The sequence below is a fragment of the Paenibacillus lutimineralis genome (assembly GCF_003991425.1).
In the GTDB taxonomy this organism is placed as follows: Bacteria; Bacillota; Bacilli; order Paenibacillales; family Paenibacillaceae; genus Fontibacillus; species Fontibacillus lutimineralis.
Genome location: NZ_CP034346.1, coordinates 4,382,790 through 4,613,475 on the forward strand (window position 1 = coordinate 4,382,790; position 230,686 = coordinate 4,613,475).

The 230,686-nt window shown below is 45.1% G+C and carries 246 protein-coding genes, 1 tRNA gene, 1 pseudogene and 1 other annotated feature (2 of these 249 only partly in view); of the genes and pseudogenes, 59 read left to right on the forward strand and 189 right to left on the reverse strand.

Annotation, left to right across the window (positions count from 1 at the left end):
* From EI981_RS19370 to EI981_RS19405, 8 genes are all read right to left on the reverse strand, one after another.
* Window positions 1-549, reverse strand: partial view of a pyruvate, water dikinase regulatory protein gene (locus EI981_RS19370; protein WP_127000962.1) — the 5' portion only. 270 nt of this gene lie to the left of the window's left edge; 549 of the gene's 819 nt are visible here — the first part of the coding sequence; its start codon is at window positions 547-549; its stop codon lies beyond the left edge, outside the window.
* Window positions 550-576: 27 nt separating this feature from the next.
* The gene (locus EI981_RS19375) at window positions 577-1,221 is read right to left on the reverse strand and encodes a helix-turn-helix transcriptional regulator (RefSeq protein ID WP_127000964.1); all 645 of its coding nucleotides are present in this window, start codon (window positions 1,219-1,221) and stop codon (window positions 577-579) included.
* A gap of 269 nt (window positions 1,222-1,490) precedes the next feature.
* Window positions 1,491-2,507: a LacI family DNA-binding transcriptional regulator gene (locus EI981_RS19380; protein WP_127000966.1), complete on the reverse strand. Its 1,017-nt coding sequence runs from the start codon at window positions 2,505-2,507 to the stop codon at window positions 1,491-1,493.
* A gap of 333 nt (window positions 2,508-2,840) precedes the next feature.
* Window positions 2,841-3,872, reverse strand: a complete 1,032-nt coding sequence (locus tag EI981_RS19385; protein WP_127000968.1) for a glycoside hydrolase family 18 protein — start codon at window positions 3,870-3,872, stop codon at window positions 2,841-2,843.
* A 24-nt stretch (window positions 3,873-3,896) separates the two neighbouring features.
* Entirely contained in the window at window positions 3,897-6,512 is a 2,616-nt protein-coding gene (locus EI981_RS19390; RefSeq protein ID WP_127000970.1) for a transglutaminase domain-containing protein, read from the reverse strand.
* Between the two features lie 8 nt (window positions 6,513-6,520).
* Window positions 6,521-7,543 carry a carbohydrate-binding family 9-like protein gene (locus EI981_RS19395; RefSeq protein WP_127000972.1) on the reverse strand — a complete coding sequence of 341 codons (1,023 nt, stop codon included), beginning with the start codon at window positions 7,541-7,543 and terminating at the stop codon, window positions 6,521-6,523.
* Window positions 7,544-7,555: 12 nt separating this feature from the next.
* Window positions 7,556-8,842, reverse strand: a complete 1,287-nt coding sequence (locus EI981_RS19400; protein WP_127000974.1) for an alpha-L-fucosidase — start codon at window positions 8,840-8,842, stop codon at window positions 7,556-7,558.
* Window positions 8,843-8,904: 62 nt separating this feature from the next.
* Window positions 8,905-10,293 carry an alpha-L-fucosidase gene (locus EI981_RS19405; protein ID WP_127000976.1) on the reverse strand — a complete coding sequence of 463 codons (1,389 nt, stop codon included), beginning with the start codon at window positions 10,291-10,293 and terminating at the stop codon, window positions 8,905-8,907.
* Window positions 10,294-10,438: 145 nt separating this feature from the next.
* Here EI981_RS19405 and EI981_RS19410 point away from each other — a divergent pair, with 145 nt between their 5' ends.
* Window positions 10,439-12,727: a helix-turn-helix domain-containing protein gene (locus tag EI981_RS19410; RefSeq protein WP_127000978.1), complete on the forward strand. Its 2,289-nt coding sequence runs from the start codon at window positions 10,439-10,441 to the stop codon at window positions 12,725-12,727.
* A 94-nt stretch (window positions 12,728-12,821) separates the two neighbouring features.
* Here EI981_RS19410 and EI981_RS19415 read toward each other — a convergent pair whose 3' ends face one another.
* Genes EI981_RS19415 through EI981_RS19425 form a run of 3 tightly spaced genes read right to left on the reverse strand, consistent with a single transcriptional unit; the run spans window position 12,822 to window position 16,350 of the window.
* Complete coding sequence (locus EI981_RS19415; RefSeq protein WP_127000980.1) at window positions 12,822-14,423, reverse strand: extracellular solute-binding protein; 1,602 nt, start codon at window positions 14,421-14,423, stop codon at window positions 12,822-12,824.
* 34 nt (window positions 14,424-14,457) lie between these two features.
* Window positions 14,458-15,366, reverse strand: a complete 909-nt coding sequence (locus EI981_RS19420; RefSeq protein ID WP_127000982.1) for a carbohydrate ABC transporter permease — start codon at window positions 15,364-15,366, stop codon at window positions 14,458-14,460.
* 15 nt (window positions 15,367-15,381) lie between these two features.
* Window positions 15,382-16,350 carry an ABC transporter permease gene (locus tag EI981_RS19425; protein ID WP_127000984.1) on the reverse strand — a complete coding sequence of 323 codons (969 nt, stop codon included), beginning with the start codon at window positions 16,348-16,350 and terminating at the stop codon, window positions 15,382-15,384.
* 407 nt (window positions 16,351-16,757) lie between these two features.
* Here EI981_RS19425 and EI981_RS19430 point away from each other — a divergent pair, with 407 nt between their 5' ends.
* Window positions 16,758-17,957: an MFS transporter gene (locus EI981_RS19430; RefSeq protein WP_127000986.1), complete on the forward strand. Its 1,200-nt coding sequence runs from the start codon at window positions 16,758-16,760 to the stop codon at window positions 17,955-17,957.
* 92 nt (window positions 17,958-18,049) lie between these two features.
* Here the strand turns inward: EI981_RS19430 and EI981_RS19435 are convergent, their stop codons facing one another.
* Both EI981_RS19435 and EI981_RS19440 read right to left on the reverse strand, forming a co-directional pair.
* Window positions 18,050-18,838, reverse strand: coding sequence for an ABC transporter permease (locus EI981_RS19435; protein WP_127000988.1), 789 nt, complete (start codon window positions 18,836-18,838; stop codon window positions 18,050-18,052).
* On the reverse strand, window positions 18,835-19,719 hold the full coding sequence (locus EI981_RS19440; protein ID WP_127000990.1) for an ATP-binding cassette domain-containing protein: 885 nt from the start codon (window positions 19,717-19,719) through the stop codon (window positions 18,835-18,837). The genes EI981_RS19435 and EI981_RS19440 overlap by 4 nt, the downstream gene beginning before the upstream one ends.
* Window positions 19,720-19,877: 158 nt before the next feature.
* Here EI981_RS19440 and EI981_RS19445 point away from each other — a divergent pair, with 158 nt between their 5' ends.
* Window positions 19,878-20,657 carry a TetR/AcrR family transcriptional regulator gene (locus EI981_RS19445; protein WP_127000992.1) on the forward strand — a complete coding sequence of 260 codons (780 nt, stop codon included), beginning with the start codon at window positions 19,878-19,880 and terminating at the stop codon, window positions 20,655-20,657.
* Between the two features lie 67 nt (window positions 20,658-20,724).
* Here EI981_RS19445 and EI981_RS19450 read toward each other — a convergent pair whose 3' ends face one another.
* From EI981_RS19450 to EI981_RS19465, 3 genes are all read right to left on the reverse strand, one after another.
* Window positions 20,725-21,654, reverse strand: coding sequence for a hypothetical protein (locus EI981_RS19450; RefSeq protein WP_127000994.1), 930 nt, complete (start codon window positions 21,652-21,654; stop codon window positions 20,725-20,727).
* Window positions 21,655-21,689: 35 nt separating this feature from the next.
* Complete coding sequence (locus EI981_RS19455) at window positions 21,690-22,640, reverse strand: helix-turn-helix transcriptional regulator (protein ID WP_127000996.1); 951 nt, start codon at window positions 22,638-22,640, stop codon at window positions 21,690-21,692.
* Window positions 22,641-23,225: 585 nt separating this feature from the next.
* Window positions 23,226-23,423 carry a cold shock domain-containing protein gene (locus tag EI981_RS19465; protein ID WP_127000998.1) on the reverse strand — a complete coding sequence of 66 codons (198 nt, stop codon included), beginning with the start codon at window positions 23,421-23,423 and terminating at the stop codon, window positions 23,226-23,228.
* A 242-nt stretch (window positions 23,424-23,665) separates the two neighbouring features.
* Here EI981_RS19465 and EI981_RS19470 point away from each other — a divergent pair, with 242 nt between their 5' ends.
* From EI981_RS19470 to EI981_RS19485, 4 genes are all read left to right on the forward strand, one after another.
* Window positions 23,666-23,899: a hypothetical protein gene (locus EI981_RS19470; RefSeq protein WP_127001000.1), complete on the forward strand. Its 234-nt coding sequence runs from the start codon at window positions 23,666-23,668 to the stop codon at window positions 23,897-23,899.
* Between the two features lie 538 nt (window positions 23,900-24,437).
* Window positions 24,438-26,228, forward strand: a complete 1,791-nt coding sequence (gene pepF / locus EI981_RS19475) for an oligoendopeptidase F (RefSeq protein WP_127001002.1) — start codon at window positions 24,438-24,440, stop codon at window positions 26,226-26,228.
* A gap of 101 nt (window positions 26,229-26,329) precedes the next feature.
* Window positions 26,330-26,653 (forward strand): LapA family protein, encoded by a 324-nt coding sequence (locus EI981_RS19480; protein ID WP_127001004.1) that lies wholly within the window; start codon window positions 26,330-26,332, stop codon window positions 26,651-26,653.
* A gap of 102 nt (window positions 26,654-26,755) precedes the next feature.
* On the forward strand, window positions 26,756-27,793 hold the full coding sequence (locus tag EI981_RS19485; protein ID WP_127001006.1) for a M42 family metallopeptidase: 1,038 nt from the start codon (window positions 26,756-26,758) through the stop codon (window positions 27,791-27,793).
* A gap of 117 nt (window positions 27,794-27,910) precedes the next feature.
* On the opposite strand, the gene EI981_RS19490 is transcribed toward EI981_RS19485, so the two are convergent.
* The 7 genes from EI981_RS19490 to hemE all read right to left on the reverse strand — a co-directional run bounded on the left by EI981_RS19490 (window position 27,911) and on the right by hemE (window position 36,511).
* Window positions 27,911-29,908, reverse strand: a complete 1,998-nt coding sequence (locus EI981_RS19490; protein WP_127001008.1) for an ABC-F family ATP-binding cassette domain-containing protein — start codon at window positions 29,906-29,908, stop codon at window positions 27,911-27,913.
* 59 nt (window positions 29,909-29,967) lie between these two features.
* On the reverse strand, window positions 29,968-30,798 hold the full coding sequence (locus tag EI981_RS19495; RefSeq protein ID WP_127004837.1) for a DUF92 domain-containing protein: 831 nt from the start codon (window positions 30,796-30,798) through the stop codon (window positions 29,968-29,970).
* A gap of 2 nt (window positions 30,799-30,800) precedes the next feature.
* Window positions 30,801-31,451, reverse strand: a complete 651-nt coding sequence (locus EI981_RS19500) for a fumarylacetoacetate hydrolase family protein (protein ID WP_127001010.1) — start codon at window positions 31,449-31,451, stop codon at window positions 30,801-30,803.
* A 681-nt stretch (window positions 31,452-32,132) separates the two neighbouring features.
* Window positions 32,133-32,879, reverse strand: a complete 747-nt coding sequence (locus EI981_RS19505; protein ID WP_227011496.1) for a glycerophosphodiester phosphodiesterase — start codon at window positions 32,877-32,879, stop codon at window positions 32,133-32,135.
* Between the two features lie 77 nt (window positions 32,880-32,956).
* A complete protein-coding gene (locus tag EI981_RS19510; RefSeq protein WP_127001012.1) occupies window positions 32,957-34,312 on the reverse strand; it encodes a CapA family protein in 1,356 nt (451 codons plus the stop codon).
* A gap of 163 nt (window positions 34,313-34,475) precedes the next feature.
* Window positions 34,476-35,420, reverse strand: coding sequence for a ferrochelatase (hemH, locus tag EI981_RS19515; protein ID WP_127001014.1), 945 nt, complete (start codon window positions 35,418-35,420; stop codon window positions 34,476-34,478).
* Window positions 35,421-35,461: 41 nt separating this feature from the next.
* Complete coding sequence (hemE, locus tag EI981_RS19520; RefSeq protein WP_127001016.1) at window positions 35,462-36,511, reverse strand: uroporphyrinogen decarboxylase; 1,050 nt, start codon at window positions 36,509-36,511, stop codon at window positions 35,462-35,464.
* Window positions 36,512-36,721: 210 nt separating this feature from the next.
* Here hemE and EI981_RS19525 point away from each other — a divergent pair, with 210 nt between their 5' ends.
* Window positions 36,722-37,927, forward strand: a complete 1,206-nt coding sequence (locus EI981_RS19525; RefSeq protein ID WP_127001018.1) for an MFS transporter — start codon at window positions 36,722-36,724, stop codon at window positions 37,925-37,927.
* 1 nt (window position 37,928) lies between these two features.
* On the opposite strand, the gene EI981_RS19530 is transcribed toward EI981_RS19525, so the two are convergent.
* Window positions 37,929-38,558: a class I SAM-dependent methyltransferase gene (locus EI981_RS19530; protein WP_127001020.1), complete on the reverse strand. Its 630-nt coding sequence runs from the start codon at window positions 38,556-38,558 to the stop codon at window positions 37,929-37,931.
* 166 nt (window positions 38,559-38,724) lie between these two features.
* Between EI981_RS19530 and EI981_RS19535 the strand changes: the two genes are divergently transcribed.
* Together EI981_RS19535 and EI981_RS19540 are read left to right on the forward strand one after the other, a co-directional pair.
* A complete protein-coding gene (locus EI981_RS19535) occupies window positions 38,725-39,870 on the forward strand; it encodes a THUMP domain-containing class I SAM-dependent RNA methyltransferase (protein ID WP_127001022.1) in 1,146 nt (381 codons plus the stop codon).
* 115 nt (window positions 39,871-39,985) lie between these two features.
* Window positions 39,986-41,983, forward strand: coding sequence for an LTA synthase family protein (locus tag EI981_RS19540; RefSeq protein WP_127001024.1), 1,998 nt, complete (start codon window positions 39,986-39,988; stop codon window positions 41,981-41,983).
* An 83-nt stretch (window positions 41,984-42,066) separates the two neighbouring features.
* Here EI981_RS19540 and EI981_RS19545 read toward each other — a convergent pair whose 3' ends face one another.
* The 6 genes from EI981_RS19545 to EI981_RS19570 form a co-directional block, all read right to left on the reverse strand.
* Complete coding sequence (locus tag EI981_RS19545; RefSeq protein WP_127001026.1) at window positions 42,067-43,044, reverse strand: ring-cleaving dioxygenase; 978 nt, start codon at window positions 43,042-43,044, stop codon at window positions 42,067-42,069.
* Window positions 43,045-43,295: 251 nt separating this feature from the next.
* Entirely contained in the window at window positions 43,296-43,529 is a 234-nt protein-coding gene (locus EI981_RS19550; RefSeq protein ID WP_127001028.1) for a YuzB family protein, read from the reverse strand.
* 92 nt (window positions 43,530-43,621) lie between these two features.
* Entirely contained in the window at window positions 43,622-43,924 is a 303-nt protein-coding gene (locus EI981_RS19555; protein ID WP_127001030.1) for an iron-sulfur cluster assembly accessory protein, read from the reverse strand.
* Window positions 43,925-44,063: 139 nt separating this feature from the next.
* On the reverse strand, window positions 44,064-44,303 hold the full coding sequence (locus EI981_RS19560; RefSeq protein ID WP_127001032.1) for a YkvA family protein: 240 nt from the start codon (window positions 44,301-44,303) through the stop codon (window positions 44,064-44,066).
* A gap of 136 nt (window positions 44,304-44,439) precedes the next feature.
* A complete protein-coding gene (locus EI981_RS19565; RefSeq protein ID WP_127001034.1) occupies window positions 44,440-45,360 on the reverse strand; it encodes a M14 family metallopeptidase in 921 nt (306 codons plus the stop codon).
* A 35-nt stretch (window positions 45,361-45,395) separates the two neighbouring features.
* The gene (locus EI981_RS19570; RefSeq protein WP_127001036.1) at window positions 45,396-46,022 is read right to left on the reverse strand and encodes a TraX family protein; all 627 of its coding nucleotides are present in this window, start codon (window positions 46,020-46,022) and stop codon (window positions 45,396-45,398) included.
* 190 nt (window positions 46,023-46,212) lie between these two features.
* Between EI981_RS19570 and EI981_RS19575 the strand changes: the two genes are divergently transcribed.
* Window positions 46,213-47,118, forward strand: a complete 906-nt coding sequence (locus EI981_RS19575) for a diacylglycerol/lipid kinase family protein (protein WP_127001038.1) — start codon at window positions 46,213-46,215, stop codon at window positions 47,116-47,118.
* Window positions 47,119-47,243: 125 nt separating this feature from the next.
* Here EI981_RS19575 and racE read toward each other — a convergent pair whose 3' ends face one another.
* The 10 genes from racE to EI981_RS19625 form a co-directional block, all read right to left on the reverse strand.
* Complete coding sequence (racE, locus tag EI981_RS19580) at window positions 47,244-48,059, reverse strand: glutamate racemase (RefSeq protein WP_193556389.1); 816 nt, start codon at window positions 48,057-48,059, stop codon at window positions 47,244-47,246.
* 274 nt (window positions 48,060-48,333) lie between these two features.
* Complete coding sequence (locus tag EI981_RS19585) at window positions 48,334-48,795, reverse strand: YtxH domain-containing protein (RefSeq protein WP_127001042.1); 462 nt, start codon at window positions 48,793-48,795, stop codon at window positions 48,334-48,336.
* 165 nt (window positions 48,796-48,960) lie between these two features.
* A complete protein-coding gene (locus tag EI981_RS19590; protein WP_127001044.1) occupies window positions 48,961-49,389 on the reverse strand; it encodes a DUF86 domain-containing protein in 429 nt (142 codons plus the stop codon).
* Between the two features lie 28 nt (window positions 49,390-49,417).
* Entirely contained in the window at window positions 49,418-49,705 is a 288-nt protein-coding gene (locus EI981_RS19595) for a Dabb family protein (RefSeq protein ID WP_068780358.1), read from the reverse strand.
* Window positions 49,706-49,878: 173 nt separating this feature from the next.
* Window positions 49,879-50,703 (reverse strand): hypothetical protein, encoded by an 825-nt coding sequence (locus EI981_RS19600; protein WP_127001046.1) that lies wholly within the window; start codon window positions 50,701-50,703, stop codon window positions 49,879-49,881.
* Window positions 50,687-50,956 carry a zinc ribbon domain-containing protein gene (locus EI981_RS19605; RefSeq protein ID WP_227011497.1) on the reverse strand — a complete coding sequence of 90 codons (270 nt, stop codon included), beginning with the start codon at window positions 50,954-50,956 and terminating at the stop codon, window positions 50,687-50,689. Before EI981_RS19605 ends, EI981_RS19600 begins: the two co-directional genes overlap by 17 nt.
* 123 nt (window positions 50,957-51,079) lie before the next feature.
* On the reverse strand, window positions 51,080-51,670 hold the full coding sequence (locus EI981_RS19610; protein ID WP_127001048.1) for a TetR/AcrR family transcriptional regulator: 591 nt from the start codon (window positions 51,668-51,670) through the stop codon (window positions 51,080-51,082).
* Between the two features lie 244 nt (window positions 51,671-51,914).
* On the reverse strand, window positions 51,915-53,219 hold the full coding sequence (locus EI981_RS19615) for a 6-phospho-beta-glucosidase (protein WP_127001050.1): 1,305 nt from the start codon (window positions 53,217-53,219) through the stop codon (window positions 51,915-51,917).
* Window positions 53,219-54,208, reverse strand: a complete 990-nt coding sequence (locus EI981_RS19620) for an N-acetylglucosamine kinase (RefSeq protein ID WP_127001051.1) — start codon at window positions 54,206-54,208, stop codon at window positions 53,219-53,221. Before EI981_RS19620 ends, EI981_RS19615 begins: the two co-directional genes overlap by 1 nt.
* Window positions 54,209-54,320: 112 nt before the next feature.
* Window positions 54,321-55,205 (reverse strand): AraC family transcriptional regulator, encoded by an 885-nt coding sequence (locus EI981_RS19625; protein WP_127001052.1) that lies wholly within the window; start codon window positions 55,203-55,205, stop codon window positions 54,321-54,323.
* Window positions 55,206-55,434: 229 nt separating this feature from the next.
* Between EI981_RS19625 and EI981_RS19630 the strand changes: the two genes are divergently transcribed.
* The gene (locus EI981_RS19630; RefSeq protein ID WP_227011498.1) at window positions 55,435-55,755 is read left to right on the forward strand and encodes a hypothetical protein; all 321 of its coding nucleotides are present in this window, start codon (window positions 55,435-55,437) and stop codon (window positions 55,753-55,755) included.
* An 86-nt stretch (window positions 55,756-55,841) separates the two neighbouring features.
* On the opposite strand, the gene EI981_RS19635 is transcribed toward EI981_RS19630, so the two are convergent.
* Together EI981_RS19635 and EI981_RS19640 are read right to left on the reverse strand one after the other, a co-directional pair.
* A complete protein-coding gene (locus EI981_RS19635) occupies window positions 55,842-57,197 on the reverse strand; it encodes a PFL family protein (RefSeq protein WP_227011923.1) in 1,356 nt (451 codons plus the stop codon).
* Window positions 57,198-57,592: 395 nt separating this feature from the next.
* Entirely contained in the window at window positions 57,593-57,862 is a 270-nt protein-coding gene (locus tag EI981_RS19640; RefSeq protein WP_127001055.1) for an ACT domain-containing protein, read from the reverse strand.
* A 337-nt stretch (window positions 57,863-58,199) separates the two neighbouring features.
* On the opposite strand from EI981_RS19640, the gene EI981_RS19645 reads away from it, so the two are divergent.
* The 4 genes from EI981_RS19645 (at window position 58,200) to EI981_RS19660 (ending at window position 61,579) form a co-directional block, all read left to right on the forward strand.
* Complete coding sequence (locus EI981_RS19645; RefSeq protein ID WP_127001056.1) at window positions 58,200-58,892, forward strand: response regulator transcription factor; 693 nt, start codon at window positions 58,200-58,202, stop codon at window positions 58,890-58,892.
* Between the two features lie 80 nt (window positions 58,893-58,972).
* On the forward strand, window positions 58,973-59,896 hold the full coding sequence (locus EI981_RS19650; protein WP_127001057.1) for an ABC transporter ATP-binding protein: 924 nt from the start codon (window positions 58,973-58,975) through the stop codon (window positions 59,894-59,896).
* Window positions 59,889-60,650 (forward strand): ABC transporter permease, encoded by a 762-nt coding sequence (locus EI981_RS19655; RefSeq protein WP_127001058.1) that lies wholly within the window; start codon window positions 59,889-59,891, stop codon window positions 60,648-60,650. The genes EI981_RS19650 and EI981_RS19655 overlap by 8 nt, the downstream gene beginning before the upstream one ends.
* A 104-nt stretch (window positions 60,651-60,754) precedes the next feature.
* Window positions 60,755-61,579 (forward strand): sensor histidine kinase, encoded by an 825-nt coding sequence (locus EI981_RS19660; RefSeq protein ID WP_227011499.1) that lies wholly within the window; start codon window positions 60,755-60,757, stop codon window positions 61,577-61,579.
* 309 nt (window positions 61,580-61,888) lie between these two features.
* On the opposite strand, the gene EI981_RS19665 is transcribed toward EI981_RS19660, so the two are convergent.
* The 4 genes from EI981_RS19665 to EI981_RS19680 form a co-directional block, all read right to left on the reverse strand.
* Window positions 61,889-62,518 carry a hypothetical protein gene (locus EI981_RS19665; RefSeq protein WP_227011500.1) on the reverse strand — a complete coding sequence of 210 codons (630 nt, stop codon included), beginning with the start codon at window positions 62,516-62,518 and terminating at the stop codon, window positions 61,889-61,891.
* Between the two features lie 605 nt (window positions 62,519-63,123).
* Window positions 63,124-68,382, reverse strand: coding sequence for an NHL domain-containing protein (locus EI981_RS19670; protein WP_162616221.1), 5,259 nt, complete (start codon window positions 68,380-68,382; stop codon window positions 63,124-63,126).
* Entirely contained in the window at window positions 68,363-68,956 is a 594-nt protein-coding gene (locus tag EI981_RS19675; protein WP_127001064.1) for a TetR/AcrR family transcriptional regulator, read from the reverse strand. The genes EI981_RS19670 and EI981_RS19675 overlap by 20 nt, the downstream gene beginning before the upstream one ends.
* A 532-nt stretch (window positions 68,957-69,488) precedes the next feature.
* Window positions 69,489-69,938: a winged helix-turn-helix transcriptional regulator gene (locus EI981_RS19680; RefSeq protein WP_335926211.1), complete on the reverse strand. Its 450-nt coding sequence runs from the start codon at window positions 69,936-69,938 to the stop codon at window positions 69,489-69,491.
* 237 nt (window positions 69,939-70,175) lie between these two features.
* Here EI981_RS19680 and ahlS point away from each other — a divergent pair, with 237 nt between their 5' ends.
* Complete coding sequence (gene ahlS / locus EI981_RS19685) at window positions 70,176-71,024, forward strand: AhlS family quorum-quenching N-acyl homoserine lactonase (RefSeq protein WP_127001066.1); 849 nt, start codon at window positions 70,176-70,178, stop codon at window positions 71,022-71,024.
* A 231-nt stretch (window positions 71,025-71,255) separates the two neighbouring features.
* Here the strand turns inward: ahlS and EI981_RS19690 are convergent, their stop codons facing one another.
* Window positions 71,256-72,035 (reverse strand): recombinase zinc ribbon domain-containing protein, encoded by a 780-nt coding sequence (locus tag EI981_RS19690; RefSeq protein WP_162616222.1) that lies wholly within the window; start codon window positions 72,033-72,035, stop codon window positions 71,256-71,258.
* Window positions 72,028-72,846: a recombinase family protein gene (locus EI981_RS19695; protein ID WP_127001070.1), complete on the reverse strand. Its 819-nt coding sequence runs from the start codon at window positions 72,844-72,846 to the stop codon at window positions 72,028-72,030. Before EI981_RS19695 ends, EI981_RS19690 begins: the two co-directional genes overlap by 8 nt.
* 218 nt (window positions 72,847-73,064) lie before the next feature.
* Between EI981_RS19695 and EI981_RS19700 the strand changes: the two genes are divergently transcribed.
* Window positions 73,065-73,138, forward strand: a tRNA-Ala gene (locus EI981_RS19700).
* 17 nt (window positions 73,139-73,155) lie between these two features.
* On the opposite strand, the gene EI981_RS19705 is transcribed toward EI981_RS19700, so the two are convergent.
* The 6 genes from EI981_RS19705 to EI981_RS19730 are packed head-to-tail and all read right to left on the reverse strand — an operon-like array spanning window position 73,156 to window position 75,108.
* Complete coding sequence (locus EI981_RS19705; protein WP_127001072.1) at window positions 73,156-73,368, reverse strand: hypothetical protein; 213 nt, start codon at window positions 73,366-73,368, stop codon at window positions 73,156-73,158.
* 14 nt (window positions 73,369-73,382) lie between these two features.
* Complete coding sequence (locus tag EI981_RS19710; protein ID WP_227011501.1) at window positions 73,383-73,835, reverse strand: ArpU family phage packaging/lysis transcriptional regulator; 453 nt, start codon at window positions 73,833-73,835, stop codon at window positions 73,383-73,385.
* Between the two features lie 56 nt (window positions 73,836-73,891).
* Window positions 73,892-74,173 (reverse strand): hypothetical protein, encoded by a 282-nt coding sequence (locus EI981_RS19715; protein WP_127001076.1) that lies wholly within the window; start codon window positions 74,171-74,173, stop codon window positions 73,892-73,894.
* Between the two features lie 10 nt (window positions 74,174-74,183).
* Complete coding sequence (locus EI981_RS19720; RefSeq protein WP_127001078.1) at window positions 74,184-74,381, reverse strand: hypothetical protein; 198 nt, start codon at window positions 74,379-74,381, stop codon at window positions 74,184-74,186.
* A 37-nt stretch (window positions 74,382-74,418) separates the two neighbouring features.
* Window positions 74,419-74,775, reverse strand: coding sequence for a hypothetical protein (locus tag EI981_RS19725; RefSeq protein WP_127001080.1), 357 nt, complete (start codon window positions 74,773-74,775; stop codon window positions 74,419-74,421).
* A gap of 18 nt (window positions 74,776-74,793) precedes the next feature.
* Window positions 74,794-75,108, reverse strand: a complete 315-nt coding sequence (locus EI981_RS19730; protein ID WP_127001082.1) for a hypothetical protein — start codon at window positions 75,106-75,108, stop codon at window positions 74,794-74,796.
* A gap of 96 nt (window positions 75,109-75,204) precedes the next feature.
* On the opposite strand from EI981_RS19730, the gene EI981_RS19735 reads away from it, so the two are divergent.
* Complete coding sequence (locus EI981_RS19735) at window positions 75,205-75,720, forward strand: DUF3231 family protein (RefSeq protein WP_127001084.1); 516 nt, start codon at window positions 75,205-75,207, stop codon at window positions 75,718-75,720.
* A 52-nt stretch (window positions 75,721-75,772) separates the two neighbouring features.
* Here the strand turns inward: EI981_RS19735 and EI981_RS30010 are convergent, their stop codons facing one another.
* The 16 genes from EI981_RS30010 to EI981_RS19795 all read right to left on the reverse strand — a co-directional run bounded on the left by EI981_RS30010 (window position 75,773) and on the right by EI981_RS19795 (window position 85,194).
* A complete protein-coding gene (locus EI981_RS30010) occupies window positions 75,773-75,901 on the reverse strand; it encodes a hypothetical protein (RefSeq protein ID WP_257791988.1) in 129 nt (42 codons plus the stop codon).
* Between the two features lie 272 nt (window positions 75,902-76,173).
* A complete protein-coding gene (locus EI981_RS29080) occupies window positions 76,174-76,314 on the reverse strand; it encodes a hypothetical protein (protein ID WP_162616224.1) in 141 nt (46 codons plus the stop codon).
* A 180-nt stretch (window positions 76,315-76,494) separates the two neighbouring features.
* Window positions 76,495-76,770 (reverse strand): DUF5052 family protein, encoded by a 276-nt coding sequence (locus EI981_RS19740; protein WP_227011502.1) that lies wholly within the window; start codon window positions 76,768-76,770, stop codon window positions 76,495-76,497.
* A 6-nt stretch (window positions 76,771-76,776) separates the two neighbouring features.
* A complete protein-coding gene (locus EI981_RS19745) occupies window positions 76,777-77,103 on the reverse strand; it encodes a hypothetical protein (RefSeq protein ID WP_127001086.1) in 327 nt (108 codons plus the stop codon).
* On the reverse strand, window positions 77,100-77,471 hold the full coding sequence (locus EI981_RS19750; RefSeq protein WP_127001088.1) for a SprT family zinc-dependent metalloprotease: 372 nt from the start codon (window positions 77,469-77,471) through the stop codon (window positions 77,100-77,102). Before EI981_RS19750 ends, EI981_RS19745 begins: the two co-directional genes overlap by 4 nt.
* A 5-nt stretch (window positions 77,472-77,476) precedes the next feature.
* A complete protein-coding gene (locus EI981_RS19755; protein ID WP_127001090.1) occupies window positions 77,477-77,848 on the reverse strand; it encodes a hypothetical protein in 372 nt (123 codons plus the stop codon).
* Window positions 77,845-78,177 carry a prefoldin domain-containing protein gene (locus EI981_RS19760; protein WP_127001092.1) on the reverse strand — a complete coding sequence of 111 codons (333 nt, stop codon included), beginning with the start codon at window positions 78,175-78,177 and terminating at the stop codon, window positions 77,845-77,847. Before EI981_RS19760 ends, EI981_RS19755 begins: the two co-directional genes overlap by 4 nt.
* Before the next feature lie 43 nt (window positions 78,178-78,220).
* On the reverse strand, window positions 78,221-78,568 hold the full coding sequence (locus EI981_RS19765; protein ID WP_237172632.1) for a DUF2441 domain-containing protein: 348 nt from the start codon (window positions 78,566-78,568) through the stop codon (window positions 78,221-78,223).
* 142 nt (window positions 78,569-78,710) lie between these two features.
* A complete protein-coding gene (locus EI981_RS29085) occupies window positions 78,711-78,881 on the reverse strand; it encodes a hypothetical protein (protein ID WP_162616226.1) in 171 nt (56 codons plus the stop codon).
* A gap of 26 nt (window positions 78,882-78,907) precedes the next feature.
* Window positions 78,908-79,309, reverse strand: a complete 402-nt coding sequence (locus tag EI981_RS19770; protein ID WP_227011503.1) for a hypothetical protein — start codon at window positions 79,307-79,309, stop codon at window positions 78,908-78,910.
* 113 nt (window positions 79,310-79,422) lie between these two features.
* Window positions 79,423-79,563, reverse strand: a complete 141-nt coding sequence (locus EI981_RS29090) for a hypothetical protein (RefSeq protein ID WP_162616227.1) — start codon at window positions 79,561-79,563, stop codon at window positions 79,423-79,425.
* An 815-nt stretch (window positions 79,564-80,378) separates the two neighbouring features.
* Complete coding sequence (locus EI981_RS19775) at window positions 80,379-80,948, reverse strand: isochorismatase family protein (RefSeq protein WP_127001098.1); 570 nt, start codon at window positions 80,946-80,948, stop codon at window positions 80,379-80,381.
* Complete coding sequence (locus EI981_RS19780; protein ID WP_227011504.1) at window positions 80,945-82,063, reverse strand: AbrB family transcriptional regulator; 1,119 nt, start codon at window positions 82,061-82,063, stop codon at window positions 80,945-80,947. Before EI981_RS19780 ends, EI981_RS19775 begins: the two co-directional genes overlap by 4 nt.
* A gap of 114 nt (window positions 82,064-82,177) precedes the next feature.
* On the reverse strand, window positions 82,178-82,582 hold the full coding sequence (locus EI981_RS19785) for an RrF2 family transcriptional regulator (protein WP_127001102.1): 405 nt from the start codon (window positions 82,580-82,582) through the stop codon (window positions 82,178-82,180).
* A gap of 158 nt (window positions 82,583-82,740) precedes the next feature.
* A complete protein-coding gene (locus EI981_RS19790) occupies window positions 82,741-83,634 on the reverse strand; it encodes a DMT family transporter (protein WP_127001104.1) in 894 nt (297 codons plus the stop codon).
* A 207-nt stretch (window positions 83,635-83,841) separates the two neighbouring features.
* Entirely contained in the window at window positions 83,842-85,194 is a 1,353-nt protein-coding gene (locus EI981_RS19795) for a lytic polysaccharide monooxygenase (protein ID WP_127001106.1), read from the reverse strand.
* A gap of 579 nt (window positions 85,195-85,773) precedes the next feature.
* On the opposite strand from EI981_RS19795, the gene EI981_RS19800 reads away from it, so the two are divergent.
* A complete protein-coding gene (locus EI981_RS19800; protein WP_127001108.1) occupies window positions 85,774-86,721 on the forward strand; it encodes a radical SAM protein in 948 nt (315 codons plus the stop codon).
* A 74-nt stretch (window positions 86,722-86,795) separates the two neighbouring features.
* On the opposite strand, the gene EI981_RS29760 is transcribed toward EI981_RS19800, so the two are convergent.
* Window positions 86,796-86,912, reverse strand: coding sequence for a YjcZ family sporulation protein (locus EI981_RS29760; RefSeq protein WP_227011505.1), 117 nt, complete (start codon window positions 86,910-86,912; stop codon window positions 86,796-86,798).
* A 221-nt stretch (window positions 86,913-87,133) separates the two neighbouring features.
* On the opposite strand from EI981_RS29760, the gene EI981_RS19805 reads away from it, so the two are divergent.
* Window positions 87,134-87,313: a hypothetical protein gene (locus tag EI981_RS19805; RefSeq protein WP_127004843.1), complete on the forward strand. Its 180-nt coding sequence runs from the start codon at window positions 87,134-87,136 to the stop codon at window positions 87,311-87,313.
* A gap of 25 nt (window positions 87,314-87,338) precedes the next feature.
* Here EI981_RS19805 and EI981_RS19810 read toward each other — a convergent pair whose 3' ends face one another.
* Window positions 87,339-87,968, reverse strand: a complete 630-nt coding sequence (locus EI981_RS19810; protein WP_127001110.1) for a DedA family protein — start codon at window positions 87,966-87,968, stop codon at window positions 87,339-87,341.
* Window positions 87,969-88,322: 354 nt separating this feature from the next.
* Between EI981_RS19810 and EI981_RS29295 the strand changes: the two genes are divergently transcribed.
* Entirely contained in the window at window positions 88,323-88,571 is a 249-nt protein-coding gene (locus EI981_RS29295) for a hypothetical protein (protein WP_193556390.1), read from the forward strand.
* Between the two features lie 158 nt (window positions 88,572-88,729).
* Here the strand turns inward: EI981_RS29295 and pstB (EI981_RS19820) are convergent, their stop codons facing one another.
* The 4 genes from pstB (EI981_RS19820) to EI981_RS19835 all read right to left on the reverse strand — a co-directional run bounded on the left by pstB (EI981_RS19820) (window position 88,730) and on the right by EI981_RS19835 (window position 92,297).
* Window positions 88,730-89,488, reverse strand: a complete 759-nt coding sequence (pstB, locus tag EI981_RS19820) for a phosphate ABC transporter ATP-binding protein PstB (RefSeq protein WP_127001112.1) — start codon at window positions 89,486-89,488, stop codon at window positions 88,730-88,732.
* A gap of 10 nt (window positions 89,489-89,498) precedes the next feature.
* Window positions 89,499-90,386, reverse strand: a complete 888-nt coding sequence (gene pstA, locus EI981_RS19825) for a phosphate ABC transporter permease PstA (protein ID WP_127001114.1) — start codon at window positions 90,384-90,386, stop codon at window positions 89,499-89,501.
* On the reverse strand, window positions 90,383-91,282 hold the full coding sequence (pstC, locus tag EI981_RS19830; protein WP_068780337.1) for a phosphate ABC transporter permease subunit PstC: 900 nt from the start codon (window positions 91,280-91,282) through the stop codon (window positions 90,383-90,385). Before pstC ends, pstA begins: the two co-directional genes overlap by 4 nt.
* Window positions 91,283-91,358: 76 nt before the next feature.
* On the reverse strand, window positions 91,359-92,297 hold the full coding sequence (locus EI981_RS19835) for a phosphate ABC transporter substrate-binding protein (RefSeq protein WP_193556391.1): 939 nt from the start codon (window positions 92,295-92,297) through the stop codon (window positions 91,359-91,361).
* 571 nt (window positions 92,298-92,868) lie between these two features.
* On the opposite strand from EI981_RS19835, the pseudogene EI981_RS19840 reads away from it, so the two are divergent.
* Window positions 92,869-93,515, forward strand: a pseudogene (locus EI981_RS19840) (transcriptional regulator).
* A gap of 772 nt (window positions 93,516-94,287) precedes the next feature.
* On the opposite strand, the gene nrdR reads toward EI981_RS19840, so the two are convergent.
* A complete protein-coding gene (nrdR, locus tag EI981_RS19845) occupies window positions 94,288-94,755 on the reverse strand; it encodes a transcriptional regulator NrdR (protein WP_127001118.1) in 468 nt (155 codons plus the stop codon).
* Window positions 94,756-94,905: 150 nt separating this feature from the next.
* On the opposite strand from nrdR, the gene EI981_RS19850 reads away from it, so the two are divergent.
* Window positions 94,906-95,124: an alpha/beta-type small acid-soluble spore protein gene (locus tag EI981_RS19850; RefSeq protein ID WP_127001120.1), complete on the forward strand. Its 219-nt coding sequence runs from the start codon at window positions 94,906-94,908 to the stop codon at window positions 95,122-95,124.
* A 76-nt stretch (window positions 95,125-95,200) separates the two neighbouring features.
* Here EI981_RS19850 and EI981_RS19855 read toward each other — a convergent pair whose 3' ends face one another.
* The 10 genes from EI981_RS19855 to EI981_RS19900 all read right to left on the reverse strand — a co-directional run bounded on the left by EI981_RS19855 (window position 95,201) and on the right by EI981_RS19900 (window position 107,342).
* The gene (locus EI981_RS19855; RefSeq protein WP_127001122.1) at window positions 95,201-95,764 is read right to left on the reverse strand and encodes a lytic transglycosylase domain-containing protein; all 564 of its coding nucleotides are present in this window, start codon (window positions 95,762-95,764) and stop codon (window positions 95,201-95,203) included.
* Window positions 95,761-96,357 (reverse strand): dephospho-CoA kinase, encoded by a 597-nt coding sequence (gene coaE / locus EI981_RS19860; protein ID WP_127001124.1) that lies wholly within the window; start codon window positions 96,355-96,357, stop codon window positions 95,761-95,763. The genes EI981_RS19855 and coaE overlap by 4 nt, the downstream gene beginning before the upstream one ends.
* Window positions 96,354-97,262, reverse strand: a complete 909-nt coding sequence (gene mutM, locus EI981_RS19865; RefSeq protein ID WP_127001126.1) for a DNA-formamidopyrimidine glycosylase — start codon at window positions 97,260-97,262, stop codon at window positions 96,354-96,356. Before mutM ends, coaE begins: the two co-directional genes overlap by 4 nt.
* A 37-nt stretch (window positions 97,263-97,299) precedes the next feature.
* Window positions 97,300-99,960, reverse strand: a complete 2,661-nt coding sequence (gene polA / locus EI981_RS19870; protein ID WP_127001128.1) for a DNA polymerase I — start codon at window positions 99,958-99,960, stop codon at window positions 97,300-97,302.
* Between the two features lie 143 nt (window positions 99,961-100,103).
* The gene (gene phoU / locus EI981_RS19875) at window positions 100,104-100,763 is read right to left on the reverse strand and encodes a phosphate signaling complex protein PhoU (protein WP_127001130.1); all 660 of its coding nucleotides are present in this window, start codon (window positions 100,761-100,763) and stop codon (window positions 100,104-100,106) included.
* Window positions 100,764-100,780: 17 nt separating this feature from the next.
* On the reverse strand, window positions 100,781-101,569 hold the full coding sequence (gene pstB, locus EI981_RS19880) for a phosphate ABC transporter ATP-binding protein PstB (protein WP_127001132.1): 789 nt from the start codon (window positions 101,567-101,569) through the stop codon (window positions 100,781-100,783).
* A 180-nt stretch (window positions 101,570-101,749) separates the two neighbouring features.
* Entirely contained in the window at window positions 101,750-102,913 is a 1,164-nt protein-coding gene (locus EI981_RS19885) for a methyl-accepting chemotaxis protein (RefSeq protein WP_162616228.1), read from the reverse strand.
* A gap of 149 nt (window positions 102,914-103,062) precedes the next feature.
* A complete protein-coding gene (locus EI981_RS19890; protein ID WP_127001136.1) occupies window positions 103,063-103,791 on the reverse strand; it encodes a response regulator transcription factor in 729 nt (242 codons plus the stop codon).
* 197 nt (window positions 103,792-103,988) lie between these two features.
* Entirely contained in the window at window positions 103,989-105,791 is a 1,803-nt protein-coding gene (pnpS, locus tag EI981_RS19895; RefSeq protein ID WP_127001138.1) for a two-component system histidine kinase PnpS, read from the reverse strand.
* Window positions 105,792-107,342 (reverse strand): fumarate hydratase, encoded by a 1,551-nt coding sequence (locus EI981_RS19900; protein WP_127001140.1) that lies wholly within the window; start codon window positions 107,340-107,342, stop codon window positions 105,792-105,794.
* Window positions 107,343-107,508: 166 nt separating this feature from the next.
* Between EI981_RS19900 and yfbR the strand changes: the two genes are divergently transcribed.
* The gene (gene yfbR, locus EI981_RS19905; protein WP_127001142.1) at window positions 107,509-108,117 is read left to right on the forward strand and encodes a 5'-deoxynucleotidase; all 609 of its coding nucleotides are present in this window, start codon (window positions 107,509-107,511) and stop codon (window positions 108,115-108,117) included.
* Between the two features lie 141 nt (window positions 108,118-108,258).
* Here the strand turns inward: yfbR and EI981_RS19910 are convergent, their stop codons facing one another.
* The 4 genes from EI981_RS19910 to EI981_RS19925 all read right to left on the reverse strand — a co-directional run bounded on the left by EI981_RS19910 (window position 108,259) and on the right by EI981_RS19925 (window position 112,735).
* Window positions 108,259-109,128, reverse strand: a complete 870-nt coding sequence (locus EI981_RS19910) for an SDR family oxidoreductase (protein WP_127001144.1) — start codon at window positions 109,126-109,128, stop codon at window positions 108,259-108,261.
* Window positions 109,129-109,295: 167 nt separating this feature from the next.
* Complete coding sequence (locus EI981_RS19915; RefSeq protein ID WP_193556392.1) at window positions 109,296-109,712, reverse strand: hypothetical protein; 417 nt, start codon at window positions 109,710-109,712, stop codon at window positions 109,296-109,298.
* Between the two features lie 307 nt (window positions 109,713-110,019).
* Window positions 110,020-111,315 (reverse strand): NADP-dependent isocitrate dehydrogenase, encoded by a 1,296-nt coding sequence (gene icd / locus EI981_RS19920; RefSeq protein WP_127001148.1) that lies wholly within the window; start codon window positions 111,313-111,315, stop codon window positions 110,020-110,022.
* Between the two features lie 307 nt (window positions 111,316-111,622).
* On the reverse strand, window positions 111,623-112,735 hold the full coding sequence (locus tag EI981_RS19925) for a citrate/2-methylcitrate synthase (RefSeq protein ID WP_127001150.1): 1,113 nt from the start codon (window positions 112,733-112,735) through the stop codon (window positions 111,623-111,625).
* Between the two features lie 351 nt (window positions 112,736-113,086).
* Between EI981_RS19925 and ytvI the strand changes: the two genes are divergently transcribed.
* Window positions 113,087-114,205 carry a sporulation integral membrane protein YtvI gene (gene ytvI, locus EI981_RS19930; RefSeq protein WP_127001152.1) on the forward strand — a complete coding sequence of 373 codons (1,119 nt, stop codon included), beginning with the start codon at window positions 113,087-113,089 and terminating at the stop codon, window positions 114,203-114,205.
* Between the two features lie 23 nt (window positions 114,206-114,228).
* On the opposite strand, the gene argS is transcribed toward ytvI, so the two are convergent.
* The 8 genes from argS to EI981_RS19970 all read right to left on the reverse strand — a co-directional run bounded on the left by argS (window position 114,229) and on the right by EI981_RS19970 (window position 122,387).
* Entirely contained in the window at window positions 114,229-115,980 is a 1,752-nt protein-coding gene (gene argS, locus EI981_RS19935; protein ID WP_127001154.1) for an arginine--tRNA ligase, read from the reverse strand.
* A 60-nt stretch (window positions 115,981-116,040) separates the two neighbouring features.
* Window positions 116,041-116,270 (reverse strand) — a binding site (T-box leader).
* 405 nt (window positions 116,271-116,675) lie between these two features.
* Window positions 116,676-117,068 (reverse strand): FxsA family protein, encoded by a 393-nt coding sequence (locus tag EI981_RS19940; RefSeq protein ID WP_127001156.1) that lies wholly within the window; start codon window positions 117,066-117,068, stop codon window positions 116,676-116,678.
* 89 nt (window positions 117,069-117,157) lie between these two features.
* Complete coding sequence (locus EI981_RS19945; protein WP_127001158.1) at window positions 117,158-117,577, reverse strand: acyl-CoA thioesterase; 420 nt, start codon at window positions 117,575-117,577, stop codon at window positions 117,158-117,160.
* Between the two features lie 124 nt (window positions 117,578-117,701).
* Entirely contained in the window at window positions 117,702-119,123 is a 1,422-nt protein-coding gene (gene pyk / locus EI981_RS19950; protein ID WP_127001160.1) for a pyruvate kinase, read from the reverse strand.
* A gap of 123 nt (window positions 119,124-119,246) precedes the next feature.
* Window positions 119,247-120,344, reverse strand: coding sequence for an acetyl-CoA carboxylase carboxyltransferase subunit alpha (locus tag EI981_RS19955; protein ID WP_127001162.1), 1,098 nt, complete (start codon window positions 120,342-120,344; stop codon window positions 119,247-119,249).
* Complete coding sequence (accD, locus tag EI981_RS19960) at window positions 120,345-121,238, reverse strand: acetyl-CoA carboxylase, carboxyltransferase subunit beta (protein WP_127001164.1); 894 nt, start codon at window positions 121,236-121,238, stop codon at window positions 120,345-120,347. It lies immediately after the preceding gene.
* 271 nt (window positions 121,239-121,509) lie between these two features.
* Window positions 121,510-121,698: a glutamate decarboxylase gene (locus EI981_RS19965; protein ID WP_127001166.1), complete on the reverse strand. Its 189-nt coding sequence runs from the start codon at window positions 121,696-121,698 to the stop codon at window positions 121,510-121,512.
* A 200-nt stretch (window positions 121,699-121,898) separates the two neighbouring features.
* A complete protein-coding gene (locus tag EI981_RS19970) occupies window positions 121,899-122,387 on the reverse strand; it encodes a phosphatidylglycerophosphatase A family protein (RefSeq protein WP_127001168.1) in 489 nt (162 codons plus the stop codon).
* A gap of 666 nt (window positions 122,388-123,053) precedes the next feature.
* On the opposite strand from EI981_RS19970, the gene EI981_RS19975 reads away from it, so the two are divergent.
* Window positions 123,054-123,563 carry a DUF559 domain-containing protein gene (locus EI981_RS19975; RefSeq protein ID WP_335926222.1) on the forward strand — a complete coding sequence of 170 codons (510 nt, stop codon included), beginning with the start codon at window positions 123,054-123,056 and terminating at the stop codon, window positions 123,561-123,563.
* Window positions 123,564-124,266: 703 nt separating this feature from the next.
* Here the strand turns inward: EI981_RS19975 and EI981_RS19980 are convergent.
* Window positions 124,267-128,154 carry a DNA polymerase III subunit alpha gene (locus EI981_RS19980; RefSeq protein WP_127001170.1) on the reverse strand — a complete coding sequence of 1,296 codons (3,888 nt, stop codon included), beginning with the start codon at window positions 128,152-128,154 and terminating at the stop codon, window positions 124,267-124,269.
* Window positions 128,155-128,383: 229 nt separating this feature from the next.
* Between EI981_RS19980 and EI981_RS19985 the strand changes: the two genes are divergently transcribed.
* From EI981_RS19985 to EI981_RS19995, 3 genes are all read left to right on the forward strand, one after another.
* Complete coding sequence (locus EI981_RS19985; protein WP_127001172.1) at window positions 128,384-128,713, forward strand: YtrH family sporulation protein; 330 nt, start codon at window positions 128,384-128,386, stop codon at window positions 128,711-128,713.
* A complete protein-coding gene (locus EI981_RS19990; RefSeq protein ID WP_127001174.1) occupies window positions 128,710-129,198 on the forward strand; it encodes a sporulation membrane protein YtrI in 489 nt (162 codons plus the stop codon). The genes EI981_RS19985 and EI981_RS19990 overlap by 4 nt, the downstream gene beginning before the upstream one ends.
* Window positions 129,199-129,283: 85 nt before the next feature.
* Window positions 129,284-129,583 (forward strand): YtpI family protein, encoded by a 300-nt coding sequence (locus EI981_RS19995; RefSeq protein ID WP_127001176.1) that lies wholly within the window; start codon window positions 129,284-129,286, stop codon window positions 129,581-129,583.
* A gap of 21 nt (window positions 129,584-129,604) precedes the next feature.
* On the opposite strand, the gene EI981_RS20000 is transcribed toward EI981_RS19995, so the two are convergent.
* From EI981_RS20000 to EI981_RS20055, 12 genes are all read right to left on the reverse strand, one after another.
* Window positions 129,605-130,939, reverse strand: a complete 1,335-nt coding sequence (locus EI981_RS20000) for a DRTGG domain-containing protein (RefSeq protein WP_127001178.1) — start codon at window positions 130,937-130,939, stop codon at window positions 129,605-129,607.
* 161 nt (window positions 130,940-131,100) lie between these two features.
* Window positions 131,101-131,901, reverse strand: a complete 801-nt coding sequence (locus EI981_RS20005; RefSeq protein WP_127001180.1) for a sensor domain-containing protein — start codon at window positions 131,899-131,901, stop codon at window positions 131,101-131,103.
* A 278-nt stretch (window positions 131,902-132,179) separates the two neighbouring features.
* Entirely contained in the window at window positions 132,180-133,172 is a 993-nt protein-coding gene (locus tag EI981_RS20010) for a LacI family DNA-binding transcriptional regulator (protein WP_127001182.1), read from the reverse strand.
* Window positions 133,159-134,052 (reverse strand): DMT family transporter, encoded by an 894-nt coding sequence (locus EI981_RS20015; RefSeq protein ID WP_127001184.1) that lies wholly within the window; start codon window positions 134,050-134,052, stop codon window positions 133,159-133,161. Before EI981_RS20015 ends, EI981_RS20010 begins: the two co-directional genes overlap by 14 nt.
* A gap of 2 nt (window positions 134,053-134,054) precedes the next feature.
* On the reverse strand, window positions 134,055-135,752 hold the full coding sequence (locus EI981_RS20020) for an amylo-alpha-1,6-glucosidase (RefSeq protein ID WP_227011506.1): 1,698 nt from the start codon (window positions 135,750-135,752) through the stop codon (window positions 134,055-134,057).
* Between the two features lie 4 nt (window positions 135,753-135,756).
* Window positions 135,757-138,846: a glycoside hydrolase family 2 TIM barrel-domain containing protein gene (locus tag EI981_RS20025; RefSeq protein ID WP_127001186.1), complete on the reverse strand. Its 3,090-nt coding sequence runs from the start codon at window positions 138,844-138,846 to the stop codon at window positions 135,757-135,759.
* Between the two features lie 45 nt (window positions 138,847-138,891).
* Window positions 138,892-139,713, reverse strand: coding sequence for a carbohydrate ABC transporter permease (locus EI981_RS20030; protein ID WP_127001188.1), 822 nt, complete (start codon window positions 139,711-139,713; stop codon window positions 138,892-138,894).
* Entirely contained in the window at window positions 139,710-140,651 is a 942-nt protein-coding gene (locus EI981_RS20035; RefSeq protein WP_127001190.1) for a carbohydrate ABC transporter permease, read from the reverse strand. Before EI981_RS20035 ends, EI981_RS20030 begins: the two co-directional genes overlap by 4 nt.
* Before the next feature lie 253 nt (window positions 140,652-140,904).
* Window positions 140,905-142,137, reverse strand: a complete 1,233-nt coding sequence (locus EI981_RS20040) for an ABC transporter substrate-binding protein (RefSeq protein WP_127001192.1) — start codon at window positions 142,135-142,137, stop codon at window positions 140,905-140,907.
* Between the two features lie 535 nt (window positions 142,138-142,672).
* Window positions 142,673-142,966, reverse strand: coding sequence for a hypothetical protein (locus EI981_RS20045; protein ID WP_127001194.1), 294 nt, complete (start codon window positions 142,964-142,966; stop codon window positions 142,673-142,675).
* A gap of 302 nt (window positions 142,967-143,268) precedes the next feature.
* The gene (locus tag EI981_RS20050) at window positions 143,269-143,619 is read right to left on the reverse strand and encodes a YlbF/YmcA family competence regulator (RefSeq protein WP_127001196.1); all 351 of its coding nucleotides are present in this window, start codon (window positions 143,617-143,619) and stop codon (window positions 143,269-143,271) included.
* 129 nt (window positions 143,620-143,748) lie between these two features.
* Complete coding sequence (locus EI981_RS20055; RefSeq protein WP_127001198.1) at window positions 143,749-144,912, reverse strand: DUF445 domain-containing protein; 1,164 nt, start codon at window positions 144,910-144,912, stop codon at window positions 143,749-143,751.
* A 195-nt stretch (window positions 144,913-145,107) separates the two neighbouring features.
* On the opposite strand from EI981_RS20055, the gene EI981_RS20060 reads away from it, so the two are divergent.
* The 6 genes from EI981_RS20060 to EI981_RS20085 all read left to right on the forward strand — a co-directional run bounded on the left by EI981_RS20060 (window position 145,108) and on the right by EI981_RS20085 (window position 151,823).
* Window positions 145,108-146,475, forward strand: a complete 1,368-nt coding sequence (locus tag EI981_RS20060) for a YheC/YheD family endospore coat-associated protein (RefSeq protein ID WP_127001200.1) — start codon at window positions 145,108-145,110, stop codon at window positions 146,473-146,475.
* 13 nt (window positions 146,476-146,488) lie between these two features.
* Window positions 146,489-147,598, forward strand: coding sequence for a YheC/YheD family endospore coat-associated protein (locus EI981_RS20065; protein ID WP_127001202.1), 1,110 nt, complete (start codon window positions 146,489-146,491; stop codon window positions 147,596-147,598).
* A gap of 73 nt (window positions 147,599-147,671) precedes the next feature.
* Entirely contained in the window at window positions 147,672-149,042 is a 1,371-nt protein-coding gene (locus EI981_RS20070; protein ID WP_127001204.1) for a YheC/YheD family endospore coat-associated protein, read from the forward strand.
* Window positions 149,042-150,154, forward strand: a complete 1,113-nt coding sequence (locus tag EI981_RS20075) for a YheC/YheD family endospore coat-associated protein (protein WP_127001206.1) — start codon at window positions 149,042-149,044, stop codon at window positions 150,152-150,154. Before EI981_RS20070 ends, EI981_RS20075 begins: the two co-directional genes overlap by 1 nt.
* A 26-nt stretch (window positions 150,155-150,180) precedes the next feature.
* Window positions 150,181-150,711 carry a GNAT family N-acetyltransferase gene (locus EI981_RS20080; protein WP_127001208.1) on the forward strand — a complete coding sequence of 177 codons (531 nt, stop codon included), beginning with the start codon at window positions 150,181-150,183 and terminating at the stop codon, window positions 150,709-150,711.
* Window positions 150,712-150,719: 8 nt separating this feature from the next.
* On the forward strand, window positions 150,720-151,823 hold the full coding sequence (locus EI981_RS20085) for a YheC/YheD family endospore coat-associated protein (protein ID WP_127001210.1): 1,104 nt from the start codon (window positions 150,720-150,722) through the stop codon (window positions 151,821-151,823).
* A gap of 35 nt (window positions 151,824-151,858) precedes the next feature.
* Here EI981_RS20085 and EI981_RS20090 read toward each other — a convergent pair whose 3' ends face one another.
* Entirely contained in the window at window positions 151,859-152,554 is a 696-nt protein-coding gene (locus EI981_RS20090) for an HAD family hydrolase (protein WP_127001212.1), read from the reverse strand.
* Between the two features lie 153 nt (window positions 152,555-152,707).
* On the opposite strand from EI981_RS20090, the gene EI981_RS20095 reads away from it, so the two are divergent.
* A complete protein-coding gene (locus tag EI981_RS20095; RefSeq protein ID WP_162616229.1) occupies window positions 152,708-153,121 on the forward strand; it encodes a NusG domain II-containing protein in 414 nt (137 codons plus the stop codon).
* A gap of 126 nt (window positions 153,122-153,247) precedes the next feature.
* Here the strand turns inward: EI981_RS20095 and EI981_RS20100 are convergent, their stop codons facing one another.
* From EI981_RS20100 to EI981_RS20120, 5 genes are all read right to left on the reverse strand, one after another.
* Window positions 153,248-153,448, reverse strand: a complete 201-nt coding sequence (locus tag EI981_RS20100; RefSeq protein ID WP_127001216.1) for a hypothetical protein — start codon at window positions 153,446-153,448, stop codon at window positions 153,248-153,250.
* Window positions 153,445-154,860 carry a sensor histidine kinase gene (locus EI981_RS20105; RefSeq protein ID WP_127001218.1) on the reverse strand — a complete coding sequence of 472 codons (1,416 nt, stop codon included), beginning with the start codon at window positions 154,858-154,860 and terminating at the stop codon, window positions 153,445-153,447. Before EI981_RS20105 ends, EI981_RS20100 begins: the two co-directional genes overlap by 4 nt.
* On the reverse strand, window positions 154,847-155,563 hold the full coding sequence (locus EI981_RS20110) for a response regulator transcription factor (RefSeq protein ID WP_127001220.1): 717 nt from the start codon (window positions 155,561-155,563) through the stop codon (window positions 154,847-154,849). The genes EI981_RS20105 and EI981_RS20110 overlap by 14 nt, the downstream gene beginning before the upstream one ends.
* 473 nt (window positions 155,564-156,036) lie before the next feature.
* Window positions 156,037-156,255 carry a DUF2933 domain-containing protein gene (locus tag EI981_RS20115; RefSeq protein ID WP_127001222.1) on the reverse strand — a complete coding sequence of 73 codons (219 nt, stop codon included), beginning with the start codon at window positions 156,253-156,255 and terminating at the stop codon, window positions 156,037-156,039.
* Between the two features lie 231 nt (window positions 156,256-156,486).
* Window positions 156,487-156,774, reverse strand: coding sequence for a hypothetical protein (locus EI981_RS20120; RefSeq protein ID WP_127001224.1), 288 nt, complete (start codon window positions 156,772-156,774; stop codon window positions 156,487-156,489).
* 371 nt (window positions 156,775-157,145) lie between these two features.
* On the opposite strand from EI981_RS20120, the gene EI981_RS20125 reads away from it, so the two are divergent.
* Together EI981_RS20125 and EI981_RS29765 are read left to right on the forward strand one after the other, a co-directional pair.
* The gene (locus EI981_RS20125) at window positions 157,146-159,188 is read left to right on the forward strand and encodes an acyltransferase family protein (RefSeq protein WP_127001226.1); all 2,043 of its coding nucleotides are present in this window, start codon (window positions 157,146-157,148) and stop codon (window positions 159,186-159,188) included.
* A gap of 227 nt (window positions 159,189-159,415) precedes the next feature.
* On the forward strand, window positions 159,416-159,580 hold the full coding sequence (locus tag EI981_RS29765; protein ID WP_227011507.1) for a hypothetical protein: 165 nt from the start codon (window positions 159,416-159,418) through the stop codon (window positions 159,578-159,580).
* A gap of 66 nt (window positions 159,581-159,646) precedes the next feature.
* On the opposite strand, the gene EI981_RS20130 is transcribed toward EI981_RS29765, so the two are convergent.
* The 3 genes from EI981_RS20130 to EI981_RS29770 form a co-directional block, all read right to left on the reverse strand.
* The gene (locus EI981_RS20130; protein ID WP_127001228.1) at window positions 159,647-160,213 is read right to left on the reverse strand and encodes a GNAT family N-acetyltransferase; all 567 of its coding nucleotides are present in this window, start codon (window positions 160,211-160,213) and stop codon (window positions 159,647-159,649) included.
* Between the two features lie 61 nt (window positions 160,214-160,274).
* Window positions 160,275-161,090, reverse strand: a complete 816-nt coding sequence (locus tag EI981_RS20135; protein ID WP_127001230.1) for a GNAT family N-acetyltransferase — start codon at window positions 161,088-161,090, stop codon at window positions 160,275-160,277.
* A gap of 64 nt (window positions 161,091-161,154) precedes the next feature.
* A complete protein-coding gene (locus EI981_RS29770) occupies window positions 161,155-161,301 on the reverse strand; it encodes a hypothetical protein (protein WP_227011508.1) in 147 nt (48 codons plus the stop codon).
* Window positions 161,302-161,460: 159 nt separating this feature from the next.
* On the opposite strand from EI981_RS29770, the gene EI981_RS20145 reads away from it, so the two are divergent.
* Complete coding sequence (locus tag EI981_RS20145; RefSeq protein ID WP_127001232.1) at window positions 161,461-162,918, forward strand: 4-hydroxyphenylacetate 3-hydroxylase family protein; 1,458 nt, start codon at window positions 161,461-161,463, stop codon at window positions 162,916-162,918.
* A 40-nt stretch (window positions 162,919-162,958) separates the two neighbouring features.
* Here the strand turns inward: EI981_RS20145 and EI981_RS20150 are convergent, their stop codons facing one another.
* Entirely contained in the window at window positions 162,959-163,648 is a 690-nt protein-coding gene (locus tag EI981_RS20150) for a class I SAM-dependent methyltransferase (protein ID WP_127001234.1), read from the reverse strand.
* Window positions 163,649-163,674: 26 nt separating this feature from the next.
* Window positions 163,675-164,058, reverse strand: a complete 384-nt coding sequence (locus EI981_RS20155; RefSeq protein ID WP_127001236.1) for a DUF6508 domain-containing protein — start codon at window positions 164,056-164,058, stop codon at window positions 163,675-163,677.
* A gap of 68 nt (window positions 164,059-164,126) precedes the next feature.
* On the opposite strand from EI981_RS20155, the gene EI981_RS20160 reads away from it, so the two are divergent.
* Window positions 164,127-164,537: a hypothetical protein gene (locus EI981_RS20160; RefSeq protein WP_127001238.1), complete on the forward strand. Its 411-nt coding sequence runs from the start codon at window positions 164,127-164,129 to the stop codon at window positions 164,535-164,537.
* A gap of 425 nt (window positions 164,538-164,962) precedes the next feature.
* On the opposite strand, the gene EI981_RS20165 is transcribed toward EI981_RS20160, so the two are convergent.
* The 16 genes from EI981_RS20165 to EI981_RS20240 all read right to left on the reverse strand — a co-directional run bounded on the left by EI981_RS20165 (window position 164,963) and on the right by EI981_RS20240 (window position 175,683).
* Window positions 164,963-165,358, reverse strand: a complete 396-nt coding sequence (locus EI981_RS20165) for an RDD family protein (protein ID WP_127001240.1) — start codon at window positions 165,356-165,358, stop codon at window positions 164,963-164,965.
* 106 nt (window positions 165,359-165,464) lie between these two features.
* Window positions 165,465-165,926 carry a DinB family protein gene (locus tag EI981_RS20170; protein ID WP_127001242.1) on the reverse strand — a complete coding sequence of 154 codons (462 nt, stop codon included), beginning with the start codon at window positions 165,924-165,926 and terminating at the stop codon, window positions 165,465-165,467.
* A 29-nt stretch (window positions 165,927-165,955) separates the two neighbouring features.
* Window positions 165,956-166,351 (reverse strand): GNAT family N-acetyltransferase, encoded by a 396-nt coding sequence (locus EI981_RS20175; RefSeq protein WP_127001244.1) that lies wholly within the window; start codon window positions 166,349-166,351, stop codon window positions 165,956-165,958.
* Window positions 166,352-166,381: 30 nt separating this feature from the next.
* Window positions 166,382-167,044, reverse strand: coding sequence for a pyridoxamine 5'-phosphate oxidase family protein (locus tag EI981_RS20180; RefSeq protein ID WP_227011509.1), 663 nt, complete (start codon window positions 167,042-167,044; stop codon window positions 166,382-166,384).
* Between the two features lie 70 nt (window positions 167,045-167,114).
* The gene (locus EI981_RS20185; protein ID WP_127001246.1) at window positions 167,115-167,531 is read right to left on the reverse strand and encodes a SecDF P1 head subdomain-containing protein; all 417 of its coding nucleotides are present in this window, start codon (window positions 167,529-167,531) and stop codon (window positions 167,115-167,117) included.
* A 121-nt stretch (window positions 167,532-167,652) separates the two neighbouring features.
* Window positions 167,653-168,588, reverse strand: a complete 936-nt coding sequence (locus tag EI981_RS20190) for a phosphotransferase enzyme family protein (RefSeq protein ID WP_227011510.1) — start codon at window positions 168,586-168,588, stop codon at window positions 167,653-167,655.
* A 143-nt stretch (window positions 168,589-168,731) separates the two neighbouring features.
* The gene (locus tag EI981_RS20195) at window positions 168,732-169,166 is read right to left on the reverse strand and encodes a GNAT family N-acetyltransferase (RefSeq protein ID WP_127001250.1); all 435 of its coding nucleotides are present in this window, start codon (window positions 169,164-169,166) and stop codon (window positions 168,732-168,734) included.
* A gap of 72 nt (window positions 169,167-169,238) precedes the next feature.
* Window positions 169,239-169,733 (reverse strand): CHAP domain-containing protein, encoded by a 495-nt coding sequence (locus EI981_RS20200; RefSeq protein ID WP_127001252.1) that lies wholly within the window; start codon window positions 169,731-169,733, stop codon window positions 169,239-169,241.
* 12 nt (window positions 169,734-169,745) lie between these two features.
* Window positions 169,746-170,258 carry an HXXEE domain-containing protein gene (locus EI981_RS20205; protein WP_127001254.1) on the reverse strand — a complete coding sequence of 171 codons (513 nt, stop codon included), beginning with the start codon at window positions 170,256-170,258 and terminating at the stop codon, window positions 169,746-169,748.
* Window positions 170,259-170,287: 29 nt separating this feature from the next.
* Window positions 170,288-170,785, reverse strand: coding sequence for a DUF4362 domain-containing protein (locus tag EI981_RS20210; protein ID WP_127001256.1), 498 nt, complete (start codon window positions 170,783-170,785; stop codon window positions 170,288-170,290).
* A gap of 37 nt (window positions 170,786-170,822) precedes the next feature.
* Window positions 170,823-171,416: a hypothetical protein gene (locus tag EI981_RS20215; RefSeq protein WP_127001258.1), complete on the reverse strand. Its 594-nt coding sequence runs from the start codon at window positions 171,414-171,416 to the stop codon at window positions 170,823-170,825.
* Between the two features lie 67 nt (window positions 171,417-171,483).
* The gene (locus EI981_RS20220; RefSeq protein WP_162616230.1) at window positions 171,484-171,981 is read right to left on the reverse strand and encodes a GNAT family N-acetyltransferase; all 498 of its coding nucleotides are present in this window, start codon (window positions 171,979-171,981) and stop codon (window positions 171,484-171,486) included.
* A gap of 52 nt (window positions 171,982-172,033) precedes the next feature.
* Window positions 172,034-172,891, reverse strand: coding sequence for a GNAT family N-acetyltransferase (locus EI981_RS20225; protein ID WP_127001262.1), 858 nt, complete (start codon window positions 172,889-172,891; stop codon window positions 172,034-172,036).
* Window positions 172,892-172,946: 55 nt separating this feature from the next.
* Window positions 172,947-173,438 (reverse strand): GNAT family N-acetyltransferase, encoded by a 492-nt coding sequence (locus EI981_RS20230; RefSeq protein ID WP_127001264.1) that lies wholly within the window; start codon window positions 173,436-173,438, stop codon window positions 172,947-172,949.
* Between the two features lie 281 nt (window positions 173,439-173,719).
* Window positions 173,720-174,790 carry a polysaccharide deacetylase family protein gene (locus tag EI981_RS20235; RefSeq protein WP_127001266.1) on the reverse strand — a complete coding sequence of 357 codons (1,071 nt, stop codon included), beginning with the start codon at window positions 174,788-174,790 and terminating at the stop codon, window positions 173,720-173,722.
* Between the two features lie 245 nt (window positions 174,791-175,035).
* Complete coding sequence (locus tag EI981_RS20240; protein WP_127001268.1) at window positions 175,036-175,683, reverse strand: FusB/FusC family EF-G-binding protein; 648 nt, start codon at window positions 175,681-175,683, stop codon at window positions 175,036-175,038.
* A gap of 358 nt (window positions 175,684-176,041) precedes the next feature.
* Here EI981_RS20240 and udk point away from each other — a divergent pair, with 358 nt between their 5' ends.
* Window positions 176,042-176,674, forward strand: a complete 633-nt coding sequence (gene udk, locus EI981_RS20245; RefSeq protein ID WP_127001270.1) for a uridine kinase — start codon at window positions 176,042-176,044, stop codon at window positions 176,672-176,674.
* A gap of 117 nt (window positions 176,675-176,791) precedes the next feature.
* Window positions 176,792-177,208 carry a VOC family protein gene (locus tag EI981_RS20250; protein WP_127001272.1) on the forward strand — a complete coding sequence of 139 codons (417 nt, stop codon included), beginning with the start codon at window positions 176,792-176,794 and terminating at the stop codon, window positions 177,206-177,208.
* A gap of 141 nt (window positions 177,209-177,349) precedes the next feature.
* Here EI981_RS20250 and EI981_RS20255 read toward each other — a convergent pair whose 3' ends face one another.
* From EI981_RS20255 to EI981_RS20310, 13 genes are all read right to left on the reverse strand, one after another.
* On the reverse strand, window positions 177,350-177,586 hold the full coding sequence (locus EI981_RS20255; RefSeq protein WP_127001274.1) for an NUDIX domain-containing protein: 237 nt from the start codon (window positions 177,584-177,586) through the stop codon (window positions 177,350-177,352).
* A 32-nt stretch (window positions 177,587-177,618) separates the two neighbouring features.
* Entirely contained in the window at window positions 177,619-178,053 is a 435-nt protein-coding gene (locus EI981_RS20260; RefSeq protein ID WP_127001276.1) for a GNAT family N-acetyltransferase, read from the reverse strand.
* On the reverse strand, window positions 178,040-178,534 hold the full coding sequence (locus tag EI981_RS20265; protein ID WP_127001278.1) for an NUDIX domain-containing protein: 495 nt from the start codon (window positions 178,532-178,534) through the stop codon (window positions 178,040-178,042). The genes EI981_RS20260 and EI981_RS20265 overlap by 14 nt, the downstream gene beginning before the upstream one ends.
* A 21-nt stretch (window positions 178,535-178,555) precedes the next feature.
* Window positions 178,556-179,086: a hypothetical protein gene (locus EI981_RS20270; protein ID WP_127001280.1), complete on the reverse strand. Its 531-nt coding sequence runs from the start codon at window positions 179,084-179,086 to the stop codon at window positions 178,556-178,558.
* Window positions 179,087-179,197: 111 nt separating this feature from the next.
* Window positions 179,198-179,443 (reverse strand): hypothetical protein, encoded by a 246-nt coding sequence (locus EI981_RS20275; protein WP_127001282.1) that lies wholly within the window; start codon window positions 179,441-179,443, stop codon window positions 179,198-179,200.
* A gap of 29 nt (window positions 179,444-179,472) precedes the next feature.
* Complete coding sequence (locus tag EI981_RS20280) at window positions 179,473-179,766, reverse strand: hypothetical protein (RefSeq protein ID WP_127001284.1); 294 nt, start codon at window positions 179,764-179,766, stop codon at window positions 179,473-179,475.
* Window positions 179,767-180,468: 702 nt separating this feature from the next.
* Window positions 180,469-181,377, reverse strand: a complete 909-nt coding sequence (locus EI981_RS20285) for a hypothetical protein (protein WP_127001286.1) — start codon at window positions 181,375-181,377, stop codon at window positions 180,469-180,471.
* 27 nt (window positions 181,378-181,404) lie between these two features.
* Window positions 181,405-181,611, reverse strand: coding sequence for a hypothetical protein (locus EI981_RS20290; protein WP_127001288.1), 207 nt, complete (start codon window positions 181,609-181,611; stop codon window positions 181,405-181,407).
* A gap of 31 nt (window positions 181,612-181,642) precedes the next feature.
* Entirely contained in the window at window positions 181,643-181,774 is a 132-nt protein-coding gene (locus tag EI981_RS30015; protein WP_257791989.1) for a hypothetical protein, read from the reverse strand.
* Between the two features lie 12 nt (window positions 181,775-181,786).
* A complete protein-coding gene (locus EI981_RS20295) occupies window positions 181,787-182,320 on the reverse strand; it encodes a GNAT family N-acetyltransferase (RefSeq protein WP_127001290.1) in 534 nt (177 codons plus the stop codon).
* A 38-nt stretch (window positions 182,321-182,358) separates the two neighbouring features.
* The gene (locus tag EI981_RS20300; RefSeq protein WP_127001292.1) at window positions 182,359-182,862 is read right to left on the reverse strand and encodes a GNAT family N-acetyltransferase; all 504 of its coding nucleotides are present in this window, start codon (window positions 182,860-182,862) and stop codon (window positions 182,359-182,361) included.
* 100 nt (window positions 182,863-182,962) lie between these two features.
* On the reverse strand, window positions 182,963-183,367 hold the full coding sequence (locus EI981_RS20305) for a GNAT family N-acetyltransferase (protein ID WP_127004848.1): 405 nt from the start codon (window positions 183,365-183,367) through the stop codon (window positions 182,963-182,965).
* 42 nt (window positions 183,368-183,409) lie between these two features.
* Window positions 183,410-183,982, reverse strand: coding sequence for an AAA family ATPase (locus tag EI981_RS20310; protein WP_127001294.1), 573 nt, complete (start codon window positions 183,980-183,982; stop codon window positions 183,410-183,412).
* Window positions 183,983-184,520: 538 nt separating this feature from the next.
* On the opposite strand from EI981_RS20310, the gene EI981_RS20315 reads away from it, so the two are divergent.
* From EI981_RS20315 to EI981_RS20335, 5 genes are all read left to right on the forward strand, one after another.
* A complete protein-coding gene (locus tag EI981_RS20315) occupies window positions 184,521-185,210 on the forward strand; it encodes a response regulator transcription factor (RefSeq protein ID WP_127001296.1) in 690 nt (229 codons plus the stop codon).
* Between the two features lie 31 nt (window positions 185,211-185,241).
* Window positions 185,242-186,492 (forward strand): sensor histidine kinase, encoded by a 1,251-nt coding sequence (locus EI981_RS20320; protein WP_227011511.1) that lies wholly within the window; start codon window positions 185,242-185,244, stop codon window positions 186,490-186,492.
* A gap of 136 nt (window positions 186,493-186,628) precedes the next feature.
* Window positions 186,629-187,009 carry a hypothetical protein gene (locus EI981_RS20325; RefSeq protein ID WP_127001300.1) on the forward strand — a complete coding sequence of 127 codons (381 nt, stop codon included), beginning with the start codon at window positions 186,629-186,631 and terminating at the stop codon, window positions 187,007-187,009.
* Between the two features lie 24 nt (window positions 187,010-187,033).
* A complete protein-coding gene (locus EI981_RS20330; protein ID WP_127001302.1) occupies window positions 187,034-188,593 on the forward strand; it encodes an ABC transporter permease in 1,560 nt (519 codons plus the stop codon).
* Window positions 188,594-188,602: 9 nt separating this feature from the next.
* Complete coding sequence (locus tag EI981_RS20335) at window positions 188,603-189,274, forward strand: ABC transporter ATP-binding protein (RefSeq protein ID WP_127001304.1); 672 nt, start codon at window positions 188,603-188,605, stop codon at window positions 189,272-189,274.
* A 314-nt stretch (window positions 189,275-189,588) separates the two neighbouring features.
* Here EI981_RS20335 and EI981_RS20340 read toward each other — a convergent pair whose 3' ends face one another.
* Window positions 189,589-190,059 carry an NUDIX hydrolase gene (locus EI981_RS20340; protein ID WP_127001306.1) on the reverse strand — a complete coding sequence of 157 codons (471 nt, stop codon included), beginning with the start codon at window positions 190,057-190,059 and terminating at the stop codon, window positions 189,589-189,591.
* A gap of 1 nt (window position 190,060) precedes the next feature.
* On the reverse strand, window positions 190,061-190,549 hold the full coding sequence (locus tag EI981_RS20345; protein WP_237172633.1) for an inositol monophosphatase family protein: 489 nt from the start codon (window positions 190,547-190,549) through the stop codon (window positions 190,061-190,063).
* Window positions 190,550-190,711: 162 nt separating this feature from the next.
* On the opposite strand from EI981_RS20345, the gene EI981_RS20350 reads away from it, so the two are divergent.
* Window positions 190,712-191,224 carry a GNAT family N-acetyltransferase gene (locus tag EI981_RS20350; RefSeq protein ID WP_127001308.1) on the forward strand — a complete coding sequence of 171 codons (513 nt, stop codon included), beginning with the start codon at window positions 190,712-190,714 and terminating at the stop codon, window positions 191,222-191,224.
* A 5-nt stretch (window positions 191,225-191,229) separates the two neighbouring features.
* Here the strand turns inward: EI981_RS20350 and EI981_RS20355 are convergent, their stop codons facing one another.
* Entirely contained in the window at window positions 191,230-192,024 is a 795-nt protein-coding gene (locus tag EI981_RS20355) for a phosphodiester glycosidase family protein (protein WP_227011513.1), read from the reverse strand.
* 507 nt (window positions 192,025-192,531) lie between these two features.
* Between EI981_RS20355 and EI981_RS20360 the strand changes: the two genes are divergently transcribed.
* Together EI981_RS20360 and EI981_RS20365 are read left to right on the forward strand one after the other, a co-directional pair.
* Window positions 192,532-193,911, forward strand: coding sequence for an ADP-ribosylglycohydrolase family protein (locus tag EI981_RS20360; RefSeq protein ID WP_127001312.1), 1,380 nt, complete (start codon window positions 192,532-192,534; stop codon window positions 193,909-193,911).
* Window positions 193,912-193,980: 69 nt separating this feature from the next.
* Window positions 193,981-194,832: a helix-turn-helix transcriptional regulator gene (locus tag EI981_RS20365; RefSeq protein WP_127001314.1), complete on the forward strand. Its 852-nt coding sequence runs from the start codon at window positions 193,981-193,983 to the stop codon at window positions 194,830-194,832.
* Between the two features lie 157 nt (window positions 194,833-194,989).
* Here the strand turns inward: EI981_RS20365 and EI981_RS20370 are convergent, their stop codons facing one another.
* From EI981_RS20370 to yqeK, 8 genes are all read right to left on the reverse strand, one after another.
* A complete protein-coding gene (locus EI981_RS20370) occupies window positions 194,990-195,745 on the reverse strand; it encodes an ABC transporter permease (RefSeq protein ID WP_127001316.1) in 756 nt (251 codons plus the stop codon).
* On the reverse strand, window positions 195,739-196,515 hold the full coding sequence (locus tag EI981_RS20375) for an ABC transporter ATP-binding protein (protein WP_127001318.1): 777 nt from the start codon (window positions 196,513-196,515) through the stop codon (window positions 195,739-195,741). Before EI981_RS20375 ends, EI981_RS20370 begins: the two co-directional genes overlap by 7 nt.
* Window positions 196,496-197,479, reverse strand: coding sequence for an ABC transporter substrate-binding protein (locus EI981_RS20380; protein ID WP_127001320.1), 984 nt, complete (start codon window positions 197,477-197,479; stop codon window positions 196,496-196,498). Before EI981_RS20380 ends, EI981_RS20375 begins: the two co-directional genes overlap by 20 nt.
* 222 nt (window positions 197,480-197,701) lie before the next feature.
* On the reverse strand, window positions 197,702-198,085 hold the full coding sequence (locus tag EI981_RS20385; protein WP_127001322.1) for a hypothetical protein: 384 nt from the start codon (window positions 198,083-198,085) through the stop codon (window positions 197,702-197,704).
* A gap of 17 nt (window positions 198,086-198,102) precedes the next feature.
* Window positions 198,103-199,041 carry a P-loop NTPase family protein gene (locus EI981_RS20390; RefSeq protein WP_127001324.1) on the reverse strand — a complete coding sequence of 313 codons (939 nt, stop codon included), beginning with the start codon at window positions 199,039-199,041 and terminating at the stop codon, window positions 198,103-198,105.
* Window positions 199,042-199,068: 27 nt separating this feature from the next.
* On the reverse strand, window positions 199,069-199,422 hold the full coding sequence (locus tag EI981_RS20395; protein ID WP_127001326.1) for a VOC family protein: 354 nt from the start codon (window positions 199,420-199,422) through the stop codon (window positions 199,069-199,071).
* Between the two features lie 97 nt (window positions 199,423-199,519).
* A complete protein-coding gene (locus EI981_RS20400) occupies window positions 199,520-200,005 on the reverse strand; it encodes a hypothetical protein (protein ID WP_127001328.1) in 486 nt (161 codons plus the stop codon).
* 68 nt (window positions 200,006-200,073) lie between these two features.
* Window positions 200,074-200,688, reverse strand: coding sequence for a bis(5'-nucleosyl)-tetraphosphatase (symmetrical) YqeK (gene yqeK / locus EI981_RS20405; RefSeq protein ID WP_127001330.1), 615 nt, complete (start codon window positions 200,686-200,688; stop codon window positions 200,074-200,076).
* Between the two features lie 223 nt (window positions 200,689-200,911).
* On the opposite strand from yqeK, the gene EI981_RS20410 reads away from it, so the two are divergent.
* Window positions 200,912-201,262, forward strand: coding sequence for a nitrous oxide-stimulated promoter family protein (locus EI981_RS20410; protein WP_127001332.1), 351 nt, complete (start codon window positions 200,912-200,914; stop codon window positions 201,260-201,262).
* Here EI981_RS20410 and EI981_RS20415 read toward each other — a convergent pair.
* The 6 genes from EI981_RS20415 to EI981_RS20440 form a co-directional block, all read right to left on the reverse strand.
* Window positions 201,259-202,248 (reverse strand): amidohydrolase family protein, encoded by a 990-nt coding sequence (locus EI981_RS20415; RefSeq protein ID WP_227011926.1) that lies wholly within the window; start codon window positions 202,246-202,248, stop codon window positions 201,259-201,261. The two genes, EI981_RS20410 and EI981_RS20415, sit on opposite strands and share 4 nt — an antisense overlap.
* An 87-nt stretch (window positions 202,249-202,335) precedes the next feature.
* The gene (locus EI981_RS20420) at window positions 202,336-202,764 is read right to left on the reverse strand and encodes a GNAT family N-acetyltransferase (protein ID WP_127001334.1); all 429 of its coding nucleotides are present in this window, start codon (window positions 202,762-202,764) and stop codon (window positions 202,336-202,338) included.
* Between the two features lie 22 nt (window positions 202,765-202,786).
* Entirely contained in the window at window positions 202,787-203,188 is a 402-nt protein-coding gene (locus EI981_RS20425) for an SRPBCC domain-containing protein (protein ID WP_127001336.1), read from the reverse strand.
* Window positions 203,189-203,314: 126 nt separating this feature from the next.
* The gene (locus EI981_RS20430; RefSeq protein WP_127001338.1) at window positions 203,315-203,680 is read right to left on the reverse strand and encodes a DUF4180 domain-containing protein; all 366 of its coding nucleotides are present in this window, start codon (window positions 203,678-203,680) and stop codon (window positions 203,315-203,317) included.
* A gap of 167 nt (window positions 203,681-203,847) precedes the next feature.
* Window positions 203,848-204,267 (reverse strand): GNAT family N-acetyltransferase, encoded by a 420-nt coding sequence (locus tag EI981_RS20435; RefSeq protein ID WP_127001340.1) that lies wholly within the window; start codon window positions 204,265-204,267, stop codon window positions 203,848-203,850.
* Window positions 204,268-204,975: 708 nt separating this feature from the next.
* Window positions 204,976-205,464: a cysteine hydrolase family protein gene (locus EI981_RS20440; protein WP_127001342.1), complete on the reverse strand. Its 489-nt coding sequence runs from the start codon at window positions 205,462-205,464 to the stop codon at window positions 204,976-204,978.
* A gap of 253 nt (window positions 205,465-205,717) precedes the next feature.
* On the opposite strand from EI981_RS20440, the gene EI981_RS20445 reads away from it, so the two are divergent.
* The 3 genes from EI981_RS20445 (at window position 205,718) to EI981_RS29775 (ending at window position 209,425) form a co-directional block, all read left to right on the forward strand.
* On the forward strand, window positions 205,718-207,259 hold the full coding sequence (locus tag EI981_RS20445) for a hypothetical protein (protein ID WP_127001344.1): 1,542 nt from the start codon (window positions 205,718-205,720) through the stop codon (window positions 207,257-207,259).
* The gene (locus EI981_RS20450; RefSeq protein ID WP_127001346.1) at window positions 207,256-209,190 is read left to right on the forward strand and encodes a TOMM precursor leader peptide-binding protein; all 1,935 of its coding nucleotides are present in this window, start codon (window positions 207,256-207,258) and stop codon (window positions 209,188-209,190) included. The genes EI981_RS20445 and EI981_RS20450 overlap by 4 nt, the downstream gene beginning before the upstream one ends.
* Before the next feature lie 112 nt (window positions 209,191-209,302).
* Entirely contained in the window at window positions 209,303-209,425 is a 123-nt protein-coding gene (locus tag EI981_RS29775; protein WP_227011514.1) for a YjcZ family sporulation protein, read from the forward strand.
* A gap of 368 nt (window positions 209,426-209,793) precedes the next feature.
* On the opposite strand, the gene EI981_RS20455 is transcribed toward EI981_RS29775, so the two are convergent.
* From EI981_RS20455 to EI981_RS20515, 13 genes are all read right to left on the reverse strand, one after another.
* On the reverse strand, window positions 209,794-210,783 hold the full coding sequence (locus EI981_RS20455; RefSeq protein ID WP_127001348.1) for a hypothetical protein: 990 nt from the start codon (window positions 210,781-210,783) through the stop codon (window positions 209,794-209,796).
* 151 nt (window positions 210,784-210,934) lie between these two features.
* Window positions 210,935-211,396: a GNAT family N-acetyltransferase gene (locus tag EI981_RS20460; RefSeq protein WP_127001350.1), complete on the reverse strand. Its 462-nt coding sequence runs from the start codon at window positions 211,394-211,396 to the stop codon at window positions 210,935-210,937.
* Between the two features lie 36 nt (window positions 211,397-211,432).
* Window positions 211,433-211,906 (reverse strand): GNAT family N-acetyltransferase, encoded by a 474-nt coding sequence (locus EI981_RS20465; protein WP_127001352.1) that lies wholly within the window; start codon window positions 211,904-211,906, stop codon window positions 211,433-211,435.
* Window positions 211,907-212,107: 201 nt separating this feature from the next.
* Window positions 212,108-212,842: a YfjL-like protein gene (locus EI981_RS20470; RefSeq protein ID WP_127001354.1), complete on the reverse strand. Its 735-nt coding sequence runs from the start codon at window positions 212,840-212,842 to the stop codon at window positions 212,108-212,110.
* A 143-nt stretch (window positions 212,843-212,985) separates the two neighbouring features.
* Window positions 212,986-213,447, reverse strand: a complete 462-nt coding sequence (locus EI981_RS20475) for a GNAT family N-acetyltransferase (protein ID WP_127001356.1) — start codon at window positions 213,445-213,447, stop codon at window positions 212,986-212,988.
* A gap of 866 nt (window positions 213,448-214,313) precedes the next feature.
* Window positions 214,314-215,651: a D-arabinono-1,4-lactone oxidase gene (locus tag EI981_RS20480; RefSeq protein ID WP_127001358.1), complete on the reverse strand. Its 1,338-nt coding sequence runs from the start codon at window positions 215,649-215,651 to the stop codon at window positions 214,314-214,316.
* Window positions 215,639-216,829: an amino acid deaminase/aldolase gene (locus tag EI981_RS20485; RefSeq protein WP_127001368.1), complete on the reverse strand. Its 1,191-nt coding sequence runs from the start codon at window positions 216,827-216,829 to the stop codon at window positions 215,639-215,641. The genes EI981_RS20480 and EI981_RS20485 overlap by 13 nt, the downstream gene beginning before the upstream one ends.
* Window positions 216,830-217,140: 311 nt before the next feature.
* Entirely contained in the window at window positions 217,141-217,620 is a 480-nt protein-coding gene (locus tag EI981_RS20490; protein ID WP_127001370.1) for a hypothetical protein, read from the reverse strand.
* Window positions 217,621-217,661: 41 nt separating this feature from the next.
* Window positions 217,662-218,813, reverse strand: a complete 1,152-nt coding sequence (locus EI981_RS20495; RefSeq protein ID WP_127001372.1) for a phosphotransferase — start codon at window positions 218,811-218,813, stop codon at window positions 217,662-217,664.
* An 856-nt stretch (window positions 218,814-219,669) separates the two neighbouring features.
* Window positions 219,670-220,263: a hypothetical protein gene (locus tag EI981_RS20500; protein WP_127001374.1), complete on the reverse strand. Its 594-nt coding sequence runs from the start codon at window positions 220,261-220,263 to the stop codon at window positions 219,670-219,672.
* 158 nt (window positions 220,264-220,421) lie between these two features.
* Window positions 220,422-220,931 carry a GNAT family N-acetyltransferase gene (locus EI981_RS20505; protein ID WP_127001376.1) on the reverse strand — a complete coding sequence of 170 codons (510 nt, stop codon included), beginning with the start codon at window positions 220,929-220,931 and terminating at the stop codon, window positions 220,422-220,424.
* A gap of 188 nt (window positions 220,932-221,119) precedes the next feature.
* Window positions 221,120-221,821 carry an alpha/beta hydrolase gene (locus tag EI981_RS20510; RefSeq protein WP_127001378.1) on the reverse strand — a complete coding sequence of 234 codons (702 nt, stop codon included), beginning with the start codon at window positions 221,819-221,821 and terminating at the stop codon, window positions 221,120-221,122.
* Between the two features lie 56 nt (window positions 221,822-221,877).
* Window positions 221,878-222,474 carry a GrpB family protein gene (locus EI981_RS20515; RefSeq protein ID WP_127001380.1) on the reverse strand — a complete coding sequence of 199 codons (597 nt, stop codon included), beginning with the start codon at window positions 222,472-222,474 and terminating at the stop codon, window positions 221,878-221,880.
* A 465-nt stretch (window positions 222,475-222,939) separates the two neighbouring features.
* On the opposite strand from EI981_RS20515, the gene EI981_RS20520 reads away from it, so the two are divergent.
* The 3 genes from EI981_RS20520 to EI981_RS20530 all read left to right on the forward strand — a co-directional run bounded on the left by EI981_RS20520 (window position 222,940) and on the right by EI981_RS20530 (window position 225,229).
* Window positions 222,940-223,701 carry a MerR family transcriptional regulator gene (locus EI981_RS20520; RefSeq protein WP_127001382.1) on the forward strand — a complete coding sequence of 254 codons (762 nt, stop codon included), beginning with the start codon at window positions 222,940-222,942 and terminating at the stop codon, window positions 223,699-223,701.
* A 65-nt stretch (window positions 223,702-223,766) separates the two neighbouring features.
* A complete protein-coding gene (locus EI981_RS20525) occupies window positions 223,767-224,489 on the forward strand; it encodes an ABC transporter ATP-binding protein (protein WP_127001384.1) in 723 nt (240 codons plus the stop codon).
* Complete coding sequence (locus EI981_RS20530) at window positions 224,486-225,229, forward strand: ABC transporter permease (RefSeq protein WP_127001386.1); 744 nt, start codon at window positions 224,486-224,488, stop codon at window positions 225,227-225,229. The genes EI981_RS20525 and EI981_RS20530 overlap by 4 nt, the downstream gene beginning before the upstream one ends.
* Before the next feature lie 173 nt (window positions 225,230-225,402).
* Here EI981_RS20530 and EI981_RS20535 read toward each other — a convergent pair whose 3' ends face one another.
* From EI981_RS20535 to EI981_RS20565, 7 genes are all read right to left on the reverse strand, one after another.
* On the reverse strand, window positions 225,403-225,645 hold the full coding sequence (locus tag EI981_RS20535) for a hypothetical protein (protein ID WP_127001388.1): 243 nt from the start codon (window positions 225,643-225,645) through the stop codon (window positions 225,403-225,405).
* A gap of 168 nt (window positions 225,646-225,813) precedes the next feature.
* Window positions 225,814-226,167 carry an acylphosphatase gene (locus tag EI981_RS20540; protein WP_127001390.1) on the reverse strand — a complete coding sequence of 118 codons (354 nt, stop codon included), beginning with the start codon at window positions 226,165-226,167 and terminating at the stop codon, window positions 225,814-225,816.
* A 336-nt stretch (window positions 226,168-226,503) separates the two neighbouring features.
* Window positions 226,504-227,076 carry a CHAP domain-containing protein gene (locus EI981_RS20545; protein WP_227011515.1) on the reverse strand — a complete coding sequence of 191 codons (573 nt, stop codon included), beginning with the start codon at window positions 227,074-227,076 and terminating at the stop codon, window positions 226,504-226,506.
* 143 nt (window positions 227,077-227,219) lie between these two features.
* Window positions 227,220-228,020 (reverse strand): P-loop NTPase family protein, encoded by an 801-nt coding sequence (locus tag EI981_RS20550; RefSeq protein WP_127001392.1) that lies wholly within the window; start codon window positions 228,018-228,020, stop codon window positions 227,220-227,222.
* Window positions 228,021-228,098: 78 nt separating this feature from the next.
* Entirely contained in the window at window positions 228,099-228,599 is a 501-nt protein-coding gene (locus tag EI981_RS20555) for an NUDIX domain-containing protein (RefSeq protein WP_162616232.1), read from the reverse strand.
* A gap of 420 nt (window positions 228,600-229,019) precedes the next feature.
* Window positions 229,020-229,529, reverse strand: coding sequence for an isopentenyl transferase family protein (locus EI981_RS20560; RefSeq protein ID WP_127001396.1), 510 nt, complete (start codon window positions 229,527-229,529; stop codon window positions 229,020-229,022).
* 146 nt (window positions 229,530-229,675) lie between these two features.
* The gene (locus tag EI981_RS20565; protein ID WP_127001398.1) at window positions 229,676-230,035 is read right to left on the reverse strand and encodes a hypothetical protein; all 360 of its coding nucleotides are present in this window, start codon (window positions 230,033-230,035) and stop codon (window positions 229,676-229,678) included.
* Between the two features lie 408 nt (window positions 230,036-230,443).
* Here EI981_RS20565 and EI981_RS20570 point away from each other — a divergent pair, with 408 nt between their 5' ends.
* On the forward strand, window positions 230,444-230,686 hold the 5' end (the start) of the coding sequence (locus EI981_RS20570; RefSeq protein WP_127001400.1) for a CAP domain-containing protein. 477 nt of this gene lie beyond the right edge of the window; the window shows 243 of its 720 coding nt (coding positions 1-243); its start codon is at window positions 230,444-230,446; its stop codon lies off the right edge, out of view.

Here is a 230,686-nt window from a genome sequence, read left to right on the forward strand (position 1 = left end):
CGGTGGTCCAACTTCCGGAACAACCGCATAATTAACCACTTTCTTGCCCCGATGAGCCAGAAATATACTGAGCGGCGTCTTCGAAGTCCGTGACATCCCAAGCAGCACGATATCCGCCTTCAGCATCGCTCCAAGATCACGTCCATCATCACAGGCGACCGTAAATTCAATCGCCTCCATTCTGCGAAAATACTTATCGTCAAGCTGATGCAACAGACCTGGCCGCTCCTGCGGCGAATCATCAAAGGTATCGATAAATGCCTGCATCATCGGCCCCATAATATCGACAATCCTCAGGTCCAGGCGGACAGCTTCTTCCCGAATCATCTCCCGCAGTTCGGGTTGTACAAGAGTATAAGCGACGAATCCGTTAAGCGGGGCCGTCTCCTCCATCAGCTTCCGCAGTTCATCCTCGCTTCTTACATTGCCGTAACGGCGAATGGTAACGCGCTGATTCTGGAACTGATGTATTACAGCCTGCACGACGGCATCCGCCGTGTCCCCGATCGAATCAGAGACAATCGTAACATAATGCGAAGCTTGCTCCATTCTCCTTCTTCCCCCCGGTTTCACCCATTATCCATTGGCTTCTACTTCTAATATAAATTTAATGATTGAGGCTTTGGTCAATCTACCTACTAAGTCAGGTCCTGTACCTTCCTGCCCCTTCTCACTCTGAACGACAACAGGTAAGCTATCCACTTCATAGAAAATCATCTTATGTGCGGCATCGAGCACCGAGTCCTCAGGAGACACGGTGACTACCTTGGACTGCCTGGTCATTACCATACTTACAGGCATCGATGCCGCAGCAGGATTTCCTAACGTTACCTTAAGAAAATCCTTGCGTGACGCAACTCCGGCTAACTTGCCATCAGCATCACAGATCATAAGAGTACCCACATCCTGCAGGAACAGGGTCACAACAGCATCTTGAATTGTCGTAGCCTCACGGATAATAATCGGATTGCTCTGGATATCCTTGACCTTGGTCTCCTTCAGTAAATACCCTCCTGATAACCGGGCCACAGCCTTCTTACCGGGGAAATACCCTACCTTCGGTTTCGCATCGATATATTCAAGCATGACTAGAATGGAGAGGTCACTTCGAATCGTCGGCCTGCTCAGATTCAGGCTCTCCGCTATTTGTTCACCGGTGATCGGAGCCCTCTTCTTCACGATATCGATTATTTCTAATTGACGAGATGTCAGTTCAATCACAGGTTCCCTCCATTTCCGAATGCTAACTTTACTTAATATGACACTCTTATCGTAGTATACATATCCTAATAGCAGTTATTCGGATATATATTCCTAAGAGATAAACATATAATACACAATATTAATCGAATAATCAATAAATAGTATGTCATATATAAAAATATAGGCACACCCCATTTTTGATTTGATTACGCAAAAAAAATGAAGCCATCCCCAAATTGAGATAGCTTCATATTTATGTATCTTTTATGAAGGATAGCGTCCAAAAATTAATTCGATATTTTCCTAAGTGATGATTCCTTAACAACCAGCTCTGCATTCAACACAAAAAGTCTCTGATCGGCCAACCTGTTGTCATTAATCTGATCAATTAATTTCTCAGCCAGCACTGACCCCATCATGTATAGAGGCTGCTCCATCGAGCTGATTCTCGGCACAACATAGTTCGTCAGACGAATATTGTCTACGCCTACGACTGCCAATTGATCAGGGATCGATATGTCCATCTCGGCACAGGCTTTATATACGCCAAGCGCCATTTCATCATTGGCAGCAAATACGGCGGTGAAATCCTCGCACTGACTCCGCAGTCTCTTGAACGCCTCATATCCGCCATCCTCTGAAAAGTCACCGTTCTCCACCAAACCCTGTTCAAATGGAATACCTGCCTCTTCAAGAGCCTGGATGAATCCTTCCAACCGTTTGATACTGTCGGTAGCTTCCGAGTAACCGCTCAGAAAAGCTATTTTACGATGCCCTTGTTCGGTCAGATGATATATAACATCTCTGGCCAACGTAATATTGTCTGTGAATGAGCACGGAATCAACGGATGCCCTACCTCCCGTCCAATTACAGCAAGGCGGTAACCATCCTCTGCATAAGAGCTTAGTTCCTCATCTGAGAGACTGGGGGTGACCATAATTAGGGCGTCTACCGTATGATTGATCAGAAATGATAGGAACTCCAGTTCCTTTGCCCTCTGATTCTGAGCATCGCAGATCAGCACTCTATAATGGAGAGAATTCGCCATGTTCTCGATCCCTTTAATAATTTCCGCATAATAAGAGACGAGCACATCTGAGACTACAACCGCTAGCGTCATCGTCTTGCGACTGCGCAGCTGCTTGCCCATATTGTTGGGGATATACTCCATCTCGCGGATGACCTGCATGACCCGCTGTTCTGTCTTGGCATTCACCAGCTTGCTCCCGTTCAACACGCGTGACACTGTGGCCGGCGATACATTTGCCCGCTTCGCCACATCGATAATTTTAATATCCTTCATTGCCTCCGGTTACCACACTTTCATAGAAAAATACCAAATGCTATCAACAATCAACTCAGTACCCAATCTATCTAAATTCCGCCACGTTATTTGCTATAGCTATAGGGTAACACAACTCTGAAGGGTTTATCGATAGTTTTCATTACAATCGCACGCTGACCATAATAAAAGAAGACCGCAGGCGGCAAGCATGCCTGTAATCAGGATATATCCGCAACATGCGGATCATGCCGTTAACCCACAGCCTTCTCATGTTATAAGATGAACATTTAAGACAAGCAATCCGGATAGAGGGCCACCGCGATGGCCCCTTCTCCCGTTGTAAGACGAGTATTAAAGTCCGCGATACATCGCATTCAGCAAACGATGCGTGTTATCGCAGCTATATTCCCAGAACATTACGCCTGCAAGTCCATTCTCTTTCACATAGGTGCATTTATGTCCGATCGACTGTTCATCCTCATAAGATATGAAGCTTGACCCATTGAAAAGGTATGGCGCCAGTGCTTCTTCATCCCAGTAACGAGTGTAACCGTTCTTGTTGATGTAATCCTTGACTAAGGCCGTATAATTCGGACCGTACCCGCCCGTCGTGCCGGCCATTTGATGAAGGCCATGGTTGCGGTCCGGCACCTGATTCCACATCCGAGAGTAAAAAGCAGCCCCGATCACGATCTTCTCTCTCGGCACGCCAGCGCGCAGGAACAGATTCACCGAGGCATCCGTACTAATACGGAATAAATCCCCTGTCGATGTATACAAATTCGTATGGTGCCCGGTCAGCACCTGGAAACCACCGCGCATATCGTAGGTCATTATCTGTATAAAATCAAGGTATTGCTGTACCTGATCTATCTCTGTACCGTCCACATAATATTGATCAGCCCCAGCAGCGATGGTTAGCATATAGTGGCGACCGTCCTGTACCCCTTTGGCATCAAGCGCTTCCCGCATTGTCTTAAGGAGCAATGTAAAATTCGTCTTGTCCTCCGGACTAGCAGCAATTTCGGCTTCACCATAGCAAGGGTACTCCCAATCCAGATCAATCCCGTCTAGCGGATACTCCGTCAAGATACGTACCGCTGATTCGGCCATCTGTAATCTTCCCGTCTCAGTCGCGGCCGCTTCCGAAAACCCGCCAGCACTCCATCCACCGACAGATAACAAAATGCTTAAATGAGCATAATTTCTTTTGATCTCCTGCAGCATTCCAAGGTTGTGCAGATGAGCGACAGAAATCCGATGATCAACCACCTGACCAAAGGCTATATTTAGGTGAGTCAGCTTCGTCAGATCTTCTTGAGTAATATCGGGGAGATGAGCATCAACGGCATAGCCGGCGACGATGTAGCTGCGCTTATTCATCTGTTCTTCACTCCATTCACTAGATTATTGCCGTATTACCGATAACACTTGCAACGATTCCTTCCCAGTACCGATCTTGTATCCCGAGGCCGTGTAACGAATCTGGTCTGCTTCATCCAGTACGAACAAATGCGGGAAGCCAGCTTCATGTGCTGGGGACTGCGAGATGATGTCCGATAATGCACCGTAGGAGGCATCACGGATAAACAGAGTCGACTTCGGCAGCTGTGGATAATCAGCCGGATCAAAGGAGGTGGTCCACTCGGCATCGCCAATGATCAATACGATGGGAGCATCAAGCTCCGTGAATGCATCAGTCAATTCTCCAATTTCACGGAACAGATGCTTGGTCGGTTCGCGTTCCGGCTCAATCCAGGCAACCAACGCTCCGCGTTCGCCGATCAGCTCGCCAAGCTGGCAACTTGCACCATCCAGCCTCGTCAACATCGTTTGGCCATCCATCGTTCCCAGCACCGGAATTTCATGCTCCACGTGTCGGAATGTTAACACGACATCTGTCTCTTCCCCGGCACGAACCAGGAAATAAGTGAAGCGAACCTGCACTGCTCCATCCTTCAGGCGTACCCCGGTTGTCATCCGGTATGATCCTGGTTCCACTTCAAAAGGCTGATCGTACACATCCTTCTTCCCCTCGTCGAAGAGAAGCGTCTTATACACCCCATGCTCCATCCGCGCAAATGAAAAATTCTCAAAATACGCAGCCTCCGGAGCATCAGCAGAAGCTGAAGCATCCTTAAGCAATCTGATCCCACCCCAGGACTTAGCCGCTTCATCACGTGGAGCCGTTGTATTCAGAACAGCATCTACCCAGACGCCGTCTGCCAAATATTGTGGCTTCAGCTCGCTTGGATGCAGTCGCGCCGGAATACCTAGGCTGCGGCAAATTGCGACGAATAATATATCCAGCGAGACAGGGTCGCCAGCCATGAGCTTGTAGGTACCTACGGGATTACCTTTGCCTTTCAGGTTCGGCAGGTCCTCGCGTCGACTGTATGGCTCGTCAAGACGACGAGCCAGCACGGCTGGATCGGCCTTGAACGCCGCCGCTTCTTTACTCGTGAATGCTTCCTGGAAGAAATGCTTATATGGAACGATCATTTCATGAAGCACACGCGGACATAATACATACTGGGTAAACACATCCTCTGCAAGTTTCCCACGTACACCCAAAGAAGCATGTAAATGATCCCTCAACGTATCTCGGAAGGTATCCACCAGATCCTTCTCATTCAGGCTCTCAAGCAACCGTAGCGGCCACTCCCCAAGTTCTCTCGATTGTTCGCGTATAAAAGCAGCGATCTCGTGGCTGTTGCCGCGTGCTTTACACAATACATCCCATACCCGATCCGCAGGCAGCCCTACTTCAGTAGCCAATTCCGATGCAGCCGCTTCGGTCATGAACGTATCCTCAAACGATGTGCGAAGCTTCGTTCCTGCTTCCAGACGAAGGTTATGATGTTGAATGTGTTCCTCACTTAATGCTTGGACAGTCTCACCTTCCCGCTCCGGCGGCGGCACCATGTCCAGATCATGTGTTCCGTTTGGCTGCTCCGTCTGATCCAGAACCATCTCGATACGGTCGTTATCCGCAACCGTTATCTTCTGCTCGCCCCATACCCCATTCTTGACAGCTCGAATTAACAGATCTCCAAGGCCCGTCTTAAAGACGGCTTCCCCCTGTTCATTCGTCGGAATCGTAGCAATCGGGTAAAATTCAGCTGTATTATATAGTTCAAAGTGCACCTGCGCTTCGCTGACAGGCCGGCCTTCTTCGTCTTTGACAGAGACGGTAATTGTACGCGTTGGGGCATAATTTTCAAGCAAATTGATTTCGGTGAACCAATCGTCGGCTAATGTAATATCCTCTGGCCCCGGATAATCGGCATAAATCCGCGTGTTGATCAGCATGGCTCTCCGTGCAGGCGGGCTGAACCATCCCTGGTTCAAGCGGGCCTCGGGCTCGCAAGCTCCGATATAATACCAGGTCCCATCGGCCCAAGCTTCCACCCAAGCATGGTTGCTGTCGCAATGCGCCCAGCGCGGCGTATATACCTGGCGAGCCGGGATGCCGATGCTGCGCAGGGCAGCTACAGCAAGGGTCGATTCCTCACCACAGCGTCCACGCGCATTCCGGATCAGCGACAGCGGTGCGATTGTGCGCAGGTCGCTGCCAATATAGGTCGCCTTCTCATGGCACCAATAATTCGTCTCTAGAATCGCATCAGCCATGGACAGCGATCTCGTGCGCCCATTCAATTCTTGATGCAGAATGCCCCGGGAATCCTCGATATTCTCCGTATTCACCCGATAAGGCAATACATAATGCAAGAATAGATGGTCCGGCACCCGGCTCCCCCAAGGCATTGTCTTGCGGATTTCCAGTGACTGCCGCACATAGCTCAGAAATAAATCGCTGTTATAATCCGCCATATCATTCACAGGCATATAAGCGTATAAATACTTAAGCGCCCAAGCTTCTTCTTCAGTCAAGTCCTGCTCAAACACGTCAAACAGCTCATGCTCCTTGGCGTGGGCCATTTCTCGCTTTACGCGCAATTTGCGCTCTATGAGATCCATCGTCTTAGGATCCAATGAAAATACGGAAGTCTGGTTCATCATTTCTCCGTTCACTCCTTCCAAAGTTTTCCGTCTTCGCGAATACAGTACATCGTCTTGCCATCCGTTGATGGAGCCGTTATCTGGAAGAGGCTCCGCGTCGTTTCTATCATTGGAGAAATACTCCATTCATCCTCACCAAGCAGCAAGTCAAGCTCCTTCGTAAATTCACCATGCTGCTCGAAATAATTTCGCTGGCGATAATACAACCTGCGCAGTTCCCATTTGATCCGCTCATCCTGCGGCAGAACAAATGTACTCGGTCCACTGACATCGGCAAATACAACATATCCCCAAAGCTCAGGATAATGCATATTGATAATCCCCATCGGGGACCAAACCCAGTTATCCTCAGGGAACGGCTTGCCTGTATCTGGATTAAGCACCTTGCTGTACTCCCCGTTCTTCGCTTCAGTCTGCCATTCCACGCGGGAGAAGTTGACGCGCCAGAATTCGCCTGGGATCGGCGAACGAGTCTCCGGTGCACATTCCTTCAGGATTTTCCACGGAATCGCCACCTCTACACTCCACTTCCGGTTCTCAGCATCAGGGCGATTAAGCTCTCCGTCAATATGAACCGCCGTCTTCAGTCCAGCGATATCCCAGCCATTCACTGGCGGCCCTCCATCACGGTAAGGCTTAACCAGCAACAAGTCCCATACCGTGTTCAAGGCATTGATCTCGAATTCATAATACTGATGTGTATCCCCATCGGGATCAATGAAGATTTCGAAGTCATTATCATAGAAGATGACCGAATCACGTTCCGTCAGTGTTGCCCAGATCTGGTCCTCGATCAGCTCCGCACCAAAATAGAAATATTCATCGTCCCACAGCATTTTGACACGGGTCTGCTTGGCCGGTCTCGGACGGAGGTCGCCTTCAATATCTACAAAGTCCTCCGTCCACTCCGCTTTCTGCCAGAACGGCTTGTCGAGTCTCCCGTCCAAGCCGAGCGGCCCCTCAGCCCGCTGACAAATATAATGCTTCGGTGCATATTTAATCCTCGGCTCCGGTACTCCACTAAGATTCATGCTGTTCCCTCCTCAGTTATGTGTAACGACGGCTCCGGAACCACCGTACATCTCAATTTCCTCATCAAATTCCAGTTTCAACACCGTTACCTGCTCATGGGTATCCTCAGACGTCAGATGAATCCATGTCGTTCCCGGAATGTTGAACCAAGGTACGCCGCCATGAATGTCATGCGTCAGTTCTTTGCCCGAATGCAGCACCGTAATTTTCTGGATCTTGTTGCACAGCCCTTTCAGGCATACATTTTCCTTCGGATCATCGTACACAAACAAGTACAACGTCTTCCGGTCCTTGGACAGCGTGCTCCCTCCCAGGTAATATCGCGACATAATGCCTTCTTCGGTTCCGTAGATCGCTTCTTCATGGGTGCGTATCCATTCGCCAAGGCCAAGCAAAATATCTACCTGTCTCTGGTCGATCGTTCCATCTTCTCGAGGCCCGATATCCAGCAGCATATTCCCGCCCATCGAGATGCAATCGCAGAACATACGAATAATCTGGTTCAATGTCTTATAGTTATTGTCAGTCGGCATATATCCCCAAGAGCTGTTGATCGTAGTGCAGAACTCCCATGGTCCTTCAGGTCTCGTGATCGGCAGTCCCTGCTCCGGTGTCTTATAATCGCCGTGACCTTGAAGCCGTGAATTAATGATCAAATCAGGGTTAAAGGACTTCAGATATTGCTTGAACTCCGGCAGGTTCCACTGCTCCGCGCTACGTTCCCAGTCCCCATCGAACCAGAGCAGATCCACCTGCCCATAATTCGTTAATACTTCTTTGAGCTGATTATTATTGAATTCGAGGAACTTCTGCCATTTCTCTTCATCCTGCACCCCATCCAGCGGACTTGCGAAGCGGTTAACCTTGCTTAGATCGTCCGGAACTTTGCCGCCTTCATACACACTCGGATAATCCGGATGCGACCAGTCGATTAGCGAATAGTACATTCCGACCCGCAGCCCCTTCTTATGCATCGCCTCAGCATATTCCTTGATCAAATCACGCCCCGCCGATGTACTCTTCACCACATTTAGATCGCTATACTGCGTATCAAACAGTGCTACCCCGTCATGGTGCTTCGTCGTCAACACCGCATATTTAGCCCCAGACTTCTCAATCAGTTCCACCCACTCATCGGCGTTAAAGCGCGAAGCGGTGAAGCCCTCCAATTGCTCCATGTACTGCTCATACGACATTCTCCCGTTATAAAAAGACCATGATTCCGCCACACCATCTACCGCGTAAATGCCATAGTGAATAAAAATGCCTAGTTTAGCGTCCTCAAACCATTGCTGCATTCAGATCATCACCTTTCTGATTCGTTGCATGATCAAATTTATGAACAACCATATGCTAACTATTATTGAATCCGAAAGACATGGACGATTGGGGCCTTGCCCCCTGTCTCCGCATCCGGCAGACGAATTGCAACGCCCTGCTCAGTTTGGCGGAACTCCAGCTTGTCGTAGCTGCCAATCAAGTCGATTCGGCTGACTTCTCTACGCAACGGCAATACGATCTCCTGCGGTACCCTTGCCTCTTCATCCTTGTATAGATGGAAGGCGTACACTTTATCTGCCTTTTGCGTAAAATGAAGGTTCCCGATCGAATAAGGCTCGCAAATGCGCGTTCCATAAATTGCTTCCCCGTACACCTTCAGCCAATCCCCCATTCCCTGAATACGAGAAATCGCCGTTCTCGATATCCTGCCGTCCGGCTGGGGGCCCACATTTAAAGCCAGATTGCCGCCTTTGGCCACGATCTCGATGAACAGATGGATCAATTCGCGAACCGATTTATAGTGATCTTCATAGCGGAATGAGAAGGCCGACCCCATCGTGATACAGCTCTCCCAAGGTACATGAAGCGCTTGTTCTGGCAACGTCTGCTCTGGTGTAATTAGGTTCTCATAAGGACCTCCCACCGTGCGGTCTGCTGATAGCAGCCACGGTTGGATCTGCCGTGCCTTCTCCACGACCTCGCCTAAGCGGATGTTCTGATCGCGGTAATCATTCACCCATCCGGCATCAAGCCATAGCACGTCAATTCGGCCGTAGTTCGTCATGAGCTCCATAATCTGCTCATGCGTGAACTGGACAAACTGTTCCCACAGCCAAGGATATTCCTTCGGATCGTAGGTTGGACCGCGTGATGTGGTCGTTCCCGGGCGCATACCAGGCGCCCAGTAGTACGGCGTATGCCAATCCGCTTTGGAGAAATAAGCGGAGATGCCGAGTCCTCTGGCGCGGAAGGCATTAAACAGCTGCTTCGTAATATCGGCATATTTATGGGTATGGAACGGACAGTCTGGACCTGTAATACGGTATTCGGTCGTTCGCGTATCCCACATACAGAATCCATCATGATGCTTCGTCGTAAAATTCAAATACTTAAACCCGTTGTCAGCAGCGAGACTCGCCCACTGTTCAGGCTGAAATCGCAGCGGATTAAACGTCCTGTTCAAGGCGAAATATTCCCGCTTAAGCTCCTCCGCATCAATATCCCAGTCAATCTCATTGCGCGACCATTCCTCATCTACATCACTCAGCGCCCAGGATTCTACCAAGCCAAGCTGGGAATATGGTCCCCAATGCATCATCAGGCCAAGCTTCTGGTCCATGAACCACTCCAGACGCTCAAGCAGCAGTGGGTCCTGAGGCTTCACCCAGCTTTCTTCACTACTGTAATTATGAACTCCCTGTTCAACGACAGATTCGAATTCATTGGCAGGCGATTTGTTATCGCTCATGTTATCCCTCCGTATTTTATTGATGAGATTATCCAGCGATTCTATTAAAAACGCTTACTTTTCCAATGTTCTATGTCCAAATTTCCGATTTGTTGGTATCATTAACAATGCAATCAGAATGATCAGCAATTAGGAGGCAGAAGCTTTGAAACTGAACTATTTTAAATCCAAATTGTTTCTGAAATATATCTGGTCTTATTTATTCATACTACTTATTCCCTTGGTATTCATGACCGTGCTGATTTATAAAAACGCTGTCACAAGTCTCCGTACAGAAATCGAACAGTCACGCCTTGCCCAATTAACGCAGGCAAAAGTAGTTATAGACGGACGGATTAAGGAACTGAGCGAGATTGCTACCCGCATATCCTATGACAAAAGGCTTGCCAAATACCAGGTTCATGACCCTATCACCAACAGCGAATCCATCCAAGCTCTGGATCAATATAAAGCAACGAGCTCTATGATTGGCGAGATTTATTTGTATTTTCATAATGACGATAAAATTTACTCCAGCAAAGGCTTGAACGATTTCGATGTGTTCACAGACAATCTGCGCTTTGAGACCTGGGACAGGAACGCCCTGTTCCTCGATCTCAACCGTGCCAAGTATCCAACGATTCGACCAACCGACATCGTCAGCAACTCTAACGGAGTGCAGAAGTCGATGCTGGCTTACTTAATACCCATTACACCGAATAGTTCGAATCCGTTTGCCACCGTCATGTATCTCATCAATGAATCCGAGCTATCAAATCTGGTCAACACAATTCTAGGTAGTTACGAGGGCCAGACGTATATTATCGATAACGAGGGGCATGTGCTCGTCAACAACCGCCAAGGAAAAGTGCTATCAAGCGCAGAGACAAAATCATTGCTAGGCGACATCAAACCTGGTATTGAAGAACGTGTCATCGGCGGTGTCGCTCAATCGATCGTATCCGTCAAATCACAATCCAATGGTTGGACCTATGTGACGATGATGCCTAATTCGCAATTTTTCAGCAGTGTCGTTCACATTCGCAGCTTCATGCTCCTACTCTTCATCATCGTTGTCATCGTTGGCGTCGCAATCGCTCTCCTGCTGGCCAGAATGCAGTATCAACCGATCTCAATGCTTGCCCATTTCGCTGCAGGCAAGTCCGGCTCAGATCAAGTGAATAGAAATGCCGGCAATGAGCTTGAACGCATTCGCAATGCCTTGCAAGAGTACAGTTCCAAGGTTGATCTGCAAGAGCCATTCGCCCGCCATCATTTTCTGACGATGCTGCTCAAATTCGGTCATGCTCAGAGCATTACGCCAGAATTACGTGAAGCGTTTGGCCTGGAATTCAACCGTTCTCATTACTTCGTAATGGTCATCGGCTGGGATGACGATGACCACAGCGACATCCAAGAATATCAGGATATGATCGCACTACTCACACAGATTGAATTCCCGGAACTATCTGCCCATGGATACGGTGTTGAACTATCGCGAATGGACCAGCTTGGCCTGATCATCAACTTTGATCTGGAAGACGAGTCCGCTGCATTCAATTATATCCACTTAATTACAGAAGCGGTGCGTGCCAATTTGTTAGAAGGTTTCGATATTGTACCGACGATCGGAGTTGGGTCATCGTATACCAACTTCGATCAGCTTAATCAATCCTACATTGAGGCTTGCTCGGCCTTCGAAATGCGATTGACAGAACATGGGTCCGTGAATTATTTTGATAAGCTAACGACGATGCATGATCATACGTACTGGATTCCGAGCAATCTTCTTCTGAAATTGTCACAGAGTCTGAAGCAAGGCAGCTACGACGTCGCGGCGCAAATTATTCATTCTGCCTTCGTCAGTCTGCAATCTTCCGGACTCTCGGCCCTATATATTCGCTGTATCTGTTTCGATCTGCTCAATACCATTTTGAAGACTGTAGATGAGCTGGGCAGTTCCCACCATCTCGTCCAAGAGATCACAACGCATCTGCTGCATAGTAGCTCCATGGATGAGCTGGAGAACAGCTTGCTAGAACTCGCTTCCGACGCCTGTAAGCAGGTCGAGCAGAACGAACATCAGGAGGAGCAATCGATCATTGATCGCATCATCGTCTATATTGATGAACACTATATGAATCATACGCTGAGCCTTGATACTGTTGCCTTCGAGTTCGGTATCTCGCCGTCCCATGCTAGCCGTACCTTCAAGGAGAAGCTGGGTATCAACTTCGTCCAATATGTATGGCAGAAGAGAATGGAAGAAGTGAAGAGTCAGCTCAAGTCGACCAATGATTCGATCAAGAACATTATCACGAATGTTGGATATATGGATGCGCCGAACTTCATCCGCAAGTTTAAAAAAGAGACAGGCTACACGCCAGGTCAATATCGCAAACAGTTCTCATCCTGCGATAATCTAGACGCATCAGAAAGCGACTTGCATAGCTAATAATGATGAAAGCCAACATCCGGTCTCGCGACCGGGAGATGTTGGCTTCATTTTTTTTACAAAGTCGGACTCTGATGGAGTTCTTCTCTATTTCTTATTTCTTAGAACGGTCGTAAGCAGCTTGATATAATTCAATGTAGCGGTCTACACCCATCTTCTTGAGTTGATCTGTGTACTTGTTCCAGTTGGACAACGGTTCTTGCCCCGTTACGAACCTCGCTTCCATCTGTTTAACATAGGTGTCAAGATCAGATAACAAGGCGGAGGCTTCTGTCTGCTCGTCATTGGTCAAATATACGTTAGGGAATGGGCTTCTACCGATCGGCACAAGCTTCTCGGTATTTTCCTTGTCAATCCATTCATCGAAGTCGCTTCTAAGCCCTATGCTTACTTCGCTGGAATTGATTCCTGGGGTCAGAATACCGTAGTTTGGTGTAATTGTACCGCGATAATCCTCGCGATCCTTGCCTCCTGGAACAGGCAGCCATTCTTTTTCATGAGCTTCTTTATTCGTATATTTCCATAACAGGTTCTCAGGTCCTTGCCCGAACAATGTAGCTCCATCATAGCTATACAGATAGTCGATCCACCGCATTGTCGCTTCCGGATTCGGATCCTTGTTAGTAATGGCAAAGGTACCATTGGTTGAGATTCCCGGATGTTTGCCATATACCGGTGTGCCTTGAATATCACTGCTTACTGGCGTCATCAATGGATTATCCTCACTAGGTTCCTCGCCAAGCGTGAAGTATGGATAGTAATCACTGAATAGCGCAACCTGGTTGTTCTTGCCTTTGGCCTTCTTCTGTTCATCGGTTTGCGAGAAGGTCTCATGATCCAGCAGATCCTCATTCCAAAGTCGATTCAGGAAGGTCAAATATTCTTTATAACCTTCATCTGCTGGCGAATAGTGCACTTTACCATCGTTATCGACATAGATGGTCTCGCTATACATCCCCCAGAAACCGAGGAAAAACATGCGCAAATCGTCCAGTTTTACCGAAGTCAGTGGAACTTCGTCCTTTTTGCCGTTGCCGTTCGGGTCCTCTTCTCTTACCCGTTTCAAGTAAGTATAGAGTTCATCGGTCGTCTTAGGCAGTTCTGTCATATTGAGCGCTTTCAAAAATTTCCCGTTATACCACATCGGTCCGCGATACCATACAGCGGCTAGGTCAATAAATGGAAGTGCATAAATATGTCCGTCTGGTGTAGTGAACGATTGACGAATCTCAGGATGTTCATCAAAAATCTTCTTAAGGTTCGGTGCATAGCCTTCATCGATATATTTCTCCAGAGGGATCAATACACCTTGCGAACCATAGGTCACCTGTTCTGATGGCTTCAAGTCCGCTGCAAAGAATACGTCTGGCAAATCTCCACTAGCAAATACAAGGTTCTTCTTCGTAGCGAAGCTATCGATTGGAGTCAATTGATAGGTGAATTTGATCCCGGTAAGCTTCTCCATCTCCTTCAAGACAGGCATGGCATTCCAGTCCGCAAGACCGGCATCCTGCGACATCATCGAGAGGGTAAGAGGTTGATCTACTATCGGGAAGCCTTCCTTCTTCACATCTGAGTTGGCACTATTTGCTGCTGAATTCTGATTCGAGCTGTTATTTGATCCGCAAGCTGATACCAGACTCGCTGATAGAGCAAGGCAAAGAGCGATTGACGATAGCTTATAAATTTTTTTCATTAGCTAAACTCCCCTTTTTTGATAGTTAATGTTATTAACCTTTAACAGAACCAATCATAACACCCTGTACAAAATACCGCTGTAAAAATGGATAGATCACGATAACTGGAATCGTTGCTACAATAATGACCGCATATTTGACCAAAGCCGCGATTTCCGCCTTGCTATTCATAGCTGCGGCCGTTGAAGTATCAATCGCTCCGCCGCCTTGTGCAGACATCTCTTGAAGCACTAGAATCTGTCTTAAGACGAGTTGAAGCGGGTATTTCCCAGCGTCATTCAAGTAGATCATAGCCGAGAAATAGTTGTTCCAGTGACCGACCCCATAGAACAGAGCCATAACCGCGATAATTGGCATAGAGAGCGGCAGAATAATTTTGATGAACAGCCTCATATTCGTACATCCGTCCACTTGGGCAGCATCCTGTAGTTCTGGCGGAATAGAGCCCTGGAAGAAAGTACGTGATACGATAATATTCCAGATCGATGCCGCAGAAGGGATCACAATTGCCCACATCGAATTGATCATGCCAAGCGACTTAATCAGCAAATAGGATGGTACCAGTCCGCCACTGAAGAACATGGTAACCATGAACATGCCCATGAAGAAGTTGCGACCAACAAAGTCTTTACGGCTCAACGCATAAGCTGCAGGCAGTGTAACGACCAGATTGATCGTTGTACCGACAAGCGTGTATAGAATAGTATTACTATAGCCAATCCAAATACTCGTATTCTCAAATACTCGCTTATAACCATCGAACGTAATTCCTTTTGGCCACAGCCACATCTCCCCGGAAGCAACATACTTCGGATCACTGATGGAAGCACTGATCATATAAAGCAAAGGATACAGCACAACGACAAAAGCTAGGATTACAAAAAAGTAAGTAAAAGCTAGAAATAACTTGTCTCTTCTCGTCTCTTTAACACCTAATAGCATTCGTGCCCCTCCTTCCTACCACAGACTATTGTCGCTCGTCCGCCGTACAATCTGATTCACAGTAACCAGCAGAATGCAGTTAATTACCGAGTTGAACAAGCCGATCGCTGTTGAGAAACTGTACTGTGCATCAACGAGACCGGAGCGGTACACGAAGGTAGCAATGACGTCCGATGAAGTCATATTCAACGGATTTTGCAGCAACAGGATTTTCTCAAATCCTACGCCAAGCAAGCTGCCTATGTTCAAAATCAGCAAGATTGTCATCGTAGGGACTATGGTAGGTAAGTTAATATTGCGTATCCGTTGGAAACGTGACGCCCCATCGATAATAGCCGCCTCATGAAGCCCAGGGTCGACGCCAGATAGTGCCGCCAAATAGATGATCGTTCCCCAGCCGGCGCTCTGCCATACTCCTGACAAGACATATACCGTCTTGAACCATCTCGGATCAGTTAGGAAAGCAGGTGCTTGCAAGCCCATTCCTTCGATCATATGAACAATGATCCCGGTGGACGGGGACAGGAATGAGATGATCATCCCGGCCATGACTACTACAGAAATAAAGTGCGGTGCATATGTCACCGTCTGGGCTAGCTTCTTGAAGAAGCCGTTTCTGATCTCATTGAAGGCCAGAGCAAGAATAATCGGGATCGGAAATCCTATGGCTAGTTCATACAAGCTGATGCTCAGTGTGTTCCATAGCAAATCCCAAAAATAATAAGAATGGAAGAATCGTTCAAAATGATCGAATCCAACCCATGGACTCCCCGTAATCCCTTTGGTCGGGATAAAGTTCTTGAACGCAATCTGAATACCGTACATCGGCCCGTATGAGAAAATAAGAAAGTATAAAAATGCGGGCGCAATGAAGATGTACAATTCCCAGTTCTGTATGATGCGCTTCCATAGGTCCTTACCAGCGCCATTCTTCCCGGGCTTTAACATAACCTTGCCTGAGACAGCAGCCTTGGTGTCTTGCATAGGATCACCCCTTTCAGTTCGATTTCTTAGATGTTCTTTTTTTAAATGTTCAACTTGTCTTGCTATTTGCGAATCCTGCAGGATTGCTAGCGCTTACATTTCTAACGATAGCGCTGAAGGATTGAACCGTAAATATGTGGTTTCTGAGCCTATACAATCCACGCCCCGCAAGGCTTAAGCCGTTTTGACAATAATGGCCACAACGCCGAAATGTGTTTTTTTTGCTCAAAAAAGATAGCGTTTACATTTGAGATCAGATTTGACCAATTCACCTATATCTCAATGATAATAATATCTCCCTCTTTTTCCGACAGCTTATGATATACTAGCTTTAATTGTATTGTAAGACATAGCTTGATTTACGAATCCTACATACAACACCACCGAAACGAGGTCGTCATCACTATATGGAACCGTCTTCATTATCTCGGCCCAATCTATCATCGATGCGCGCTTTCTCCTTTACCATATACGGAACGATGGTGCTGGTCAGCACCTATTTCCCGCTCTTCTATGCCAAGCTCGGATTTTCGAACAGCCAAATCGGAGTCTTGTATGCGCTGGGTCCCATGATTTCTCTGATAGCCAATCTCCTATGGAGTATCGCCAGCGATAAGTATAGAACGGTCAAAAAGATCATGTGCATCCTATTAATAGGTCAAATCATCATGTCTTACATCCTTTCGATTTCAACCTCTTTTTCCATGATCATGCTGATTATTACGATATTTTATTTCTTCTTCTACCCTGTCTTCCCACTGTCTGATACGATTGCGATTAATGCTGCCAAGCAGCATGGCAAGAGCTTTATTACCATTCGGATCTTCGGCTCCATAGGCTACGCCTTCTTTGCGCTTGTCATCGGGTATGTGCTATCAGTGATCGGTGCATCCAGGACGATGTGGGTAACTATGGCTATAGCTGGCATTGCGCTGCTTATTACGATGTTCATCCAGGACCAGAGCAGTCCAGTCGCGAAAATGAACATGTCTGGGATCTGGTCCATCCTGCGCCAGAAGGAGCTGCTATGGTTCTTCGGCTGCGTCTTCTGTCTCGCTATCTCGGCGCGTATGAACGATGCCTTCCTAACAATTACCCTCAAAGATCTGGGGGCTGGAGAAAATGTGATCGGCTGGGCTCAGCTAGCTTCCTCCTGCTCTGAAATACCGATCTTTCTATTTCTAAGCATTTATGGGGACAGGTTTAAGGAACTGCCGCTGCTTATCTTTGCCAGTCTAGTATTTGCAACCCGATTCCTGCTCGTTAGTCTAACGGGATCGGCCTATGCGATCATCGCGATCCAATTAATGCATAGCCTCTCCTTCGGCATTTTCTATGTCACAGCGATACGGATGCTCACCCGACTGATTCCTGATGAATTCCGGGCAACCGGAATGGCCTTATTCACAATTGCATGGTCCAGCGCTTCCGGTCTACTCAGCGGTACCTTGGGCGGAATCGTATTCGAACAGTTCGGCCGCCAGCGCTTCTATCTGATTGCCATGACGTTCGCACTCATCGCTTGCATTGGCTTTGCGACCCGCTATTTTCACCGCGATCCAGCAATACGTGCAAGGAAATCTATCGGCTCCTCGAAGAAAGGTTAAAGCCTTTTACATTAATGAAGAAAAGCAGCCTGCACTCCTTTTGGAGAACAGACTGCTTTTTATTATTACTGGCTGATGAAGTATAACAGAAATTACCGCTGCCCCGCTTTTCGGTGAAATAACCAGGTGGACCAAATAAGCGAGGCCGCCAGAATCAACACGCACCAGCCCAGCGCCCACCAGATGTGGTCATGAACCGGATTTCCCATGAGTAGTGCACGAATGGTTTCAATAACCGGTGTAATCGGTTGGTTGTTTGCTACACCTTGCAACCAGACTGGCATCGTACTCGTTGGAACAAAAGCACTGGACAAATACGGTAGGAACAACAGCACAAATCCATATCCGCTTGCAGCGGCAGGCGATTTAACAACGAGACCGATCGCGGCGAATAACCAGGTGAACGTCAAGATGAACAAAGTAATTACGCCTACTGCTCCGAACCAAGCCCCCAAACTTGCTCCAGGTTGGAAACCGACAAGAAGCGCAATGCCAAACACAATAGCTGTCGCCAGCAAATTACGTGCCACACTTGCTACCACATGGCCTGTAATCACGTGGATGCTGTGAATCGGCATGGTCTGAAATCGGTCGATGATGCCATTGGTCATGTCGGTCGTTACTTCCACAGCTATACTGGAAGAACCAAACCCCGCACATAACAAGATGATTCCTGGAACGACGTAATTTACATAATCCCCACCAGGGGCGATTGCCCCACCGAATACATAAGTGAACATCAGCATAAGCATGATGGGAAGCATAATCGCCATAATCAAAACCTCGGCATTACGCAGGCTGTGCAGTAGACTGCGGCTGATAAATACACCGCTTGTGACTATTTGGGATGGCTCTTTGATTGATGAAACGTTCTGAATCATAAAGCAGCCTCCTTTTCTGTTGCAGTTAAAGCCAGGAATACATCATCCAGACTTGGTCTGCGGATACTGATCCGTGTTCCTTCCCCTGCCGTTTGCACTAGGCCATCCAAAATCTCTTTCAAGTCAGCGATGCTCCCGCCCGTTGGAATTTCCCGGATAACATCGTCATGGGTATTGCGGAGTTCAACGACTTCCCCACCGATTCGAGATTTCATCTCTACCGGGGTTCCATGGGCTACAATACGGCCATCCGAGATGACAGCAATGGTGTCAGCCAGTTGATCGGCTTCCTCCAGATATTGCGTCGTCAGGAACACGGTGACTCCGTCTGCGGACAAATCGAGGATGATATCCCATAATGCGCGCCTGCTCCGTGTATCCAGACCCGTCGTTGGTTCATCCAAAAATAAAATCGGCCTCCTGACAACTAGACTAAGTGCCAAATCCAGCCGCCGCCGCATCCCTCCAGAGAAAGTCTTTACCCGCTTGCGTGCTACTTCCGTCAGGTTAAAATACTCAAGCAACTCACTAGCCCGTGCCCGCGCTGCCATCCGCGAGAGACCGGAGAGCCTGCCCATCATCCTTAGGTTTTCTTCGCTCGACAAGGACTCATCGACAGCAGCAAATTGACCCGTCAAACTAATGGATAGCTTCACCTTTTCTTTGTCACGAACCACATCATATCCCGCTACCTTGGCTGATCCCCCATCGGGAGCAACCAAGGTCGAGAGAATGTTAATTAATGTGGTTTTACCAGCGCCGTTTGGTCCTAGCAGTGCAACAATTTTCCCCTCTGGAACCTTCAAGTCAACTCCATTTAAAACGGTTTGCTGGCCAAACTTTTTTTGCAAGGCGGAAATTTCAATCGCGTATGAGCTCATCCTTTCTCCTCCTTATAATTAATTTGTATATTACATAAACAGTTTATTGCATACACAGTATATTCCATATACAATTAGAGTGCAATATAAAAATGATAAAAAATTTATAAATATATCTTGAACCACTAATGGATAAGTCATGAGGGGATTGTGAAGCAATGGATAATGAAAGAATGGACAACCTGCCTCTAGGAGTAGCACTTAGCTGGGGGCTTGTTGAGCCACCAAAGCGGGGACCCAAACGAGAAATGAGCATCGAGAAAATCGTTGAAACCGCGATTGCTATTGCGGATGAGGAAGGTCTATCCGCTGTGTCTATGAGCCGGATCGCTTCGACTCTAGGGTTTACGACCATGTCTCTATACCGCTACGTTCCAAGTAAAGACGACTTATTACTGCTGATGATGGATGCCGCGTGCGATATAGATATCGCAGAGGAAGCCGAGCAGGACATGGATTGGCGTGAAAAAATGCGCCGGTTTGTTCGGGCAAACATCAATGTGATACGTAAACATCCTTGGTATACCGATATTACAATCACTGGAGTCCCGATGACACCTAATAATATGGAAATAGCGGACATTGGACTACGAAGCACCCGGGACCTGCCGCTTAACGATTATGAGAAACTGTCGATCGTACTCCTCTTAAGCAGCTATGCACGCTCTTGTGGAATTATTATGAACGATTTGGAACGGACCCTAAAGGCTGGAAAGAGTCCTGGTTCATTTACCGGTTTTGATTACAGCGATGCATTGAAAAAGCTGGTGACTCCCGATCGTTTTCCGGATTTATATCCGCTCGTGATGTCAGGGGTGTATACCCATGAAGCAGAGGAGGCCAACCCCATTGGAAATGACTTCGAATTCGGGCTGGAGCGTATTCTGGACGGGGTTGAACACTATCTTTCACTGAAAAAGGGTAAGGAACGGAACTGAATCTCCAACCTAAAAAAGAACCTTGATAGGGCACGCCTATCAAGGTTCTTCTAATTAGGTCAATCTATTAATTCTCTGTACCAAAGGATATTTTTTTACCCAAACGCCCATACGCTTTCAGCGTAATTAATCGATCAACTGTTATCGAACCACGCCACTCCTGCTCTCCTGTCGGACTGACCGCCGGAAACGTGATATTCCAGCCCCCGTCAGCTTGCTGACCATCCATTAACCAATCCAAATGCCGCTCTATATTATCAGATTGAAGGAGCCGGTTAGCATAACAGTCTGGGGTCTTCGCGTAATCGAGAACCTTGTGGACGTATCCTTCAGCATGGACGTTCTTCTCTATACCTTTCGGCCCAGTTAGCCATTCATCAAGAATTCCCTTATATTTTGCCGTCCGTTCTGGCTCTCCTGGTACCGTCTCCAGGAAGGAGATCCATTGCATCGCATCATGATAATCACCAGGTCCTGCAGAAGATTCCTCCAGACAGCGCCATACAAAGCCTACTTGTTCCTGGAACCATTGTTCAGCTTGAAACTCAGTGCATTCGGATTGTCCAAGCAGTATGCCGATAATGCTTCCCGTCGGATTTAGAGACGGAACACCGTCTTGTTCTGTTGTCCACCAAGGAGCATGTGGGTAATCGTTCACAGCAGTTGTAGCCCGCGGTAAGCCACCCCCAGAGAGACTTATTCCCTGTAAATAGGACAGGGTACCGTCTAGCATAACACTATCAAATCCGCCGACTTCCTTGATGATTAACAGTGCTGCCTCCGTGGTTACAGGCTGACTATGCGGACAGCGCATATCCGGTTCAAGGGCATTCCCAAAGCCGCCATCCTGGTTCTGATAAGCTTGTAGGGCGCGCAGTACATCCGACTTGGAGCCATTCTCGAAATGGTACGCGAACCGCATCCGATCCAGTAATCTTGCATTTTTATAGATAAAATCCTTGCTCCGCTCCAATACATTTCTACTTTCATTCTTCATACTACAATCCCCCTCTATTCCTTTGAGACTTTCCGTCAGTCATTGCTCGAATATTTCCGTACCAGCTGCTCCGCCTTCGCACGGATCTCTTCCTGAAGCCGTACAGGCTCCAGCACTTCAGCATCAAGCCCGATATAGTAGAAAAAATCCACCGCCCAGCTCCATTCCGATGCCGGGCAATCAAAGGCAACCTCCCACTCTTCATCTTCAGTCTGCTTGACCAGATGCCCCATATGAGGATCTTGCTCTGCCAACAGCGCCCCGCGATAAGTGAGCTTCGCATATATATGTACGGACTGCTCAAACACTGTCGCCTCCTTAGACGAACTGAGTGAACCAAGCTCATGTTCCACCTCAGACTCTGGCATGCTGGAAGCCTCCACTTCTACGAAACGGTCGACCCGAAATGTACGCACTTCCCCATGATGGGAAGAGTACGCTTCACAGTACCAGAACCCATAGGCTGCATACACTCTCAGCGGACGGATATTTAATTGTCGGCTGTGATTCTGCGAACGATACAACGTTAATAACCACTGCCCATTCGCCGCATACTTCATCAACTCGCTTAAATATGGTGTTTTATAACGACGATCCGGCACCTCCATTTCTACATGTCCCAGTAAAGGAGTAATTTGACCTAAAGTATGCTCCGGTAATACGGAACAGATCTTGTCCCTCACTGTCCATCTAGCTTGTTGAAACGGACTGTCGCTGTACTTCATCATCCCGTCCAAAGCAAGCAGCAGTACCAGCGCTTCCTCCGTATCCAACTGCAGCGGGGGCAGTCTGTACCCTTCCATCAAGCGGTATCCACCGCCAGGACCGCTTACCGCGTAGATCGGAACACCGATCTCAGACAGCGCCTGCACATCGCGCAGAATCGTCCGCTTCGACACCTCCAGCTTATCGGCAAGTGATTGCGCCGTTTCCGTCTGATGCTGAAGCGCCAACACAATGGCCATCATTCGATCCATCCGTTTCATTGCTGATCCTGTCCCCCGTTCCATCCCAAATATATCAAACCATTGGTGACAACTGTTTGTCGCCAATTTTAAAGGTCACTATATGTAATAAAAAAACATTTATCCGATGCATTATTCTATACCGATCTAACAATTATTTTGCCCGATCTTGCTGACATTCCCGATATTGGACTTTCCCCAGTAATTCCTAGTAATTCAACTCGCTCAGCTATTTTCCTGCTCCCCTCAGCACCCCGTCATTCTCTAACGAAACGTGGTAACGCTATTTGATCTAATAAGAGCTGCTGAAAATTGTAACGAAACTGTGTATCGCTATTTGAGCAAAAAACGACCAAAAGCCTGTTTTTAGAGTAAATAACGTTCTGTAGTTTCGTTAGACTTGAAATGCCCGTGATTTTAAATCAATAACGATCCGTAGTTTCGTAGAGCAAAACAGGCACAACTTGCTGCTGCTAGGGGCCGGGCTAATGACAGCATCTTCACTAGGCTTCAAACGCAAAAAAACACAGCCCTAGTTAGAGCTGTGTCTTTCATTATCGCGCTTGGAACCAAACTTTATAAGTGATCCGTTAAACGGAATAGATCTTATAATTTGATTACGTTAGCAGCTTGAGGCCCACGGTTGCCCTCAGTGATTTCGAACTCAACGGCTTGACCTTCGTCCAAAGTTTTGAATCCGTCGCCTTGGATTGCAGAGAAATGTACGAATACGTCTTCGCCGCCTTCAACTGAAATAAAGCCATAGCCTTTCTCTGCGTTAAACCATTTAACTGTACCTTTCAAATGAACAACCTCCTAAAAATAATCGCCATCGTTGACGAATAACCATATTATACTCTATGCCCATGAACATTGCAACGTGTCATTTTATTAAAAAATCTTTTATTCCCATTCGGCCAAGCCCCTTTTTTATTTGCTTTCCTTCATATAGTGCGTTATCATTTTCATAAAAATGTTCCAATTCAAGATGATTAAAATTAGAAGTAATTTATCGTCTCAATTGATGTACAGATTGGAGAGTCATAATGATAAAAAAACATCAAATATACAAACACGACAACTGGAATATGATGACTGTGGAGGTGCAAGGTAAGTATATTGTTCTGCGTGAAATCTCGGACCAATGGGGCGAGGAAACACATACATTTCTTAGCCGTCCCGCCCTCATGAAATGGGCCAATGATCGGTTCCCGAAGGAAGAATTCGTAGGTCGGGAAGAGGAATGGAAAGAAATTATGGACGCCTTCAAGCTCGTCTAGAAGGCCTGTCCGGAGGTCCTTTAACTTGATTGCAATCGCGGCCCCCAACTGGCGGCTGCGATTCTAAAATATGTAGAAAGTGAGTATTTTCATGGAGAGCAATTACGTTATCTTCATTATTTGCGCATTCTGTCTAGGGCTTGTAGTGATTTTAAACAAGAACTCCATCTCGCCCAAACTGAAACGCGGACTTGCCATCACCTCTATATTCATGATTGTGGCTGCCTTTGTTTTAATCGTTTATAGTTTTTGGAATTTAAGTTGATTCAAAGTTCTGGAGGATAGCTGCCAGCAAATAGAACTCATCAATTGAGGATATACTAACTCCTATATATTAACAGTGTATGTTCAAAAAGTCCGATTTTCAGCACCCTTTTGAACTACCTCTAAATAGGAGGGCATTTCCATCTTGAACCAACATTCCATACTTCCTCTCTTGCTATCCGGCTGCCTGCTGTTCTCCGGAATATTCGTCGACACCGCTTTTCAACAACCAGCATCTGCAACTTCATTTCATCCAAAACAGAGGAGGATACCAATGAGCACATTACCAAAACGATCCGCAGTTGAACAAAACAATACTTGGGAGCTTAAGGACCTATTCGCAAACCAACAAGCCTGGGATGCATCCTACAATGAAGTAAAGGAATCGAAGAAGAAACCATCGGAATACGAGGGCAAATTGAACAGTCCGCAAAGCATCAAAGAAGTGTTTGTGCTCGAGGACGACATCTCTCTTAAGCTTGAGCGTCTGTACGTATATGCTCATCTGCATCATGATGAAGACACAACCAACCCTACATATCAGGCACTGCTACAAAAAGCCAAGAAATTGAGCGTTGAGGTGAGTGAGGCATTATCCTTCATCACCCCTGAGATTCTGTCCCTTCCTGAGAAGGAACTTGATGCACTGATTGATAGCCCAGAGCTGGCCGACTATAAATTTACCTTGCAGGAGATCAAGCGTGAGAAAGCTCATGTTCTCAGCAAGACTGAAGAAGCACTACTCGCTCAGGTTGGCAATTTATCTCAAGCACCACAGAACATCTTCGGCATGATCAACAATGCTGATATGAAATTCCCGAACATCGAGGATGAGAACGGCAAGGAAGTTCCGCTCACCCATGGTAGCTATATCCAATATTTAGAGAACCCGAACCGCGATGTCCGCCGTCGCGCTTTCAAGGCTGTCTATGAAACCTATGCCAAGCAGAAGAATACGATTGCCGCTACCTTTAGCGCGAATGTGAACAAGAACATGTTCTATTCCCGCGTTCGCAAATATCCTTCCGTGCTGGAAATGTATCTGAGTGGGGACAACATTCCAAAAGAAGTCTACACCAATCTCATCGACACAATCCATGAGAGCCTGCCACTTCTGCAGCGCTATATGAACCTTCGCAAGAAACTGCTCGGTTTGAACGAACTGCATATGTACGATTTGTTCGCTCCATTAGTTGAGGAATATAAATGGGATATCACATACGATGAAGCTAAGCAGACCATACTTGAAGGATTGAAACCGCTTGGTGAGGAATATCTTCAGGTACTGCGCCAAGGCTTCCAGAATCGCTGGATCGACGTATATGAGAACGAAGGTAAGCGGACCGGAGCATACAGCTGGGGCGCCTACGGCACACATCCATATGTTCTACTTAACCATAAGGACAACCTGAACAGTATGTTCACTCTGGCGCATGAGATGGGTCATGCCCTACACTCCTATTTCTCGGATGAAGCTTTGAAATATCGGGATGCTCAGTACACCATCTTCCTGGCCGAAGTGGCATCAACGACAAACGAGGCACTGCTGATGGACTATCTGCTTAAGAAGTCCACCGATCCGAAGCAGAAGCTCTATCTGTTGACCTACTATGCGGATCAGTTCCGTACAACGATCTTCCGTCAGACGATGTTCGCCGAGTTCGAGAAGATCGTGCATGAGCGAGCTGAGGCTGGTGAGGCACTGACACCGCAAGAGTTGTCGTCCATCTACTACGATCTCAATGTGAAATATCATGGCAACGAAATGAACGTCGACCAGGATATTGAGATGGAGTGGGCACGGATTCCGCATTTCTACAATAGTTTCTATGTGTACAAATATGCGACCGGCTTCTCCGCAGCTACTAGCTTCTCCAAGAAGATTCTTGATGAAGGCAAGCCAGCAGTAGATCGTTATCTGGGCTTCCTGAAGAGCGGAGGCAGTGATTTCTCCATTAACATTCTGAGCAGAGCCGGGGTCGATATGTCGTCTCCTCAGCCAATCCGCGAAGCGATGAGCGTGTTCGAGGATGTTATCAAACAAATGGAAGAGCTGACGAAATAATCGTCAGATTATTTCCTCTTCACATCAGCGTTATTAAAAAAATCCCTTGCCCCTTGTGGGAGAGGGATTTTATACTGTCAATAAGAAGGAGGTGTTACCTCATGAAAATCCAATGGTCTCTTATTCTCGCTCTTGTATTTGCGCTAATTACTGCGGTCTTTGCTGTAATTAATGTAGATACGGTCGAAGTGAACCTACTGTTTGGAACGGTCGGCCTACCGAAGATTCTGCTCATTCTCGGATGTACTCTACTCGGCGGTATTATTGTCGGTTCCTTCGGTATTTTCCGCGGCTACCGCCTGCAGAAGCAAGTCAAAACTCTGAATGCCCAGCTTGTACATATCCAGGAAGCTACAGGCTATGTTTTTCCGGAAACGAAGCCGGAAGAATTGCCTGCTGAAGAACAGCCTACAACTAACAGCTAATCTGGTCGTTTCGCTCATCTAGAGGAACAATCCACAAGAAGACTTGCGAACTGCACAATTTCAACCTGACAGCACTTGATTTAACGATGGAGGATTATAACTATGAACATAGAGCCCAATGAAGCTTATATTTTGGATCTCTTAAAAAGATTGCTAGATACACCAAGCCCAACCGGCTATACGCATGAAGCCATCGAACTTCTTCGCGCTGAAGCCGAATCGTTGGGCATCCCGTTCTCCCTGAATGAGAAAGGCGGCGCCCTGCTCACCTTGAAGGGCAGCGATTCATCCCGTCGCATCGCGCTGAGCGCGCATATTGACACGCTTGGGGCAATGGTCCGCTCCATCACCTCGAATGGAACGCTGAAGCTGACCTCGGTCGGCGGTTTTTTGATGAACAGTATCGAGAACGAATATTGTGTTATCCATACTCGCGATGGCAAGAAATATACCGGAACAATTCTATCCCAGCACCCATCCGTACACGTCTACGATGATGCTCGTACCTTTAAACGGGAAGAATCGAACATGGAAGTACGCATCGATGAACTGGTGGAGAATAAAGAGGATGTTCTGAAGCTCGGCATTTCCGTGGGCGACTTCATCTCTTTCGACTCCCGGGCTGTCATTACGCCAAGCGGTTATGTGAAATCCCGTCATCTCGATGACAAAGCCAGCGTTGCTGCCCTATTCGGACTGATCGAATCGAGTAAGCGCGAAGGCTGGACACCGAAGCATGATCTAGTATTCCTCTTCTCCAATTATGAAGAGGTGGGTCACGGAGCATCCTGGCTGCCAGAAGGCGTCAACGAGATGGTCGCTGTTGATATGGGTGCGATGGGCGATGACCTCAGCTGTAAAGAGACTGATGTGTCGATCTGCGCCAAGGATTCCAGCGGCCCTTACGATTACGATATGACTGGTCGACTAATTGAGTTAGCCAAGAAACTTGAAATTCCATACGCGGTCGATATTTATCCGCATTACGGCTCAGACGCTTCCGCCGCCCTACGCGCCGGTAACAACATTCGCGCCGCTCTGATCGGCCCAGGCGTTCACGCTTCACATGCTATGGAACGGACGCATAAACAAGCGGTTATTAATACCGCAAGGCTGCTCGTCGCATACGTTACACAGTAAGAGCGATCTCGCCTCTATAAATAAACTAAGACGCCTCTAACCCCAAGTGTTAATGGGATAGGGCGTCTTTTTTTTAAAACCTGCAAAAATGCAGGCTCTCGCTAATAAAGTTAACACCTATTGATTGCGCTGGCTCTCGATCTTCTCGGCAAGCTCGTTCAAGTAGGTCCAGCGCTCGATCAAATGCTCCAGCTCCGCTTCTGCCGTCTGCTGCTCCTGCATCAGTTCCTGCAACCTTGCTGCATCACTAGCCGCTTGCTCCATTTCCGCGCTAATCTTGGTCAGCCGCTCTTCTGTGGCTTCAATCTTCCCATCGATCGCTTCATACTCGCGCTGTTCATTATAGCTGAACTTGAGCCGCTCAGTACGTGCAGCCCGACCATCGGTACCAGCAGCCTCATCCTGAGCAGCAGCTCCGTTATGGCTGCCGTTCCTGCTTACGTTTCCACCGTTGCCTTGAGTGCCTCCACCTGATCCACTGCGCTCAGAATCTGCTTCCTGGCTGCCACTAATATCGCCCCGCTGTACCCGCTCCTGATAATCGCTATAATCGCCAACGTGAACAGCTACCTTCCCGCCGCCTTCAAAAGCCATAATTTTATCCACGGTGCGGTCGAGGAAATAACGGTCATGAGATACCGTGAACACGGCACCTGGGAATTCATCGAGATAAGCTTCCAATACGGTCAAGGTCTGAATATCCAGATCATTGGTCGGTTCGTCCAACAGCAATACATTTGGAGCGCTCATCAGCACTCGCAGTAGATAGAGACGTCTTCTCTCTCCGCCGGACAACTTCTCGATCGGTGTCCATTGCATCGCGCCAGTGAACAGGAAACGCTCCAGCATTTGACTGGCACTAATTCTCGAACCATCCGCCGTAGTTACAAGCTCTGCTTCCTCCTTAATATAATCAAGGACACGCATCTTACCGTCCATTTCCTGATGTTCTTGCGTGTAATAACCAAGCTTGACTGTCGTACCAAGCTCAATCTCACCTGCATCAGGCTGAATTCGCCCAGCAATCATGTTCAGCAGCGTCGATTTTCCGCTTCCGTTCAGACCGATAATTCCGACGCGATCTCCAGGCACCGCGGTATAATTCAAGCCGGAAATTAACTGGCGCTCACCAAATGATTTGCTCAAATCGCTGATCTCTAGGATTTTGCGCCCCAGCCGGGTGGAAGCGACTGAAATATCTACCGAATCACTCTTATAATCTGTTCCCTGTGATTGCAGCTTCTCAAAACGCTCAATTCTCGCCCGCTGCTTTGTGGAACGTGCCTTGGCCCCGCGCCGGATCCAGGCCAGCTCTGTTCGCAGCAGATTTTGCCGCTTCTGCTCCGACGCGGCTTCCCGCTCTTCCCGTTCGCTCTTCAGCTCTAGGAAACGGCTATAATTCGCTTCATAACGGAACAGACGTCCATGATCCAGCTCCAGCATGACATTGCAAACTCGATCAAGAAAATACCGGTCATGCGTAATCAGCAAAAGAGCACCGCGGCGCTTTTGCAGAAATGATTCCAGCCAGCCGACCGTATCGTTATCGAGATGGTTGGTAGGCTCATCCATAATCAGTAGCTCCGATGGAATGATCAGTGCGGACGCTAAGGCTACCCGTTTTCGCTGGCCGCCGGACAGGCTGCCGATCTTTTGACTGAAATCGGTAATACCTAACTTGGATAGAACCGTCTTGGCCTCATTCTCCAGATTCCAGGCTGAGGTCCGATCCATCTCTTGCGTTAATCGGGTTACTCGTTCCACAAGCGCTTGGTCACCTGGGAGCATCTCCAGCAGCTCCATCGCCTCCATATATTCTGACACGACCTGAAGCTGTGGATCCTCCCCCTGAAATACCGCTCTAAGCACTGTTAGTTCAGCGTCAAACTCCGGATTCTGGGGCAAATAAGCGACACGGACATCTCGATTGATAGCAACCTTGCCCACATCGGCCTGATCGAGACTAGCAATGACGCGAAGGAATGTTGACTTTCCTGTCCCATTCACCCCGATCACCCCGATTTTATCGTGCTCATCCATTCCGAAGGAAGCGTCTTGGAACAAGACCTTCTCGCCATAGGTTTTCGTCAAATGCTCTACTGTCATGATATTCATAGTTATTTCCCTACTTTTCTGTTCAATTAATACGATATTAATAAAAGGCAATGGTCCAGCTAGGTTAAAATGACCCCCAGCCCCCAGGCAATGAAGCCAGCTGCCACAGAGCTGATCAGATTTACCGCATCATTGCTCATCCAGTTCCATCCTCGTGCCGGCACGGTAGCTTGCCCGCAATGCTCGCGAACCTCGACGATCTTGCCACATACTTCACACCGGTACATCTTCTGAACCGTTGCACCTAGCAGTGAATCCGCCATCGCTCCGGCAAATCCCGACACTCCGCCAATAATAACCCATTTCCACAACCCAATCGACATTAAGCCTTGTGCAGCGATCTGCGTATCTCCAGTCCATCTGAACAGCAGCCAAGCAGCTCCGCCAATAATCCCGGCGCCAATCAGTGCTGCCATACTGCCCAATGAAGAGACACCGCCGGATGTCCCTGGTGGAACGACTCTCCAGTTCACCACGGAGCGAGGCGGTCTTTTACTCCATCCACCCCATTCTGTAGCCCATGTATCCGCAGTTACAGCCGCCATTGAACCGATGAAGAAGTATCCCCAGGCCGGATTCGGCCACAGCGCATTCAGTATGCAAGCAACCATCCCTATCCCGCCATTTGCGAACACTTGTCCAGCGTCACGCCTACCGCTCTTGGCATACGATTTCTCCAGTTCAACCTTGCGATCACCGCGAAGCTTGGAGAATAAAGTTGAGGTCACGAAGAACAAGATCAATATCCCGAACCAGAATAAATTGCCGGCAGCATAATATACCGTACCCATGATGACAGCAGCAACAGCCCCCGATAAGGATAAGGACCTCTTCCAATAAGCAGCTCCAGCAATCAAAAGGGCGCATAACGCCCCGATAATCCAATCTATCATTACGACTGTCCCGAAGCTGAAGGACCGCTCCCAATCTCACAACTTCCTAGCACTTGGGATCCATATGAGATTTCCAACTGATCCCCCTTATATACCGGGCCTACCCCCTCTGGAGTACCTGTGAAAATATGGTCTCCTTCACCCAGTCCATAACGTTCAGCCACAAAATCGATAATCCGTTGCAATGGAAAGATCATGTTGGCGATATTGCCGCGTTGGACGATCTCACCATTCTTGCGCAGGATGAAATTCTCCTTCGCTGTCTCTTCCGTTCCCGGAAATGCGATATAAGGTGTCATAGGAGCGGAGTTGCGGAAGGCCTTAGCCGCCGTCCAAGGATGTCCCTTGGCTTTCAGCTCATTCTGGACATCACGCAGCGTGAAGTCGATACCGAACGCCATAACATCAACAAGTTCATCAACCGACATCCCGGGCTTATACTCCCGTGCGATGCGCAGTACAAGCTCAGTCTCATAATGAATCTCGCCCCGTTCTGCAGGTAACTCAAGCTGTGCACCAGCCATCGGCACGACCGCATGGGACGGTTTCATAAATATCATCGGTTCCTTAGGCACATCATTGCCTAGTTCCTCAGCATGCAGTCGGTAGTTACGTCCTACGCAATATACGTTAGCTATTGTTCTGTTCACGATCTATTTCTCCTTTATTTAAGAAGTAGTTCAAAAAGTCCACTTTTGATAAGAAAACCTGATCGAAGTCACTTCAAGGATGAGCGACCGCGGTTCAAAGGTAGGTTTTCGTAAATCAGGAAGTTATATCGACATCGAATCTTGAATTCAGCCTGGACTTCCGGTGCTCACGTACCCAAAACGTACGTTTCGCTCCTCACTCCCTAGCTTCATCCAAGCTTCTCGGTGCTGAAAACCGCTCTTTTTGAACTTTCATTTGTTGGGTAGTCAGGTCTATGTAATTTATTTTACGGAATAAGAGCAAAAAACAACGGACACTGGAGGACCGTACCCTGAGGTAATGGTTGTCAGCCCCTTTTCGTACCCGTTGTCATCATTCGCACGAATATCCAGAGCGGAATTCAGCGTACCTATGTCGATTGTGACATAGAAACATACCTTTTTGCAAGTATCTGTGACTTATATCAACGCGCGCTCTGAGGCTTAAATACTGCTATATCGCAGAACAGCGTCTGTTCATATTCACGGTACTGGCCAAACCATTTTACCCCTGCCCTTGTACTGCCGATCCCGTACATTTTCTACGAACCAGGATTTAGGCCTACCTAAAAAAATACCGATCCATTCTGGACCGGTACGTAGCTGCCATATAAGTGTGTGTGGATGAAGCTCAATATTTTTTCAACTGCGAACGTAAGACATGGCCTTTAACCATCGATCTGGCCAATTGGTGCATAATAGAACCTTATCGCCCTTTGCTCTGCCCCGTCGCAGCTTCCTGACATCGTTCATCGTCCAGGCCATAACCTCAATACCACATCTTGCCGCCTTGGTAGCCAGCTCCGCGGTTAAATAGCGATAATTCAGCGACAGAAAGCTGCAGTGCAGCATTTGAAGGCGAATGAACAAATCCCTCGGCTTCTCATCGACAATTAATCCGGTGCGGATTCCCCGGCCGATCTCCTTCACCTTAGCAAGAACACGTGGCTCAAAAGAAGTAAGAACCACCTCATCCTCCATCCTATATCTCCTTACCGCCGATACGATCTTCTCCTCAATGCCCGGATACATATTTCCTTGCGTTTTGATCTCAATATTAGCCCGCAAGCGTCCGGCAATTGCCTCCAGGAACTCATCGAGGCTGATCAAGCGTTCCCCAGCATATTCAGGAGCCTTCCAGCTCCCTGCATCTAGACTCTTTAACTCAGCCCAGGTCCGCTCCCCTACAGGACCCCGCCCGTTCGTCGTTCGATTCAGAGTGAAGTCATGAATAAGCAGCGGAACCCCATCCTTAGACAGCTGAACATCCACTTCTACCCATTCCACATAAGATTCCTGCATTGCTCGCTGGATCGCAGCCATCGTATTCTCCGGAGCAATTCCAGAGAAACCTCGATGGGCTACACATAAATTTTGTATATTTTCCATGACTTACGACCCCCGCCTGTTGACTCACTCATCAAAGTGGAATGACACTTATAATAAAAATAAGGCAAGTTTTTACATCAAGATTTCGTTCTTACTTCACCAGAGTCATTGATCCTAATCCCCGGTGATAGGGCCTCTATTTCCTTCAACAGCTTGGTGCCATTCTTCTCATCCATAGGAACTGGCTGGCCAATTTCCGTAAGATAAGGTGTAAGCTTCAGTTGGCAGTCTCCGCTCTTGTTGCATTTTGCCGAGAATACTGCCGTCTCCCACGTTTTTGGATCATTCGATTTCGTAAAAATAAAATTCCCCGTGCTGTACACGACCCATTTCCCCTTGTATTGTTCAATGCCTTGCATCACATGGGGATGCCCACCAATGACCAGATCGGCGCCAGCATCAATAAAGGCATGGGACAGGTTCGTCTGATGGTCCTCCAGCTTCGTTACTCTCTCCTTGCCCCAGTGGGTTACAACTAGCACCAGATCCGCCTTCTTACGGGCCTCCTTAATGGCCTTAACCGCGAGAGTAGAATCATACACGGCTGCAACCCCAGCGTTCTTCTTGGTAGCGGCCCAGTTTGCCTGCGGGATCACCCGACTGAAGCCACATAGCGCGATCTTGATTCCTTTGCGTTCGAAGTAAGTCGGAGCATAAGCCTCATCGCTATTGCTGCCCGCACCGACGTATTGGATCTTATTGTCCTTCAAATGCTGAATCGTATCCAGCAATCCTTCCACCCCTTGGTCAAGAGTATGGTTGTTCGCCAGATTAACCGCATCAACACCGGCCTTGACCATCTCTTCGAGCGCCTTCGGCGAGGACTTGAACACGAACGTCTTGTCTTCAGCAGCGGTCCCTCCGTACGTCACTGGCGTCTCCAGGTTGAGCACAGTAAGATCATCACCCTGGAACAGGTCCTTAACATATTGATAAGGATAATCATAGCCCTGCTTCTCTAGGACCTTCGCCACATTGCCAGAGAAGATCGTATCCCCGGCGAAATGGATCAATACCTGATCCCCCGAGGCCGTCTCCTCCGGTGTCGGCTTCAGATCGCCGTTAGCCTCACCTTCTACTTCGACACTGGAACCCTGCTCTGCATCGTCCAGTAATCCATCCGTCGATGAATTGTCTTGCCCATCCGCATTCAAAGCGGAATCTGTCTGAGCGGAACTATCCTCGCCTTCATTTGACGGCTTATTCTCATGCTGGGAAATATCCGGCATCTCATACAGACCAGGATTATTCTGCTCTTGCTGCTCTACATTCTTGCTATTCCCCTGGACCGTACGATAATCAAGATAATAATAAGTCCCTAGCACAATAATAATAAAGATAAGAAGGCCGTTCACTGCCAGCCAAAAACGGCTTAAGCGGCGTTCCTGCTCTTGTTTTCGTTTTTTATTTTTTTCAGATCTTGGTGGATACATCCAATGAGACTCCTTTGAAAACATGATTTGATCATGACATCATTGATTTTATTATATCAGGGTACTACAAATAAATAGAACCCTTCGCCTATTTTACAGGGAAGGGTTCACAATTTCATGTTTCTTACATTAATGAAACTACTTAAGTAGCAGATCTAAGAATCTATTTCAAATCTGTAACCTGCTTCATAATGCACTCAGCCAGTGTCTCCATATAGAGCGGGTCGGTTCCTAAGGATTCGATACGCTCGAGGCGCATATCCAACTCCTTGGCAATCGTCTTCGCTTCAATATCAAGATCATATAACACTTCCAGATGATCGGATACGAACCCTACCGGAGCAACAAGAATATCCTCCACCTGTTCCTGGCTTAAGCTGCGGAGCGTATCGAGAATATCTGGACCCAGCCATGGATCGGCTGTACGGCCCGCACTCTGCCATGTGAATTGCCAGTTATTCACTCCAGCTTCCGCTGCCACGGCTCCGGCTGTCTCCAACAGTTGATCCTGATACGGATCTCCCATCTTAAGGATGCGTTCAGGTAGACTATGCGCGCTGAATAACACTTTGACCTGATCCCGATTCGCGCCGCCCTCTTTGAACTGATCCAGCTTGGCACACACCCGATCTGCGAACGCCTTGATCAGCTTCGGATGCAGATGATAGCTATGCACGAAGCTCATCTCTACGCCCAGCTCGGCTGCCTTCTCCTCAGCCCGCTTAATGTAGCCGCCAATGCTCATCACCGAATAATGGGGAGCAAGCACAATTCCGATCGCCTGCTTAATACCGTCATGGGCCATTTGCTCTACTCCATCCTCTATGAATGGACGGGCATGCTTCAACCCCTGATAACAGACAAATTGCTTATCCGAACCTTGGTTCAGCTGACCCAGCGTCTCCTGCAAGGCAGCCACCTGCTTATCCGTATTCGCGCGCAGGGGGAACACGCCGCCAACAATTGCCTCATAACGTTCTGTCAGTTCCAGGAGCTGCTCCGGAGTCGGGGGATGCCCGCGCCGTATATGTGTGTAATAAGCCTCTACTTGATCCATGCTTTCCGGTGTGCCATAAGACATCACCAATACGCCGATTTTTGTGCTCACGCTTTTATTCACCTCATCCATTAAATTGAGACAACCAATATCTATATTTTCTGAGCAATAGCCTGGTGTGAGTATTCATGTACATATTCCGTTAATTCCCGTAACTTATCCAACGATGCCTCAGGAAATAGCCCATGTCCGAGATTGAACACAAACCCCGGCTGTTGAATGCCCTGGTCAATAATATCCTTGGCATACTGCTTAATCACAGGCATAGGCGCAGTTAGAACATACGGATCCAAATTGCCTTGTACAGCATAGTCTCCTCCGATTCTACGCCTTCCCTCTTCGATCAATATGCGCCAGTCAAGACCAATCACATCCGCCTTAAGCTCTGTCAGAGCCGGCAGCAATTCCCCCGAACTTACGCCTGGAAAATAAATCTTCGGGACATCAAGATCGGACAGCTCGGCAAAAATGCGAGTGATTGTAGGTAATACATATCGTTCAAAATCGCGTCTAGCCAGCGCGCCAACCCAGCTATCGAACAGTTGGAACGCTTTGCCGCCATTCTTAATATGTGCTCTCAAATAGGCGATGACCATATCTCCAAGCTTATACATCAGCTTGTCCCATAGCTCGGGCTCGCCATACATCATACTTTTTGTACGTATGTAGCTCTTGGACGGACGCCCCTCAATTAAGTAGCTGGCAATCGTAAATGGAGCCCCGGCAAAAGTAATAAGCGGGACCTCTAGCTCCCGGTCAAGAATACGTATCGTCTCTAAAATATGGGATAGATCACGCTCGACATCAATCGGAGTCAGACGGTCGATATCTGCCTCTGAACGAATCGGATTGTCGATGACCGGTCCAATATTCTTGACGATATCGAAGTCGATACCGATCGATGCAACCGGGTTCATAATATCCGAGTATAAAATAGCCGCATCCACGCCAAGCTTGCGTACCGGCATCATCGTTACCTCCGCGGCAAGCTCTGGTTGACGGCAAATTTCGAGCAAGCTGTACTTCTCTTTGATCTTGCGATATTCCGGGTCATACCTGCCTGCTTGTCGCATGTACCAGACGGGAACCGTATCGATCTCCTGCCTCCGGCATGCGCGAATAAACCGATCATTATATGCCAACCAACTTCTCCTCCTATTATCAAAATCCTATATTATACATTATGACTTCTTTACCTAGATGTAACAACTATCACACTCGTAAAACTCATGACAATCATATGACAACTGCTCCGATGATTTTGAACCATTGTGGTATACTAGAAAAATCAGTCTTTTTGAGCTCTTTATATTATTACACCCAGAATACAGTCAGAAAGGAAGTGAAGCACACTGAAAACCTGGAAAGTAAACCTCATTGTGCTTTGGGTGGGATCATTCCTCGTCAATGCCGGAATGACCATGATCACTCCGTTTCTGTCTCTCTACCTGTCCAGAGATCTAAACGTTCACGGGGAGCATGCGATCGGCTTATGGGCCGGAAGCATCTTTGCAGCTAACTTTGCGACCTCCTTCATCTTCCAACCAATATGGGGGAAGCTGGCCGACAAATATGGAAGAAAAGTTATGCTTCTTCGCTCTGGATTTGGCATGTCCATCGTTATCGCCCTCATGGGCTTAGCTACACAGCCATGGCATCTGCTCATGCTGCGGCTACTCAACGGTACGATCTCCGGCTTCAACCCAGCTGCGGTATCGCTCATATCCGGAACGGCGCCAAAGGAAAGAATGGGCTTCGCGATGGGAACGATCCAGTCCGGCAACGTCGCAGGTACGATTCTTGGCCCACTGATCGGCGGACTTTTGGCCGATTGGGTAGGATTCCGCCCTATTTTCTATATTACCGGTAGCCTGTTATTCCTCGCCTCCCTAGCTTGCCTGCTGTTCGTGCGCGAGAACTTCAATAAAGAAGCCGCGGCCCAAGTACCGCAAATTTCCGTACTTGCTGGCCTGCGCGAATTAACGAAGACTCAACAGCTGACCGCTCTATTTGCTGTAACATTTCTGTTGCAGTTCGCCATGATCAGCCCGATGACTTTACTGCCGTTATATGTAGAGAGACTGCATGGAACCGCGGTGGACGCCTCGTTCTGGGCAGGCTTCGTCAGTGCGGTCACAGGGATGTCCAACATGATCACCTCACCGATACTCGGCCGGGTCAGCGATAAGATCGGAGCACACCGCATACTGACGTTCTGTCTGATTGGTGCCGCAGCGATGCTGATTCCACAAGCATTTGTGCAGAGTGTCTGGCAACTGGTTATTGTCCGCTTCCTGATGGGGATCTTCATGGGAGGACTTCTGCCAAGCGTGAACGCTCTGATTCGGTTTTATACCCCCGACGGAATGGAGAGCCGCGCCTTCGGCTTCAATAGTAGTACGTTGGCCCTGGGCAACATGTTCGGCGCCTTGATCGGAGGTACGTTATCCGGCTTCATCGGCATTGAAGGATTATTCATTATTTCCGGTATTTTATTGCTGTTAAATACAATCTGGGTGAGAACCAAGCTGTATTCCAAGCCGAAAGCTCACGCATAGATTATTTCACCAGCGCCAACGCCAGGCCGTCATAGGCCGGTAGCATCGTGCTGATCAAACGCTCATCCGATGCGATCATTTCATTGAATTTCCGCATGGCCATCACCGAAGGTCCGTTCTTGTCGGTATTTAGAGTTCTACCTCTAAGCAAGGTATTGTCTCCGGCAATGAGCGCTCCCGGTGACGCCAGCGAAATCGCATATTCCAGATAAGCCGGGTAATTCCCTTTGTCCGCATCGATCAGGAAAAAGTCGAACTTCTCCCCACGCTGCTTCAAAACCTCCAAACTGTCCAGAGCGGGTCCAACCATATATTCCGCCATTTGACCATATCCGGCCATCTCCATATTGCTTCCAGCCAGCTTGGCATTATCCTGACTAATCTCAAGCGATACTAGACGTCCATCTGCTCCGAGTCCTCTGGCCAGACATATTCCGCTATAACCGCCAAGGGCACCGATTTCAAGCGCACGCTTCGCACCACCCAGCTTCGCCAGCAAAGTCAGCAATCTGCCATAGCCAGGCGCAATCGATACATCCTGAATCCCGTGCTCCTCAATCGAACGTGTGACTCTGCTTAACACCTCGTCTTCTGCATACAATTCATCGCCATACTCCTCAGGCGTTATCATATATCCACACTCCCTTTTGAACGATCTAGATTAAATTGCCGTCATCAGACAACAATAGTTTGTAACTTGATAGACATTGTCCTATACTGAATTGTATGGTTTTTGCACATTTCCTACAAGAAATAGTTCAGGAATTACAAGCTTTATACGGAGTTGATTAACGAGAATGTCGAGACAATTGGAATTGATCGCGACTGCACCGATGGGTCTGGAAGCCGTCGTGGCACGCGAGTTAAAAGACTTAGGCTACACCGATACGAAGGTAGAGAACGGACGCGTCACTTTTAAAGGGGATCTGATCGATATCTGCCGCTGCAACCTCTGGCTGCGCACGTCAGACCGCGTACTCATCAAAATGGGAGAATTCACGGCCCGCACCTTTGACGAATTGTTCGAAGGCACTAAGGCTTTGCCTTGGCAGGACTGGATTCCGGTGCACGGAGAATTTCCGGTAGAAGGCAGATCCCATAAATCGCAGCTTAGCAGCGTCCCTGCCAGCCAAGGCATCGTCAAGAAAGCAATCGTCGAGAAGCTGAAACAATCCTACCACACGGAATGGTTCCAGGAGAATGGACCACGCTATGTGATTGAGGTTAACCTTCTGAATGATATTGCACTGTTGACGCTGGACACGACAGGACCCGCACTGCATAAACGCGGTTACCGCAAGCTGATTACTGAAGCTCCCCTCAAGGAGACGATGGCGGCTGCTCTTATTCTACTCAGCCGTTGGAATCAGAATCCGTCTCGCCCATTCTACGATCCTTGCTGCGGATCGGGAACGCTGCCGATTGAAGCCGCAATGATCGGCTGGAATATCGCCCCCGGACTGCGCCGCTCGTTCAATTCAGAGAATTGGCCGGCCATTCCGCAGGAGTTGTGGCAGGACGCCCGGGATGAAGCGATCGACTTGGTTCGTGATGACATTCCGCTGAATATCAGCGGCAGTGATATCGATCCGAAGGCGATTGAAGTAGCCCAAGCGGCGGCCAAGAGTGCTGGACTTGCTAAAGAGGTCACTTTTCAGGCGCTTCCCGCGGCGAGGATCCAACTTCAAGGCGACTATGGATGTATGATCACGAATCCTCCTTACGGTGAACGAATTGGTGAGGAGAAAGAAATTCGCCGCTTGATTTCCCAACTCGGCAGGATTTCCGCGGAATATCCAACATGGTCCTTCTTCGCTATTACCCCAACCAAGCAATTCGAGCATGAGTTTGGCCGTAAGGCGGACAAGCGCCGCAAGCTGTTCAACGGTCGGATCGAGTGCCAATACCTGCAATACCTCGGCCCCCTTCCACCCAGACATTAATCTGGGGGAAGGGTTTTCCTTGTTGTAGAGGTTGAACACACACTTATAATATGATCATACTTCGGACGAGAGTAATGCGCTCGCTTATTCGATTTAGAAAGGAGGCTGGCATTTCATGCTGAGTCATACACGGGACAGGGGTCCGCGCGCCCTATTAACACGCTTGTATCGTACCCATTTTTTTGCATATATCGTCTTTTTATTTCTAATCTTCTATAAACTAGTTCTGCTTCATAACAACCTACACGCCAGATATATCGATATGAGTCGGCTGGATGATGTGATTGCTATCGGCTCAGTCATGCTGATCTCGTTCTGGGTATTCTGGCTGCCGCGACGTGGACGCTTGGTCGCCCTCTGGGGCCTCGACGTGGTTCTCACCTTCCTCATCTTTGCCGATCTGATCTATTACCGTTACTTCGGTGATTTTATTACGATCCCGGTTCTGCTGCAGGCCGGTCAAGTCGGCGAGCTCGGGGACAGTATCCGCTCGCTTATCCATATATCCGATCTGTGGCTGTGCGCCGATCTGCTGTTGGGGTTGATCGTCGTGATATTCTTTGGTATACGCCGATGGCTACTGCGGCATACACAGCGTAATCATTTGGGCCCTCTCTATCCTCAGACCTATTCATATCCGGAGAAACCATCTTGGGGACGCGTGGCGATTCGCCGCTTTGCCAGCGGGGTCATGATCTTCATCATTGGCTTCGCTATGACGCTTGGTCCAATCCGGCATTATACCAAGACATGGGCAGCAGGTTTATTTGAGGGCGGCTGGTGGAATATTTCCCTTTATAATGTTACCGGTCTTCTAGGATTCCATTATTATGATGTCTATCGCTATGCCAAGGAGCATCTTGGCGGCAAGCCCGAGCTTAGCGCTGAAGACCAACAGGAAATACAGCGATGGTTCGATCAGGCAAAATCCAGGCGGGTTGTTCAAAATGAAACCTTCGGCGCCTACCGAGACAGCAATATTATTGTCGTTCAAGCCGAGGCCTTTATGAATTTCATGATTGGCAAGAAGATCGGTGGTCAGGAGATTACGCCGAATTTCAATCGTCTGATGCAGGAGAGCATGTACTACTCCAATTTCTATCATCAGACGGGTCAAGGCAGAACCTCGGATGCCGATTTCTCATCGCAGAGTTCTCTGCACCCGCTGCCCACCGGCTCAGTATTTGTCCGTTTTCCAGATCATGAATATGATGTGCTTCCGAGCATTCTGAAGGAAAACGGCTACGAGACCGGAGCCTTCCACGCTTATGAGAGCAGCTTCTGGAACCGTCTGAATATGTATAAAGCGATGAATTATGATCATTTCTACAGCAAATCGGATTACAAAATGGATGAGGCCATCGGCTGGTCGCTTGGCGACAAGTCCTTCTTCCGCCAATCACTAGAGCTGATGTCTACGGAAAAGCAGCCCTCCTATTCGTTCCTGATTACTTTATCGAGTCACCATCCGTACACGCTTCCCGCCAACGTGCAAGAGCTGGATACTGGTGAATTCAAGGGCACTATATTTGGCGACTATCTGCAATCTGTCCATTACGTGGATGCAGCGGTGGGCGAGCTGGTAGAAGGAATGAAGCAGCAAGGGATCTGGGACAATACGATCCTCGTCTTCTATGGTGATCATGACAACTCGATTCAAGACAAGGAACCCTATGAGCAATTTCTCGGCAAATCCTTAACCAGTCTTGATATGAGCCAAATCATGAACCAAGTTCCTCTGTTGATTCATCTACCTGATGGACAACATGCGGGGATTTTCGATGAGCCTGCGGGTCAGCTCGATATGGCGCCTTCATTACTGCACTTGCTCGGTATCTCGACCGAAAGCTACTATATGATGGGCAATAATCTATTCTCCGGTCAGGAACGCTTTGTCGTGCTTCGATCGGGTGCTTTCACAGATGGCAAGCTGTATTACGTTCCGTCTCCGGATAGCCGCTTCGATAACGGCTCCTGCTATGATCTCACGACACGTAAACTTGCTGATGTAGAGAAGTGCAAGATCCCTTATGAAGAAGCGAATAAGCGCCTATCCATATCTGACCGTGTAATTACGGGGGATTTGATCAAATTGCTAAGAACAAAGGAATGAATTTAAAACAAACAAGCGGTGGCTTTGATTTACTCAGAGCCGCCGCTTCTTTTTACTTTTTTAATCATCAAGGCATTATACGATTACTCCTTCACAAACTCCTTATCACTGCGCATCGTATCAATTGGTCGAACCAATTGCTCAATTTGTGCGCGGCGTCCTTCCAAGAATGGAGGAAGCGACAAGATCTCACCTAAAGTCTCATATGGCTCATCACCCATGAATCCAGGACCGTCCGTGGCGAATTCGAACAAGATTTGTGGCGCGACTCGTGCATACAACGATTCGAAGAAATGACGGTTAACGTAACCGGATGTCGGGAAGTTGAAGCTAGCCATACGCTCAATCCACTCTTCCAGAACCTCACGGTCTTCGACGCGGAACGCGGCGTGGTGAACCGTACCATAGCCCTGAATGGAACGAGGGAGCGTATCATTATGCTCTACGATGACTTGAGCCCCGTTACCGCCCTCGCCCACCTCGAACAAGTGAAGTTTATTTTCCTCTGCAATCTCTTTGAACAATAAGACCTTCTCCAGCACTTCCTTGAAAAATTTGAAGTCACTGACGCGAACAAAGATCGGTCCAAGACCGGTAATCGCATGCTCAAGCGGAATCGGTCCTTTCTGCCAAGGTGTTCCCGATACGATCAGAAGTATATGTTCATCCGAGATGAGCATATACTTCTGATCGTCGAAATCCACGAACGACAAAGTCTTCTTACCAAATAGCTCCTGAATACCGGTATGCTCAACCTGCAGACGGTTGAACCGTTGCTCCCAGTAATCCAGCGCAGCATCATTAGGTACGCGGAAGGAAGTCTTCCAGATTTCGTCGGTACCATGCACCCCTTGCCCGATCCCTGGGAAATCAAAGAACGTCATATCTGTCCCAGCGCTTCCTTTATCATCGGCAAAGAACAAGTGATAGGTCTGAATATCATCCTGATTCACTGTCTTCTTCACAAGACGCATTCCTAATATATAAGTGAAAAATTCATAATTCTTCTCCGCACTGCTCGTAATCGCTGTAACGTGGTGGATTCCTTTTAAATGGTTCATACAATAACCTCCTGATGTGTGATCACTCTATTGTTGTTATACAATACCCAAATCATACGACGTAATTTATCTTGTAATAAAGAATCTTTATTTAAAGATAATATACTACGAACCTTCAAGGCTGTCAAATTTACATTGATGATTTTATAGAGATTATCAGCAAGATAATCACTTACTGATACGCAAAAAAAGAGCGCCCATAGTACAATGGACGCTCTTTATAATCCTTATTAGATCAATAATAGCTGCTCTTAATTTTTCGGCTTCTTCACGAAAGGTGCCGCCTTCTCCAGCACTTCATCTTCCGTCGGACCGCTGACATAACGGCCGTTAATGTAGATGAAGGCTCGTTTGCCGCATGGCCCACAGTAAGACTTGCAGCCGACCTTGATGTCGGCATCAGGAGCCATTTTCTTCAGCTTCGGCACAAATGTCTTCATGCGGATATGATTGCATTTATCGCAAATGCGAATGTCATTTGCCATCGTGTTTTCCCTTCTTTTCTTCAATGCTATTGCTTAGAGGAAGTTCAATAAGCTCGCTTTTGATCACGAATTGATCAATGAAGTAACTTTACTTAGTGATCTCCATGGTTACCCATGGACGGGTTCGTAATCACGAATCCTTCTTCAGGCAGGTACAAGTAGTCAATCTTCACGCCATCGAGCATCGGCTCATTCGCATCGACAAGAACATCAATTTCTTTATCGGTTGATACTAATGTCAATTTGTCGTCAGGCTTGACCAAATCAAGGCCATAATGGGCATGGTCTCCATGAGCATGGGTAATGAACACCTTCAAGACCAACTCTTTGTTCTCTTCCTTGTCCATTTCTTTCTTTATCACTTTGGCCGCGTTGCGGGTAATTTTCACTTTCATGAGGGACATCTCCTGTTCAGCAAATATGTTATATCTATACCGCCAATATTCCTATTGTAAAGAAACCTTAGCCTAGATGCAAGGGTTCACCGTATATATTCTGTAGTTTGGAATCCTCTGGCCGAATATGAACTTACCATCAAACTGATGGATATTTACGCTCTGCTCGTGCTACGAACCAGTTCATTAACAACATTGTGACCGCTAGATCATCAATTGGAATGAACGGTAGAAAATCAGGCAGCACCCAATACAACAATGCCGGGACAGTGAGCAGAAGCTTGTCCAGCAATGGAATCTGTGGGGATTGAAGCAGCCTTGGCACCCGCCGGAAAATATGTGACCAATGCCGCAGCGACCACATTTTCGACCATTTCATCGCGAGCCCTCCTTAGCATGCGGATTCAGGGACTACCACCTATATGTAGAATACCCTGTTTCCTTTCTTCTACACTAGTTTATTTCCTTAACGGGAACAAATGCAAAATAGGCCTGACGGCCATCCGGGGAGAATTCTATCCCCGGATAAACTCAAACAGCAGTGGCGCCAGGTCCCTATAGATGGAATCGAATTGTTTCGGCGGCAATGGATTCTTGCCCTCTCCAGCCTCTACTGTGTAACCAGGGCGACGGAATTTCATAATGAACCAGTCCTTATAGCCCGCATCACTTCCGCTTAGCTTCACAGCACGGTAGCCGCTCACTGCTGCCAGTCTATCTGCCATTGCCTCTGCCTCTGGCGGCTCCTGATCCCGGTAGTTCCAGTATATCTCCCGGCCTTGAGTATGAAGAGAGAGAACTCGTGTGAAATCCACTGTCTCTGTCAACTCCGCCAATGCCTGGGCTTCTGGTTCACTTAGTGGGCAGGGGCCACTGTAATCCTGAGAAGCTGGCCGACAAACCTGACGGCGTTCACGCTCCGTATCCCAGCAAGCCGGAAACTGATCATTCAAGTCGACCCCACGAATATTCGCCTTCCATGCCGTGAAATCATCGTGGCCGTCATTCCATGCAAGCAAGCAGCTTCTCCAGCTATCGCCGACCATTGCAGCACCGTCCTGGGCCAGATCAACCCCGTCCGGATTAACCATCGGCACGATCCACAGAGTCGTTTGCTGCAGTAAATGAACAATAGCCTCCGATCGTTGCGAACAGGCGTGTTCCAGCAGATCCTCCATAAAACGCAGCAGGAGTGGAGTAGTAATCCATTCATTCGCATGCACAGCCCCGTTCATATGTAGGCGTTCTGGGCCATTGCCAATCATAAAACAATCGATCGATCGCCCAAGAACACTTCTACCAATACTTCGCCGGCATAGATGCGGATATTTACGCATCAATTCCATACTTTGAGCTTGGAAGTCGGCATAGCGATATCCGCCACATACCTCTACAATCGGAGTTTCAGGCCGATCCACAAATGGCGATGAATCCATGTTCTCTCCTCCCCTTTACAGTTTCTATTCCATTGTTAAACATGCCAATAGCTGACTGCCGCTAGCACTAGAAGATGGAGCGGATAATAAGAGCGCCACAGCCAGCGTGGCATTCGGATCAACTCCAGCCTGTGCCACAATGTAGGACCGAACACGATTAATAGCGTCGGTATAATACTCACCATCTGCACAACCCAGCCATAAGCCAACAAATAAATCACGTTCAGCAATACATGCATGAACAACAATTGATATTTCTCCGCATATCTGAATATAAGCACCAGAAGCAGTCCATATGCCCCATAATCAAATGGAATAATCTCTACCAGCAGGCTGCAACCCGCGATCAACAGGATTGACAGTATTCCGGGGCGTATATGTTCAAGCAGGCGCATCAACAGAGCAGCCACCAGGAGCGTCGCTACGACATTTATTCCACTCCGGCTTAGGGCGATCTGATAGGGAAGCTGGGACAGGACCGTAATGATCGTAAGCCGCAGCATATATTTACCGTAGCTCGTCGTATGACGGAAGCCTTGCACCAATGCATAGGCATAGATCGGGAAAGTTATGCGACCGATAATACGCCATATTAATTCTCCGGGAAAGAACGCCGCTCCAATATGATCGAGCAGCATCGTGAAGATCGCGATCCATTGCATAGGCTCTCTCCTCAAAATTTAATGGTTCCTTTTTAATCTTAATTTGTTACACTTAAACTACTTAAACTTAGAATGTATCCGCATTCAAAAGTTAGAGTATCAATTCATAGGATGTATGAGAACTTTGGGGAACGCATCTATTCTTGTGTGAATTACCTGTATAGAACGACCTGCGTATGGAGGAACTATCATGTACTTATTTATCGTGAATCAACGCTCAGGCAATGGGGGAGGGAAACGGGTCTGGCGAGAAATTAGTCAGATCCTTGATAATAAAGGAGTAACTTACGAATATCAATTTACCGAGAGTGCTGAAGGAGCCCAAGCTTATCTCAAGGAGCAATTGGCATCTCCTGTAGAATGGAAAGCAGTTGGTGTTGTAGGCGGAGACGGTACGATCCACAGTCTCTTGCCTGCGCTGCGCGCAACTGGAATTCCGCTGGCTGTCTTCCCGGCAGGCTCCGGCAATGATACCGCCCGAGGATTCGGTATTCCCAAGAAGATACCGGCAGCTGTTGATACAATGCTGCAGGGATTGCCGAGAATTGCCGATCTCATCTCAACAACGGGCCGCAGCACGTTAACCGCACTGGCTGTCGGCTTCGATGCCGAGGTTGCGGATAATGTCAATAAAAGCCGTTATAAGAAGATATGTAACTCCTTAGGTTTTGGAAGATTGGCCTACGTCATTGGCGTATTTCATACCTTACTCACCTTCCGCCCAGCCGATCTTACTGTAGAATGTGACGGAGTTATTCATAACTATTCTTCGGCCTGGCTGACCGCGGTCAACAATGTGATCAGCTATGGTGGAGGGCTGACGATCTGCCCAGAAGCGAAACCAGATGACGGTATGCTGGACATTTGCATCGTTCATGATTGCTCCAAGCTGCAGCTTCTGATGCTGTTTCCAACTCTGCTGTTCGGCAAGCATACACGGCTTCCTTTCGTGACAATGATGCGCGGCAGACATATCTCGGTCCATAGCTCGCTTTCCCGGCTGGCGCTCGGAGATGGAGAGCAGATTGCTTCTACGCCTCTATCTGTTTCGGCTGATCCGGGTGCTCTCATGGTAATGTGCCCACTCCCAAAATAACTTTTAAAGGTTGTTCAACCCTAGCTTCATCCAACCTTCTCGGTGCTGAAAACCGTTCCCTTTGAACGCGCTTTGAGCAAAAAACCTTTGGATGGTTATAGCCATCCAAAGGTTTTTTTTGCTCGTTAAGAAGGGTTCGATACTTGCCATACAATCGGCGTTAACTCAATTTGTTCTCCTAACCATTGTAAAGCTATTTTACGGAAAATTTCCGGGTCCCCGCTGCAGAAAAATTGATGAATCGGGATTTCATTCCCTTTTGCCAGGCTGTCTTTCTGATACAGAATCGTGCTGATCTCTCGCGCCGTCTCATCGGCGGAACTGATCAGCTTAACGCTCGGCCCCATGACCTGTTTGATCTCCTGCTTGAGAAATGGGTAATGGGTACAGCCGAGGATGAGACAATCAAGTGAATAATGTCTGATCTCCGTAAGAGAGTCCCGCACAAGCCCCAGGGCTTCTGGCGTATCATATCGCCCTTGCTCAACCAGAGGTGCCAACGTTGGACACGCCTTGCTTACGATTTCTACACCTGGATTTAATTCCTTGAGAGCCGCTATATAAGCTCCGCTACGGATCGTACCTATAGTGCCAATGACTCCAATCTGCCCTGTCTTGGTAGCACTGATAGCCGCACGGGCTCCAGGATGAATTACACCGATTACAGGAATATTCACCTTTCCTTTGATATATTCCAGAGCCGCCGCAGTGGCGGTATTACAGGCGATGACAATCATTTTAGGATCAAATTGAATCAGAAAATCAACAATCTGCTCCGTGAAGGAGCTTACCTCTTTAGGTGTACGCGGACCATAGGGAGCACGCGCGGTGTCTCCAAAATAAATAATCTTTTCTCTAGGAAGCTGTCTCATGACTTCCTTGACGACGGTGAGTCCTCCGACGCCCGAGTCTAATATTGCGATGGCTTGCTGCACGAACATACCGCTTCCTTTGTTTATTAGTATTATTTCTCTACTCGTTACTTTATGACTGCCTTGCATAAAGCGTACCTAAATATTAGCGTAATTTCAAGGATGGTACAAGGATGCAGATCAGGCCTCAGCACACCTCTACACGAAAAAAAAGACCCTGAAATCGGGTCCTCTTGCTCCTATTAAGTATTAAGATCTCGTAACAAGCCAAATGCTGTCTCTTAACCCTGAATAGGCGAGTTTACAATCCACTAGAACTTGGCTTAGCTCGGTCTGAACGGAATTAAGCTTCCTCTACTTCATCTTTGACTTCCTTAACGACTTCCTCAACCGTATCCCCGACTTCTTCAGCAACGGATTCACCAATCTCTTCTGTGGCAGCCACCGCTTGCTCTGTATCCTCGGCAACGCCGATTACAGCGGTCTCCAACAGCAGAGGGTCTTCGTCATCGGCTACAGATGACACACGCACTTCAACGCTCCCGTCAGATTTACTCCCACGCCATTCTTGGAAATCCTCGACTAGATCGCCTGTTGTTTTCTTAACCTTATCAACCAATTGAGCACCCTGCTCGGACACCTTACCTGCCACCTCTTGTGTCTTTTCACCGACTTGGCGCGCACCGTCCGCGATATCCTTGCGCAGTTCCCGTCCTGCCTTCGGAGCAAACAACAGCGCTGTAACTGAACCTACGATCGTACCGATTGCTGCGCCCCAAATCCAGCCTTTATTCCCTTTACTCATAATCCATCTCTCCTTATCGTATATTGCACTAACAGCCGATTCGACTTTCCCGAAGAAAGGCAGCCTCCTTTCAGCTATTAGGGCGAATGCCTATATAATTAATCTCATTATAAGCAGATGTAGCTTGGCCCGTCACAAATTACCGCCTATTTTTTTGCCAGCCTGTCAAGAAGGTATCGCTTCTTGATCCAAATAGCTGCGAACCTTATTTGCAAATGAAGTCAATGCTTCATGAAGGTACTGAACCAGCTCATGCCCGCCAGATCTGTCCCAATCGAAATAACTCTGTACGAGAGGGCGGCGCAGACGTACTAACTTCGTAAGAATGTTGCCTAGTTCCTTGTCAACGACCTGCTCGTCCATCATAATATCAACGATATCCTCATAGCTGCTCGCATCCCTCATGATAAAGCCATCGATCAAATAACTGCCGACATCCGTTACGACCTCGATGGCCAAATGAATGGCCCTCTCCTCCGCATAACGGGCCAGCAAGTGCTCTCCTGGATTCGTATTTGCTAGTGTGAATACTTGTAGAATCTCAGGGATAACGTCCAATCTCCGTTCGATTTGCTCCCGGTTCACATAATACATGCGCTAACCTCCATGCCTTATCGATTTGTTAGAATTCAAAATCTACAGCTACCTGGCTCTCGCGTACTTCGTTCATATGCTCGATCACTTTCTTATGCTCCGGATGCACCTGATAGCCCTGCAGATCTTCCAGCGAATCAAAGGTTGCGATCAGCGCGATATCATAGGAACGAGGTGACTTCACAACGTCCACTCCGACTTCCAGCGACCGTAACTGCTCTACCTTTCCTTCCAGTCCACGCAGCACTCCTTCCGTCACCCGGATGCTCTCCGGTGAAGAGTCCTTCAATTTAAACAGAACAATATGCTTGATCATGTAAACCCTCCTTTGCATGTTCTATAAGAGGTAATTCAAAATAAAGCTATAATCTAGTACATTCCCTTGTTCGTGATAGAAACACTTCTTCACAAAATATAACATAACCCCCAGCTACATGAAAGGCTACTCGTCATATCAAGGAAATATGAAGGTAGCTCATCGCACGGAAATTAACAACGCCCCCGCGCTTCCATGATCGCCAGAACCTCCGCCACCTGTGGGGCGTATTTTTTGGTTAAACGGGATTTGCTCAAATTGGAGCGGAGAATTTTATCCACTTCCGGATGCCTCACAACGGCATATTCCTTCAATAAAGCAAAACCTTCCTCCGGCAACGCCTCGACGAATACGCTGAGTGCATATTGAAGTCCTTTGGACAACACAGCGAAATGCTCTGAGCGACGGTCTAACGGATCTGAAGCAGCAAAATCAGCCAGAATATCGCCGCCCATCTTTAAGCTGAAGCGGGCGATTTCTTTATGATGAAGAATAGGAGGATGCGCCAAAGCGGCAACAAACGCCCTTTTCTCAAGGTAACTTGCATCGGGATAACACCGTATAAAGTACTCTTTTATGGCAGGAAAATTATTCTCCGCAATAAGCTGCAGCCCCATTGCCGCCCCCTCCCTGGTCCTCCACCGCTTGTCATTCATAGCGCTCTTGAACTGGTACAGAATCAGGTGTTGGGTCTCCTTATTGGTATAACAATAATGGGCACCCAGCGACAGAATACCGCAGAAAGGCAGATATTCCCGCGGATGATTAGCCGGAGCTTCCGCTTCCGGGATATTCACCCAGCGGATGAGTAAGTCCAGTAAATCATCTGAGAGATTTTCCCCTTGAAAGCAGGCAGCAAAATTATAGGCCAGCGTCAGATTTCCCCGTGGACCCGGCAAATTGGAATTCGCACACAGCAACTCCTCAATTTCTTTAAAATTTGTCTTAATAGCCAGCATAGGGATTATTTCTTCAAGGATATCAGTCTGTTCCTTCATCAGCTTCGTCCACCTTCCATGCGGGCAGCCGGGCCATCATATTTCTGGCCGCATTGCGGGCAACCCCTTGGTCCAGCCCCTGAGTTCTAACGATTAAAGCGGACAGGGAATCCAGCTTTTCTTCATAAGACTGCATGGTTCCATCGGGCCTCATACAATGCACGCAATAATCTTTTTCGACATCCCCCAATGCAAAATCAGCAACTTCTGTCATTGGCATACCGCAAGCAACACAGATTTTCATTCTGTCCATCCTCTCTCCCCATCCGTTAGGGATGGGATTAGATCTTATTGTTAACGACCATGAATTTTGCCTTGCTCTGCAAGGCAGCAAACGGGTTGAAGCCTTTTGAAAGTTTTCTTGCTTTTTCTCCGGCTAACGGGCCTTGATTAAACGCATAAAATGTTCCAGCAGTTCCTGGCCGTACCGTTCCAGTACAGATCCTTCGGGAGCAAAAAGATCGTCGTTTGCCAGATAGTAGTGAAGCAATCCGATCCAGGTATTAAACAGCAGGTGTACAGGAATCGGGATCTGCTCGCCCGCATCCATTTCCCGCTCAGCCGCCTGGCTGATATGGAAGGAGATAGTCGATTGAACAATGGTAAAGGTGTCCCTTGTGCTATCGGGGAGCACCCGGCTTTCAACCACCCAGCGGGTATAAAAGGCTTCAAATTCCCTTAAGCCCTTGAGATGGGCTTCCAGCACCTCCCGCAATCCACGGTTGCCGACTGCCAGTTCATGAAGTCTTCTTGAAATCCGCAGGCCAAATTCTTCAATGACAGCATTAAACAACGCTTCCTGTGTCGCAAAATGGGCAAAAACTGTGCCATGGGATACTTGCGCTGCTTGGGCAATATCGGCAGTTCTGACCGTGATGAAGCCGTGCTGTGCAAATTGCCTGAAGGCAGTCTCTATTAAATGTTTTCTCGTTTGCTCCTTTTGGAGCTGGCGACGCGTCTTAGTCATTTCATTGATTCACCACTCATTGACTTTTAACTCATAATAACCCACTCCTCCTTCTTTTGTCAAATGCTTCCTGGGAAAGCTTCATGTCCATGTGTCTTTCGGATAGGAAAAAACCTGGTCTTTATCATGCAACCAGGTTTTTTGATGCCGACCTATATTTATTTAATTACCGCTTCGTACCTGAAGCGGAATTTCTGCAAAAGGCTCTTACCCTGAACCAAACCAGTCTCTCTCGTATTTCGGATTAGAAGAAATTCGGTAGATACTGGCGATGCGCTTCGAGCATTTCATCGAGCAACACCTTGGCTGCAGAGACAGACGGCACCAACGGATGATGAGCCATCGCCTGCAGAGCTAGACCGCGATCCCCACTGACCGCCGCGTCGATCGCCAGGCTTTCGTAAGTCTTCACTGCATGTAGCAGTCCTTTGACATGCTCTGGAATATGCTGCGGCACGAGTGGAATCGGTCCCTCAGAGGTTACTACGCAGTTCACTTCAATGCTGGCGTTATCCGGCAAGAAGTCAAATATTCCGTTGTTCGCCACGTTTAGAGTCTGAATATCATTGCGGCCTGTGTAGAGCGATCTCATGAGATGTACAGCGGCTTCCGAGTAGAATGCCCCGCCTCTTTGCTCTAATTGCTTCGGCTTCTCTTCCAATTCCTCGTTAGCATACAGTTCGAATAATTCTTTCTCTACGCGGCTCACCACATCGGCCCTGGTTCCGTTCTTCTCCAGTGATTCCTTCATCTCATCGAACATTTCATTCATCATGTAGTAATACTTGAGGTAGTAGGTTGGGACCGCACCCAACGATTGCAGGAACTCCGGATCCCAGCCAAGCGTTGGCACGTTCTTGGCCGAGTACTCTCCCTTACCTGCCAACAATTCCGGCATCCGTTCCTTGCCGTTAACTAATGCCGAGGTTACCCAGTGCAGATGATTAATACCAACAAATTCAGGTAGTACCTTACTCTCATCCACTTGATAGGCTTCCGCCAGGAATTTCTTGAAATTGATCGGAGAATTACATAATCCTACGGAGCGTACCCGTGAATATTTAGTAACGGCTTCCGTAATCATACCCGCCGGATTCGTAAAATTGAGCATCCAAGCATTCGGTGCCAGCTCTTCAATATCACGGCAAATATCGAGAATGACCGGAACTGTACGCAGCGCTTTGAACATGCCACCCGGGCCGGTCGTCTCCTGACCGATTACCCCGTGTGAGATCGGGATGTGCTCATCAAGCTTCCTAGCTTCTAGCAGCCCTACGCGGATCTGTGTTGAGACGAAATCAGCATCCTTAATTGCCTCACGCCGATCCAGTGTCAAGTGCACCTCAATGGGAAGACCTGATTTCTTAACCATCCGTTTGGCCAAATTGCCAACGATCTCTAATTTGTGCTTGCCTTCCTCAATATCAACCAGCCATAGTTCAGCAATTGGCATTTCCTCGTAGCTCTTCAGCAGTCCCTCGACTAATTCAGGCGTATAGGACGAACCTCCACCAATGACAGCCACCTTAATTCCATGTTGTGTCTTCATCACTGTACCTCTCCTTTCAAATCTGAAAAAGAAATCTGGCTTAAATTATGCTTCACCTGCGGGCTGATCTCCTGCCCATTCCGATCCATGGCACTAAGCACAGCGCCGGCGACCGGGTCCATCGTAATCTGCGTGATCGTCGCTCTCGGCGCGGTAAGGGTGATTCGCCGCTTGATCGCATCACGCATAATGTCCGTGCGCACTTTAGAGAGGATGCTCCCTCCAAGCACAACATTAAATTCCTCTTGCTCCATTCCCAGTCTGACAATCAGAGCGGACGCTGCATTACCAAGCTCTACACCCTGTTCAACGAGAATAGAAATCGCTACTTCATCTCCCTGCTCCGCCGCTTCGAACATAAGCTTGGCAAGCTCTAATGGAGGGATGTACTCCCCGTCTAGAACTGCATCCAGCATTTGCGGCACAGTAGCAAACCCGCTCGCCTGCAGAACCAGGTCTGTTAGCAGCGTCGATTTGCCGCGGCGATCCCAGGCACGGACGGCTGAACGAAACGCAAAATTGGCTAGATCCCGTCCAGAGCCTTGTCCGTCTCCAAACAGGAAGCCAAACCCACCGTATTGCAATTCTTCACCGGCGCGGTTCCTGGCCGCTGCATTAAAGCCTGTACCGCTAATAATAACCGCTCCGTAGGGATGCTCACTCCCCGCACGCATGGCAATCATCGTATCGCATGCGATAGAGTGATCGGGAAAATTCAATTCGGCGATCATGGGACGAAGAATGCGGTAATCCGCCTCCCGATCCGCTCCCGCCAATCCAAAAAAAGCATGAGTAATGTCGTGAACAGATAATCCTGCTTCACGCAGCGCCTGGTTGCATGCAGATGCGATGTTACGGCCCGCATTCCGGGGATCGGTCTGATGATTCCCATTTCCGCTTGCTCCTCTGCCAAGGGTCTCCCCCTTCGCATTGACGAGCAGGCAATGTGTCTTGCTGCCCCCGGCGTCAACGCCCAAGTAGTAGTTCATCTGGCATCTCTCCTTCTTCTTAAGCATACTAAAAAGGACTGTCGCATTTCTTCTGCAATAGTCCTCATTTTTAATACTATCTTACTAAAACATAAACTCACCCTATAGAAACTTACTGCACTTCCTCGCCATGCAGCCGTCTCTTCAGCACTGAAGGGGTCGTTCCTGTCTGTCCCAGGAACAGGCGATTGAAGTTGGAGAGGTTACGGAACCCGCTAGCTTCAGCAATTTCGAGAATGCTAAGATCATCCTGCTCCAGCAGACCCACGGCGTGATCAATTCGCAGCTGGACCAGGTATTTCATCGGCGACGTACCCACGATCTGGCAAAACAGGGCACTAAACCGCGACGGGCTTAAATGTGCTTCATCCGCCAATTCCTTCAAGGTCCATGGGTAAGCCAGCTTCGCTTCCATCACCTGAACAACATGTCTGACCTGTTCCAGATGCTTCACGACCGCCCGGCTCTGTTCGCCTTGTCCAGTATGGATGGAACGATTCATTTCCGTCAGGAAGAGAAGCAGCCAGCCGCGGATCGCCGAGGCATAAGAGCGCCCCTTCCCCTGGTATTCCTGATACATTCTCATCACATATTGTCCAAGCTGCTGCGCAGCCGGGTGTTCCTGGGATATATGATTGGAGAGCGGATTGCCCATTTGGCGGAAAGGAAGGAGTATATCATGATCGTATTTGTACTCCGAACCAAGAAATACGGGCTCGAACATGATGATCACCATCTCCAGATCGGTCCCTTCATACGCCCGGTGTAGATCATGAGAATCAATCAGGAATAGATCTCCCTCAACAAAAGGATAATCCTGCCCATTAATGACATAGGTGCCGCTACCCTTTGTAATCCAGTTGATCTCCAGAGCCCGGTGCCAATGCAGCCGCTGAAATGACGGAGAAACCCCGAGCGAGGTCGAGACAGATAGCGGCAGACGCGCGGGCAGAACGATCTCATCCGGTTTAATAGAGAGCGAGGATGTCAGTTTCATCGGATATCCCTCCTTTTGAAAGCTTTAATAGATTTCTTATAAACTCATCCGGTCAATAAGTACTCTTTACTTGATTGAATCATATCTATCTGCCAAGCACAATAATACCTGAGTATAATCAGCAATTATTTATTTTTCATATACGCTTGTTCGAACTCTATCAAACTATGAACATATGATATTTTGTCTCCTACTAAGGAGATATTTCTAGACAAGGGGTGAATATATGATGGGGATTCTACGCTTATTGTTCAAATTACCAGACCGAAAACGCATTCAGATATTGGAAGCTTCTCTATCCCTTCTGAGCGTTAGAATCGATCACCTGGAGCAGGCCCTGGCTTTCGCAACATTTCCGAATCAGGACACAAGAAACCGATTGAACGATGTAATCGGGCAGTACATGACGATCCGTCTTCATGATACCATTGTGCGCGGCACCTTGATTGCTGTCGCTGACGACTCACTAGAGATCGAAGATGACCAGCAGCGGCACATCCTTGTTCCGACCGCCAAAATTATTAGTGTCTTGTACGAGAGCGGAGGATAATGATTCGTCAGAGTAAAAAACAACAGGACAAGAGCGAAATCTGCTCCTGTCCTGCTGTTTTAATCAATAGAATCGTTCTGATCCGTTTAATTCTTCAGACTTTGCAGCGGTGCCGGAATTTGACCTCCACGCTTGATGAATTTGAATGGTGAGAATGTATTCACCTTCATAACCGGGCCGGTTCCGAACAGTCCGCCGAATTCCAGCTCTTCTCCCTCTTTCTTGCCGATCGCAGGGATTACCCGCACTGCCGTCGTCTTCGAGTTGACCATACCAATTGCCGCCTCATCGGCAATCAGCGCAGCAATGACTTCACTTGGCGTATCGCCAGGGATTACGATCATATCTAATCCTACCGAACATACCGCAGTCATCGCCTCCAGCTTCTCTAGACCGAGCGCACCCTCGCGCACCGCCGAGATCATCCCCGCATCCTCGGACACCGGGATAAATGCGCCCGACAATCCGCCGACCCGTGAGGAAGCCATGACGCCGCCTTTCTTCACGGCATCGTTCAGCAGCGCTAACGCCGCAGTCGTTCCGTAAGCCCCGCAGGACTCCAAGCCGATCTCTTCGAGAATGTGGGCTACCGAATCGCCGATCGCCGGGGTCGGAGCCAAGGAGAGATCCACGATACCAAACGGAACGCCAAGCCGTTCACTTGCCACGGTACCTACAAGCTGTCCCATCCGCGTAATCTTGAACGCTGTCTTCTTAATAATTTCAGCGATTTGGGTCAAATCGAAATCATCGGGTGCACTAGCTACCGCAGCTCGTACAACACCCGGGCCGGATACGCCAACGTTAAGCACGACATCGCCCTCACCTACGCCGTGAAATGCCCCCGCCATAAATGGATTATCATCAACGGCGTTGCAGAACACAACCAGCTTGGCGGCTCCGAAGCAGTCCTGGTCTGCTGTTAGTTCCGCACACTGCCGAACAATATCGCCCATGAGAGCCACGGCATCCATATTAATCCCCGCTTTGGTCGAACCAATATTCACGGATGAGCATACATGCTCGGTCTCTTTCAAGGCCCGTGGGATAGATTCGATCAGAGCTCGGTCGCCCGCCGCAAAGCCCTTTTGCACCAAGGCTGAATATCCGCCAATAAAGTTGACGCCAACGGTCTTCGCTGCACGGTCAAGCGTCTTCGCGTACAACACCGGATCACCGCCGCTCGCAGCAACCAGAACGGAAATTGGCGTTACCGAGATACGCTTATTAATGATCGGAATTCCGTATTCCTTCTCAATATCTTCACCCGTCTTGACCAAATCGCGGGCCAGTCGTGTTATTTTTGCGTACACTTTGTCACAGCTCTTCTCAATATCCGGGTCCGCGCAATCCAGCAAGGAAATTCCCATCGTTATCGTACGGATATCCAGGTGCTGATCCTGGATCATATGAATCGTCTCTAGTACTTCTTTCGAATTTATCATCAGGTACATTCCCTTCAGCCTTGATTAGAATATTGCTACTGCTAAGTTCCAAATTCAATTAACTCATGTTCAAAAAGGTCCGGTTTTCAGCATCGAGAAGGTTGGATGAAGCTAGGGTCTGAGGAGCGCAGCGTACGTAGTGGGTACGTGAGCACCTGAGATGTTCCGTAGGAAACATGACTTCGTAAGCATGTGCTTAGACCCGGCTGAATTCAAGATTCGATGCCGAATTACTTCTTGATTTACTTCGTGTTAGATATAGAATTTATACGTTATCAGTGGAACTGATGGAATTCTATATCGCAAGAAAACCTACCTCTGGATCGCGGTCGCTCATCCTTGAATGACTTCGATCGGTTTTCTTATCAAAAGCGGAACTTTTTGAACTTCCTCTAAATGCGGTGCATGGAGTTGAATAGATCCTCATGCATCACCTGAATGACGAGACCGTGTTGCTCACCCTCTGTGCGCATAATATCCACCAGTTCATGCAGTTTGCAATTAATTTGATCAATATTCACCATCATAATCATAGCGAACATATCTTGAAGCACGGTCTGGCTCACTTCAATTACATTCGCATTGTATTTTGCGCACAGCGTACTTACACGCGCTAGAATTCCTACCGTATCTTTTCCAGTAACCGTAATAACAGCTCTCATCGTCTTCTATCCTTTCGAGTATCAAATTATGTTCTATTGTATATTTAATCTTTAATTTCTTACAACATAGGATTTTGCGATATTAAGTTTCTTACACTTGAACTCAAGATCATTTTTATCGCAAGAAAGAATCTTTATAAGTCTAATCAAGTCAATGATTGATCCCCATATCGAAGAAAGAGGTCCACCAAAATCTAACACAAACGGAAGAGATGCTGTTTTTTTTCTTTCATTCTATAAATATTCTGGAACTAGTGGAGATCCGATGGTAATATCGATTCATACAATAGAAACATGAAGCTGACCGATTTTTTTATAGTTAACAAAGGAGTAACTAATGAACAATCCGATACATATTCTCGTTGCCGAGGACGATAATGATATCAGTCGATTGCTTTGCAGCATTATAAAGAAAAGCGGTTATATCCCTCAGCCGGCTTACTCCGGAACAGAGGCGCTTCTCTACCTGGGGCAGCGCCGTTGGAGCATGTTGCTTCTTGATTTGATGCTGCCGGGCATGACAGGAGAAGAACTGCTCGAACGGATCGACAGACGTGACGATATGCCGGTTATTATCATTTCGGCCAAAGACGAGCCGAAGACCAAAGTGTCTGTCCTGCGCGGGGGAGCGGACGATTTTATTACGAAACCATTCGATGTAGAGGAAGTATCTGCGCGAATCGATTCCCATCTGCGTACGTATGCGCGAATTCCACAACCGGTTTTGTCTAATGTGCTGCAGCATAAAGGGCTTGTACTTGATCGGGACGCCATGTCGGTTACAGCAGATGGGGCTGAACTGACTCTAACAGCGCGAGAATTTCAGATTCTTTCGTTGCTATTGTCGGCACCGATGAAGGTATTCACGAAATCCAATCTGTACGAAAGAGTTTGGCAGGAGCCATTCTATGGCGACGACAACATCATCAATGTTCATATGAGCAATTTGCGCAGCAAGCTGTTAAAAGCTGCTCCGCAAAGCGATTTTATCGAAACGGTATGGGGCATGGGATACCGGCTAAAGTCTTAAGACATTCTTAAGTTTTGGCTTTAGGTCTACTTATGTTTTGATTTCTATACTTGGTCTATCAGATAAAGGAGGCCAAGAAGATGCAGGAGTATGTATTAAAAACAAACCAGCTATCCAAAAAGTTCAAAGACCATAAAGCGCTGGACAAAGTTAATTTGTCCATTCGGAGAGGCTCGATTTATGGGTTCATTGGACAAAACGGAGCTGGAAAATCAACGTTGATCCGCCTTATAACGGGACTTGCCTTTCCGACCGAGGGATCGATTGAGCTGTTCGGTGCCTGCGAAGAGAAGGCTTTAATCCAGGCTCGCAAACGAATCGGCTCTATTATTGAGAGCCCTGCTTTGTTTCCTCATATGACCGCCAGCGAGAATCTGGAGGCGAACCGGATTCTACGCGGTATTCCCGGCAAAGATTGCGTTCCCAGAATGCTCAAGCAGGTAGGGTTGGAAGGAACCGGAAAGAAAAAAGCGAAAAATTTTTCACTCGGCATGAAGCAGAGGCTGGGTTTGGCAGTCGCCTTGCTGGGGGATCCAGAACTCCTCATTTTGGATGAGCCGACGAATGGATTGGATCCGATGGGCGTTATTGAAATGCGGGAGCTGCTCAAGAAATTAAATCGGGAGCTCGGCATGACGATCCTAATCTCAAGCCATATCCTAAGCGAGTTGCATTTGATGGCAAGTCATTATGGCATCATTCACGGTGGCCGGCTATTGGAGCAGCTTACCGCCCAAGAGTTGGACGGAAAATGTCGGCAGTATGTGTATATTAAAGTAAATGATCCTGGCATGGCAGCAGCCGTTATTCAGAACCATCTGGGCACAACCGATTTCGAAGTGATGCAGGATGGAGCCATCAAATTGTATAACCATATTGAGCAGCCTGGTAAAATTTCTTCTGTGCTTTTCTCTGCGGGTCTGGAAGTTGAGAAGTTTACGCCCATGGGGGAAGACTTGGAAAGTTATTTCACAAAGCGGATTGGGGGTAGTCCGCATGTATAATCTGATCAGAGCCGAGTTTTTTAAGCTTCGCAAGAACAGATCGTTCTGGACGTTGCTGATTGCACTTGTAGTAGTCTCGCTTGCTTACCCCTTGTTATATTATTTTGATCATCAATCCAGTGGAGAGCCGCAATTCACGGGAGCACAGTTTCTGAGCACCTTTATTGCAAGCAATGCCTACGCTATCAAATTCGGCGTTGCTGTGTTGGCCGGATTTTTCATTTCCAATGAGTATGCTACAGGTATCATGAAAACGATCGCTTCGTCGGGCAACACTAGAGGGCGGCTGTATACGGCAAAGCTCTTCGGATTCGTAGCCGGTGCCATGTTGGTTTCTCTTGTTTTTCCAATCGTCAGCACAGTGGAGGTTACGTTTCTATCGGGCTTTGGTCATTTACCGGCGGATAGTAGTGTGTTTTTCATACCTAGAGTGTTGGGTCTGACGCTGCTGTATACAGCGGCCTACGCGGCCATTGGGGCGATGTTTGCTGTAATCCTAACTGACAGCGGCAAAACGATCGGGGTTTCTATCATTTTCTTTCTAATGATCGATATCGTTTTGGCCGGCATAGGTTCGAAGGTTGAATTCTTTGCCAAGTTGTACGATTATTCTATTTTTAAACTGGTTGGGGATATCGGCAAACCGAGCATCGATAGCGGAGATTGGCCTGCGCTCCTGCTTGTGCCGTTGTTGACAATTGTCTTATGTGCTATGCTGGGCATTTTGGTATTCCGGCGTAAAGATATTAAATAATGATGGGAGTGAGGAAAGTGCTGCTTGTCCTGACGATCTTATCAATGGCGGCAGCAGCTTTCCTGCTTGTCCACCTACTAATGCTGAGGAGGGAATTAGGGCGGATGACGGAACAATTGCAAAGCTACAACGAAGGAGTAACTGGCAAAAAAATCGACGTCGCCCTATTCGATCCAAAGCTCGAAGCGCTTGCCGGGCAAATCAATCGTCAGTCCCATTTAATCGTCGAAGCGAAAGCACATCGAAAACGAATCGAAAACGAATTTCGACAGGCGGCCGCGAGCATTTCCCACGATATCCGTACTCCGTTAACCTCTATCTTCGGTTATATCCAGTTGTTGGAGGTAGAGAACATAACGCCTGAAGAGAAACTCGAATACATCGCAGTCGTAAAAAATCGAACCAAACGCTTGCAGGCGTTATTAAACGATTTTTTTGAGCTGTCCGTGATCGAATCGCCAGATTACCCGCTGAAAACCGAAAAGCTTGGATTGACCGCCCTAATCTCCGACATTGTGGTCGATTTTTACGATTCCTTTAACGAACGCGGCATCATACCTGACATACGGCTGCCGGAAGAAAATGCGTCCGTATACGCTGACGAATCGGCTGTGCGGAGAGTCGTTGAGAACTTACTTTTCAACACGGTAAAGTATGCTTCCAGTCAGGTGGAAATCTGGTTGGAACAGCGGCAGGAGACAGTAGACCTGACCATTATTAACGATGCGAGGGAACTGGCTGGAAGTGACGTTAACCTTTTGTTTGATCGGTTCTACACGGCAGATCGTGCTCGATCCGCCCAAACATCCGGGCTTGGCCTTCCTATCGCCAAAAGCCTGATGAACAACATGGGGGGTACGCTGACGGCCGAACTGAACGGTGAAAAGTTGATGCTCATCTGCCGCTGGAAAAAAGTAAAACGGCATTGAAACCGACCGCGTGACACTACATTCGGTAATTGCAATTGATTTTGCATTTTTTCATGTTTCCTCCGCCGCGGGCGGCCGATGGGACTTGGCCCAGCCATTCGTAGAAGTAATGATCGTCTGGGTGACCACCTACTCCGCGCATGTGGAAGATCATCTCGGTGCGATCGCCCTGTGTTTTTGATTTTTTGCGGGCTTTATATCTCTAAACCCTTCAAATTCTAATGAGACGTAGTCCTAAAGAGAAAGCCACTAACCTATGCGTAGCGCTCGGTTGATGGCTTCTTTTAACAGTATCAGACAGACAAAGTTTTAGGTGTGATAGCTCCATTGCCCTAACCAGATATAGATGGCCATCAAACCAAATAACAATACACAGAAATTAATGACCACAAATAAGCAACGCATTGTCATGGTACGGTGGAACTTGAAGAGGGTCTTGAACCCATCGTTACCGTTAATGATGAACAAGATCAGTATTGTATGTACGATGGTATGTCCAACGATTTCTTTAAATCCGAATACGGTTGTCGTAAGGATAAATATACTCGTAAGTAAGAACGCAGAGAATCGATTTAAAAGTCCAACGATAAATGCCCAAGCAAGTCCTAGCTCAATGAAGGCGCTAATCAAAACAAAATGTTCAACGGAAAAACCCAAAGTTGGAAGGTGATATTCGATCATGAGGGAGTTAGCAAGTTCGGGTAGCGTAAGCTTTTCCATGGCGATCCATGCCAGTGACAAGCCTGTAAATAAATAGAGAACCATATTGATTGAGGGGGACCATCGTGTGTTAACGACGCATAAGTAATAGATGATTCCAACATAGAATACATAGTCCATTACATGGAACATTCCGTAGTTCACAATGGCAGTAATGTATAGCACAGTAATTGCCAGGCCACTACCGAGGAGCAGCTTGCGGTGCAATAGTCCCACCATGGCCACTATAAGAAAGAGGTATACCCATATATCATTAGACACGAACGTTGGGGATATATAGGTTCCTGTACAGAGTTGAAGGAGGAGACCAAGGCCAAGACCTACACGTAAAATCGTCAATTGAAATCGCCTTAACTTATTAAGTAAAAAGTGAAATTGGTGAACAATGCGATATTTCTCCAGTTTTTCATTGCATATTGCTGCAATAAGCAATGCCGCGAGCGTGAATACCAACCAGAAGAGAAAAACGGGGGTGATAACCTTAGACATGGATTCGGGGTGCCATAGTTGTTGATGCGTAAACCATTTGACGTGCATGATTAAATTGCTCCATGGAGGGAGCCATTGTGCCATATGGCGGATCACTTCCTTTTATTAAAATTTCAAACAAAAATATAATAACATAAAATATACAAATAATAACACTAATTTCCTGATGTTTTTATTTATGGATTTATCAATTCATAGATTCTCTTGTGAACTTAAATAGGAGACTCATAGAATACCATGTTCGTGCAGCCCATTCCCAAAAATAAAATAGATATAAACTATATCGTGCAAAAATAGGCGCTGCCGATTAGCTGGCAGCGCCTTGCCCATCCTTCTTATTTCTCTTCCTGTTGTCCTATCATTCGCAGTAGCATGACCGTCGCTTCCACCCGCGTCACCTTTTCATTCGGTTCGAAACGGTTCTGTCCACGGCCATCCACAATGCCAAGCGCGTGAATTGCTTCTATCGCACCCTTTGCCCATTGTTGAATCGCTTCGTCGTCAGCAAAGCCAGTCGATGCTTGAACGTTACTTTGTAACTTAAGTGCCCTAGCGATCATTACTGCCATCTCGGAACGGGTAATGTAGGCACTCGGACGGAAGCTGCCGTCCTCATATCCGTTGACGATCCCTTCTTGCACCACTTGCATAACTGCCCTTGTTGCCCATTCGCCGATTTGAGCGTGATCGACGAACGTCATCGAGGAACTTCCTCCTTCCAATTTCAATGCACCTGCCAGCATCACCGTAAACTCGGCCCGGGTAACGGCAAGGTTCGGTTGGAACGTTCCATCAGGATAACCGCTTATAATGCCATTCGCCGCGGCGCGTTTGATGTTGCTTTCTGCCCAGTGGCCGGAGATGTCTGTGAAATGGATGACCGGTTCAGATGGCTTTGGTATTTCGCGGCGAATGTTCAGCGTATACTCCTTCTCACTTCTATTCTCCGCCATCACAATCAGCACCAGTTTATTGTCGCCTTCCTCCAGATGGACCTGGGTTCTGTCCACGATCACTTTATCCTTCAACATCACCTTTGCCGCGGAGTGCACTGGTTTTACTGCAATTTCGACCAGCTCGGCTTCCGTTCGAGCTGTATAACTTGTCGTACCGACAGTAAACGATGGGCTGAGGTCCAATATCTTATCCTTATCCCATACCTGTAATTCTCCCAGTTCAGCGTTGCTGGATAACGTGATGCCCCCTTCTGAACCACTGCCTCCGGAAGCGCTGCCTCCGGAACCGCCGCCCCCACTTGAAGATCGGGCTGTCGTTGCTTGCTTAGCTAGCGGCATGCTTTCGTTACCTGCTTCGTTGAAAGCCGTAACTTTGAACGTATACGTCGTATTGGCCGCGAGGCCATTGACTGTGGTTGCGTATACGGTGCTGGTTACGGTCGTGTGCTCCTTGTTATCGACGTATATCCGATAGCCGGTAACTCCGTCATTATCCGTCGCTGTTGACCATGACAGTTTTACACTCGTTTGCATGATGTCTGATACAATCAATTCACTGCTATTCGGCCATTGCGGCGCTTCGGTGTCCGGGTTCGGTAGCTGTGGTGATGTCTTAGCAGAAGCAATCAGGGCTTTGCTTTCGTTCCCTTCTTCGTCAAAAGCCGTGACTTTGAACGAGTAGGTTGTATCAGCACTCAAGCCGTCAACCATCATTGTATAGACACTGCTGCTTACCGTCCTATGCTCCTTGCTATCGACGTAAATCCGATATCCGGTCACACCGACGTTATCCGTCGCTGTCGGCCACGACAGCTTTACGCTAGATTGCGTGACGTCCGACACCGTCAGCACACTTCCTTCCGGCCATTGCGGCGCTTCGGTGTCCGGTTTCGATGACTGTGGTAATGTCTTGGCTGTTGCAGTCAGGGGCTCGCTTTCTTTCCCCCCTAAACTGTACGCCCTAACTTGGAACGTATATTCCGTATCGGCCGTTAAGTCATTAATACTAGTTTCGTATTCGCTAGCGCTTACCGCCTTGCCCCCCGTCCCGATCACGGCAATCTGAAAACTAATTACTTTGTCATTATCTACCGGAACGGGCCAAGATAACTTCACACTTGTTTGTGTAATGTCTGAGATGGTTAGTGTACTTCCTTCCGGCCATGTCGGGAGTTCAGTGTCCACGATCGGAATGACCAGCAGCTTTGGTGTACCTGCACTAAACGTCAACGTCAAGGTGACCGATCCGACTGCCTGATGAGCCAGGTATTCCTTCTTGATCGTCAGCACATTGCCAACAAGCGTATAATCTTCGCTCGCCACTAGCTCATCCGAACCGTTCTTAATGCTGAGCAATGTGTTGCCGTTCAGTGTAACGGTCGTCGTTATATCCTCTTGATTCGCCGGATTCTTATCGAAGCTGCCGTTGATCGGGTCAACAAACACCGGACTCGGAAGAGTAACTGCCTCGCTTGTAACATCCCCGTCCGATCCAAGTACAGGCGCTGCAAAATTTAGTCGGGCGCCAGTAATTTCTCTATCATAGTTCGCTCCCAGATCTTCGAAAACCACTTTTCCATTTTCCGCTTGTTTTACTGTCGTACCTGTCAAATTCCAGTTTCCAGAGTCACTTTTTGATACCTCAACCGACGTGGAACTATTTTCACTCACATTGCCAAAATCATCGACAATCCATAAAACCGGCTGCGGGTCAAACAGCCCTGTTGGCGCGTCAAATCCTGAGATATCTCTCTGTATCTTTAGTTTCTTTCCATCGCCAGATTCAGGTTGTACGACAATGGCCTCCAGATTAGGCTCCAGCAGTCCCTTGATTTGAAATTGAAGCGTCTGCTGTACCGCTGCATGCAGAACAAGAGGTACTGTAGCGACTCCATTTGTAAATTGCACCTGAATCGTTTTTGGTGTGCCGTCCAATTCCTCGCCTGCAAAAAATCCGAATGTCCCATCTGGCGCTGCTGCATAGCCTTCAAGTGTTACTTCTGCCAGCTCGTTAAAGGAAGTATTCAAGCTGCCATCTGCGTAATGAACTTCAAAGAGAACGTTTACCGCCGAGCCCACTTTTAACTCTGGCGATTCAAGCTCAGCTACCGCTTTATATGGCTCCTGGACAAGTTGATAGTAGGCGCTTCCATTAGCTGAGTCGATAAAAGGACCTTCAACGAGAGTATCGGATTTCAAATTAACTACTGGCCGTATGCCAACCTTTAAGTTGCCAGACTTAACAAGAACTGCCCCATTCGCATTGTTGACTAGATAATTACTATGAAAGCTATATTGCGATCTAGTCCAATGATACTCCGATTCGTTGCCGCTAGTCTTTCTGTTGTTGGCATCATTGAAGTAAGGAATGACGAATTGTGGTAGACCGTTCACAGGAATTAATTCTAAAGCCGATAAAATAAAGAATGTCTCATCTTCTAGCCAGTCGCCATCGAGTAACCTTGGGTAACTCGTTAACGAGATCGCATTGCGGAATGACGAGGAGAAGGCTGGATAAAATGATTCTCTTAGCCAATGGCGGACAGGAGAAAGAGTCCAGCGATTCAACTTTTCTTGCCCAGTATCTTCAAGCGTTTCAGCTACAATTTCTTCTGAGATGAACAAGCTGGTATCAGGCCCGTGTCTATCTTTAGTTACGAGAATCCAGTTGATCGGCGCCGTCTTGTATATTACCGCATCCAACAATCCCGCTTCGATTGGTCCAGCTGTGAAATACCCCCATTCTCTGCTATCGCGAATTTTCGTGCCAATCGGTAAATCGCCAATACGCTGAGTCGTTACCTCAAGAGCCTCCCAGGGTAATGTTACAGTCGTACTTTCAATTGGCGGCAAGCCATCCGCTTCAAATCCAAGCTGCGCTCCCGTTACTACCGCTCCATTCGTTGCGCCAAGATTAGTAAAAGTTACGATCCCTGAGCTTGCTGTTGCCCTAGTAGACCCTGTAAGATTCCAGGCCCCCGAGTCCTTCTTCTTTACCGTAACAACGGTAATGCTGTCGTCTATGCTCGTATTGCCGTAAGCATCGAGAAGCGTGACGACAGGCTGCTGGGCGAGCATGCCTCCGTTGCTGACCGGAGCCTTAATGTCCGTGGTTAGCGCCATCGAGGCTGCACTTCCTGCTACTGGCGTAATGATCAACGAATTGGCCGCAGGTGATGCCACGCTCGCTACACTTATATTGATCGTCTGCCCTCCCGCTTTGTTTAGCCTCAGCTTGATTGTCGCTACGCCGTTTGTAAACGTGGCATTGGTCGTGTGTGACGAAGCGCTCAAGGCCGTCCCGTTCAAGCTGCCAAAGGAGCCATCCGGCGCTGGCAAGTACCCGGATATCGTCACCTCATGCGCTCCGCTAAACGTTGTGTCTGTGTACCCATTCGCATTTTTCACGGTCAGCGTGATCGGATCATCTACACCAACTCCGGGGATGGACGAGCCGGCGAACGCGGAGACAGTCTGTGCACTCAAGCTTAATTTTCGAATCCGACTATTAAAAACATCCGCTATGTACACGTTTCCACTGCTATCTACCGCTATGCCGTAGGGGCAATTCAAGTCTGCCGAGGCCGCCGGTACTCCGTCTCCCGAATAGTTATACCGCCCCGTACCCGCTATCGTGCTAATATTCCCAGATGTATCAACTTTCCGAATTCGGGAATTGGATCTATCCGCTATATATACATTTCCGCCACGGTCTACAGCTATTCCAATGGGCTGGTTAAATATAGCCGAGGCCGCTGGTACTCCGTCTCCCCAATAGCCCGGTCCATCCGTACCCGCTAATGTGCTGATCTTTCCCGTGGCATCGACTTTACGAACCCGGTGATTGAATGTATCCGATATATACAGATTTCCGCTGCTGTCAACTGCCACTCCAAGCGGGGAGTTAAGTTGGGCCGATGCGGCATCTCCTCCGTCCCCCGAATAGCCGCGAACTCCCGTACCCGCTACCGTGCTAATGGTTCCCGACGTATCGACTTTCCGAATCCGGTGGTTGCCTTTATCCGCAATATACAGATTTCCGCTGCTGTCTACCGCCACTCCGTCCGGATAACTTAGTTTAGCCGATGTCGCAGGTCCCCCGTCCCCCGAATAGCCGTTCCCCCTCCCGCCTGCTACCGTGCTGATATTCCCCGATACATCAACTTTCCGTATGCAGTCGTTAGAGTAGTCCACTATATACAAATTTCCAACGCTATCTAATGTCAGCCTATAAGGGTTATTCAATTGGGCCGATGTTGCAGGCCCTCCATCCCCCGAATAGCCGCCGGTACCTGTACCCGCTATCGTGCTAATCTTTCCTGACACATCGACTTTTCGGACCCGGTGATTGGAAGAATCCGCAATATACAGATTTCCAGTGCTGTCTACCGCCACTCCACTAGGGTTATTCAATTCTGCTGAAGCAGCAGATCCCCCATCCCCCGAATAATCGTTGGTACCTATGCCTGCTACCGTGTTGATGGTATAGCCGCTTGCAGCGTGGACTTTTCCTCCGTTCAGTTCTGGCACCACCGATGTGATCAATAATAGAGCCAGTACGCTGGCCGTTAACTTTTTGATCTGCTTACGAATTTTTTTCCCCTCCCAAGGCAAGTTTCTATGGCTCAGCAATTCCATATAAAAATAGACGTACAACCTCATCCGCCAAAACCTCTGGCTTTTTAGATGTTCGAGCTTTTTGTGTCGCGATAAAGCGTTCCATCATGCCCACGAGACTATCCGCAACGATCCCCATATCCATGTCTTTACGGAAATAGCCTGCCTGCTGCTCGGCAATCAGGTTCGCCAGGATCTGATCGGTCAATTGGTCTTTAATCTCGGCCGCCTGGGGAGCAACCAAAAAACCGATACTGGCCAGATGAGGTTCTTCGATAAAAAACCGGAAGAAATTCGTAAGCCCCTCCGTAATCCTTTGGCGGATAAATGTTTTCGCAATACCTGGTTCGAGGAGGCTTTTCTGGGTGTAATCACTTAACCGGGAACGAAATAAATGGACCAATTCTTGAAACAACGCATCTTTATTCTCGAAGTAAAGATAGAAGGTTGGTTGGGTAACCCCCGCCTTCTCGACGATGCTGCTTACCTTCGTCTCGTGATATCCTCGCAAGGCAAATTCTTCTGTGGCGATGCTTAACAATAAACCTCGGCTTTGTTCGCCGCTAGCTCCTTTCTTCCTTCCTCTCTGCCCCATACCTATCAATCTCCCTATTTATAAAATTATATTACTATAGAGTATTATATTATCATTTCCCCAAATTTCGTCAATAGATTGGATATTAAATAAAAAAAATCAACAAAGGAATCAATCTTACGCTGACCTATTTACCGCCGCGCACCCCCAATGTATATTCCCTGATATCCTTTTTCGACTCTGTCGCTTTAATCTCGTAATTATTGAATAAAAAAACGGCATTTTCTGCCGTTTGTATTAGATGTTGGTGAAGCCAAGGGGGATCGAGCCCATGACCTCATCGCTACCAGCGATGCGCTTCTCCCCGCCCTTGGGTAATACACTACCCCATAATTACGAGAGGAAGAAATAGAAAAGCTTCCCTCTATTCAGAAGGAAGCCCTAATCGTCACATGTTTATTCATTGGCACAGTCCGTCAAGATTCTCCCCATATCTACCTGATTATCGTCTGCCGCGCCCATCTTCCAATGAATTGACTAATTCGAAGTTTAAAGTCGATCTTAAATACCATACCTTTTAACTTCTACCTTGTTAATGATCGTACTTAGCATCATCTTCTTTCTTGCTATCGATGTCTGTTCGAATACATTGCACCAGTTCGGAATGTTTAGCAAAGTCATAGTGTGCCCGTGCCTCTACAACTTGAGTATAATTCACTCTTCCCCACTGCCTTAGCTCTTTCATCGGCTGAAGGAATGTTTCCCCTAATGGTGTTAATGAATACTCGACGCTTGGAGGCACTGTAGGAGTTATGTGTCGTTGGACCAATCCATCGCGCTCAAGCTTGCGTACCGTCTGGGTAAGCATTTTTTTGGATATCCCCTCAACCCTCCTGAGCATTTCTCCATATCGGATTTTACCGCTTTCCATGGCATAAAAAACAAGTGCAGTCCACTTGTTAGAGATAATGTCAAGAACTTTGCTATAACCGCAATTGGATAACGAAATGTCAGATTGTTTTGCTTTAGATGTATATGTCAAATGATTTCCCTCCTATGTAATGCTGTAATACAAAGTTCCCAGGATACTTTAAAGTGCCTACTTATATCATTCTAATTTTTGTAATACTATATGTCTACACCAGTACTGTAGCAGCTTTGTGCAAGATCTGCCGTAACAAGGCACCGCTTAAGGGCGATCCGGACGTTCCAAGAGCAGGAAGATATGCTCGCGATAGAGGTATCTTGTACTGGATTACTCCGATGGGTAGGTATAAACATGACAAATATTATTAAAACGCGTCCCAAGCTATTTGTATTGGATAACGGTCGAATGAGCATGGATAAAAATTGGATAATCGCCATGCATAATCCGGCTACAATAAATAATCCGAACGCCCCAACACAATTTGTGGAATTTCCAATTTACACGGTATTGATTGATCATCCTGAGGGGAAAATCTTGTTTGATACAGCCTGCAACCCAAACTCCATGGGCATTAGAGGGCGTTGGGCACAATCGACCCAACTGTCGTCTCCATGGGTGGCAGACGAGGAATGTTTCCTGCATAACCGACTGGAGCAACTTAATGTTAGACCCGAGGATATCAAGTACGTCGTTGCCTCCCACTTGCATCTGGACCATGCAGGATGCCTCGAAATGTTCACGAACGCGACCATTATCGTTCATGAGGATGAGTTTAATGGAGCACTGCAAACCTACGCCCGTAATGAAAAAGAAGGAGCCTATGTTTGGGCTGATATCGATGCATGGATCAAAAACCAACTACAGTGGAAAACGGTCAAACCGAGCGAAGACAACTTGGATCTGGTGGATGGCATCAAAATCTTGAATTTTGGAAGCGGTCATGCATGGGGGATGTTAGGTCTTCAGATCGAAATGCCAGAAACAGGCGGAATCATTCTAGCTTCCGATGCCATTTATACGGCGGAAAGCTTCGGTCCTCCGGTCAAGCCGCCTGGTATTATTTATGATTTGATCGGCTACAGAAATGCGGTCGAGAAAATCCGTACTTTGGCTACCCGCACGAATTCTCAAGTGTGGTTCGGGCATGATGCGGATCAATTCAGACACTTGAGAAAATCTACTGAAGGATATTATGAATAATAATAATCCCCTATCATGTTTAGTGGATGCTCTCTTTTGAAAGAAAAAGAAAATCACCAAAAATAAACTGGCGATTTTCTTTTTCTTTTTTTGACTGGACAGTTCATTCTAATACTTTATTCACAAAACATCATCGACAAGAATATGAGCTCAAAAGTGCAATAAAAAAAACGGCATCTCTGCCGTTTGAGTTAGGTGTTGGTGGAGCCAAGGGGGATCGAACCCCTGACCTCATCGCTGCCAGCGATGTGCTCTCCCGCGTAAGTCGGTTTCACTACCATTTGAACTATCAATTAATTCCTGTACCCGCAGCTTTATTTTGAGCTCAATTGAATCTCTATAAACAGTGACGCTATCAATCACACTGTTTAGCATCATCTTCTGCTTCTCGATAGGTGCATTTAGGAATACATCTTTCCAGACCGGGATTGATTTAACCAAATTCTCCATTTCATTCTTTTCTACTTTCTTATTCTGAACAATTGTATCTAGCTTTTCTAATTCAGCCGTAGCAACGGCTACTTCATTTTGTTTATTCTCTATAAGTGTATTGAGGAAATCTGGCTTAAAAGCACTCTTTCCTAAGATACTTTTTGGTACCTCAGCAATCAGAGTATCTAATTCCTTGTTCATATCACGAAGAGACTTAATCAATCTTTTTACTTCAATCTCTTCTTGATTCGTGGCCTTCGTTCTAATTCTTTTGACTTGTTCGGATACATCGACCGTTTTAAGTTGATCCAGAAATGCGAACAATTCATCCAATACCGTCTCTTCAATCTTTACTTGGGAATACACAGTTTGGCCAGCGCAGTCTATTTTACCTAGCGCTTTGCCGCTGCATCTATACTTAGCTTGGCGCCACTTTTGAATCTCCCCGCTCTTAAGTTCATATTTTTTTGAATTATAGGTTGTTGTTAATGGAGATCCACAGTAACCGCAGTTAATCATTCCAACTAATAGTAAGGGACTTTTAGAAACGAGGACCTTTTCGATATTAGGATCATTCATGTTCTCTGGGTTTCTCGATGAACGTATGTTCTGGAACTGTGATAAGGTGAGGAACGGCTTTTTTAGGTTTAACATGTTCTTCAACTGGGATAGTTTTTAACTTACCTTCATCATCCCTTCTCTTTTTTATTGTAGGACAACCTTTATATAAGGGGTTCTTTAGGATAAAGTTGATCGCCCCAGTAGTCCACTTCCCACCAGTCGGGGAAGGTATATTTATTTCAGGACTGTTGTAATACTTTGCAATTCGTTGCGACCCTAAGCCAAAAGAGTATACAAGATCATAAATCTGATAGGCAGTATGGTTGGTTTCCTCGTCTTTAACTCGCATTAACAATTCTTTGCCTTTTTTATTGAAAACACCCGATTTCACCAACTTATAACCATATCCCGCACTACCGCCAGTGAACAGACCATCTTCAGTCATTTGAATCTGATTCTCTGTAACGCGAACTGATGTCTTTTTACTTTCGCCTTCAGCTTGCCAAAACCTGATGTAGTTTGTTAGGTGATCAGTATGCTGCTCGAACTTCTGCTGCCCCTCTACTACAGACCATACTTGTACACGTTTCGCAAACCATTCAACAACGAACGGAGTTTCAGCTTCTTTGCGCCCTAATCGATCAAACATCCAGCACAAGAGAACATCAAACTTTCCATTGTCCGCATCGTTCATAGCCTCTTGGATTTTATCTCGATCGCGCGCATATGTTCTAAAACCGGATACTTGCTCAACATATTCCTTAACAAAGACCCAGCCTTTTTCTTCATAGAAAATTCGTGCAAGACCTACGTTGTGCAGGAATGTCATCTTCTTTTAGTTGCCCTTTTGTAGATACTCTATAAAAGCATGCTACCCTAAGTTTTCTAGTACGATCAGGACTTTTCCTGTTCATCACTACCATAAAACACACCACCCATCTAGTCAGTTACACTACCATGAATCTACTCTATAATGACTCAAAATGCAATTCTACTATTGACATGCTGAGCCAACATTTTATATACTATGGAGGCATCATCCGTCATGGGGGATTAGCTCAGTCTGGGAGAGCGCTTCGCTGGCAGCGAAGAGGTCAGGGGTTCGAGCCCCCTATTCTCCATTATGAAAAGCCCAACATTATGTTGGGCTTTTTCTCGTATCTAGACACTGCTGGATGTATTCATCGGTTAGAGTTTTTATTAATTCATCCGCTTTGGTCTCGTTACCACATCCAAATGTTACACTTACCCACATCTTTGATTTTTCATTATATCTTTTTATGGAGCCAGTGGTATGGTCTACAGTATATTTATTATCCCCGATAATTATTTCGTCCTTTTCCCATAGCACATCTTCCTTCTCCCTTACCTATTAGTTTCATCTTTCTCTACCAACAAATATAGGTCTGCAGCTAACTTATAAAACGCCTTCCACCTGATTTTACTGTACTTCCCCTCGCTGATTGGCGGCTGGAACACGTGATTGTACACGTTATAATCCGTGATGTAGTCATGCTCCTTGGTCAAATATCGTTCTTCACGTTCCATCCTCGGCATCCTGTAGACCACCCGCTCAATCCGTTCACAATAACGTTTACGCTGTACTTGTGCATCTACGTTATGGATCGCGATATCAGCTGTCTGATCGCTAGTGACATTCGTCGGACCGTGAAATCGCTCATTATATCCAGCAGTTGTGCTTGCTTCTCGCTCTTCATACGTAAGGAACTTGTACATTCTGTATTTCTCAAGTGCATCCTCAACAGCAGCCTGAGTCAGTTTTCGGTCAATTTCAGGAAGGAAACTTAATTGCCCCACTCGCATTCACCTCACATGTTGTGGGATTATTCCCCAGCAGGAGCCGGGGATATTAATTAAAACGGTAGGTCGTCGTTGATCTCATTCACACCGTCCATCGGGTCATCTGCTGCAGCTGCAGCCTCTTCAAGAGTCATCTGATTCGGATCATCAACTTCAACCGTAACATCTGGATTGATCTTCCTTTTCAATCCCTCACGGTACTCCTTCTGATGCTCTTCGAACTCCTCGATGGTTTCGTCCGATTCGGTAATTGTCAGGGTTACATCATGACCAGCCTTCTTGTAAAACTCAAAGTTTTTTTCAGCTGACGGGTCTCCTTTAACTTCGAAATCCAAAACAGTCTTTTTAGCATCCTTGGACGACTTTTTTAAACTCTGCTGTAAGCTGCTGCTCAACACCATCGATGCTAAGGATTACTACAGAGCGCGTCATTTCGTTCAGCTCCGGCCTCTGTTCGTCCTCGCCTTTTACATAAAACTGCACTAGTTCCTTTTTCGAATCCTTCGATTGTTTGTTGAAACCAGCTTTGATTGTGATCGACATTGTAATTTCCCCTCTCGGAATAATTTATGGAATAATTTCAGTTGGTTTTGACAGGTTGCTTTGTTTCCGGGACTTCCCCTTCGTCTAAGTCCCCATACTCTGTTTTTAGGTCCATACCGTAATGCTCACAAATCGCCCGAATGCCTAGCGCAATATAATATTGCTTCTGCTCTGGCGTCTCGCATTCATTGGCTTTTTCAAGAGAAGTGCACAACGATTCTACAAACTGTTCATGTTTTTTGGATGCTTCCAGTTGTTCTCGTTTAGCCTTGTCATACTTGTCTGCCTTTACTTTGATGCTTTGGAAGCTCTCATAATCAATCGTCACTGTGGCGTTATTCATCTGCTTGCCCCGATCTTCTTGCAATGCTCGGCAATCTGCTCCGGCGTCCACGTTTCAGTTTTAAGCCCCTTATCCAACAATGTGATCACCTTCCGCTAAAGCAGCATACAGCCTGTTGTATACGCCCCATAGTCTGGCATTATCCATTGGTAATACGCCTATTATTGCTTGCACTTCTTCTAATGCTTTACGTAGGCTAGATATGGTTTCGTCCTTGTCGGCAATCTGCTGCTGCATGTGATCAACCAGCTCAAGTACACGGTCGAACATCACTTCTTCGCTAGTCGCTATTGTCGGACGTCCTTCTGCTATTCTTACAAATAACGCTTCTTCACTGATGATTAATTCAAGTCCGTCGAGAAGCTTATAGACTCGTTCTTCCATCCCTTTACCTCTCCCCTCTAATTTGAACTTAATGAGTTAATATCTTGTTTCTGGGTATTATATATCTGTAAGATCATTACAAAAGGAGCGATTTCAATGGGTGTTTTAAGCGGAAATCCTAAAGATGAACCAATGCACTATGGTGAGGTTTTTGGTGTATGGACGGCCTCAATGGCAGCCAAAGGCGCCGTATCATGCTACCAGGCATATTTAAACCATGCTGGTGACAAAGACCTAAAAAAAATACTTAATGATCTAATTGATCAAGCCAAACTGGAGATTAAGGAGTGCGATACATTACTCAGTGATAATGGGATTCCATCGGCTCCGATTATGCCAGAAAGACCATCAGTAAAGCTTGAAGACATTCCAGCAGGCGCAAGATTTACTGATCCTGAAATTGCTGCTAAAATTGCGGTTGACACTTCTGCAGGCTTAGTTGCTTGTAGTCAGGTAATGGGGCAATCCATTCGAGAAGATGTCGGCGCCTTATTCGCTAAATACCATCTATCCAAAGCAGCTTTGGGCCTTAAAATATTGCAATTGAACAAAGAAAAGGGATGGCTCATTCCTCCTCCTCTTCAAATACAGAGGCCCGAGTCTGAAAAGTGATTCGATTCTATACTAGGGGATTGGTTTTTTACCTCTCCCCTCCAAAATACAGTTATCCCTCCCAATTCCACAGCCCGATTTCTCCTTTTTTGAATACCTTTACGAAGCGACCCCAATTGTCCCAATACTCATCCTCAATTACTTCAAATTCGCAAGGCTTACATCTCGATTCCTCAGGCATCCTTTTACCTCCTCAAAATAAAGTCAATTGCTCGGGCCGTTCCAACTCCACGACCCCCTACACTGCAAACCAATCCCAATTAGCCGCTGGCCACGCCCCGGCGTCATGCTCCGTTCGAAAGTAAACCACTTCTTCGCCGCTAGAAATTTTCACTCGATCCACAAATCGCACGGGACCGGGCGTAATCGTATGAATATCATGGGTCCAGTCTCCGGGTGGTGATTGCCTTATGCTGGCCAGCAGCGTCATGCATTCATCGTGAGCGAGCTGCTTCATGCCAGCCCCTCGAAATCGAAAAGGGTGGGGATATCAACTTCCATTTCTGCAGCCTGCAGGTATCCGATGCCATCCCGGAAATAATCTGTATTAAGCTCAATCCCATACCCGCGACGCCCCATCTTGACTGCCTGCATCGGGACTGTCATCAGGCCACCGAACAGCTTCTTCGTCAGATAAGGTATTATTCACCGCGTCTCCAAGGAGTGATAACCAACCTCTTACTGATTCGTTTCCTAGTGACGCTCGAAACATATGCGCATTGTAATCACGGAGCATTTCAATGAGTTTGTCCTTTTGAATACCGGCCACCCCCGCTACTCTTCTTCTACAATCACAGTCGCATTGTAGATCAGGATCCGTTTCCCGTCTAAATCGAACTTGATCTTGTTTCCGTACTCATTGACCTCGACATCAAACTTTCCCTTGTACGTCTTAATTGCATTGCCGCCTTGATCATACACAGTAGCCACACGCTGCAACCCGTTTATGTTCGATCCAAAGTCCTTGACAGCCCGATCCCAACTTTCACACCCAGCCAACACAAATAAGACAGCCAGAGCAGCTGCCATAATTAACAGTTTTCTTTTCAACTTTAGTCACCCTTTATCCAGCCGTTTTTTTCTCCTTCGATTTCCGACCCAAAACAAAATAAACACCACCACAATCGGCAGTGTTACGCATAGTGTAAGCATCAATCCCGCTTCGATCAACTTGTCGCCCATTGATATGAAAGGCGGAACAACGAGAGTAAATCCCAACATTACCGGCCAGATCGGCGAGAGCACAATCGAAAACAAGATGCAGACAATGAACACTGCAGCCACAGGGTAATTCTTCTTTTTAACTACAGTTCGTGCTGCTGAAGCAAGTCCGGCGGCGGCTACAATCATGCCAACGATCATGTAAATAGTAAAGAATATCACGACCCATCCTCCCAACACCTCGCCATTATTTCATTGGCCCGCTTGTGGATAGCATCAAAAGCATCGGACCATTCTCGGCCATGTCCTGCCTCTTTACCAGCAACCACATGAGCGAGTTCATGAGCAAGTACCTCTGCAGCTGCCGTCACTTTGATATGCGGAGATACCCCAACTACAGGCGTGCCGCCATCATCTGGGAAAAACGTGTATCCGAACTCCGGCTTTTTGAAGGTTATCGCCCTGCTGAACTTATCCTTAAGGTCATCTCCAGAGAGTGTCGGGTCCCAGTGTATTAGAGCATCAAGCTCTGGATACAATCCTTTGGCGGCTACGGTAACCGCAGAAAATATATCATTGTCGATGTACACTACGATTAGACCTCCTCATAAACGACATCTGCTCCACGTTGCTGGTACATTCGCAGTACGCGGCTTTCATGCGTAGGATTAAGCCAATACTCTCCTACAAAGATTATCAGCATAGTCCACGGGCACAATCCGTCTAATTGCCAATCCTTATCAATGAACTTCACTCGGCTTTCCTTCGGGTACTTATCCCGTATTATTCTCCAGAGGAACTTCGCTTGTCCAATGTCCTTTCCTACCACAAGGATGGTGTCATATCGCTTTTCCTCAGACTCGGACATATCAAGGCTGTTTAGCTTATCTCTGGCTTGATTTATGGTCATCGCACCGATGAATACATCGTTGGTAAATGGGCCGAAATCAACAACACCGTTATTCATGATGATGTCTCTTTCCCTTCAATCCTCGCCCGTAGCACATCCATCTTCTCCTTGATCTCTGATTTGATCTTAGCAATCTGCTTCTGAATCTTTTTTTCTTGTTTAATAGCCTCAGTCAAAGATGCGCGAGGGTCTACAGTTCGCCCCAACACATTCCTAATCTTCGCTTGCAGTTTTCTTATCTCCGGGTTGGTGTAAAAGGCCACATATTCCTGCTTGCAGTGCGGGCAGACGAAGTAAACCTTGTCTACGCCGTCACCAATCCTGACCGTTTGGAAATCTTCGAGTTCAAATGACTGTTGGCAGCTGGCATCACAAAAAGCCTTCATAGTTTCATTCCCTCCAAAAGAAAAAAGTCGCTCATTTAAGCGACTATAGTTTTTCATCTACCGTATAATTAATCTCCTCTAAAACCTCGACATCACCTTCGAATAATATTTCAGCTTGATAGCTATTCTGAGCGCCATCCCCGGACCAATATTTGATTGCATTTTCACGTAGTACATTCAACGGTCTGGTGTTCAGAATTAAAAAATCTTGGTTTGCACGATGTAACTTACCGGTCAACTTCACACTGAATAATTTACCTTCTCTTCCGAGATTCCCCCACCAATAAATAAAAGGTTTTGAATCCATTGGCATTACCCACAGACCTCTTTGGCGTGAAGGGTAGTCCGGAAACATTTCTGCTCTAACTTCTTCAAATACAACCTCTCTCAAAGTTATAAGATAGTGGTTTAAAGTCGAATTCAAACAATGAATAGTATATTGGTGGTTATCATAGTTATAGAATTCACTGAATGGTTTTTTCTTTTCACCTGTTGAAATAAAACTCAGGACCTCTTCCCCTAGATTGTTTATATCATGCCATTCCCCCAGTAATCGGACTTTCCACTAACTTCCCGATTGTTTCATAGTATGTAATATAGTTATTCTTCTCAGAACCAAACGAATATTTATCGCCCGCCGACCAATTAATTTGACTCCCTGCCCTTTGGAAATGGTAGAACAACTCGCCATTTACATATTCCAATGTCCTTACCGCCCCTTTAAATCAATCTAATTCCTCTTATTTAAAATTTCTCTTGTAAATTTATTCTTCCATGATTCTATATCAATCTCTTCATTTACAAGCATCGGGATTCTTTCATTACCAAAACTGATTCCAAGATAATCGTACTGTACTCCTAAGCCTTTAAAATGCAATGTTCCTCTATGTTTAATATAGTTATACTTTTCTCTTATCAAAGCAGTTAGTTCATGATTAAAAAAATCCCTGTAAACCTTTCTTAATTTCAAATCTCGTGATAACGTCAAAATGTAGTTGAGTTCGTCGAAATTACATTCAGTGGAAGCCCTTGCGAATTTTGATGCTTCTCGTATAACACTAATGTCATAATCCCCGTAATAAAACCAAGCAACTTGCCACGACAAATCAATACAGTAGTTATAAAATGCCAAGGCATTGAGAAGAAAATGATCGCATTGATAACATACCAATTTCATCATCCTTTGGAATAACCAATTCACCGTAATCATTTGACTCGATAAACAAAAGCGATTGTCGAGCATAGTCAGAACGAATAATAGACATCAACTATTTTAAAGCCTGCTGCAATAATATGAGGAGAAAACCTCAAGTACTGCGAGTCTTTAGGGGCATATTTCAGCCAAAAATGCACATCCTCTTCTTTATATAAATCTAAAGCTTCCATAAGAACCCTCCCTCGACATCACAATTCGACATCGAAGAGACCATTTCCTTTTATCCCCTAAGGATAAACCCGCGCCAGGATGACCCCTTCCCATTTCGGACTCAAACCGCTGAACCATTACCGGATTGTCAATCCCCTACGACCTTTCAGGTTGTTCAGTAAACCTTGTGGTACTCAGACGTTTGATTTTGCCCCACTCCTGGACAACATGACAACCTATCATGTCGTCCAGGCTCGAGGGACTTATTTGCGCCTTGTGCCTCCTCAACATATAGTTAGCACACTACATATGTGAGATTGTACATGTTTAGCGCAACGGGAGACACGAAGAGGGAGCTTTGCACCGTTTCGTTTTTAACCGTTATCGCGGCGATCCGGAGCGTTCACGCCCCATCGGTGTCCCTCTCTCGATTCTCCACGATACAAATATATCAGGTTAAAAGTCCAGTAACCCACATAGTTCCCTCATTTTCCCCATAAAGTTTCCCTCGAATTAATTATTTACAAAAACAAAAAAGGCCGACCAATCACGGCCGACCTAATTCTATATATAGTTACTAACGAGCGTATTTTTTAGTTCTCATTTCAATTATTTTTGGTAGTGCATGTGACGTATGCGCTCTCCCAGCTGAGCTATGGCCCCATATCATTTATAAAAAACTATTACAGATTAACAAACAGGACTCTTTATGTCAATATTTTTTGCGATAAAAAATTGCTAGACAACCGTAATTAGGTCAGGAGCCCTTCTAGTAGGTTGGATACCTAACCGCTACTAAATATTCATATTAGCGGTTAGCCTCCTGCAGTTAAGATTATTCCCCACTCCCTACATCCGCAATGAACTCCTCTGTCGTTCTCAATTTGCCGATTCTCGGGAAAATATATTTACAGCTCGATTGATGCTCTTCCTCGGAGGCAGCTGCCATCGCATCAGTAATAAAAATTTGGTTATAGCCGTGCTGGAATGCTTCTCTTGCCGTTCCTTCGACTCCAATGTTTGTCGATACCCCGCACAGAACAATCGTGTCAATGCTCCTGCGACGAAGTTGTAAATCGAGATCCGTACCAAAGAAAGCTCCCCATTGGCGTTTAGTGACAACGTAGTCCTGCCCGCTCACGCCCAATTCAGGAGCGAGCTCTGCCCAATCCACCGGATATGACACCGCTCGAGCTGGCTGGTCAGTCTCCGGTTTTAAGGCATCGTGGCCGTCATGGAATGCAACCTTCACAAATGCGATGAAGCCATCCTTCTCACGGAACACCTCGACCAGTCTCGCTGCCTTATCCACGACGCCTTGGTTACCATACATTCTCGTAATCCCTATTTGTAAATCGATCAGAACCAATGCAGTTTTGCTAAAATCAAGGTTTAACGCGCTCATACAATATCTCCTTGTTTAGTGGATTTTTTCTTCTTTTGAATACGAAACAATAGACGAATTAATGGCGGTATGGCAAACATAATAAAGAATGTTCTAAATAATTGATATCCGGCAACTATGGCCAAATCTGCACCAATCTCATGAGCGATAATCCCCATCTGATCCATACCTCCTGGAGCAAGGCTCAAGAGAGCTGTAGCTCCTGAGACGGATTGAACATAGACAAGTAGTAAGCTAAGGCCCCAGGCTCCAACTACCAGCAGGAGCCCACAGCCGATGGCGATGGATATGGTTCTGAACTTATGCTCCATGCGGCCTGGCTTCAGCATCATGCCGACATTTACGCCAATCAACAGCTGTGCGGCGTTAATGATCCATCCAGGCAGAGCCGTACCGGTTAAACCGAGCAGCTGCAAGGTGGCTGTTGCAATAACGGGACCCAGTAATAGCGGAGTCGGCAAGTGAATCTTCTTCCCCAGGAATGCTCCCGCAATACAGACAACAGCAAACAGAAGCATAATAAGTGGACTGCTACTGCTATGGGCCGCTGTCGCTATCGTTGAAGGAATAGCAGCGGTCGTAACTGTTTGTCCATGATCGAAGAAAGGACTGAACACGAGCAGCGGAATAATGACGATAATCATAATGAGACGTATCACCTGCGTCATCATAACCGCAAGAAGATTAATTCCTTCTGTCTCCTCCGCAAGAGAGATCACTTGAGTGAGTCCCCCGGGAATGCTTCCAAGCAGGGCGGAATTGTAGTCGATGCCCGATAATCTGTGATTTATGAAGGCAATACCTACGCATAACAGCAGCAAGAGGACCGTCATGAGCAGCATATTGGGAAGCTGGTGGGACATCTGTCTTAGCGCCGGCATCGTCATAGACAAACCGATCGTGTAACCGACGATGACCATGCCTACACTTCTGAATTGCTGTGGCCATTCATAGCTCTCCTTCATGAAATTAGACCCAGCTAGCACGGTCAGCATAGGACCTAGTAGCCAAGGGACCGGCAGATGCAACAGCTTGAACAGAATTCCTCCGATTAGAGCTGTGACGAGCGATACTGTAACACGAGCATAGCGGCTTCGCCCGATTAGCGTCTTCAAGCTTCTCACCTCCATATCCTATATTCGTCTACCTATATCAAAAGCATCCAGAGTCCGGAAGAGAAGAGAATCTATTATATGTGCTATTTTTAGCACAGTTTATCCAAAAAAAATTTAGTCTAAAAGATCTCTTATCGTATACGTTCCCAACACCTGGTTCACTTGTGTATTTATATCTGTCATGATTTTTGAGAACGATTCATGCACTTTCTGTCCGAAGAGATGGTTCCCAGTCGTATCCAGCATCCGGTCCCACTGTGGCTCCTTCTCATGGAGCGACTTGTATATCTCAACCAATGTAATCTGCTCCGGGCTGCGCGTTAATTGATACCCTCCAGAGCGCCCCTGCCTGGCCTCTACAATACCATGCTCAGCCAATTGGGATAATATTTTGCGTAGTACGGTCGGTTCGCATTGAATTTGTTCAGCAATCTCTATGCTGGAGCATTGTTCCGAATCGTTCGCCGCAAGTACGATTAGCGCTTGCAATCCGAAGCCAAACCGTTTTAACTGTGCCATTGCTTCCTCCTACCCTTGCGTACAACTTAATGTGCATATTCTAGCACAGTTTGAAGCAACGAAGCAATCCTGACTTCCTGTCAGGTTATTCCTAAACCCGGTAGACCCGGGCACTACTGGAATCGCTTATAAGCCCCAGTAATGTCCCGAGATAGAGATTACTCGCTTGCCCGGCGAAGCGTCCCAGGCCTGATATTAACCAGCAAGATACTGATGACAATCATGCCTAATCCCGCGACCAGGTTCCAAGTCACACTCTCCCCAAGGAAAATAACACTGCATATTATAGCTATCACCGGAATCAGGAACGTAAACGCACCAACCTTCCCGGCTTCTCCAGAGCCGATCAGTTTAAAGTAAACAAGCCAGCCCAGGGCAATAACGAAGATAGCGATAAAGAACAAAGCGCTAATAAAAGGAGCGTTCCAGGTAATATCGCTCCATTTCTCCAAATAACTGCCCGTTCCGAGCAGCAGCAGTCCTCCCAGCGTTAGTTGTGAGGCCACCATCCAGACCATATCCACCCGTTCTGTCGTCTTCTTCATATACACGGTGCCAAAGGCCCAGCTTAATGCACTGCCTATTGCAAGCAATACACCGGTTATCGACAGATGTCCGGCCAGTCCGCCAGCGCTAATCTCAAACACGCCGAGGAAGCCAAGGAACAGACCAACCATTTTCATCCCATACATAGACTCTCCCAGCCAGAACCACGAGAAGATACCGAGGAGTACAGGCTGTAGAAATACGATGGCAGAGAACAATCCGGCCGGCAAATATTGCAGCCCGATCGTCTGCAATCCATAGTACAGTACGATGTTCAGCAACGAGGAGAGCAGATACAGGGGCCAATTCCTTCGCAGGTTTAGCTTCTTGTAGTTAGGAATAGCAACCAGTATAAGCAGAACGCCCCCGATTAATGTCCGCAGTCCGGCGAATAGCAACGGAGGCGTATACTCAAGGGCAAATTTGGACAACGGCCAGTTGACCCCCCACATGATTACAAGAAAGATTAGAAATAAAATCGTGCGTGAGCGCGATAATGACGACATGATGATCACCCCTTGATGATAAAATAACTTTTTGACGAACCATTCATAAATTCAACTGTTACATCATACAACGGATCTTGAACAATTGAAATATTCAATTTTGGATTATCTAATTCCCACGAATTGCAAAAAGAGCCGCCTTCCTTATGAGATCACTCATAGGAAGACAGCTCCGGAAATCAAACCACGCTATATGAATCTATGAAATTAAGCTTTCAGCAGCCAGAGCGCAGGAACGTTGGTAGGCTCCCAGCCAACCGATGAAGTATGAGGTTGGAGGCACTCATAGACCGACCCGTTATAGCTTACCAGGTCCCCGCTCGCATAGGAGACACCCACAGCCCAAGGCTGAGCAGCAGGCGCTGCCGCTGTAGTAGCCTGAACCGAATTGCTAGCGGCGGATACATTGCCTGCAGCATCTACGGCATATACCGTGAATGTATAAGACGTACTAGCATTCAGACCTGTCACCTTATAATCGGTCGTCGAACCAGAGACTGTAGCAACCAGGTTCGTTCCTTGGTATACACGATAACCTGTGACGCCCACATTGTCCGTGGACGCGCTCCACATCAGATCTACGCTGGATGCAGTAGGCGTTCCCATGACGTGCAAATTCCCTGGAGCGGTAGGCGCCTCTTTATCAGCTGCAGCCTGCCCAGTCTTCACAGTAACGGAGCTGGCGCTCGACTGATTGCCTGCGGCATCAACCGCCTTTACATTGAACGTATAGGACGTATCCGGAGTCAATCCAGTCACCGTATAGCTCAGCGTCGAACCAGGCACCGAGCCTACCAGTGTGCTTCCGTTATATACATTATAGCCTGTTACACCTACATTATCGGAAGATGCTCCCCAGGAGAGCGTTACTGTGTTGGCTGTAACGTTACTAGCTGTGAGAGATACCGGAGCGGTAGGAGGCTGGTTGTCGCCAGGATTTGTACCGCTAAAATTAACATCGATCACGTTATAAAATGCATTAGGCGTATCGGCGATCTCCCAGACAGCGAGGATTACATGATACCCCGAACGTTGCGGAACATTACAAGTGTCGGAATAACTCTTCGGTGGCTGTGTCCCGTCATAACTAACGGAGCAGAATGGAGTCAGATCGAATGAATCACGTGTGAGCGCAGCATTCGGATTCCAGTTCTCCTTTGTGATATAATACTTCCAACTGGTTGTAGCATGGTTTGCAGTCAGTGTCCAATGGAAAGTGTTCGTTCCGGCAGACATATTTACTTTCGTCCAACGTGTAGCTGATTGCTGGTCCAGTTCAGGGAAGGCGCCATTCGCACTGGCGATTTTCCCATCGGCTGGGCCGGCTGCCGGAAAGCCTTTTGGAGCTTCAAGACTTTGCGGTTCATACTGAATCGCTCCGCAATTAGTATTTTGTCCTGTATTACATAGATATCCACGGCTCGCCGGACCATCGATATAACCATGTGCAGAAGCCTTGTCTGCAATCAGGAACACGACGATTAGTGTAAGCAGCATAACCCCAAATGTTGTAAGCGCCTTCATTGTCATAGAACGAGATAAACGAATTGAACTAATCATTCTAATACCTCCTTTTAAAATTGGATGAACCATGACTCGAACTGACTTATTGCCTCGCTTGCTAAAAAAGAGCTCGATCCCTCCTTTTGCGCATAATTAATAAATGCCTGCATTCCTGATGTTTAAAACCTTAACTTCTTCCACAGACACATAAATTCTATATAAACCCGAAATACGGATTTATATACACCATAAATCTACCAAAGCCATAAATAGAGAGATAATTTGGAATAAAACAACGCGAAAAAACCGAAGAAAAGACAATTAATGAATAAAAAAGAGGAAAAAAAGAAGACAGTAATGAATATAAGGTTATAATGTTTTTAGTTTTGATGACATGTTTATTATAGCCGATTTTAGGGAAAATGTGTTATTTTTTTGTAAAATAATATATTAGAACTATATTTCTCCATTCATTATACTTATCTAGCTCTGTCGCAATAGGTTGAAAGATGGGGGTTTCACCCGGCCATCCTATTAAAAACCTCATACATATATCCGCTCCATAAGCTATATAATCACTTAGGTTGGTTAGTTATACTAACGACACCAAATCTATCTATTTAGGAGCCGGTAAGAGTGAAATATAAATTCCTTGAATTAGAAAATCCGAACCATTATGATCTGGAAGCCCTTGAGGTTGGCGTAACATCCAACTGCAATTTCAAGTGCAGCTACTGCTGTGCATATAGCCGGGATGACAATCAGAGCATTGGCGCCAAAGAGGTTATCTCCATTCTCCAGGATGTCCCTACGATTCGCAGAGTACGACTATCCGGTGGCGAAGTAACTTTGAAATATCAGGATTGTCTGGACATTGTCAGATATTGCTCGACGCATGGCATCGAGACCCAACTCAACACCAATGCCAGCCTGCTTAATGCCACTCGCGTGCAGCAATTAGAGGAGGCCGGAGTAACGACGATTCATATCTCCTTTAACTTCACAACCGCCGAAGAGTTCTCCCGATATTACAAGCTGCATCCAAGCGTATATACGAAAATAAGGGAAAATATCGCTCTTTGTGCCCAAGCTTCCTTCGATACTGTGCTGGAGACACTACTGTTTGAAGAGACAACTCACCATCTGACGGAAATCGCAGATCATGTATACGCACTTGGTGTGCGTACGCATGAAATCCAGAACAGTATCAGCATGGGCCATAGTGGCTGGTCAGCGATTGCTGCCCGCGAAGATCTGAAGAAAGCCGTTCAAGAGCTCATTGCCCATCGTAGAGAGGACAGCACTATTTATTTCACCTGTATGGATCGCTTCGCTCAAGAACTTGGCTTTGAGGAACAACCAGGAGTCTACTTCTCCAACTGTATTGAAGGGAAGAAGCAATTGCATCTGCACGGCAACGGCGATGTACTGATCTCAGAGCTATGCTATCCGGTGATCATCGGTAATATTTATAAAGGCACAGTACTTAAAGATATATACAAGAACATGCCTGACAAACTTGCCGACTTCTTGGAAAGACAGCCTTGCCCAGCATTAGAAGCCATGTTCCCTTCACACAGCTAATCTCCACTTCGATAGCCCAATTCCAAAAAAGCAGGCCCTGTCATGACAGGACCTGCTTCTTTATTGGCAATTATTTAGAAACAGAACGTACTAGTAATAATAACGAGCAGAATAAACAAAACCAAAATGGCTCCTGTGGATCCCCACAGACCTCCGCCGCCGATGCCGCCGACCTCTCCACAACCTGACATGTCTATACCTCCCTTTTCGAGTATAGAACATCTTATGAAACGACGAGCTTAAACGAACGGGCTACTTTAGTGTTTTGTATATTTTTGACTTTAGTCGATCAACTGCATGCTGACCTGCCTATTCAAACCTTGCTTCTACTGCATACCATACAGTAAAACCATTAAAGCAGGTGATAGGCTTGCCAAGAAGGAGGCAGACACAACTTCTTAACCAGATCGGAATGCAGAATATCATTAACGAAGAAGAGGTCTCATCGGATGATTTGGCGATAATCGGGGCTGGATTTGAAACCTTGGCAAGTCTTTTCGCATTTCTGGCACTCGTAAAAGCCAAGGAAGAGGGAACAAGTCCGAACAAGGGGACAGCTAGCTCACACAAAAAAGCGCCAGACAATGTCTGACGCTTTTCACTCTTTTCGGGCCATGTCACTGCATCGGCTTATTATTAGGCTTCTTTAGCCACCATTTGCGCCAGCGTACAATCAGGATCGTCAGCACAATAATGCCAAGAGCGGCGAAGAAAAAGCCTAGATATCGCTGAACCAGCATAAAAATCCGCTGCCACTGCTCGCCAAATATGTTCCCGATGCCAATAAATGCAAGCACCCATATCGCCGCTCCAGGGTAGGCAAACAGAGCAAAGGTTCGAAAAGGAATACGAATGATGCCAACAAAATAGCCAAAAAATTGTCTAACTCCAGGGACAAAAAAGCTAATGAACAGCATTTTATTGCCGTATTTCTCGTAGATTCTTCTCGTTCTTTCCAAATGGGCAGGCTTAACCAGCACCCACTTCCCGAACCGTTCTATAATCGGGGCCCCAATCTGATACCCAAGCACATAGGTCACCGTAATTCCGATGACAGAACCGGCATAGGCCATGAATATGGCAGGCAGCAGGTCCAGCACCCCTTTGTAGACCAGATATCCTGTATACGTCAACGTCGTCTGACCTGGCGGCAACGGTAAGGCAATGAAATCAACTGGTAATCCGAGCAATAACACAAAATATCCATATTGTTCAAACATTCGTTCTATCCAATCCAATACATTCATTTGAATCCAATCTCCTGCTCGTTCAATAGAGTTAGACCTTAGTATGAACTTAAATGCAGCTATTCTAAACAGTCTCAGGTCTTAAATATATACTGGACCATAGTCTAAAATATATAGGCACCTCCCCAGTCCTTCCTACATATGATGAGCCAGAAGGAAATACGACCAAGTGGAGGTTATTAGCTATGGCATTAGGGCAAAACCAAGTGATTTATGAGGCTCATCCCAACACTGTCAAATCCGTTAAAGATTTCAGAGACCAGATGCATCGCGTCGGCAAACAATATGTCAATCGGAACGTCCGAGTTCAAACCATCGACGGTGTAACGTATGAAGGCCAACTAATCCACCTTGATGGCGGATTATTGTTCCTCAGCCTTCCTGGTTCTCCAGGAGACGGACAATGGCATGGTCATGATCATTGGGATCACTGGCATGATCACGGCCATGATCATGGACATCATATGGGGCATCATGGCGGGCATCACGACGGGCATCACGATGGTCACCCATGGAACTGGGATGGACACGGACATTATGATGGGTATCCGCAACCGCGCGGGCTCCATGGACCATCGTTCAACGATGTTATTCTTCCATTAGTCTTATATGAATTGTTGGTAATAACTTTGCTGCTCTAACATTTAGAACTAATCTCTATTGTACTCTAACCACTTAAAACAAAAAAGAGGCCACGTATGCAAAAAGACCCTTATCCACGCCATTTTACGGGAATGAGGGTCCTTGTATTTTATATCGAATTAACCAAATCTACCAGATATATAATCATCAGTCCGCTGATCCGATGGGTTCGTAAAGATCATACTCGTCTCATCATACTCCACGAGTTCTCCCATTAAGAAGAATGCAGTCTTATCCGATACACGAGCGGCCTGCTGCATATTATGGGTAACGATGATAATGCAGTATTCCTCCTTCAGCTCAGCGATCAGTTCTTCAATCTTCGCCGAAGATACCGGATCTAGTGCAGATGAAGGCTCATCCATCAATATGATGCTAGGACTAACCGCTATCGATCTGGCAATGCAGAGACGCTGCTGCTGGCCTCCTGACAAGGATAATGCAGACTGATGTAGACGATCCTTGGTCTCCTCCCACAGTGCGGCCTTGACCAATGATTCCTCCACAATCTGATCCAGCTTCTTACGGTCGCGAATGCCGTGATAGCGCGGACCAAAAGCGATATTCTCATAGATCGATTTATGGAACGGATTCGGACGCTGCCATACCATCCCAATCCTCTGCCGCAGCAGTACCACGTCAGTCTTCGGATCATTAATATTCTCATTGCCGATCCAGATCTCTCCGGTAATGCGAGATCCTTCAATCAGATCGTTCATCCGGTTAAGACTGCGCAGGAAAGTCGATTTACCGCAGCCGGAAGGACCGATCAGAGCCGTGACCTGCTTGGAGGCAAAGTCCAGTGAGATTTGCTTAACCGCATGTTTCTCACCATAGAATACATTCAAATCTTTTGTAGACAATTCTATATTTTGCATGGAAGCCCTCCTATTTCGCAGCCGTAAATTTCTTCAGCATGAGACGACCAACCCAGCGTGCCAGCAGGTTGAAGATAAGCACCGTCAAAATCAGCACAGCGGAAGCACCAGCGGCAATCTGCGGAGCATCCGGGGCCAGCCCCTCAGAATTGATCTTCCAGATGTGTACAGCCAGTGTCTCAGCCGGACGGAAAGGATTCAGCGGCGAAGTTGGGCTGAGCGGATTCCAATTGGTGAAATCCAGTCTTGGACTACTCATTCCTGCCGTGAATAACAAAGCTGCGGCTTCACCGAATACCCGGCCAGCTGCTAGAATGGTTCCGGTCAATATCACTGGCATCGAAATCGGCAGCATAATGGATTTGATCGTCTTCCATTTGGAAATACCGAGCGCAAGACTCGCTTCCTTCTGTGCAGCAGGAACACCGGACATGCCCTGTTCCGTAATCCGTACCATCAGCGGCAAATTGAAGACGGTCAAGGCAAGCGCGCCGGAGAACAGTGAGAAGCCAAGTCCAAAAGTATTTACAATGACGAGCAAACCGAACAAGCCAACTACAATCGATGGGAAAGAAGAGAGCACTTCGACAATCAGACGAATCGTATCTGTAATTTTACCTGGCTTGGCATATTCACTCATATAGATACCCGCGCCAAGACCTAAAGGGACCGTAATGATCATAGTTAATACAAGCAGGAATAAGGAATTAAATAACTGCGGCCCGATCCCCCCGCCCTCCTTGATCGTCTGCGGTGCAGAGGTCAAGAAGTGGAAGCTGACATGTCCGAGTCCTCGGACCAGAATGAAGCCGAGCAAACCGGCCATGATAAGGACGATAATCCCAGCCAGAGTGACAATAACGGCGGTAGCTACTTTATCTTTTGTTTTAGCACTCATCGCTGTGCTCTCCTTTCAAGCCGGCGGACAATAAAGACGAAGACGAAGGTCATCAGCATCAGAATCAACGCCAACGTCCACAGTACATTATTTTGCATTGAGCCCATTACTGTATTACCCATGCTGAGTGTGATGACACTCGTCAATGTTGAAGTCGATTCAAATAGAGATTTAGGGATATGCGGTGCGTTACCGATAACCATCTGGACGGCCAAAGCTTCACCGAAAGCACGCGCCATTCCAAGCACGATCCCTGTCATAAGCGCAGGCATCGTCGTTGGAATGACCGTACGCGACAGCGTCTGCCACCTAGTCGCTCCAAGCGCATAGGAGCCCTCCTTCAGTCCGGCCGGAAGAGAAGCGAGCGCATCGGTCGCGATCGACGTGATGGTAGGCAGAATCATAATCGAGAGTACCGTCGCACCCGCAGCAATACCAAGACCCTGACCTGGGAAAATAGTGCGGTAGAACGGTACGATAACACTAAGGCCGACGAAGCCATATACTACCGAAGGTATTCCGGCTAACAGCTCGATCACCGGCTGCAAATATTTTCTCCCGATATTAGGCATAATCTCGACCATAAATAATGCCGCGCTGACGCCAAGCGGTGCAGCAATGACAGCAGCCAGCAGGGAAGTACTGAATGAGCCTATGATAAACGGCAAAGCACCGAAAAGAGGTGGCTCTCCATCCGGTTTCCAGGTCGTTCCGAATATTTCACTGATTTTAATTCCGTTTTGAAAAAATGCACTCAATCCTTTTGTCGCCACAAAGTATACCATGGAGAAAATAATTACAACGAGCAGGACGATACAAAAGGAGGTTAATATTTTTCCGGTCCATTCTTCGATAACATGCTGTTTGACTTTTTGTTTTCCACCGGACTGACTCATAGACCTCTCCCTTTACACAGCACTTAAAGAGGCAGGAAATCCGCCTCCTTAAGTACTTAAATTATGTTGTCAATTATTACTTAGTGATGTTGCCATCGATATCGCGTGTTACTTGCATTTTGCTAGCTGGGATATATCCAAGCTCGACAACATCTTTATTTTGTACTTCATCAGAGGTCATGTAGTCCAGGAAAGCCTTCACGATTTCATTTGGCTCACCCTTCGTGTACATATGCTCGTAAGCCCATACCGGATAAGTACCATTCGCAACATTATCTTCAGTCGGATCTACACCTTCATACTTCACAGCTTTGATGGAGTCATCAAGATAAGAGAGCGCAAGGTAGCCGATAGCTCCTGGTGTTTCTTTAACCAGCTTCTTAACCGTACCTGAGGAATCCTCTTGAATCGCGCCTGCCAAGTCTTCAGTCTTCGTACCTAATGCATATTTCTCGAATGTTGCACGTGTACCGGAGCTGGATGGACGGTTGATGATTTGGATTTTTTGATCTGCGCCGCCAAGATCCTTCCAGTTTGTAATTTCACCTTTGAAGATTTTAACTAACTGATCTTTAGTCAGATTATCTACTGTAATTTCTGGGTTAACTACGGTTGCCATACCTACTACAGCAACTTGATGGTCAACCAACTCTGCTGCAGGACCTGCTTCCAACTTCTCAGCAGCAAATACGTCGGAGTTACCGATATCCGCTTGTCCTCCGGATACTTGCGTCAACCCTGTTCCACTACCTCCACCTTGCACTTGAATCGATACCTTCGGATTCAGATCCATGAAGCTTTGGCTAGCTTGTTCAACAAGCGGCTGCAATGCCGATGAACCTACTGCAAGGATAGAACCGGAGAGCTCAGTCTTGTTGCCACTGTTCGTGGAATTTCCTGTAGACGAGTTGTCCGAAGAATTCGCTGTCTTATTATTAGAACTGCTTCCTTGACCACAAGCAGCCAGCGTTAAAGTTAAAATAATCGTTAAAACCAACAACATACTCTTTTTCATGATTCATGTTTCCCCCTCATTTGTTTGTATACTCTGATTATAGAAGCCTATTATCAAAGCCATGTTTTCGTTTTGTAAACGGAGTGTAAAATTATTGATCTTCAAGACACGGTCATTCGGTCGCTCAAAAATAATGCAGCCCTCTGGCTGCATTATTTGCATAACTGATATCTTTATTCGCTTTTCCTATATAAATATGAATTAAAGCCACTCGAACTCCGCAGTCTGTATACCTCCGGAAGTCGGTCTTACCTCATCCCCTTCTTTTCTCCGTAGGATAGATTCATGATATAGGACAGTGAGACGACGCTTCGTAACAGCCTGCCGACCAATTAGCTATCACTTTCACGACCTTTTGTAGACTGATGAGAGACAGCCAGCCTTGATCGTTCTCGTAGCTGTTCCCCTGCCAGCAGCTTTCTTCCACGTCCTTATTGTTCTTGATTCATCTGTATAAATAGGGTAATTTAAACATGTCGGACATGAAGCACATGCCGCTTTGACACACAGCTCTTAGGAGCCAATGTGTTGAGGCGGCTTTTTTATTACTCTTGAGGTGAGGGGGAAGAAGATGAGTTTATTTGAACCAGTTTATGATGCGTGGCTACAACAGCAAATTCACGAGGAGAAGGGTACGAGAAGGAGAGAACTATTGCAAAATGGGCTAGGACATGGAACCGTTGAATTTTTGCGCTCGATCTGGTTTCCTGCTGTCGGCAATCTGGATCACCTGTACCCTGAATATGAACTACGTGACTTCAATAACGGGTATCGCTATTTGGATCTTGCTTACATGCCAGGTGGAGTTAAGGGCTGCATAGAGATTCATGGTTATCGATCCCATGCCAGGGATGTGGAGGTTGCTAGGTTTAAGGATCTCTGCATGAAGCAAGCCCTGCTTGTCCTTGATGATTGGTATTTCCTTCCGATTGCTTATCTGTCTATCCGTGACGATCCCGGCGTTTGCAAGCAGCTGGTGCTTTCTTTCGTAAGCAAATTTCTTTCATTGGAGGTCTCACCACAGCTAGACTGGGTTGAAGCAGAAATAATACGATTTGCTCGTCGAACGCCGCGGCCGTTCACTCCTAAAGAGCTTGCAGCTCATTTACGGCTATCCGATCGGCATACGAGAGATCGATTCTTCATCGATTAGTGAACCAAAATCGGCTCGCCATCGCCAGCGGAGCTCAGCGTTATCGAACATACAGGTTGGTGTAGTTAGTGTAGTTAGTGTAGTTGGTGCGCCAGCTCTAACGGAAATCACAGCCTCTATTTTGACGAATTCGCTCTTCTTGAGATTGTAACGGAAATTAGATCCTCTATTTGAGGATAGTCTACCCTTATTCTGCTGAAAAACTTTAATTAAGGTACTCCATTTCCGTTAGAATTCAAAAACCGCCCTTTCAGGCCAAATAAAGGCACTGGTTTCCGTTAGTCCCTTTCTTCATCGATTAGTGGATCAAAATCAGCTCACCATCACCAGCGGAGCTCAGCGTTATCAACATACGGGTTGGGATAGTTAGTGCTGTTAGTGTAGTTGGTAGCGGTGGGCTGTTAGTGCTGTTAGTGTCATTGGTAATGTTAGCGCTGTTGGTATCGTTGGTGTAGTTAGGGCGTGGGTGTCGTTGGTGCGCCAGCTCTAACGGAAATCACAGCCTCTATTTTGCCGAATTCGCTCTTCTTGAGATTGTAACGGAAATCAGATCCTCTATTTAAGGATAGTCTACCCTTATTCTGCTGAAAAACTTCAATTAAGGTACTCCATTTCCGTTAGAATTCAAAATCGAGCCTTTTAAGACAAATAACGGCACTGATTTCCGTTAGAATGTTATGAAATAAAAAAAGAGTGCTGCCTGAACTTTAAGGCAACACTCTTTTATAATGAACAGCTTGTCTTACGCGGATCTTGATCTCGTGGGTATGATAAGCATCTGAATGTAGTTGACCACCGTCGTGCGATGACATTCCCCCTTTGAGGGCGGCCTCCCGCTTACTCCTCGCTCGCAGGCTTGGAGAGCAAGCTGTTCAATTCCTTCATGAACATGTTAATATCCTTGAATTGACGATATACCGAGGCGAATCGGACATAAGCAACCTCATCAACCGGATACAGCTGTTCCATGACCAATTCGCCGATCTCACGGCTTTCCACTTCTGCGTTCGCAGAGTGGCGCATCTGACGCTCTACCGCGGATACGGCAGACTCCAATTGCTCCACGGATACCGGTCTTTTCTCACAAGCACGCATCAGTCCTCTAAGCAGCTTATCGCGATTGAATTCCTCGCGGCTGCCGTCTTTCTTAATGACGATGAGCGGCATTTCCTCCACCATCTCAAAGGTAGTAAAACGTCGGCTGCATTTCTCACATTCACGACGGCGGCGGATCGAGCGATTCTCGTTAGCTGGCCTCGAATCAAGCACCTTCGTCCCCATATAGTCACAATACGGACATCTCACGCAAAAATGTCTCCCTTCTGCTTCTGTTAACTGTTATTCCTGCAAGTAAGACTGGAAATAAGACTACCAATAAATAACTAAAAAAATCAGTAATGAAGTTTCAAATACCGGAGCATAATACTGTTACCAACCGCAAGGAGGTGAACAACAATGGCGCAAAATTCTAACTCTAACAACCTGGTAGTAAAACAAGCTTCCGGTGCACTCGAGCAAATGAAATACGAAGTTGCTCAAGAGCTTGGCATTAATTTCCCACAAGATGGATACGCTGGTAACCTGACTTCTTACGAAAACGGTTCGATCGGTGGTTACATTACTAAACGTTTGGTAACAATCGCCGAACAACAATTGGCAGGCCAATTCAAATAAGTAACCTCTCAGGAAAGCATTGAAAGGCTCTGAAGCCTTTTGGTGCTTTCCTTATCTATTGTAACCGAGGCTTTCCTTAAAAATCATCATATATCTCGGAATATTGTTTATAATAATGAGTTACCCGAAGGACATAATTCCTTGTCTCCGGAAAAGGTATGTCGTCGACAGTATTCAACTGACCGTCCCATCTCTTGCTCTTAATCCAGTTTTTCACATGAGTAGGACCTGCATTGTAGGCCGCGATCACAGCAATTATATTTCCGTCAAATTGCTCTGATAAATAATTCAAATACCAAGTTCCAATTCGGACATTTACATCAATCTCGTTCTTTACTTGATCAAGATGTACTTTTTCATACTTAGCCTGATCAATAATCCATTCGGCCGTGCCTGGCATAATCTGCATGATGCCGAGCGCACCCTTCCTCGATTCGGCACCTACTTTATAGTTTGATTCCGCCTTGATAATCGCAGCCACGATCAACGGATCCAGACCATTCTCCTGCGCATGCTGCTTAATCTCTTCTTTATAATAGATCGGATAGAACATGGATAACCATGCGGAATTAAAAAACAAAATGGCAACAAAACCAAGAAACAGCAAAAGCAGCACTCTCTTCTTCCGCAGCAACCTCATATAGAAACCTTTTCCCGCCAGAATTTCTCGATTTGATGCTTCGTCTCATCCAATCCATAATGGTTGTCAATCAGAACATCGGCTTTACTCTTCTTCAATTCTATATCCATCTGTGCTGCCAGCCTTGAACTTGCCTGTTCCAAAGTAAGATTGTCACGTTCCATCAATCGTTCTAGCTGAACTTCCCTTGGAACATATACGACCATAATCTGCTCATAGAGCCCTTCCTGTCCCGATTCATATAGCAGAGGAATATCACAAACGACCAGGCGATGAGGATCAGCCGCTTCCAGTGCTTTCATTCTCGCTGCCATCTCGTTGCGGATTGCTGGATGAGTCAATTCATTCAGCACTTTACGCTGCTCTGGATCCGAGAATACAACTGCCCCAAGCTGCTTGCGATTCAAAGTTCCGTCCGGATTCAGAATATCCTCTCCGAAATGCTCAGCAACTTTAGCAAGAACCGGGTGCCCCGGCTCCATGATTCCTCTGGCGATGACATCGGCATCGATCAGCTCTGCTCCTAAGGACACAAGCATATGAGAGACCGTGCTCTTTCCGGTTGCTATCCCACCGGTTAGTCCGATATTCATCCTCTCACCTCACCGTCGACTTTAGAATTCGAAGAAGCTGTGGAATGTTTGGATTTAGTCCTTTTAATGCTTGTCCGCTTCAAAGGCTGACAGCTTGGGCAGTAATGCGTTCCGCGGCCTCCAACGACCGTCTTCTCGACGGGGTGACCACAGACTACGCATGACTCATCCTTCCGTCCATAGATGCGTAGCGATTGCTGGAACATTCCCATCTCTCCCTGTCCATTTACATAGGACTTAATGGAGGACCCACCAGCTTCAACCGCTTCATTTAATGTCTCCAAGATCATGGTATGGAGCTTGCGAAGCAGATCATCACTTAGTTCGCAAGCTGGAGTCTCAGGATGAATCCCGGCACGGAACAACGCCTCATCTACATAAATATTGCCAAGCCCCACCACATATTCCTGGTTCAAGAGCGCCACCTTAATTTTTGTCGTTCGTTTAGCCATAACATCGCGGAAAGCCTCGTACGTAAACGAATCATCCAGCGGTTCAAGTCCCAGCTTAGACAAAGGTTTGTGATTGAACTCATCTCCGGCCGCGAATAAATGCATCGTCCCGAACTGACGCACATCCTTATATCTAAGCTCCGTTCCATCTGTAAAATGGAAAATAACATGCGTATGCTTCTCAACCGGATCACTGCTATGATACAGACCGTAACGTCCTTCCATTCTCAAATGAGAGACGAGAACAACTCCGTCCATAATAAAGCGCAAAAACTTCCCTCTGCGGCCCATCTCCAAAATACGATGCCCCGCAAGATCCATCTCAAACTGTCTGATATCATCGGGCTTTTGAATAATTCGCGGCAATGATACCGTAACCGACTGAATTGTCTTGCCAACAACAAGTTCCGACAATGTTCTTCTAACCGTCTCTACCTCCGGTAATTCCGGCATATTCTATTTCACCTCATCTATTTCAACAGGTTCCTGATCATTTTGCTTCATACCAATTCACACCGCTGCTAACCTCAGCCTTAAGCGGTACTAACAATTCAAGTGCCCGTTCCATCGTCCTAGGGACAAGCGTTGTCATAAGCTCCATCTCCTCAGGCGGAACCTCAAAAACCAATTCATCGTGTACCTGAAGCAGCATGCGGCTCTTTAAGTTATGTTCCCGCAACGCATCATCCATCAGGATCATAGCCAACTTAATAATATCCGCGGCTGTTCCTTGGATTGGCGTATTCATCGCTGTACGCTCCGCGAATGAACGCAGATTGAAGTTAGAAGCATTAATCTCCGGCAAATAACGTCGGCGCTCCAGCAATGTTTTTACATAGCCATTATGCTTCGCTTCCTTAACAATGTCATCCATATAAGCACGAACACCCTCGAAGGCGTCAAAATATTGATCGATAAATCTTGCCGCTTCCTTACGTGTTATATTCAAATTCTGGGATAGGCCATAATCGCTAATCCCATATACAATCCCGAAATTGACTGCTTTGGCAGAACGACGCATATTTGCATCTACCTGATCGGCAGCGACCCCGAATACATCCATCGCAGTCTTCGTGTGGATGTCCATATCATGCAGGAAAGCCTCCTGCAAGCCCTTATCCCTCGAAATATGCGCAAGGACGCGCAGCTCGATCTGAGAATAGTCGGCAGATAACATGAACCAGCCTTCTTCCGAAGGAATAAATGCTTTGCGGATCTTCCGTCCTTCCTCCAGTCGAATCGGAATGTTCTGCAAATTCGGGAACTGACTACTTAAACGGCCAGTTGCAGCGATTGTCTGCCGGAAATAAGTATGCACTTTTCCCGTCTTCGGATGAATTTCCTTAAGCAATCCTTCGATATAAGTAGACTGCAGCTTGGCAAGCTGACGATATTCCAGGATATACTGCACAATATCATGATAAGGCGCCAGCTTCTCCAGCACCTCGGCATCCGTAGAGTACCCGGTCTTCGTCTTCTTGATCACTGGAAGCTGTAGCTTATCAAACAGAACCTCACCCAATTGCTTCGGCGAGTTCAAATTAAATTCCAATCCGGCTCTTTCATAGATCTTCGCAATAAGCGTGCTAATCTGCGCCTCGAACTCGGCCCCTAAATCGATTAAGGTATCACGGTTCACAGCCACGCCCTGCTTCTCCATATCAGCCAGAATCCGCGATAGCGGCATCTCTAACTCATAGAACAAGCGATTCATTTCAACCTGTTCGAGTTCTTCCTTCTGCAGCGGCAAAATCTGCAATAGAGCCGCACTCTTACGTGCTAAATGCTGACTAAGCCGATCCTGGTCAGGAACCTTGAACTTGGCTCCTTTTCCATATACCTCTTCATCTGCCGCAACGGCCCCAATACCATACTTCGCAGCTAGGCCGCTTACGGTCTGGTCATTATTTGTCGGGTCCAGTAAATAGGCAGCAAGCTGAATATCATACTCGGCTCCACCAAAGGCTACCCCCTGCCAATGCAAGGTAAGATCTGCTCGATGCAGATCATAGCCATGCTTCTTGATACTCTCATCACCAAGCCATTTAATGACTGGCGACGCATACTCAGCCTGTAATATTTCCGGGCTCAGGTAGAAATGATGGTCCTCTGTTGATAGAATGACACCCATTAAAACCGCTTGATGCGGATTCTCCCCATAGGACTCCACCATCATATTCTGCACCTGCGGCAACGCCTCAACAAGCTGCTGTATCGTCTCAGCATTGATGATCGTAACCTGTACCTCTTTCAGGCTCTGGCCTCCGTTTTCTGCCTCTTCGTCACTGCCGTGAGCGAAGGATAGGCGCTCAAGCAGCGATTTGAACTCCAGCTTGCGCAGCATTTGCGCCGCTGGTTCTCCCAATACTCCGCTGAAGGCCATGTCACCCCAGGAACGCTCGACAGGAACCTCGCGGAATATCGTCGCCAGCTGCTTGCTCATCCGGGCATCTTCCGCATGGCTCACCAGATTTTCCTTCATCTTACCCTTCAATTCATCCGTACGGGCCAAAACTTCCTCTACTGATCCGAACTGATGAAGCAGCTTCAGAGCGGTCTTCTCACCGATTCCCGGAACACCGGGGATGTTATCAGATGCGTCTCCCATGAGGCCTTTCAAATCAATAATCTGCTCCGGACGCAGACCATATCTCTCTTCTATCTCTTGAACACCGTAAGGCTCAACCTCGGTGATTCCTTTACGAGTAAGCGCCACCTTCACCCGATCCGAGACAAGCTGGAGCATGTCCTTGTCACCGGTGACGACCAGCACATTGTTCCCGGCTTCTTCGGCTTGCTTACTCATCGTTCCGATAATATCGTCGGCCTCATAGCCGGGCAGCTCGAACCAAGCAATCCCGAAGCTTTGGAGCAGCTCGCGCATAATTGGAAATTGCTCAGACAACTCTGGTGGAGTCTTCTCGCGGCCACCTTTATAGTCCTGATAGCCTTCATGGCGGAACGTCTCCTTACCCGCATCAAAAGCCACCAGAATATGACTGGGCTCCTCCTCCTGGAGCAAACGCAACAGCATATTGGTGAAGCCATAAACCGCATTCGTATGCACGCCACTGGAGCTGGTCAGAGGCGGCATCGCAAAGAAAGCACGATATATAATACTATTCCCATCAATAAGAATCAATTTTTCCATGTGACACCTCGTCCTTATAGTGCGTGTTCATAAACAATCTCTTATAGATACTACTTCCTTATATTCTAACACATGGCATCCCTATAATAAAAAAGAAAGCGCCGGAGAATGATCCGGCACTTTTCGACAAAAATGGTATGCAATTAGTGATTAAGGTCAGGACGATGCCCTGTCACTAAATATACGGCACTCTCCCCGATATTCGTAGCGTGATCGGCAATCCGTTCGATATAACGGCCGACCAAGGTTAAGGACATGGCCTGATGCAGCGATTCTGGATGATCAATAATAATCTTATACAGATCGGTTATAGTCTGACTGTACAGATGATCGACTTCATCATCGTCTTTAGCCATTTTGTAAGCCAGGTCCGTATTCTCGTCAAGATAGGATTGCAGCGACTCTTGAATCATTACTACAACGAGCTCGGCAAGTTTTGGAATGTCCACAAGCGGCTTGATCAATGTCTGACCTTCAAGACGAAGCGTCACCTTGGCGATATCAATCGCTAGATCCCCCATCCGTTCCAAGTCACTGGAGATCCGGAAAGCAACTAAAATTCTACGCAAATCCTTAGCTACCGGCTGCTGTGTAACGATAAGACGCGAGCCGATCTCCATCACCTGCTCCTCCATCTGGTTCAGCTCACGGTCACGATCTATGATGTCTTTGGCCCGCTTGGAATCCAGACTCTTCAAAGCAGCAACGGCTTCAACCAGCGCATGCTCCACATGTTCCCCCATCTTCTGCAGCAATTCACGGAGCTCATTCAAATTCTGATCAAACTCTCGTCTTTGTATCATTCATAATCCTCCTTATGTCAACCGAAGCGGCCGGAAATGTAATCCTCAGTACGAGAATCCTGTGGCGTCGAGAACAATTTGCTCGTCTCATCAGCTTCAATAATCTCACCATTCAGGAAAAATACAGTCTTATCCGATACTCTGGCCGCTTGGTGCATATTGTGTGTGACCATAACTATCGTGTATTTATCTTTCAGCTGTTGAACCAGTTCCTCGATCTTGAGTGTAGAGATCGGGTCAAGGGCGGCAGTCGCTTCATCCATCAATAGAATGTCAGGATGCACGGCAATCGCTCTGGCGATACACAAGCGCTGCTGCTGTCCACCGGACAAGCTTAAGGCAGATTTCTTCAAGAAATCCTTAACCTCATCCCACAGAACGGATTGGCGCAGGCTCTGCTCCACAATTTCATCTAGCTCGGTCTTATTCATAATTCCGTGCAGACGCGGACCGTAGGCAACATTATCATAAATCGATTTTGGAAAAGGGTTCGGCTGCTGAAATACCATACCGACCTGCTTCCTGAGTGTCTCGACTTCTACGTCCTCACCGTAAATATCTTTGCCGCCGATACGTACGGCTCCTTCAACTCGGGTTCCGGGAATCATATCATTCATTCGATTCAACGTTCGAAGCAGCGTGGACTTTCCACAGCCAGACGGACCGATAAAGGCCGTAATTGCCTTCTCAGGAATATCGAGTGACATATTCTTGAGAGCTTGAAACTGATTATAAAATAAATTTAATTGTTCAATTTGTATAGCCGTTGCCGTCGATACTGCATTTGGTGCTGTTATCGTTGCCATCTCATCCACCTTCTTTAGTTAAACCTTCACATTGCCTTATTGTATCTCACTTATGTAAAAGAGAATGTCCGGAAATGTAAACGCAATGTAAAAACTGCTTCGTAAGATTATTAATGAGTGTGATCATTATGAGTTCAAAAAATTCAGTTTCATACTTAATTATCAAAAGTGGACTTTTTTCTACATAAGTGAGGTCAGATTATAAAGCACATCCCCTGTAATCCTTGTCGCTTCAGTAGAGGAATCTGACATCTCCCTGCCGCGGTCCTTGGCGATATCGGCCGAGTCCGCCAGATCACGGAAGGTCTCATCTGCTTTACCTACACGCTCATTGCTTACGCTCATCTCATAAGAAGTTGACGATACGGCAGAAGCCGTCTGCTCGATTAAGGTATGGATAATATCCAAACCATGTCCGATATCCTCGGAGAATTGCTTGGTCGATTGGGCTAGTTGGCGCATCTCATTAGCCACTACGGAGAAACCTTGACCATATGCACCCGCTCGTGCAGATTCGATCGAAGCATTGATAGCAAGTATTTTACTACGTTCCGACAGCTCCCGGATCGAGGCTGTAAAAGATGAGATTTCATCCGTCTGCTCAAGCAACTGGGTTACAAGACCTTGCTGCTGCTTCATCATCTCCAGCACATGAGAGAATGAAGTCTTAAGCTCCTCTAGCTCGGAACGGCCCGTCTTCGCCAGATGGCTCATCTTCTGCGACTCACTCAGACTTAACTGAGAGATCGATGATACTTGCTGGACCGAGCTGGCAATTTCCATTACATGACTTTGGCTTTCCTGAATTACAGTGCTGCGAAGCTGATCGGTCATGCGTTCCAATTCTCGTGAGATTAGCATCAGATCCTGGGTCGACAAGACTCCGAACAATTTCCTCTGCTTCGTCACAATCAGACAATCATAGAATTCGGCATCATGACGTTTAAGAGCAGCGTCCAGCAGCGTACGTGCAGGAGTGGATCTCTCGCAAATGAGCGGCTCCTTCTCCGCGAACATGACTGCAGGGCGATCATAGAATAAATCTGCAGCAAACCGGCTGGCAAGATGCTTATAAAATTTGTCGCGCATGATCAATCCAGTTGGTACGTTACTATCGTCACAAGAGACTACACACGGAACGGCAGGACTATTTTGAAATATATGCAGAACTTGCTGGCATGATGTACTATCGGATATAGCTGGAACATTCCTCGTATACGAAGCGATCTCGATCTGACTTTTCTCAACCGTAGCTACCTCTGGATGGCCATTTTTCATGTCCCGCGATTCGTCTAGCTTGCTTTCCTGCACTTGCGGCTCCATTACCAACGTATCGTATCCCATGCTCAACCACTCCTCAATGGTATGTATATACATGTTTTTTTACATTTTAATACTCTTTAGTTCGCAGAATGTTAGTGATCCTTAAGAACTATGTAAAATTACTCAAAATAGGATTGAAGGCTCAAAAAAAGAGGTGCCCCATGGAATGATTACCCATGCAGAGCACCCTTCTTCTTATTTACAACCAGCTTATATCCAACACCGCGAATCGAGTCGATGTGCACCGATTCCGGATCAAGCTCTAGCTTCTTCCGCAGCGAGCTGACATGAACGTCCACCGTACGCTGTCCACCGATATAATCAAAGCCCCATACCGAGTTCATCAGGTCGTCACGCGTAAGCACCACCCCTGGCTTACGGGCCAAGTAGAGCAAAACCTCGAATTCCTTCGGCCTAAGCGTGATCGCTTCACCATTCAATACGACTTCGTATTTGTCCGGGAAGATCGCCAGCGGTCCGAGCGAGATCCTTGCTTCGTCCTGCTCCTGCTGAGGTTCCCTCTCCTCTATTCCCGTCGACCTTCTCAGCACCGCCGCAACCCTGGCTAGCAGCTCAGCCACGCCGAACGGCTTGGTAATATAATCATCAGCGCCAGACTTCAAGCCTTGCACTACCTCTTCCTCCGCATTCTTCGCGGTCAGGATAATAATCGGTGTCTTCACACCCATTTGCCGCAGCTTGGCCAGTACCTCAAATCCGTTCATCCCTGGCAGCATCAGATCAAGCAGAATCAGATCAAATTCTCCTTGGGCTGCAGTATCAAAGCCAAGTTGTCCATTTTCCGCAACCGTAACCTGATACCCCTCATTGGTCAGATTGTAAGAAAGAAGCCTTGATAACGTCGGTTCATCTTCAATTACTAGCAGTCGTTGAGTCATATTAACCCCCATATTTCAAGAATGCCTGTCTACTGTCGATTCGTAAAATGACAATACAACTTAACATATCCATACCGGACTGATAAAGCCAGGAGAAGGGGCCCCATACTTGGTCCCATTCCTCCTGACAAGCCCAGCATAGCACCATAATGTTAACGCAGTGTAAAATAATGATAAAAATTAACGACATACCAGATTTATGCTAAATTTTGTGTTATCGGCAGTTCGACGATAAAGGTTGTTCCCTCGCCGACCCGGCTCTCCACCATAATTGTCCCGTGATGAAGATCGACCAGATGCTTGACGATCGATAACCCGAGTCCTGTACCGCCTGAGCTACGCGATCTCGCCTTATCGACGCGATAGAAGCGCTCGAAGATACGTGGCAAATCCTTCTTCGGAATCCCGATGCCCGTATCACTCACAGATATCCTTACCCGCTCATCCTCATGGTCATCACCTGAATTGACGATTTCGGCTCCAACCTTAACCCTGCCACCTTCTAGTGTGTAGCTGATCGCATTCGATAACAGATTCATAAATATTTGCCTGAGCCGATCCTCATCCCCTTCAAGGAACAGATGCTCCGGAACATTATTGCTCATAATAATCGACTTGCGAGAAGCTGTCGGAAGCAACACTTCGTATATTCGGTTGATCAATTCCTTCAGCTGAATCGGTGAATATTCAAGCGGAATCAGCTTGGACTCAATCTTCGACAGATCCAGAATATCACCGATCAGCCGATTCAGCCGATCTCCTTCATCATAAATAATCTGCAGGAAGGATCGTTCTGTCTCCTTATCCTCCACGCCACCGCTAAGCAGCGTCTCAGCGAAGCCCTTCACCGCGGCGATTGGCGTCTTTAATTCATGTGAGACGTTAGCGACAAATTGGCTCCGCATCGTCTCCAGACGGCGGATCTCTGTTACATCCTGCAGCATGAAGAGCATGCCCCGATACTTGCCATCATCCTCGAACATCGGTACCCGCTCGAACTGCAGCGTGCGCTGTTCTGGATCATATACGATCCGTTCTTCCTTGAGATACTCCTTCGTATCCATGCCCTCAGCCATGAACTGCTGAAAATCATGATTCCGTCTCAGCTCCAGATACGATTTGCCGAGGATTTTCTCCTGCTTCACATGCAGGACGTTCTCCGCTTCTCGGTTCATAAGAGCGACGCGTCCATCCGCTTCGACCATCAGAATGCCTCCGGCCATATTCGTGAGAACGCTCTGCAGCAGATCCTCGTTATCACGGATCACCTTCATTTGCTCTTGTAGGCTACCAGCCATCCGGTTGATCGCCATCCCGAGCTGCCCGATCTCATCACGCCGCGATAATTGAACGCGCGCATCATAATCGAGCCGTGAGATCCGGTTCGCCACCACAGTAATGTGCTCCAGTGGCTTGGTCAATCCTTTCGATATTCGGTAGCTGACCAGAGCTGCGGCTAAGAATAACAACAGCAGACCGCCCACCATCATAAGCCAGCCTTTATTCAGATCCCTCTCTACCGTTCTCAGACTCATCGACAGGCGAATATAGCCATCGAAGCTTCTGTCCTCGGAAGTGACATGTTTGGCAACATAGAGCATATTCTCACCGATCGATTCGCTGTAACGAATCGAACTGCCGATGTCCCCCTTGGTCGCCGAGATAATTTCTTTACGCTGCAAATGATTGTCCATCTTAGAAGGGGCCATTTCTGAATCTCCAATTACTGTCCCATCCAGAGCGATAAAGGTTACCCTGGAATCAATCAAATTCTCGAGCTTTCTTGATTGCTCCGAGTAATATTCCTCCACCCTATTCGAGTCAACAGGTTTGAATTGGAACGTGCTCTGCAGCAGATCAATTTCCCGGGACATATTCTCTTCTAGCGCCCGGATATGTGAGTCTCTAAATAGTTGGGCCATCGTCAATCCTGCCGCCAGCATCGATATGCCGATCAGGCCCATTAATATGATGGTTAATCGTGTTCGAAAAGTCTTCATCTATTTAAATACGACTTCTTTAAAAGAAGCCAGCTTCTCCTTCGATGCTTGTTCTACACCTGCATGCAGGCTATCTCCATGCGAATCCATCGTCACGATCGCAGCAAATCCTTCGACTTCCAAATGCCACATCGCTTCCGGAATGCCAAATTCAGGGAAGTCAACTCCGTTCACCTTCTTAAAGCATTCCGCATAATATTGTGCCGCCCCACCGATCGCATTCAAATATACGCCTCCATGCTCCTTCAGTGCCGCAAGCGTCCTAGGTCCCATTCCGCCTTTGCCGATTACCGCACGAATGCCAAACTTCTTGATAATCTCCGCTTGATAAGGCTCCTCACGGATACTTGTCGTCGGTCCGGCTGCCTTCACATGCCAGCCCTCTTCATCCTTAAGCATTACCGGTCCGCAGTGGTAAATAACCGCTCCGTTAAGATCCACCGGCGCATCATGATCAAGCAGATATTTATGCAGAGCATCCCGACCAGTATGCATCTCGCCTTGGATAATAACGACATCTCCGACGCGCAGGCTACGGATTTGCTCCTCGGTAATCGGAGTCTGTAGCACGATCTCACGTGACTGGGACGCCGCGGTCTGTTCAGTAGCATGGTCAGCTACTTGAGCGACAGCCTGTTGTGTAGACTTCTCATTACCCCGTTCATAGATCCATTTATCGATTCCACCCGTAGCTGGATCGATCTCTACGCCTTGACGACGGAAAGCCCAACAGTTGTACGCTACCGAGACGAAGAAGCTCGCCGGCAAGCGATTAGCCGCGCCGATCTTGCAGCCTAATAACGTAACCTCGCCGCCAAAGCCCATTGTCCCGATCCCCAGCTCATTCGCTTTATCCAAAATATAATCCTCCAACCGTTGTAGATCGGAGTTCGGGTTCACATCTTCTACAGTACGAAACAATTGCTGTTTGGCCAGTTCATAGCCCGTCGTTCTGTCCCCACCGATGCCAACACCAATGAATCCGGCACTACATCCTTGTCCTTGTGCCTGATATACGGCGTGCAGAATGCATTTACGGATACCGTCCAAGTCTCGACCAGCACGTCCAAGTCCTTCAAGCTCTGTCGGCAGAGAATATTGAATATTCTTATTCTCACAGCCGCCGCCTTTGAGGATCAGACGCATATCTATATGATCATTCTCCCACTGTTCAAAATGAACCACCGGCGTGCCCGGACCGAGATTATCACCGCTATTCTCTCCTGTCAGCGAATCAACAGAATTCGGGCGTAACTTGCCCTCCTTGGTCGCTCTTTGCAGTGCGGCCTGGATAGCTCTCTTAATCTCAAGCTGATTAACACCTATCGGTGTATGAATAATAAAGGTAGGCATCCCTGTATCCTGACAGATCGGAGACACTTGTTCTTCGGCCATAGTTATGTTCTTCGAGATCGTCGAAAGTGCCAGCCCAGCCCGTGTCGCTTGATTCTCCCGTGCTTTTCCCCGATTAATTGCTCGCCGTACATCGCCGGGTAAATTCGTCGAAGTTTCAACAATCAATTCATAAATACTCTCTTGAATTTGTTGCATAGACCATGCTCTCCTCTCGATTGTCCAAAATGACACAAAAGCATTACAATCATTGCATGCTGCCGATAGCTTTATCCTCTTCAATAGTTTTATAATAACATAGTACCATGTTTCAGGTTACAAAATTATACAGACTTTCCCCTAAAAAAAGAGAGGTTTATCACTGATGAATTATCATTTTTCCGCTTATATGTATCGTCTGCGCTCGATCAAGCGGTGGAGCCTGATGCGAAGTACCACTGAAGAAAATGTAGCTGAGCATTCCTTCCATGTCGCCTTGCTCACGCATCTGCTATGCGAGATCGGAAATAAGCTGTTCCAACGTCAGCTGAATGCGGAACGCGCTGCGACGCTGGCACTGTTCCATGATGCCACAGAGGTATTCACCGGCGATATTCCAACCCCGGTAAAGCATCATAATCCGAAGCTGCTCGGCAGCTTCCGCGAGATGGAGAGCATTGCTGGTGAGCGCTTGCTGTCCATGGTTCCGCCGGAGCTTCGTACCAGCTATCAGGTCATGCTGTTCCCGAACGGGACAAATACGAACCCTTCGGATGCTGAGCTATTAAAATATGTCAAAGCGGCCGACAGCCTCGATGCATATTTGAAATGCACCTGGGAGCTTACCTGCGGCAATCGAGAATTCGCCGTCGCAAAGGAACAGCTCCATGACAAGCTGGATAAGCTGAACCTGCCAGAAATCGGCTATTTCCTGGAGCATTTTGCCCCTGGATTCGAGATGACGCTTGATGAGCTGTCCGAGCAACCGGAATAATAATTTGCATCAAATAGCGATAACATGTTTCGTCAGAAAACTTTCTAAGCAACATTAAGCCCTCCTGATCAAGCTTCTTCAGAAGAAGCATAATCAAGAGGGCTTTTGTATTACTAGGAATTGGCTCTGCTTCGCACTCTGTTAGCCGTTAATGATCTCCCCGCCGTTAATATGGAGTACTTGCCCGCTCATATAGGAGGAATCGTCGCAAGCTAGATAGACGTACGCCGGGGCAAGTTCCTCCGGCTGACCGGGTCGCTGCATCGGCGTATCCCCACCGAACTTGGACACTTGCTGTTCATCGAAGGTCGAGGGGATCAGCGGCGTCCATATCGGGCCTGGGGCCACTGCATTGACACGAACTCCAATCTTGCCCACGATGTTCATCGACAAGGCTCGGGTGAAGCTGACAATCGCCCCCTTCGAAGCTGAATAGTCAATTAACGTTGGATTACCCCTATAGGCGGTTATAGAAGCAGTGTTAATAATCGCACTGCCCTTCTTCATATGCGGTAACGCTGCCTGAGTCAGATAGAACATGCCAAATACATTCGTGCGGAATGTCTTCTCAAGCTGGTCGGAGGTAATGGCCGCAATATCCTGCTGTGGGTGCTGCTCACCAGCATTATTTACGAGAATGTCCAGGCCTCCCAGTTGGTCTACGGTTTGCTGCACAGCTTGCTTCGCAAAAGTCTCATTACCGATATCCCCTGGGATCAGCAGACATTTTCTTCCTTCCTGCTCAACCTCTCGCTTCGTCTTCGCAGCATCCTCATGCTCACTTAAATAGACTACGGCGATATCTGCTCCTTCTTTGGCATAAGCAACGGCAACCGCCCTCCCTATGCCGCTGTCAGCGCCGGTGATTAGAGCTACTTTATTCATCAGCTTACCAGCCGCTTTATAGGGTCCCTCATAGTCCGGCAGGGGATTCATCTTATGCTCCAACCCAGGTCGCTGATTCTGATGCTGTGGCGGCATCGTCGGTTTGCTCTGCCCACTACTAGCCATCGATATGTCGCTTCCTTCCTGTTCAGTTATTGTCCATCTATATTAAGATGGGCCTAGGGAAAGAAGGTTATGCGGTCCTACTCATTACAAAATCAAAAAAACTCCCGATCACCATCCGATGGATGAGGATCAGGAGTTCCTAAAATTAACTTGTACGATATAGAAGTTTAAATAATAGAGCTGAATACCATGAAGAAGCTAATCAGGAGTACAAGCAGCGCTACGACATAGCTCAAAGTAGCTAGCTTGCTGCTCTCAGCGGAAATGCTGCGATTCGCGCGGATCCCTTCAATGGCTAGACGCAGCGGTTTACCCATAATACCGCCAACAGCGGCAATACCAAGGAACAAGATGACAACAATGATCATCCACGGTACGGAATACTCTCCTCCCTTACTTATCATATACCCACCAGTCAACAATTGAATAACGAGACCGAACTGTGCGAAGGTGTTTAGTGATTTCACAGCACTCATTGTCCCTTCCTGTGCGGCTGGGGACAATTTGTTAACTTTCGCCATTACAAAAGGGAGTACAAGGTAGAACCCTAATGCTAGAGTGCCAATAATATGCAAAAACAGCATAATTTTAAACGTCGACAACTTGATCATCCTTCCATAGTAAATTAGATTTATTACAATCTATTATACCTATCATTGCCAATAAATAAAAGGAGCCTCCTGTCAAAGGAGACTCCATCCTCTTGAAGACTACGAACTAGAATAACGAGCGTTCTTCTAGGCTCCCTATTAGAGGTTGTTCAAAAAGTCCACTTTTGATAAGATAACCGATCGAAGTCATCAAGGTTGAGCGACCGTGATCCTTTCGCCCCTGGCTTTATCCAAGCTTCTCGATGCTGAAAATCGGCCTTTTTGAACACGCATTATTATATTACATATTATTAATGACGTGATCGGCGAATTCAGAGCATTTCACTTCGGTTGCGCCTTCCATCAGACGGGCAAAATCATAAGTTACCGTCTTGTTGTTGATCGAAGTCTCCAGACCGTTATAGATCAGGTCAGCCGCTTCCTGCCAGCCCAAGTGCTCAAGCAGCATAACGCCAGACAAAATGACCGAGCCTGGATTTACCATGTCAAGATCCGTATATTTCGGAGCCGTACCATGCGTAGCTTCAAAGATGGCGTGTCCTGTTACGTAGTTGATATTCGCTCCTGGAGCAATCCCAATCCCGCCTACTTGCGCTGCCAGAGCATCGGACAAGTAGTCGCCGTTCAAGTTCAGCGTAGCGATCACATCAAAATCAGTCGGACGAGTCAATACCTGTTGCAAGGCAATATCAGCGATCGCATCCTTAATGATGACCTTGCCGGCTGCTTGCGCATCCTGTTGCGCCTTGTTGGCAGCATCGGTACCGGACTGCTCCTTGATGCGATCATATTCAGCCCATGTGAACACTTTATCGCCAAACTCGGCTTCAGCCACTTCATAGCCCCAATTTTTAAAGGCGCCTTCTGTAAACTTCATAATGTTCCCTTTGTGAACGAGAGTTACGCTCTTGCGGTTGTGCTTGATCGCATACTCAACTGCCGCGCGAACCAATCGCTTCGAACCTTCCTCTGACACTGGCTTAATACCGATACCCGAAGTCTCAGGGAAGCGAATTTTATTAACGCCCATCTCATTTTGCAAGAAGCTGAGCACTTTCTTCACTTCTTCAGAACCTTCCTTGTATTCGATACCTGCATAGATATCCTCTGTATTCTCACGGAAAATGACCATATCTACCAGCTCCGGACGCTTCACTGGAGAAGGTACACCGTCAAAATAACGTACAGGACGAAGACATACATACAGGTCAAGCTCTTGGCGCAGCGCCACGTTCAAAGAGCGAATCCCCCCACCAATCGGCGTAGTAAGCGGCCCTTTGATCGCTACAATATACTCACGGATTGCATTCAGCGTATCAGCTGGCAGCCACTCTCCGTATGTATTGAAGGCTTTTTCCCCTGCGAACACTTCATACCAGGCGATCTTCTTCTCGCCGTTATAAGCCTTCTCAACTGCAGCATCCAATACGCGCTTGGACGCTCTCCAAATGTCACGGCCTGTTCCATCCCCTTCAATGAACGGAATAACTGGGTTATTAGGAACTTGCAATTTGCCATTATCAATAACGATTTTTTCTCCTTCTGTTGGAAGGTCAAACTTTGTAAGTTGCAGCATGTTTATAGGTTCCTCCTAGTATATATTGAATGAACAGGCTATTCACCTTCATTCTAACAAAGGTTGTTTAAAAAGTCCCCCTTTGATCCCGAAGTATCATTGGTAGCTTAATCGACATCGAATCTTGAACTCAGCCGGGCCTTCCGGTGCTCACGTACAAACTACGTACGCTGCGCTCCTCATGCCCTAGCTTCATCCAACTGAAGCGTTTTGAAAAAACGCACATCGGAAGCATAAGCTTCGGTGCTGAAAGTCTGACTTTTTAAACACATATTAACTACTGGCGGGAAGAATTCCCGCCAGACCATTATCTTAGATCGATTGGAATATATTTCTGATTAATAAGACCCGTGTATTCAGCGCGCGGACGAATAATCCGGTTATCGTCAAGCTGTTCGAGAATATGTGCAGACCAACCGGACAAGCGGCTGATCGCGAAGATCGGAGTAAATAAATCGGATGGAATTCCAAGCATGGTATATACCGAAGCAGAATAGAAATCGACATTCGGTCTGAGGCCCTTCTGGCCCGTTACCAATTCTTCAATTCTTGATGACATTTCGAATAAGGTAGAATCTCCCTTAAGCAAGCCGAGCTGTCGAGACATCTTCTGTAGATGCTTGGCACGCGGATCGCCGTTCTTGTATACGCGATGTCCAAAGCCCATAATCTTCTCTCTGTTCGCGATCTTATTCAAAATATAAGGCTCTACATTATCAAGGCTGCCAATTTCGGACAGCATCTTCATCACTGCTTCATTCGCACCACCGTGCAATGGTCCCTTCAGGGTTCCAATCGCAGCCGTGATACCCGAATAAATATCCGAGAGCGTCGCAATGGTCACGCGAGCCGAGAAGGTTGATGCATTCAGCTCATGGTCCGCATGCAGAACAAGCGCTTGGTCCAGAGCTTTGACTGCTACGACATCCGGTTCTTCACCGGTCATCATATACAAGAAATTGTGTGCGATCGATACATTCTGCAATGGAGCAAGTGGCTCCTTGCCTTCACGAATCCGGGCAAAAGCGGCAATAATCGTAGGAATTTGTGCCTGTAATTTAATCGCCTTAATCTGATTGCTTTCTCTGGAGATGTCATTCGCATTTTCATCATATAGAGCTAGTGCCGATACGGCTGTACGCAACACGGCCATCGTGTTAGCATCAGACGGGAACAACTTCAATTGAGCCAGTAATGGCTCCGGAATAGGCGCAAAATCACTCAACTGCTGCTGCAGGAAAGCAAGCTGGGTCTGAGTTGGCAGCTTCCCATACCATAGCAGATAAGCAGCCTCTTCGAAACTTGCCCGTTCTGCCAGATCATCGATATTAATACCTCGATAAGCCAGCACGCCATCATGTATGGAGCTGATTGAGGAAGTCGCAGCGACAATACCCTCAAGTCCTTTGGTAGCTGTCATGTACATCTCTCCTTCAAATACGAAATTGGGAAAATAAACCATTGAAAACATTTTCAATTTTGAAGTTTAAAATTTTCGTAATATAGCATCGCGGATGAAATATTAGGGAGGATCTGACACTAAAACTCTTTTAAATAATCATACTGGATTTCTAGGAGCAAGGGAACAACTTGAGTCGTTATAGACATATCAAATTATTTTTTCACATATATAAAGAAATTTTTGTAATCTCTATCGAATTGCAACGACAAAAGTCACATCATCCAATAAATATTGTTTCTGTAATACTAATTTTGGAAGAGAAATAGAAATAGAGTAAAACCTGTCCAGTTCAAAGTGGGAGGGATACGAATGGATTACATTGTTGTAAAACGAATACTGCGTGGTGCCTGGGTATGTCTTGCGGTGCTGATGGTTTGCCTTTCATTTTACTGGGTTCTGCCGCTTATCTACCCCTTTCTGATCGCATGGGTTATCGCCTATGCCATGAATCCATTCGTCCGTTGGATGCAAGAGACATTGAAGCTGCCTCGCTGGGCTTCTGTTATACTGGCCATTCTAGTCTACTTCTCGGCCGGCGCCATCGTTATTACAGCAGCTGTCACCCGTATGGTTAAGGAGATGATCCATCTTGCCGACACCGCTAACGAGCATATCGGGGAGTGGCGCGATCAATTCATATCCTGGGGCCAGAACGAGGAGCTGCAGAGGCTGTTTAATGAAATAAATTCTTTTATCGTACGGAATCCAGGCTACGGTGACACTTTTACCAAAAATATTGATAATGCCGCATTAACGATTAGCAATGCAATTTCCAGAATCATTACTAGCTTCCTGAACGGAGTCATCAACGTGGTTACCTCATTGCCCAGCCTAGGCCTTATTCTGTTAATCATCCTGCTGTCTGCCTTCTTCATTAGCAACGGTTGGGACAAGAACAAGCGCATGATCCTTGGAATTATGCCTAAGGGATGGTTCAAAATGGGAGGGGTTATACGGAGTAATCTGCAAATGGCGTTATTCGGATACCTGCGGGCCCAGTTCATTATGATCTCGATTACTGCCTTCGTCGTCTGCATCGGACTTCTCATCCTGCGAGTCGATTCGCCGGTTACCTATGCCATTCTGATCGGATTGGTCGATTTGCTTCCTTACTTAGGCGTCGGCACGATTCTCATCCCTTGGCTCGTCTACGCCTTCATGACTGGCAACGTCGCTCTTGGCATCGGTCTTTCTATTCTATACGGAGTTGTTCTTGTATCCAGACAACTGATCGAGCCCAAAGTGCTGGCTACCAGCGTCGGGCTCGAACCATTGCCTACTCTGATCTCTTTGTTCGTCGGCTTGCGGCTGTTCGGTGTACCCGGGCTTATTATCGGCCCTGTCTCCCTCGTCGTCATTAATGCCGTTATTAAAGCCGGCGTCTTCCATGAGCTGAGGGACTATATCATGAACGGAAGAGCGCAATAATGCCGAGCGGCTCTCCTCTACAGCTACATCTCCTCCGGCGCTTGTAATCCGATCAGACTGAATCCATTTTTAAGAGTAATTTGTACGCATTTGACCAAAGCAAGGCGAGCCGCTCTTAGCTTCTCATCTTCCACGAGAATTGGACAATCATGATAAAAACGATTGAAGGCTTGAGCCAAGTCAATCAAATAGCGAGTAACGATCGACGGCTCTAGCTTGGCTGCGGCTTGTACAGTTCGTTCCGGGAACAAGGCCAATTCTTTCAATATGGCGATCTCGGTAGGATGCTGTAGCTTGGTAGGATCGAATTGTTCAGCAAGTAGCGAGGCATCAACCCTTGCCTTTCCGGGAAGCTGATCACCGACCGCTTTGCGCAATACACTGCAGGTTCTCGCATAGCAGTACTGCGCATATGGCCCCGTCTCGCCCTCGAAGCTAAGCACATCATCCCAGGAGAAGACGATATCCTTAATCCGGTTCGCACTCAAGTCATTAAAGATGACAGCGCCGACTCCGACCTGACGAGCTACCTCATCTTTATTTTGCAGCTGCGGATTTTTTACTTCGATAATCTCCTTAACCTTCTTAATCGTCTGCTCCAGCACTTCCTCCAGCTTCACGACATTACCTTTACGGGTCGATAAGCTCATGCCCTCCAGAGTTACTCGGCCAAAGGGAACATGAATCATCTCATTTTCTGGCCAGTCATAGCCCATCAGGCCTACAACCTTGAACAATTGCGCAAAATGCAGATTCTGAGCATAGTCCGTGACATACAATGCCTTGTCGAATGAATAAGTCTGCTTACGGTAGAGCGCAGCCGTCACATCACGAGTATGGTAAAGGGTACTTCCATCCTTCTTTAACATCAAAGCCGGAGCCATGTTATATTGATCCAGACGAACGAGCCAGGCTCCTTCATCCTCCTCCAGAAGCTGCTTATCCTTCAGTTCCTGGATGACCGGCTCCATCTTATCGTTATAGAAGCTCTCCCCTGTAAAATAATCGAATTCTACGCCGAGCAGATCATATATTTTCTGGAACTCAGCCAGGCTGATATCGACAAAGCGCTGCCAAAGGGCCAACATTTCCCCATCACCCTGCTCCATCTTCAGGAAGCAGGCTCTCGCTTCATCCTCCAGACCAGGATCACGCTCTGCTTCCTCATGGAACTTCACATACAGACCAAGCAGTTCATCAATTGCCCCTTCCTCCAGCCGTGCTTCATCCCCCCACAGCCGATAGGCGACAATCAATTTGCCGAACTGGGTGCCCCAGTCGCCTAGATGATTAATCCCAATGGATTGATAGCCTAAAAAGGAATGAATCCGATAGAGCGCATTACCGATGACCGTTGAACGTAAATGGCCAACGTGAAATGGCTTGGCGATATTGGGCGAGGAGAAATCGATCACGATCGTCTTTCCGGTGCCGATGTCTCTAGATCCATAACGCTCTCCTGCGTTAAGTATCGTAAGCACGACGTTCCCAGCAAGGTAGCTCTGCTTCAGGAACAGATTTAAGTATCCAGACACCGCCTCGATTCTGTCGATGAATTCATCTCCTGCTGCCTTCGCCTCTAGCGTTTCTTTCAGTTCAGTAGCAATCTGCATCGGAGACTTCCGCAGCTTCTTGCTAAGTTTGAAGCAGGGCAGGGATAGATCCCCCAGCGACTCCTCCTTCGGATACTCCAGCATCGCGATAATCTCCTGTGCAGGAGTATCGGTCAACAGTTCCGAGATCCATTGCGCAATCTTTGATTTTGCCATATCCATTTACTTCAGCTCCTTATCGCTATATCAAAAATGACAAATAAAAAAGCCCCTCATCTCTATTGAAGAGACGAGAGACTTATGTTCCCGCGGTACCACTCTACGTGCTGGACCTACTGATCCAACCTGCTCAAGGCTGGTTAACGTCCAGCTGCCGGATCTCCCTACTCACCTTAGCTTCAGAAGATCATCTCCCGGGTGCGCTTCACTCATCCTGTTCTGCACCGGCTTGCACCGTCCCGGCTCGCTATTTGCAGGTTAGTATGAGTTACTCTCCCGATCGTAGAATTTCATATAAAGAAAGTTCAAAAAGTCCGCTTTTGATAAGAAAACCGATCGATGTAATCCTAGGATGAGCGACCGCGATCCAGAGGTAGGTTTTCTTGCGATATAGAATTTCATCAGCCTCCGCTGATAACGAATAAATTCTATATCTAACACGAAGTAATTCAAGAAGTAAACTCAGCATCGAATCTTGAATTCACCCGGGCCTGAGCGAATGCTTACGGAGTCATGTTTCCTACGGAAACATCTCAGGTGCTCACGTACAAACTACGCACGTTCCACTCCTCATGCCCTAGCTTCATCCAACTGAAGCGTTTCGAAGAAACGCACATCGGAAGCATACGCTTCGGTGCTGGAAACCGACCTTTTTGAACATGTAATTTTAAATATTGTATACATGAAACCAGCATAAGTCAACGACGATGAAATGTGATCGAACCATCCTTCATCTTCTTCTCTATCCATTTCAAGAGCAGTTTCCGGTAGATCAGACGAGTGAGCGGGAACACCATCGTAAACCCAATAATGTCCGTGACAAAGCCGGGAAGCAGCAGTAAAATTCCTCCAAAGAACACACACATTCCATCCAACATCGTGCGTCCGGGAATCTGCCCGCCATTCATTTGCGATTTCGCATCTGCCATGACCTTGCTGCCTTCGAACTGCATCATCAAGCCGCCGATAATCGAAGTCGCAACGGTCAGGAAGATCGTCCTGCCTACGCCCAGCCTTCCTCCAACCTCAACATATCCCCAAAACTCTACAATTGGAAATAATACAATCAAAACGGCAATCCATTTGCGCATAAATAACTCCTTTTCACCAGCAAGTTTCTTCAGCAAAAAATTCCTATGAATCATATTTTACCGTTTTGAGACTCCAGAATCAAAATTGTTCAGGACTTACTCGCTTTCTCAAATGCAGAATACCATTCAGGAAACACTTTCTTGAATTGCACAGGCTTAAAGTCCTCGCGTCTAACTACATAATGGACCGATGTACCTACGACGCATAATGTCCCATCACCGTTAAATACTTCATAAGCATATTCGGTCTTAACTCCCCCGTTCTGCTTGATCCAGGTGCGAAGCAGCACCTCTTCACCATAACGGATTCCCCGCTTATACTCGACTTTCATCTCCTGAACCGGAGAGATGTAACCGGACTTCTCCATCTCGAAATAGCTTAAGCCAAGGTCCTGGATTAACTTCAACCGACCGGCCTCGAACCATTCCAAATAATGTGAGTGATAAATAATTCCCATCATATCATATTCAAAATATTTAGGTGTGATGCCGAGCTCACTTACATACATGCTCTATAATTCCTCCTCTTGTGCTTAATTATATCGATCTCTATTGAAAAAAAAGCAATGGCACACCGTCGCCGGTTGTCCCATTGCTTCTTATCTCTATGCACTATAACAGTGCATCTTATAATTAGTTATGAACTTGGCCAATCTTGATCAGGTTCGTCGAACCGGAGCTTCCAAGTGGAATTCCAGCCGTAATGACTACGAGATCTCCATCAACAACGACACCAGAATCAAGTCCGCCCTTCATCGCATTGTCGAACATTTCATCCGTAGATGTAGCTGTATGACCTTTAACCGGAATAACGCCCCAGTTCAAAGCAAGGCGACGCAAGGTTTGATCTTGAGTCGTTACAGCAATGATCGGTGCTTGTGGACGATACTTCGATACCATACGAGCTGTATAGCCTGTTTCTGTCGAAGTGATGATCGCCTTAGCGTTCAGTTCAAGCGCAGAAGTCGTTACAGCTTGGCTGATTGCTTCAGTAACGGTAGTCTCTTGAGCGATTCTTTGCTTCACGAGAATACCATGATAGTCAAGCGCAGACTCAGCCTTCTCAGCGATACGAGACATCGTCCGAACAGACTCAACCGGATATTTACCAGCAGCCGTCTCGCCGGAGAGCATGATTGCATCTGTGCCGTCAAGGATCGCATTCGCTACGTCACTTGCTTCAGCGCGGGTAGGTCTTGGGTTGCGCTGCATGGAGTCAAGCATTTGCGTTGCAGTAATAACTGGCTTGCCAACACGGTTACATTTCTCGATCATCAATTTTTGCACGAGCGGCACATCTTCAGCAGGAATTTCCACGCCAAGGTCACCACGTGCTACCATCAAGCCGTCGGACACTTCAAGGATTTCATCCAGGTTGTCCACACCTTGTTGGTTCTCAATCTTCGAGATAATTTGGATATGTGCTGCGTTCAAGCTTTCGAGCAGTTTACGAATTTCAAGTACGTCGCTTGCTTTACGAACGAAGGAAGCCGCAATGAAATCGATGCCTTGTTCAACCCCAAACTTGATATCGTTAGCGTCTTTCTCTGTAATACCTGGCAAAGAGATGTTTACGCCTGGAACGTTAACACCCTTCTTGCTCTTGATCGTACCGCCATTAACAATGCGGCATTTGATTTCCGTACCTTGAACTTCTTCAACGGTCAATCCGATCAGACCATCGTCGATCAGAATGGTCGAACCCACTTTCACATCTCCAGGAAGCTCTTTGTAAGTTACAGAGATACGGCTCTTGTCACCGAGGATTTCTTCGGTGGTCAAAGTGATGAACTCGTCTTGTACAAGTTCAATTGGCTCTTCTTTCAATTTACCGGTGCGAATTTCAGGACCTTTGGTGTCCAGCAGTATGGCGATCGTTTTCCCCAACTCTTTGCTCGCTTGGCGAATCGTCTTGATTCTGTTGCCATGCTCCTCGAAATCACCATGCGAGAAGTTCAGGCGAGCAACGTTCATTCCGGCCATGATTAATTTCTTGGTGTTTTCTAACGATTCACTGGAAGGACCGATAGTACATACGATTTTTGTTTTGCGCATTTTGGGTTTCCTCCGTTTTAATGTTCTCTCTATACTTTTTTAATTCATCTTTTCCAACAACTAAATCTACTACAGTTTGACCGATTTGTATAGGGAATTTGTCATATTAACAATTTAACTGTCCTATTCATTTCCTGAACCGGTAGATTCTATAACAACTTTGTCTTTATCTTCGGCATGTTTTTCGTCCAGCTCTTGCTTGACCACCAGCACAGGCTCAGCAGTTGCCGCTTCATCGGAATTGGAAAGTTCGGCTTCAGTTCTTGCCGTCTCCGTAAATTTGCCGATTTTACGAAACTTTCTGTAGCGATCCTCCAGCAGCTCGTCCGAATTCATAATGGACAATTCCTGTAATTGAATAAGCAACTCCTGTTTGATCGCTGTTGCGGTTGTCTCGTAATCACGATGAGCACCACCGCGAGGTTCAGGAATAATGCCTTCGATGACTTCCATCTCCAGTAGGTCCTGAGCAGTAATCCTCATCGCTTCGGCCGCCTTATCCGCCTTGGAGGCATCCTTCCACAAAATCGAAGCTGCTCCGTTTGGCGAGATCGCAGAATATATAGCGTTCTCCAGCATAAGAACTCGGTTGCCGACACCAAGTGCTAGAGCGCCACCGCTGCCGCCTTCGCCAATAACTACACAAATCACAGGTACGCGAAGCGCAGCCATCTCCAGCAGGTTGCGGGCGATCGCCTCGGATTGACCTCTCTCCTCCGCTGTACTGCCTGGATAAGCGCCTTTGGTATCAATAAAGGTGATAACGGGTCTGCCGAACTTCTCAGCTTGATGCATCAGTCTCAGCGCCTTGCGGAACCCTTCCGGATGCGGACTACCGAAGAATCGGGCGATATTGTCCTTCGTATCCTTACCGCGTTGCTGGCCGACGACCGTTACAGCGGTTCCATCCAACTTAGCCAGACCGCCCACAATGGCTAGATCGTCTCCAAATAGACGGTCCCCATGCAGCTCAATGAAATCTTCAAAGATCAGGTTAATCAGATCCAACGAGGTTGGACGCTGATGATGTCTAGCCAGATGCATCTTCTGCGATGGCGTTATGTAGCTGTATATTTCTTCCTCCAGCTGCTTGTAACGTTCCTCTAGCCGTGCAACTTCTTCGCTGAAATCGATTCCCTTCTCCTGGCCAAACTGCTTCAGTTCATTAATTTTCTCGCGCAGTTTCACAAGAGGTGTCTCAAAAGGCAATTCTCCAGCCATTTATGCTCCTCCCTTCACGCTGTGCAAGTCGATCAATTTGGTCAGCATCGCCTTAAGCTCTTTACGATGAACTACGAGGTCTAACTGACCATGCTGCAGGTTAAATTCCGCGGTCTGGAAATCATCCGGCAGCTTCTGACGAATCGTCTGCTCAATGACAATTCTGCCGGCAAATCCGAACACAGCCCCTGGTTCAGCGATGATAATATCACCAAGCATAGCAAAGCTGGCCGATACCCCCCCGGTAGTCGGATCGGTAATGACCGAAATATAGAATCCACCCTGTTCATTATGGCGGGATAGAGCTGCACTCGTCTTCGCCATCTGCATCAGACTGAGGATACTCTCTTGCATACGAGCCCCGCCCGATGTTGAGAAAATAATTATAGGAAGACGTTTGGCGGTAGCCGCTTCAATGGCGCGCGTAATTTTCTCGCCAACAGCTGAGCCCATGCTTCCCGTAAAGAAATCAAAACTCATTACAGCAACAACGACCGGAAATCCACCAATCGTTCCTTCGCCAGTGACAACCGCTTCACGAAGTCCCGACTTCAGAGCCTGCTGTTCCAGCTTTGTCGCATATCCTGGGAACTCAAGCGGGTCTTCGGATACCAGATCCCGATCATACTCGGTGAAGCTATCTTCATCCATCGTCATACGGATCCGTTCCATCGCGTTGAGGCGCATATGATAGCCGCAAGAAGGACATACCTTAAGGTTCTTCTCAAGCTCCTTGCTGTATTGTATGCTGCCGCAGCGGCTGCACTTATTCATCAGACCTTCTGGGATTTCACGCTTCGGCCGTTCCGCCGACGTAGCATTCGCGTCGCTCCCCAAACGTTCTGAAGTAATGGTCGCGTATTTTCTTTTTTTCTGAAATAAGTCTTTAAACACAGCTACACCTCTTCAGCCGTTAATTTATTATTTAGTAAGTGTTCAAAAGCCGATTTTCAGCACCGGGAAGATTGGATAAAGCTAGGGCATGAGAAGCGCAGCGTACGTTTTGGGTACGTGAGGATCTTGAGATGTTTCCTCCGGAAACATGATTTCGTAAGCATCAGCTTAGGCCCAGCTGAATTCAAGGTTCGATGCCGAATGCATTTTTGAACTTCCTCTATTGCACCTGAAAACAAGGACATAACATGTAATGTTGTCTCCTTGTCATTTATGGATGCAATATAGAATTCAATACTTCTTGAACTTCTTCCAGTTCCCCTGAAGGAACCAATATTTCAAACTGCTGTTTGGATAAATTAACAGAACGTGTTTGGACTAGAAAGCCTTCCTCTGTGAGTTTTGATTTGATCATTTCCGCAATCTTAGCGGTAGGAGCAATATACATTACGGTCCACATGCCTTACTCAAAGCCCCCTAACCTCTCAACTTAAGCCCGTATAATAGAGTAATGATAACATAATGTTCAAAAGTCCCGCAACAGAGCAAGGGAGTTAAAAACAAGCCGGAGCCCGCATAAACTCCGGCATTTTATGACTTAATTAGATAAAGTTCAACAAGTCCACCAGGCTTGTTAAACAAGCATAATAAATCAATAAATCAGCTCTTGGAGTAGTTTGTTGCCTTTTGACTTCTATGGGCGATCCGTGCCGAAGCAGCGGCAGCAAGCCCTGCAACAAGATCATCCAAATAAACGTGAATATGATCTCCCTGATTGTTCAGTCTGCCGATCAAATCAGGCTTAACCTTGTCCAGATAACCGAAGCTCGTCAGCCCAATCATCCCAAACACACTAGTAATGCCCAGCGCCATCGTCTCATCCACGCCATATAGCGGTTCATCCGCTTCCATAATCGATTGCAGAGGCTCAGGGAGCAGCTTTTGCTCCGCCAGTTCATCAAGCGCAATTCCCGTAAAAAGCGTATACTGAACCTCGCGTTTTTGCAATACCGCCTTCACGCTATCATAGCATTGTTCTACCGTCAAATCATCATGATAAGGCAATTGAAGCTTATAAACAATCTTGGCAATCTCCTCAAGCTTGACTCCCCGTTTCAACAACTGCGCTTCCGCCAATTCAAATGACATTGTTACCCCTCCTAAGATCTTCGTGTTGACCTATTTACAAATGCAAAATGCACATTTATCATCCGCATATTCCTCGCGAAATTGCGAATTTCGAAATGTTCGCAGTGATCCCCTTATGCCAAGAATTTTGGCGTCGCCGAGCCACCAAGTTCATATAAGTCCGATCGGTAACTTGCGCTGCCTTTCGGTTAGATTCATCCATACATTCTTGCTCTTCATATCATTTTCCCAGCTATACACGCGTGTTTATCACCCAGCTGCGAACCATCATTTCATGGACCGCAAACGATTACCTTCCCTATCCCCCGCTCCCTGTCCTCACGTGTTCCTAAGTGTATGCAAGAGTCACATAAAATGTTCATAAAAAAACCTTTAATGAGGCTAGTCAGGGATGAATGACCAAGACCTAAAAGTTGGTTTTCTTGCGATATGGAATTTCATCAGCACACTGGGTCACCTATACATTCTCTATCTATACAAAGCTCAGAGACAGTTGGCATAATAGCGGTCGTAAAACAGCAGATTGTTTAAAGCAGCAACCTCACTCGCATTGGATAAATGCTCCAATTTCTAATATAATGATGATCAAGTGACGAAGAACGTCCCGATCCATATTGCTATGGAATCGGGGCGTTTTTTCTATTTAAAAAGGAGGTTAAGCTGGCAATGGGATTTGAGGCGGCTCATTCGGATTTTATTCAAAATCATATAATCCAGAGAACAGGCGAACGAAGAGGGCGTTTGGAACGAGGACATCGGGAAGCTGAAATGCTGTTTTGTCGCAATGTTTGGTGGCCGTTGCGAGGCAACTTTAACGATCTACACCCTGAGTTTGAAGTGCTTGACTGGAGAGGAATCTCCTACTTTTGTGATTTTGCCTGGCTGCCGGGATATGTAAAGCTGATTATCGAGATCAAGGGATACGGTCCACATGTCCGGGATATGGACAGACAAAAATATTGTAATGAGTTGAATCGGGAAACATTCCTATCCGCTATGGGATATCAGGTGATCTCCTTCGCCTATGACGACGTCGCTCAACGTCCTGAGCTGTACATGACATTATTGCGTATGGTGTTCAGCCGTTACCACTCCGCGGCCGCTACAAATGATCTGGAGACTATCACTGAACGGGAAATTATCCGTCTGTCCATCATCCTCGCCCGTCCTTTGTGACCAATAGATATAGTGAGGCAGATCGATATAAACCACCGTACCGCCGTTAAATTGCTCCAGACCCTTTGTACCAAAGGTTACTTCACCCCCATTGCCGGTAAGGAAGGCCGGCATATTGTTCGTTATGAATTGATTACGGGGAAGATTCTGCGGTTGTTGTAAATTGCTTATTAGATCAATGAGGGGGAGGAATGGGGCTTAGGGTATAGAAGCGATGCTCATTAGGTGGTGAATGTGGATGGTGTATGAGAGCAGTTCTGTGGGCAGTTTACGTCGACCGGGTATGTGGGTGTTGTATGCAGCTGGGGAGGTATGCGTGTTTGTTTAGTATGGGGATATTGAGCATGAGTGTAAGGTTTGTCGTTACGTAAGGAAGTATATAACATAACCGTTACCTCCTCTTTTAAGCAAGAAATAGGCCCACATAACGAGATTGTAAGTATTGCCGTTCAACGCGAGATAAAAACTGCAAAAATGCAGTTTTTTCCTTCTCGGTAGAAGAAGAAATATAGGAATTCCTGCATAAATACATCTTTTTTCAGCGAAAATGAGGAATTTAGAGAATTTAAGAGAAAAAGCCTGCATTTTTGCAGGCTTTTATCCAAAATCAGGCGTTCTCGGAGAGAAAAACTGCACTTTTGCAGTTTTTCTTATTTATAACCGATTAACGAGTTGATATTACTGTTATCGGGAAAGGTGAAGTTTATCTGATCTTCACAGTATCCTGCCCTAGCATTTGTTCCATCTCGTGGAGCAAATCAGGCGATGGCTTGATGCTGTAGAGATCCGAAAGCGCGAGCAGCTTACCGGTGCTCTCGTAGAACAGCACCGTGGCCAGTGGGCCAGGATGCAGCTGAAGCAGCTGCTTCAGCTGCACAAGCAGGCCGGCGTTCTCCGCCGCCGTCGTGATCTTGATGAAGACGCGTTGTTCAGTCTTCTTCCGCTCTCGCCCCGCCGCACTGGCAGCATCCGCAGGGCTGCCTGCACGGGAAGCGTCGGATACCAGCGTATCCGACGTTCCCGGTTTGCCGCTGGCGCCGGCTTCCACGCCGCCGGGGCCAGCGCCCGCTTGCGCCGCTGCGCCTGCCGGGGCCGGCAGCGGCTCACTAGCGCCGCTGCCGCGCACAGGCGCGGCGGCGGCACCGCCCGGGAGCACCGCGCCAGGTGCGTTGGCGGCGCCCACCGCGGTGCTCCCGCCTGTGGCCCCGCCGCTTCCAGCGCGGCTGGCGCCAGCCCCCGCCGCTGCACTGCGCCGGCGGCCAAGCCCGCGCCGCAGCGCGGTGAGGCTCTGTGCGCTCAACGGCGCCACCTCATCGGCCAGCAGCTTGAAGCCTTCGTCTTGCTGCTGGACCGTAGCGCGCAGTGCGAGCAGCGTGCCCTTCGTTACGTGCGGCGCACAGCGTCGCCACACATTCGGGAACAAGACAACCTCGCAGCGCTCGATTTGGTCTTCCAGCTCTATGAAAGCCATCGGCTTACCTTGCTTGGTCATGATCGTCTTCAGCGAGACAACCATCCCCGCTACAACCGCCTCACTCTCATCTGCCGCCTCAGCCAAATCCATCAGCCGATCGATGCCGTCTTCATCCATCAGCTCATCAAAATCATCCAGCGGATGGCCGGATAAGTATAATCCGAGCAGCTCACGCTCCAGTTCGAGCTGCTGCCCTACAGTAAACTTAGGGATCTCAGGATACTCGATATCCCAGTTCGGCGTCTCAATGAAATCGAACAATTGAATCTGCAGATCATCCCGTTCCTTACGCCACTTCGTCGCTGCTTCCACCGTCTCATCCAGCATCGCCAGCAATTGAGCACGATGTCCAGGTAAGGAATCAAACGCTCCGCCCTGAATCAGCGACTCGATCACCCGCTTGTTGCAGACACGCAGATCGACGCGGCGGCAGAAATCAAGCAGACTATCAAAAGGCCGCTCCTGCCTCTCCTTCAGAATACTCTCCATCGCCTGGGTGCCTACATTCTTAATTGCGGCCAGACCAAAGCGAATGACCCCATAAGGCTCTCCTGACTCCGAATTTGATTCCGAATTGGAATCGGCACCTGAATTCATCGGCGTATCCGTCCCGTTGATAACCTCAGAATTGCCTACCGTTCCAGTCTTGCTCGTACTGTTCACCCTTGGCGTGAACAACACCCCGCTCTCGTTCACATCCGGTGGCAACACGACGATGCCCATCCGGCGGCACTCAACAATGTATTCGGCAACCTTGCGGTGGCTACCCATGACAGCGGTCAGCATCGAGGCCATGAAATGCACAGGATAATGCGCCTTCAAATAAGCCGTCTGAAAAGCGAGCACTCCGTATGCCGCGGCATGCGCACGCGGGAAGCCATAATCCGCGAAACGGACGATCATATCATAGACTGCATTCGCATCCTTCTCCATATAGCCCTGGGCCTTGCTCCCGGCCACAAAATGACCGCGCTGCTCATCCAGTACCTCGCGCTTCTTCTTCGACACGGCACGACGCAGCAAATCCGCTTCACCAAGCGAGAATCCAGCCATCCTTGATGCGATCTGCATGATCTGTTCCTGATAGACGATAATGCCGTACGTATCCTTCAGAATTGGCTCCAGATCCGGATGCGGGTAATGAACCTCACTCAAACCGTGCTTTGAGGAAATATAATTCGGAATAAACTCCATCGGACCTGGACGATACAGAGCCAGAACAGAGATAACATCCTCGAACTGCGACGGCTTCAAATCACGCAGCACGCGCCGCATGCCCGCCGACTCAAGCTGGAACACCCCAGTCGTCTCACCACGGCCTAACATCTCATAGGTCTTGTGATCATCATCGGGAATGATACGAAAATCCGGTGCATCTCCGCTCTCCTCCGTGATCCACTTCATACAACGTTCGATGATCGACAGCGTACGTAAACCGAGGAAGTCCATTTTCAGCAAACCGATCGCTTCGAGATTCTCCATTGAATATTGCGTCAGCGCCGTACCTTCACTGCCCGTCTGCAGTGGAACCGCATCTGTCAGTGGATCGCGGGAGATGACTACACCAGCCGCATGAGTCGAGGCATGCCTTGGCATCCCCTCTACCTTCATCGCCATATCGAGGAGTCCGTGAATACGCGGCTGTGAATCATACAGCCCCTTCAAATCCGGACTCTCCTTCATCGCGCGCTCAATCGTCATCCCCAGGTTACCAGGGATAAGCTTGGCTACCTTATCAACCTCGCCGAAAGGAACACCCAGCGCCCTTCCTACGTCGCGTACAGCCGCCCGCGCTGCCATTGTACCGAAGGTAATAATCTGAGCAACATGCGCAGAACCATATTTATCCGCTACATAAGCAATGACTTCATCCCGGCGCAAATCGCTGAAGTCAATATCGATATCCGGCATCGTCACTCGCTCCGGATTGAGGAAGCGTTCGAACAGAAGATTATATTTCATCGGATCTACATTCGTAATATGCAGCACATAAGCAACGATACTGCCTGCAGAGGAACCCCGACCCGGACCCGTGGCGATGCCATGGCGATGAGCAAAAGCGATGAAATCCCACACAATTAGAAAATAATCGGAGAACCCCATATTCGCGATAACACCCAGCTCATACTTGAGCCGTTTCTGTAGTGAAGTCTGGGCCTCTTCACTCTGCCACTCCGGCAAACCGCCATAACGCTCGACAAGACCTTGTTGACAGAGGGTCTCCAAATAAGACACCACATCCATCCCCTCGGGGATCGGACGGTAGGCCGGGAGAATATGCTTGCCAAATTCCAGCTCCAAATCGCACTTTTCAGCGATCACTGCTGTATTGCGAATTGCTTCCGGCACATGCGGGAACAACATGGCCATCTGAGCCCCATCCTTCAGATAGAGCTGGTTCGTATTCATTTTCAGGCGATCCTCGTCTTCTACGCTCTTGCCCGTGCCAATACAGATCAGCACATCCTGTACCTCGGCATCGTCCTGCTCCAAGTAGTGAACATCATTGGTAGCTACAAGAGAAATTCCCGTCTCTTCAGCAAGCTGAATGAGCTGTGGATTCACCTTCTTCTGTTCCGGAATGCTGTGATCCTGCAGTTCCAGATAGAAGTCCTCACCGAACGCTGCCTTATAGCGCAGAGCGGCCCGCTTCGCTTCCTCATAGCGGCCATGCAGCAGATGCTGCGGCACTTCTCCGCCAAGACATGCGCTTAGGCAGACAAGCCCCTCAGCATGGCGCTCCAGAACCTCCCAATCGATCCGCGGTTTGTAATGGAATCCTTCAAGCTGCGCTATCGAGCACAAGCGCATCAGGTTCTGATACCCCTGCAGATTCTTCGCAAGCAGAATCAGATGATGGATCGGCTGATCCTTGCGGCTGCCCCGCTCTTTACGCGACCCGGCAGTAAAGTACATCTCACATCCGATAATCGGCTTGATTCCATTTGCCTTGCACAATTTATAAAAAGGAACCGCACCGTACATCACTCCGTGATCGGTCAGCGCCAGCGCCTTCATGCCTAAGCCAGCGGCTCTCTTAACCAGATCCTCAAGCCGGGCGGCACCGTCCAGCAAGCTATATTCGCTGTGTACATGCAGGTGAACAAAGCTGTCCATGCGTTTCCTTCCTTTCCATGTAAAATCCTTACTAGAAGATTAATCTCATCTATTTAAAAGTGAAGTTTCGAACAATCTCTATAAAACTGTCTCTTTAATAAAAGATTTTATCATACATCCATAGGCTGCGCCCATAGAATGAGAGTAACGAGGGACAAGGGTCCATTCATGCTTTACATAAGATTAAGACCTGGACGAGCCATTTGGCGAAAGGAGAGCTGACGGAAAGATGAGTACTTTTCTTACAAAAGCTATTATCGACTTCTTCGTGGCATTCGGAATCGTGCTCGGAGGAGCGCTGATTGGAGGGATCGGGGCGGTCATGGCATTCCAGCCGCCGACTCAGAGCATGCTCGAGATCGCCGGCCGTATCAAGATCTGGGCACTGGCTGCTGCAGTAGGCGGAACGATCGATCCGATGCGGGTGATCGAGAGTAATTTCTTTGACGGCAACATCTCTCCGGCTATTAAGCAGATTCTATATCTAATGTTCGCATTTCTAGGAGCTCATATCGGAGCAGAAATCGTGCGCTGGATGTGCGGGGGCGGGAGGGGATGAAGGGACCCAGTCTTCAGGGCTTCAAGCGCTTTATGCAGTTTGTCGGCGTGTTCCTGCTAGGCATAGTCATCGGTAGCATCGCCTACAATATGGTCTTTCAGACGAGCTATAACCAGCTATGGATCGATAACAAAGACCTGCAGATCAAGCTTTCTCAGATGGAAGAAGACAATAAGACGCTGCGAAAATATCGAAATCGCTCCACCGTTGTCAAGGAGATTAAGGTCACGGTAGAAGAAAGAGACCCGCCGCTAGATTCCCTCGCCGTTAAGGAAGTCGTGCAGACGCTGCAGGATGAGCTCGAAGTGTTGCGCGGCAGGAACATCTTCGATATCGATTCCGATGCCAAAATGGCCCGTACACTGCTTAACCGAAAAATATATTCCGTCCGCGACAAGGATTATAGTATTCAAATCAAGACGATGTTGGTGAGTGAAGGCGTACTGCAGATTTGGGTCGATATGCGGCCATATGTGCGAAGTTGATTTTTCATGTTACAATGATATAAATCACCCTGTACATAACATTATTTGGTAGTATTCCAATGTGAAAAGGAGCTGTCCAACTCATATGGTCGATGGCATTCTGTATGTGGTGTATGCCGGCTTGTTCATATCCAGCATATGCTCGATTATATTCAGCTTGAAGGCGCGCCGCTCTACCGATGCCCACAAACGCGGCATCACACAGGCCAAGAGCAATATCAGCATGGGCTTCATGCTACTGTTCCTAGCCATCATTCAAATGTTCATGTTCACCGGTTCGACTGTGCGCGTTGTTGTAGGCGCGGTTTTTATGGTACTGGGGGCGTTTAATATTTTTGCCGGCTTCCGCAACTATGGAATCTTCTCCAGACAAAGAGCGGATTAGAAGAGTCCAGGGACTATGCTTCTATGCATGGTCGATAGATTGCAAGGTCAACATCGCCTTGGCGACAATATTGTCCTGATATTTCATCAGCATCTCCAATTTACATGCCCTGCGGCTCATCTCTAGAATGACCGGAGTGATGATGACCGGATTCTCAATTTGGACAGGTCGAATGAAGTAGGATGATAAATTGTCTACGACATAATCAGCCCCGCTGATATCCTTGGCAAAGATCAAGGCCGCCTGTGTCATTAATGAGCTGAGCACGCCGTTAGAGATCGTTCCTAAATGAGTAGCCATCTGCGGGGTGATCATACCGTGAAAGAACAACCTGCCATCCTGATCACGCTCTTCGGCGAAACCGTTCCACATCAAATGTTCAAATGTCTCGCCCATTTGCGGCTGGTTCTGGGCATCTCGCATAGCCTGAAGTACCTCTCTGCGTGTGACCGAGGAGACTAGCTTGCGATTCCGGTCCACAACCGGCAGGAAGTCAATACCTTCCCATACCATAATCTGTGCGGCTGAAGCGAGCGAAGTCTGCATCCCTACCGTAATCGGATGGCGGCTCAAGCATTTCTCGATACTCTGATCACCTCTAAGCTCTTCAACGTCCTTGCGGCTAATGATCCCGATGACCCGATTCCATTCATCGACAACCGGAAAATGCTGTGCCCCCGTCTCAATCGAGAGCTCGTCAAAATCAGCGATCGTACTCGTCAGCTTCAGCATACTTACCCGTGGCTTCCTGGCCACAATATCCTCAACGAGCATAATCTTCTTCTTAATCAAGCGGTCAAATAAAGCACGGTTAATCATCGATGCTACCGTGAACGTATCATGTCGCGAAGAAATAATCGGCAGTTGCAGGGAGTCCGCCAAATTCTTCACTTCACGGCTTGTCCCGAACCCGCCGGTAATAAGCACGCCAGAGCCCTGCTGCAGAGCCAAAGAATGGGAATCCTCACGATTCCCGACAATCAGCAGACTACCCGCATCAATATAACGCGCCATTGCATCGATCTTCATAGCTCCGATCACATACTTGTGCAAAGTTTTGCCTAGCCCATCAGCCCCTCCAAGCACATGGCCTTCAACGATTTCCACCACATCTTCAAAGCTCAATTGATCAGATAGATTCCGCGGCTTCTTCTCAACACGAACTGTACCGATCCGCTCTTTGGTAATGACGATACCTAGGTTTTCCGCTTCTTTTAGCGCCCGGTAAGCCGTACCCTCGCTCACGGTCATCGTCTTGGCTAATTTACGCACGGATATCTTCGTTCCAATCTTCAGTCCTTCAATATATTGAAGCAGTTGCTCGTGCTTTGTAATTCCCTCTTCATGCACTTTCAACTGTTATACCCCCAATCCGAATCTGTACTATTCTGTATCTATTATACACTTAATTTTATAATGTTAAAGCTAAATAGCGTCTTAAAGCACCTCGCTACCAAATAAAAAGCCCCTCCCATAATCAATATGGAAAGGGCGTTGTAAGTTATACAGTTGAGCTTCTAAAGCTCTCTATAGGCTGGCTGTATCATCCCTTGAGTAGGCTGCTCCTCTTGATATTCATAATATTGTGGCTGAACCGTCGCATGTGTTTGTGTTTCCACTGGTACTGATTGCGGCTGATATGGCTCATCCACATACATGATTCTACGCTGAATTTGCATGAGCCCATTCACGACGCGAAGCGCTACCCAAAAAAGTACAATACCAACTCCAACATACAGCAGATATTGCTGATTATAGGTCCAATCTATATGAAAATAACTAAACAAGCTATTAAAGCTATTCTCTAAAATATCGAGCTGCATTTCATTCATCAAAATGATATGCACGACTGGAAGAGCAATAAATCCTAGTCCTAGTGAAAGCACCGTTACCATAATAATAAAGAATACAATGCCTGTTACAAATCTTAGTAATACAAGCAGCAGGTTCCGAATGAATAGCACCCCGTCAAACCCTCTTATCATTCGCATCAACCAATTCTGCCCAGCTTCAGACTGTCGATTGTGGGTATAAGAAACAGGAGGAGTAGGTAAACCTAAAATTTGTCTAATCATGTTTTGTTCAAAATTCACAATCCCATTTAACAGCTTAGCTACTCCAAAAAACAGCGGTATTCCGATAAATACTGGAGTTAGACCGACTGAGAGAGTAAGTCCCGTTATTGCTACTGTAAAATAGATAATCCCTAATGGGAGAGATAGCAGTAAATAGAGGATCGTTGCATAGGTCTTTGGATTAAACAGCACCCAATTCACCTTACCTGTCCGCGCCGTTGCAACCGTTTCTGTTGCCTTCATGTTCAAACACTCCTTTGGTTTCATAAGTCACGCTCTAAGTTATAAATCTATTATATCCGGCATATTCGCCTAACATAACCGTCTTAGGGGGTAGCTTAAACTAGACTTTAGGCTAGGTTATTCGAAAATAGAAAGGCTGCCCCTTCGCAGTAAATTGCTACGAATGGAGCAGCCCTCAATCATCGGCTTCAGCTATGAACTCGAACTATACTAGAAATCGTCACGTAGTTATATGACTCACTACTAAGAGTACTGCACCCTGCTACAATCCCCGCTGTTCATCTCACGTCGATGGCGCTCTCACGTATGATCAGCTTCGTCGGGATCGTGATCTGCAGACAAATCTCTCTGGCGCTATTCAAGCGGTCCTGCATCAGCGATACAGCCGTCTCGCCCATAAACTCCGTATTCAAACGAATCGTGGTCAGAGGCGGGACCATAAACTGTGCGGCCGAGATATCGTTGAATCCGATAATGCTAATATCCTCTGGAATTCGATAGCCTAGCTCGAAGCAAGCTTTGTAGAGACCAACTGCGATCGTATCATTCGCGACGAATACGGCTGTCGGTTTCTCCTTGAGCTCCAGCAGCTGCTTCAGCAGCAGATAGCCATCCTTCGGATTATAGCCACCGACCTTTATATATTCCTCATGATAGAGGTCCTTGCTCTTCAAGTACTTCTCGAACACTTCCTGCCGAAGATCATAGTAATGATTGCCCGATTTATCCGTATCGACACCACCGATAAAGCCAATCTTCGTATGCCCAAGCTCCAGCAAGTAATCAAGCGCCTTGCGAGTCGCCTTATGAAAATCGATGACAACCGAATCAAATCGGTCCGGATCAGGGGATGAATCAATAAAGACTACCGGCTTCTGAAAGCCTGAGATGCGCTCGATGTCTTCTCTAACGAAGAACCCGAGACATATAATTCCATCGATCGTCCGCAAACGTTCAGGCTGGTCGCCGCTGCGAATACGGTATATTTTATGGCCTTCCTGCTCTAGCTTCTTCTCCAGTGCAACACGAATCGAGAGATAATAAGTATCGTCCAATTCTTCTTCCAGAGAATAAGAATAATAGAGCCCGATCTTGAATCTCCGCTTGCGCTTCTTGCGACTTGGTGCCTGATAGGATAGCTGCTCAGCCGCCTCAAAGACTCGCTGTCTCGTCTCATCAGTCACATTCAACGTCTCATCATAATTCAAAACCCGCGACACTGTCGCAATCGAGACATTGGCTATATCCGCAATATCTTTAATCGTTGCCATTATACCGCCTACTCATCTTATTTTGTAAAAAGGCCAGCTTCGTCTCTGCTGTAATCACCGCTGCCAAAATCAATATACTACCGATAATGATACGTATCGTAAGCTGCTCATGCAAGATTAACACCGAGAACAGAGTGCCAAACAGCGCCTCCGTCGACAATATGATCGCCGCTTTGGTCTCGGTCGTATATTTCTGCGCGAGAGTCTGTACCAGAAAAGCGACCGTCGTACTGAATATACCTAAATAGGCCGCCGCCAGCCAACCTCTTCCATCGATGTCGAAATGAACCGCTTCCCCACGAAACAAGATGACTAGTATAGATAGTAAGAATGCTGTAAACATCTGAACGATCGTTAGCCCGATCGGCGAGTGCTTCTTGACGAATTCCGCCGTAAAGAAGATATGGAAAGCAAAGCAAATTGCACACAGCAGGGTCAGTATATCCCCAGTGTTAAAAACTCCATTCAATTCGACGGATAGAATGCCAACGCCAGCAATCGCCAGAGCCGCACCGATCAAGCCGTATTTATCCAAGCCTCTCCGAAAGAGGAGGAAGCCGATAAACGGAACAATTACAACGTTGACCGCGGTCAAAAATGCATTCTTGGAAGGGGTCGTATATTGCAGCCCCAAGGTCTGCAGAAGGAAGGCCAGGAATAGAAATACGCCCAGCACTGCGCCCGCCGCTAACACTGGCCGCGTCAATGCCCGTATATGCTTCATGAAGATCAGAGCCATTAGACAGGAAGCGATCAGGAAGCGGATTGCCATCACTTGATAGGGTGAAAGAAAATCGAGCGAAATCGCACTCGCAATAAATCCCGTTCCCCAGATAACCGCCACTAACAGAAGGCCGAGTTCACCCGCATATTTTCTCATCCCTAGCCATTCACCGCCATACCGAACTGTTCCGCTAATAGCAGAAATACACTCGATGTCCAAGTAAAGGCAGGATCGACAAGGCCTTTGCCGCTAATTGGGTCGAAATTCTCCGCCATTCCGCCGACAAGTGTCAGTTCCATAAATTTATGCGCCAACGCTGTCGCAAGTTCATTATATCCATTATTTTGAAGTGCATCAATGTACAAATAGCTGACCGGCGCCCAGATCGGCCCTAGCCAATAGCCATTGTCTTTATATAGTGGACTATCCATGCTCTCCGTACATATCCCGTATGGAGCTTCAAATTTAGCAATTAACATCTTTACCAGCCTGTCGGTTAGTTCCGGCGGCAGCCTGTAGCCGATCACAAGCGGCATTAATAGAATCAGGCTGCCTTGATGTTCGATAATTCGGTCCTCCGGTGCATACCTGGCAACGAAGGTGTCTCCCACATACAGGCGCTCCATAAGCAGATCGTACAACTCATCGGCCATCTTGCTCCATTTCTTCGCCTCGTCTATGAGGCCTAGCTCAACCGCCATATCGCTTAATATATCGATCTGGCGAATCAGATGAGCTGCAAGATCAGGCGCCTCCACCGGAACCCCCTCATGGAAGATCGAAGCATTATCCCAGCCTGAGTCGTTGCCGTGATTGTACACTGGCAGATGGTGAGCATCGCTGCGGCGATGTTCCAGCCAATAATTCGTCGCCCTCTTCAAGCTATCATACACATTGGCTACAAGCGCTGGCTCATTGAACTGGGCGTTCTGCTGTCTCATCTGAGTGAAAGCCCAAGCGTGGATCGGCGGCTTGCAGCAATTGAAGGAAATGAACTTATCATTGATGAAATCCGCATAAATACCGCTGTGATCCTGATGAGCCATAAATATCTCCAATTGAGCCAGAGCCAGCTCAGGCCGCCGTTTACTCAACATTAAGGCATTAAAGCAGTTATCCCAGCTCCAAATATTAAACATCCAGTTCTTGGACATATACATTGCGTAATCCGTTAGCTGACCTTCGGGATGTACGACACAGGACCACGTTATATACGAGGCCAATTGGCGCGATGGCTCAAATCGCTCCGGTACGACCGTCATCTGCTGCAGCCACTGTGCATAATGCTGTTTCACCCGCTCGTATGCCGCAGGATAGTCATCATACTCGCGTCTCATCCAGACCGTCTTATAGCTCTCGATCGCAAAGCTGCTCTCCCCGCCGTTCGGGTTGAACGTAATAGATATACGCTCATTACCCACCGTACTCCAAGGTGCATCCACATCAATCTCTCCACGAAGAAGCGTGAACATCAGCTTAATCTCTTTGGTATATAGATGGTACTCCCATTGTCCCTCCCTGTAAGGCATTAGGCTATCGTAACGCGACTTGAGTGCCGTTAGCTGTAGGGATACTCCGTTCATCATACCGCGAATGACATCTTCATCACTGATGCACAGCTCCGCCCAATGCTGCGGCTGATCGCGATGGACGAGACGAAGTCTCGTCTCCGTCACATCGAGATCATAGTCCACCGACACGCCATTCTGCATAAGCCGAACCTCAAATATGTTGCTTGGTGCCTCATCTCCACCATGCAGATCCCGTAGCATCAGCTGACCGATCTTCCGATCTAGGGAGAAGGCAAAGTATGATCCGTAACGGCTGAACGGAATGTCCGCAATATTCATATTCATCGCCTCACTCCTTTTCGGCGTATAGCCGCTTGCTCATACAAACTTCAGTTCCAGGGACCACTGATGACCATTCTACATCAATCGCAAATGACCGGAGGCCAAGCTTATACGGAGGAAGTTGCTCCTCGCCGCAGCTATTACTGCCTAGTCCTGTCTGCATGTCATCGATATGAACAACATGGTAGGAGGCCTTCTCCAATTCATGATGATGCTTCGCCCGTTCAAGCGCTTCTGTCGTGTAATCATGCACCGTAAGCTCGCAGCTGTTCCGCGATTTGAACAAGAGCGACGACGCCTCGCGATCCGACATACTGAACCACTTCACATCGGTACGATTGCCGTTCTCCTGCGGATACACATAAGGAGTATGCAATTCTTCAACCGCTGCGCGATATACTCCCATCATCGATGCCTGCTTGCTGTCAACATAGTTCTCTCCAAAGCCCCTGCCGTACCAGGTCACATCTCCGAGCTCTTGGCAAACATGCATCTCGATACCTAACCGCGGCAGCATGGATGGAACTTCCTTGCTATAGATAACGGGTTCTCCGGCCAGATGAAGCCGAATCGCTCCATCCGCATACACGGTGTAACGATAAGTTGACTCAAAGCCAAAGGCCTGATTCAGAGCACTGAAGTAAGTTGATATATTTACTTCCGCGTAGCTTCCATAATCCTTCACATCAAAGCCCATCAACTGCTCGCTGCTGAGATGGAGGAAATATTTCTTCTTCCAATCATCAACCTTGTACATGTCGTTATCAATCGGCGCCCGCCACATCGTCAGCCTCGGACCGCGTTCAATCCATGCTGCGCCATGCCTGCGGTAGCTGTGTAAATAACCGTACACATGATCGAATACCGCTTCGAACTGAGCATTGGATATCGTCGTATACACCGCATCCCGCACGATGCTTAGTTCTCCTGATACATTCCGCACAGTTACTTCTGTTCGTTCATACGGAAGCTTGAACTGCGCATCAGCAACGACATGGCCCTGTTCAGCGTAAGCCATTCCATCCTTCAATTTATATTGCAAATTCAAATAGTAATCCGTGTTGGGAAGCACCTCATCAATAGAATAGTCAATTAGATGCTCCCGTTTCTCACCAGGCAAAATCGTCTCTAGCGACGTCTTACCTTGGGCAAGCACTTGATCGTCATATACAATCTTCCATTCGAGCTGCAAATGAGATAGATCAATAAATTGATACGTATTTTCTATTTCAATCATGCCCTGCTTCAGATCCACAGCCGTCGTCTTCACCGGCTCGATCACCTTCTTATATTCCAGCAGTGCTGGCGAAGGCGTCTGATCAGGGTAAATCAAGCCGTCGATGCAGAAATTGCCATTCGTAGGCTCATCCCCGAAGTTTCCGCCGTAAGCATAGTAAGTATCCCCGTCTGCATCCATCTGCTGAATGCCATGATCACACCATTCCCAGATGAAGCCACCCTGTAGCCGCTTATACTGCCTGAATACATCCTGATATTCCTGAAGACCACCCGGTCCGTTACCCATGGCATGTCCGTATTCACACATAATATGTGGCTTCTTGCCCTCGTCATCCTTGCCGATCCCCTTCAGTGCCTCAAGCCTTGTATACATCGTGGAATAGACGTCGGTGACGATCGCTTTACGATCTCCTTCATAATGAACCAACCGTGTCGGATCCAACCGTTTGCAAGCCTGGGCCACGCTTACGAAATTGTTGCCGAAGCTTGATTCATTGCCCAAGGACCACATAATGACCGAAGCGTGATTGCGGTCGCGCAGCACCATTCGCTCAGCACGATCCACATAGGCTTGTTCCCATTCCTTATTATCGGATAGCCAATCATAACGGCCGATCAACTCGAAGCCATGACATTCCAAATCCGCTTCATCAATAACATACAGTCCGTATTGATCACAGAGGTCGTAGAATATTTCATTGTTTGGGTAGTGGGCCGTACGAACCGCGTTGATATTGTACCGCTTCATGAGCAGGATGTCCTGCAGCATGCGTTCCTTGCTAACAGTACGGCCATGCTCTGGGTCATGGTCATGACGGTTGACGCCATTGATCATGATGACCTTCCCGTTCACCGTAATGTTGCCATCCTTTACTTCAACACAGCGAAAACCGATTCGCACAGGGATGACCTCCACGGCCTGCTCTCCTTCATATAGTGTTACGAGTAGTGAATACAAATTTGGCGTTTCTGCCGTCCATTGCTTAGGCGAGGAGATCAGCTTAGTCAACGTAATATCATGGGTCGCCCCAGCAGAGAACGTCATTCCTTGCTCCATCTCAGTCACAAGTTCACCCTGATCGTCAAGTAGTTCACAAGTGATCCTGACCTTCTTCTCTTGCTCGGAACAGCTATCCAGCTTGATTTGCACCTTCAGCTCACTATCTTGATACCATTCATCGAATTCCGTTACGACATAAATATCCTCAACCGTTGTCTCCGGCACCTGATATAGTTCTACACTACGGAAAATACCACTTAACCACCACATGTCCTGGTCTTCCAGATAAGTTCCATCCGACCATTGATAGACACGAACCGCGATCTGATTATCTCCCGCTGCGACATACGGAGTAATATCGAACTCTGATGGCAGGCGGCTCACTTTGCTGTAGCCAGCATGCTCACCGTTAATCCATAGATCAAAGGCACTATCCACGCCGTTAAATTTCAATATGATGCGCTGTCCCAATGCGAGTTCATCTACATGGAAGCCGCGCCGATAAATACCCGTCGGATTGTCGGTTGGCACATAAGGGGGATTAATCGGGAACAAATAGTATAGATCGGTATAGCTCATCTTCCCGTACCCTTTCATCTGCCAACAGGATGGAACCTCAATGCGATCCCACTTACTAGAATCATAATCTATTTGATAGAAGCCTGACGGAGACAATTCAGGCGCCTCCAGATAGAGGAACTCCCACTCTCCGTCCAGACTTTGATAGCCGATACTCTCTTCTTTATTCATCTCTAGCGCTTGCTTCTTCGAACGATAACGCCAGAAGCTTGCGCTCGCGCTTTTACGATTGATGTGAGATAGATGAATATCCTCCCAGCGTTTATAGCTTCTTCTCATACCAACTTCCTCCCCAATACCGTTGTTGTAAAACGCTTGAAGCTGTTATTTAATCGCTCCGCTAATTCCTTCAACTATATATTTCTGTGCGAACAAGAAGGCGATTACCGGCGGAATAATCATTAATATCGTAATAGACATAATTGGAATGATCTGTAATTCATGGACTCCTTTAAATGCAGCCAGCCCTAGTGCCAGCGTATACTTCGAGCGATCCTGCAAGAAGATGAGCGGTCCGAGATAGTCGTTCCATACGCTGAGAATATTAAGAACTGCAATCAGCGTTAGCGGCGCCTTCATAATCGGCACAAATATTCTAGAATACGTCTGGAAGTCATTGGCCCCGTCAATCTTGGCCGCATGCTCCAGTTCTTTAGGCACGCCCATCAGAAACTGTCGCAGCAGGAACACATAATATGCCGATCCAAAAAAAGCAGGAATGATCAGCGGCTTCAGCGTATTAATCCAGCCGAATAGATTGAACTGCATATAGAGCGGAATCATTGTAACGTCCCAAGGGATCATCATCGTCGCCAATAGCAGGATGAACAGACCATTCTTGAACTTGAACTCATATCTGGAGAAACCATAAGCAATCATCGAACAGGAAATGATCTGTCCAATGGTTGTCAGCACCGTAATCGTGATCGAATTCAGCAAATATTTGCTAAAGGGCTGAGCATTCCAGGCATCGACAAAGTTAGAGAATCTCCAGCCGCCCGGGAAAAATACGAGCGGATACTGATACACCTCGGATTCTGTCTTCAACGCGGTCAGCACAATCCATATGAAAGGAAACAGAAAATAGATCGAAAACAACACAAGTAGAGAATAGATGATCGTCTTATACCATGCTGATGTCTTCATTTGCCCTTTCCTCCCCGCGCAGGCTTATTCTTCACTTCATTCTCATAGAACACCCATACAGAGGAAGATCTGAAGATCAATGCCGTTAACAATAAGATGATGATGAACATAAACCAGGCGTTCGCACTGGCATAACCGAGCTTATGGTGCTTGAACGCATTATTGTATACGAACAGTCCATAGAAATAAGTCGATTTGAGCGGCCCGCCATTGGTCAGAAGCAGGACCAGCGTCAATTGCTGCAATGCGGAGATCGTGGATGTAATCAAGTTGAAGAATAGCGTTGGCGTAATCAGCGGCAAGGTAATGCTCCAGAACTGTCGGAACGGCCCCGCCCCGTCAATTGCTGCCGATTCATATAAATCTGGCGAAATGCCTTTAATATTCGTATAGAAGATCAACATCATCGTTCCGACACCCCAGGCGCTGGCAATGACGATGGAGATAATGGCGCTATTCGGATCGACCAGCCATTTCGGCCCTTCAATTCCGAGCAAAGACAGCGCGTAGTTTAAAATCCCGTATTTGGTGTTGAATATCCAGCCCCAAATAATCGAGACAGCAACCCCGGACACGACAGCAGGCAGATAAAAGATGGTGCGGAATATTTTGACCCCCTTCACATTCTGTGTAATGAGCAGGGCCAGTATCAAAGAGATACCCAGGCTGAGTGGGACATAGAAGATCGCAAACTTCAATGTAATCCACAATGATTTATAGAACTGAGGGTCATCCGTGAACATCTTGGAATAGTTGCCAAGCCCGATGAACTTCGGCTTGGAGGTCACAGGCCAATTGAAGAAGCTCATGATTAACGAAAAAACTAACGGTCCAACCGTAAACAGCAAGATCCCGACGATCCAGGGCGATATAAATAAATAAGGAGTCCATTTTGCTAATTTGCGGGCTCGTTTATAGCTTTTGGCTGCTTGTTCCATAGCTAACCTCCGACTTTCCTCTTAGTCTGATAGCGTATCCCTAAACGGGTGATTATGTTAGGAAAGGAGGAGAGCGACAGCCTCATCGCCCCCTCATTCCCGCTTTTAGAGGTAATTCAAAAAGTCCGCTTTTGATCGCGAAGTGAATTAAGAAGTAATTCGGCATCGAATCTTGAATTCACCCAGAAAACCGGCCTTTTTGACATACGCTTCTAGAATTCATCCTATCTATTGATCGAGGTCATTCAATAAGTTACTGAGCTGCATCATCTAACACAGCCTTCGGATCCATCAAAGTACTCGGATTAAAGATCGACTCAAACGCCAGTTCCAGACGCTCGGAGATCTCACTCCAGTTATCCACTTTGAATGAAGCCGGTGTATATTTTTCGCTCATCTCAAGCATGTGATAGAATACTTTCTTCAGTTCATCGTTCTTCAAATTCTCGCTCTCAACTACGCTCTTAAGCACAGGCAGTTCATAGTCAATACGCGCCTTGTTCGCTTCTTCGCTCGTCCAGAATTTAATGAACTCCCAGGCCGCATCCTTCTTGCTCGATTCCTTCGACATGGATATACCTGAGGAAGACACAATGCTGATAGCGCTTCCATCTTTGGATTTAGGCAATTCGACAACTCCGAAATTGATCCCCGCTTCACGCAGGCTACCGATTGACCAAGCCCCGTTTGTGAACATGGCTACCTTGCCTGACTTCATCTCCGTTGCTCCCGAGCCTTCGGTTGTAATCGCGTATCCTTCCTTAAGCATGTTCTGGAACATTGTCAGTACTTCAATCGATTTGGGACTATTCAGGTTCCCTTCAAGGTTGCCTTGATCATCGACATAGGATGCGCCGTTCCCCCATAAGAACATCTCATAATCATAAGGATCAGGCTTGCCCGAGAAGGCAAATCCACTGATACTCTCCGCATCATTAGCCAATTTCTTAGCATCAGCCTGCAGATCTTCCCATGTCCATCCGTCCTGCGGATACGGAATGCCCGCAGCATCGAACAAATCCTTGTTATAGTAGACGACATGTGTAGTATAGCCCACTGGCAAGCCCAAGATTTGATCATCTGCTGAGTTGTAATTCCACAGCGTATCATAGAAATTGTCCTTAAAATCGCTACCTTCCTTCTCGATATAAGGGTCCAAAGGCTCCAAAGCATCTTTATATGTCGGGTAATTCCACATGTACATCACGTCCGGAGCATCCTTTGCCCCCATACCAGCGGTGATCTTCGTGTCATAATCGCTGCCGTAGGCTTCTAGGTTCACTTGAATATCAGGATGTTGCTCATTAAACTTATCGATCAGTTCTTGCTGCAGCGTCAAGTTATCCTCAGAATCCCAAGTTGCAAACCGAATCGTCTGTTTGCCGCCCTGATCCGCCTTATTCCCCGTTCCTCCTCCACAAGCCGTTAAAGACAGAACCACCAGCAACATAACGATAAATAATGATTTCCCTTTTGCTTTCAGCATAAAAGCCCCCCCTAAATTTGTGTTCCAAATCTTAAGACTACGCTGAATCCCGATCCTACTACACGAGACGGTTATGAATCGCCTGTTCTAAGTTTGCTGTAGGCACCCCCTGGAACTCTCGGATATGAAAGCGCATTCGAAATTACTAAAAATAAGACTGAATATCGCTTCACCCTACGGCTTCTTCTCTTCTTATCCAAGTGGAGCGGTTTCTTTTTTCTCATTATATTTTTAATTTTAGTAAAAAGTCAACAATTTTTATCAGTAAAAATAATCGTAATTCATCCTCAATCTGCTAATTCGCCCATATATAGCGAGGTTTTTGGTTATTCATTCACATAAACGAGCTTTTTTAGCATTATTAACTTTAGTAAAAACTATATATTTTTACTAGTAAAAATAACTGTTATTAATAGAATTATTGTATTACTGTTGAATCACTCGTCGAAAAGGTGACCCTTATCCATAGAAAAAGCGCGAGCCTTCCAGTTCTATTTGAACCGGGAGATTCGCGCTTGCTGTCCAATATAATAATTTACATGCTATGATTCTGTCGCTCCGTGGTGCTCCATTTGCTCTGCCACTCGCTCAATTTGGCGCGGCGGACAGCATCCAGGGCCCGCTGCTTCTCTTCATTCACACCGAGCAGGAAATGCAAATGCGCTCCGATAACCAGTAGGGCAAAAGCTGCCCAGACCATTCCGAACCAGGATACAAAATCCCCGCCCGGCTGGAATTTAATCAGGGGAATGGCATATACCAGCATAGCCAAGGCTAGGATCAAATACACGGCATGCTTCCACTTGCTCTTCTTCTTGACAACTTTCATCTTAGCTACAACTCCTTCATTTCTTGGAATAGACAATGTTCCATCAGCTCGTACATGGAATCTATATATCTACTCTATGAAGAAGGTTCAAACAATATGATAGGTTGTTCAAAAAGTCCGCTTTTGATCACGAAGAAATACTGAAAGCTTATTCGACATCGAATCTTGAATTCAGCCGGGCCTTCCGGTGCTCACGTAGGTTTTGCCTACGCTCCGCTCCTCATGCCCTAGCTTCATCCAACCTTCTCGGTGCTGAAAACCGACCTTTTTGAACTCGCAATAGAGAGATTTATTTAATCCCTCTAGCCTTGAATCGATGGACCGTACAGGTCTTGCAGGCTGTCAGTAATGATCTTGTTTACGTCCTGGATAATGACGCTCAAGCGGCGCTCTGCATCGAACAAACGGCGAATGTTGAGGTTAAGGCTAAGGTTCTCGAATTGCTTCTCCATCTGCCCCATCTCTTCCTGGGATGGCATATCCCCGGACATCATCCGCTGTTGCATTGCATTCTGCTGTGCACGGAACTCATCCAGCATCCGCTTGCTATCCAGGTCCAAATCGATCAGTTTCATCGCCGACTTGATATCCGCAACCTCCTGACTCTCTCGCAACGATTTCGCTAATTCATTCGCTTTATCATAAATATTCATATCTATGGCCTCCTGAAATTTTGTGAACAGACTCCAAACAATAATGATAACCGATTCACGGGGTACCTGCCACTATTAGTACGTACTCTCAAGGATCGGTTACCCTTGAAGCTTCTTGAAGCAACCTAGCTAGCGCCACCACAGCATAAACAAAGATTGTAGTAAACCGATCATTCCCCCAAGAACTACGCCCAGCCATGTAATTGCGCGGAATTCCTTACCGGAGACGCTAAGAATGACTTCCTCCAACAATTCGATCGGGAATTTCTGTACTTGCTCATGCACCAGCTTAGGCAATTGAATAGCCGTCATCACTACCGGAATTCCGCGAACAATCCCTCTAAGCATGCGGTCTGTAAAGCTAGGGATCGCCTGCTCCAATTGAGGCTTCCAGGAGGCGAGCAAGGATGATAGCTTCAATTCCTCGGCCTTGCTTATCCATCTATCCAGCGGCAGCTTCTGGAGCTGTGAGATGATCCAGTCCTTGCCCTCTTCATTCGCTAACAGCTGCAGCAGTTCGTTGATTGGCTTCTCAGCATATTCCTCTAGCTTATCCTTAATCGCTCTCGCTACCTTCTCTCTCGTCTCGTCCCCCCGTAGAGCACGGACTAGGGCAGGGGTCAACTTGCGCACCATCTTATCTTCATCCATGAAGATCGCTGCCATGGTCCCCAAGAATCCACCAGCTTGATCAGCTAAGCCAGCCGCCATCTTCGATAGCATCCGCTGACCTCCGGCTGAGAGCAGTTCCTCTTCTATCGTTCGCAGCAGAGCCTCTGCAGCTATCTCGCTCCAGCGTTCCCGGTTCTCCTCTGTCCAACCAGGGATAACCTCCTTGAGCGCCTTATCACCCAGACCATATTGATTCCACAGCCAATCCATCCCGTGCTCAAGAACCGAGTTGGTTGTGTTGGTAAGCTTCAGCTTGATTGCTTCCCACTTATCCTCCTCCCACACGGTTAAGGCAGCCTCTTTCAACGTGAGTGGACTTTGCGTCCATTTATAGAGAAGCGCCCGTAAATAATCCTCTACCTTCTGCTTGAAGGAAGGACGGAGCACCATATCCTGAAGACCTTCCGAAGTCACTAAATAATCGGCAACGACATTCCCGAGCGACTGTGCGATATCCTCTCTACGTTTCGGAATTAATCCCGGGGTAAACGGGACGCGAAATCGACCGATCATCATCTTCTTTCTCGGATGGAATAACATCTTGATTGCGAAATGGTTCGTGATACCGCCGACGAAAGCAGCGACAGCTACACTGACCATAATATAAATCCAAGGATTCATCTCAATACCTACCTACCTTCCCCTTGGCCCCTCATGTCCCATCCGCAAAATCCCTGAATATAGGCTAATGAAATCAAACATGGGTCAATCACCAAGGATTCTATGTCCTCATATGATGCATTACATGCACTTATGCAGATACCCTTATTAGCATCCAGGATATCAAGCTTAAGCTTGGAAGGAGACTTACGCTTCATGCCCTCCAAAAAAATAAAGATTCAGATTATGAGCCCGAATCTGCTGGATAATGATTATCTCGTCCTAGGCGAACAGCTGATACGGCAATGGAAAATCCCGACCCATTACCCGGTGCAGCTCGCATTCGGCTCATTCCGGCACACCGTCAAAGTCATTCCCTTGGCCAGATTCGATGGCGTAAGAATCAGTCAAGAACTGGCCGGGAAAATGGGTGTTCTGCCCCGTTCCTCGTTACGGCTCAGCTACCGTCCGCACTCCACTACTCTCCAGTTTGGTCCACTCGTCGGAGTGTTAATCAGCAGAGATTATGCAGGAGCCTCGGATAGGCCCTTCGGTCCAATTACGATGTTCTGCAGAGAACTCGTGAAAGCCTGCCAGCGTCAGGGAGTGTATGTTTATTTCTTCACACCGGATCATATTGGAACGAGTTCGAAATCTTTGTCAGGCTGGGTCTTTGGTGAAGCATGGAAGCAAATCACCGTGCCTGCTGCAGATGTATTCTACAATCGTCTGACAACCCGCAAATTAGAGAATAAACCTAGCGTACAGCATTTTATGAAAGAAGTAAAATCCAGCTACGGAAGCCATTTCTTCAATGAAAAATTCCTTGACAAAACCGAAGTATTCGACGCGCTGGGGCGTGACGTATCCGTGTCGCGCTACTTGCCTGAGTCCCATTTGTTCCGCGGCTACTCTACGCTGAAGATGATGTGCGGCAAGCATCCGATCGTCTTCCTGAAGCCAGTCAAAGGCAGTCTCGGCAAAGGCATCATACGGATCTCCCGACTAGAAGGCGGGGCGTATCAATCGATGATCGCCTTGGTCGGGGGAACTAAAAAACAGGTCTATCCTTCGCTCACCAAGCTGTATTCCGCTATATCGCCCAAAATGAAGACAACACGCTACCAGATCCAGCAGGGACTTGTTCTCATCGAAAGCGATCGGCGTCCAGTCGATTTTCGCGCCTTGGTGCAGAAGAACCGAAGCGGAGCCTGGAATATTACCTCGATCGTAGCCCGGACAGCTGGCAGCCAGCATTTTGTCTCCAATCTGGCTCGCGGAGGATCACTTAGCACAGTCAAGGATGCCGTCTCTCGAAGCTCGCTTCCAATCGGGGTCAAATCCAGGGTCAGCGCTAAACTGCGCAAAGCGGCACTCGATATTGCCAGGGGCGTTGATGCACAGATTCCAGCCCATTTCGGAGAGCTTGGGATCGATCTAGCCGTGGATCATCATGGTCGAATCTGGCTGCTTGAGGTGAATTCCAAGCCATCCAAGAATGATAACACACCCATGGGCGGGAGCAAAATCCGTCCCTCTGTGAAGCAAGTGATTGAATATGCCCGTTATTTGTCCGGATTCTAAGGAGGAGAGAAGTTTGGCTAAGCTGTCAAAAGGAGCGGTTGGCATTCTGGTAGCAAGAAGCGAAGGAACAGTTCCTTTCGCTGAACCGGCCTTCTGCCGCAATCTGTGCATCATGGGAGAAAGAGAGGGGCTTGAGGTCTATGTATTCAGCCCGGTCTCCGTCAATCCGGATAGCGGACTTGTAGCCGGCTATTTCTATGAGGATGGACATTGGGGAAGAAAATGGTTCTCGCCGCCGGATATCGTATATGATCGGTATTTTTCCCGTGACCGCAAGCTATTGAATCAGAAGCAACTGACTCTCTCCTTGCTGAAGAAGAACCATCCTTTCATCTATTTGACCCGGAGTCTGTCAGGAAAATGGGCCGTGTACCAGACGCTAGGCAAATTTCCTCAGTTCACCTCCTATTTACCGGAAACCGTAAAATATCAAGGTTCTAGCGCATTGTCCGAATGGCTGCATGCCCACCGTGGAGAAGCATTCCTTAAGCCGCAGTTGGGCACGCAGGGCAGACGGACCTTACACGTCAAGATGTCGACATTCGGAAATGAGCTCTATATCACCGGGAGAGCTGGAAATAACAACGTCATTAACCGTCGCTTCCTAAGTCTGAAGCAAGGCTTGGAATGGATCGATAAATTCATTGGACGCCGCCCCTTCCTGCTCCAGCCCTATCTAGAGCTTAGCAATGCAGAAGGCGAGCCGTTTGACATCCGGGTACTGATGCAGAAGAACGAGACCGGCCGTTGGGAGCAGACCGGTATGGCGGCACGGGTCGGCCGCAAGCAATCCGTCACTTCAAATCTGCATGGCGGTGGAACAGCCCATAAGGCGATTCCCTTCCTGATCGAACAGTATGGGAGCGGCGCTGGAAGAAAGATTGCCACACGAATTCAAGAGCTCGCCGCGGAGATCCCGGAAGCCCTGGAAGCCCACTACGGCCGTCTGGCAGAGCTGGGTATCGACTTCGGTGTCGACCGAAAAGGAAAGATATGGATACTGGAGGTCAACTCCAAACCAGGGCGCACTTCATTTGTAAAAATCGGCGATATGAAAAGCGCCAGAAAATCGATACAAAATCCAATGGGGTACGCTCGCTATTTATTGCATAGCAAATCCTGAATGTGGCTCGGAAAAACCGTTAGACCCAAATATCTGACTTTTTGAACCACGTATTTTTAGGAGGAAAAAATTCATGAGTTTGACTTTTGGCAACGTCCATTTCACGCAGCAGCCTCAACGGGTCGTCTACGTGTCCGGCTCCTTAATGAAAAACCTGAAGCTGTCGGGAAAAAAGTCGGTCCACCTCAGATTCGGCGGAGAACGAGTTCCCGCTACAGTCAAGTCCATTAACAAAACAGGAAAACATCTATACCTGGCCACTGGAGTTCGCAAAGGAATTAAAATTCCGAAGGCAGGCGGGGTGTTCCTTCGTGCTCAGGAAGGCGAGGTCCAGATCGGTCCGCTCATCGGCGTACTATCCGATGGTTCAACCTCGTCCTCGACCCATCCCTTCGGGTCCAGAACCGGCTTCATCAAGCAATTGCTGACGATGGGCAGCAAGCAGTCCTACATCTTCGCCTTCACACCGAAAGATATCAATTGGACCAACGAGACAATCAATGGATTCTTCCTCGGTGAGAACGGGCGCTTCTCGCGCAAGAAAGTACCGTTACCTGATGTTGTCTACAACCGGTTGCCAAGCCGCCGTGCAGAGACGACGAATTCCATCAATCAACTGCGTGAGCGATTTATCCGCCGTAAAATCCCGTTCTTCAACTGGAGCTTCTTCAATAAATCCGATATCTATCGCTTGCTGGAGAGAGATACGCTGGCCAATCGTTTCGTTCCTGAATCGATCAATAGTCCTTCACCGGAACAAATTAAAGAGCTGCTGGATCGTCACGCACTCATCTACTATAAACCGAGCAGCGGCAGTCTTGGCAACGGCATTTACCGTCTGTCGCATGTGGCGAAGAACGGATATTATGCAAGGTACCGCAAGAACGGGCGCAACGCCCTGCTGCGCTTCAACTCCTTCGGCAGCCTGATGCGTACGCTCCAGGCGAGGCACGGACGCGCCTTGCGCGGCTATGTCGCCCAGCAGGGAATTCGGCTGATAGAGATCGATGGTTGCCCGATCGATTTCAGATTCCATATGCATAAGAATGGCCGCAACCAATGGGTCGTCGTGGGCATTGGCGCCAAGAAGGCGGGTAAGGGCAGCGTTACGACACATCTGAAGAACGGCGGCTCACTGTTAACCCCAGAGCAGGCCCTCGGAAGAGCCTTTGGCGCAAGAGCGGATGATGTACTTAGAAATGCCAAGGTAGCCGCAATTAACCTCGCCGAATCGATCGAGGCCCACCACCAGCATCTGCTCGGAGAGATCGGATTCGACATCGGGATCGATAAGGACGAACGGGTCTGGATGTTCGAAGCGAATGCCAAGCCGGGAAGATCGATATTCAAGCATCCCTCTCTCCGCGCAGAAGGCAGAGCCTCTATTGAGCATATTTTGGAACATTGCTTGTATCTGAGCAAATTCCGGAGGAGGGATGGCTAATGAGTCATCTTTTAGCTGACCAGAAGCCTGTCATAGCCATACTCACAGTACATGACAAAGAAAAACAATTCAGAGGGAACCGCGCCAACTTTCGCGATCTTGTGAAGACAGGCAGGGAGCTTGATTTCCCTGTCTATATTCTCACAACCAAGGATTTGAAATTGTCAGCGAAAAAGGTGCAAGGCTATTCCTATAGCCCAGAGGAGAAAATCTGGAAGAAGCTATGGTTCCCCCTACCCCATGTCATATATAACCGGATTCCGTTACGTGAAGACGAGAATAAGCCGCAAGTAAAACGTAAAATCGACGAATGTGTCAAGCATCACTCCATTCAATTGTTCAACCCGTACTTCTTCAATAAATGGCGCCTGTTCGACTGGCTGAAGAAGAACCGCTCAACCCGCAGTCTCGTTCCGGATACGAAGAGAATGCGCTCTCCAAGGACATTGTTCAATATGCTAAGACAATACAGAAGCCTGTATTTGAAACCCGAGAGTGGTAAAGCCGGTAAAGGCATTATGCTGCTGAAATATAATCCCGACAGTCCTAAACCTTATCAGTTAACGATCCAGGGTACCCGGAAGAAAAATGTAATCTATGCCACCGACAATGTTGCAACTATGTGGCGGAGAATTAGAGTTGAGACGATTCGTGTGCCTTACATTATGCAGCAAGGCATTCCGCTTACTTCCTACATGGACCGTCATTTTGATCTGAGATTGCTGGTGCAGAAGACAGGAAAAGGCGTATGGAGTGTAACTGGGGTCGGCGCCCGCCTGGCCGGGCCACATCGGATTACAACCCATGTTCCACAAGGGGGAAGCGTAGAGGAGCCCGAGAAGTTGCTAAGTCCGACCTTCGGCTCTGATATGACCACCTTCCTGATCAGTCGGCTTAAATCGAGCGCCCTTCTTATCGCCAAGCAGGTGGAGCGGGGCTGTGGTCATACGTTGGGGGAGATGTCTATGGATCTTGGGATCGATACAGAGGGCAAGATCTGGTTCTTCGAGGCGAACGCCAAACCGATGAAATTTGATGAGCCCCATATTCGTAGAAAGTCACTGGAACGTGTCTTCCATTTCAGCAATTATCTAGCACATCAGGACAAATAACATCCGCAAGGAGGGATGGACCCAAGATGGATTGGTTAACTCTGAAGCCTGACAACGAAATGGACTGGAAAAGAAAACAAAGCGACATTCTGGCATTTATCAATAGGTATGCCGGCAAGCGGTTGTACCGAAATGTCTACCATGGGCTGCTGAAGCTCAGCTACCGGGATCTCAGCAAGCCGGGTACATTATTACAACTGGTCACAGTCCAGGCAGAAGACGGCCCGAGAATTGCTGCTTTCTCCGGCGCAACAGGATATGGCCGGGAGCTCTGCATCGTCGTGGTCCACCCTTTGTATCGCGGGATCGGTCTTGGAACGGCCTTGCTCAAGCAGCAACTTGCCGCCCTCGGCTCGCTGACCTGTCGGATTGCACTTGATGATATCGGCGCTCTGCAGATGGGATTCCGGACCGGACTCTGTGCCAAAGGCTTGATAAAAATCCATGGTGGCAAACGCGGGCTGCTCCTGCAGGAACCATTACAGAATCCTATGCTTGGGCTATCAGAGTCTAACGGAAAACAGGAATCTGCCGCCAACCTCGCTCAAAGAAGGTGAATATGCAAGTGGCACAACCCGTTCTTGGCATTTTGACATTGTATTTGAATAATAAGAAACAGCTTGAGGAAAGGCACATCTACCAACGAATGATCTCCGAAGGACAGAAGCTCGGATTAGATGTGTTTGTTTTTACCCCTATGGATGTTGACTCTAAGAAGAATATGATTCACGCTCTTATCTATGATCCCAGAAAGCGGAAATGGTCGCGCAAATGGCGGAACTTCCCGCATATGATCTACGACCGCTGCCGGATTCAGCGCAGCATACGCTTCGAGCAATTAAAAATATTTCGCGCCCGATACAGAAATATGACTTTTTTGAATCGTCCGCTCCGGGATAAATGGACCGTATATCAAACCTTGTTGCACAAGTCGAGATTTTGTCCCTATCTGCCCGACACAGTACTATTTCACAATTCGGCTAACGTCTATTCAATGCTCAAAAGCTATCCGACCATTTATATCAAACCGATCAATGGTACTGGGGGAAGAGGCATATTGAGGGTAGAAAAGTTAGGTAAGGATACCTTCTATATTCAAGGAAGAAGACTGAATCGCAAGATCATCCCTGCCCAGAAGGTTCATAAATCGCGGCTCGTTCCCTATCTAGTCGGTTGGAAGGGAGATAAGCGCTTCGTTGTCCAACAGGGGATTCAAATTGAGCTACCGAGTGGCAGGGTTCATGATTACCGCATGCTAGTGCAGAAGAATGGGCAGGGCGAATGGGACGTAACCGGATGTGCCGGACGCGTCGGCCCTCCCCGCAGCATCACCTCCAATCTGCATGGCGGAGGTCAGGCGGTGCCAATGGATACGCTGCTGTTGCAAATTGCCCCGACTGAAGAGAAGCGCTTGGAAATTCGCAATACTGCCGAGAAGCTGAGCGTTGAGACCGCGGCGTATCTGGAAGAATCATATGGTGCCCTCTGCGAGCTAGCCCTCGACCTAGCCATCGATAAGAATGGCAAAATATTTATTCTTGAGGTCAATCCCAAGCCCGCGCGAGAGGTGTTCATCCAATCCGGAGATCCTGAGGCTTATCATCGCTCGATTGTCAGGCCATTGGAATATGCACTATGGGTCTATAAACATAAAGTCGCCCCTTCTTAAAGGAGCGACTTCTTTATTTTGCCCAGATGGTCATATTAATCTGCAGTTGCATGATCATACAGTTTCAGCAGCTCGGTAAAGTCCGCAATCAACCGATCCGCCCCTTCCAGCTCCTGCCCGTTCCCGAAGCCGGCATAGGCACAGCCAATGACGGTCTGTCCATTCTTCTTGCCGGCCTCTACATCCGAGGAGCGATCTCCTACCATCCAGGCATTATGTATATGATGATTGTCGAGCAGCAGCTTCACTAGATCCACCTTGGATGCTGTCTCATATTCACCAGCACTATATAGAGCTTCAAATAGCGGGAAAATCTCATGAGCTCTGGCTACTCCTTTTACATAGTGCTCTAGTCCATTACTGGCTACGAACAGTTTAACCCCTCGCTTGTTCAGCTCGATTAGCGTCTTCAGTACACCTGGATACAGCTTCGAATGATGCTTCTGTAAATCCTCCAGCTGCAGTTCGAGTAGTAACTCATTTGCCCGCTGACGGGCAGCCTCGCTAGCATCGGGAATGACTTTCTTCCAGATATCATCAAGCAGCATGCCAAGGCAACCAAGAATGACGTGCTCAGGCGGTGTCTCCCCCATATACAGCTTCTCTTCCCGCAGTTGGTCGAACATGCGATGATACGCTGGTAACAATAATGTCTCCGTCATGAACAGCGTCCCATCCATATCGAAGATCATCGCCTCCGGCTTCGTCAGTCTACTCTCTGTTTGCTCCATATCCACATTCCTCTCTATCTCATCGTTCATAGCCCCATCATAAGTTAATGAGTCTAAGAAGTAAACCGCGGAAGCACTTCATTTCCACACGAAAAACACACATTTTTATTATAAAATACTGGGTGAAATTAACATCTACTGGAGATGACCTCTATGATTCATCGTACCTTTAAGCAAGGCGACCTCGTGCTGATCGCCGTCGTACTGTCCATCGCTCTCCTCATCATCGGTGCAAGATGGATTACGGGCAGCTCCGAAGCAACTGTTAAGCCAACGGGACATTACTATGCCACAATTAAAGTGGACAATGAAATCTACAAAACAGTAGAACTCACTTCCGAGACGCAATATGTCGAGGTGCGAACTTCGCGCGGATATGATCAGCTCAAGATCCATGACTATGGCATCGAGGTTGTCGAATCCGACTGCCCGCAGAAGATTTGCTTCACCTTCGGACATATTACGAAACCGGGAGATGTGATTATCTGCTTACCTTTGCGGATGATTATTGAAGTAGAAGGACATGCCCCCGAGTCAGGGACGGAGATTGATGCAGAGGTCTATTAATCCATGAAACGAAGAAGACAAGCATTTATCACCCATTTAACATAATATTCTCGGAATAACATGCCAAATCGAACAAGAGCCTCCCTGTCTTCCAGGAGAGGCTCTTATCCATTTATATTTATGCTGTTATTGTCGGTTAGAACGGTTCACCAAGTAATACACTCCTCCGATTAGTCCAGCAATTGCCATCATCTTCAGGCAGTATTTGCCCATCGTCCTGACGATCTGGAGAATCGACATGTCGCGAGACATGTTGGCAGAGACGAGCATGCAAATCAATCCCATAGCGATAATCACCGCAGCGATCAGCCACTCAGCCCGCTTCATATCGATCCCCCCTGTTCCTCCAGCTTGAATCTAATCTCAAAGGACGTACCTTCGCCAAGCCTGCTGTTTACAAATATTTCTCCGCCCTGCAGCTCTACCAGTTTCTTGGCGATAGATAATCCAAGACCGGTTCCTCCATGCTGACGGGAACGGGATTTCTCAACTCTATAGAAGCGCTCGAATACATAAGGAAGTTCCTCAGCTGCGATGCCTATTCCTGTATCTTTGACCGTCACAAATACATAGCTGTCTGTCTGATCCAACATAATACTGATTTCGCCTTGCTCTGTATAGCGGACACTATTCTCCAGCAAGTTGAGGATCACCTGTTCCATGCGCAGCCCATCGCCGTAAACCCAAGAAGTGCTCCGATTCAAGTTGGTGCTGAGCGCAAGCCCCTTATCACTCGCTTTCAATTGTAGCTTATGGACCGCATTGTCGATCACTTCGGTCAGATCAATCCATTCTAGTGACAGACTGATCTTGCCCTCCTCCATCTTCGACAGTTCGAATAAATCATCAACGAGATGCTGGAGACGCTTCGCTTCCTGATGGAGCACATCCAGATACTGATCACGCTCTTCCTCCGTACTGTACAGCCGCTCCTTAATGACCTTGGAATATCCCTCCAGATAGGTAATCGGAGTACGTAGCTCATGTGAAATATTCGCAAGGAACTCCTGCCTCGTATCCCTGTAATTCTGCAGATCCTCGGCCAGATTATTAATGGCCGATGCCAGAGAGCCAATCTCATCATCACGCGAGATGTTCAGCCTCGTCTCCAATTCCCCAACAGCGATCTTGCGCGTCGCCTGCTGCATTTGCAGTAAAGGTCTGGACAGCAGGTGAGCCACAATCCAGGTAATGCCAAGCGCAAGTAGAAAGGCACCGATCCCAGAGAGGACGAGCAGCCTGCGCATCGCTACGACGGAGTCATCCATATGCTTGGACGATGATAATACATAAAGCGCCGACATAACCTGACTCTCTCCCGCCTGTTCCTTGACAATCGGCTTCGCTGTTACAAAGTAACGATTACCACTCGCAGACTCATATTTCAGGCGTATTGTCTGGCCGGAAAAGATCGTCTTGATATCTCCTTGATGTATGAACGAAGCATCAGCCAGTTCTTCCTCTCCGGAGTAATCCTGCACCTTCCCATCTTTATTAACGTAGAAGATGCTGACATTGGAGAAATCGGCGAATTTAAGCAGCATTTCCTCTGTTGGTGCATCCGGGGTCTGTGCCATCATAGCGAAATGGGTGGCCAATTCATCGACCTCTGTACTCATTTCACTAGTGTAGAAATTCGAGAACATCCGATCGATCGTCACGCCAAGAATGCTCAGTACGACGATAAACACAGCGATGATCACAAAGCCGAGCTTCATTCCAACTTTATTTTTTAGCATGGTCCGCACCGTCTGCATTGAATTTATAACCTACTCCCCACACCGTCTGAATCGGGTTGTAGGCTAATCCAGCCCTCTGCAGCTTCTCACGAATATTTTTGACATGGGTATCTACCGAGCGGTAATCGCCGTCATAATCATACCCCCAGATCAGGTTGACGAGATCCTCCCGGCTGTATACCCGGTGCTGATTCCCTGCTAAAGTAACCATCAGATCGAACTCCTTGGGGGTAAAATCCACCGATTGGTCGTGAATATAAATCTCGCGAGCATCGGGCATGATCCTGAAGTCTGAAAAATCTAGCGTCTGCTCCTGCACCACCGAAGACTGAGTAATGACAGAACGGCGGATCAACGAGAAGACCCTGGCAATCAATTCCTCCGGCTCAAACGGCTTGGTCAAATAATCATCGGCGCCAATCCCCAGACCATAGACCTTATCCTTCGTCTCGGAACGGGCCGTCAGCATAAGTACAGCTACATTGCTCTTCGCACGGATCGCCTTTAATACCTGCCAACCATCCATATCCGGCATCATGACGTCCAGCAGAACAAGATCAAATTCATTCTTGTCGATCATCGCGAGGGCCTCCATGCCGTTCGATGCTTCTTTTATCTCGAATCCTTCCTTCATTAAATAAATACGCAGCAAGTTACGCATATTCCATTCGTCATCAACGACTAAGATCTGCAATTTTGACATCCTGTTCACCATCCCTTATTGCCTCGCAGCAAACAGCCGCTATTTACGATTCTGCTCTTATAGCTCCTATTAGTACGTGTTCAAAAAGGCCGGTTTTCAGCACCGAGAAGGTTGGATAAAGCTAGGGTCTGAGGAGCGGAGCGTACGTAGTTTGTACGTGAGCACCTGAGATGTTTCCGTAGGAAACATGACTTCGTAAGCATATGCTTACGACCCGGCTGAATTCAAGATTCGATGCCGAATAGCTTCTTGATTGACTTCGTGTTAGATATAGGATTTATTCGTTATCAGCGGAGCTGATGAAATTCTATATCGCAAGAAAACCTACATCTGGATCGCGGTCGCTCATCCTTGAATTTCTTCGGTCGGTTTTCTTATCAGAAGTGGACTTTTTGAACAACTTCTATTATATAGTATAGCGCTGCTGACATATAATTAGATGGCTTTAGGATCATAAGGTCCTGCATGCCAAGCTACATCGAGTTTCGTGACAGCTTGTCAACCTCTTTGCGGAGCTGTTCGTTCTGTTCCCGCAGTTCACTTAACTGCTGCTGCACTCCCTGATCTACGTTTGAATGCAAAGCTTGCCCACGTCCATGACCATGTCCGTGCGCGTGCGTGCCCTTCATGCCGAACATCATGAATATCATCATCAAGGGACAGACCAATACAAGTAACCAAGACCACTCCATATGAATGAACCTCTCCTTTTTCATTTGAATGCCCTTATTGTATAGATGAGTTATGTAGAAATCTTGTTGAAATTACAGAGTCTTGATGTGATTCTCACAAATTTATGTAAAGAAAGGAGCTCCCTGAGGTCATCCATACTTGCAACCTCCTGGCAGCTCCGTCTGTCTTGGTATTCGCATTTCTCAAATGGCACTTACTTATTGCCTATGGATTCATATAGAATTCATCTCTTAGAATCCTGATTGCATCATACCGCCATACTGCATCATTCCACCGGACCGCGTCGTATTGCTGGAACGCATCATTCCTTGTCCATCTTGCCCACTGTTACCATGGCAGCTCTGGTACATATCCTCCAACTGCCGATCCGTTAGATCAGGGTGTACTTCCCTCATATGAGGAAGCATGTCCTGGAAGGATGCCCACAAGCCCTGTCCATCTCCCGCAGCATACGCAGCTGTACCAATTCCTAGTGTCAGGACAATGACGCCCAAGGCGATAACGAATTTTGATCTCATAGTAATCTCCTCCTCAAGAGAGAATTGTAGACCCTATTTATGTGGAAATTGTGAGGATCGGATGACAATCCAAGGACTTAAATATTCGTGGTAATCTATCCTAATCTTTCCTGTTAAAAAAGCAACCAAAATGTGTTAAAATTTTGAATTCCAATCGTAATCTGATTGTAATTAAAGTCATCCCGCAACGTTTTATAATGAGAACACATCAATAGTGACAGCATGAGAGAGGATGGATTAAAAGTGGTGCGAAACGGGTTGGAATCTGTAAATTCAAAGCAAACCATAAGGTTAATAAATAAGTTGGATCCCTACGAACTTCCGTTAATATCCAGGGAAATCCTGATGAATCGGTGCGGGGGATCTTATTTATGCCTACTCCATTAGCGAACGGAAAAAGCCATTATATCGCCGGACTCGATGGTCTCCGCGCTCTGGCCATTATCGCAGTTATCGCCTATCACTTGGACATTTCCCAAATTTCGGGTGGGTTCCTAGGCGTCGATATTTTCTTCGTACTATCGGGATATTTGGTAACTAATCTACTCATCGAGAGGCGCCGCGACAGGCATAGACTTGATCTATCCAGGTTCTGGGTACGACGCTTCCGCAGGCTGTTCCCCGCTCTGATCGTTATGCTCATGGTAGTGGTAGCCTGGGCAACGCTATTCGACCGCAGTATGCTGCAATCACTGCGCGGTGACGTTGGATCGGCGATGGTCTACGCCAACAATTGGCGGCTCATCTTCCATCAGGTATCCTATTTCGAACAATATAGCACACCTGCACCACTGATCCATCTCTGGTCACTATCGGTTGAGGGGCAATTCTACATAATCTGGCCGCTACTGTTAACTCTAGGCTTACGGTTCACACCTAAACGAATTCAAATGGTTCTCATTACACTATCACTCGCATTGGCTTCCATGCTGACTATGATTCTGTTGTACCAGCCAGGCAGCGACCCAAGCAGAGTATACTATGGAACTGACACGCGGGTGTTCGCCCTGCTGATCGGAGCCACAATGGCACTGATGTTGCCTAGTCAAGGCATTATCACGAACCCTTCTCGGCGTACCCGGCTAACCTTCGAATGGATCGGCTGGCTGGGCTTAGCTGCTATCGTAACCTTACTGCTGCAAGCGAATGAATTTGATGATTTTCTCTATCGCGGTGGGTTCATGCTGGTTGCGATTTCTACGGCAATGGTCATTATAGCTCTTATCCATCCGTTTACGTGGGTCAGCAAGTTGTTCAGCCTGAAGCCCTTGCGCTGGATTGGCATGCGCTCCTACGGAATTTATCTATGGCATTATCCGATTATCGTCCTATCGCGACCATCCGTAAATACAGGCGCATACAACTGGAAGCTAGCCTTGATTCAGGTGACGGCGAGCGTCATTCTCGCCTCGATGTCTTACAAATATGTTGAAGAACCAATCCGGCGCGGACAATTGTCCACCACTCTCAAGCAGATTAAGAAATTTCCGTGGAAGCTTCGGCAATTATCCGTCAAACAATGGACTATTAGCTCATTATCCGCAATCATTATTATTTTGTTTGTATCCGGTATGATCCTGCATGTTCCGGCCACAGCTTCTACGGCAGGGGAGGTTGTCTCCGTACCTGCTCTAGCACAGCCTGATCCTAAGCAGGGAACGGATCAACCCCTCCCTCCGAAGAAACCGAATAACGGGGACTCTGAAGCGTCTCTTGGAACGGATGGAAAACAGATATCCCCTGGGAAGAGAAGCAATAGGGACGGTGATTCTGCTGCAGCGAATACAGATCCGGGCAGCGACGACCAATCTTCCGGGCATAAACCAGAGGACATGACGACGAAGCAGGAGCCAGGTTTATCTGCTACGTTACCGAATGATTCGAAAGAATCTGGCAAGGATTCTCAAACACCCAAACCAGTAAAATCCTCTAAATCCGACTGGGGGAATGTCACCGCCATCGGAGACTCAGTCATGCTTGACGGTAAGCCCTACTTGGAAGAACTATTACCCGGCATCAAGGTTGATGCGGAGATTGGACGGCAGATGTCAAGCGGTTCCAAGCTTCTAACCCAGCTCCAGAGGCGGCGTAAGCTCGGCGATACTGTCATTATCGGCCTAGGTACCAACGGCGTGTTCAATAAGAAGCAATTAGAGAGCGGTCTCGGGTCATTGAGGAATGTCAAACATATAGTTCTAATCAATACTCGAGTTCCCCGTAAATGGGAGAGCCAAGTTAATAAGCTGTTGGCGGATATTTCTAGTAAATCACCTGATATTACGCTAGTTAACTGGTACGACGCCAGCGAGAATCATGATGAGTATTTTGCTAAGGACGGGGTCCACTTAACCAAAGAAGGTTCGCAGGCACACGCTCGGCTTATTGCAAATACATTAAGTTCTATAGAAAAGTAACTCCCATGAGAGATAAGCAGGCAGTCAAAACGCGAAGTTCTGACTGCCTGTTTATTTATTATCTCTACAATATTAACTTATCACCGTTATCAATCCGCGAAATATATTGGACTCTATTGAATCTGCAACTTGATAGATGAACTGTAATTTTTATCGCTTTACTCTGCTCCTGGCCCGTTGCCAATAATACTTATGAGAAGCATGTCTTCAGGACCAGCTCCGTTCAGTTGTACATTGTGATCGGCACGAACAATCCGGCAGTCACCGGAAATTTCGAAACCTATCGTGGTGCTGATGATTTTGATATGGAGTATAGCGAACGATTGTCGTCGCTCATCCTTCCTCCTTCAGATGATAACGCCGTATATATTTTCAGAAGGAAGACTGGATGAATCAGAACAAGAAAGAACCGCCCTAATCGGGCGGTTCTTCTCTTATAGGCACTGAAGTTTTAAAACTTAGGGCTGGTATATTTTAAAAATAACAGGAATGTCGCTCGTTTGTCGTCTCCAGATCATATGGTCGTTTCCTTCACTCCAGTAGTTCTCGAACCGATAATCGGGTTCCCCTAATTTTTTCATCCAATATTTCTGTGCACGATTGTACCCGCTATCTAAGCAAAATTCTTCAATCCCCTTATTCCTTAAAGATAGAAGCAATACATTCAAGAGCAGGCTTCCAATACCTTGCTGTTGATATTCAGGATGAACGAGGACCGTGCCTATCTCGACCATATTTTGCAATGCGCCTTGTGTCAGTTCGTGAATCAAGCGGCTGAATGGTCCATATTCAATAGTTCCAATAATCTGTTTGTTCGCTATCGCAAGTAAAAAGTATCTATCAACGCCTAGGCTATCGTAATCTATCTTGAGATAACTTTCTTTCGTCTTAATTTCCTGTTCAATATCTTCTACTAAATCTGCTAGATTCTCTTTTGCAAAAGTATCCGTAATTACTGATCGAAAGAACTGATGCAACTCCTGACAATCACCAGGTTCTGGTCTTCTTATCTCTATTTGTTGCACGAAAGGCCCCCTCTCCTTGATTATAATGCTCTGTTGATTGGTGTAAGCGATCCACCTTGAGTTAACGCTCCAATTCTGTCCATGTCGTTCTGATATACCCAATCTTCATCCCAACTTGCTCCATATTTCGATGGCTCTGTGTCAGAAATCCGGCTTGACTAACTACAGCCTGGCACCCATTTATGGCGGCCTCGTATATTCTTCTACGAATTAGAGCTTGCTGACATCCTCTGTTCCTGTACTCCGGGAGCGTTCCGGCAAACGTCAACGAGGCTACGGTCTGATTCATGTACATGACCCCGACAGCCGCTGGTTTTCTATCGATCAAGGCCATGAAGAATCTCCAACCAGGCCTCGCGTATAATACTTGGTTATTGTCAGCGACATACGGAATTCCATCATCCGGGAGTCCGGTGCTCCGGCAATGGATCAAGGCATACGTCATGAACTCTTCCTCTGAGATTTCCTTGATGTCAATGCCACTATCCCGCCAATCAGGTGGCAACTGCTCCATGGAATAGTACATTGACGTATGAAAGCCAGACTGATAAAATCCGTGCTCAGCTAGCTTCTTTAAGATTTCCAAGTTTACCCTCGAGGGGACGATTTCAAACTGCGGCTTACGCCCTCTCGACTTATAAAAGTCCACAATCGCATCAATGCAATCGATATCGTCCGGACTCAAACCTTTTACCGTGTTGAATGTGGGCCAAGGCATCGTCCTGCTATAGAACGCCACTGTCTTACCAAACGACTTCATTTCCACCCCTTCCGGATTACCTTCTCTCTCCTCAATCGCCCGCATTCGGTCTACCATATAATCCATCTCAGATCGCTCGATTAAATGAACTTGATCCTGGGTTAATATTGGAGTCATTTTGCTCACCTCATGATTAGGTTTTTAGCACCGATTAAATATTTATCTTTCTTATGTTCAATAGCTAATTCAAGTAATCGATCTTCATTAAAATGTTGCTATGTGTTCCTATCCATGCTTCAGCCATTCCGTCCTCATATGGATAAGGGATATATAATGTCATCTCAGCAATATATCGATCACCCGCTAATTTCTGGACGGCTTCTGGCATCAAGCTTCAATCAACTAAGTATTCGATACACTAAGGCTCGCTTCCTTCAATTCGAATCGTCCAAGTCTCTGGACAAATCACTTTCATTATTTAGACCGCATAAGATAAGTGGTAATCAACTACTACGCTTATTAGGAATAGTGAGAGGGTGTGTATGTCTTGCCAATAAAAAACGGTAAAGAGTATATCGAGCGGATCGATCGTCAGCAAATTAATCTATGGTATAATGGCCAGCGTGTCACTGGTCCGTTATCCGAACACCCTGCATTTCGTGGACTAATACACACCCAGGCTGACCTATACGATATGCAGTGCGATGCCCAATATACCCGTCTGATGACTTATAAATCCCCGCTCAATGGTGATCCGGTTGGTTTATCCTTTCTAGCTCCTAAGAACAAAGAGGATATACAGCAAAGAAGACAGATGATCGATCTGTGGTCCAAGAGGCATCACGGATTTCTCGGCCGCTCTCCTGACTATATGAATACGGTCCTTATGTCGTTATATACGGCTGCATCCATTCTTGAAGAAAATGACTCTATGTACGCCAACAATTTAAGAAGCTATTATGAATATTGCCGTGATAACGACATCACTCTATCGCATGCTTTTGTTCAGCCGTTTGCAAGCAAATGGTCAGCAGAGGCAGATCCTGTTGAGGAGACCATCGCTTGTAAGGTAATTGAAGTAACCGACGAAGGCCTCATCGTTAGCGGTGCATTTGTGATGGCTACTCAAGGTGCGACATGTGAAGAAATTCTGGTCCTACCTACACCTTCCCTCACGTTCTCAGAGGAGGCGAATCCGATGGCCATTGCTTTCGCAGTCCCGAATGATCTGAATGGGATGACATTTATTTGCCGTGACAGCTATGCGCACGATTCCACTTTCGACTACCCGCTTAGCTCCCGATTTGATGAGATGGATACGATGGTTATTTTCGACAAGGTGCTTATTCCGCACAACCGTGTGTTCTTATATGGGAATGAGACTATGGGGAATCGCTTATTTACAGAGGGGAATTTTCTAGCCCATGCAGGGCATCAGGTCGTCTCCAGATATATTGCCAAAACGGAGTTCTTTCTAGGTCTTATTCAAAGCTTGGCAGAGGAACAAAATGTCACCCTGGAAATGTCCACGACACAGCAAATATCCCGTGTGATGATGCTGCTTGAGAATCTGAAGGGATTAAGACTAGCTTCTGAGGCAGAAGCAGCTACTGATCCTATGGGATACTATACACCTGCGACCAGTCCACTGCTTGCTGCTTGTCTGCAATTCCCTGATTTCCATATGGAAATCACAAGCATAATTCAAATGCTAAGCTCCAGCAACTTAATCATGAGTCCCTCATGTGCTAATTTTGAATCAGACATTCAGCCCTATTTGGAGAATTATTTAAAGGGGATCTACACACCCGCCAAAGAACGAGTCGCTTTATTTAGATTGGCATGGGAGCTCGGAGCCGGGCCTTTTGGTGGGAGACAGAATCAGTATGAACTCTTCTTCCTAGGCAATCAGAAAATTATCTCTGCTCGGTTATACAACTACTTCCCTAATCAAGATGACTACAAGAACATGATTACTGACTTTTTACAAAACAATAAGGCCTGACTCTATATGAGCTAGGCCTTTTATTTTAAATAGTCTATATTTATAGATGCTTCCACCATATCCCTGCACATTCAGGAACTGTCGACCAATGATTGTCTATAATTTCCTTCGTTAACTCCTCGCCAAAGAAAAATTCGGTGCTCTGTCTCGCCTCTTCAACATCTCTAAAATGATAATCCATCCGGATCCACTTATGCTGAAATCCATAATCCTCTTCAAGTGCTCTATAATAGTCCGTTAGGAAGCGCGGCGGATTAGGAGTTTCTGTCCCGGTCCCCATCGTCTCAAAAATAATCATCGTTCCATCCGGCCTCAATACCCGGCGAAGTTCTGAAATAATCTGCTCTAGATTCTCTTCCCACTGATTATTCTCAGTACCTGTTAAATAACAGATGCTCCAACCTGAGACCGCTAGATCGATGGATTTATCGGCAATCGGGAGGTTTCGATGATCAGCTACTTCGGTAGTCCAATTCCGTGTTATTCCTAGCTGCATTAATTTATGCTCCAAAAGATCCAGCATAGCTGAAGAAATATCCGTACATAGGAGCGACTTTGCTTCTTTAGCGAGAACCCTTGATAATCTGCCAGAGCCTGCGCCCAAATCTAGAATATCCAAATTGTGAAAAGGCCTTATCGCCTTAATAACCTCGGATAATTCAGGTTGTCTACTAATCATAAATTCATAGGTATCTGCCTGATTACGATAGATTTGCTCATGCGTCGCCATGAATGCTCACTCTTTTCTATGGACTTCTACACTAGTTCCTTTAGTCTTAATAATATATTTGTGATATGTCCGTTTACAATCGTAGAAATAAACAATCCTTCATTGAATCTATCTCCGCGAATGTAACTCGTCATTAATTTCCTAAGTGTCTCCAAATCGGCATTGCGGATCTGGTCTTGGATGTTATGGTTTATATCTTTATAGACCTCATTGTCATGAAGCCAGGTCGTCCAATCGAACACCAATAAAAATCCAGTCTCATTCAGTACTTCACGAAACCTGTGGACCTCGTCGCTTTCCTGGTAATATCCATTCACCTCAGTAAAGAAAACGCTGCTGGAATCTTGAAAAAAATCAAGATAGCTAAGTAACTTATTGATCTCTTGTTCTGTAATGATTTCATTTGTCATGGGCGTTTCCTCTTTACATATTGATTGATCTTAGCAACTTGGGAATAATACATCTGAGGTGACCCTAAGTGATTCTAAAAATAATAGCAATTGTATTATGGATATTGCAGTTTAATGTCCAAATCACAGATCCCACATTCGTCCAAGTCTTTGATGTGAAACAGGAAAAAGTAATTAGGCAAATCAAACTAACGGGTGATCTAGAAAAATCAATTCTGGCCTGTCTGGATGCTTCCCCTGAAATGTATGGTGGCTTTTCAGTAAATCCAGATTCGGGTCAGATCCTGCATATTAAATTTAGAAAACCAGTAGATCTATCTTCTCCGATCTATCCAGACTTGATCAAAGAAGTATATATATTTCTTGAGAACGGCGAACCACCAAGGGCCTTAATCTTCTTCAATTCTGTGAGTAAAAACATCGTGGTTATGCTGAACGGAAATCATGGGCAGTGTCTATTGCAGAATAAATTGGATTGATCGATGTGTAACTACCTAATTAACAACTCACTGAAGTTGACCACATGTTCTGTTATTTTAGGATATATGCCACCTAATAAGAAGATACCAATAAACAAAGTTATAGCGACGTTGGGATACCTTGTCTTCATATAACGTACTGATTGGATGAAGCACAACAATAACAGGGGGAGAAAAATGATTGATGTTACATGCCAGCTTATCCGCCCATTCGTAGTCCAACTTTCAACTCCAATAACATTCAGGAAACTATCCAAGAATGAGTAACCATACAAGTGATTACTGCCAAGTATTATTATACTAAAGCAAGCGGCAACCCATATCCAACCCACTCTTACATTGTTCTTTGGTTTCAGCAAGAGAGTCATCCTCCTTCATCATCATATACTCACCTAATATCTCATGAAGGCTATAATGTAATCTGTTCATTTATCATGTACCACTTCTGTCCCTGCAATAAAATCATGAATCGCCCTTCGATCTTCCCGCGTCCCCACCATGAATGCACTGATAATCAGACCAATTCCAAGGGTCAGTGCATAAATTAATCCTGCAAGAACATTCCGCAGCAACATAGTTCCAAGTCCAGGTGGAGTTTGATCATCGACTTTTCTTATTTTGATTCCACAAAGACGCTTTCCAACGGTATATCCTCCCCAGAATATTGGCAATAGCAACGAGTACAAGAACCTCAATATGCTCTTTACATTCTCATCGTCTGAACCACCTGTAATTAAAAAAGAAACCATAGCTACAAGGATTCCGATGAGAATTGAGTCTATTAACAAAGCCCCGAATCTAACCCAAAAACCTGCCCCCATCACTCTCACCTTCCTTAAGTGGCCTGATTCGTTTATTATTTTAAGGATATGTAGAGGCTTCTTATTTGTTTCTGGATATTATACATGGAAGTACGTTCTTAAAAAATCACATTAATTCTCTACCGATAAAATTCGAACTAATTACTTGGATTCCTATTTCTTTAGACCAAATCGATAATTGCCCAATATGATGAACTTCATGAACTAAAATATGCCTTAAAATTTCACCTTTGTAGAAGGCCTTATCCTGCCAAGAGGGGTGTACCATTTCATATTCCATCTCTTGTGTCCATTTATTAATAAACTCTCTCATCTCAACTCTAAGTTCATTGGACAGGTTTCTCAAGGCTTGCACATCTTGATAATCCTCAAATCGAAATACGATGTCCGGTTCATTCTGCATCGCTCTCATCCAGCTATATTCAACATCAATGATATGAAAAATCGTCTTGAGAATAGAGCCAACTCCAGCTCCACGCTCTTTTATTAGTTCAATTGGTGGGATTGATTCTAATGCTCCGAACCATTCGTCCCTGACCTGCCAATTGTATTGAAATAGAGCCTTCATCTTATCCCCCTCATAAACACTTTAACTGCTTACTGGTCTCTTCTTATCAAAAATGCTTTATCCGATCGTTCAAATCCTAAACTAGGATAGTAATCAACTGCTGTTGGGGCGGAGATTAGTATTAATGAACATTGATCCCCTATTTTCGTACGGATACGTTGTACTAATTCTTTTCCAATTCCTTGTTTCTGATATTCTTGGTCCACCGCAAGATCTGATAAATAACAGCAATATGAATAGTCAGTTATAGCTCTGGCGACCCCAACCATTCTGCCATCAGCCCAGGCGGTAATCATAATATCTGAATGATCGATCATGCTTTGGATTCTCTCAACATCATCATAAGGTCTCTTGATTCCGGATTTTTGAAAAACTTCCGCTACATCACGTGCATTTTGTTCCTTGTCATCTGAATAAACGATCATAATCATTTCTCCTTCGGCTAATGACTTTATTCAATATAATCTCTTCTCGTAGCTCTCCTCTAACCCTTTTCGAATAACCTCTTCCGTATATTCAGATGAATTCACATGATCCTTTAATATGGCCGAAATCGACGGCAAAGCGTCGTCCATGGCCCACGACTGGTTATCCCATACCTTAGATCGCTTAAAAGCTTTAGCACAATGAATGAAACATTCCTCGACTTCTACTCCAATCCCTAATAGGGGCTGTTTATCTCTAGATTTCATCTGTTCCAGAATGTTCTCATCTTTGATCACGAAGGCTTTCCCATTGATTCTAAGCGTCTCTTCTAATCCGGGAATAATAAATATTATGCCGATCCTTGGGTTTAACAAGATATTTCTTAATGCATCGATTCTGCGATTGCCTGGCCGCTCTGGAATCACTAAGTGATGCTCATCTATGACTAGAACCGATCCAGGAGCATCTCCCCGAGGAGATACATCACAAAATCCTTGATCATCCCCAGTGGATATAAATAATAATGGGGACATAGAAATAAAATTCCGACAATGAGCATCTAAGTGTTGTATGGCTTTCCTTTTGACAATCTCACTTGGATAACCTATGAGATCTCTAATCTCATCTTCTGAAGACAAGATTTCTTTAAATGGGTTTTGCATATTAGTTCCCTCACTTCCTCGAATATCCATACAAAATCATTCCTGAATGTTTATTAATCTGTTATGTAGCTCTCTTGCTTATCCATTTTTCATTACACCTTTATTCCATGCTCTTTTTTATCATATAGACCCACTCGCTTGCCTCCTTCAAGGTAAACCCCCCGGCAATACTAAAATCGCCTGTCCGAAGAGCGCCATTAATAACTGGTGAAGCAATTAAGTCTTCATTACAATAGATTAATAATTCTTTGCCTAGCAATTTCTGAGTGATTTCTTCTAACTTTTTAGCCTCTTTAAATTTTCCACTAATCAAATATTGTTCATCTTTTGAAACACTCACAAATACAGAGTCAAGATCAGCCCCAGTAGCTAGTACGTTTCTATTCTTATCTTCAAAGGTTACGATTATTTTTTCTTGCTCTACTTTTTTCCCAGGCAAGTCCTTAGTACTGCATCCCGCTATGACGCAAATGCTTAGAAATAGAGTGAATAATATTACTGTTTTTCTGAATTTCATCCTTAATCCCCTTTCCCTTCAAGGTAGCTAACCAGTTTTCCAGAATCAAAGTACTTATCGATAATATTTATTAAATGATTGCATATGTTTTCTTTGGTTTGTAGTTGCCCTGTTTGATGAGCTAGTTTAAATGTATATGATTAAATAGAAATGGTGATCCATTTAAATAGTTTCTTAATATGGCCTGAGCATAGGGCTGCTCTTCCTTCAAACCCTTGGTTTCTCTTGGATCTGGGGCATGGTGGCAATAATCTTCGATCATAACCATCACCGAAAAGCTTTCTAGGGCCGGTAGCCAGTTCTCTTCCAAATCTCTTATGCTTTGATACCCTTTAACGACTAATTCTCGTTGCAAAGGATGAAGCCCTAAGATCGCATGTGCGACATCGTAAAGAAAATATCCAAAGCCACATCTACCAAAATCAATTGGACGAGGATTACCATCATGAAATACAATATTACCTTGGTGTAGATCTCCATGAATTAGCCCGTAATTTTGTCCATTCTTATGTATTGTATTAAACCAGCATAAAACTTTCTCGATGGCCAATCGATACAATTTATATTCAGCATCAGTCAGGAAATAATGATAGTAATCAGCTAACTGAGTTGTTGCTTCTTTAAAGCTTTGCTCCCCCCAAACTGGACGTTCAAAATTAGAAGGCACTTCGAAATCCTGCGCCACGGAATGTAAGTTTGCTAAAAGAATACCCTCTTTAAAAGCTTGGCCCTCAGTAATGCCACTGTTCACATGAGCACCCTCTACCCAACGCATCAAAGAAGCATGCGCATAGTAACCATCCCCACGATCGATCGTAACAGTTCTCGAACCATTACGGTCTACAATTCCTAGTGGAACAATCTTCAACTTATCGTACAAAGACTCTAACCAAACTAATTCAGAATCTATCGCTTCTTTTTTCATTTCAGAATGAATTCGCAGTAGAAATGTTCCATCTACATTTGTCTCTACGATAAAAGTAGCTGTGTCAGATAGTTGGTTAAACCGAATTTGAGTCCAATCAAGGTCATAATTATGAAGTGCCAATAGGGCCATCCTCTTAACCTGTACAATAGTCTCTTTGATCGATTCTGCAGATTCTAATTGGAATATTCTATCCATGTCATTCCCATTCAGACGTCTCAATATCTTTAAAATTACATTGCCAATTCGTACCTTTCTCCATTTGCTTCCTCAGATTAAGATTCTTCAACCGTCTTCTCATACATCACTTCATCAGTCAATGAATAATTCGCTTTTTGATAAGTTTTCTGAGCCCTAACATTGTCCTGTCCCGTTAATACCTTAATTTGCTTAACCCCGATTTGGAGCAATCTTTCTTCTAAAAAGCAAATGATTTGCGGACCCCAGCCTTTTCCTTGTTCCTCCTCAATGACATATAATTCAGTTATTTCTCCGTGCGGTTCAGAGTAACAAAAGGATTTGTAGTATTGAGCACAGCCAAAACCAACTGCTTGATCATTACAAAATGCTAGAACAATAATCTCATTTGTATTCAGGAGACTTTGCCTAACCTCCATTGCAGTTCGTTCCACACCATTAAATTTGTAATTTAATTCAATTAACGATAAGCTGTCTTCTAAAGTTGCTGGCCTTATAGTTTTATTGGTCAATTGATACGTCCCACCTTATGAGTTTATTTCCACTTAATGTCGGTCTACGTAGATCATATTTTGCATTTTATATTAATACGTTTCATCGATTCTTATGTATCCATTTATTTGTTCTCGTTCTCGTTGAAAAATCCCTGATTTATTATAATAGTTTCCTTCTGCCGTTATGATTTTATCTTGATCAATTCTTAATACGACTCCAATATGATCATTTAGACCATTCCCTAAAATGTTATCGAATACTACAAGATCCCCTTGCTCTGGGATGAACGACAAGTCACTAATGTGATGATAGAACCCGTGTAATTGTCCCCACTCTAACCAAGCCTCTACCCAGGCAAAATTACGGGAGACCGGCTCCGAATATCGTACAGGTAACTTCACCCCTGCCTCTATACAACAATAATATACAAATGCAGCACACCAATCGAAACCTATACTTACATTATTTCTTGGGAAATAGTTAAGGATCGGCTCCAAATCGGGACCGCATTTATTTTCATTACCCATCAAAGGTCTTGAAGCTAGCTCTTCGGCGATTTGCGCCAGGATCTCTCTTCGGCTCACGGATTGTCCTCCTTAATATCTAACCATCTTCCTTCCCAGTTCATGACCCAGCAATACGATAGGTATGATGAAGAGTCCGACTGGAACGCTTAATAGAATCTCTGTCCAAGTGACCAAATTATCCGTGATCAATGTATCAAACAAATATATGGTATAAGGCAGAACGAGGAGCACAGCACTAACCACACCGGGCGTATACATCTTTAAATATAAGGATTGTCCGACATGTGTGAATACATGAAGAAAGAACAATGTATTGAAGGATAGGAATATAAAAAACATTCCTTGCTCCGCAGCAATAAAAACAAACGGAATAAATATAATAAACTCCAGTAAAACAGCAACCGCAAATTGGCCGCTAGTAATATTAAACATCTTATCTAGACGCTTACTGATTTTTGAAGGGACCTTGCCAATTACATGATTTCTATTTCTCTTAATCCAAGATTCAACGTATATGATTTCTTCCAGGTCATGGAGTAAGAATACAACGATAAATAACCATACCAGTGTTTGTATTGTCATGCTTCATCACCTCTTAGCACCCATTTGAATTATTGTTCCTTATCATCGATGAACATTAGGAAATATTCTTTCTGAACTGGATCGCTATAGCCAATGTCATCATTACAAGAATTCAAGTAATATTCCGTTCCTTTGCGCTCTCCTCGTGGCCCGGTACGTTTATTCATTTGTGTACAGGTCGTGTGCTGTACCCCTTTATTCTGTCCTCCGAATCCGTCCCAAGAGTTATCATAAGTATATAGAATTTCTTCTCCATTAAACTCAAGATCAATAAATATTGGATCGCCTTCATCAGTGTAATGAGCAAGCGCAACGAGGCAGCTTGTCTTATTCAAATAATCCTCATAGAACTTCTCTAGCTTATTCACATTAGCTAACCCAGGAGGCCCTACAACAACATAGCCCTGTCTTTTGGCTTGTTGAAAAGACAATTTAGAATGTGACGAATCATTCGGATTATTATTGGGTCCAGAACTACAAGAAACAAGCAATGCTGATAGAGCAATAATTAATAAATATTTCCTCAACTCTTATTCCCCTAACGATTCCAACTTAATAACTCTATTACTCTTCACGCTGATATCTACGCATCAATTTATTAGACAGGGCCAACGCCTCTTCACGAGTGGACGCAGGGGCCGCAATGATATATCCATTTTCGCTGTCCCAATTAACTGTTTGCTGAAAATCCCCCTCAGATTTGTTGGTTGAATTCTGTTCATTGGCCATATTCAAAAGAAACGCCACTTGACTAAAATCCTTGTTAGTGAACAATAAATGCGAGACATAGCTATTAGATCCCTTTGTAGCTCCCCTCTGATCAAAGTAAAAATAAGGATATACCATGACACCAAAGCCTTCACTAAAAAAACTTATCTCCAAGTTACGCTGATCCGGTGGCACGGGGATTTGTTCTCCAACAATATTTATTTCTCCTTTGAAAGTACGATGACCCTTCAGGGTTGTATACAGCTTGCCTCGAATCACTACCGTTGCCTGTTCCGCATCTGCCTTCGCCCCTTCGGAGCCAAGTTTATACCTAATACCCGTCAACGTTACATTGACTGAATGAGGAAGTATTTTATATACTGCCCACGCCGCACAAATAGCGATAACTGCAACAATTAAGCTGATTAGTATGACCCGTCTAGTCCTCATCTCATTCCTCCCTAAAAAAATCATGCCCCGGAAGTGTATAGATGTACATTTATATTCCAAATACCTTTTATATCTCAAATGATTTTCTGTAATAGTGTTTGTTATCTTCATCCACATCTGTAGATTTCTCGAATCCGACACTACTCCAGAACCTTTCGTTTGCTTCGTTCGTGGGTGTTAATTCAATGAATAAAGCACCCTCATTCCTAACAAACTGTTCGGCCTTCAAATAAGCTAATTTGCCATACCCTTGGTTGCGGTATTTAGGTTCGATATAGTATTCCATTAAAAAGCATTTTCTGCCTTCATCAAAATAAGTAATATACATTAAAAAGCCAATCATAGCCTCTTCTTGTATAAAACATATTCTTAGTGGATTTATATCTCTGATTCTTAATTCCTCAATTGCATCTCTATATTCATCAGAGTAAAAGTAATCTCGATCAAACTCATCCCCTATAGATGCGTTAAGAGATAGTTCATTAATATAATTATTAAATAACTTCCAAAAGGTAGTTACGTCAGATTCTTTTTCTACAATAGATAGCTCTAGATTATTACTCATACTAGCCTCCATTATATTCCTTTCAACAACAATTCTCCTATAGCTCATCAATTCATCTTTTGGTCATTCTTGCAAACCTTGGACCTGCTTGAAAGCCAACTTTCTTATATAGTAGCTCCGCATGATTTCCCACCGTAACACATAATTTCACAACCTCTGTGTATGTACTAGCGGACTCTTTTATGTAATTTAACATGAACTCTGCAATCCCTCTGTTTCTATACTGAGGAATGACACACAACTCACCTATCTCAGCAAATCCAAGTGGCATTTTTTCACTAATACCTGCTATGCAAAGGCCAACAATCTCTTGGCTCTGTTCATTTACAACGTAAATAGAAAGATTCCTATGCTTGTAAACCTGCAAAAGATACGTTAAATCCTCGATGATCTTCTCATTATTAGGTACACCAAAGAGCTCGAAGTCAATTCCTCCACGATATCCTTCCTTCATTACATCATGAATTCTAGTTATATTGAAAGAATCTCCTAGTGAGTATAAGGTTAGTCCATCAGGAGTTATCGGCTTGTTACCTCCGCTCGCCGGGCAACACATGACCTGTCGGGTCACATTTACTTTAAAACCAAATGACTGCAGAATATTAACATCATCTTGTAGAACTCCGTTAATATTGCTTACATCCTGGCAGCATTTTAGTAGTCCTCTCCACAACTCTTGTCTATTAGAAAATGGAGGAATCATGAAAGGGAACATTACAGTATCATTAATCTTTATTACCCCTCCAATCCGATCCTCATCGCACATAATCCAAAAACACTGATCAGTAAACTTCGTATCTTCTAACCGAGTATTCCAGTCGTACCACATCTCAAGATCGGAGTTGGAGTAGATCACCTGATGAACAGCAAATACATTTTGATCTGCTTGTTCTAATCTATACTGTTTCACAAGATTGCACCTCACAATTTATATATTCGAAAGTCCGCCTTCTTTATTAACTCTCCTACTCTTTCGTACTAAATTCCTGTATAAATTTCTTTATATCATCTCTATATCTTTCATAATAATTATTGTTCGTATAGTCCCTGATCACATTTCTCCAAAATGATATTGCGGGACTATTACTCTCCATTTGTACGACTTTCCAATTCGCTTTGTATAGGTCAAAAGCTTGTTTAGCAGCGTTCCTCCCAATTCCTTGCCCTCGATATTTCGGCAATACCATAAAGTCATAGATCACATGTGTTGGATCTGGATCAGTATCCAAATTTTCGAATAGTACCACTAAGAATCCAACCCTTATCCCTGATAATTCAATAAAGTACGGATTCCACCGAGAATCGCCCTCAAAGAAACAATCAATGTTAACATCATAAATTCCATGCTCATTGAGTTCCTCATGCGTATATTTACTAAAATCATAAGTATAGAACTGATAGAAATTGTATAAAGCTTCTTTCTCTCCAATCGTTATCGGGACAAGATTAATATCCATATGAGGTCTCTCCTCCTCGTTTCATTAGCTTGCGCTTAGTCAAATCAGGTGCTAAACAAACATTACCAATATTGGGATGCAAAATGAAGGGAGAGAACAACTATTGTTAAACTATCCCTCAGTATCTCTAGCGTAAATAAAACGCCCCAGCCTTAGATAGCTCTTATCCTAGGCTGGGGCGTATGTTGTCTGAGCTTTCCCCTGATTATACATCTAATAACCATAAAGGGGGAAGCCTAGCATCAAATCAATGACTATAAAATTGCCTTACTATTTCACCTTTAGCTAATCTCTAAATAATCGATATAAACATCCCATGTCCCGTTATCAGCTGTTACGACGAGCTCAATTTGCTGATTACCGGTACCATGACTGACATTATTTAGGGTGTAGACCGCTGGACTGGTTCCACCAAAGTAGAAGGTCCCCTTGGTCTGCCCACCTATTTTCAAGTCGAGCCTGGCCATATTGGAGTTATTGGAAGCACCTCGGAGTGAGAAACTATGAGTTCCGCTCGTGAAATTTTGCGTGTACTTGACCGAGTCTCCATTGGCGTATAGAGCAACTCCATTGAACGTTGAGCTAATGTTCCCCGTGTACTGACCACTCTTCGTCATGCTCTCGGCTTCCACTCTCGTCGTATTACCTGGAGGGTTTGTTGTACCGCCTCCGTCAGGTGCGACTGCCCGACCCGTTGACGTTGAGATCATACCAGAGCATAGACCACGACTCTTTAGATTCTGCGCAATCTGCGGAATCGCCTGGAGCGTTGTCTGATACTGGTCATGCATCAGGATCACATCACCGTTCTGCATCGTGCCTACAGCAGCTACGATTTGAGCGGTCGAGGCACCGTTCCAGTCCTGGGAATCAACGTTCCACAGCACTTCGGTAAGACCGTTCTGCTGTTCGATCGATTTCAGAGTAGCGTTCGTCTCACCATAAGGTGGACGGAACAGCTTCGGTGCAGTTCCAGTAGCCGACTGGATTGCTTGCTGAGTCTGCGTAATTTCCGATGACATCTGCGCAGTGCTCAATGTAGTCATGTGCGGATGCGTATAGGAGTGATTGCCGACCCACATCCCTGCAGTCACTTGAGCCTGGACCAGAGACGGATAACTTTGTGCGTTTTGCCCAGTGTTGAACATTGTTGCTCGTAGACCATTCTGCTTCAGTGCATTGAGCAAATTTGTCGTATTGCTTGGATTTGGACCATCATCGTACGTCAGACCTACGTAACCGTTCGGACAGTTAGCATCAGCTGCACTAGCTGCTGGCATCATTGGGATGGAGAACAAACTGCTGAAGAGTCCAAAGGTTGCTACTACTTTTACTATCTTTGCTTTGAACATTAGAACTTTCCTCCTTTTTTATTAAAGTGCAGTCTTACCTGTTGGGGTCCAGCATCAAGCCGTAGTAATCTACTAAGCTGTGATAAAATGTTCTTGTTAGAAGATATTGTAAGTATTTAATTAATATATTAGCAAACAATTCCTATATATTCCAATTACAAAAGTAAAGATTTTATCGTCAAAAGTATAGGGGCTGTTATTAAAAAAAGGCTGCCTTTAAAGGCAGCCTTACGTCGGTTCATATGTTATTTAGTGGCCGAGAGAATGAATTTCTCCAATGGCCCTAGATTGGTAATACGGTGATTACATTCTTGGTTCTCTAGGCACACATAATGCCCCATGAACGAAAGATTATCCGGTGAAGAATGAGCAGGCTTCGTCTTGACCGAGAAAAATGCAAGCTCTTGATGCCGATTGCAGAACAGACAGTATCCCTTCTTGTGAATCGGCGTAATTCTTCCCTCAATACCGATAAACTTTCCTTCGAATGGGTATACAATAAATAACTTGTTCGTGGCAATATCTACCCAACTTAGATATGTTAAATATCGAAAATCGGTAGCATTCAGGTCCGGTAATTTCAACTTCTTATTCTTAGGGAATAGCTTCTGAATCTGCTTCGGCGTAATCTGCGGAAAAGGCTCCAGGTAAGGCTCCAATGCGCTAAGGTAGCTCTTAAAGTCACTTGCCGAGTCCAGGGTAGATATTTGTTCCAGCATCTGCTTCTGATCCTCTGTCAGTGAAGAAAAGGCTTCAACAATGTTCGTTGCGGCACTGTACCTTACGGTTTCCAAGACACTCCGATCCACGACCGTTTGCAATGTTTTCTGAAGGAATTCTGCTTGTTTCTTAATCAAATTATACTGATGGTTTCTAATAAATGGTGTACTCATAGCTTTCAGCCCCTTATTGTAATTTGAAGATAATAAGGTGCAAAGCCTGTATTAGAAACGATGAAGTTAAGTATGGGCGATCAAACTCATATTATCGCACCCCACGCAAAGTATCGCCCTAGATCAGGCTTTGCATGAGTCCTTCCTAGCTAACGAGCAATTCAGTATTGCCACCGATATAACCCCCAATCACAATTCATACGCAAATTATAGCAGCGATTTCTGTTAAGAGCAATTTATATCCCTTGTTTCACTTTTATGTACATATGTGTCGTTTCATGGTGAAAAAATAAGTCTGCTATGCTACAATATAAAAATTGTACAAGCTCATAGGACTAGGGAGGATTTTTGAATAAACATGCTGATTATTGGTATTTCCGGTGGCACCGGATCAGGTAAAACGACGGTTGCCCATTCCGTTATTGATCGACTTGGTTCGGACAAAGTCACCTTCATATCCCAAGATAACTACTACAAAGATAATCCCCATCTAAGCTTTGCAGAGCGCGAGAAGATTAATTATGATCATCCTTTCGCCTTTGATACCGAGCTCATGATTGAACATATTCAAGATCTGGCGGAAGGCAAGACTGCCTATGCCCCTGTATATGACTTCACGGTTCATGCCCGTTCTAAAACACAAACACTTGAACTGAAGCCTAACCACATTATTATCCTCGAAGGCCTTCACATCCTATCCGATGAGAATCTTAGAGCCATATTGGACATTAAAGTGTTCGTCGATACGGATCCTGATGTTCGCATACTTCGCCGTGTGGTTCGAGATATTGAGGAGCGCGGTCGCTCCATTCGGTCCGTACATGATCAATACTTAAGTACGGTCAAACCTATGCATGAAGCTTTTATTGAGCCTTCTAAAAAATACGCCGATCTCATCATCCCCGAAGGTGGACATAATGAAGTTGGCATTCAATTGCTCACCACACTGACTGAGAAATATTTACACAGTGGGGAGAATTTTAATTGCTAGACTGAAGCAAGTCTTAAACAGTAAGGCATTTTGATTTCACAGTTTCACATGGTACAATTTTGAAGTAAATCGATTTCTCTGATTTATAAATTGAATCCATGATGAGGAGTGAAGTTAGTGGCTGTTGATGTTTATTTGTATTTCAATGGAAACTGTCGTGAAGCTGTAGAGTATTATGCACAAGTATTCGAGACCGAGAAGCCACAAATTATGGCTTACGGTGACAACCCGCCTAACCCTGAATATTCACTTCCCGAAGAAGCCAAAAATTTAGTCATGCATTCACGACTTAACATTAATGGCAGCAATGTCATGTTCTCAGATGTTTTCCCCGGTTCGCCATTTACTTTAGGCAATAACATCGGCCTTGCTTATATTAGCAAAGACATCGATCAGATCAAGCAACTATTTAACAAGTTGAAAGATGGCGGTTCGGTAAAAATGGAGCTGCAAGAGACGTTCTGGAGCAAATGCTATGGCAACCTGACAGACAAGTTCGGAATTGAATGGCAACTTAGTCATGAAAGTGAATAACCATTAATGCGAAAGACGCTAATGAATAAAGGATATAGATCATCTCTTCTCAGAGAAAATCTATATCCTTTTTTATGGACGTTTCCTATCAATTCTGATTTAAATAATATTGAATTCCGGCTCGATCGATATCTGAGAACTTTAGAGGATGACAGTAACGGTTCGTAGTTCTTCTCCTTCAATTTCATACACATCCAAGCCAGTCTCTTCTTTAACTTCTCTCCTCAAAGCCTGAACTAATGATTCAAAGGCTTCAATGCGCCCTCCAGGAAGTTCAATGGATACTGGCTCATTAGGCTTCACTCTATTCTGAATCACAATTTCTAATTGCCCATCGATATCTCTCTCAATGATTGCCCTCGAATTGACATAGAACAAAATAAATAACCTCCTCTAAGAGCCAGTTCTAATTAATATTCCAGCTTATACACAACTTCCCCATCAATCACTCGTCCATCGGCCTGGAAACCTAATTGTTCATACAAATGTCTTGCTCCAATATTCGCTGGTTCAAAGCTGATATATATCATCCGATGTCGAGGATCTTCTTTGATTCTATCAATAAGTTGCTCCATAGCAGCCTTCCCGAAACCTTTTGACTGATTCTTGGCATCTATCATTAAGCGATAAATCCAGTACTCCTGATCCTCATGATCTATACAATACATCATAAAGCCCACAAGAACCTCATCATGATAAATAGCTAAGCAGATACACTCTGGATATGCCTTAGCCTGTGCTAGCGAGAATAAATTTGACGCAACGAACTCTTTCTGGTCATCGGTTACACTCAGCTTAATAACATCATAAAAATTGTCTCGATCTATCTCTCTAAGTGCGATCATATATGTTCCCCCGTTCAAAATGTGCTCCTACTTCTTGGTTCGAGCTAAAAATATACTCTGGATAATTGTTCGCTATCGGCGGAAGATTATCCTCTGAGAAAAATTGTAGCTCATGCATCTCTTCGTTATCTGCTATTAATTGCCCACCCTTGATCATACATTCAAAAACAATCGTTAAATATTCTACTTGATGTCCATTATTATAAATAAAGCGGCGATCTTTCCCACCGTATACCCCTATGATTCGTTGCGGTTCAATCACAAGCCCTGTCTCTTCTTCCGCTTCTCTGACCATGGCTTGAGCTGGGGTTTCTCCAAGTTCAATCGCTCCTGCAATTAGGCCCCACTTCTCTTCATTATGCTTTCTGCCGAACAAGATCTCACCGCGGTCATTTCTAATAATTCCAGCAACAGCAGGCATGAATATAAGTTGATCGCCTATTTTTTCTCTTAACTTTTGATAGTAATCTGACATTCCCAAAGTTAGTCCCCTTCCCACCGTTTATAATGCAAGATACCGACTTAACCCTAATAAGGCGAAACAGAACAGTACTGTGCCGGCACCAATGCCGGTTATGGCGCTATTCGCAACGCCTAGTCTTTTAGATAGCCAGAATGAAGTGATCACTACTCCAATAAGCAGAATCCCTAAAATGTTCAAGCTAGCATCTTTAAATATGTCTTTTAGCCAGAAAAAATGAATCCCTACAATAAACGCAATCCACGGGGCAACATAATCACTTCTTTTAAGTCTAATAATTAGGAACGCCCCAACACCCGCAAGGAGAAATTCAATAACCACAAATGTCAAGTAGCTTCTGAATGAACTCGTATCTGATAATGCCGAAGCCTCATTCCAATTGATAATACTTAAGTAGACACCTATCAGGCAAACGACAAGTGCGCTCCCACTAGCGATCCCAATATATAATCTCCAGCTCCTTCGGGGCTTCTCCTGAGCCCATCCGAACCACATAAAGCTGAACATTCCGAAAATCGCCATGTACATCGTATAGTCCCGTAGATATTCCATATCATCAAACTCTCCCAATACGTTATAAAAATAACCCAGCCCTAGAACAAATTTCTCTTAGGCTGGGTCATGTTGTAAGTTCTTTCATTACAGCACTCTGGTCATTACAGTTCATTTCGCTGATTTGCCATCCTTCTCATTTCCACGTTTAAAATTCCCTGTCAATTTAGCCATGACTAGCTGGGTTTCCAAATGGTCCTTACCGTCTATTGATTTTAAAAATTTATCGCTTGCCTTACCAGTAAGTATTGATACTTGCTTGCCCTTCCAATAAATAAAAACTTTCTTGTCTTTCATTATTTTATAAGTGAATACTTCATCTTCACTAAGTCGATTTCGTTTATCGATGTTATTCATTTAATCACTCCATACTGATGAAATGCTTACTATATATTGTTTGTTACCTCTAACCATTTGGTTACAACTTTTATTAGATGATTACGATTATTTTCCACATCACTTGCTGATAGAAACTTAATCATTGCCCGATCACCAGTGATCCAGTCAAGTAATTTCGTGTCATCCTGAAAAAACGGTCCTTTGTCCGCATATTCCGTACGTTTAGAGCCACAATGAAAAATCAGACGAAAGCCTTCCTTTCCATGTAAGCTGAACGTTATTCGATCTTGATACAGAAGCTCAGTGCATTCTTCACCTTGCTTTTTATTATTGGATCCCACAACATATCACTCCAAAATAAGTACTAAAAAGATGATGAAGCTCTGACTTACTTAACTTTCTAGAATATTATTATCTTTTTTATCTTTTTGTTTGCAATGTTTGATATAAGCGCTTATGAGTCCTATTAGATATAGTATTAACAAGGACGAAATGACGTACATCGGTAAAATATATAATTCATATTCCTTCATAGTTGTTATAATGCTAAGGTGATATACATTGAATATTACTTCTATAACTGCACCCTTTGTTATCCCTATATCCATGAAGATATAATATAAATGATAAGCAAACTTGATACATGATCCTAACACAATACATAAGGACCCTATTTCGGTCCACTTATGAAATCTAAACTTCCCCATAGTTCCCTCTTTCATTTCCTGTCCGCCTTCACTTGACAGCCCCATTATTCGAGCCGGTAATTTGAGTCATATCCCCACACTAATAACGCACTTGTTAGAATTACAACCGGGCAAAATAAAAAACGCTACAAGTAGCAAATAGGCAACAACTCGTATGAATTCCCCCATCGGATCTCGCGGTTTTGGATATCCCCCTGCCGGAATGCTTTATCAGGCAACCTATTATGAAGCTTGTTCTTTCAGATCCTCAATAACCAGCTGCAGAATATATCGGGTCTCTTCCTTGAAATCACCATTCAAAAACTCTTGAATATATGGGATCACTTGCTCTCCAAGCTATACTAGTTGCTCATAAGCCTCATAATCGGTTCGCAAGAAGCTGCGCATGCTCCCTTCAGCAAATTCCCCTTCCTCTATAATATTCACCCAATGTTTGATCTGCTGAAAAACAGGAAGTTGGCGTACAGCATCAATTGTGGAATGGAACTCCGAATCTTTTTCCTTTAAGTCATGCATTGCCTTATACAATTGATCTTCTGGAACACATCTCCTAATCAGTTGGCTTAAGGTCAAGTAATCACCACCAACACCATCTGCAGCTGACACATAGGCAATGAAATCTTCAGTTTGGTCCAGTTGTTTGAGGTCGTCTTGCAGACGATGAATCACATTGATAGCAATCAAGAAAAGCTCTGAATCGATAATCGACTTTTCAAATATATAGTTCTGCTCAATATTTAAATACCCAGGTGCTTCCTGTTCAATGCAAGCGAAAATATTAAGATATTTTTCAAGATAATCAGGCATCTCTTCAAACATAAAAGGGTAATCCCCTTCAGCAAATTTAAGAGAATTCAATACCTGGTCCCGTGTTCGATTGTAAAACTCGTCATTTGTTTTCATATATTTTTCTTGGTAGCTAGCATAATATGTATCTACAGTCTGATCTAGAGAAGAACAATTATTTATGTATATTACATAGCTACCGTGATAGCTATCGGTATAGATTGAGAAGGAGTATACATCCTTGTTTCTCCCTTCATCTATATAGGTAGACAGAGCCGATTTGCAGAAGTCATAAAGCGCATTTTCCATATCTTCTCTACTTACAAAGACTCCATCCTCAGGACTAAAAGTCGGGATTTCTTGGATTTTTCGATCTGTTGTACATAATAGATAAACCCCCTTGCCTTCTAATTCTCTTCTCCCACTGATTAATTTACCGATATGAACATCGTAAATCATTTGAAAATTCACCCTTCCAATTAAAGTTTAATACCTTCGACGATTATTCCTGTGCCTGTAATATTCCTCCACATTTGATCTGGAATCAAATGAGAGTATGCCTAGAGTTGGAATAATCGAAAACATGAACACATACAATAAATTTTCAAGTTTAAAGCCAAAAACGAATCCATAACCTGCGAAGCAAAGTAAAAACGAAATAATTATCGCTATTATCTTTGCTTTCCATGACATACTAATCCCTCCTTTATACAAATACGCAAACTCAATTATTACCTTTGCCCTGAGGTGATCGTTGATTTCCCCAGTAACTGCGGGCTAGGTAGTCTAAGACAACTTGTTTTTCAAGCTTAGCCTTGTCATCAGAAATCAAGTAATTTTTATAATAAACCTCCATGAACATCCCTCCTTAAAGAGAATATTCCAATTGAAAGTCCCTTGGATCGTTGTCATACAACTTTTTATTGATTTCCACTGCTTCGATACAACCTATAGCAAAATAAAACGCCACTGTTTCTTCAGCAGAGCCTGCACATATATATATTTTATCCGCTTTCCATTCCAAACCCTTATCTGATATGATCGAGAAGAGTTTTTTGCCAATTCCTTTATTTCGATGCTCTAAGGTTATAAATAGTTGATCCAATAAAACATAGTTACTCCTTACACCAAAAAATTCATGATTCAGTGTTGCAAATCCTATTAATCTATTCATTCCATCAAAGGCGCCTACAGCATAACCATCTTGCAGGATTGTTTCTCTCAGACTGTTGAAATGATGCTCATATCCGCCCGGCCAATCGTTATCCTGATAATTAATATCAACCAATTGACGCTTTCCATTGACATCTCTCCATGCTCTTTTTATATATTGAGATGGGTTCATATTTTTTATTTGTTCACAATCATCTATAGTTAAAGCCCTATAATTTACACTTAGCATTTTACATCTCCGTTTCTGCGTTTTCCTCTATCATCACCTTAAAGTCTGAGAACCATTAAATCTTCATCATAATATTGATTCTCATACTTAAGAGCATTTTGTTCTCGTCCATAAATCTCAAATCCTAAAGACATGTACAATTTTTTAGCAGGGTTGTTATTAGAGATCACTGTTAGGTTTAGTTGTTCTATCCCCTCGATTTCTCCCGCTTTTCTAATTACTTCACCCATAAGTTCTTTTCCTAAGCCAATTCCCCTTTTTTCTGGAACTACATACATCCCGTAAATATTGCCTTTATGCCGAGTCTTCATGCCGGTCTCACGCACAAAGGCTACAATTCCAAATAAATAACCGTCATCTCCGAATGCACCTAACACAAACTTATCAATACTAGGTTTTATTCTTTCAGCTACAACATCGAGAGCAAATTTCTCTTCGCGTTCATAAGTGGAACCAAAGGCACTAGGATCATTCCTTAAGCCATCCAATCGAACTTGTTGATACACCTGCGCATCTGATTCTTGTAAGACACTGATTCTCAATATCCTTCCCTCCAAAATTCACGAATGAACTAAATAGTAATGCATTGTTGGCCGGCTTGTTGACTTTGTTACATCCTTACCTCACTCCATCAAAACGCTTTCATTTTATTACATCAGCTTCATAGATTTGACTTGTATGATTCCATGGATGATATCCCTCTCCGATCCTCTTCCAGTTGTACTTTTCATAATAACCTTTATGATCCGTACATAAATAAAGCTTATCGAATCCTAGTTTTCTTGTTTCATTCTTACCATGCTCAAGTAGAACGGATCCTAGTTCACTTCCCCTCATATCTTCTTCGATATAAAGAGCACATAGATAAGGGAATAGATCTTGTCTACTAACAAAATCATTTGTAATTAGCCCATATCCTCCGATTATTCGACTAGCTTCAATCATCAAGTAAAAACGAGGGAGTTTGTTGGGAGTTGCTAAACTATTAATAATACAGTCTCGGTAAATCCTCTCATCAATGCCCCAGCGTTCAGAAAAATATTGTATTGCTTGTTCCGTATATCAGGGTTTTCTCTTATTCCAATGATATTATAGTCCATCAAGATTTTTCTCCCTCTGTTCATTCAGCTTTGCTTCATTATCTAATCTTGCCAGTATCTCATGAACTGTTTCTTCAGGTGTTATATTTGAAGAGTCAATCCACATTCCAATTCTAGGTGTTTCATTTAGTAGTACACTATTCAAAGCTTCAACTGTCCAAACACCATATCCTTTCTTCGGTCTAGCAGCTTCTCTTAGCGTTACAGCATGCGTACTTGGACACAGAACTACTAGATACAAAGGACGGTTACGGACATATGATATAAAGTCCTCTAACATTGGACCAACTACAACATCTTGAATGATTACAGAAAATCCTGCTTCAAAATAAAGATCTGCGGATTGTGCCGCAAGTCTATATCGAAGTTTCAATTGCTCCAACTCGTCCTCTTCTGCATCCGGACTTACTTCCCTTCGATTATTAACAATCATTTTACGGAAGATATCCCCCCGTAAATGAACGGAGTTCTCTAGATGTTCGGCAAGAATTTGCGCAACTGTCGATTTTCCACTCGCCATAATACCTGTTATTAAAATGATCTTAGGAGATTCATTTAACATATTACGTCGCCTCCTCAGTTACTTTTAGATGATAGAATTCCTTTGATAGGAACCTCTGAATTGACCTATCGTATGCTACATTAAGGTTTGAAAAAACCTATTTTTCATACATAGGAACTAACCGCTTATCATGAAGTTTAAAACCTATTCTTCCGTTTCAGTATCGCTATTATATAAACTGAAACAAAGATGATCATCAACGTAATAAGGTATGTAGATAACCTATTTCGGCTAATCGAAAGATTTATAAATAAACAAATTTCGATTAATAACATACCAATTATATTAAATTTTGCTCTAGGATAGATTGTTTTAATTGAACTTTCCATACTTTATTCCCCTTTCTCCGTTTTACCTTCCTTGTGAGTTCCCTATTATTCAAATTATATTCCATAATTATACAGCCGATAACCAAAGGGGGATAGTCCTCAGCGGGAATATGGCCTATAGATGTTAAATAGATAAAAAACTTCTCAGCGAAATTAAGGTTAATTAAAGGTTGCGTTGCTAAGATAGAGATGAACAAGGAGGTATCTGCGTGAGAATACTGATCGTAGAAGACGAGAAACATCTGGCTGAAGCCGTGGCACAGGTTCTCAAGAAGAACAATTATACTGTCGATTTAGCTCATGATGGTGAATATGGGCTTGATTGCGCGATATCGGCGATTTATGACTTTATCATACTTGATATTATGCTTCCCAAAATAGACGGGATAACTATATTAAAAGAAATCAGAAAGCATGGCATTTCTGTTCCTGTCGTTCTTCTAACGGCGAAGGGTGAGACCGAGGATACAGTGAATGGGCTGGATAGTGGTGCGGATGATTATATTGCCAAACCATTTAAGTCCGAGGAACTTCTTGCTCGTCTCCGTGCCCTTAACCGACGGAAAGGCGAGTTGATACAAGATGGTACATTGACCTATGGGGACATTAACATCTATCCCAATTCTCTCGAATTATTTTGCGGTAATAAGTCGTACAAGCTCACATTGAAAGAATTCCAGCTATTAGAATTACTAATAAACATGAGAGGCATGGTTGTGTCCAAGAACACCATTATTGAAAAGCTGTGGGGCTACGATGGCGAAGCCGAAGACAATAATGTGGAGGTTTATATATCGTTCTTGCGTAAGAAATTGAGTCATATTAAATCTGAGACCTCGATCCATACGATGCGCGGTGTCGGCTATGTTCTAAGATCACAAGGTGATAAGCATGTTTAAGAGATTACGGAACAAATTTATTATACTGAATATGACAATCATTACGATTGTAATGATCTCAGCCTTTGCTGCCATTTACATCATAACTTACGGTAATATACAGAATGAAAACCAAATCAAACTTACCAATATCGCTATGTCTCCGATTATGATGAATTCGCTGGTTAAATCAGATGAGAACAATAACACTGACAGGGTATTTGTCGGGAAAATACCAAATGATTATTCCTCAACTTTCAGCGTATTAGTCGGTAAGAATAACAAATTGCTTAATGTTCACTCTTATTTGGATTTAACAGAAGATACCTATGCACAGGCAACCAAGCTTGCCATCTCTTCGAATAAAGAAAGTGCCGTCATCTCGATTGATGGCCAGCGTTGGCTTTTTAAAATCAATTCCATGAATGCAAATCTTATTATCAAGGGAAAAAGCGGCGTTTCCCAAGCGGCCGTGCTTGAACAGATTTATTTTATGGACGTGACCGAGTCATACAACATACTTTCGCAGCTTTTGCTTACATTTGGCGCCATCAGCATCGTGATGCTGTTTGTGATTTTTGGTATAAGCCTGTTTTTTGCCCGGCGTGCCATTACGCCTGTAGAAATCGCCTATGAGAAACAAAAACAGTTTATCGCAGACGCTTCTCACGAACTGAAGACACCGCTCGCTGTCATTCATGCCAACGCCGAGGCTTTGTATGCCAATAAAACGGAGACGATTAAGAGCCAACAGAAATGGCTGGATTATATCGCCACCGAGACAGATCGAATGGGAAAACTCGTTAGTGACCTATTGTATCTAGCGAAAACCGACAGCGAGGCTATAAACAGTGAGCTTGCCCCTTTTAATATCAGCCATGTTGTTACCGATGTACTACTTGCGATGGAGGCGGTTGTCTTTGAAAAAGGAATAACACTTTCTCAGAACATCGAACCAGATCTCATCGTAAACGGTGCTAGTGATAAAATGAAGCAAGTCGTCATTATACTGCTTGATAATGCCGTAAAGTATGTGAACGAAAACGGCAAAATTGAGGTTACGCTCAAAAAGTCTCGAAACCACGTACTCTTTTCAGTGGAAAATTCGGGAGGTGGGATTCCAAAAGAAAGTCTGCCAAGACTATTTGATCGCTTTTATCGTATAGATGCATCAAGAGCCCACGACGGAAGTTATGGCCTGGGGCTATCCATTGCAAGAGCAATTATAGAAAATGTAGGTGGAAAAATTCACGTCACAAGCGTTCAAGGAGAAAGTACGACCTTTATTCTTGAATTGGATTGAAGAGAATAATCAACCATACACAGCCTTCGGATCATAATCCGAGGGCTTTTTGCTGCCTTGTATTGCGATTTAAGGTTGGTTAAAGGTTTGTCCTTTTAAATAATCAATATGAATTCTATGAGGAGGAAAATTGATAGTGAAAAAAAATCTAACAAGCGTCATTATCTTTGTACTATCCGGTATTATTCTTGCTTTGGGCATTTGGCAGCTCATCCTGTATATACCGCCACAGCTTGAAATGCTAGACAATGCCGCCTTACAGGGCGCTACATCGGAACAAACATCCGATTACTACTGGCACGATTTTATACCGCAGGTTCTTACCTATGCCATTACTATTCTTGGTTTTACAGCGGTATTATTGACAGCTGGCATACTTCACTTAAGACTTGCTGCTAATCAACCATCCGATAATCGTAATATGGTTAGGCCATTCCAGTCCAAAACTTCAGCGGAGGACGAACTGGATGATTTCTTTAATGGATTTGAAGTTGTAGATATGGAGCATGGAAAATAAAAGGGTAAAAGGAGTTTATTAAGTATGTTTATTTTACAAAATGCACTTAAAAATTTGGTGCGTAACAAAGGTAGAAACCTGATGATCGGCGCAATTATTTTTGTAATCATACTGACAACCGTTATATCTTTAATCATTAACAATACCTCTTCGGCAGTTATTGAGGATTATAAGGAGCGCTTTGCCTCAGAGGTGTATATTACGCCCGATATGCAGAAGGTCATGGAAGAAGCACAGAAAAACTCTACAGACGGTAGAGTGATGGTCAAAAAGCCTGAGATCCCTTCAGAGCAGTTGTTGCAGTTTGCCAATTCGGAATATCTCAAAGAAAGTATTGCAACAGGCACTATTTCAGCAAACAACTCGGAGATTACAGCGATTGATCAAGATGACTCTAATTCTTCAGGAGCAGGCACTACATCTATTGTTGGTGAGGGGGGCATGATGAAAGGCCTGGGAATGAACGGAAATTACAAGTTAATGGGGGATAGCTGGGAAGACTTTAACGATGGACTCAGAAGCCTGGAAAGCGGCAGGCTACCAGAAGCAGACGGCGAAGGTGTGATCAGCAACGAACTTCGTGACTCAAATAACATTAACCTCGGCGATGTAATAACTTTTACAGCTAATATGAGCGTTGAAGCGCCTTCTGATATGACTTCCGAGAATGTACAGGAGGATGATAAAGTAACCGTAGATGGTATGGAATATACCGCGTCCATATCTGGAATGGGAACTGTCCGCTTACAGCGTGAGGTTACTTATTCCTTAACCGTTGTCGGTGTTTATAGTGACTTGACCGATGAATATGCAAATGACAATATGCCTAAATCCGCAGGATTTAATAGGCGCAACGAGATCCTAACTTCACTCAATACATTAATTGCCCAGCGTAAGGCCAACGAGACTGGAGTGAATGTAAATGTAACCTATTATCTAAAAAGCCCTGAAATGCTTGAGCTATTCGAAGCAGAGGTTAGGTCAAAGGAACTTTCTGATCTTTTCAATGTGAATACTGATACAGCTTCCTATGAAAAAGTAGTAAAGCCTGTTGAGGGATTAAAGGGTATTTCCATCACATTTATGGTCGTTGTTATCATTCTCGGCTCGATTATTTTACTATTACTTGCTTCGATCTCGATCCGGGAGCGCAAGTATGAAATTGGTGTTCTTCGGGCGATGGGGATGAAAAAAGCGAAGGTGGCACTGGGACTCTGGTTTGAAATTCTCACAATTACCTGTTTTTGTCTTGTCATAGGATTAGGAGTAGGTACTGTTGCTGCACAGCCTGTATCGGACATGTTGCTTCAGAATCAAGCTGAAGCGGCACAATCAAGCACATCACAAGGTGCTGGTGATGGAAATGTCATGATGGGCCCCGGGGGTATGCAATTAGGTGGTGCACAGCTTGGAGGAGCACAGACTAGCGCCAAGCCGTTGTCCGAAATGAAAATCTCACTTGATCTTGTTACGATATCGGAGATTATCGGCATTTCGATTCTATTAGCTTCATTTGCCGGATTGATATCCATCAGCAAGATCACAAAGTATGAGCCCATCAAAATACTCATGGAAAGGAATTAGGTGATAGCAATGAGTGTACTTACAGTAAATAATGTGTTCTACAGATATGAAGGTACAAAGAAGAGTGTTCTCAAAGGAGTGAATGCCACTTTTGAGCCTAGAAAAGTTCATACGATTGTTGGTAAGTCCGGATCTGGCAAGTCAACCTTGCTATCTTTAATTTCCGGGCTTGATGTATGCACCGATGGAACCATCATGCATAACGATCAGGACTTGAAAAAGCTCGACCGAGACGAATACAGGTCCAAAGGGATTGGTGTTGTATTTCAGAGCTTCAATCTCCTTACCAATGCGACGGCTATTGAGAACATCGTGCTTTCCATGAATATCAATGGGAGCTCCGAGAAGGATAAAAAAGCTTATGCCTATGCTTTGCTTGAAAAAGTTGGGATTGACAGAGAAACGGCGGACAGAAAAATACTAAGACTATCCGGTGGCGAACAGCAGCGTGTGGGAATTGCCCGGGCAATTTCACATAATCCCGACATAATCATTGCCGATGAACCGACAGGCAATCTAGATAGTGCAACAGAGGAGGCTATCCTAGATATCTTCACTTCGCTTGCCCATCAGGAAGGCAAATGTGTCATCATCGTTACCCACTCTAAGAAGGTAACAACCATTGCTGATATCATTTACGGAATGAGTGAGGGGAAACTAGCGCAGATGAAGCAAAAGTAAAGCTCAAGAGGGGGCTATCTCCAAAAGTTGATTTACCGACTAGGAGATGCCCCTTTTGCGAGCCCAAAATGTTGAATACCTCTGTTTTGATCTCACACTCGGACACTAATGACCGTTAGCGTTGATTCTTTGGTACGCTGCCCTTGTAACGGACAATAATGTCCATTACAAGGGAAAGATCGCGGGAAAACCGTATTATTTGCTTCTAATGGTCAAAAGTGTCCGTTAGAAGATCAAAGTTGTTTTTTTCATGCTCTAACGGTCATTTTTGACCGCTTGATAAGTACCTTAGGCACCTGTAGGTTACATGCTTCTTATACTAAAATAACTATTTCGTTCACTTCATCTAAGTTCTTGATATCTATAGCATATTTCTCTAGTCTCTTATCCTTACGTTCATTCCATCTATCGTAAGAACTATAATACAAATCTCCGAAATTCATTCCTTCAGGCAAATCATCTTCGAACTTTATTTCTTCAATCTCGAATCCTGGTAATGTGCTCATCTCTTCTACTTCTGCGAAGAACACCATTCCAAAACTTCCGTTCAATTGGTAAATTCCGAATGGCGTTAATTCAAATCTTACTGCTCCTGTCTCTTCATATAATTCACGACTTGCTGTATGTAATATCGTCTCCCCAATTTCTCTAGTCCCTCCTGGAACCTCCCATCCTCCTCTCTTCTCATTATTTATTATGATAAATTGGTTGTTGTATTTAGCAATCAGAACAGCAAACTTTAGGAGATCGTGATTGATTTCATTTAATTCATACCATTGTCTCATTTTATGATTCCCTCACGATGTATCCTTCTCTCACAATTTGAAGTAATTCTTCTTTGTTGTCTGGATGACATGCTATTAAATAAGGTTCCTCTTTCATTCCAGTGAACGGATTCCCATCAAAATCTATAACAATCCCTCCAGCTTCCTTGACCATCAAAATACCTGAATACAAGTCATCGCCCTCAGAATTGTATAGCACAATTCCATCGATATCTCCTTTGGCAAGCATACACCATTGGAGTGTCGGCGCCCATAGTCTCATCATTCTCTTAAATTTAAGATCAATGAATTGCCTTAGCTTTACTGCTCTTTGATCATTTTGTACTTTATGTCCTTGAATCCAGCCAATATTTCCTTTGACAATATTAGGGTTGCTCTTAACTTGCATTGGCCGATGATTACACCTGGCCCCTTCCCCAATAGCAGATACAAATAGACGGTCTGTCAATGGCTCATATACCACTCCAAGCACAGGTTCTCTTCTGTACATAAGCGTAATGGATGTCGTAAAGACAGGTAAACCAATCCTCATATTAGATATTTTTTCATTTGTACACTATCAGACACATAAATTAATTACTCACATGACATATAATTGATTTGTACATAGGTTTTTACAACAACGAACGAAGTAATAGGAGGAAATAATATAATGGAAACCCTCGAAACCGAACGCTTAATCCTTCGGGAATGGCAGGATAGCGATGCTAACGATTATTTTGAAATATATAGCAATAGTGATGTAGAAAATGCTGGAGCGAAAATTTGTAAGAGTATTAATGAAAGTCTTGAATCTATCCATCATTTAATTAAAAGTCAGGAATCCTGGGCTATCGTCTTGAAGAAAAATAACAAAGTCATCGGTTCAATATCTCTTAGCGATATAAACAGACACGACCGCTATAAAGAGATAGAATATATTATATCTATGGATTTTCAAAATAAAGGATATGCAACGGAAGCGGTTAAGTGTTTGTTAAAGTATGCCTTTACTGAACTTGACTTATTGGTAGTGGCAGTTTGCCATTATTCATCCAATTTAAAATCCAAACGTGTTATCGAAAAATGTGGTTTTACTTATGAAGGGACACTACGCAAGTACAGCAGAAATTTAACCGACAGCGTACGGTATTCTATGATAAAAGATGAATGGGAAAACTTATAAAAAAGCTACTCCCCATTTACCACGATCATCTGTACTACCGCTCGGTCGTCGCCCTTTAGCTTAACCTTACCAGCGAGTAGTTGTGAGGAACCGTCCCCATCTAGAAAAATAGCCTTGCTCAAGTTTTCTAGTTCAATACTTTCCTTAATAGCAGTTCGAAATTTCTCCGCGGTACATTTGGTCGAAGTGACCACGAGGTATACTTTTCCGTCATCATCATAGGCCAATCCACTGCGAAGACGCTCGTCGTCCGGAAACGGTAGCCCTTCTTCATTGACCGCTAATCTATACCAGTTGCTGTCGTCTTTTAAATTCATGCTGACTCCGCCCTGTGCCCAGAACTTCGTAGCGTCTGTAAAAGACAAATCGTCAACGCTTGAAGCTCTTTGCACGCTGACCATTTTTGTGACCCGATCATATACCATGGTCCCTCGAGCATATTTGACATTGAACCAGCCTGAGCCGTATTCTTCAGGACTTCCGTTTACAGGCATACCATCCATAACCGCGATGCTCAACAACTGATTCTCCCAAAAGAATCCACCATTTATTCCGCTAATTCCCACTCGCACAACATTGTCGTTAATGCTGGAAAACGAAATATTACCCGGATCCGTCTTCAGCACATGTAGAGTAACCCCATTATCAGCGGTGACTTGAAAGTACTTAGTTCCTTTGGGAATCCCGTCCTTACCTAAGTTCCATCCAAACAAGGCCCCTAAAATGAGGACTAAGGCACATAAATAAATCGGAAAATAACGTTTTATTATGATGAATCTTTTATCCCCTGTTCCTTCCATATCCATTAGTCTCCTATCTTCTCTTTCTATTAAAAGACGAAACAACCCAGTTTAGATATCTCCTATTCTTGCATCTTTACTGAATCTACGGTTTCATTCACGATTCGGACCCGGCTACCATCACTGTAAGTACAACGATTGGTAGCATCTGTACCCGTCCTTTATTCATCTCCTAGTCTCCTCTCTTATCCATTGATCATATGCCATAAAAAATCGAGTTGCCTAGTCCATCAAACGGATATTTCTAGAACCAGCAGCTTCCCCCAAGCATCTTACAATTGAGATACATTCCACGTTGCCCCTTATTTACTCAATCGAGATTTTGTTTCGTCAGACCCTTTTCTTTCCAAGCGTACCAACCAACGGAATGTTATGCAAGCCGGATCTCGAACTATACTCAGTACGCAAAAAATGAGAATATCGCTTTCGTTTTTTGAGAAGTCATAGGCGACAATGCTGGCTATAATCAGTGATAAAGAAATTCACAAAATTATGGAGGAGTCCGTTATGACGAAATGGATTGGACTGCGAGATCTTATCAGGCAAGAAATACAGCAGCGCGGAGAGGAAGGCTGCCATGTAACAGGTTTCATGGAACGACTGGAAGCAGCCGATATGGATGAAGCTCAGATTATGGGGATATATCATGAATTAATGGCACTTGAAATAAGCCCTGATTTTAAGTATATCGAGCCATCAGATTTGGAAGCGATTCGTGCTGAACGCCCGGAAGGGCCGCGTATGATTAGTAGTGATTGGGATGACGAAGTATGGCAAAACAAGTTTTACGGTGCCTGGATCGGCCGTGCAGCCGGTTGCGCATTGGGTAAGCCCTTAGAGGCTCCATCCTTCATGCAGGGATCTGCAGGTAGACCCGGCTGGCAGAACATTAAGCTCTGGTTCGAAGGCGCCGAGCAATGGCCGATTCGCCACTACACACCAAGCAAATCAACTGCCGAGGCTCAATATGACATCGAGATTTCCCCCTGGAGTCTGGCCAGCTGCCGAGATCATATCCGCTATATGGAGACGGATGATGATATTCGTTACACGGTGCTTGGCCTGCTCATGCTTGAGGAGCGTGGTCTAGAATTTAACTCCTGGGATGTCGGCAAGATGTGGCACCGTCGCCTATCCTTCGGTCAGGTATTCACTGCTGAGACACAGGCATACATGAATTTTGCTCAAGTCACTTCGCATATTGGCGGCAATCAGCCTGATGACTGGGAGAAGCATATCCATTGGGTACGTTCCTATTTGAATCCTTTCCGAGAATGGATCGGTGCTCAAATCCGCGTGGACGGCTATGCATATGGCGCTGCCGGCCAGCCCCAGCTTGCTGCTGAGCTTGCTTGGCGGGATGCCTCTTTCTCTCATGTGAAAAATGGTATTTACGGCGCCATGTTCTGCTCTGCGATGATTGCAGCCGCATTCGTTGAGAGCGATGTGAAGCGGATCGTTGAGATCGGATTAAGTGAGATTCCGCAGCGCAGTCGTCTGGCAGAAGACATTAAACTAGCGGTCCAAATTGCTGAGGAAACACCAGATCAGCTTGAACTGGTTGAGAAAATTTGGGATGCCTTTAAGCACTATAACTGTGTTCATACTAATAATAATGCCGCATTATGCGCGGCTGCGCTCGTTCATTCCGGCGGCGATTTTGAAAAGGGGATTACTACAGCCGTTCTTGGTGGCTGGGACACCGATTGCAATGGCGCCACCGTCGGATCCATCCTTGGCGCTTCGCTTGGAGCGTCTGCGCTGCCTGAAACCTGGATCAAGCCACTGAACGATACTTTGTATGCAGATATCAGCGGCTTCCATCCGATTTCCATCTCAGAATGTGCACAAAGAAGCTATCATGTTTTCCGGAGAATTCAGCAGTAAGCTTCTGTTGTAGCAGCTCTTATTGTATACTTGCCTTATACGATGATTAATGTCAGGGGGCGATGGAAAATGAAGCTGCATATAACATACGATCATCCAATTCCGATCAACGCTTTCGAATGGACGCCTGCTACGAATCGACAATCGCCCCATATGCATTCAAGTCTGGAAGTCGGCCTCTGCCTGTCAGGCAAAGGCTGCTTCTTCTTTGGCAGCAAACGCTATACGGCTAGTCCTGGCGACTTATTTATCGTCAACAACGAGGAACATCATATCGCCCAATCTGACCCGGATGATCCAAGCCGCTATCTCTTTATTAACTTTGATCCGGCGCTACTGTTAGCGGAAGAGCCAGGTCTTTTACTCCCATTCTCCTATCGTTCTACTCATTTTTGCAATCATATTGCCGGCAGCTCGCCGCTTGCAAGGGAGCTTACGCCCTGGATCCATATAGTAGCTCAAGAGCTTCGAGAGAAATCACCCGGCTATTTGGCGATGGCGAAAAGCGCGCTTATCCAGTTGTGCGGCCGCCTGCTCAGACATTACAACGAGCTGCTTAGTGATGACGAGAGGCAGGTGATGGTACAAACGGTTCGTCAAGCACAATCTTTAGCCGCTTTGGTGGATCGGCGGTTTCATGAACCACTGAGTTTGGTGGGTCTGGCAGATGAGTTGGGTATAAGTGCATCCCGCCTCAGTCGTGCATTTCTGGAGACGACAGGGTACCGCTTCTCTGATTATGTATCTCTGCTACGTGTCCAAGCCGCTAAACGAGAATTGACGGGGACAGATAAAGCAGTAACCAATATCGCATTTGAATGTGGCTTTCAAAGCTTGCCAACCTTTTATCGGGTTTTCAAAGACATTACTGGCGTATCCCCTGTGACTTATCGTCAATCTATGGGATTCTGCAATGAGTAAAATATTCATTGTATCAGCTCATTTCTTCCTTATAATCACAAAACGCCCCAGCCATAGATAGCTCTTATCTAAGGCTGGAGCGTTTGTTCTTACACATACTTCGATTACTTTGATAATCCAGCTTACTGATTCGCAGCAATTTCTTCTGCGCCTTGCCCTACCTCCGCCACTTCATAAATCGGTAGTCTAGCAGATCTACCAGTAGGAATAGAACGAAGCCGACCAGACTAAACAGCAGAATCCCGGCGTACATTTGCGGATAATCCAGTCTGAGCCACGCATCCATAATGAAGAAGCCCATACCATGCTCGGTGCCATAGATTTCGGTAAAGAATAGAACCGATATGGCTGTTCCAAGCGAGATGCGGATGGTGCTAAGGATCACAGACAACGCGCCGGGCAAGGTGACATGCCAAAATTTCTGTCCAGGCCCTGCGCCAATGCTTGTCAGCACATCATACGTGTTCGCTGGAATGGCTTTTACCCCGTCCCGTACAGAAATGATAATCTGGAATAGCAGGATCAGCATAATCATGAGAATCTTAGAGGTCTCACCAAGCCCGAAGAACAGCATAACCACCGGGAGCAGCGCGATCTTGGGCACCGGATACGTCAAATACACCACCGGGTCCAGCAGTTTGTTCCAGAGCGCCGAACGCCCCATCAGAAGCCCGATCAGCAGGCCGACGATCAGCGCCAGCAGAACTCCAGCAAAAATCCGCATCAGACTATAGCCGACATTCAGCACAATATCCCTTCCGCCAAGGTGTCCCATCGCCTGATAGACCTCCAGCGGGCTGGGCAGCATCGGATGATGCACTAGCAGATACGCTACGTACCAAACCACATGCATCCCCAAGAACACTAGCAATAATCTCAAAATATAGTTGAGCCGACGTCGTTTATTCACCATTTCTCCTGCATTACCTTTCTGATTCTCTTGATCTGATCAAAAAAGGCATCACTGGCTCGCTTCTGCCCATGCTCCAGCCCGAATACTGCCTCATTGTCCATAATCTCCGGTGCCTCACTCTTGCTCGACGGGAGCACGATAATCTTCTGCCCTAGCAGGATGGCCTCATCTACATCATGAGTCACGAACAGCGCTGTGGCAGGACTCGCCTGCCAATGCTCCAAGAACAACTGCTGCAGCACTTCCCGTGTAATGGCATCCAACGCAGAGAATGGCTCATCTAGCAATAAAATAGACGGCATAATCGCGAATGCCCGCGCAATGGCAACTCGCTGCTGCTGCCCCCCGCTTAGCGACAGCGGATAACGGTCCGCTAGCTCAAGGATCCCCATCGCAGACAGCCAACGATCAATTTGCGCCTCCTGGGATCTCCTATCCTGCCCCTTAGGATTCGCAATCTTCATTGCTACCCTGATGTTGGCCTTCACTGTTTTCCAAGGTAGGAGACCGTAATTTTGTGGCACCAGGCCAATCAGAATATCCTGTTCACGTAAAGACTGTCCATTGAACAGCAGCTCGCCTCGATATTCCGGCAGGAGGCCAGACACAGCGCGCAGCAATGTGGATTTCCCGCTTCCGGATGGCCCTAGAATGGTGTAAATCCCATGCTCCGGCAAGGTGAAATCCACTCTTCCAAGCGCAAGCTCCTCGTTCTTGTATTTAACCTCAAGCTCCTTTACGCACAGTCCGTTATTTCTTGAACTGGACATCGGATATCACCTCTTCAGGGGTGATGTCTTTCGTCAGCAGGCCCTGCTCGCGGGCCCAAGCAAATGCCGACTCAACCTCTTTTACATCGACCTGATTAGCTGGAATGTAAGCCGGTACCTCAATTTGGTCCTTCAAGGTTTCCGGATAGCCAACTTCCTTGATCACCAGGTCAATATAATCCTTCTGGTCATGAGATTGCATGTATGCAACCGCATCATCATAGGCCGCATACATAGCGCGGACCGCATCTGGTTTGGCTTCTATTACGCTTTGCGGAAAGGCCAGCACGAATGGGTTCACCTGAGCCTGTTTCGTGGAGCTAAGCACGCGTAAGCCCGAAGTTTTCCCCATCGTAACGAATGGTTCCGGCAAGATCGCGGCATCCGCTTTGTTATTTTTCAGCAACTCCAACCGTGTTGGAATTTGCGGAACTTCAGTTATATTGATGTCCTTCTCCGTCAGTCCGGCCTGCTTCAGCATCATGGCAACGGTGTACTGCGTAGAGGTATTCTTAGACAGGATCACGGCTTTCCCCTTCAGATCCTTCACTTCCTGAATCTCGTTGTTGCCGGTCAGAAGATCAAATTCTCCGAAGGTCGTGCTGGTTATTTTCACGTCTAGTCCAGCTTCATTATAGATCGAAATGGCAACCAGATCGGCGCTTAACCCGTCAATCTTGCCTGCTTGAAATGCTACATCGCGGTCTTTGGCACTCTTGAATGTCTGGATGTTTAGGTTCACTCCGTGCTTCTGATCAAAGCCCTGTTCATGGGCAATAATGAATGGAATCGCATCAATTGATGGCAGAAGGCCCAGAGACAGCTCCGGTGTCTCCGATGCTTTATCACCCGCGTTGCCTGCGTTGGCATTATCCGTCTTGCTGTTGCATGCCACGCCCAATATGCTGATAATAAGCGCTAACGCTAACAGCATCATCATTCTTCTTGTTGTTTTGATCTTCATGGTTGTCCCATCTCCCCTATGTTTTCTATATAGAATTGGCATACAATGTGCCTTCTTCTTACTTGAGGCATCTTTCGCAACTTTGCACCTTTATTCACAAATATTGTCGTACATTGTTCATATGCCGTCCAAAAACCTCAAGTAATGTTATTTTACATCTATAATTGCATTTTGTATATTTACAAATTTAATTATTTTCAAAATAAAGGAACTCAGTATCACTTATAAATATTTTTGAATAATTTGTTCGTCCCATATTTGGACTTCTATGTATCTTTCTGGTCCCTTATCTCCGTCAGAATTCCAATCTATCGTTATAATTCCTGGTTCCATGTACCATGTCTGAAGCCAATTACAAGCCTCCAGAGTCATATAGTGGGGAAATGCATTGATTGGTTTCCCACCTTTTTTTATAAATATGTCCCTCGCTTTTCTTTCCAATTCTCTTCTGATCATCAAATAATCATCATTTCTTTGACTAGCAAATACATCTCCCTTTTTCTTAATTTGATTAGATATTTTTGTTGCATCATCCATTGATAACTTTGATAAGTTTTTAAATGGACCGATTTTTTTCTCAAAATAGTGGTACAGATTATATGTCATGAGTACTGTCCTTTATATTAATTTATCTTTTCAAATACAGTTCCGCTATCGTTCCTGTTTGCATATAAATCCTTTTCAGTTATCACTAAGCCACTAACTTTAGAGTCATTTATAACAAATTTTATAAGCACACTCATATCATCTAGATAGAATTGGTTAATACTCTTGGGTTTCATTCTTTTATTTCCGAAAATCCACAAATGATCATCCAATAATTCTACAGAGATTTTCAAATCCATCTCCTTATTATGATAGAGACCGGCATACTTCATAAGAAGGGAAGCCTCAAGCACAGGGTCAGGGAAATACCTTAGATCAAATTTCTTCAACATTTGTTTTTGATACAAATCATATTCCGCTGCAGAATTCTCAATGATTTCAGTTGGGATGGATACTTGTTTAACAATCTCGTTAGCAAGAACGGAATACTCAAGAAAAAATGATACGTGAGAGTCTGGCCCTTGTTCTTGTCGATTTAAAAAGTAGGGCTCCTGTTTATATTCATCATGCTTTCGTAATAAATAATCGCTTCCCCCACGACTATCAATCATCTTTTCAATAGCAACCTGTGAATCCTCCTGATAAAAATAGATCAGCCTGCAATCTTCTATACTTAACCTATTGCTCACTCTGTAAATCAAAGATCTAATTAATTCCCTGTCTGCTTCTTTATGGAGTAAATGAACGATAGGACTTTGGAAAAAGGCTGATTCCAGCACCACAATTTCTTCGTCAGATAATTGATCTAGGAACTTAACCCAACGATCATAAAATGATTCGAGGAACGAGGATATTCCCTCAGATCCAGAAGACTCAATAATGGGATGATCCAACGTAGTTTCAAGAAATAATCCACAGGAATATCCATTCCGTTCAAATTGATTTGATAAAAACCGCGCAAAGGTTGATTTACCTGAACCTGGAATACCCTCAATTAATACAAGCTTCTTCTTCACCAAATCATCCCTCCATGTTCACCGAATTTATTCTCTATGGGTAAGAATATTAACCAAGTTGTTATATGGATCTCGGACATAAAATCTCCGTACACCCCATGGTTCATCTACTGGTCCGTATTCAATATTGAATCCCGCATCTTTCATTCGCACATAGGCCTCATCTATGTCATCCACCTCGATGGAAAAATCAGGCGTGTCAGTCTCTGAACCTCCTTGGGATGCAAAGCTGATTTGAATGTCCATATGATCCTTTGAGCCATAGGTTGCTATCCATCCATGGTCCATCAATAGGTCGAGCCCCAAAACGTCTTGATAGAATTTTTTAGCCATTTCTATATCTTTCGTCTGAATATTGGTCACGATTCGTTTTACCTTCATTTCACACGGTCTCCCTTCTTCTTCTGCTCTCTACTTATCTTATCTATTTTTTTCTGAATAAACTCGTTTCATTCTTTATGTCATCTGTTACCTCATCCTATATCGTATCCAGACTCTGATTGGCATCAATTTGCTCGATAGGCTGTACCGTTCCGTACTTTTCCATCCATTCAACTAGGTCATTAAAATGGCTTTCAAAACTTTCCCTTGCTTGAAATAGCCTTTTGGTAGATACAAGCTTCCCATCCTCAGAAATATCTATGGAGTAGTTGCTTAAATCCCGGTTAACAATCGTCATATATAAGCAGTTTCTATAGGTACCGTGGTGACCACTCCTAATGCCACGAGTGTATGAAATCGAATCTAGGATACTCATCATTTCAGAAATCTGACTTTTATGATTCATTTGCACCAAGTAAGCTGTCGTTTTTCCTTCTGCAACATAACTAATATATATCTTATCCATATTCTCTTGAGAGATTATTTGTTGGATCCTTATTGGATAAAAAAAATGGACTGCTTCGAAGATACAGATACTTATGATTATTAAAAATACAAGATACCGTAAGCGCAGTTTCTTCAATAAATACCCTCCTTTTTGTAGCAGTCTCCGGTCCCCCGTCAAGATCACCTTGCCTTATGCTATTTCGCTTAAGCTTCCAAAAGTTCTTCCCGTGCTTTGATTAACCATGGGTGTACGAGCTTTAAAGTATTTCGCTGATCCCAAATGTGATTAAGATATATTAATATGGCTTTATCCATCTCAAGTCTATTTACTTCTTCTCTCGTCTCGATCAAGTAAGGGTGCTCTCCCGGCAAATTCCATGAAATCTTATCTGAAACAAACAAAATCTTATCCGTCATATGAGAATTTGGTTTATGAGTCGTATGACTTTCTATGGCGCTTAATATCTCTTCATCATTTATTTCAAAGATATCTTGAGCCATATATCTGGATAGTTTCTGATGAACACTTCTATCGTATTTGTACTCCTCTTCAAGTACTTCAATGGATAACCGTTCGGCTACTTCCAGCATTTTAGAGATTGGGATGACATTGCTTATGTCATGTAAGAGTGCCGCATATTCGACCTTCTGAGAATCAAAACCATACAGTTGAGCTATTCGAATAGCTTCATTAGCAACCTCTAATGTATGATTTAATGTCCTCAGATCATTATTCTGACTAAAGAAAGCATGAATATCCTTCCTCATATCACCAGAAAGCACGAGATTTCCTGTGTAGCAACTGAAAATATCATTCATGGTTTTATCATTCCTTTTATTTTCAAATGAATAGAATTAGGCAAAAGACGGGCATATTAGATTCTGGTAGGAAGCAAAGTCAATTCGCAAATATCAGTAGTATAATTAACTAGACCTATATAAAATCCTTAAAGAAGTAAAAAGAAATCTACTTTTCTTTGATAGTTAGATGATATTGTTAATGTATAATTAATTTCTACATATCGAAAAGAGGCCTTCATACATGATCACTGAAACAAAAAAACGGCAGCTGAATAGCGGTCCTAAAATCCGTAAAGAAAAAGATATTGTTTCAAAAATGATCCGTCTATATTGCATGAAAAAACATCATCAGAAAGAGCTTTGTGAGGAATGTCAGGACTTAAATCATTATGCTATGAAAAGACTATCCCTCTGCCAATTTGGTGAAGATAAATCAGCTTGTGCAAAGTGCCCTGTCCATTGTTACAAACCAGATTACCGCCAAAGAATTAAGGAAGTTATGCGTTTCTCAGGTCCGTGGATGTTACTGTACCATCCAATTGAGTCTATTAGGCATATACCAATACCAAGTAACTTAAGAAAATACTTTTAGTTAGCGAAGGCATCTTCCCTTATTTCATTTAATTCTTCTGCGCTAAACAATCCTGCATGGTACAGATTAAAAAATTCCTGAGATACACTTTGGTCAAAAATAAGCATATCATCCGAATTCACCGTAACCCTAACGCCATGGTCGTACAATATTCTTATGGGATGTGTTTGATAGTTCTCTACTCTCGAAAGCAGGATATTGCTTGTTGGGCAAATGTTCAATTGTATCTGCTGATCTGACAACCACTTCATCACTTGAGGGGAACTCGCTGCGGCGATTCCATGCTGGATTTGGTCCAGTTCCAATACTTCAGCTGCTTGTCTAACGAGTTCAGCCGTTCCGAATTCACCGACATGTGCCTTAAGAATCAATCCTTTATCTTTCGCCTTTCGAAAAACCTTCTTAAATGCGGGAACAGCAAATTCATCACCGAATATGTCCATGGATTTGAAATAATTCAACTCTAGAAACTGGTCTAACTTTTCAGAGGTTTCATCAATCGGTGTATATGTTAGAAATGCGATTTCCGGGATAAAAATGACCTCTGGTGCAACCCTCTGATGGATGTCTTGTATTGCATATACCAATTTTTCAGCGGAATTATCAAACAAAGCTTCTTCACCAATAGTTACACTCATATGAAGTAAGTGGACCCCATCCATCTTCGCCTGTTCAAAGGCAGCTTCTATACGCTTTTCATAACCAGGCCGACCAGGCAGCAAACGTTTAAGGTTTATGGCGTTCCACTGATTCATTTCATGAAGATCTCTAAACTTTGGGCAATCGGGTATCTTTGTACCACACCATTTTTCTATATACCTCTTGTTCCCGCCCCTGGTGCTATGATTGTGTAAATCTGCCTTGGGTACTTTTCTCATTTCAGCCAAGTTATTTTGCTGTAAAGCAGCTATAAACCGATCTTTCAAGAGTTGCTCGCCCCCTAAATTCCTCTTGGATTCCAAAATGGCCCAGCCCCTCTTTCTCATCAACACTTAAATCTCCTTCTAATCTCAGAACCCGACGGATATTTCAATCCCTTATCCACCTTTGGAGTAGTTTAAATACATACCTAATTATTTTAGATCCTTCTTGAAGTAATAATGATTACTTCCAAGTGGAGCATTCTCTATCATCGCAATTTCCTTATATCCATATTTCTTATAAAAGGCAGGAGCCTGAAAGCTAAACGTGTTCAACTTAATAAATGCACATTTTCTTGACTTTGCTATTTCTTCTGCTTCATCTAAGAGTCTTTTTCCAAGCCCTTGTTTACGATTCTTCTCTTCAACCCATAGAATATCAATCTCCATCCAATTCCAGCATACTGCGCTGTTAAGACCTGCGATTATGTCTCCATTATCATTCTTCAAGCACAGATTGACTTCTTCATAGATACCATTTGGTACATGTATGGCGTTATATTCAATAAGCTTATTTCTTACATAATTCGCTTCTTCGTTATTTCCTTTATATACTTGCGGGTTATTAGGCTTATTAGACATATGATTCTCCTCCTGTTTTTGTTTATATTCCTTGCATCAATTTCTCCAGTACTTCTTCCCATCTTACTTTCATTTCTTCCCGATCCTTAGTACTAGGTAAGTTCTCTTGGTGAAAACTAATTGTGCACTTGCCATTCAATTGTTCTATTGTTCTAATTTGTAAAGTTGAAGCTCTCTCCCATTGTTCTTTCTTCCATGTCAATCGAACATTCTGTCTCTCATTTAGCACTCTAATCTCTCCAGAGATACCCTCTCGAGTATAATAATTTGCACCGACGGAAAAATCATATGAAGAAGTCTCTCCTAACCAAACATTAATTCCTCGGGGAGACACAATCATTTCCCATGCTTCTTCCAATGTTAGGGGAAGTGTTCTTCTGACTCCAACCTGGTAGCCTACAGATTTAGTCTTACCTACTTCCATTTTGAATCCCTCCAAGAATATTTTTTTGAATTTTCACGAAAATAACCCAGCCTTTAGATAGCTCTTATCTTAGGCTGGGTCGTTTGTTGTTCAAGCTTCTTCCACGATTATACATCTGGGAGAATCCTATATCTGGCTTAATTTATCGATGGCCTGTTGTTCATCAGGTAAGAAAAATATGTTCTTTCCGTGATTACTCTCATATATGAAATCCTTAAGGCTTTTACTCGAATAGATTGTGAAATCACCTACGACAGCGACTTTAGCTTGATAATTGATAAATTTCTGCAGAACTTCCCCTGCAAGACCCGTTTTTAAATCGAAAAATTTCTCATCAATCGCTGATTTGCTTAGAATAAATCGATCAGCTCCTGTTTGATAACTAATTGTAGCTATAAGATCCAAAGCTGATTGGGTATCATAAATCAAAATATCATTACTATCTACAATAGCAATTTCAATACCATTTTCGGTTATTTTTCTAATATTCATATCATTCTCCCTCTCTATTTCAAGAAGCTTGCTTATTCCAACATCAAGCTCTTACCGCCCGCCACTATAAACAAATGGTAAACATTCTGATAGTTTCTTCCACTTTAAATCCCCCAAGAATAGTTCATATTCACGACCCTACATCCGACAACCAAGGAGCATTTTTATCATTCATATACTAGAACCCAATACTCCTCCCCAGGGTTTCCTTCTTCAACGACTTTCTTCCATCCGCTTTTCTCATAGAACATCAATGCTTTATGATTTTCAGATACACACTTTAATCTAACCGGCTTACCCATTTTTTCTATAGCATTCTTAACTAACTGAGTGCCAACCCCTTTACCATTAAAATCGGGGTGTACAAATAAATTATGAATAAAATTATCAGGTAAATATAAAGATGCGAATCCAAGGATGCGTGAATTTTCCTCAGCTAATAATACGTACTCTTCAACAGTATCTCTATCGAAATCATCTAAAGCCATCTCTTCTGATTTCGCCCAGTGAAAGCTCTTACGACGTGATTCAAGATATATTTGTCTTAACTGAGGGTAGTCTGTTTTACTTGCTTCTCTGATAATAATAAGATCAATCCCCTATCTAATTCTTTTATTTTTTATAAATATTATTGTTATTAATTTGCTGGTAAGTCTTCAGGCTAACTGGGATATGTCCGATCGCAAATAACAAACTACTAAGAAATAATAAAGGGGAATGCAATACGACCGACGCACAAATGAAATATAAGATTGGACTAATAGCCAGAGGTACCGGAATTCCAATCATTGGTGAGAACAGCAATTTGTAATCCCTACCCTGCCTAAAATATCGTACCCATCCAATATAATATAACAGCAGAAAAATTGACATTCCAATTAGCGATAAAACTTCGTGATATTCTTTATGGTGTATTGATGAAAGGATAGGCAATATGAATACTCCGAGCCGCCCAATACCTTCAGACATCTTAAAAAACAAACTTTCTTTATCTCCCATATTACCAGGTAAATTACTAGGCGATAATACGAAAAAAAATAAATTAGGCAATAATACAGCAATTGGGATGATAATACTAATAAAATGAAACAAGTCAATCTTGCCTCCCTTTTATTTATAGATATTTTTGAATCCCTTACTTAATTCTTTCTATTTGCCAGCGGTAATGTCACATATCGTTCCCATATTGATGATACGAGCCGGCTTATGATAGCAGTTATCATAGGCCGGCTCGTATCATCTAAATCATATTCCATTATTATACATCCTGTAACCTAGGGACGATAGTTCATATCTCACTTATTCAACAAATATTTAATTACTGGATATGAGATGATATTTCTATCTCTGTACGTTGAGGTGATTACATCATTATGTGTACTTAATATTCCATTCTGCAGAATCACAGTGTTAAATCCTCTTTCAAGAGCTCCGTTATAGGTAAACAAGACACAATGCTCCGCCGCATTTCCTGCGATGATTAAAAATTCAATGCCTTGATCTCTTAGAAGCTGTTCTAGCTCTGTCTTCCAAAATGCATTCGTATTCTCTTTAGTTAAAATCAAATCCATTTCCTTTACTTGAATTTCTGGAATTATGCTAAATGCATTTCTACTTGATTCTGTTATCCCTTCAATATCTTGAATGTGTATGACAACTTGATCCTTTGAACGAAACATCTCTGATACATAATTGATATATTCACAAGCTTTATCTATGACTGGCTTTTCAATCCCCTGCAAATGAATGGTTTGCATATCAATGACTAGAAATCCAATTTTCATCGTATTTACTCCTTCATAATGAATTTATTAAGAACTTGCGCCAATTCAGAACTTCCTTGATCCGCCTCAAGTAGGCCGCATGAATACAGAGTTATAAGCATTGTATCATTGGCTTTTTATATTAGCACTACATGTCATAGAAAAACAGCAGGCCACATATCTTTAGAATGAATTTTGTCGTTCGTTAGAATCCGTTTTGACCAGCTTGAATAGTCATTTATGCTTCACAAAGCCTCGGAAGGAGTTGTGCAGGATGTCTCTTCAGAAGGAAGGTGCGCTTGCGATCGGTTCCGGCCAAATCTTGCTCTCACTTGCTGAATCATGGTATGAATCCGCTTCGTCCAAACTCACGGTTTATGTAACAAATAAGGCACTTACAGACATGGGAAAACTCACGGAACTTCACGAACAAACTCGAAACAATGAGAACGAGATCACGTTAAATATGATTGCTGCAGAAGGAGATGAGGTTCTAAATTGGAGGGCGATCGTTCGGCCTTTTCAATTTATTTTGTATGTTTCGGAGCATGGCGAATTGGAGGAGCTTCGAAGCGTTCAGCAGGCTTGTATAGCAGAAAGGAAACAGATGCTCCCTGCCATCGCGATAAGAGGAATGGGAATGGCAGGGCCGCTGCTGCATCCTGGCGGGGACGGACACTGGGAGTCAGCATGGCTGAGAATTCATTCGTCCGTCTTTCCCCAGAAACAAACGCCAAAGGTCTTATCCACTGCTGCCGCAGGCGTCTTATCGAGTCTTATTGTCCATGAATGGCATAAAGCGATTACGGGTGAGCCTGAATTGGAGCATAGAAATCAATGCTTTATACTTGACCCCCTCATGTTAACCGGAAGCTGGCATTCATTTTTGCCTCATCCTTTAGTATCTGCGTACGACGCGGCACGTCCAATGGAAAATATGGAGCTTAACCTAAGAAAAAATCACGAGCAGGTAAGCCCGGAGGTATGGTTTACTGCCTTCAACCAACTGACCTCGACGGTAACAGGCATTTTTCATGCATGGGGAGAAGCGGACCTAATCCAGCTACCGCTGGCACAGTGTCTTGTTCAGCCTGCAGACCCCTTGTCAAAAGAACCAGTACAACTTTTGCCAACCATCGTCCGAAGTGGACTAACACATGTAGAGGCTCGACGAGAGTCAGGTTTGGCAGGGCTAGAAGCCTATGTAGCCCGCATAATCCCACTGCTGTTTGCTGTCTTCCCTCCACATCAGCAGGAAGGAATCAGCATCGGAGCAGGATGCGATATCACTGAAGCCGTTGGGCGGGGAGCTAGAGCTTGTTTAACTAAAGAGTTAGGAAAGCGGAGTTTGTCTGATGAGCCGACTGTTGTTCAGCGTATAGCATGTCCGCAAATTGAAGACGTTCGTTGCCTGTATTATTTACAAGTTTTAACCACCTTAGAGGGGGAATCTCTTATTGCAGTAGGTGAGCCGTTGCTCGGTTTTCCAACAGTGTGGGTCTATTCCGATTCCTCGTGGTATGGCAGCGTAGATCTTAGTTTTACACTTGCCCTTCGTCAATCCCTACAGAAGGCATTGAGTAAGACCGAGCGAACTGCGGCTTCTCCTATCCTTCGTAAGGATCATGAAGTGCAAAATATTACATTTTCTAATGGCGAACCTCTAAGCTACAGCTCTTTAATGTTATCAGCCATTGAGACTCTGAAGCAGTGCGATAAGCATCTTGAGGTGTTTGAATTGAACAATAACTCTTTATGGGGCAAAGGGCCGTTTGTAGCATATGGAGTAGTTCTCGGAGAGGAGGAATCCCCTTGAATACTATCGCTATTATTGGGGAGGGAATGCTTGCCGACGCCATGTACAAGCGTCTGTCCAGGCTCTTTCCTGTCCGAAGAAAGAACCTCAGTGAAGATATACCCGCTGTAGACCTGGTATTGGTGCTGAAGGATGAGGAAAGCTCCTCCTATTTTTATGAAGCTGAACAGATGCTGCGACTGCATGGTATTCCTTGGTTATGTGCCTATGTATCCTTGGGAGAAGGAATCATAGGGCCGCTAATTGTTCCAGGAACGACCGGATGCTTCAAATGTGCAGAAGCACGGTTATCTTTGGCAGGGAGCAATCGTAATGAAGTCAAGGATTTGCTTATGAAGCTCGTGTATGATGATTACACTCCCCAAAATACTTCTGAAATATCTCCCGCGGGAGCTAGTTATATGGCGTATATTATCTCAGCGGAAACGGAAAAGGTGCTGCGTGGGGACAGAGCAAATACGGAAGAACATCTCTATTTAATCAACTTGACTAATTTGAGCAGCACAATCCATTATGTCATGCCACTTGGGACTTGCCCGGTTTGCGGGCAATTGCCAGATGATTCTGCTGAATTAGCGGAGATATCACTACAGAAGTGTCTAAAACTAGGCAACAGCTACCGCTGCCGCGGGGTGAGTGATTTGAAGAAGGTCCTACTCAGAGATTATTGGGACAGTCGTACCGGAATCTTTAATGATAAGAAATGGGGTCTCGACTCTGTCTTCGCCAGTGCCGGTATTAACCTTCCTTTAGGTTTTTACGATGAAATCACTGGGGGGCGTTCACACTCATTTCCGGATAGCGAGCTCGCGGGGATATTAGAAGGGCTAGAGCGTTTTTGCGGAGTGACTCCGCGCGGCAAACGAACGATTGTGCGGGACAGCTATTCCCATCTTAAGGCTGCTGCGCTGGATCCGTCTATGATAGGGCTTCATGCAGAGGAGCAATACGATCAATCTGATTTCCCCTTCATGCCGTATGATCCTGAATCTCCAATGGAATGGGTCTGGGGATATTCGTTCCTACAGGCACGTCCGATTCTGGTTCCCAAACTGTTGGCTTATTACAGTCTGGGCGGAGAAGAGGGATTTGTATATGAAACCTCCAACGGGTGCGCGGTAGGAGGAAGCTTAGAGGAGGCCATCTTATACGGGATTTTCGAGGTGGTTGAGCGAGATTCCTTTTTGTTGACCTGGTATGCAAGACTAGAGGTTCCGCGGCTTGACTATAATTCGTCGGGAGATTCGGAGCTAATCCTGATGATCCAACGTTTAAGAGCGGTTACGGGTTATGAAGTGAGCTTATACAATACCACGATGGAAAATGGAATTCCTAGTATATGGGCACTGGCAAAAGGAGGGTCGAAAGACAGCGTGAACCTTATCTGTGCTGCTGGAGCTCATCTCGATCCCATTCGGGCCGCCAAGAGCGCCATACATGAGCTGGCGGGCATGATCCCGACGGCCGAGAGGAGATTGAAGGAACGAAGGCCAGAAGCCGAAGCTATGCTTGATGACCCGTTCCTTGTAGAGCATATGGAAGATCACTCCTTGCTCTATAGCTTGCCACAGGCAGAGGAATGGCTTAACTTCTTATTAGACGAAAGGAACCCTGTCCGTACTTTTGCAGAAGAGTTCCATTCATTGACGTGGCAAGAAGATTTAACAGAGGATTTAAAACAAATTCTTCAAGTTTTCCGCAGTCTTCAGATGGACGTCATTGTAGTTGACCAGTCATCAAGTGAGACACTTCGCAACGGACTGCGTTGTGTTAAGGTGCTCATACCTGGAATGTTACCTATGACATTTGGACATCATCTTACCCGGCTCATTGGCCTAAATAGGGTACTGGATGTTCCGTTGAAGCTTGGTTATGCAAATCACAGGCTGACTCCACAGGAGCTTAATCCTTATCCGCATCCATTTCCGTAGACGAGGGCAATATGCTTAAGGTAATTCGCTGATTTTTTGTGAAAAGAGTCCAATCCACCAGTCGTTTACATTCATACAATTTAGCATATACGACGGAGGGAGGAATGTCGCGATGGGAGAATTGGGTGGAATAGGAAGCTGTAGTTGTAGCTGTGGTGGTTTGTTTACAAATACAGCTGCAATCCTCGTATTATTCATTCTATTAGTTATTGTTTCTCGTGCATTTTTTTGCTAATCTACAACATACAGACTATCCAGCTCTGTGTTGATCATGAAAAGACAATATCAGTAGCCCTTGTGATGCCTCTGGTAGGCGTTCTCGAATTTTTTATCTAGCCTGTAAAAGCTTAAGTGGAGATACCGCTTGAGCTTTTACATTTTTTTGTCTGCCATTTTGAGTAGCGCGCCGTCCAGAACCAACATTTGTGAGAGCCATGATGATAACTAAAAAAATCCAATCAGCTAATAAGGAGAGCCATCAGAATATGAGGGCTCTCCCATTTTTATGTACGATCCTCCAATTGTTCCCCAGTCAAAACTATCCGTTCGCTTTCGTTCTTTCAATTTGAAAATATGCTTCCTTCTACCACAGTGTGTTTTAAGTTACGCTTTCTTTAATGAAAACAGATTATAGATTGTATCAATTTCATGGGATTCTTCCAAAACCCACGAGGTTTGGGCTAAAATTCGCTGTAATCCTTCCAGCCCAAGATATCGGATTTGCACGCCAATAAACTCTGTAAACCCCAGGTATCCCTTATTTACCTGCTCCCGATCGAAAATTAAGGAACCTGTGACCCGGGCGTCCGCCGGGGAGTTGGTAAAGAAATTGTTTAAATTCCCAATAATATCTGAATTCGAACCGTACTCAAAAAGTCCACCCTCCGATGAACAAAGCTGAATCCAGTCGGATCGTTCCAAACTCATCTTTAGTAAAGCCTCCGATTGGCTCCAGTCATAATGAATGAAATTAAGGGTAATGTCTAAGCCATGGAATCTTTGCCCCGGCTGCTTCAAAACATCGATGCACCGTTTAGCGAAATTGGGGCCATAGGTATCGATATCTAAAATGTTTATCTCAATCTTCCGTCCCTTTAGCAATTTCGGATCCGATTCTTGAATTAGAATTAAGGTATTGATACTGTCTGTAGCGGGTCCCCCAGCGATATTGAAGAAACAAAGATTTCGTCCAGGGAATTGTTTGAGCTGGGTCTGCACAAGTCTCGACTGGCTCCGACAAAGATCTCTTAGCCTGATCCGAAGTCCCATGAAAGAGGTTTGCTTCACCGCCCACTTGTCCCGGAAACGTAATTTAGTCCCCCGGCTTAAGTGGGGGCCAAGTTTGTACAACAAGGTACGCATGCCACTAAGATACGAATTATCAACATTCGACATTTTCACAAAGATGCTCTGGACAAAGCCAGGCATCTTCTTTAATGATTCAATGCTTCGGGGTGACTTGAGACAGCTCAAATGATACGCCTGTTCATCAATACTTGCGTTGAATAGGGGGTGAGTAATATCCAATATCGGAAATCGAATATCATTCTCGAAAACCGCATAGGGAATTGGCTGATCTTGATTAGCATTCATAATTTTTAACTCCACCTCACTTGAACGATGATTCATATTTAATTAAAATTCAAAGCGAGCGTAATTAATTTACCGGAATACTGTACAATTATCATAAAGATCTTTTATGCCATTGTGAATTTAAAAAGCTACTGAGTTCATTAATCAATTTCTATGATTTAATCACTCTATAGCGTAAGATTGGGTCACCACACTCTTCATACTCACCGGTTTCTTCAAATCCACAACTCTTATAGACTGAATTTGCTACAATATTACTAGAAACATGTGATACTCTAATCTCCTTACAATCATTCTTTCTCCTTAGGATTTCAATAACTTCCAATATTGCCGACTTACCATAACCCTTCCCTTGAAACCTATGGTCAATCATGAATCTAAGAATCCAATAATACCCGTCAGTATAGACTTCGTTATCAAAAAGAAGAAAACCCACCATACAATCATCTACATATATACCATGTGGTTTTGAAGTAATTTCTTTCTTTGCATGCATTAATGAATCTGCGTTTGATGCAACTAAATTCATCTGGTCTTCTTTAGGCTTTAAATCAATACATTCCATTTCATTCTCTGCGTTAATTGGAACTAAAGAAATCATTGTTTTTTTCATATGTTTGCCTCCAAGAAATCTGGGTATATTGTTATGCTAAATCATACGTTTATTATAAAATACAATGGTCATTTTATCGTTAATTTGCTTTATTTCCCCCGTTTTTTTATAACCTAACTTTTCATAAAGATAACAATTACCCTGCTCTTGCAATATTGTATCCAACTCCCAATTTCTCGCATCGTTATACATATTTTCGATAATCGAAAATACTTTTTGGGCAATTCCTTTGCCTCGATATTCAGGCAAAATAAATATAGGGCTGACTCGATAGGTCTTATTCTCATACTTTACAATTCTAATTGCACCTACGGGATTATTAGATATTTTTATAATGTAATAATCCGTAAATGGTTGATTTAATCGATCTATTATTCGCTCCACAGATTCATTAGCAGGGCTGGTTTCATAATCCTGATATTTTTCTAACAGCGGCATAAAGGCTTTGATCTGCATCTCGTGAATAATCGATGCTTCATTAAGACCTGATTTGAATAAAGAAATCTCCATTTTATGACTCCCCTAATACAAACTTATGACTTCTGGTAGACCAATCTAATTATCCTGTTCCCCGGTAATCTCAATTCCTTCGCTTTGCTCAAGAAAAAAGGTAGACTTATAACAATATTTTGGCTTGTTCAAATTCTTGCTTAAATTTTGTTGATCTACGTAATGTTATTACATTTCATTTGTATTCACCTTCTTCAATCGTTACCAACTCTTTATCTCTTTTTTCAATTCCTCAATAGAATGGAAGGTTCGCAGTTTATCATGTTCAATATGAAGAATAGCAGTCTTCGACATCTCTTCTTTATGTTCCCCACGATCATCAGCTGCCCTTACGAATACATCCATGGATTGGGAGGTGTTCACCATATCATTAATCACCTGACGCAATTGTTCCAGCAGATGGTCCCCGATATCAATTGTCTTTAATCGTATAGACAATTCTGGAATATCCTTAGGCTTTGCTGGAATAAGCACTCCATATTGATCCTTATCACCGCTAAGTCCTCTTTCAAGCGATAACGTGTAATAAGCGTATTCAATCTGTATCGTATCGATATCCTGTAGCTTGAATAGATCAGGATACTGTTTTTGAAGGCTATCCCGAATATGTGTAGACCAATATACTAGCGTGTAATCATCTTGTAATCGCTTCCCAACATAATTGCCCTCGTCGTCAAAGTCACCATCATCATCCACACGAATAATGGCTTTGTTCGCATCCATCACATTATATACTTTCGCAGTATATATTTTGAATTTAAAATTATAAGAACTCCCCGTTGCAGCAACATCCATATTATACTTTTGTTTCATATACTCGATTGCTTTCCGCTTTACTTCAGCATGCTTCCACGGCAATCCTTCTATTTCAACATAGAGGTAATACACAAAGGACACAAGCAAGACAGCAATCACAATAGATATTGTTTTCTTCATATAGCTCCCCTCCACCCGAACTGCTTTCCTCATCCAACCTCATCATAGGAACATAATTCTGCCGTTTGCCACCTTTACCAATTTCAGTAGTCCCTACTAGTCCTGACCATCTAGCTATTATTTTTGTATACTTTTATTTTGGTCTATTTTAATTTTAGTTTATATATTATCTCGCCATCTTGATTCTCTCTGTCTTGATTTACAAATCCTAATTTCTCGTAAAGCTTTCTAGCATGATCATTAGTACTTTCGATTGTTAGAGATATTACTTCGCATTGTCTGTGCGTTTCTTGAATAAATTCTACTATTCTTCTAAGAGATTGTGACCCTAATCCAGTCCCTTGATATTCTTTGTCTATTTGAAAACCACCGATCCAGTAATTATTCGTACTATTTGGTGTATAGGAAAGATAGAAAAATCCAAATACCTTATCTTCCTTACGCAAAATATATGGATCAAAAGCCTCATCCCACGGTTTTATATAAGCCCATGCTAAAGATTCGATTACAGAGGGTACAAGCTTCTCTTGTGATCTGAGTAAAGATATCGAGAGAGCTTCTTCCCAATTACTTTTATCAATAGGTTCTATACGAATTAATTTCATTCCTTATATTCCTTTCGATTTTCAGTCAATATTTCGTTGATTTCAGCTAATGTTCTCGTGTTCACGACGCCCCACCAAGTCTTCTAGAGCCGATCATTAACATTTAAATCATTACATATTTCTTCTAGAACATGGGGAAGGAAGTCCAGTTTACTTCTCGGGTCGTTTTTCAAGAATGTGGGTAAACTATTTCGGTGCACAAAGATAATTGACGAAAATTCTGGAGTGATGCCTTTACTAAGAAGTGTATTTTCGAAACTATCATGAAGATATTTCGTAAACGTTATTAGAATATCCACCGAGTAAATGAATATCTGTTCCCTGATAGTCCAATAAATCAAGAATTTGATTTATTACAGATTTATCAATCTTCATTGATGTCCCCCCTAATTATCATTGCATATGATTTCAGCTGACGTATTCACGAAACGCCCCAGCTTTAGATAGCTTATATCTTAGGCTGGAGCGTTTGTTGACTGAGCTTCTTCCATGATTATACATCTAGACAACCAAGGGGCGATAGTCTGCAGCTTTAGCTATATAGGATTTACCACTACCGCAAGCTCCAATGCGGATTCTGATACGTTTCTCCTCCTTGAACGGCATTCAAATATACTATTTGCAATGATTTCACATCATGTTCTTGATTCACGAACCGTCACCGGCTTAGATAGCTCCTATCTTAACCGGAGCAGGATTGTACGCCTAACTCTACTTTCTCTACCAATCTCCCTGGGCGAACCAAGGACGGCGCCACGCCATTGTTTCCGATCCAATTGGCTGGTGTCATGTCGACGATTCGAGTTTTTAGTCTTGGATTATCTTTGCCGGATATATGTTTAAGAGCTTTACTGCGGCCTGCCCAGCTAGTGCGCCTGCTCGCTCTGTTGCAGCATTTCTGCCAAGTAAGGGTTCAAGAATACGCCCGAAGGATCAAGCTCTTGACGAAGGCGAAGAAATGCATCCCACTTCGGATATAACCTACATAGCTGCTCCGCGCGCATCGTGTGCATCTTGCCCCAATGAGGTCTCCCGCCATTCCGTCTACAGATCTCCTCTACTTTGGTAAAAAAGTCAGCATACTCCATCCCACGGTACATATGTACCGCGATATAGCCAGAATCACGTCCGTTCGCCGGACTGAGCCATATATCGTCTCCCTGGACATAACGGCATTCGATTGGAAAATGAACAGCAAATTGGTACCGATCTACTGCATCGCGTATTTCCTCAAGTACAGTTCGCATGCGGTCTGCCGGGACACTGTACTCCATTTCATTAAATCGAACGAGCCGCGGCGTCGCGAAAATACGGTGACTATACCCCACCTCCTGCACATCCGGTACGGCTGTTGCTGATAATCGGCTTATTGGCTTACAAAGGCGTGGTATGAAACGACAGCACTCTGACAATAACCAGAACAGCGCATTCTCCATCAGCATGACTTTCCAGTAACTCCAGCGGTTTGGCGTTCCGGGAACCTCATCCGTCTTATTGGTCAGTTTTACTTGAGTGATATCCGTATAAGGGAACCAATAAAACTCGAAATGACGGTTTTCCCTTTTGAGTAGATCGAGCTGCTCAAGGCATTGGGATAGTGGCATTTTGCTGCTTGTATAGCGGAGAGCGTACGAAGGTACAACACGAAGCTTCATCTTCACGATAATCCCGAACATCCCTAGTGACACCTGCATTGCCCGAAAAAGTTCTTCATCCTGCGGGGCTGAACATTCAAGGATTTCTCCTGCCGCTGTCACTACCGTCAAACCCACTACTTGCGTTGCGAGGCTCCCAAGCCGCTCCCCTGTCCCATGTGTTCCTGTACTGATCGCTCCTGCAATGGATTGTGCATTAATATCGCCCAGATTCTCTTGCGCGACCCCATAGGCATGCAATTCTTTTCCGAGACGGTCCAATTTTGTTCCACCCCACACCTCGGCAATCCCCTTCTCCGAATCAACAGCAATCACACCCTGCAATTGATCCAAAGAGACCAATACATCATCGGTCTGGACGAGCCTTGTAAATGAATGTCCGGATCCGACGACACGCAGCTTCCGTCCTTCGGCGGCGCATGCCTTAACAATCCCGACCACCTCTTCTATGCTGACCGGATATACAACGCTTCTCGGCAATCCGCGTACGAGTCCTGACCAATTGTGCCATACTTTCGTATTGCGCTCCTTCAAGTTTACAGAAAGCATAGTCCGTCCCCCCGATATGTCGTTGTCTTGCCAACGACACTGCCATTTGAAATATAGTAGAGATGTGCGAATCGTTCACATAACTCTCCTGCTTTGCTATGACGCATGAATATCGGATCGCCGAGTTTCAGCTCCTCTAGCCCGTTGTAGCGGATCGGCGTCTGGACTTCGCCCGCCCCTTCCATCGCAAGAAGTGCCGTTCCTTGCGGCAGGTATGGTCGTGGCAGTTTGTCGCTGCCTGCAGCGCCCGAAGCCATGTATCCACCGCCTAAGCAAGTGTAGAGATCGCCCCGCGGCTGACGCACGATCTCGATCGCATACCCTGCAGCGGGTAGGAAGTTGAAGTCCCGGTAGTGGTCGAACAGACCGGGCGAATAGAACCCCGAGCCCGCTGTAACCTCGGTGACGGTCGGCTCCACGCTGCTTGTATGCAAGCTGCCCGTGCCGCCTGCATTCACGAACCGCAGCGGAGGAATTCCCAGGCGCTCGATCGCAGCGACCAGCTCGGCCCGCCGTACAGCGGCTTCACGGATTGAACGGCGCTTGAGCAGCCGCACGATCGCGTTTTTCAGCGCTTGCCCAGGCACGCGATCGCCTAATCCTGCGACCTGCGCTTCGTAACCCATGAGCCCGTCGAGAACAACGTGCTTCGACTGCGCGATGCGCTCGATGAGGCTGAGCGCCGCAGCTGTAGAGCGTATAGGCGAGCGCCATACGCCGAAGTGCAGCCCCGGGACATCGATCGACATATCGATGTCCACACAGAGCGGCAGCCTCACACCATATTTGGCGGCTGCCGCTTCCGCCTGCTCGACATGCGTCTCGCAGTCGACCATCAGCGTGATGCTGCACCCTTCACGCTGATGCATGGCGATGGACGCGAGCAGTCGTGCATCCGACGCAGGGTAGCCTAACAGCAAGTCGGTGAATCCTTGCTGCGCGAGATAGAGTGCTTCAGGCACCGTAAAGCACATGATCCCTTGAAACTGCGCATTTGCCTGCAGAATGCGCCTAAGCACATCAACAGAGCGAATCGATTTACTCGCAATGCGGACTTTTTTCCCATTCGCAAGGTGAAGAACACTCTGAATATTCTGCTGCAACAGATCCAGATCAACGAAGGCAAAGGGCATCGGAAGCCCAGTGCAGACTTCTTTATAGTAACGATAATCACGCACTAACTCGACCTCCTTTGTCTGGAAGATACACGATTTCTTGTATTATTATTATTCTAACAACAGAGAGATAGCCCATCAGATTTCTTTTTTGATTTAATGTTCCTCACCTCATAGACATCATTTAAGAAATGATTGTTTTAATACGGGGTGATTTCCTATAACATTTTGTTAACGAAACGCCCCAGCCTTAGATAACTCTTATCTTAAGCTGGGCGTTTGTTTTGAGCATCTTCCATGATTGTACATCTAACCTTAGGGGCGGTATCGCCGATTCATAAATACGAGATTAGCAGGTATCCCCCTTCAAAGCACTACTGAATAAATATTATTTGGCTCGAACTAATTACATTTACTGTATTTTCATCTTCATAATTTCGTTTTCCATTTACAATTGATACATATAATCCAAATTCTTTATTAAAGATAGAGTCTGAATCTTCCTTGTTTTTTGATATTTTCAAAGTGTAAACATTACCTTTGAATGTTTTGAAATCCCACATTGCACCCGTTGTATTACCAATAGCTACTCCGTCTGAAATTCTTAAAAGAGAATACTTCTCTTTTGATTTAACTACCTCGCCTAAATAATATTTATCTTGCATCTGTTTAAAAAGTAAAACAGTCTCTTGATTTTCTAAATCTATCTCCAAAATTGATCCTTTAAGTGAATTCTCTTCAATATAATTTTTTATGGATTCATCTTTTGTTTCAAACAGTATCAGATTTGAAGCACCTGGCTGACAGCCAGATACAAAAATAAATACTACGATTAATAAAATGAATTTCTTCATTAAATTATCCCGTCCTTTTCGCATTTCATATCGCACAACCCTTAAGCTGATACTTCTCTTAAGAGAATCGCCTCTTCAATCAATTTTTTGTGTATCTTAATAATGCTATCAAGCTGGTTAAGTTTTTCTCTAAGCTTAGTATTGTTTGGTTCTTCCTCTAATTTAGAAAGTATCGAAAAGAATTGTGGGACCTCCCAAACACTTCTTAGAGCAGTACTTAAACAGAATCCATACTGGGCCACTCTTGCGTCTCCCTGCCACCCCATTTCTCGCAATCCTTCTATGTACGAAGTAAATAAAGAGTTCTGAAACATTTGATATTGACTAGGTGGAATAGTTCCCAGGCTCATATTCACCCCACATAATTTGCCCAAGTCTTCGCCAATACCCGAGATACTCATGAACTGCCAGTCGATTAACACGAGATGACTTTCACTTGATTCTTTCGTGACGAGCAACATATTCATCTGACTTAAATCTTGATGTGCCAGTACACGTGGTAAATGTTGGAGCGAGTCTAATAATGAGTCAATATTTTTGAGCACCTCTTGATACCAAGCCCACGTACTCTGAATATTTTCTATTGATATCCGACTTACATACGCCTCCATATTTGGAGCATACTTGCGACTTGCAGTCGTCCATGACTTGAGCCATGCCCTGCATATCCACTCATGTTCAGGTAATTTTTTTGCTCCTTCCAGATAAGCCCCATTAAACCTGCCTAATTGCCGGGCAATATATGAAAATTGCTCAATTGTATACGCATATTCGCCCTCAACATATTCCATCCAGAGCCAAATGGTACCATCTTGTTGTTCTTCAACCAAATAGCTTTTTGCCGTGTAAATAGAGTTAGGAAGTTCTTTTAAAACTCCTGACTCAAAAACAAGCGCTTCACGTCGCCAATAGTTGTGATGTACAAAGTTATCTTTTTCCTCTGAGTCTGGTTTAATGATTTTTAAGATAACGCACCAGGGCTTCAATTCATCGTACAACTTCACTAGACCATGCAAACGTAATATAGCAGATGTTGTGAAATTCGGGGTTTTGTAACCAATATCATCACAAGTTATTGATACAAGTTCAACAGTTTGATTTTCATAAATGAATTGAATGCAAGTTATGATCTGTTCAATCTTATTCTCTAAATTAATGGTAGAATTATTTATCAACATAATTTTGGAGTGCATTTAATTGGTCTCCTTGTTGAGCTTATTTTTACCTGTATTGATTTCCGATAACGTTCTTAGTATTCACGAAACGCCCCAGCCTAAGATAAGAGCTATCTAAGGCTGAGGCGTTTGTTGACTGAGCTCATTCCATAATTATATATCTGACCAACCAAAGGGCGATAGTCCTGAAGTGTGAATACGGTGTTATAGGAAGTCGCATCCTCGCTTATAATTTTGAAATTATCCATGATGAATCGTTTTTTTAGAGATAACCCCATGGACAAAAAGGAAATAAATGAGAGTATAGATTAGGCTAAAAGACATCGTAAAAATCCATATCCCGAAATCCCATGGTGAAATTGCGAATCCACCGGTATGAGTCATTGTTTCGTGAAAAGTGAAAAAAACTATACCTAATCCAATAAGTTCTTGCCCAACAATCCAAATTATAAAAAATCTTAATCCTTTTGCACTTTTACAAAAATATATTATATTCAATAAACCAATAACATAATACCCAATAGTCCATGCCAATATTGATTCCATTGTAAGTATATCAGTTCTACTTATCTCCTCTACGTACTGATTTAATAAATTGATGATATAGATTACCGAAAGTGGTATGAGTGTATAAACACTTAAAAATAGAACGAATTTAAAGAAATATCTCAGTGCAACTACTCCTTATCACTCTTAATATGGTCTGTTCCTCTCAACAACTTCTAGGTCTTTATTTCTTATCTAGAACAACAATTAAGTCCACTTCTATTTTTGCCCTGCGCCAATCCAGCATTAATAAGTGCTAATGTTCCCCATTCAATAGTGTAACCCCGTTTACCATAGTTGCCTCCTTTGTTATTCGTTTTTTGTTATTTTACATAACGTCTTTTTGGCGAACCCTCACTGACTTAAGCCGTTGTTGTTTAATCTGACTATCTAGCTCTTCTATTTTCATAAAAATTCTTGAGTAAAGATTCTCTACGTTTTCATCGGTTTTTTCATCATTATACAAACCTAATCCCCAGCCTTTTAATGAACCATCTTCATTTGATTTATAGACACCGACAGCATAGATAGTACCTGGAGACCAGTCCCAAATCTCCTCATATTCGATATCCTTTTCAGTAAAAGGTACATGACTTGTAGTTGAAATAAAAAAGAATGGTATTGGTGAATTTGTATAGATGTCTGCATATTGTCTTTCTGCTGCTTGATTAAGATTTTCTCTCATAACCAAAACAGCATCATACTTATCTGATTCTCCTTTATTCAAATCATCAAATGAAATTTCTTTGAAGTGAACTTGCTCTTCTTTTATTTGCGGTAGTTCTCCAATAACTGCTATAAATAAAGACTTTCCATCATATAATTCAAATTTTGATTCAAATTTGGTACTCGTGCAAGCTGATAGGACAAACAATATAATTAATAATATAAAAATTATATATCGCCCTCTTTTATTCGCCATATAATCTTTCCTTTATTTTCTTCAATTATTTCAGGTTTTCTCTTAGGGAAAAGTATGTCCGCAGCTTATACTCCCCGAATCAGTTTCTGCGGACCAAGAGTCAACGGCTCGATGTTTGAATATAGTGTTATTTGATGAGGATACCTTCTTTGAGATACTTATGAGATTCTAAAATCTTGTTTAATTATGGTATGGATACCTTCTAATCCCTCAATCGTAATAGACTCTTCTTTCTCTGATAACTTTAAAATGTTATGTTCCTCATAGAACTTGTTCCAAAATCTAACTGCCGAATTGTTTACCTTTAACTGTTCTACTCTAATTATCCCCTCTAATGTTCCTAAAACTAATTGAACTGCTTGTTTGGCAATATTCTTTCCTCTATATTTCCTTAAAACAAATAACTCCTGTATAGCAAAATCTATATTTTCATCTACGAATGGAGGTGAACATACCAACACAAATCCAATAACCCTACCGTTTTTCTTAATAAAGTAAGGAAACAACTCACTACGTTCAAGATATAAATAAGTATTAGTCGGATCAAACATTCCTTCATCTCTTAGTTCTTCACCTGTATATTCAGATAGGTCATATAGATAAAAATTGTATAGGTTCAAAAATAATTCTTTCTGATCTTTGTTAATTTGAGCAATTTCAATATTCATACTTCTACATCTCCTTTAATGTTCATGATCCTTTTCATCTAACGTTCTTGTATTCACGATGTCCATTCCCCTTAGATAGCCCTTATCTTATGTATCTGTCCGAATCTTCATCATCGAGAATGCTTCTGGCGGATCAAGGGCTATATGGCCCGAAGCGCGAATAATGCGTTAGACGAAGGTTCATTGAGTTACCCCAGAAAATCTATTTGTCTTAGAAATTCCTCTGTTTCTTTAAGAGTCTTTTCATATGGTTCATTGTCCATGTTCCCATAATTAAAAAATCCATGCCCTAGCCCTTCAAATGATATTAGTTTTGAGTTATTACCTCTCTCTGTCATTCTATCTATAAAATTGCTTACATCTTCTATCGGTATGTTCTTATCTTCGGTCCCATGAAAAAATAAACTGGGTGGCAAGCCTTCCTTCACTTCTTTAATAGGAGAAGCAGATAATAATGGTTCTTTCAAATCTGGAAAAAGGTCTGCAAGTAATTTAGAGTCAACTCCACCATTAAATAAAATCATCGCATTCGGTTTAGAACTAATATATAAGTTATCCATTGGATCATTAAACTGATCAATCATCGCAGCGCATAAACATAAATATCCTCCTGCTGAAGCTCCCACAGTTATAATCTTGTTCGGATTAATACCAAGATCCCTAGAATTCTGCCTTGTCCATCGGATTACAGATTTCGCATTTTTAAGGCTCTCTATTGGAGAAAATAGCCCTTCGATTTCTAATGGACGATACTCGGCAAGTACAGTAGTTATTCCAAGTGATGCGAAGTGTGCAGCATGATGTTGAAATTGACTTGTATTTACTTTGTTATTTGTAAAACCTGCTCCATGATAAAATATCATAGCAGGGTGACTTTCACTTGGCTTCATACACTTATCTACATAAAGTCTAAGATTTCTATACGCTTCTGATTTCTTGTAGTTAACTATGATTGAATCCAGTTGTAATCAGTCCTTTCACTTTCGTCTAACGTTTTGTATTCACGAAATGACCCAGACTTAGATATCTGTTGTTGAGTTTCTGTAAACCAGGTAAGAGCAAGTTGCTCCATTTCCATCACAAACGTCTTCTTTGCTGTACTATATTCACTCGTATTTTCAAAACGTTGGGCTAATTCTTCCTTAAATCGACTGTATCTTTCAACCTCTTGGGGATGAGCTCTTAAATAGTCTCTGAATATGAGATGGCGTTCGATATGAGGATTATCAATTTCATAGAAATGTATATGATGGGTTCTATTCTCTCCACCTTTGCGGAATAACCTTCTTCCTGGGACCCCCCATTCCCCAGCAACATCATAACCAAGAGAACGCATCTTTTCGTTAAATAAATCAATTTTTCTGATGTTTTTGACAATACACATCATGTCAATCACAGGTTTTGCTTTCATTCCTGGAACCGAGGTGCTTCCAAAATGTTCAAATTGTACAATCTCTTCGTTTAATATGGTTTTCAGAAAATTAGCTTCTTCATGATAAAGCCTAATCCAATCCTCACTGAAGTCCCTTAATCTAACCTTCATAATAAATAGCCCTCCACTGACTTCAGTTAAAGTAATAAGTTTCGCTCGTGTTTTTCCAGCCTATAACTGCACGAAACGCCCCTGCCTTAGATAGCTCTTATCTTAGGCTGGGGCGTTTGTTGTCTGAGCTTTCTTCCATGATTATACATCCAACAACCAAGGGGCGAAAGCCCGGCTCGTGAATAAGGTGTTAAATGATGTCTTAATGGAGCGCGAGCGATTTCGGGCCATCTTGGCCCGAAGTGGCAAGGGGTTGGGGCTAGCCAGCAAGCAAGATTTTTTGCGTTTTGGCCATAGGGTAGAATGCATAAAAGTCGCAAGTGTATTGACACCTCCATTTCTTGCCGTATTGCGTTTGCCGGGGTGCAAGGTTATTCTTGTGGTCATTAGTTATAATAAAAACCCTCCACTATAACACCAGACTTTTACGTGATGATATAGTACAAGGATGAGGTGATAGCATTCATGAATACGTACAAAACAACCGAAATAGCGCACAGCATTGGAATCCATCCTAACACTGTGCGGCTTTATGAGGAACTTGGACTCATTCCAAAACCGGAACGGAAAGCGAATGGGTATCGTGTTTTTACAGATTTCCATCTGGAGCAGCTTAAATTTGCGAGAACAGCTCTAAAAGTTGAGGTTTTGCAAAACAGTCTTCGAAAACAAGCAATTGATATTATTAAGACGTCGTCTGCTAGAAATTTTAACAAAGCTATTCATCTGACGAAGCGTTATTACCAACAAATAAAAAGAGAACAAAGAAACGCCGAAGAAGCTATAGCGATTACAGAAAAACTGTTGTTAGGCGAAAACCAAGGACTGAGCAACGCCAACTTAACCAGAAAAGAAGCGGCTGACCTTCTGCAAATCTCCATGGACGCCTTAAGAAATTGGGAAATGAATGGTTTATTGACTGTGAAACGAAAGCAAAATGGTTATCGCGTTTATTCTGATGAGGATATCAAGAAGCTGAAAATTATACGTTCTTTACGCTGCACGAATTATTCCCTTGCCGCAATCTTACGGATGCTAAATGCTTTATCCAGTGATCCCAACGTGGACATACGAGAGGCAATTGATACACCCGAAGAAACGGACGACATTATCTCCGTATGCGATAAACTGCTTACATCCCTGCAATACGCCAAGAAAAACGCTCGAATGATGCTCGCTCACCTGGAGGAAATGAAAAAGCAATTTACTACAAACCCTACATTTTAACACCAGACTTTGCTCTGGTGTTATTTTATTTATGCAAAGAGAGCATTTAGGAGGGATTTGATAACGTGGAAACAACGATCAAGGTAGAAAACTTGAGCAAGTCTTACGCCAACGTCAAAGCAGTTGATCATCTAAATCTTTCGATTTGTCGTGGTGAAGTGTTCGGCTTGCTAGGCGCAAACGGTGCAGGCAAAAGCACCACCATTGAGTGTATATTAGGTACCAAAAAACAGGACAGCGGTACGGTGTCCATATTGGGAATGGATCCGCAAAAAGAACGAAAAAAACTGTTTGAGAAGGTCGGTGTTCAATTTCAAGAAGCCAATTACCAAGAGAAGATAAGAGTATCGGAACTTTGTGAGGTCACTGCATCTCTTTACAAAACGGCTAAGGAATACGCGAGCTTGTTACATCAATTTGGACTTTCCGACAAGCTGAAAAGCTATGTAAGCGAGCTTTCGGGAGGACAGAAGCAACGACTGTTCATCGTTCTTGCGTTAATTCCAAACCCTGAGGTCGTATTTTTAGACGAATTGACTACCGGGCTTGATGCGAGAGCAAGACGGGATGTATGGAAAAGCCTAGCTGATTTAAAAGCGAAAGGGTTGACCATCCTGTTGACCTCTCACTTCATGGACGAGGTGGAAGCTCTTTGTGACAATATCATGATTCTGAAAAAGGGGAGTAGTATTTTTTACGGGACAGTACAGGAAGCGATTGCGGCCAGTCCTCATAAGAAATTTGAGGATGCATATCTTTGGTATACAGACGAGGAGGAAAGAAGATGAGAGCATTTAGGGCATTGCTCAAAACAGAGTCTAAACTGTCTCTTCGCGGGATGGACATGTTCATCTTTGCGCTCTGCATGCCTGTCGTCGTAGTGATCATTTTAGGTGCAGTTTTCGGTAATAAGCCAGCTTTCGATGGCGCAGCTTATACCTTCCTGGAACAATCCTTTGGAGCGGTGGCGACGATTGCAATATGCGCTGGAGGAGTTATGGGACTTCCTTTAGTGGTGTCCGATTACCGAAGCAGGAGGATACTAAAACGCTTTAAGGTAACGCCGACTAGTCCCGCTCTTATACTAGCCGTACAAGTTGTCATTTATGCGATTTATTCCATTGCTTCACTTATCCTTGTTTATATGACTGCAATCATTTTTTTGGGTTATCAATTTCATGGCTCATGGCTACAATTTTTAGGCGCATACTTACTGGTCATGTTGTCCATGTTCAGCATAGGATTACTGGTGGGTGGACTGGCGCCAAACATGAAAATAGCGAGTGCTGTAGCCAGTCTGCTATATTTTCCAATGCTTATTTTCTCTGGTGCTACCTTGCCTTATGAAGTTATGCCTGCGGCGCTTCAAAAAGTGTCCGATATATTACCGCTGACACAGGGCATTAAGATGTTGAAAGCCGCTTCACTTGGCATGCCAATGGATAGTGTCATCATTCCTGTGGTTGTGATGATTGTACTTACAGTGATATGTATGGGTATTTCTCTTCGCTTCTTCAAATGGGAATAATTGGATTAATGTAAAGATAACCGACAACTGGTCTTACTAAAATCCATTATGACGAACTATCCGTCGAATTTAGATAAATATTCTACTTTACTGCCAATACCAAGGGGTATTGGTAGGTAATTAAATGCGCGTTTTTAAGGGCCCTCCGCTAGTTTTAGATAACCCAGCCACTCTCATCGAGCGGACCAAGGGGTCGACAGGCTCCGATGCGTGAATATAATGTTATCCTCATGCTTAATAAAATATGGAATTAAACCATCCTTCTCAAAAAACCATTCAAAAACATCAAATTCAAACAAACCACTCTCTTGATTAAATTCTTGTACTTCATTAAATTCCGACAAGTCATGAAGAAACAATGTCATCAGGTGTTTTAATATTATTTTCTGATTCAAATCAACTTTGACTACTGACATCTTAGATTCACCTCAAAAATAGGACCTTAGAATTTACATTAATTTCACCTAACGTCTATGCATTCACGACATGACCCAGCCTAGTACTTATATAATGTATCAAACAGATTACCCCATCTATTATAATCGGGTGTAATTTCTGAATAATCCCCTCAGAATATATGTACTTTATTCCACTATTGTAAAGCTTTCTTCGCCCTCTCTAATAGGCAGATCAATTATTGTCAATTTCTTTACAGACGCCCTTTTCAATGACCGCATGCAATTGACCAGAAAATTAATTTGGGACTCTTCACCTTGTAATTCTGCTTCCACACTTCCATTATTTAAATTCCTCACCCATCCAGTTAATTTCATTCTTCGAGCAATACAATATATTTCCAGGCGGAATCCTACCTTTTGTACCCTTCCAGAAAAAATCGCTTTTTTTCTGACTATAATACTTGGTGTAAATTTTGGAATCTTAACACGATTTGCATGCCAAATTACATATTTATTTCTTAATTTCTTAAAAACAATCATTCTTCCGTGGACTCCTTTTTTTGTAATTGCTTTTTATTTTTGAAACACACCACCTTAAATTAACGATTTGTTAGTTAATTCTACCAATAATTTTGAATTTTTGCGCTGATTTTCTATAACGTTCCCGTATCAACGATCCAGCCTTAGATAGCTTCTATTTTAGGCTGGGTCGTGTATAGTCTGAGCTTCTTCCACGATTATACATCTGATAACCAAGAGGCGAAAGCTCCATAACGTGAATACGGTGTTAGCTGATGTCGTCGGCTTATCTGAATCTCTCTCGACTCTCTACTATAAGTTCTTCTTGTTCTCCTTTACATTCAAGAAATTTTCCATCTATAACTTTCTTAACCAACCAGCCGGCTTTTTTTCATTACCAACAAACCACTTACCGTCTACATTTTGGATTGTAAATTGTTCTCTTGGTTTCCCAAAAATATTTTGTTGAATAACTTCAATATAATCATTTGTAACTTGTGTAATAATAGCAACGTGTCCAAATTTAGTATCATTAAATACAATTAAATCATCTTGTTGAGGCTTCTCATTATCACCATTTCTATATTGTATCAAGTTCCTTTTAGTATTTATTTGTCCTTGTAGAACACGATCATCAAAAAAATCCTTTGCGTTGCCATAGACATCTGGCATTTTATGATCTTTTGCATCGTAATAAAAACGTTTCACAAATTCAACACATTGCCATTTTTGTCCATAATAATATCCATCGTCACTAAAATTTCTACCATAATCTTTTTGATAAACAATACCATTGTTATAAACTGGAACACCTTTATACTCATCCACGACTTTTCCGACTTCTCTGGTAACTTTATAGAAGTACATCAAACCACCAAATATGCTGATAAGAAGAATAAAAGTTAAAACTAACAAAATCTTTTTCTTCAAAATAACTTCTCCTTGGGTTTCAAGTGAATTGTTTCAGTTATTAATATCTCTTTGTCGATTTCTTATAACTTTCTTGTATTTACGAAACGCCCCAGCCTTAAATAGCTCTTATCTTTGGCTAAGGCGTTTGTTGTCTGAATTTCTTAAACATCTACAGAAAGCTCGATAATGTTCTTAATATCATCAAACATCTTATTCCAATTTCTATCTGTATTATCCATAACATACGAACCAAACGGTAGGGATTTAACTGCCCTTAGTTCTAAACTTTTGCGTCTTATATAGTATTCTATTGTTTTAGGACTTGACCATTTTGGTTTTGAACGAACAATAGCCGTATGTTTCAATGATTCTTCAACGCTGTCTTGCGATATATAGAATAATACTGGATTTAACGGACTAATTATCATTGCGAGGTTTCTTATGTATTCAATGATTTCATCTTCAGTGATTTGAGGATACATTCTATTGATATCATGAATTTGATGTTGAAATAGGACACTTTCGAAAATCGTTACTGTATCTGTATTAGATATTCTTGTAACATACTGTTCAAAGCGTGTGTAGAATACTTTCTTATATATATTAAATGGGACAGTAGCCGTATTCGAATAACAAAATTCTTTGGAAGATAAATATTCAATTAACTCATCACTCCATGGTTTTGGCTCAGGTACTTTATATGGTAATAAAACATAATCATCTTCAATAATCGACTTTAATTGGATCGATTCTTCTTGTTGAGGAAACCTTTTTAGTAAATCATTGTATTCGTTCTTCGTAAGATAAGCATAAAACGGCAAATCAATCGGATGCTCATTACCTTCAACATATACTTTTGTGTTTACTCCAACTTCTTTAAGGTAATTATTAAACAATTGGGCTGTAGTTGTTTTCCCTGAACCTGGAATACCTTCAAACATAATTAATTTACTGTTTTTCACTCAACTCACCTTTATCATATTAAATAAACCCATTATTGAATTTTCCATCCATATTTGATAATTCAAAAAGTCGAATTGCTAAAAGATCATAGGATCTCTTAACTCTGACCACTGCATTACTGGTTCTTGTTTCTCTCCCATTGTTATTACGCCTACATAAATACACTCGCTATCTCTGTGTACTAGATAATGCTCTAACATTCCTCGATTTATCCTTGAAATATGTTTCGACAGTACCTCATGAATAGCTAGCCACTCTAGTTCTCCTTCATAAGAAGCAACAATCTGATTTTTTAGTGTCTCGCCAATATAAACATACTGTTGCCTAATCTCATTTTCTTTTATTCTAATAAGTATATATCTCAGCTTTAAATCTAATAGTTCTGACTCTTTTATCCCTGACTCTTCTAAGATCTCTCTATAACATGCTGTTTTAGGATCGTTCAACTCATCAGGCTCAAGATGTCCTCCCAGCCCACTCCAAAACTCATTATTGTACAAGCGACTTTTAGATTTCTTTATCATCAGCAATTTCTCTTCTTTGAAGATGTAGGCAGTAGCCAACTGACGAAGTTCCATGTGGCTCATTCCTTTGTCCTGTAATCAATTGCATCCCTTTCACATAACGTTCATGTATTCACAATGTCCCACCGACTTAAGACAACAAAGTCGCCAGCCGGGATGCGTTTAGTGTGTGCGAATGTGTCCGGCTGATTCCTCTACTCTGTATTGAAATGCAATGCATCATCGTGCTACTTCCGAACCGAGGGGCGACATCTCGACCCGTAACGTGTATTTGGTGTTAGATGATGTCATCTGCCTTCTTGGAGCACCCTATCATCCTCACCATTCATTTGATTTCAATCCATAAATTAATCTATCGAGATATTTGCCATTTATATATTCGCTCCCCCGAAATGCCCCTTCCGGACCAAAAGATCGGCTTGTCGAACCGCAGCGTTGAATGCGATGATAGATGATGTCGTCGCTTTCTTCAAATTACTTGGAAAAGCTCTTGAAATAATTGTTTACTTCCTTGGGCTTTCTGAAAATAACAATATTCTTACTTCCCTTGTACTTCTCTAATACTTTAATTATTCTCATTCGTTGATTCTTCCTGAAATTCCACACGGACTTTATAAATTTATAATCAATACTTTCTGGACAATCCTTCCCCATGTATTCTCCAGTTGTACCATGATTCCAAATTGTCCTTTTTATCACCCTATAAAGACATAGATATCGTGGAAAATCGAAAAAGTAAACAGTGTCAGCAAAAGGAATTCTAAAATCTAACGTCCTTCCATAGTTTCCATCCATGATATAGGTTTCTTGAAGTAATAAATTTTTAAGTATTTCATCAAACTCCTGATTACTACAACTGATCCATCCTGGTTTCCAGTAAAATGAATCTAAATGAATCACAGGTAATCCTGATTCTTTGCTAAGTCTTGATGAAAAAGTTGACTTACCAGTTCCGGGACAACCAATGACTAACACTTTTTTCATTTCTTCCTCCATTGAATTGCTCTCAAAAAAATTTTGCGACGATTTCATCTAACGTTCCTGTATTCATAAACCCAAGAACATTAAGCCACATTGTCTGCAAGACAGAAAACGTGATATCTCCATATTAACGAAAAACTCCAAAGAAATTATTTAGTTAAGAATGCATAAATATTAATCTTCCATTTACGAAAGTTAACCTTACATAATTCAGCTGGGTAAAAATCCTCTCCATTTAAACAATCATCTAGTCTTTTCTCAAAATACTTGAGGGTATCGCTATCTAATTCTAATATGAGGGTAGAATTCTCAGGTAATATCCTGTCATACTCTTCATTTATTGTTATTTTTAAGATATCTATTGTTTTCTTTGTAAGAGTTAATGATACTTCATCTAGCTTAACTGTTGTATCCCCAGGCAATTTCATTCTTGAAAGTAATAATCCTGCCCCATAAACATCAAAGATTAAATTAATTGATGTTTTACTGTCTTGCTTAATTTTAATCAAATTCTCAACTCCAGTTAATTATTGGTACTTGCCCTTAGCACATATCTTACCGATCCATCTTTAAATATAGGTTTTAAAGTCACACATCCTTGGTGTGCTAAAAAATAATAAAAGTCTTTTAATGGGGTTACATATAACGTTTTGTATTGACGAAATGACCCCGCCTTAGATAACTCCTATCTTAGGCGGGGTCATTTGTTGTCTGAGCTACTTCTATGATTATACATCCTGATAACCAAAGGGCGATAGCCCTGTAGCGTGAATACGAAGTTAGATGAAGCTAATGCCTTTATCGATCACAAAAAGATACTGGATAAGGAGAAAACCATATTGGGGAATAAGTAAATGGCATACAGGAAAACCTAAATCCGGTAACTTCATTAACTAACGGATCTAGGAGGTTGGCAAATGGCAAAGTTTTTCGTTTTAACAATATTATTATTGGTGGCAGGCTGTTCGTCCCATAACAATATGATGCAAAAGCAAGTGACTCCTAATCAAAAACAAATTTCAACTCATGATCATGCTGCTGCACCAAACTCTGTCCTCACACAGGCATCATCAACAGCAACATCTTGGCAAGAGAGATCATCTATTACAACAAAAGAAACACAAAATGGAATTCCATCGGATTTGTTGGATCTGATTCGA

Bases quoted from the DNA above. Each gene is read 5' to 3' on its own strand.
- EI981_RS19720 (WP_127001078.1), bottom strand. From the start codon at position 74,381: ATGTCGATCACAATCAAAGCTGGTTTCAACAAACAATCGAAGGATTCG.
- EI981_RS19885 (WP_162616228.1), bottom strand. From the start codon at position 102,913: ATGGGATACGATACGTTGGTAATGGAGCCGCAAGTGCAGGAAAGCAAG.
- pstA (WP_127001114.1), bottom strand. From the start codon at position 90,386: ATGAGTGCTAAAACAAAAGATAAAGTAGCTACCGCCGTTATTGTCACT.
- udk (WP_127001270.1), top strand. From the start codon at position 176,042: ATGCTGATTATTGGTATTTCCGGTGGCACCGGATCAGGTAAAACGACG.
- EI981_RS19595 (WP_068780358.1), bottom strand. From the start codon at position 49,705: ATGATCAAGCATATTGTTCTGTTTAAATTGAAGGACTCTTCACCGGAG.
- EI981_RS20010 (WP_127001182.1), bottom strand. From the start codon at position 133,172: ATGGCAACGATTAAAGATATTGCGGATATAGCCAATGTCTCGATTGCG.
- EI981_RS20515 (WP_127001380.1), bottom strand. From the start codon at position 222,474: ATGAAGGTTAGATTAAGGGACTTCAGTGAGGATTGGATTAGGCTTTAT.
- EI981_RS20125 (WP_127001226.1), top strand. From the start codon at position 157,146: ATGCCTACTCCATTAGCGAACGGAAAAAGCCATTATATCGCCGGACTC.
- EI981_RS19445 (WP_127000992.1), top strand. From the start codon at position 19,878: ATGGATAATGAAAGAATGGACAACCTGCCTCTAGGAGTAGCACTTAGC.
- EI981_RS19900 (WP_127001140.1), bottom strand. From the start codon at position 107,342: ATGCAACAAATTCAAGAGAGTATTTATGAATTGATTGTTGAAACTTCG.
- EI981_RS19810 (WP_127001110.1), bottom strand. From the start codon at position 87,968: ATGAATGTATTGGATTGGATAGAACGAATGTTTGAACAATATGGATAT.
- EI981_RS19785 (WP_127001102.1), bottom strand. From the start codon at position 82,582: ATGGCACAGTTAAAACGGTTTGGCTTCGGATTGCAAGCGCTAATCGTA.
- EI981_RS20385 (WP_127001322.1), bottom strand. From the start codon at position 198,085: ATGACATATAATCTGTACCACTATTTTGAGAAAAAAATCGGTCCATTT.
- EI981_RS19855 (WP_127001122.1), bottom strand. From the start codon at position 95,764: ATGAGGTTGCTGCGGAAGAAGAGAGTGCTGCTTTTGCTGTTTCTTGGT.
- EI981_RS19980 (WP_127001170.1), bottom strand. From the start codon at position 128,154: ATGGACAGCTTTGTTCACCTGCATGTACACAGCGAATATAGCTTGCTG.
- EI981_RS19630 (WP_227011498.1), top strand. From the start codon at position 55,435: ATGGGGATTCTACGCTTATTGTTCAAATTACCAGACCGAAAACGCATT.
- EI981_RS19405 (WP_127000976.1), bottom strand. From the start codon at position 10,293: ATGAGCGATAACAAATCGCCTGCCAATGAATTCGAATCTGTCGTTGAA.
- EI981_RS19975 (WP_335926222.1), top strand. From the start codon at position 123,054: ATGGGATTTGAGGCGGCTCATTCGGATTTTATTCAAAATCATATAATC.
- EI981_RS20135 (WP_127001230.1), bottom strand. From the start codon at position 161,090: ATGACTCCAATATTAACCCAGGATCAAGTTCATTTAATCGAGCGATCT.
- EI981_RS19535 (WP_127001022.1), top strand. From the start codon at position 38,725: ATGTCGAGACAATTGGAATTGATCGCGACTGCACCGATGGGTCTGGAA.
- EI981_RS19835 (WP_193556391.1), bottom strand. From the start codon at position 92,297: ATGAAAAAGAGTATGTTGTTGGTTTTAACGATTATTTTAACTTTAACG.
- EI981_RS19915 (WP_193556392.1), bottom strand. From the start codon at position 109,712: ATGCTGTTTTTGCATATTATTGGCACTCTAGCATTAGGGTTCTACCTT.
- EI981_RS20395 (WP_127001326.1), bottom strand. From the start codon at position 199,422: ATGAAGGTAAAACGAATCGTGACCAATATTCAGACGAAAGATATAGAA.
- EI981_RS19605 (WP_227011497.1), bottom strand. From the start codon at position 50,956: ATGGACAGAATGAAAATCTGTGTTGCTTGCGGTATGCCAATGACAGAA.
- EI981_RS20005 (WP_127001180.1), bottom strand. From the start codon at position 131,901: ATGAAGGCAACAGAAACGGTTGCAACGGCGCGGACAGGTAAGGTGAAT.
- EI981_RS19805 (WP_127004843.1), top strand. From the start codon at position 87,134: ATGCAGAATATCATTAACGAAGAAGAGGTCTCATCGGATGATTTGGCG.
- EI981_RS19480 (WP_127001004.1), top strand. From the start codon at position 26,330: ATGAAAATCCAATGGTCTCTTATTCTCGCTCTTGTATTTGCGCTAATT.
- EI981_RS19450 (WP_127000994.1), bottom strand. From the start codon at position 21,654: ATGAAGAATGAAAGTAGAAATGTATTGGAGCGGAGCAAGGATTTTATC.
- EI981_RS19425 (WP_127000984.1), bottom strand. From the start codon at position 16,350: ATGCAAGACACCAAGGCTGCTGTCTCAGGCAAGGTTATGTTAAAGCCC.
- EI981_RS20055 (WP_127001198.1), bottom strand. From the start codon at position 144,912: ATGAATCCTTGGATTTATATTATGGTCAGTGTAGCTGTCGCTGCTTTC.
- EI981_RS19600 (WP_127001046.1), bottom strand. From the start codon at position 50,703: ATGAAGGAACAGACTGATATCCTTGAAGAAATAATCCCTATGCTGGCT.
- EI981_RS20235 (WP_127001266.1), bottom strand. From the start codon at position 174,790: ATGTTCAAAGCAAAGATAGTAAAAGTAGTAGCAACCTTTGGACTCTTC.
- polA (WP_127001128.1), bottom strand. From the start codon at position 99,960: ATGGAAAAATTGATTCTTATTGATGGGAATAGTATTATATATCGTGCT.
- EI981_RS19530 (WP_127001020.1), bottom strand. From the start codon at position 38,558: ATGATAACGCCTGAGGAGTATGGCGATGAATTGTATGCAGAAGACGAG.
- EI981_RS20020 (WP_227011506.1), bottom strand. From the start codon at position 135,752: ATGAATATGAATATTGCGGACATTCCGTTCAGCCGTTACGGATCATAC.
- mutM (WP_127001126.1), bottom strand. From the start codon at position 97,262: ATGCCGGAATTACCGGAGGTAGAGACGGTTAGAAGAACATTGTCGGAA.
- EI981_RS19490 (WP_127001008.1), bottom strand. From the start codon at position 29,908: ATGAATATCATGACAGTAGAGCATTTGACGAAAACCTATGGCGAGAAG.
- EI981_RS20175 (WP_127001244.1), bottom strand. From the start codon at position 166,351: ATGATCGTTTATTCAGATGACAAGGAACAAAATGCACGTGATGTAGCG.
- EI981_RS19625 (WP_127001052.1), bottom strand. From the start codon at position 55,205: ATGAAACTGACATCCTCGCTCTCTATTAAACCGGATGAGATCGTTCTG.
- EI981_RS19665 (WP_227011500.1), bottom strand. From the start codon at position 62,518: ATGGTGGGACTATTGCACCGCAAGCTGCTCCTCGGTAGTGGCCTGGCA.
- EI981_RS20190 (WP_227011510.1), bottom strand. From the start codon at position 168,588: ATGGCCCTATTGGCACTTCATAATTATGACCTTGATTGGACTCAAATT.
- icd (WP_127001148.1), bottom strand. From the start codon at position 111,315: ATGCTGCAACTTACAAAGTTTGACCTTCCAACAGAAGGAGAAAAAATC.
- EI981_RS20420 (WP_127001334.1), bottom strand. From the start codon at position 202,764: ATGTCTAATAAGCCTAATAACCCGCAAGTATATAAAGGAAATAACGAA.
- phoU (WP_127001130.1), bottom strand. From the start codon at position 100,763: ATGATACAAAGACGAGAGTTTGATCAGAATTTGAATGAGCTCCGTGAA.
- EI981_RS20445 (WP_127001344.1), top strand. From the start codon at position 205,718: ATGTCTCTTCAGAAGGAAGGTGCGCTTGCGATCGGTTCCGGCCAAATC.
- EI981_RS20015 (WP_127001184.1), bottom strand. From the start codon at position 134,052: ATGAGAAAATATGCGGGTGAACTCGGCCTTCTGTTAGTGGCGGTTATC.
- EI981_RS19690 (WP_162616222.1), bottom strand. From the start codon at position 72,035: ATGAATGATCCTAATATCGAAAAGGTCCTCGTTTCTAAAAGTCCCTTA.
- pstB (WP_127001112.1), bottom strand. From the start codon at position 89,488: ATGCAAAATATAGAATTGTCTACAAAAGATTTGAATGTATTCTATGGT.
- EI981_RS19560 (WP_127001032.1), bottom strand. From the start codon at position 44,303: ATGAAATGGTCGAAAATGTGGTCGCTGCGGCATTGGTCACATATTTTC.
- EI981_RS19620 (WP_127001051.1), bottom strand. From the start codon at position 54,208: ATGAACTACTACTTGGGCGTTGACGCCGGGGGCAGCAAGACACATTGC.
- EI981_RS20345 (WP_237172633.1), bottom strand. From the start codon at position 190,549: ATGTACAGAAGAGAACCTGTGCTTGGAGTGGTATATGAGCCATTGACA.
- EI981_RS20285 (WP_127001286.1), bottom strand. From the start codon at position 181,377: ATGATTTACGATGTTCATATCGGTAAATTAATCAGTGGGAGAAGAGAA.
- EI981_RS19385 (WP_127000968.1), bottom strand. From the start codon at position 3,872: ATGAATAAGCGCAGCTACATCGTCGCCGGCTATGCCGTTGATGCTCAT.
- EI981_RS20115 (WP_127001222.1), bottom strand. From the start codon at position 156,255: ATGGAGTGGTCTTGGTTACTTGTATTGGTCTGTCCCTTGATGATGATA.
- EI981_RS20460 (WP_127001350.1), bottom strand. From the start codon at position 211,396: ATGAAAAAAACAATGATTTCTTTAGTTCCAATTAACGCAGAGAATGAA.
- EI981_RS19455 (WP_127000996.1), bottom strand. From the start codon at position 22,640: ATGAAACGGATGGATCGAATGATGGCCATTGTGTTGGCGCTTCAGCAT.
- EI981_RS20365 (WP_127001314.1), top strand. From the start codon at position 193,981: ATGAAGCTGCATATAACATACGATCATCCAATTCCGATCAACGCTTTC.
- EI981_RS20540 (WP_127001390.1), bottom strand. From the start codon at position 226,167: ATGATTGTTTTTAAGAAATTAAGAAATAAATATGTAATTTGGCATGCA.
- racE (WP_193556389.1), bottom strand. From the start codon at position 48,059: ATGTTCGTGCAGCAAGCCATCGCAATATTAGACTCGGGCGTCGGAGGA.
- EI981_RS19650 (WP_127001057.1), top strand. From the start codon at position 58,973: ATGCAGGAGTATGTATTAAAAACAAACCAGCTATCCAAAAAGTTCAAA.
- EI981_RS20155 (WP_127001236.1), bottom strand. From the start codon at position 164,058: ATGACAAATGAAATCATTACAGAACAAGAGATCAATAAGTTACTTAGC.
- EI981_RS19540 (WP_127001024.1), top strand. From the start codon at position 39,986: ATGCTGAGTCATACACGGGACAGGGGTCCGCGCGCCCTATTAACACGC.
- ahlS (WP_127001066.1), top strand. From the start codon at position 70,176: ATGACAAATATTATTAAAACGCGTCCCAAGCTATTTGTATTGGATAAC.
- EI981_RS19850 (WP_127001120.1), top strand. From the start codon at position 94,906: ATGGCGCAAAATTCTAACTCTAACAACCTGGTAGTAAAACAAGCTTCC.
- EI981_RS20495 (WP_127001372.1), bottom strand. From the start codon at position 218,813: ATGCACTCCAAAATTATGTTGATAAATAATTCTACCATTAATTTAGAG.
- EI981_RS19735 (WP_127001084.1), top strand. From the start codon at position 75,205: ATGGGTGTTTTAAGCGGAAATCCTAAAGATGAACCAATGCACTATGGT.
- EI981_RS19420 (WP_127000982.1), bottom strand. From the start codon at position 15,366: ATGCTATTAGGTGTTAAAGAGACGAGAAGAGACAAGTTATTTCTAGCT.
- EI981_RS19380 (WP_127000966.1), bottom strand. From the start codon at position 2,507: ATGAAGGATATTAAAATTATCGATGTGGCGAAGCGGGCAAATGTATCG.
- EI981_RS20465 (WP_127001352.1), bottom strand. From the start codon at position 211,906: ATGGAGATTTCTTTATTCAAATCAGGTCTTAATGAAGCATCGATTATT.
- EI981_RS19545 (WP_127001026.1), bottom strand. From the start codon at position 43,044: ATGAACCATTTAAAAGGAATCCACCACGTTACAGCGATTACGAGCAGT.
- EI981_RS20105 (WP_127001218.1), bottom strand. From the start codon at position 154,860: ATGCTAAAAAATAAAGTTGGAATGAAGCTCGGCTTTGTGATCATCGCT.
- EI981_RS20205 (WP_127001254.1), bottom strand. From the start codon at position 170,258: ATGACAATACAAACACTGGTATGGTTATTTATCGTTGTATTCTTACTC.
- EI981_RS20170 (WP_127001242.1), bottom strand. From the start codon at position 165,926: ATGAAGGCTCTATTTCAATACAATTGGCAGGTCAGGGACGAATGGTTC.
- EI981_RS19790 (WP_127001104.1), bottom strand. From the start codon at position 83,634: ATGTCGTCATTATCGCGCTCACGCACGATTTTATTTCTAATCTTTCTT.
- EI981_RS20475 (WP_127001356.1), bottom strand. From the start codon at position 213,447: ATGAAATTAATTCGTATAGAACCTATTGATAAAAGTAATTGGGAAGAA.
- EI981_RS29770 (WP_227011508.1), bottom strand. From the start codon at position 161,301: ATGCCAGAAGCCGTCCAGAAATTAGCGGGTGATCGATATATTGCTGAG.
- EI981_RS20185 (WP_127001246.1), bottom strand. From the start codon at position 167,531: ATGAAATTCAGAAAAACAGTAATATTATTCACTCTATTTCTAAGCATT.
- EI981_RS19505 (WP_227011496.1), bottom strand. From the start codon at position 32,879: ATGGAAAATATACAAAATTTATGTGTAGCCCATCGAGGTTTCTCTGGA.
- EI981_RS19640 (WP_127001055.1), bottom strand. From the start codon at position 57,862: ATGAGAGCTGTTATTACGGTTACTGGAAAAGATACGGTAGGAATTCTA.
- pnpS (WP_127001138.1), bottom strand. From the start codon at position 105,791: ATGAAGACTTTTCGAACACGATTAACCATCATATTAATGGGCCTGATC.
- EI981_RS19550 (WP_127001028.1), bottom strand. From the start codon at position 43,529: ATGGCAAATGACATTCGCATTTGCGATAAATGCAATCATATCCGCATG.
- EI981_RS20425 (WP_127001336.1), bottom strand. From the start codon at position 203,188: ATGGAAGTAGGTAAGACTAAATCTGTAGGCTACCAGGTTGGAGTCAGA.
- EI981_RS30015 (WP_257791989.1), bottom strand. From the start codon at position 181,774: ATGGAGGTTTATTATAAAAATTACTTGATTTCTGATGACAAGGCTAAG.
- EI981_RS20490 (WP_127001370.1), bottom strand. From the start codon at position 217,620: ATGAAGAAATTCATTTTATTAATCGTAGTATTTATTTTTGTATCTGGC.
- EI981_RS19395 (WP_127000972.1), bottom strand. From the start codon at position 7,543: ATGAATCTTAGTGGAGTACCGGAGCCGAGGATTAAATATGCACCGAAG.
- EI981_RS20290 (WP_127001288.1), bottom strand. From the start codon at position 181,611: ATGTCATGGAAAGCAAAGATAATAGCGATAATTATTTCGTTTTTACTT.
- EI981_RS19645 (WP_127001056.1), top strand. From the start codon at position 58,200: ATGAACAATCCGATACATATTCTCGTTGCCGAGGACGATAATGATATC.
- EI981_RS20560 (WP_127001396.1), bottom strand. From the start codon at position 229,529: ATGAAAAAAGTGTTAGTCATTGGTTGTCCCGGAACTGGTAAGTCAACT.
- EI981_RS20340 (WP_127001306.1), bottom strand. From the start codon at position 190,059: ATGAGACAATGGTATGAATTAAATGAAATCAATCACGATCTCCTAAAG.
- EI981_RS20370 (WP_127001316.1), bottom strand. From the start codon at position 195,745: ATGGTGAATAAACGACGTCGGCTCAACTATATTTTGAGATTATTGCTA.
- EI981_RS19675 (WP_127001064.1), bottom strand. From the start codon at position 68,956: ATGGGGCAGAGAGGAAGGAAGAAAGGAGCTAGCGGCGAACAAAGCCGA.
- ytvI (WP_127001152.1), top strand. From the start codon at position 113,087: ATGGATTACATTGTTGTAAAACGAATACTGCGTGGTGCCTGGGTATGT.
- EI981_RS20510 (WP_127001378.1), bottom strand. From the start codon at position 221,821: ATGAAGCCAAGTGAAAGTCACCCTGCTATGATATTTTATCATGGAGCA.
- EI981_RS20090 (WP_127001212.1), bottom strand. From the start codon at position 152,554: ATGGAGCAAACAGAGAGTAGACTGACGAAGCCGGAGGCGATGATCTTC.
- EI981_RS20350 (WP_127001308.1), top strand. From the start codon at position 190,712: ATGGAAACCCTCGAAACCGAACGCTTAATCCTTCGGGAATGGCAGGAT.
- EI981_RS20220 (WP_162616230.1), bottom strand. From the start codon at position 171,981: ATGAGTAATAATCTAGAGCTATCTATTGTAGAAAAAGAATCTGACGTA.
- EI981_RS20050 (WP_127001196.1), bottom strand. From the start codon at position 143,619: ATGAATATTTATGATAAAGCGAATGAATTAGCGAAATCGTTGCGAGAG.
- EI981_RS20230 (WP_127001264.1), bottom strand. From the start codon at position 173,438: ATGGATATTAATCTTGTCCCGATAACGATTGGAGAGAAAGAAGCTTTA.
- EI981_RS19415 (WP_127000980.1), bottom strand. From the start codon at position 14,423: ATGAAAAAAATTTATAAGCTATCGTCAATCGCTCTTTGCCTTGCTCTA.
- EI981_RS20060 (WP_127001200.1), top strand. From the start codon at position 145,108: ATGCCCTCCAAAAAAATAAAGATTCAGATTATGAGCCCGAATCTGCTG.
- EI981_RS19585 (WP_127001042.1), bottom strand. From the start codon at position 48,795: ATGAGTAAAGGGAATAAAGGCTGGATTTGGGGCGCAGCAATCGGTACG.
- EI981_RS20355 (WP_227011513.1), bottom strand. From the start codon at position 192,024: ATGGAAGGAACAGGGGATAAAAGATTCATCATAATAAAACGTTATTTT.
- EI981_RS20030 (WP_127001188.1), bottom strand. From the start codon at position 139,713: ATGAAGACATCAGCATGGTATAAGACGATCATCTATTCTCTACTTGTG.
- EI981_RS19925 (WP_127001150.1), bottom strand. From the start codon at position 112,735: ATGACAGCTACCAAAGGACTTGAGGGTATTGTCGCTGCGACTTCCTCA.
- EI981_RS20330 (WP_127001302.1), top strand. From the start codon at position 187,034: ATGTTTATTTTACAAAATGCACTTAAAAATTTGGTGCGTAACAAAGGT.
- EI981_RS20120 (WP_127001224.1), bottom strand. From the start codon at position 156,774: ATGAGATCAAAATTCGTTATCGCCTTGGGCGTCATTGTCCTGACACTA.
- EI981_RS20075 (WP_127001206.1), top strand. From the start codon at position 149,042: ATGAGTCATCTTTTAGCTGACCAGAAGCCTGTCATAGCCATACTCACA.
- EI981_RS19940 (WP_127001156.1), bottom strand. From the start codon at position 117,068: ATGCGCAAATGGATTGCCGTTTTGATTGTATTATTTCCAATTGTAGAG.
- EI981_RS19400 (WP_127000974.1), bottom strand. From the start codon at position 8,842: ATGCAGCAATGGTTTGAGGACGCTAAACTAGGCATTTTTATTCACTAT.
- EI981_RS29080 (WP_162616224.1), bottom strand. From the start codon at position 76,314: ATGCAGGCAGTCAAGATGGGGCGTCGCGGGTATGGGATTGAGCTTAAT.
- EI981_RS19615 (WP_127001050.1), bottom strand. From the start codon at position 53,219: ATGAAGACACAACATGGAATTAAGGTGGCTGTCATTGGTGGAGGTTCG.
- EI981_RS20310 (WP_127001294.1), bottom strand. From the start codon at position 183,982: ATGTTAAATGAATCTCCTAAGATCATTTTAATAACAGGTATTATGGCG.
- EI981_RS29775 (WP_227011514.1), top strand. From the start codon at position 209,303: ATGGGAGAATTGGGTGGAATAGGAAGCTGTAGTTGTAGCTGTGGTGGT.
- EI981_RS19730 (WP_127001082.1), bottom strand. From the start codon at position 75,108: ATGGAAGAACGAGTCTATAAGCTTCTCGACGGACTTGAATTAATCATC.
- EI981_RS19670 (WP_162616221.1), bottom strand. From the start codon at position 68,382: ATGGAATTGCTGAGCCATAGAAACTTGCCTTGGGAGGGGAAAAAAATT.
- EI981_RS19485 (WP_127001006.1), top strand. From the start codon at position 26,756: ATGAACATAGAGCCCAATGAAGCTTATATTTTGGATCTCTTAAAAAGA.
- EI981_RS20535 (WP_127001388.1), bottom strand. From the start codon at position 225,645: ATGTCAGTAGTCAAAGTTGATTTGAATCAGAAAATAATATTAAAACAC.
- EI981_RS20530 (WP_127001386.1), top strand. From the start codon at position 224,486: ATGAGAGCATTTAGGGCATTGCTCAAAACAGAGTCTAAACTGTCTCTT.
- EI981_RS19470 (WP_127001000.1), top strand. From the start codon at position 23,666: ATGATAAAAAAACATCAAATATACAAACACGACAACTGGAATATGATG.
- EI981_RS20045 (WP_127001194.1), bottom strand. From the start codon at position 142,966: ATGAAAGTTGTCAAGAAGAAGAGCAAGTGGAAGCATGCCGTGTATTTG.
- EI981_RS19995 (WP_127001176.1), top strand. From the start codon at position 129,284: ATGGTCGATGGCATTCTGTATGTGGTGTATGCCGGCTTGTTCATATCC.
- EI981_RS19760 (WP_127001092.1), bottom strand. From the start codon at position 78,177: ATGAAGGCTTTTTGTGATGCCAGCTGCCAACAGTCATTTGAACTCGAA.
- yqeK (WP_127001330.1), bottom strand. From the start codon at position 200,688: ATGAATGATATTTTCAGTTGCTACACAGGAAATCTCGTGCTTTCTGGT.
- pstC (WP_068780337.1), bottom strand. From the start codon at position 91,282: ATGAGTCAGTCCGGTGGAAAACAAAAAGTCAAACAGCATGTTATCGAA.
- EI981_RS19610 (WP_127001048.1), bottom strand. From the start codon at position 51,670: ATGACTAAGACGCGTCGCCAGCTCCAAAAGGAGCAAACGAGAAAACAT.
- pepF (WP_127001002.1), top strand. From the start codon at position 24,438: ATGAGCACATTACCAAAACGATCCGCAGTTGAACAAAACAATACTTGG.
- EI981_RS20040 (WP_127001192.1), bottom strand. From the start codon at position 142,137: ATGCTGAAAGCAAAAGGGAAATCATTATTTATCGTTATGTTGCTGGTG.
- EI981_RS20360 (WP_127001312.1), top strand. From the start codon at position 192,532: ATGACGAAATGGATTGGACTGCGAGATCTTATCAGGCAAGAAATACAG.
- argS (WP_127001154.1), bottom strand. From the start codon at position 115,980: ATGGATATGGCAAAATCAAAGATTGCGCAATGGATCTCGGAACTGTTG.
- EI981_RS19575 (WP_127001038.1), top strand. From the start codon at position 46,213: ATGTACTTATTTATCGTGAATCAACGCTCAGGCAATGGGGGAGGGAAA.
- pyk (WP_127001160.1), bottom strand. From the start codon at position 119,123: ATGCGCAAAACAAAAATCGTATGTACTATCGGTCCTTCCAGTGAATCG.
- EI981_RS20470 (WP_127001354.1), bottom strand. From the start codon at position 212,842: ATGAAGAAAACAATATCTATTGTGATTGCTGTCTTGCTTGTGTCCTTT.
- EI981_RS29760 (WP_227011505.1), bottom strand. From the start codon at position 86,912: ATGTCAGGTTGTGGAGAGGTCGGCGGCATCGGCGGCGGAGGTCTGTGG.
- EI981_RS20240 (WP_127001268.1), bottom strand. From the start codon at position 175,683: ATGAGTACACCATTTATTAGAAACCATCAGTATAATTTGATTAAGAAA.
- EI981_RS20180 (WP_227011509.1), bottom strand. From the start codon at position 167,044: ATGGATATTCGAGGAAGTGAGGGAACTAATATGCAAAACCCATTTAAA.
- EI981_RS20025 (WP_127001186.1), bottom strand. From the start codon at position 138,846: ATGAGAAGAAGCTATAAACGCTGGGAGGATATTCATCTATCTCACATC.
- EI981_RS19955 (WP_127001162.1), bottom strand. From the start codon at position 120,344: ATGGCTGGAGAATTGCCTTTTGAGACACCTCTTGTGAAACTGCGCGAG.
- EI981_RS20035 (WP_127001190.1), bottom strand. From the start codon at position 140,651: ATGGAACAAGCAGCCAAAAGCTATAAACGAGCCCGCAAATTAGCAAAA.
- EI981_RS20295 (WP_127001290.1), bottom strand. From the start codon at position 182,320: ATGCTAAGTGTAAATTATAGGGCTTTAACTATAGATGATTGTGAACAA.
- EI981_RS20150 (WP_127001234.1), bottom strand. From the start codon at position 163,648: ATGGCGACGCATGAGCAAATCTATCGTAATCAGGCAGATACCTATGAA.
- EI981_RS20275 (WP_127001282.1), bottom strand. From the start codon at position 179,443: ATGAATAACATCGATAAACGAAATCGACTTAGTGAAGATGAAGTATTC.
- EI981_RS29295 (WP_193556390.1), top strand. From the start codon at position 88,323: ATGGCGGATTATTGTTCCTCAGCCTTCCTGGTTCTCCAGGAGACGGAC.
- EI981_RS30010 (WP_257791988.1), bottom strand. From the start codon at position 75,901: ATGCCTGAGGAATCGAGATGTAAGCCTTGCGAATTTGAAGTAATTGAG.
- EI981_RS19990 (WP_127001174.1), top strand. From the start codon at position 128,710: ATGAAGGGACCCAGTCTTCAGGGCTTCAAGCGCTTTATGCAGTTTGTC.
- EI981_RS20440 (WP_127001342.1), bottom strand. From the start codon at position 205,464: ATGAAAATTGGATTTCTAGTCATTGATATGCAAACCATTCATTTGCAG.
- EI981_RS20430 (WP_127001338.1), bottom strand. From the start codon at position 203,680: ATGAATATTAGAAAAATAACCGAAAATGGTATTGAAATTGCTATTGTA.
- EI981_RS20480 (WP_127001358.1), bottom strand. From the start codon at position 215,651: ATGCTTTCTGTAAACTTGAAGGAGCGCAATACGAAAGTATGGCACAAT.
- EI981_RS19965 (WP_127001166.1), bottom strand. From the start codon at position 121,698: ATGTGGACCGTAATGTATATTGCTCCTACCGCTAAGATTGCGGAAATG.
- EI981_RS20375 (WP_127001318.1), bottom strand. From the start codon at position 196,515: ATGTCCAGTTCAAGAAATAACGGACTGTGCGTAAAGGAGCTTGAGGTT.
- EI981_RS20335 (WP_127001304.1), top strand. From the start codon at position 188,603: ATGAGTGTACTTACAGTAAATAATGTGTTCTACAGATATGAAGGTACA.
- EI981_RS20520 (WP_127001382.1), top strand. From the start codon at position 222,940: ATGAATACGTACAAAACAACCGAAATAGCGCACAGCATTGGAATCCAT.
- EI981_RS19890 (WP_127001136.1), bottom strand. From the start codon at position 103,791: ATGACTCAACGACTGCTAGTAATTGAAGATGAACCGACGTTATCAAGG.
- EI981_RS19590 (WP_127001044.1), bottom strand. From the start codon at position 49,389: ATGTATTATGTGAACCGGGAGCAAATCGAACGGAGATTGGACGTTATC.
- EI981_RS29090 (WP_162616227.1), bottom strand. From the start codon at position 79,563: ATGGAAGCTTTAGATTTATATAAAGAAGAGGATGTGCATTTTTGGCTG.
- EI981_RS20100 (WP_127001216.1), bottom strand. From the start codon at position 153,448: ATGAAGCGGGCTGAGTGGCTGATCGCTGCGGTGATTATCGCTATGGGA.
- EI981_RS20260 (WP_127001276.1), bottom strand. From the start codon at position 178,053: ATGATCGCACTTAGAGAGATAGATCGAGACAATTTTTATGATGTTATT.
- EI981_RS19695 (WP_127001070.1), bottom strand. From the start codon at position 72,846: ATGACATTCCTGCACAACGTAGGTCTTGCACGAATTTTCTATGAAGAA.
- EI981_RS19440 (WP_127000990.1), bottom strand. From the start codon at position 19,719: ATGAGCTCATACGCGATTGAAATTTCCGCCTTGCAAAAAAAGTTTGGC.
- EI981_RS20555 (WP_162616232.1), bottom strand. From the start codon at position 228,599: ATGGAACTTCGTCAGTTGGCTACTGCCTACATCTTCAAAGAAGAGAAA.
- EI981_RS19510 (WP_127001012.1), bottom strand. From the start codon at position 34,312: ATGTATCCACCAAGATCTGAAAAAAATAAAAAACGAAAACAAGAGCAG.
- EI981_RS19970 (WP_127001168.1), bottom strand. From the start codon at position 122,387: ATGTCATTTGAATTGGCGGAAGCGCAGTTGTTGAAACGGGGAGTCAAG.
- EI981_RS19910 (WP_127001144.1), bottom strand. From the start codon at position 109,128: ATGGCTAGTAGTGGGCAGAGCAAACCGACGATGCCGCCACAGCATCAG.
- EI981_RS20110 (WP_127001220.1), bottom strand. From the start codon at position 155,563: ATGTCAAAATTGCAGATCTTAGTCGTTGATGACGAATGGAATATGCGT.
- EI981_RS20070 (WP_127001204.1), top strand. From the start codon at position 147,672: ATGAGTTTGACTTTTGGCAACGTCCATTTCACGCAGCAGCCTCAACGG.
- EI981_RS19565 (WP_127001034.1), bottom strand. From the start codon at position 45,360: ATGGATTCATCGCCATTTGTGGATCGGCCTGAAACTCCGATTGTAGAG.
- EI981_RS20505 (WP_127001376.1), bottom strand. From the start codon at position 220,931: ATGAATATTGAAATTGCTCAAATTAACAAAGATCAGAAAGAATTATTT.
- EI981_RS19655 (WP_127001058.1), top strand. From the start codon at position 59,889: ATGTATAATCTGATCAGAGCCGAGTTTTTTAAGCTTCGCAAGAACAGA.
- EI981_RS19555 (WP_127001030.1), bottom strand. From the start codon at position 43,924: ATGAAAGTGAAAATTACCCGCAACGCGGCCAAAGTGATAAAGAAAGAA.
- EI981_RS19945 (WP_127001158.1), bottom strand. From the start codon at position 117,577: ATGTATGTAAGTGAGCTCGGCATCACACCTAAATATTTTGAATATGAT.
- EI981_RS19775 (WP_127001098.1), bottom strand. From the start codon at position 80,948: ATGAGCGCGTTAAACCTTGATTTTAGCAAAACTGCATTGGTTCTGATC.
- EI981_RS19755 (WP_127001090.1), bottom strand. From the start codon at position 77,848: ATGAATAACGGTGTTGTTGATTTCGGCCCATTTACCAACGATGTATTC.
- EI981_RS19435 (WP_127000988.1), bottom strand. From the start codon at position 18,838: ATGATTCAGAACGTTTCATCAATCAAAGAGCCATCCCAAATAGTCACA.
- EI981_RS19985 (WP_127001172.1), top strand. From the start codon at position 128,384: ATGAGTACTTTTCTTACAAAAGCTATTATCGACTTCTTCGTGGCATTC.
- EI981_RS19430 (WP_127000986.1), top strand. From the start codon at position 16,758: ATGGAACCGTCTTCATTATCTCGGCCCAATCTATCATCGATGCGCGCT.
- pstB (WP_127001132.1), bottom strand. From the start codon at position 101,569: ATGGCAACGATAACAGCACCAAATGCAGTATCGACGGCAACGGCTATA.
- EI981_RS20415 (WP_227011926.1), bottom strand. From the start codon at position 202,248: ATGAGAAAGAGGGGCTGGGCCATTTTGGAATCCAAGAGGAATTTAGGG.
- yfbR (WP_127001142.1), top strand. From the start codon at position 107,509: ATGAATTATCATTTTTCCGCTTATATGTATCGTCTGCGCTCGATCAAG.
- EI981_RS20165 (WP_127001240.1), bottom strand. From the start codon at position 165,358: ATGGGGGCAGGTTTTTGGGTTAGATTCGGGGCTTTGTTAATAGACTCA.
- EI981_RS19660 (WP_227011499.1), top strand. From the start codon at position 60,755: ATGACGGAACAATTGCAAAGCTACAACGAAGGAGTAACTGGCAAAAAA.
- EI981_RS20095 (WP_162616229.1), top strand. From the start codon at position 152,708: ATGATTCATCGTACCTTTAAGCAAGGCGACCTCGTGCTGATCGCCGTC.
- EI981_RS19570 (WP_127001036.1), bottom strand. From the start codon at position 46,022: ATGCAATGGATCGCGATCTTCACGATGCTGCTCGATCATATTGGAGCG.
- EI981_RS20410 (WP_127001332.1), top strand. From the start codon at position 200,912: ATGATCACTGAAACAAAAAAACGGCAGCTGAATAGCGGTCCTAAAATC.
- EI981_RS20500 (WP_127001374.1), bottom strand. From the start codon at position 220,263: ATGGCGAATAAAAGAGGGCGATATATAATTTTTATATTATTAATTATA.
- coaE (WP_127001124.1), bottom strand. From the start codon at position 96,357: ATGAATATCGGACTAACCGGTGGGATAGCAACCGGAAAGAGCACGGTC.
- EI981_RS19795 (WP_127001106.1), bottom strand. From the start codon at position 85,194: ATGATTAGTTCAATTCGTTTATCTCGTTCTATGACAATGAAGGCGCTT.
- EI981_RS20320 (WP_227011511.1), top strand. From the start codon at position 185,242: ATGACAATCATTACGATTGTAATGATCTCAGCCTTTGCTGCCATTTAC.
- EI981_RS20455 (WP_127001348.1), bottom strand. From the start codon at position 210,783: ATGAATGCTAATCAAGATCAGCCAATTCCCTATGCGGTTTTCGAGAAT.
- EI981_RS19390 (WP_127000970.1), bottom strand. From the start codon at position 6,512: ATGATGAACCAGACTTCCGTATTTTCATTGGATCCTAAGACGATGGAT.
- EI981_RS20080 (WP_127001208.1), top strand. From the start codon at position 150,181: ATGGATTGGTTAACTCTGAAGCCTGACAACGAAATGGACTGGAAAAGA.
- EI981_RS20215 (WP_127001258.1), bottom strand. From the start codon at position 171,416: ATGAGGACTAGACGGGTCATACTAATCAGCTTAATTGTTGCAGTTATC.
- EI981_RS20380 (WP_127001320.1), bottom strand. From the start codon at position 197,479: ATGAAGATCAAAACAACAAGAAGAATGATGATGCTGTTAGCGTTAGCG.
- EI981_RS20270 (WP_127001280.1), bottom strand. From the start codon at position 179,086: ATGGAATATCTACGGGACTATACGATGTACATGGCGATTTTCGGAATG.